Genomic DNA, 230,686 nt, shown 5'->3' on the forward strand with positions numbered 1-230,686 from the left:
GCACTTGTCTCGTTTGTATCGATCGGAATATTCACATCGGGAAGGATGCCACCACCACCAAATACCAGTTTACCTTTGCTTGTTGTAAACATCTCCTTTTGCCGGTATTCGGTATCCAGTGTCCAGAGGTCAAAGCCGGTCATGTATTTGGCAGCATCAAAATTTGCGCGCGTATATTTACGCTGAATGCATCGGCCCAATGGCGTGTAATAGCGCGCCACCGTTAGGTTGACTGCCGAACCGTCCGAAAAATCAAATTGCTCCTGTACCAGACCCTTTCCATAAGATCGACGTCCGACGATCGTGGCACGGTCCAAGTCCTGAAGGGCACCACTCAGAATTTCGCTTGCGGAGGCAGTACTTTCATTGATCAGTACGACCACACGGCCGTCTCCAAACTCACCTGCCTTTTCCGAATAATAATCCTGGCGCGGTTCATTCGCCCCCTCGGTATACATCAACAGTCTCTTTTCTTTGAAAAATTGTCCTGCCAGATCTATGGCTGTATGGACAAATCCACCGCCATTGTTCCGCAGGTCCAAGATCAGATCCTGCGCACCACTTTTGCGCAAGTCAAGGAGCGATTGTTTAAACTCTTCGGCAGTTTTGTGCCCAAATCGCCGAATTTTGACATATGCCGTCTTAGGTGCGATCATATAAGACGCATCCAGACTTGAGACATTCACCTGGTCGCGAATGATCCTCAAGGGGTTGCTCAGCAGCTGACCATTCCGCTGCACTGTGACCATAACAGCAGTTCCCTTTTTCCCACGGATCAGTTTTTCAATTTCGGCTTCAGGAATCTTCTTGCCAGCTAGATCCCGATTACCAATCTTCACAATACGGTCTCCAATGCGCATTCCACCTTTTTCAGCAGGTCCGGCTGACACCATGCCAACGACCAGCAGCGTATCTCTTAAACGAAAATATTCCACGCCGATTCCGTCGAAAGACCCCTCTAAAGTCTCTTGTTTGGCAAGCACCTGGTTGGGACGCAAAAATGTCGAAAAAGGATCCAGACGAGAGACCACGTGCTCGATCGCTTCATCCTGAATGGTGTCTATACTGACGTTGTCGACATAATTTTCTGAAATCAGCTGGATCAGATACTGCAATTTATCGGAATTACTTTTGGAACTCAAACTAGAAAAGGTCGTTTTTTGGTTACTGCCCTGTTCCTCGGCATAGTTCTGTCCCAACAGCAAGCCGAGAAGCAATACTGCAGCGTAAGTAGCAGCCACAAAAATATTTCGCTTAATACTCTTTTGCATAGGAAACGAACCCGCGTTTATAAAAGACAAATTGTACAGCTGACCTCCACCAACCCGACAAACTCAGGACCTACCCCAGAATGTAACGTCACAGGACTTTTTTCAGCTGAAAATTACATCCCAAAAGTAGCAAGTTTATTCGGTTTAATGGATATTTGCACCCACAATTTTACATTAAAAACAAAAACTTGCCCGCCTGACTCTTGTTCTGCATACAGCTTACTCATCCATACAGAAAAGCGTGTGAAGTAGGTTTCTGTATTTGGAAATAAGCGTAACTTTACCTTAGTTTGGACTTGAAAAGGAATTTATTATATGCATGAGATCGAGCCCTATTACAATTGGCGGGACTATTATATCGCCGCCGAAGATGAACAATCGCCATTTTATGGTACAGTATATAGTGAATTCAATTTCGACAAGCAGATATACAATTTTCTGCTGCACCCTCAATGGGATGAATTCGGTTCGCTCACACTCTATCTCAAAATTTTGTTTGTCGATTACGAAAAACAATACTGCATTATCGAGCTGATTGGCGAATGGAACGATGCCATCTACAATGATATCATGCTACTGAAAAGGGAGATCATTGATGTGATGGTCAGCCAAGGTATCAAATATTTTATCCTCATCGGAGAGAACGTGTTAAATTTCCACACCTCAGACGATTCCTACTACGAGGAGTGGTTTCAGGACATCGAGGATGGGTGGATCGCCGGTATTGGCTTCAGGCAACATGTGATCGAGGAGTTCCAACAGCAAAATATTGACTATTACATTAATTTTGGCGGTGAAATGAATACGCTGCCCTGGCGCACACTCAAACCCAAGCAGGTATTTCATCACGTTAACGAATCCCTGACAAAACGACTGGGTTTTTAATTTTAATTTTTACTTTTTATCGTATTATCCGTTAACTTTGTCATTGATGTAGTGTGTGCGCTGTGCACCTACTTTGAATTTTTACGTTTTACTTATACATAACAATATGTCATTCAGAATTGAAAAAGATACAATGGGTGAAGTTCAGGTACCTGCAGACAAATACTGGGGTGCACAGACAGAACGTTCGCGCAACAACTTCAAAATCGGTCCCGCAGCATCCATGCCGCAGGAGATCATCGCGGGCTTTGCATACCTTAAGAAAGCCGCTGCTTATGCAAATCACGAACTGGGTGTATTACCCGTTGAGAAGCGCGATGCTATTGCTGCAGTCTGTGACGAAATCCTTGCAGGTAAACTGGACGATCAGTTTCCATTGGTGATCTGGCAGACGGGATCAGGTACACAGTCAAACATGAACGTGAACGAAGTGATTGCTAACCGTGCCCAAGTATTGGCTGGACATAAAATTGGTGAAGGTGAACCGGTATTGAAGGCGAATGATGATGTCAACAAATCACAATCATCAAACGATACCTTCCCTACCGGTATGCATATCGCCGCATACAAAGCCGTTGCTGAAGTCACTATCCCCGGCGTCGAAAAGCTCCGTGATACCCTAGCTAAAAAAGCAGAAGAGTTTAAAAATGTCGTTAAGATCGGCCGCACACACCTGATGGATGCTACACCATTGACCTTGGGTCAGGAGATTTCGGGTTATGTCGCACAGTTGAACCATGGTTTAAAAGCCTTGCGCAATACTCTTTCCCATTTATCCGAACTGGCTCTGGGCGGTACCGCAGTGGGCACCGGCTTAAATACACCGAAAGGCTATGATGTCGTTGTGGCAAAATACATTGCAGAATTTACAGGACTTCCTTTTGTTACTGCCGAAAATAAATTTGAGGCTCTGGCAGCTCACGATGCGATCGTCGAAACACACGGCGCACTAAAACAGCTAGCTGTTGCATTGAACAAAATTGCGAATGATATCCGTATGCTGGCCTCGGGGCCACGTTCGGGTATTGGCGAGATCCTGATTCCAGAAAATGAGCCGGGATCATCCATCATGCCGGGCAAGGTGAACCCTACACAATGTGAGGCTTTGACGATGGTCGCCGCCCAGGTCATGGGTAATGACGTTGCGATCACCATCGGCGGTACACAAGGACATTACGAACTGAACGTGTTTAAACCTGTAATGGCAGCGAATTTCCTACAGTCGGCCCGTCTATTGGGTGACGCTTGTGTGTCGTTTGAAGAGCACTGTGCTGCAGGTATTGAGCCAAACTACAAACGTATCAAAGAACTGGTAGACAACTCCTTAATGCTTGTAACAGCATTGAATACAAAAATTGGTTATTACAAAGCTGCAGAAATCGCGCAAACTGCACATAAAAACGGTACCACGCTAAAAGAAGAAGCGGTACGTCTGGGCTATGTGACAGCTGAAGATTTCGATGCTTGGGTAAAACCTGAAGATATGGTTGGAAGTCTAAAATAAGTTGTGACTATAATTTCAATAAAAAATAAACTGTCAAAAACATACCTACTGGCTCTTGCCGTAGGTATGTTTTTCTTTTTTGCTTCCTGCAAATTCAACTCAGATATGCAGAGTGAGGGTGCTTCATTTTTACAGGGCGAATGGGTGCAGGACAGCATTGCGGGGCAGCAGCAGATGCTGCAGTATACGCTGCATGAATTTAAATTTACCTGCGACTCCATCTACACGGTCTTACATGTGAACAACAAAGTTCAAACAATTCCGGATAGTTGTTACAAAAATGGCTCATGGACCGAACGTGCAAAAGGTATCTATGTCCTCCGGGGTGATTCGGTCATTGTCGACGGTATTTTCACTAAAGAAAACGGCAAACAAAAAATCTCTGGCTGCTACCGTTCAGGACAATACATCCCGCGATTTAAAGTCGTCTATCATGATCCCGACTCGGTGGTGCTGGAAAGCCGCTTTGACCAGCGGCCTATTATTCTAAGAAAAGTTAAGGATATCAGCTGTGTACCCAAGAAGAGGTATTAAGATTTTATTCTTACATTTGACTATCAACTTCTAACCGTCTATATGAACAAAGGAATTATTGCTTTGGCTTTTGGAGGGCTTGCCATCGGGATGACTGAATTTACGATGATGGGCATTTTACCGGATATTGCTAAAGATCTCCATATTGAAATACCTACTGCGGCCCACTTAATCGCCCTATATGCGCTGGGCGTTGTTGTAGGTGCTCCTACACTCGTCTTATTTACAGGAAAATACCCCCCCAAGAAGGTCCTGCTTTTCTTGATGCTCTTATTTTTTATCTTCAATGGTTTATTCAGCATCGCCCCCGGGCAATTTCTGATCAGCCTTTCACGCTTTATGGCCGGGCTTCCGCATGGGGCTTTCTTTGGCGTAGGCTCTGTCGTCGCCGCCAAACTCGCGCCGAAGGGGAAGGAAGCACAGGCGATCTCGATCATGTTTACCGGCATGACCATCGCGAACCTTGCGGGGGTACCTTTGGGCACCTATCTGGGACACCATTATTCCTGGAGGCTGACCTATGGAATCATCAGCATGCTCGGCTTGCTTACCTTTGCGGCAATATATGCGTGGATGCCCAAAATTGAAGCGTCAAAGCAAAACAATATCTTTAGCCAGCTCAGCTTTTTCAATAAACGCATCGCTTGGCTATTGATGGCAATTATCGCCATCGGTACAGGTGGCTTGTTTGCATGGATCAGTTATATTGCCCCGCTGGCGACCAAGGTATCCGGAGTCGCGGCTGACCGTGTGCCGCTGATTATGATTCTGATCGGTATCGGTATGTTTTTCGGAAACCTAATCGGGGGCAAACTAGCAGATACCATTTCGCCAACGAAGGCAGCGATTGCCAGCTTTACCGCTATGGCATTGTGCCTGGTCATGGTATATGTTATCTCCCCACTGGGCTGGACCGCATACCCACTGGCTTTCATTACGGGCCTGGTGTCTTTTACGATCGGCTCCCCGACCCAGCTTATGCTGATCCGCGCATCCAAAGAGGCTGCGACACTGGCCGCTGCCGGTGGACAGGCGGCATTCAATCTCGGGAATACACTTGGCGCATTCTTAGGCGGGATTCCCATTACTTTGGGACTTGCCTATAACACTCCTTCGTTGGTAGGTGTGGGCATGGCCAGCATCGGCGCCCTTTTGACCTTATTGTATCTTAAAGTCTATGACAGCCAACGTTAACATCGCCGACTGGAAAAGCCATGGTTCGAACTAGCTATATCAGCGTATTGCGCATTGTTGCGATCTTTTTGGTTATCCTGATCCACTCTTCTTCAGGATACCTGAATAGCAATCAGTTTGACTTCTTTGACTGGAATTATGCCAATTGGCTGAATAGCTTTGCGCGGTTTTCTGTGCCTCTTTTTGTGACGATTTCCGGTGCACTGCTGTTACGAAAGGAGGAGCCTACTACAACCTTTTACAAAAAACGTCTGTTCAAGATCATCCCACCTTTTCTATTCTGGACGCTAATTTACCTTTCCGGTTATTTCGTGCGCTACACCGATCTGTCCTTATTAAGTTTTCCACAAGTTATCAACACTGTGTTAATTAAATTAAAATCAGGCAGTAACGCACATTTATGGTACCTATATATGATCATCGGTCTTTATCTAGCGGTCCCCTATATCCGCAAGATAGTCGTACACTGCACAAAAAAAGAGCTGCAGATCTTCCTATGCCTGTGGTTTGTTTCCCTGTTTTTCACGAGCCGGCCCTACAATGCCTACCTGCCCAATTTTGATCTGAAATTTTTCTCGGGTTATATGGGCTATCTGGTATTGGGATATTATCTGCAAAAGTATCCGATGCATCGAAAATGGCTCAGTTTAGGCTTGTTCATGCTCTTCAACACAATGACTGGAATCGGGACGTACTATTTAAGTGTCTCGAAGGGAGAGTTTGACCCGACGCTTTATAATTACCTGGCACCGGGCATTGCCTTGAGTACAGGCTTTGTTTTTATATTCGTTCAATGTATCAAGCTCCCCGAACAGCTCCATCCATTCTGGAAGTTTATTGACAACCATAGCTTCGGCATTTATTTATGCCATATCCTGCCGCTGACAGTCATCCACCCACTGCTGCCGTTTTCGACTTTATGGAAAATACCGCTGGCAGCAGTCTTTACGTTGATCGCCAGCGCTTTGCTCACCTACTTCCTGCGCAAGATCCCACTAGGTAAATATGTCAGCGGCTAGGTTAGCCATGCTTTTTATTTTTCACCTTCCACTTTGTTATAGACATACAGGTGCGCATTGGGCCCATCAATTTCTTTCCCTTCCTGATCCAGTCCAATCAGCCGGTTTTCGGCCACCTTCAACTTCATGTTGGTTTCCTTTCCCATCAGGTGCACAACTGACCCGTGGTCGTGCCACATAATTTTACCAGAATCTTCAATTTTGGTATTCTTGTTTATGTACTCGCTCACGATAGAAAAGCTGTCGTCGTTTTTCAATGTGATATTTGTTTTGATGCCTTCGCAGTCCGCACACGGGATAGTCGCCTCATATTTGCCGGCCCAGTCCAGGGAATTCTGAGCCGTGTGAACAGTATCTACAGCCATAGTGGTCTGGTCAGACGAATCTGTTGTTAAGATGTGCTGATTTTCTTTTTTAGCCTGATTACAAGACATTAAGGAAAGTGCTGCTAAGCAACAAAATAATACAGATGATTTCATGTTTATGATGTTTTGATTAAAAATATCCTTTATGAAGCAATTTCAGCGCCAAGAACACATTTCCTGTAAGCAAAAAAGTCCGAAAAATAAAGAAGGCTTCAAATTGAAGCCTTCTGATATGTCGTTATGTTGCCTGCATAGACCCTAAAAATCATTTAGGCGGCAGGGCCAACAGGCTGAACGTATGCTAGAGACTAGAATGGCAAGTCATCATCATCTGATGAACCGGACAAATCTACAGGAGCCGGCATATCTGCATAACCGGGAGAAGAAGGTGCCGGAGCTGCATTTCCGAGTTTTGTCACCCGCCATGCCACCAAGGAGTTGAAATAGGTTGTTACACCATCTTTATTTGTCCAAGGGCGACCACGAAGATTAAAAGATACCTCTACTTCCTCGCCAATAGCCAGGTTATCAAAAATTGATGTTCTATCCTGTGTGGCTTCAAAACGGATATATTCAACAAACTGTGGATTTTCGGCATAAGCAACAATCATATCGCGTTTTTTGAATGATTCTGTCACTTGTTGTGTCGCTCCTATCTCGTGTACTTTTCCTCTAATTTCCATAATCAAAAAAATAAATATTAAAGCGTAAAATTAAGCATTTTTTGAGGAAGAGTTTAATTAACTTTGTACAAAATATGATGGAAGTTTTCAACACCCCCAATAAAGTTATTATAACGTGCAATAAACGCTTATCGCCTTATTTGCAACAGGAAGTTAAAGAGTTAGGTTTTGACATTGTCAGGGCGTTTTCGACTGGAGTCGAGCTAAAGGCAAGCGTCAATGACACGGTCAAACTCAACTTAAACCTGCGCACGGCATCGCAGATCCTGTATTCTTTGCAGGAATTTACAGCCACTAACCCTACTGAGCTCTACGATGAACTGAGCAAGATTGCCTGGGAAGAACTCATACAGTTTGACGGTTATTTTTCAGTCACTTCAAACGTGGACAATGAAACGATTAGCACCCCCCTGTTTGCGAATGTCAAGGTTAAAGATGCAATCGTAGACCGGATTAAAGCAAAAAAAGGGATGCGACCGAATTCAGGTCCTGATAACAATAAAGCGGTGGTGCATCTGTACTGGAAGGACGATCGCGCCGAAATTTTCCTGGATACTTCGGGCGAGACGCTTGCAAAACATGGTTATCGTAAGATTCCGGGCAAGGCACCGATGCTGGAGGCTCTGGCTGCTTCAACAATCATGGCTTCCAAATGGGATGGCGTTTCACCATTCATCAATCCGATGTGTGGCTCTGGTACGCTCGCCATTGAAGCGGCATTGATTGCAACCAATAGAAAGCCCGGCTTGTTGCGCATGAATTATTCTTTTATGCATTTCATCGGTTATGATGAAACCATATTCTTCCAGGAACGCCGCGCATTAAAAGATCAGGTCAATAAAAAAGCTGCCCCTCAGATTATCGCCACCGATATTTCCGAAGAAGCGGTCAACGTTTCTAAAATGAACGCCCGCACAGCAGGCGTAGAGCAATTAATTTCATTTCAGGTATGCGATTTTGCCGAAACACACGTTCCTAAAGAAAACGGCGTCATCTTATTCAACCCTGAATATGGCGAGCGGCTCGGAACGCATACCAAACTAGAAATTACCTATAAACGGATGGGTGATTTTATGAAACAGGAATGTAAGGGCTACAGGGGCTATATATTTACTGGAAATCCGGATCTGGCCAAAAAGATTGGTCTCCGTGCGTCCAGACGTATAGAGTTTTATAATGGTAAATTAGATTGTAGATTATTAGAATACGAATTATACGAGGGTACTCGCGAAAAAACAAAAGTATTGTATGAATAACATTATTGAACGCACAGTAGCATTTGTGCAAGATCGTTTGAAATTTGCAGAAGCAGGCCACGATTGGTCGCATATTCAACGCGTATGGAACAATACGAAGTTAATTTTAGAAGTAGAAAAAGCAGATGTCATGGTCTGCGAGCTGGCAGCACTCCTACATGATATCGCGGACAGTAAATTCCATGACGGCGACGAAACGATAGGCCCTCGCGTTGCCGGTGAATTTTTGACCAGTCTGGAAATTGCGCCCGAAGTGGTTGACCATGTTAAAAAGATTATCTTTAACATGTCCTTCAAAGCCAGCTTGGGTGAGGTCTCCTTTCATTCGAAAGAAATGGAAATCGTGCAGGATGCAGATCGTCTGGATGCCATAGGCGCCATCGGTATTGCCCGGGCATTTAGTTTTGGTGGCAACAAAGGCCGAGAGATGTACAATCCCAACATTCCGGTACAGGAGTATAAAGATAAAGAGGCATACAAACATTCGGAAGCCCCCACAATCAATCACTTCTACGAAAAACTTCTCCTGTTGAAAGACAGGATGAACACCGAAGCTGCCAAAAAAATTGCAGAACATCGGCATCAGTACATGCTCGGATTCCTGGATGAGTTCATGGCAGAATGGAATGGTAAAAAATAAATTACACTTAACAATTCCTACATATAAAAGTGGTACTTTAGATCTTGTGATGCAGGAGAAAAGTACCACTTTTTTTATCTGCATACGTTCAGCTTTTAAAGTAATACATATGAAAAAACACATTTTTACCTGCCTGACGCTGGCTATGGTCATTTCTTCTACCGCACTTTTCGCTCAGACAAAGGCGATAGCTCACCGCGGAGTGTGGAAAAATAGCCATCTTCCCCAAAATTCAATTGCTTCCCTAAAAGCGGCACACCAACTGAAACTGTTCGGTTCGGAATTTGATGTGCACCTGACCAAAGACAACATCCTTGTGGTCAACCATGACAATGACTTCTACGGGATCGATATTGCGACAGCAACCTACCAAGAACTTTTGGCCAAGAAACATCCCAATGGAGAGTCTATCCCTACTTTAGAAGAATATATCACAGCAGGCAAAAAACTCAAAGGATTACGCCTCATCCTCGAGCTCAAAACCAACAAACTGGGTGTAGAACGTACCCTAGAAGCGGCAACTAAAGCTGTCGAGATGGTGAAGGCATTGAAAGCAGAAAAAATAACGGATTATATCGCATTCAGCTTTGAAGCCTGCCAGAAGATTCATGAACTCGCTCCAAAAGCCAATATCCAATATCTGAATGGAGACAAATCGCCTGCTGATGTACATGCCGCAGGGATCAATGGACTGGACTACCATTATTCCGTGTTCAAAAAGAATGCGAACTGGCTACAGGATGCCCATAAATTAGGCATGAAAGTAAATGCATGGACGGTCAACACCGCAGAAGAAATGCATAATCTGATCGGCCAAAAAATTGATTTCATTACCACAGACGAACCTGAATTGCTGCTTCAGGAGTTAAAAAAGTAACAATGCAACGATAACATCACAAGCAGGAACGACCGGGCTACCCATTATCTGGAATCCCGCTGTTCCTGCTCTCACAATACAATAAAAATGCTAAAAAGAACCTTTATTCTCGTCGCCGCCATATGTATTTCGTACATCGCACATGCGCAGGATTTCATTGCGGCAACATACAATATCAGACAAAGAAATACAGTAGATACAGGCAATATGTGGAATGACCGCAAGGTGCCGCTGAGCAATTTGATTAAATACCATGGCTTCGACATTTTCGGTATACAAGAAGGGTTCTACGATCAGGTTCAGGACCTGAAATCACTGCTTCCCGGCTTCGATTACGTTGGTGTAGGCCGTGACAATGGCGCGCAGGAGGGTGAACACTCCGCGATCTATTATAATACCAACCGGTTCAAAGCGATCAAGAGCGGGACTTTCTGGCTTTCCGCAACAGATACTGAACATCCCAACAAAGGCTGGGATGCAGCATTGCCTCGCATTTGTACCTGGGGCATTTTCGAAGATAAAACCAATAAAAAGCGTTTTATATTTATGAATACCCATTTTGACCATATCGGTCGTACGGCAAGGACTGAAAGCGCCAAGCTGATCTTGGCGAAGGCGAAAGAATTTGCTAAAGATCTTCCTCTCATCCTGACCGGTGACTTTAATGTTGATGAAAAAGACGCGGCTTACTTTACATTGGCGAACAGCCAGGTGGTTACCGATGTTCACGAGCTTGCACCGCTCAAATACGAGCCCAACTCGTCTTTTAATGGCTGGGGAAAAAGTATCCGGGCAACTGGTCGGATAGACCATATCTTTATCACCAAGCCTTTTCAGGTAAAAAAATATGGTATCCTGACAGACACCTATATAAACAAGTTCCCATCTGACCACTTTCCTGTCGCCACCACCCTGTCCTGGAAGTAGCGAAAAACGATACATAGATTAAATAGGGCATCCAAAATATTTGGACGCCCTATTTAATCTTGCCTGAATACTGCTACAGCATCACTTCTATTTGTAAATCCCCACACCATCGTCTGGCTCAGCAACCCTACCCTGTAGCGCATCTGCTACGACTAAGCACAATCTATGCGATATACGGGAAGCGATTTAAACTTTAATAAAAATTAACAGTCGATATCCGTAATTTTGACAACAAAACATAACATGATGAAATTTCCATTCCTATATTATTCGTTGTTCGTTGCGGGCCTTTTGTGCACCAATACCAGCGAAGCCCAGATCTTCAAAAAAATCAGCGAGGCACTCAACAAGGTCAATCAGACCGATAGCAGCAGCGCGGCAGCTAACGCAGCCAATAGCTCCTCCCACAACACCGCTACATCAAATGGGTTAACATCCTTATCCAATAAAGATGCCAGCCTGGGCATCAAGCAGGCCCTGAGCAATGGCCTCAATGCCAGTATAGAATCTCTAGCCAAGAAAGATGGCTTTTTAGGTGATGCAGCCGTAAAAATTTTAATGCCGGCGGAAGCACAAAAAGTGGAGAAAGCCTTGCGTGCTGTAGGAATGGGAAAACTCTGCGATCAGTTTGTTCAGAGCATGAACAGAGCTGCGGAGGGCGCTGTAAAAGAGGCTGCTCCGGTGTTCGTCAATGCCTTATCGAAAATGACCATTACAGATGCGACCAATATTCTTCTGGGCAGCAAGCAAGATGCGGCGACGACATTCTTTAAGACAAACACATCTACAGAACTCACCACTAAATTCAGCCCGGTCATCCAGTCGGCCATGGGCGCGAATCATGTCGATCAATACTGGACACAGCTGACGACCGCTTATAATAATCTGCCGCTAAGCAATAAGGTGGAAACAAACTTGACAGCTTATGTTACCCAAAAGGCCATTGACGGACTTTTCATCAAAGTTGCGGATCAGGAATTAAAGATCAGAAACAATATTGGAGGCAGCAGAAATACCAGTATCCTGCAAAAGGTATTTGGCTATGCCGATGAAAAGAAATAACATTGGCTGAAAGTGCCCCGAAGAAGCGGGGAGATCTTGCATAAAGGTTATCCGGAGTAAACAAGACTTGTCAGTTTATTGACAAGTCTTGTTTGTTTTTGCCCGAAGCGCGGTAGAATTTGTAAATTTGGTCATCCTTATCACATTAAGGCGATGCGAAATGAGTATATTTGAGATTAATAACATAAGTGACTTTTCGGTTTCGGAAAGGTTTCAGCGCTACGTACAGATTGACACCCAGTCTGATGCAAACTCACCCACATGTCCTTCCACTGAAAAACAGAAAGATCTCGGCCGCTTATTGGTAGAAGAATTGCTGGCATTGGGAATAACGGATGCCGCGATAGATGAAAACGGCTATATCTATGCCACCATCCCCTCGAATACCTCAAAAAAGGTTCCTGTCATTTGTTTCTGTTCTCATATGGATACGTCGCCGGATTCCTCCGGAAAAGATGTAAAACCGCTGGTTCATCACAACTATCAGGGGCAGGATCTGGTCCTGCCGGATGACAATAGTATTGTCATTAGATATGCCGAACATCCTGACCTGGCCAACCAGATCGGCAATGATATTATTACCGCCAGTGGGACCACACTGTTGGGGGCTGACGATAAGGCCGGAATTGCCGAGATCATGGATGCTGCACGGTTGTTGATGAAACACCCTGAAATCAAACATGGCGATATCAAGATCTTATTTACACCGGATGAAGAGATCGGTCGTGGTGTTGACAAAGCAGACTTAAAGCGCCTGGCAGCAGATTTTGCATACACGATGGACGGTGAAAAAGCGGGAACTATCGAAGACGAAACATTTTCTGCCGACGGCGCCACCTTAACGATTTATGGGGTCTCCGTTCACCCAGGTTTTGCCAAGGGAAAAATGCAGAGTGCGATCAAGATTGCCAGCGCTGTTGTTGAGGCGCTTCCGAAAGATAGATTATCACCCGAAAGCACCAATAAGAAAGATGGATTCGTACACCCGGTACATATTTCCGGAACTGTGGAAAAAGCAGAAATTCAATTTATCGTACGTGATCACCTGACAGCGAATCTAAGAAAACACGAAGCAGAACTGGAGTCCATTGCCAAGACTGTTGTGGAACAATACCCCAACTGCAGCTATACGTTTACGGTGAAAGAACAGTACCGCAACATGAAAGAAGTGCTGGATCAGCATCCCGAAATCATGGAGATCGGCATGGAAGCCATCACAAGAGCAGGCATGGTTGCCGAGAGAAGAAGCATTCGTGGTGGTACGGACGGATCACGCCTTTCCTTTATGGGCCTTCCTTGTCCAAATATCTTCGCCGGCGGGCATGCTTTTCATGGAAAGCAGGAATGGATATCCGTACAAGATATGGAAAAGGCGGTCAAAACAATTTTACATGTTGTATCTTTATGGGAAGAACGAGCATAAACAGATTCTAAAATTCAACTATAATTTAATGAAAAACGAGGTATTAAAAGCAATACATTACAGACGATCGGTATTTCAGGCTTCTTTCACTGACGAGGAAGTAAGTAAGGAAGACATCCTGAGCATTCTGGAAGCAGCTAATGCAGCTCCAACCCATAAACGCACACAGCCATGGCGTTTTGTCGTGTTCCGCAGAGAGGGATTACAACGCTTGGGAAGTGAACTGTCGCGCATCTACAAAACGATTACACCTGCTGAAAAATATACGGAAGCCACGGAAATTAACATGGGCAAGAAAGCCACGCAGTCAAACGTAGCGATCGCTATTGTTGTCAACTATACTGGCGAAGTCCCGGAATGGGAGGAGCTGGCCTGTACAGCTGCTGCCGTCGAAAACATGTGGCTGGCTGCACATTCCCTAAATATCGGTGGTTACTGGGCATCTCCCGGTCTGATCAACCATCTGGGCAGTTTCCTAAACTTGGAGGAAAACCAAAAATGTATCGGTTTATTCTATCTTGGTCATCATGAATCAGAATCCCGCGAACCAATACGTACGCCTATCGAAGAAAAGATTCGCTGGGAAGAATAAAATCTCCTTGATCAAAGGTCGGGCTGCGAGCTGATTAATAAAAAACCTATCTGGTAGATTTCCACGGTATACTAAAAAAGGATAGTCTCTATGGAGGCCTATCCTTTTTCTATTCCAAAACAATGCGGCGGCTTTATAATAGTTCCATGTTCCACATGGTTCCTGTTAGGAAAAATGATCTTCAGCCGGCCTTTACTTCCCTGCCACTTAGGTCCGGATTGGAGAAGACGGATGGCCTCTTCGGCAAGCGAGCGCTCAGGCTTTCCTTCGGCCTCAATATCGGCTAGCGAGCCGTCGTTACTGACCGTAAAAGTTACGATAATCTCTCCGCCGCCGACGGCTTTGTACTCCTTATTTAAATACTTTTCCAAGGTTTTCCAGCCTTCACGTGGGGAGGCATCTCCACCATCCAGAAGCGGTTCAATACTCACTGTATTCTCAGGCTCACTTAGTTCAACATCGGTCGTCCGCTCGGCTTTACCGTTAAAATGCCGGAAATACAACAACGCCAATAAGGTCACAAAGATAACACCTGCTGCTGCTCCTATCGCCAGGCGCTGCCAGGAATAGTATTGTGCATGTCGCGTGGCGATCGTCTGCTCCACCCTACGATTAAGCCGTTGCTGCAATAAACTCAATTGTCGGGCATCCACACCATTCTGCAGGCGATATCCATCAATGGCATCCTGAAGGAAGGGGTCATCCAGTGCTTCCTTTTCCAGCTGAAACATTTCTTCTTTGCTCATCAGGCCGTGAATGTAATTATGAATCCGTGATAATTGATAATTATTTTCCATTTTCTTTCCTTTCCATACAGATTTTCAAGTTTCGCTTCCCATTCTGGATAGCGCTTTTGACTTTATTCAGTTCGTATCCCGTCAAATCTGAAATATCTTTATAGCACTTCTGTTCTAAATAAAATAGACGGACACATGCCTGTTGTTCATGATTCAATGTCTGCATACAACCTTCTAACTTCTCAAAGTCTCTTTCTTCCCATTTACGTTCATCTGCATGATGGAGTTTCTGCTCGCTTTCATACAGATTATCTTCGATATCCACATGTGTTGTGCGCTTATCTTTGCGTAGCTGCATCAGGCAGTAATTTTTGCTGTATACATGCAGCCAGCTCTTAAAATTGTCCACCTGATAATGGCGCAGCTTCTCAATGAGTTCCTCAAATATCTGCATCACCGCATCCTGACTACGATCAGGGTCCTGCAGATACTTAAAGCATACCCCATAGAGCAATGACATATAAGGCGAATACAGTTTCCCCAGCGCAGCCAGATCTCCGGTCATTTTATAATGTTGCAATAGCTCTTTTTCGTTCATGCGCAATTCTTACACCTTGATGATGATTTAAGATACGGTTTTCCATACATAAATAAAGCAGAAATTAAATTTAAGCCGCTCTACAGCCAAAGGGCTGGCGCGCTGCGCCATATATTTTACCACACAGCAGAGAGCGCCTTACATGATTCAATAATAGCAGCCGGTGGCGCTACCGCGAGCAGTGGAGGACCGGTACAAAAAAAGGCTGTCCAACGTATTTGAACAGCCTCAGATAAAAATATGTTATGAATTACGGATCTAATTTCCTTGCTTCCAATTGTACCGCAGTGTGACGCCGTAGGTCCTCGGATCCGCCACTACGCCGGCATACTGACCATAGCTGCCGGGAGCGGCAAGCAATTGTTCATAGTAATCTTTGTTGGTCAGATTTCGGCTCCAGACAAAAACAGAAACACCATTGGAACCTCTAAACCCTAAACGGGCATTCAGCAGCGTATAAGCATCAATATTCAGATACTGTGAAGGGGACGGGCTCGAGGAGAATTTGGAACGGTGAAACAGGTCAGCCCCTAAAAAATAGGATCCATTGATGCCGATGAGCTTTCCGCTCTGATTTACTTCAGCCCCCAGTGACCAGGACCATTTGGAAACTCCCGGAAGCACACCGCCCGAAACGTCCTTGAAAGCCTGCGCTCCGCCGACCTCTTCGAGAGGCACGGGTGCATTGGTAAACTTCACGTACTTGGCGTCGGTATAGGCCAATGCTGCATTGAGACGCAGGTAATGCCCAATGTTGATATTACCATCCAGTTCCACCCCTTTGACCCTAACTTTCTCTGCGTTCGCCAGATATCCCCGATTTACTCCGGGTTCCGGCGTTTGCACCTGCGTCTGATAGTCCTTGATATCGGTCTGATAAATAGACAGGTTAAGAATAGAATTCCGCGACGGATTGGTTTTCACCCCGAGCTCTTTGTGGCGCACTGCTTCAGGTTTTACCTCTGCCAGATCGGTTAATACAGCGCCATTGGCAGTTGGCAATCCGCCGACATTGATTCCGATCGGCTTATAGCTGATCGAATAAGTTGCATAAGCATTAACTTTTGGATTGAAACGGTACCTCGCCGAGAGCTGTCCGGAAAAGTTATCGGCATCGGCATTAATATCAAAAGTCTGGTTGGTATACACGCCATTTTTAAGCGCCAACAAGGCAGGGTCTTCGGTCTGCAGACCTCCATAAGTCTGCCGGTCATAGTTGGCCACCTTTTTATCATAGTTGTAGCGCAGGCCGGGGAGGATGTGGAGTTTGGAAGTGACCGCCCAGTCTATCTGCGTATAGGCGGCTAAACTTGTACTTTTAATCCCATATACCGTCCGGATACCAAAGTTGTCAAATAAGCCCGGTGTTTCCCAAAGCGGGCTTGTCGAGTTCTTCTGAAAGCGCCAGAATGCTGACCCCGTTTCCTCGGTATGTACTGGATCGGTGCCAAGATCCTGCCATAGACCAAACAAGCCAACCACACCGCTGACCTTTTCGCTGATTTTTCCGGAATACCTGAATTCCTGGGACCATTGATTGTGCACCGAATTGCCGGCCGACACGGTATATACCGGAAGACCTAAATAATCGCGGTCGTTGAGCGGCACCCAGGTCCATTTTCGCCAAGCGGAAGTCGACGTCAACGTCCCCTCACCTATTTTTATATCCGCATTTAAAGCCACACCTCCCAGCTTATTATCGGCCTTGGATTGCGTGTCCAGATCTATCTTGCGCTCAAAGGCACTCTTGTAGGGTAGCTCGTAATTCAAATCTTTGATGATGGCATCAAACTGCCGATAATCGGCCCGCTGTGTCTTCACGACGCCAGCAACAGCCCAGCCATACCCATCCGGTCTCTGGGAAGAAACATCCCCCGAGAGGACCAACTTGATATTTTCTGTTGGCGTAAACAATAGCTGGCCCCTAAATCCCAAATTATTGATATCATTAATCTTGCGGTTCGTATGCACATTGAAGAGATTACCATCCCGCTGCGTTCCTGAAAAAGAGGCCCGGGCAGCTAAATTTTTGGCCAGCGGTCCTGAAATCGATGTCTTCGCCTGAATAAATCCCTGATTCCCGTAACTCACTTCAACATTCGCTTCGGGCGTAAACTGCGGCAGACGCGAGGTAATGTTAAAAGCTCCAGCTGTGGTGTTCTTTCCAAAGAGGGTTCCCTGTGGGCCCCGCAGCACTTCTATCTGGTCGATATCAATAAAATCCAGCCAGGTAGCTGCCGGGCGTGCAATATAAACACCGTCCAAATAAAATCCCACACCGGGGTCGATACCATCATTGGTGAGGCCATAGGTTGAGCCCAGCCCCCGAATATTGAGTGTCGTATTACGTGCATTCGAGGAGTAAAGCTGTACGGTGGGAACAAGCTCTTTTAATCTGTTGACGTTAAATGCTCCCGCATCTTCCAATGCTGTTCCGCGGATAATCGACACGGGAATTGGCACATCCTGTAATTGCTCTTTTCTTCTGCGCGCCGTGACCACCACCTGATCCAGTGCCTCCAGCCGGGGAGTAAGCTCAATCACCGCAGGCGACTGTTCAACCACAATCCGACGGGTCTGGTATCCAACGATAGAAACAATCAGGGTAAAAGGCAATTTTTGTCCTGTGACAAACTGGAAAACACCTTTGCTATCGGTTTTCACTTGATGTGTCACGGCTTCCAGCTGAACAGTGACTCCCTGCAGGGGTTCTTTCGTGACCGCATCGATTACCGTACCTGTCAATGAAGCATTTATAATAGGTTTTGGATTTTCTACTTGGCCATAACTCTGTGATATACCCGTCAGCACGAGGCCTAAAATGACGCTAATTCGAAAAATAGCATTTTTTTTCATAAATTTATACAGTTTAATAGTGAACTTAAACAAGTGCCAACGCCAATCGATACTTGTTTCATTGTTAAAACTTTAAAAAGGGAAGCTTCGGCTTCCCTTTTCCAATATAAGAGAGTATAAGAGAGAAATTCTAACTACACATTCGTTCAGCCACAACTGTAAAGCTGATCTTCAACTGGTTTTCGGAAACTAACCGTGATCGTTTTTTTGAGAAGTAATCTTGTTTCATTCTTTTCTAATTAATTATTTATTGGCTGGCGAACACCGACATGCCACCGTCCGTAGCTCAATGACATGCACCTCGGGATTCACCTCGTTTTCACGTTAACCTTTCTTGACCTAAGCCATCCGGATAACAGCACAAATATATAAATAATTTTTAAAAGACTACTAATTTGATAGATTTTATAATATTTTTTTCAAAATACACTATACACGCTTAATATCAGCCACTTAACCAATTATAGGATTCATCACATGCTTAAGGTCGCTACGGTGACAGCCACGCTTGACCTTCGTCAATAATGGGTAGGCCTCTCCTTTCGGAGCAAGGAGAGGAAACAGTTTTTAAGATGGGTGCTCTCATTGCGCTTTCCGCGGGCTTGCCAGACTAACGGAATAGCAATAGGGCGATCAGCAGGGTAATCGCTACATTAAACGTCTGAGCGATCAGAAAAGCATAAAGAGGTTTCTTATTATCTTGGACAAATAGGTCTTTGAAGTTTGTTTCCAAGCCAATCGAAGTAAAAGCCAAGGTAAACCAGAGTCCTTGTAGATTCTTTAGGCTTCCTTTGACGGCGTCCACCTTTTCAGGCGAAATAACGAAAGAGAAAAGCAGGGAAGCAAACACGAAACCAAGCACAAACTTAGGGAAACGCTCCCAGATAATTTTCAGCGTAGGCTTATCACGCTTAGTTTCCTCATCGACCGACTTGGCGTAGGTCCAATAAATACTGATAGCAAAAGCGGCAAGGCCGAGCAATACGTTTTGTGAGAATTTAACTATCGTACTGATTTTCAAAGCCTCTTCACCCACGAGTGAGCCAGATGCGACGACTGCTCCGGTGGTATCAATGCTTCCGCCGAGCCATGCACCGGTGACTTCTTGGGAAAGCCCCATCCATTCGGCCATGTAGGGCATGAATATCATCATTGGAATCGCCGTAATAAGCACTAAAGAAATCACATAAGACAGCTTCTTGCTATCTCCTTTTATCGCTCCAGAAGTTGCAATAGCAGCCGAGACTCCACATATTGAAACCGCACTGGACAGCATCAGCGACATTTCTTTGTCAATCTTTAGTTTTTTACATATCCAGAAAGCGAAATACCATACCGAAAGAACTACAGCAAGTGCCTGAATAAGCCCGAGCGATCCTGCTTTGAGGATATCGCCGAAGATCACGGTTGTACCCAATAAGATGAGGCCGATTTTAACATACAATTCAGTACTCAGGGCTTCTTTAAACCAGTCGGGTAAACTGAAACAATTGCTGATCAATAGCCCGACGGCCAGACTAAAAATAACCGCCTCCAGATTGTATTCTTTTACCGTCGCATTACCTGCCAGTATCAGTGCTAATACCGTTAGAACAAAGACCACTGGAAATACGACAAGGAGGGATCTGACCGACTTACCGAGCAGCCAAGCTCCCAAAACCGCTGTGGCAAAGACAAAAATAAATTGTTGTCCTAATTTGGCCATATTGGCCGAATCCGCGATCGTGGAAACCAACTCCGCAGAGTCGCCCCAAGAAAAACTGGGCACCGGCGCGACGACACCCGAAAGCGCTAAAAAAATGGTAGCTAGCCCTAAAATGACTACTACCCAATCTTCTGTAAATGCAAATGATCTTGATGATGCCATATGTTCTGGTTAGTATTAAAAAAATTAAATTTAGCATAATTACCGATATTTTACCTATTGTAACACAAAAATGGCCGAAGATCGCTCTCCGGCCACATAACCAAAACCAATAATCATTATCAATCAAAAACAATATCTATTTTCTTCTATCAATTTTTTGGCGATTCGCTGCCGCGCGTCCTTGATATTGAACGGCTGTGCTTTGGTGAACCTACGCAGACCGACCAACATCATGTTGAGTTCATCGCCTTCAGCAAATGAATACAACGCTTCTTTTCCCGCCACACTTACCTTATCTATGGCACCGTACAGATAGATTTTTGCCATATCGGTTGCGTACACGGCTTTTTCAGAACCCGCATGAACAAGTTTCTCGGCACGCAGCAGCACGGATTCGGCAATGTAGACATAACCTATAATGTCAGCAATGTTCATCAGGATCTCTTCTTCTTTTGAAAGTGACATCATCAGTTTTTGCACCGCTGCTCCAGCAATTAACAGTCCTGCTTTTTTCAGATTGGCAATAACTTTCTTCTCAGCGGCAAATGGTGCGTCATCCTCTTCTGCGAACTCAGGAATAGCAAGTAGTTCACCTGCAACGGCCTGCGCTGGTCCCATCAGATCCAGCTCGCCTTTCATCGCCCGTTTTAACAGCATATCCACAATCAGTAACCTGTTCACCTCGTTGGTCCCTTCGAAAATTCGATTGATACGCGAGTCACGGTAAGCGCGCTCCATGGGGGCATCCGCTGAATAGCCCATTCCGCCATAGATTTGCACACCCTCATCCACTACATAGTCCAACATCTCAGAGCACCATACTTTGATGATGGCACACTCTATAGCAAACTGCTCAACGGATTTAAGCTTTGCTTTGGCTTCATCCATGCCCTCAGCGATCAAAGCATCGTAAGCATCATCAATATTCTGACCAGCGCGATAGGAGGCCGACTCTACAGCGAACAGCCGCGTCGCCATTTCGGCAAGCTTGTGGCGGATTGCGCCGAACTTAGAAATGGGAAGATTAAACTGTACACGTTCGTTGGCATATTGGACAGCGTGACTAATGACCATCCGTGCCGACCCATTCGTAGCAGCTCCCAGTTTTATCCGTCCAATATTCAGAATATTCACTGCAATTTTAAAGCCGTTTCCACGCTCGGAAAGCATATTTTCAATAGGCACCGGACAATCGTTGAAAAAAATCTGACGCGTAGAAGACCCCTTGATTCCCAATTTATGTTCTTCGGGATTCATGGTGATGCCACCAAATTCTTTTTCAACAATAAAGGCCGTAAGATTTTTATCATCTTCAATTTTGGCAAATACAATGAAGATATCCGCAAAACCACCATTGGTAATCCACATCTTCTGTCCATTGATGAGATAATGTGTTCCATCGGCATTTAATTTTGCTGAGGTACGTCCTGAATTCGCATCCGATCCTGCGTTCGGTTCGGTCAGACAATAGGACGCTTTCCACTCACCTGTCGCTAGTTTGGGAACATACTTAGCTTTTTGTGCCGCGTTGCCATAATAGAGAATCGGCAATGTACCGATACCAGTATGTGCCGACAAGGCTACGGCAAACGAAAATCCACCCCCTACAGCATCGGCGACAAGCATAGACGTATTAAAATTCTTTCCAAATCCACCATACTCCTCGGGAATAGATACTCCTAGCATACCCAGTTCACCAGCTTTGTCCAACAAACTTGGCATCAGGCCTTCCTCCTGCGCATCGATGCGGTCAAGCTTATTTAATACCTCCGTCTCTAAAAAGTCTAGACAGGTTTGGCGGATCATTTTCGCCTCTTCATCAAACTCTTCTGGAATAAAAATAGCGGTATATGGCGTTTCTCTTATCACGAATTCTCCGCCTTTTATTGCTTTATTTTCGTTCATAGCTTATTGGATTAAATGTGTAAAGAACAAGGATAAAAGACCTTTTTCCCTACATTGATTTATAATTAATTCAAGGTTTTAATAAAATTTGATATACTTTTCTGAATATTATCAAATCTGGCAACAGCATCCCTACAGGGGATTTCGCTAAAAACCTAGTTCAACAGATAGCAATAATTGTATTTCTAATTCAAAACTTGAGCCTCATGCAAGTCCCATATTCTGATTCCTTGATCTTTATTCACTATCTACAGTATTTCAAAAATACCGGCTGCTCCTTGTCCCGTGCCCACGCACATCGTCACCATACCATATTTTTTGCCCCGACGTTTCAGTTCATGAAGGATCTGTACCGTAAGCTTGGCCCCTGTGCAACCTAGGGGATGCCCCAATGCAATGGCTCCGCCATTGACATTCACCTTATCTTCATCCAGTCCCAGTTCACGGATAACGGCTAAGGACTGCGACGCAAAGGCTTCATTTAATTCAAATAAATCGATATCCTCTTTTGTTAGTCCGGCCTGTTTCAACGCTTTTGGAATAGCATATATCGGTCCGATGCCCATGATTCGGGGCGGCACGCCAGCGACAGCGAAGCTGATTAGTTTGGCAACTGGTTTTATCCCCAGCTCTTTGACTTTCGCTTCTGACATGACCAGCACGAATGCCGCTCCATCTGAAGTCTGCGATGAATTTCCTGCCGTCACAGAGCCGTTGGCAGCAAAGACCGGTTTTAATTTGGCGAGTGCCTCCAATGACGTATCTGCCCGTGGACCTTCGTCGGTATCCACCACGTACTCACGCGTGCTCAGCTTACCATCTTTCAGGTAATTTTCCTTGACTGTGATCGGCACGATCCCATCTTTAAGGTGTCCGTTCTGAATAGCAGCTACGGCCTTCTGATTGGATTTTAACGCAAAAGCATCCTGATCCTCACGCGATACATTAAAGTCCTTTGCCACTGCTTCCGCTGTAAGCCCCATCCCCCAATACCAGTCTGGGTGCTCCTTAGCCACTGCAGGGTTCGGAACGATTTTCCAGCCTCCGAATGGCATATCTGACATCACCTCCACACCGCCTGCGACAATCACATCGGCCATACCGGCCTTGATCTTGGCAACGGCGGTCGCAATAGTCTCGAGCCCAGATGCACAATAACGATTCACAGTAACTCCCGGAACTTTATCGGTGTCCAATCCCATCAAAGAAATAAAACGGGCCATATTAAGTCCCTGCTCGGCTTCGGGCATTGCATTTCCAACGATAACATCGTCTATATCTTCTTTATTCAAATTCGGTACAGTGGACACGAGATGTTTAATCACGTCTGCCGCTAAATCATCGGCGCGCATAAAGCGAAATCCTCCTCGAGGCGCTTTACCTACTGCTGTACGAAATCCTGCTACTATATATGCTTCCATTATTTGAATATTAAGATGTGAGATTGGAGATATCCCCATGTCACATAGTAGTTTTTAATTTTTTTTGAAATCCGAAAATCATTTTTTGGATCTCATCTAGTGGAGAACACCATTCTTCTACTTTCTCCTTATTTAACAGATCAAATCTCCAATCCTAATTCCGCAAAGGCTTCCCCTTGGTGAGCATATGCTGTATCCGTTCAAGGGTCTTGCGCTCCGCACAAAGTTCCAAAAAGGTCTTACGTTCCAGATCCAATAGATATTGCTCAGAGACTTCAGTAGGTGCCGACAGGTTGCCGCCACACATGACCCAGCCCAACTTTTCTGAAATCTTACGGTCATAGTCCGATATATAGTTTCCTTCCCGCATGGAAGATGCCCCGACATAGACAATACCTAGCCCCTGATTGCCCAGAACTTTGATATCATCACGCGGTGTAGGCTGCACATAGCCGGCATCAGCCAATTCCAATGCTTTGGCTTTTGCATCGGCCAGCAGTCGCGCCCGATTCATGGTGATCGCGAATTTGCCCTCCTGCAGATAGCCCAATTCGTACGCTTCGACAGCCGAAGTGGAAACCTTTGCCTGACCAATGGTCAAAAATTTATCTTTCAACGTATTTTGTACGATCTGATCACTTTTAAATTCGTCGGAAGCGCGGAGGGTAAACTCTTTTGTACCGCCCCCGCCGGGGATGACACCTACTCCGAGTTCCACGAGTCCCATATACGTTTCGGCATGCGCCTGCACAAAATCGGCATGCATCGCAAACTCGCATCCGCCACCCAAAGTCATCTGAAACGGTGCTACGACGACCGGTATGGAGGAATAGCGCAGGCGCATGGACGTATTCTGAAACGCCCGTACAGCCATATTCAGTTCGTCAAAATCCTGTTCGACCGCCATCATGAAAATCATTCCGATATTTGCCCCAGCAGAAAAGTTTTTCCCATCGTTGGAAATGACCAGGCCACGGTACTCTTTTTCGGCTAGATCAATCGCTTTGTTTAAGCCCTGGATCACGTCGCCACCAATGGTATTCATCTTGGTATGGAATTCACAGTTGATGATTCCATCTCCGAGGTCAATGATCGACACACCTGTATTCTTCCAGATCGTTTTGCTTTCACGAATATGGTCCAATACAATCAGGTCTTCAGTACCGGGAATCGGTTTATACGATTTTGTAGCGATATCGTAGTAATGACGAACACCATTTTTGATGGTGTAGAACGACTCATGCCCGGACTCCAGCATTTCGTGTACCCAAGAAGCCACTTCGCCATCCTGACCGGGCAGGCGCTTCTCTTCGGCTTTAATTTTCGCCAATGTCTCCCGAACACCCAATGCATCCCAGACTTCAAAAGGTCCAAGTTCCCAGCCAAAGCCAGCACGCATGGCATCGTCTATACGGAAAAAGTCATCTGTAATCTCCGGCACGCGGCGTGACACATATTCAAACAAGGGATAATGCATCGCCCGGAAGAGCGCAGCAGCTTTATCGGTCCCCTGTTCATACACTTTCATACGCTGGCGGATATCCTCGACGGGCTTGGTCGCTTCCAGTGTGGACGATTTAACTTTCTGCTGTGTGCCATATTCCAGTGTCTGAAGATTTAAGGATAAAATTTCGGAATTACCATCGGCACCTTTGACCTTCTCGTAAAAGCCTTTTTTTGTCTTTTCACCAAGCCATTTATTTTCCACCATCTTGCTGACAAATTCAGGCAGCGTAAACACCCCCTTGGCTTCATCCTCCGGTGCATTTTGGGCCAGCCCATTAGCCACATTGACCAAGGTGTCGAGTCCTACAACATCCGCTGTACGGAATGTCGCCGATTTGGGATGCCCCATCGCTGGACCAGTGTATTTATCCACTTCTTCTACCGTCAGCCCCAGAGGTTCGACCAAATGCGTTACGGCAAGCATAGAATACACGCCGATACGGTTGCCGATAAAGGCTGGAGTATCTTTACATAAAACCACGGATTTGCCCAACATCTTATCCCCAAAATGCAGGATAAAATCGACTACTTCGGGTTTGGTATGTGGCGTCGGAATCACTTCTAATAACGGAAGGTAACGCGGCGGATTAAAAAAGTGCGTACCGCAAAAATGATCTTTGAAATCTTCGCTGCGGCCCTCCGCCATCAGATGAATAGGAATCCCAGAAGTATTGGACGTGATCAGCGTACCGGGCTTACGGAACTGCTCTACGCGCTCAAAGACAGATTTTTTGATATCTAGGCGCTCGACCACGACCTCAATGATCCAGTCCACATGTGCGATATCTTTCAAATTATCATCAAAATTACCGGTCTTAATACGCTTTACGAATGATTTGCTGTAAATTGGTGATGGATTTGTTTTTAAGGCTGTCTCCAGCGAACTGTTGACAATCCGGTCCCGGACGACCTTGCTCTCCAATGTCAACCCTTTCGCCTGCTCTGCAGGCAAAAGTTCACCGGGAACAATATCCAGCAACAGCACCTCAACACCAATGTTAGCAAAATGACATGCAATTCGCGAGCCCATAACACCCGAACCGAGAACTGCCACTTTTCTAATATTTCTGTTCATCATAATATATTTATCATGCACATCTGCGCATTTGGTTTCACTTAAATGACTACTTCTTCTCTATAGTTGGACGCTAACTCATTGAGCTTGGCCAATGAAGCAATCAGCTGATTACGCTCTTCCTCAGAAAAATTTTCAGCCAGATACTGATTGAAATTACGCACTACGTCTTTTGCGATCCTCCTCTTCTCACGGCCCAGTTCGGTCAAGTACACTTTTACAGACCGCTTGTCCGTCGTACTGGTCTCGCGATAGATAAATCCCAACGACTCCAAATTATTCAACACACGAGACAAACTTGTTGTTTTAACTCCCGTCAAATTGGCGATCTGGGAAACAGGTGTCCCCTCTTTATGGATATTAATTAAAATATAACCGGCTGCTTGCGTAAACCCGTGCTGAGAAGCGATCTGGTTATATTTATTGGCAATCGTCTGCCAGCCTGTTTTTAGGAAATAGTCTATTGTCTGATTTTGGTTCATAGCGTATCCACAAGTCATTTATTATGCTTGCATAACAAATATAACAGGAAAGATTTAGAATAACAAGCACGAAGATGTAATTTTTGTTAAATCGCCAACGATAAGGGCTAGGCAGCGTTTTTCTTACGTTTCAATGACCAAAAATCAATATGTGGAAAACTTTTAATTACTGATAAACAGCCAGATAATAGAAATTAAACAACTTTTATTCACAGCCAATATACGACATTCAAAATTAATTGCTTTAAATTTGTCCAAACAAACATCAACATCGTATGGCTTTAGTAAACATACCTCGCTTGGACTTGTTGCATTATACACAAGGTACCCAGGAACAACGGAATCAATTTATTCAGGATATCGGCAAGGCATTCAACGAAACAGGCTTTGTGACTATCGCAAATCATGGCTTATCTAAAGAACTGATCGAAGAACTCTACCAGGTCGTCCCTGCATTCTTTAATCTGCCTACTGAGACGAAAGAAAAATATGAATTTCCTGAGCTTGCCGGTCAGCGTGGATACACAGCTAAGGGGAGGGAAAAAGCAAAAGATGCCAAAACGCCGGACCTCAAGGAATTTTGGCAGCGCGGCCAGACCATTGTTGGTGAAGAATATTCCAAAACAGATTTCCCTGACAATCCCGAAGTCGAAGAAATTCCCCGCTTCAACAGCGTGACTGCTGAAGTCTATAAAAAGTTAGAAGATACAGGCCGCGAGCTCCTGAAAGCCATCGCTGTCTATTTAGGCCTTGAGGAGACGTATTTTGAGCAATTTGTTATCAATGGCAATTCGATTTTACGTGCGATCCATTACTTCCCGATCACTGACCCGGATGCATTGGCACCGGATGCTGTGCGTGCAGGAGCACATGAAGACATTAATTTGATCACGCTGCTCATCGGCGCCAGTGCGGATGGCTTGGAGGTCTTAACGAAAGACGGTGAATGGTTCCCCATAAAAGCGAAGGGTGAAGATATCGTCATCAACGTGGGTGACATGCTGCAGCGCCTGACCAACAATAAGCTGAAATCAACCACGCACCGTGTTGTCAATCCACCTCGTGAAAAAATGGGCACCTCAAGATATTCAATTCCGTTCTTTCTACACCCAAAATCATCGATGAGCCTGGCTTCTCTGGATTCCTGTATCGATGCAACTCACCCCAAAGTATATGAAGACTATACCGCCGGACAGTATTTAGACGAAAGATTGCGGGAAATTGGTCTGAAGATGTAAGAATACACACAGCGACAACATTATACCGGATTCATTTTGCATTGTGCATAAAAAAGCCGATCGTATGATCGGCTTTTTTATGCACAGATTAACTGATCTTTATTTTAACCTGTAACCGATGCCCACATTTAAAAAGATATTGTGCAACCCGAAACTGATACTTTCAAAACCGGTTTTCATGATATTATTAAACCCATAATCGAGCTGAGCCAAGGCTAGAAACCTCCCATTGATATGATATTGCGTTCCGGCACTTAACCCCACATCTATGTTCCGCACGCTTTCTTTAAAGTCATAATCAGCATGATCGACGACAATCTTGTTGCCCGTCGGCTGCTCATGCCTTAGATATCCATTATACGCTTCGCCATAAAATTCTTTCCGGACGGCAAAGGAGACATAAGGTCCAGCAAGCAGATCCCATCGCTCAGCGAGTCTGTAAACAGCCTGTAAGGGCAAGGAAACATACAGATTATGTACTTTCGTCGTAATGTCTCCAGTATAATACCCCCTTAATTCCTCCCTCGAGTCATTCACAGCATTAAACGTGGTTTTATAACTCTTTACCGAGGCCTTTGTGTCCATGCCCTTTCCTTCAAAAAGAAGACCCAACGACAGGCCCCATCTGGAGTCCAAGGTATAGTTCGCCTTTGCTCCGACAAAAAAGGGTACATTTGGACTGTAGCTTTTAATCTTTCGGATTTCCCGCGGCAAAGATAATGGCGCTGCACCGCCTACCTGCCCACCTAAAACAAACTGCAGCCCCAGCTTGTCAGCCTTATCAGCCCTTTCCTGTGCATGGATGACCCCGAGAAAACAGGTCATGATCAGCAGCACGACGATATATAGTTTATTATTCATTATTTTTTCGTTACAATTTTCAGATCATCCACAATCAATTTACTTCCCACAGCTCCGATAAAATTATCGCCATACTTACTTGACGACATCACAATGGCAATGCTGTAATCCAGATTAGTCACAGCAGCAGCGTCGACCGGGGCCGTGTATTTAAATGGCAGAACAAATTTGACAAAGCCATCTCCAGCCGTTGCACTACCATCATCAAGACGGGCGATAGCAACAATACTCCGATCCGTCAAGATGTTATGGCCAGTGAGAAAAGATTTCTTCTTTTTCGGGTCAGGCTCCGAGTCCATCAGCTGCTTGCGGTTGTAGAATACGGCATAGATGTCACATGAATCCTTTATGTCGACGGGCTTTAAATCTTTGTCTGTGACAGTTGCTCCCGGAGTATATTTATAGTACCCTTCCAAGGACACTGGGATTTGATTAAATGGCAGGCCAAAGTGGGTTGCGGCAAGCGGGTCAGTTAATACTGGCCCTGTGTCAAATGACCCTATAAAAAGATTTCCCGCTGCTATCGGTTTTTTAAACAGTGCTCCAAAAGACCCCGTGAGCTTGGTTTCCAATAACGCTGCTTTCGAACCCGAATGTGCATCTGTCGTTGTTTGTGTCGGGTAAGATTCAGGCACTTTTGTTCCACCTCCCATACTTAATGTCAGCGAGAAGCTCGCGTTGCCCGACCCCCAGTTGTAGAAATCCTGACCATCTATTGTGTTGAAGAAAATCGTGAATTTATCATCTTCATCTATCTTAACGTCCTCAAAACCGTACTCCGTCGGTACAAAGCCATTATCGGTTTTCACAATTTTCACGAGATAATTTTTGTTAAAACGGCGGTCTTCTGAGGTCACTTGATAATAGACACCATTTGCTAACAGCTGATCGACGAGCACCTTACTCGTATCCTGTTCTCCAACCGGCATTTTTAAAGAATCAGCCAACAGTTTGATCGTCGCGCCTGGAGTAAGATCAAAGTTGATATTCAACTTGGCCAGATCATGGCTATTCGGTTTAAGATAAAGCGTAACCTGATTATTGGCAATGACTGGATCCAGCAAAAACACATCCTCAGCGCTACGAACGCCGACGATATCTGCTTCCATATTCAGCGCTTCTTCTTTTATGCAACTTCCAAGACCTAAAAGCAACATAAAACAAATCCCTAACAGGTCAATTCCCCTTCGTTTCATAAAAATAATATTCGTGTAAAATGACAGCCATGTATTGAGTGATACACGGATGGGGCAAAGCTACGAACTCCCCGTCTCAAACAAATTATTTCTGGCGGCTTTTCTCGTCCCGCAACTAATTCTTTACATTTCGGAAGACCTTTTAAATATGGAGTTCTTCTCTGATTTTACGTGACAAGCTGTTGACGACAAGTTCATAACTATGCTGAATGAGCTGCTGTAGCGTACTGTCATCCAGTTCGCGATTCGCAAAGACGGTATTCCAGTGCTTTTTATTCATATGATATCCCGGCAATACCGTCTGACTATACCTTTCCCGCAGTGCAATGGCCCGCTCGGGGTCACATTTTACATTAAACCGAAGCTCCCCGATCTGGTCGAGTCCGACGAGCAGAAAAACTTTGCCCCCGATCTTAAACACCAGCGTATCCGGACCAAAAGGCGTCTCTTCCATGACCGAACCAATGGACAGACAATATTCTCTTAACTCTTCTATGTTCATATCTTGTACTTAATTTTGTAGCTCCCGTCACATGTGAGGTCTCTGAAAGATAAATTTGACAACCAATGGTATAAATTTAACAAAATTGCTGCTAAGTTAAATGGTAGATTTGTCTTTCATCAAGGATCGGCTTTACATACATGAAAAAATATATCCGACAAATACACTGCAGGCTATTATTGCTTACGATAATAGTAAGCCTATCTGTACAGTGCAAAAGTATGGACACCACAAACCACCAGGACAATATGAATCAAGACAACATCATCGCCGCTGTCGTCAGTGGACAGATCAGCGCGGTAAAAAACTATCTGGCAGCAGGCGGTGATGCCAACCGAAAAGCAGCCGATTCGAAATCCTTGCTCCTGATTGCCACCGAAAAAAATAACAGGGATATGGCGCAGCTATTATTGCGATATGGTGCCGATGTCAACCTGCAGAGCGATAACGCGGACAGCCCCTTTTTATATGCCGGCGCAGCTGGTTATACGGAGCTCGTCAGGCTTTATCTCAAGCACGGTGCAGACTTCAAAATCTTCAACCGTTATCATGGTACGGCACTGATCCCTGCCTGTGAGCGCGGGCATATTGGGACCGTACGCTTACTGGCCAATACGAAGGGATTTCCCATAGATCACGTCAACCGCTTAGGTTGGACAGCGTTGCTGGAAGCCATCATACTCGGCGACGGAAGTCAAAAGTATGTGGAGATTGTCAAAATCCTGTTGGACGCCAAATGCGACAAAACCATCCCAGACAGTGAAGGCATTACGCCCTTACAACATGCCAGACAACGTGGTTTTACTGCGATCGCAACCTTATTGGAGTAGCGCGTTTTGTACCGGCAGTTTTGGTGAAAGCAAAAAGATTTATTTCCCCAGCAGGTATTGAATTTCCTTTTGGATTTCCCCGCCTTTATCTGCGTTATACCATTTCTGGATCTCTTCTTTGATCTCCGAAAAGTCTTTGCCAGCTTCTTTTAACCTTAAAAATAGCTGTTGGCACGCTTTGGGACGAGGCCCCCAGACCGCTATATCCCGGCCTTCTTCGTCACGCACAACAAGGATCGGAATAGATTTTCCCCCGTTTGTCAAATACGAATCGATCAGAAAAGGCGCGCTGTCACGCAACTGGATGTCGACTGTAATATTTGGATTCTGTGCAGCCATCTTCACCAGCATGGGCACCGAATGTGCAGCGTCACCACACCATGGCTCTGTAATAATTATCCATTGCTGTTTTTGTGATACACCTGCAATAAACTGTTGAAAATCCACGGACAGCTCGAAACGCTTCAACCAACGTCCCATTCTGGACCAATTCATTTTTGTGTATTGAAAGTACTCTTCGTCCTGATATGTCGGGTGATTTTCGGGATGATTCAAGATATCTTCAAACTGCTGTAAATAAAATTCAAACGTCATAACATCTATTTTGTGCAAAGGTAATTTTTTAGATACAACTTTCTCAAAAAATCCTTATATTATCAATTTAACACTACTTAACACTTTGCTAGATTATCTTTGACAGATATAGCCAGTACATGAAAAGATTAATTCACATCATACTGCTCTTATTACTTTTTGTTCACGGCGTTGCTGTCGCTCAAATAAGCATAAAGGGGAAAATCATAGACAAAGCAGACAACAAACCGTTGACTAACGCCTCCATCATCTTACTGAACAGAGATTCGGTGCTCCGTTATTACAACAGGGCAAATGAAGAGGGGAAATTTATGTTGAAAAATGTCACTCCCGGAAGCTACATCGTGCTGGCCACCTACCCTAAGTTCGAACTGTATAGCGATACTATCGCAGTAGCAGATAATGACATCGACCTGAAAGAGATCAAAATCAGTTCACAAAAAAATGTGCTCGAGGAAGTCATCGTCACCCGAAGGCTGCCCATTACGCTGAAAGGCGATACCATCGAGTATGATGCCGCCAGTTTTGCAACCGAGAAAAATGCTAAACTCGAGGATCTCCTACGGCGCCTGCCCGGCTTTACCGTATCGGGCAATGGCAGCATTACCGCTCAGGGAAAGGCTGTTCAAAAGGTGTTTATCGATGGCGAAGAGTTTTTTGGCTACGATCCCAAAATTGCTATCCGCAATGTTCGGGCTGATGCGGTAGATAAAGTGCAATTGTATGAGAAAAAATCAGAAGAAGCGGAGCTGTCCGGTATAGATGATGGTGTCCGCATCCAGACCGTAAACGTGGTGTTGAAGGAGAAGGCAAGGAAGGGTATTTTCGGGAATATGGAAGCCCTCGGTGGCACAAAAGAGCTCTACGCCGGCAATCTATTTGCAGCGAAATTTAACAGAACGGAACGGATCGGCATTACCGCCAACCACAACAATATGGGCGGCGCCAACGGATTTGAGGGTTCTATGCGCATGAACAACCAGATTACGGGCCAGCCATTAAGCACCTCGCTCGGCGCAAACTACGAGAACCAGTTTTTCAAGAAAGCCTTAAAGGTAAATGCCAATTATAACTATAATAACAATAGCAACAAAAACGAATCTGAAAATTATAATAAAAACGTCCTTCCAGATAATTCCATCCTGGAGACAAACAGTAAAAACCGCACAAAAAGCGGTTCGCGGACCAATGGCGTGAGGTCGCATTTCAACATCCGGCTGGACTCTACCCAAAACATGGACGTCCAGGCAAATGCCAACTGGCTAAATAACGACAATAGCAACAATACCGAAAGCTTTACGAGGGATGGCCAAGGAACCGACATCAGTAAATTCAGAGAGGAGAACGCATCAAACACATCAACCAGGAGCAATAACCTGCGTTTAAACTACCGAAAGAGACTGAAGGCGGGGAGTTCACTCAATCTGATGATCGCGAACAACAGGAATGAGTCCACTTCCACCAGCAAGGTAAACTCTGAGACCATCATTTTTAAAAGTAATGACACCACCCGTATCAACCAGGACAGAACAGGCAGTAATAAGGGGAATGACTTTGCGTCTTCGCTCAATTTCAACAAACGGATAAGTGATTTTATGAACATAGCGCTAGGCTATAGTTTCAATTATTCCAAACGCACCAATACACAAAATTCGGTTGATAATATAACCTACCAATTCGATTCATTATATTCAAAAAACCAGATCGACGACAATACCAATCAAGGGATCAATGTCCACCTATCGTACAGAAAGGAAAAATTTGACATTAATGTATCCAACCGAACCTTCTACAAAGATCAAAAACTGCAAGATAGCTACAGGAATATTGACTTATCTAGAAATTTTTGGGACAACAACTTGAATCTTGATGCGAATTACAGGATCACAAAGAGCAAAAATATCCGGCTGTCCTATATGAGTTCCAGCATCATCCCTTCTTTTGAGCAATTACAGCCTCTGCAGCCGCAGACCAATCCATTGTTCCAACAGGTCGGTAACCCAGACCTGAAACGCGCGGTCAACAATAACATCTCCGCCAACTACAACGCGTTTAGTTTATTGAAGGGAACCAATATGAATGTCAATGGGAATATTTCTTTTATCCGCAACCCCATTGTAAACAAAACAACAGTACTCGAAAATTCGGCACAGATCAGCAGCTATGAAAATCTGTCCGGTAAGTCAAACTGGAATGCGGGGCTCAACATCAACCACATGCAACCTTTGGCCAACCGCCGCATCAACTTCAATAAAAGTGCAAATTTCCGCTACAACAACAGCTACAGCTATACGAGGTTCGGAAACGAGCAGTCCGCCGGCGACTTCCTTCTGAACAATGCGAAAAATACTTCTTTTGGCGTAGGCGCAAGTGTGAATGAACAAAATTCTGAGGGCTTCGACTTTGATTTATCGTTGAATACCGGACTCAATCTGCAGCAAAACTCAATTAATAAACAGTACGATGCCACCAGCTTCGAAGGCAGTGCTTCGGGATATATCAAATATTTCCTTCCGAAGAAATTCAATATTGTCACCAATCTATATTACAGCTATACAGGACCGACAAAACTTTATAGAAAATCAATCAATCAGTTTTTCACCAATGTCGAACTGGAGAAAAAAGTACTAAAAGACCAGAGCCTCACACTCAGTGTCAAAGCTTTTGACCTCTTTAACACGTTTAACAACACCCGCCGTACCAATAGTGACACGAACTATTCAGAATCGGTTCAGCAAGTATTGACACGCTATTTTCTCCTGGGTGTGAAGTGGGATTTTAACAAATATTTAGGTAAAGGAAATGATTAGAATCTGTTTTTTCATGATACTATGTTGTCTGTCTGTACGATCTCTACAGGCACAATACGCCTATTTTGGCAGTCGCGGTACGATAAGTTTTGATAAGGTGATGTACACCAAGGCCCGCATACGGGAGCTGTCCAGCGACAGGAATTCAGGAATGCGCGGCGGCATGATGCTGGATTATATGGATAATATTCCCGAATCCCAGACGGAAAAGCTAAACCTGTATTTCGACGAAAATTCGACCGTGCTGCTGCAGGATGACAATACCGGCGAAGAAAAGCAAAATACGAGCAGCAAAATGCGGACAACGACGGGTGCAGCAAATTCTGCTCGCGGCAACAGAAACCGTGGTTCTGTACGTGGCGGTGGTGCTTGGGGCATGTATGGCGGACGCAGCAGCCGCAATGCCAAAGTGCTGTATCAGGATCTAAAAGCGGGGACGGCCGATATCCAACTGGATGTAGATGAAAAATACCTCCTCTCAGAAACGCTGGATAGTATCACATGGCGTTTCACCGAAGAATTCCGCAATATCGCAGGGATCAACTGCCGCCGAGTGAACGGCGCGACCAAAGACTCCCTTTATCTTATTGCCTATTATACCGAAGAGATCCCGGTATCTGCCGGACCGGCACTGACACATGGCCTTCCGGGCATGATACTAGGCTTGGTCATCCCCGAAATGCATATCCAATACTGGGCCACCAATGTGGCTTATACCAATAACCCGGTTCCATCAGACTGGCGCGACAAGAAATCCAAAAAGATGAAGTTTACCGAATTTACCGATCTCTTTGGCAGATATATGCCACGCAATCGACAGAATGAATCCGCCAAAAAGCGGATATTGGAACAACTGGTCTACTGAAAATGTCAGTTTGGCAGTACATCAGGACAAATTGATGACAAATAGTGATTTTTTTACAAAACATTTCGATTGGCATAAGGGTTGATAATAGATGATAGAATTTGTTTTAGTAAAAAATTAAAATACAAGATATGTCTAAAATTATAGGAATTGACTTAGGTACTACAAACTCATGTGTTGCCGTAATGGAAGGTAACGAGCCTGTAGTAATTACGAATAACGAAGGTAAACGTACCACGCCTTCAATCGTAGCTTTCGTAGAAGGTGGAGAGCGTAAAGTTGGTGACCCAGCCAAACGTCAGGCAATTACCAACCCACATAAGACGATTTATTCTATCAAACGTTTTATGGGTCTTTCATACGACGAATCAGTCAAAGAAGCTGAACATGTTCCTTACAAAGTCGTTAAGGGCGACAACAATACGCCACGCGTAGAAATTGACGACCGCAAATATACTCCACAAGAAATTTCTGCTATGATTCTTCAAAAAATGAAGAAAACAGCTGAAGATTTCTTGGGTCAGGAAGTGACTGAAGCAGTAATTACCGTTCCTGCATACTTCAACGACGCGCAACGTCAAGCCACTAAAGAAGCTGGTGAGATCGCCGGACTCTCTGTCAAACGTATCATCAACGAACCTACTGCTGCAGCATTGGCTTACGGCCTTGATAAGGCACACAAAGACATGAAAATTGTCGTATTTGACTGTGGTGGTGGTACACATGACGTTTCAGTATTGGAATTAGGTGATGGTGTATTTGAAGTAAAATCAACCGACGGTGATACACACTTAGGTGGTGACGACTTTGACAACGTGATCATTAACTGGTTAAATGAAGAGTTTAAAAACGACAACAATGGCTTTGATCTGAAAAAAGATCCTATGGCATTGCAACGTTTGAAAGAAGCTGCTGAAAAAGCGAAAATTGAATTGTCAAGCGCAACATCAACAGAAATCAATTTACCATACATCACTGCTGACGCAACTGGACCAAAACACTTAGTCCGTACATTGTCACGCGCTAAATTTGAGGCTTTGGCAGCAGATCTAATTCAAAGAACGATTGCACCTTGTGAATCTGCATTGAAAAATGCCGGTTTCAGCAAATCAGATATCGACGAAATTATCCTTGTGGGTGGTTCGACACGTATACCTGCTATCGTTGATGCCGTGAAAAACTTCTTTGGAAAAGAGCCTTCTAAAGGTGTAAACCCAGACGAAGTGGTCGCTCTAGGGGCAGCTATCCAAGGTGGTGTATTGACTGGTGAAGTAAAAGATGTCTTGTTATTGGATGTTACCCCACTTTCGTTGGGTATTGAGACCATGGGTGGCGTAATGACCAAACTGATCGAGGCCAATACAACGATTCCGACCAAAAAATCAGAAACATTCTCTACAGCATCAGACAATCAGCCTTCTGTGGAGATCCATATCTTACAAGGTGAACGTCCAATGGCAAACCAAAACCGTACCATCGGCCGCTTCCACTTGAACGATATTCCACCAGCACCACGTGGCGTTCCGCAAATCGAAGTTACTTTTGACATCGATGCCAATGGTATCATCAAAGTATCAGCAAAAGATAAAGCGACTGGTAAAGAGCAAAACATCCGTATTGAAGCTTCTTCAGGTCTTTCTGACGAAGAAATCAAACGCATGAAAGAGGAAGCTGAAGCAAATGCGGATGCAGATAAAAAAATGAAAGAGGAAGCTGACAAAATTAATGCAGCTGACGCGCTGATCTTCTCAACTGAAAAACAATTGAAAGAATACGGCGATAAAATTTCAGCAGATAAAAAAGCGCCTATCGAAGCTGGCTTAACTAAGTTAAAAGCAGCATATGAAGCGAAAAACTTCGCTGATATCGATGCAGCTTCTGCAGAATTGCAAAATGCATGGAATGCCGCTTCAGAAGAAATGTACGCTGCTTCACAAGGTGGCGCACAACAGCCACAGGGAGATGCCGGCCAGGCGCAAGGCGGAAACCAGGGCGGTGATGATGTCACTGACGTGGATTACGAAGAAGTGAAATAAGTTCGCTGATCAGAAAAGGAAAAGCTCCGGCCGTTGGCCCGGAGCTTTTTTTATTTCCTTATTTTTTTCTATAGTGGCTCAATATGCCTTTGTCCAATGTCGCCCATATACCGGCAGGCATACCGGCTTTCTTCAAAGCGTTATTGGTCCAGGTATTACAGGAATAAAACATACTGTAAGCGCCCTTAGCTTCATAAAACGCATCCGCATCATCATATTGGGCATTCGTTTCGACCAAGATAGGATGCCCCTCGTGCAGATCCAGCGACTCGTGTATATACTGTATCAATGCACGATACTGCTGTGGACTTATTTTATAGCCAAAACATAGGTCATTTTCCTGAATGGCCCGATAATATGTCACATGGATGGCAGACTCGCCAAGACCGAAAGCAGCAGTAAAAGCTGTCGAAGCTTTCAGATCCTTCCATTCTGGTGTCTCCAGATAGAAGCCCTTGTCGCCCCAGCCTATGCCCACATAGTGATAATCTGTTTTTTTTCCCCGCGTGTTGGCATAAGGGAATAAGGTAGACCAGTCCATCTCGGCGGACAGCACAGGCACTACCACATCGGTGTGAACGCCATTGGATTTCACATATACCTGAATACTGCGGTCAGCAGCGGCATCGATACGAGCGGCAGCAAGCCTCGACAAGCTGTATTCCGCTACGAGATATAAAACGCAAAAACCAATAATTCCTAAAATAATATACCCTAACACTTTAAGCAATCTTTTCATGTAAACAAGCTATTAGCGAAATTACCACAGGCAGCCCCAGGTTTCCTTCGTCTTCAAAAAAAAAACCTGCATTGCCTACACAATACAGGTTCAATATAAGCTATTTCTTTTAGCTCTTAAAATAACTTTTCGGGATACACCCCGTCGGCAACCAATTTGGAAATTGATTCCTGAACGATGGGTTTATCTTCTTTGTATGTAACGCCAAACCATTTGGATGAGGTTGGGATTACCTTGAAATCCGCCATTTTATGTTTTACCATATAATCCGGAACAGAAGGAATAAAGAATTCGGCTTTTGGATTTTCTTTATTCTCTTCCACAAATGCCGGAAACATGGATTGTGCCACTTCGAAAATTTTGGGTGTAAAACCCCAGAAGTTCATTGAAACACGCGTCTGAGGATCGAGGTCGTATTCAACGCCGTTCTCTTCATACACAATCCTGCGGCTGTCACCTTCGCCTTTATAATAGATATTAGTGCGCTCCGTGACACTTTCCATATGCCCTGTAGGGCTAACTTCACAGACACCGCGGGAGACATAGCCGTAGTCGGACATGGTATTACCTACCTGAAAGCCCATCAAGGACATCTGCTCGTCAGAGACTTCGGTAGTTAAAAACCGGGCCATTTTTTCAAAAGAATCTGATCCGTAGAAATCGTCAGCATTGATGACGCAGAAAGGCTCCTTTACCTTATCTTTTGCGCTCATGACAGCATGTGCAGTACCCCAGGGTTTGGTTCTCTCGATGACATGACTGACACCGAACTTCGTTAAATCAAAATCTTGAAAAGCGTAGTCTACCTCAATTTTACCTTCCAATTTTTTATCAAAAACTTCTTTCATTTTATCCAGAAATTCTTCGCGGATAATGAAAACAACTTTTCCAAATCCTGCACGAATGGCATCATAGATGGAATAGTCAATAATTGTCTCACCGTGTGGGCCAAAACCATCTACTTGTTTTAAAGAACCATACCGGCTAGCCATTCCTGCTGCCAAAATCAAAAGGGTTGGTTTACTCATATTTAAATTGCGTTAATAGAACTTTCTTTTCGTCCGCAAACTTAGCTAAAATTGCCTGTAAAAGCAAATGGACACATTCCCTTGCCGCAGCCAAACTGGGTTTATCTGAAGACGTAAAACATGAATTTTCTGTTATTTCTTTTTTAAAAATGCATTTAGTAAGCCAGTGGCAAGTTTACCCAGCAGCTTTACGCCTTCTCTTGCGAGCGTCGTCGTCGCCGTCCGCTGCGCAGCCTCCAGCGGAGTCTGTCTTCTCGAAGTGGACCTGCTCGCCTTAGCGGCTTCTTTTTCGGCAGCCGCACGCCGCTCTTCCTGTGCTACAACTTGCATTTTCTCATCGATAATTTCTGCCGCAGAACGATTTTCCAGCCTCTCCAGATACTTCATGCGCAGGTCAGACTGATTGATGATCTGCTGGATCGTCGCGTCATCTGCGGGCCCCATCACTGCACGGGCGGCTACAAGGTGGGTCGCTACGACTTCAGTCGGAATTCCCTTATCGTTCAGTACCGTGATCAGCGCCTGTCCCGTACCTAAGGAAGTCAGGATCTGGTCGATCTCATAAAAATCTGATTTCGGATAGGTCTTTACTGTTTTCTTCAGGTTTTCGGCATCATTGGGAGTAAAGGCCCGCAAAGCATGTTGCACACGGTTTCCTAATTGCGCCAACACCGATTCAGGAACATCCGTCGGAGACTGGGTGCAGAAAAATACGCCGATTCCTTTAGAACGGATCAAGCGGATAATCTGATCCACCTGCGTCAAGAACGCTTTCGATGCTCCATTGAAGAGCAGATGGGCTTCGTCAAAGAAAAAGACCAATTTGGGTTTATCAGGATCGCCTACCTCCGGCATATTTTTGAAAAGCTGCGCCAACAAACTCAGCAAAAACGTTGAGTAGAGCACAGGCTGGTCCTGCACATCCGAAATATTCAATAAGCTGATCACACCTTTGCCATCCACTTTCTGGAATAAATCGTTAATATCAAATTCCTTTTCGCCAAAGATGTGCGCCAATCCCTGCTGTTCCAATGCAACAATCTTACGGAGAATAGTTCCCGAGCTCGCCGAGCTGATCTTACCGTAATCGTTTTTGATTTCCTCACTTCCCGGACCATCCGAAAGATAGGTCAACAGCTTCTTGGTATCGTCAAAGTCGATCAGCGGCATCTGATGATCCTGTGCGTATTTAAACATCGCTGCCAGTACCCCTGTCTGCGTTTCGTTCAGCTCTAAAATTCTACCCAGCAAAACAGGGCCAAAATCCTCCACAGTAATCCGCATCGGAATGCCCTTATTGCCTGACAGCGAATAGAGCTCAACAGGAAAGCTCGAAGGTACAAAGGGCACGCCTACAGCATTCCCACGGTCAATGAGGGCCTGATTGCTTACGCCTGGAACCGCAAGACCAGAGAGATCTCCCTTGACATCGAGCATGAATACGGGCACCGCGGCGTCCGACAGCTGCTCGGCTATGAGCTGCAATGTCCGCGTTTTACCAGTTCCTGTTGCTCCTGCGATCAAGCCGTGACGGTTCATCATTTTCAAGGCTAGGTTCACTTTCGCCTCCGCCAGGATTTCGCCGTTCAGAATTCCGGCACCTAAGTATATAAACGCCCCTTTGGGGTTATAAGAAGCTTGAACCTTCTCAATAAATTGTTCTTTATTTGCCATGAGAAAAGGCTTAAAATGTATGTATTATAAATTTGATTCAAAACTTACCAAAAAATAATCTTTTCGTCACAATTTCGTGCCAAAATGCATTTTTTTCGCACTTTTAATTTGAAATTAACATAGAATTGCTATTTTTACGATGTAAAACAATTAAGATAAAGGTAATAAAAAATGTTAAATAAGAGATTTAGATTTGTGGCCGCATTCATTTGTGCGATCATCTTTTTCACAAAGATGGCCATATCTATTTCGCCTATTTTTTCGAACAGTTTAGATCAAAATACCATCTTACAGGTTGTTTTGCAGCTTGAAATCGAGAACAACAATGGCGCAAGCAGCGACACGCTTGAAACGGCCTCAAAATTCTTCAATACAAAAACAGACGACCCTATTGTTTTTGAAAGTATCCTCGTTGAGAACCAAGGAAAACAGAAAAACTATCTAAAAAACGAGAAAAGCATTTTAGCTTTCCATCCTACGGTTCCAACTCCGCCTCCTAACTGTTAAAACTATACGTCCCATTAGGGATGTATGACTTCATCCGCAAGCTGAATCCCAGCCTGTGCGGTTTTTTATTGACTTTTTTACTGAACATACTGCCTACAGTCGACGTCGGAAGGGAACGCTTTGGCACCTATCCATAACTGTCGCAGCATGCTTCATAAAGATTTGTTTAACAGATAAACACGAATTTTATGTTTGGAACTCGTACGTCTGCTTTTCTGAAACTTTCGAAAAGAGACTTAAAATATGATTTCCCAGCTAGTGTTGTGGTGTTTTTGGTGGCACTTCCATTATGTTTGGGAATTGCAATGGCCTCAGGTGCGCCATTGTTTGCAGGATTATTGACTGGTGTAATTGGTGGAATCGTCGTCGCTTCAATCAGTAAATCACCATTAAGTGTGAGCGGACCAGCCGCTGGGCTTACGGTTATCGTACTCGGAGCTATACAGAGCCTGGGGGCCTATGAAACTTTCTTGCTCGCGGTCGTCATCGCGGGTGTGCTACAGGTGATTTTGGGTATACTCAAGGCTGGCATGATCGGAAACTACTTCCCTTCAGCAGTTATCGTGGGTATGCTGGCCGCAATCGGTATCACAATCATTATGAAGCAGATCCCTCTCGCACTGGGATTGGTGGAAACCCATGCTTTTGAATTAGACAATGGACACGGCATCGGCGCGTACTTCGATACATTGGTATCCGCTATCAACTTTGGCGCATTCATTATATGTGCACTGTCACTGGCGATCTTGATTTTCTGGCCGGCCATTCCGAAACTCAACAAAGTACCGGCACCACTGGTTGTGGTCATTGTAGGTGTCATTCTAGCTTATTTCTTTCAGGGCTCTTCTTTTCAGCTGCATGACAAACAGTTTGTAGTGGTCCCCATCGTTGGCTCCTTTGCTGAATTTACGGGCCTATTCACCTTGCCGGATTTCACTCAGATTGTCAACAAAGATGTGTGGATCGTGGCATTTACGATTGCCATTATTGCCAGCCTCGAAACCCTCCTTAGTATCGAAGCTGTAGACAAAATAGACCCCTATAAGCGCAACACGCCGACCAACCGTGAGCTCATTGCGCAGGGTGTGGGCAATATGACCAGCGGGCTCCTGGGCGGTTTGCCGTTGACTTCGGTTATCGTCCGCTCGTCGGCAAATGTCAATGCCGGCGCCAAAACAAGACAATCGGCTATGTTGCACGGTATGTGGCTCATCGTTGCGATATTGGCAATCCCCACCTTATTAAACATGATCCCTCTGGCCTGCCTGGCAGCAATCCTATTGCACACAGGATATAAGCTGGCCAAACCAAGCCTGTTTACCTCCATGTACAGAAAAGGTCTGGATCAGTTTATTCCATTCTTCGTCACCATTGTGGCTGTCGTGCTGACAGACCTCCTGATGGGTGTGGGTATCGGTATTGTCGTAGCGACCTTCTATATCTTAAAGGCAAATATGAAAAATGCTTTTAAGTATAACCTCGAAAAGGATAATGAGGAAGATAAGGCCGTCATCACACTGGCAGAGGAAGTCTCATTTCTGAATAAGGTTCCAATTCAGCAAAAGCTGTATAGCCTGCCCAAATCAGTCAGTAAGATCCGTATTGATGGGACATTCAGTAAATTCATAGACAAGGATGTCATTGAAGTCATCAAAGACTTCGAACAGAACGCCAAAAGCAAAGGTAAGGAAATCGAACTTTTGCAGGTCGTTTATAAAAAATAAACTGTTCGAAATGAACAATAATTTTAGAAATTTGTACTATTATAAAATCAAAATAAAAGCTCTAGAGCAGCAAAGGATATAAAAAAATATGGAAAATAAAGATTTAAAAGCAGGATTCGACAACATTATCAAAGGAAACCAAGACTGGATGGAATTTGTGAAAAATGATACCACAGGACGCTTCCAGCAGTTGGCAAAAGGTCAAAGCCCCGAAGTTCTGTGGATTGGCTGTGCGGATAGCCGCGTGCCGGCAAACGAGTTGACAGGCAAAAAACCGGGAGAAGTCTTTGTTCACCGCAATATTGCCAACATGGTTATCCACTCGGACATGAGCTTGCTCAGCGTACTCGACTATGCGGTCAATGTGCTGAAGGTAAAACAGGTTATCGTTGCAGGGCACTACGGCTGTGGCGGTGTTGCCGCATCTTTGAGCAGCAGCCAATTCGGTATCATCGACAACTGGCTTTGCCACATTAAAGATGTATATCGTCTGCATAGCGAAGAGATCGACAGTATTGAGGATACCGAAAAGAAAACAGACCGCCTGGTTGAACTGAACGTTAAAGAACAGGTCTTTAATCTTTGCTCCACATCGATTATCCAAAATGCGTGGAAAAATGGTCAGCCACTTGCTGTACACGGAATGGTAATCAATATCGGTACCGGTGAACTGATCAATCAAAATTGTACTTTTACAAGCAATGAATCCCTCGGAAAGGTGTTCGCTTACAAATAGTAAAATCGGTCAAAGGGACGAAAATTTCGTCCCTTTTTTATTCCCGTAGGGACCAGTCCAACTCCCCCTGTTCACATCCTCCACTTTTCGCTGTTTACAGCCTTCTATAGACGTCGAATATCTGTGGCGATCTAGCTAATATCTCACTTCTAATAACTAACTTTGTATTATGAGTGAAGAAAAATCATTAAATTTTATCGAGGAAATTGTCGAAGAAGATCTTCGTACAGGAAAGCATGGCGGACGTGTTTTGACACGTTTTCCTCCTGAACCAAATGGTTACCTCCACATTGGTCACGCCAAATCCATCTGCTTGAATTTTGGATTAGCACAGCAGTATAATGGCAAGACTAATCTACGTTTTGATGACACTAACCCTGTCACTGAGGATACCGAATACGTTGAAAGCATCAAAAAAGATATTCAATGGCTTGGTTTCCAGTGGGCACAGGAACTCTATACTTCAGATTACTTTGAGACCTTATATGGTTACGCCGTGGAGCTGATCAAAAAAGGTCTGGCCTATGTTGATGATAGCACAGCCGAGGAAATTGCAGCAGCAAAGGGCACTCCTACCGAGCCCGGCGTTCCGACGCCCTACCGTAACCGGTCTATCGAAGAAAATCTGACATTGTTTGCAGATATGCGCGCCGGAAAATATAAGGACGGAGAGAAAGTACTCCGTGCAAAAATTGATCTGGCCAGTCCAAATATGCATATGCGGGACCCTTTATTGTACCGCATTAAGCATGCTCATCATCACCGCACGGGCGATAAATGGTGTATTTATCCAATGTATGATTTTGCGCATGGACAGTCAGATTCCATTGAGCAAATCACGCATTCCATCTGTACGCTTGAGTTCATTCCGCATCGCCCTTTGTACGACTGGTGCATCGAAAAATTAGAAATTTTCCCATCAAAACAGTACGAATTTGCAAGACTCAACATGACCTATACCGTTATGAGCAAACGCAAACTGCTTCAGCTGGTCAATGATAAGATCGTTGAAAGCTGGGACGACCCGCGTATGCCGACGATTTCGGGATTGAGACGTAGGGGATATACACCGGCCAGTATCCGCAACTTTTGCGAGAAAATCGGTGTGCAAAAGCGCGAAAATATGATAGACGTCAGTTTATTGGAGTTTTGCATCCGCGAAGACCTCAATAAGACAGCCTGGCGCCGGATGGCTGTACTTGACCCGATCAAGCTGATCATCACAAACTATCCCGAGGGTCAGGTCGAACAGCTTATCGGTGAGAACAATCCAGAAGTTGAAGGTGGTGAGGGATCCCGGGAGATTCCTTTCTCTAGAGAACTCTGGATAGAGCGCGAAGATTTTATGGAAAATGCGCCGAAAAAATTCTTCCGTTTGGGTCCGGGCCTATCTGTACGCCTGAAACATGCTTATATCGTCACCTGCCACGATTTTGTGAAAGATGACAACGGTCAGATCACCGAAGTGCACTGTACCTATGTACCCAACTCCAAGTCGGGCGAAGATACATCTGGGCTGAAAGTCAAAGGGACGATCCACTGGATTTCCGCAGCTCACGCTAAACAAGCAGAAGTGCGGCTATACGACAGGCTGTTCAACGACGAAAATCCAGCGGCCGCCGAGAATTTTAAAGATTCCATTAATCCCGGCAGCTTGCAAATCGTCGAACGCGCCTACATAGAGCCCGATCTGGCGAACGCCATACCGGGAAGAGGATACCAGTTCATACGACTAGGTTACTTCACGCTGGATACCCATGCGACTCCAGACCATTTGGTTTTCAACCGGACAGTCACACTCAAAGATTCATGGGGTAAAGAGGTGAAAAAAAACGCATAACGTTACCGAAGTAGAAACAACAAGAGCAGTCCAACCATCTGGACTGCTCTTTTCTTTTTCAGTATGTGAGCCTCCGGTTTGCTATCCTCACTCTGTTAAACCATACCATTGTTCATACTGGCGCCGGAGCGTCTCAACCCGTGCCAGCCGGTCCGCATCATTTGCTTCAAGCAAAATATCCCGGTAGCGGTCCACAGAATCCACTCCAGTCTGGATGTCGTTCCATTCAAAGCTCAAGTTCTTTTTCTCCATCTGCAGCTGATGCAGATATTCCATATTGTCGGCGACATAGTCCAGATTGCGGTCAAGCATCTTTCCCGCGAGCTGATGCTGCCCCGAACGGTACAAGCTATCAATAATATCGGCATAATTTATGGCGTCAGACATGGCATACACCTGGTCTGGCAACTGATCATAGGCTTTCTTAGCCACCTCCCCGGCGGCCTTTACCCGCCCCTTTGCTAAAAGTAAGCGGGCCGTTTTTCCAAAAATATCTCTGGCGTACATGCTGGCAAAACGGAAAGAATCTGTGTCCAAATAGCTGGCATTTTTACTATTCCCCCAGCGGTAGGTATTCATGATATTATGATAAAGCGCATCGACATTCACCAATTGACTGGTGGTCCCGCTCTCCCGGTCGTTATCTGCCGCTGCGACAGGCATCAATCTCGACACAAACCCCTCATTCACAAGATACTTATCCAATCCCAACTTGCTGTCGCCGGGAAGCATATTGGAAAAATAAATCGGTCTGTCCCAATGGTTATTTTCCAGTACGGAAAGTAAGGTGAGCTCTGATCTGCTCAAGTAATCTGTGGGAATTTCCCACTCCATGGCTGGTACAATGGCCTGTTCGAACGCTGTGGGAACTGCTTTGTTCAGAAGTACGGCCTGCTTATCAACCGTCAGCCGCAGTTTTTTGGTAGGAAAATAGTTAGCCAGCTCTCCGGAGGTCAGCTGCACTTGGTAAGCCGAATCGTCGGAAGTGACAAACTGCAGCAGCTGGCTGACATCCACAGCTTCCGTCAGTTGCCGGTCAATAAAAGGAATGTAGTCGCGGACGCCCTTCTTCGTTTTCTCCGCAGGAATCGTCAGCGGAAGACCGGCAGCCTGATAGGTGGACTTTTTTGCCTGCTGCATATACCAGTCTCCGCTCAGGTAGCTCAGCACGACGATGCGTACATCCCTGCGTACACCTTCCACTTCCTGCAGATACCATAGCGGAAAAGTATCGTGATCGCCATAGGTAAACAAAATGGCATTAGGCTCGCAGCTCTCCAGATAGTTGCGTGCCACGTCCCGCGCCAGCGATTTTTCTGAGCGGTTGTGATCATCCCAGTTTTGATAAGCCATGATCACCGGGCCAGCCAATAAAGCAAAAGATAAACCTGTGATCAGCGCATACCGCATCTGCGCAAAACGCTTCAGAAAGCGTACTATGGCAATTAGCCCCAGACCAATCCAGATGGCAAATACATAAAATGACCCTGCATACGCATAATCGCGTTCCCGCGGCTGCAACGGCGTCTGATTGAGATAAACGACGATCGCAAGGCCTGTAAACGTAAATAACAACGTAAGCACCAATGTATACGGCTTATTATTTCGGTATAGCCAGACGGCTCCTGCTATTCCGAGCAGCAAAGGCAAGAAAAAATAGGTATTTCGGCTGGGGTCATGCTCCTGTGACTTTGGAAGATTGTACTGCCCTCCCAGACGCCACTGATCCACAGCTTTGATGCCAGATAGCCAGTTTCCCTCCGTATAAGTTCCATATCCCTGCTTATCGTTTTGTCTGCCCACAAAATTCCATAAAAAGTATCTGGCATACATTTCTCCCAGCTGGAAGTTGAAGAAAAACTTAAAATTATCCGAAAACTGTGGTTTTTCGCCCTCTTTCAGCTGAAGATAACTGCGGTAATACGCCCTATGGCTGGCATCTTGGCTATAGATGCGGGGGAAGAAAGTTTCCCGGTCGTATTCATATTTGTCTATCCGTGTAAACGGGCTATAGCTGGACTCATCTTTCCGATAGCCCGCCTTGTTTTTGACAGCGACTACCTGGGAATCATAGTACGGACCTTTTAGCAGCGGTTCCTTGACATACTGCTCCCGTTCCAGATAACCTAAAAAAGAAAAGACATTGTCTGGTGCATTATTGTTCAGCGATGGGTTCGCTTTGCCCCGGATCAGGACCATAGTATAGGAACTATACCCAAACAGCACGAAGCACAGGGCCAATATGGTGGTATTTAAGGTATATTTTTGTCTTTTATGTGAATAATACAGACCATATACCAAACCTGTGATCAATAGAATACAGAGAAAGGAAATACCCGAGCCAAAGCCCAATCCCAGTGAGTTCACAAACAGGAGATCTAACTTTGAAGCGACGCCCACCAGCCATTGGATCACACCCCAAAGGATCATCCCCAAAGCCAGAATGCCTATAAGCAAGGCCTTAAAAATACCTTTCGGGCTAATTTCTTTGGCCCTCCTAAAGTAGATGACCATGGCGATGGCTGGAATAGCCAGCAGATTTAACAGGTGGACTCCGATCGACAGCCCCATCACAAAAGCGATAAAAATCAGCCAACGGTCACTTCCGGCCTGATCGGCACGCACTTCCCACTTGAGTATCGCCCAGAAGACCACTGCCGTACATAGTGAAGACATGGCATATACCTCAGATTCAACAGCCGAGTACCAAAACGTATCACTGAAACTGAAAGCCATAGCTCCGATAGCCCCAGCTCCAAAAACTTGTGCAAAGTAAGCCAAGGGTGACTGCTCTGCCCGCTTGAGCACTTTCTTCACCAAAGCAGTTATTGTCCAGAACAAAAATGCCACAGTCAGGCCGCTACAGCATGCCGAACCGATGTTCATCCAGTAGGCGATTTTGCCAGCGTTGCCTAGTGCCAGGTTTGAAAATATGTTCTGGATGAGAAGGAAGAGCGGTGCTCCGGGCTGATGGGCTATTTCAAGCTTGTAAGCACAGGCAATAAATTCACCGCAGTCCCACCAGCTTACCGTTTTTTCGGCCGTTGCGATATAGACAAATGTAGCAACAAGGCCACAGGCACAGCCGAAGATCGAGTTTAATCTATTGTACGTCATAAGGTGTCAATTGGTTCAAAATTTTATACTCCTTTTTCGGTACGTAAATTATAAAGTAATCTCGAGTTAAAAGTGTTAATTAACACAATTTAACAGCATAGACCACCGGCGAAGGCACCTGGTAGATAGCTTAGCAACCTGTCGCTACCAGAATTAAGCCAGCTTTTCTACAATTTTCTTTGTCGGTCCGGGATTACTCATGGTGTAGAAATGCAGCACTGGGGCGCCAAATTTAATCAGTTCCTGGCACTGCTGCACCAGCCATTCCTCGCCTACCTGTCTGACATCGGCATTTGTTTTACAGGCCGCAACCGCATCGCTCAGTTCTTCGGGAATGTCCAAATGGAAAATGCGGGGCAGGGTAACTAGCTGCTTTTTGGTGGTCAACGGCTTGAGGCCCGGAATAATAGGTACATGAATGCCATTATCCCGGCATTTGATCACAAATTCTTTATACTTATCAACGTTAAAAAACATCTGGGTAACGATAAACTCGGCACCCATATCAATTTTCTGTTTCAGGTACTTAAAGTCGGTATTAAAGTTGGGAGATTCAAAATGTTTCTCGGGATATCCGGCCACACCGATACAGAAATCGGTCTTTTCGGAGGTTACAATATCCTCGTGGAGATATTTGCCCTTGTTCATATCCACCACCTGCTGCAACAAATCGGTAGCAAAAGCGTGTCCGCCTTCCGTCGGTATAAAGTCTGCATCCCCTTTGCGCGCATCGCCCCGGAGTACCAAAACATTATCTATACCCAGAAAATTGAGGTCGATCAGCGCATTTTCGGTCTCTTCTTTTGTGAAACCACCACAGATCAGATGCGGAACAGCGTCCACCTTATATTTGTTCATAATGGCCGCACATATGGCCACTGTGCCGGGACGTTTGCGATAAGAGACTCTCTCCAGCAAGCCACTAGCATGTTCTTTGTAGATATAATCCTCCCGATGATAGGTGACGTCAATAAAAGGTGGCTTGAATTCCATCAGCTCATCCATCGTTTTAAAAATACTCTGGATTCCTTGGCCTTTTGCCGGAGGTAATAGCTCAAAAGAAAACAGTGTCTTTCCTTTTGCGTTCTGGATATGGTCGATAATCTTCATTAAAAATCTGTTTTTAGTTTTGGTTGGCTTACATCGAAACGCACGGATCCGGGAGTATTTATCGGCATGTAACTTATCTTTCCCACATGGAGTAGGGTAGAATTTAGCACCTTGAATAATACAGGTTGCTAAGGCTTCATTGGGTCTAGTCCCTCGGCCTTTCTCTATAAGCGATGCTAATATCGTTTTAAAAAATCAAAACACAAAACTATTTTTCGAAAATCCATAAAAAATAGCAACAAAGTCGACAGTACAATCCGCTACTGCTCTATTCGTTGTACAGATCGATTAACCCTTCCGGCAGGTTGACCTCTATAATTTCTTCCTCCCCATCTATCCCCAAAATGAGATCATCAGACAACGGAAACATCAGTTCCTTACCGTCCATATCTACGGTAGCGACAAACTGCTGTGGAAATTCCTGTACGTCAATAATTTCGCCCAGTTCACCATGATTTTCGTCTATCACCAAAAAGCCGATTAAGTCCGTATATCGAAAATCATCCGGATCACGCTCTGGCATCTTTTCATTGGGTAGATATACCTTCTTACGAACGAGAGGCTGCGCTTTGTCAATATGGTCGACATCTTCGAATGTTACATATGCTGTACTATTTTTCTGCAATTTTATCGTGTCGATAAAATACGGAACAAGCTTTTTGTTCACTTCCAAAAAAAGGACATCCATATCCAGAATTTCGTAGTCTTCAAATTCGAAAAACAGCTGCATCTCACCTTTGAGACCACGCGTCTTGCTGATATAGCCAATATAAAAACTTTGATCTACAGTCATTAGCGTATTTAATATGAGTAAAAAAAGCCGGCTCAGGATTGAGTCGGCTTTCTCGAATACTTTATGAAAGAATTAACCTTCAGTTTCTTCTGATGCTGGAGCTTCAGCTTCCTCTGCCGCAGGCTCTTCTGCTACAGGAGCATTTTTAGCAGCTACAGCAGCAGCAATTTCTTCTTTTTTCTTTGCTTCAGCAGCCAAAGCAGCTTTCTTCGCTTCTGCTTTAGATTGAGCTAAACCATCTTTTTTACCAGAGATTTTAGCTTCCTGAGCTTCAACCCAAGCATTGAATTTAGCTTCAGCAGCAGCTTCATCAAAAGCACCTTTTTTCACACCACCTTGCAAGTGTTTTTTGTAAAGAACACCTTTGTAAGAAAGGATAGCACGTGCAGTATCAGTAGGTTGTGCACCTTTATTCATCCAATCCAAAGCTTTCTCAAAATCCAGAACGATAGTTGCAGGATTTGTGTTTGGGTTGTAAGAACCAATACGTTCGATGAATTTACCGTCACGAGGAGCGCGAGAATCCGCTACGACTACATGGTAAAAAGGACGTCCTTTTTTACCGTGTCTTTGCAATCTGATTTTAGTTGCCATTTTTTAATTTTATTTTATGTATTCAACATATCCCCCGAGCTTCATGCTAGAGGGGACGCAAAGATAAGCATTTAAAAGAAAAAACGAAAACAAAATATGCTAATTTTCAGGATACCAAAGCAGTAACCCATCATTTATCCACGGCACTTGCCAATTCACTTTTTACTTTCTACCTTCATTCCATGAAATCTGTCGCGCCATTAAAAATACTAAAAGCTTCGGCTGGTTCGGGAAAAACTTTTAGCTTAACCTTGCATTACCTGAGCTTATTGCTATCCAATGAAAATAGCTACAGGGAGATTCTCGCCGTCACCTTCACCAATAAGGCTACCGCCGAAATGAAAGAACGCATCCTCTCGGTTCTCCACGGTCTGGCGACGGGAGACACATCGGCTAAAATCGAAGATTTCAGAAAGCTTCTCTTGCAGCGGTACCCAGACTGGAACTCATACTTGATCCAGGAAAAATCATTTCGTGTATACCGTCGGATATTACATGATTATAGCCATTTTACGATCAGCACGATTGACGGATTCTCCCAAAAAGTGATTCGCGCGTTTACCTATGAGCTCAATCTGGACGCTGCATATAAAATTGAGATGAATGTCAACAAAGTGAAAAAGGATCTGACCATCATGCTCAACCAGCTCCTGGACGAACGCCCCGATCTTCTGGATTGGATCATCGCCTACGCGGAGAAAAAGATAGCGAAAAACGAAAACTGGAACTATCGCCAACAGTTAATGGGACTGGCCAGTCTGATCTTCTCCGAAAACTTTCAGGAATTTGATGGATATATCAACTCCGCCAATCCCAGGGAAGTTTTCAATCTGCTGAATCAGGAGATCGACCAGAAGATACGTGCATACACTGAAGCTCTATCCTTGAGTATCGAAACGTTTGGGGAAACCTTCAAAAAGTTTAACCTAACAGAAAGTGAACTTAAAGGAAAATCGCGCAATAAGCTCTTCTCAGCCAGTAAGGTCAACAAGAATGTGGATAAACTCAGTGCTTCGGAAATCGCCAAGCTCTTAGATAAATATGTACAGTTAATCGACAACGAAAATGAGTTTACCGACAGCGACAAAAATGTCCGTTATGACCTGATGGCAGCCTTCACTCCGATTCTGCAGTCTTTTCAGACTTTACAGGAAAGCCTGCCTGCATTTATCGCCTACCAAGCTGTACAGAACAACCTCTATTACTTACGTCTGCTTAAAGAGATGAGCGATCTACTGACCCAATGGCGCAAGGACAACGGTGCCCAGCTTATTTCAGACTCTCAGCTATTATTGAACAAACTCGGCCTTGACGAAAACAGCGACCCCACCTTTATCTGGGAGAAAATTGGAAACCGCTTTAATTACTTTCTGTTTGATGAGTTTCAGGATACCTCCCGTATCCAGTGGAAAAACTACAGTCCTCTATTGATCAACGCTCTCGCTGATGCCACAGGCAGCCTAAGTGAGCACCTGATCGTCGGCGATGTCAAACAGAGTATCTACCGCTGGCGCAATGGGGACTGGCGGATTTTGCTGCAGCAGGTCGAACAGCAAATTGGTGCAGCTTTTCACCTCGCCGATCACACCAAATCTGCCATTGTTGAAAATGGCAGCCTCGATACAAACTTCAGAAGCCTGCCGAACATCATTACGCTCAACAATTACCTGTTCAGCACGATTCCCGGACAGCTGCAGCTGCTGCTCAACGAAAAAGTATATGAGAGCCTAGACCAGGCTGGCAAGGACTGGTGGAGCAGCTCAGGCAATGACAGCATGCTCGTACAGGCCTATCAAAACAGTCAGCAGGAAATACCGGAACACAAGAAAAACCGAGCCGATAAGCTGGGCTCCATCGAAATCGCATACCTTCCTGTGGCCGATGGCCGCTACCGCAGAAACCAGGTCGTGGAGCAATCCCTGCAGATGCTCTGCGAAAAAATAAGGGAATGGCTTCTGACGCAACGATACGAGGCTGGGCAGATCGGCATCCTCGTGCGTAGCAACGCCCAGGCAAGACTGGTGATCCAAAAGCTGATGGATTTCAAAAAAGAGCATCAGCTATCGCTGGAAGTGATATCTGGTGATGCCCTGTCTCTGGCCAGCAACGATGCGGTGCTCTTGCTGGTCGAAACGCTGAAGGCGCTGGTATATAACTCAGACAAGCATAGCATCCATAAAGCAAAAATGGTCTACCTGTACCAGACCATTCAGCAAAAGGTACTGCCACAGGAAGCCTGGCTGAGATTTGCCGCCAACGACATCCGGGCGCTGGACGGTTTTCTGCCTCAGCCTCTGATTGATTCCTGGGAAAGTTGGCAAAAACAACCGCTGGTGCACTTGATCGAAAAGCTCATTGAAATCTATGGACTCACCTCAGCCCACAACATACACCTTCCCTACCTTCTGGCATTCAAGGATATGATTTCAGCATTTTCAGCCAACGGCGAGCGCGGAATTGTCCAGTTCCTGGAATTCTGGGAAGAAGATGGAAACCGTGCTGTTCTACCCTCTAATGGTGACATCAACGCCATCGAGGTAAGTACCATACACAAATCCAAGGGGCTTGCTTATGATGTCGTCATGCTGCCCTTTTGCTCCTGGGATCTGGACGGAATGATTAATGGGGACTTCTGGATCGACACATGGGATACACCTTTTGCGCAGTTGGGCAAAATCCCGATAAAGTATACATCCACAGTCGGCAAATCCCTGTTTTTCAAACAGTATTTTGAGGAGATGTTATTCAACTATATGGATGCACTCAATACATTTTATGTGGCCACCACGCGCGCGGTTGAACACCTGTATATTACTGCCCCGGCGTTTAAAGAATCGGTGGACAAAAAAACGGGAGAAATCACAGGTTACGACCTCAAAAATGAGTATATCAGCGATATATTGTACCAGGTACTCGACTCTCCTGAATCTCCCTTTCCCCTGACCGACGCGGCGCTTCATATCGATCAGGTCATCAGGCGCGAAAAAAAAGACAGCGCCGACGAGCAGATTGTGTCGTTGGAATCCTATCCGATTTCCAGAGCACTGGAAATGGCGCTGGAAAAATCCAGTACCCGCAGTGTCAATGACATCATGATGCTTGAAAAAGCAGCTCAGTATGGTATATTGGCACATGAGATTATGTCTCAGATCTCCAAAGAGAAGGACATCCCCAAACTCGTGCATCAATTCATTCAGGCGGGTGTCCTCTCGAAAGAGGACGAACCTTTCCTGATGCAGGAGATCAACCAAATCTGGCATCACCCGATCATCAACGGTTGGCTCACCGGAAAGTATAAAATCTGGAATGAAGCCAGCATTATTACCTCCGAAGGTGAGACCATCCGGCCGGACAAAGTCTTTACTTCCAAGGAAGAGACCATCGTGCTCGATTTTAAGTTCACGCAGACCGACTACGTCGGCCACAAATATCAAGTAGACAACTACAAAAAGAATCTGGAGAATCTGGGCTATCGCAATGTTAAGGCCTACCTGTACTATGCGAAATCGAATCAGTTAATTGAAGTAAAATAAATTCACGATGCAGACAGCCTTTTTAAAATTAGTAGCAGAAGATATCAAAAGACGTTTCGGCAACGATCTGAGCGAGATTGCCATCGTGTTTAATAACAAGCGGCCCATCACCTACCTCAAAAAACACCTAGCCGATGTATATGGGCAGGCGATCTGGTCCCCACAGTTTTTTACTATCCAGGAATTTTTCAAACGGTCGACAGAGGCAACCGAGGCCAGTCCATTGGGCCAGTTTTTCCTGCTCTTCAACATCCACAATGAGCTCCTGGCGGCAGAAGGCAAAGAAGCAGAGACCCTGGAAGAATTTTACCCTATTGCAGAAATTATATTAAGCGATTTTGGGCAGCTGGATTATGACCTCGTTCCGATCCAGCAGATCTATATGGAGCTCTACGACAATACGAAAATTGATATTGCATTTCAACACCTGACGCCCGAACAACAGGGCTTTATACGGCAGTTCTGGCAGGCCTTCTCGATTGCAGGGCATAGCGGTGTGCAAGAGCGTTTCCTACAGCTCTGGAAACGGCTTCCTGTATTATACGACCGTTTCAAGGAAAGACTAAAATCACTAAATCAGACCAATTACCCCACCATATACCGGGAGCTGGCCGAAGGCAGGGCCGCAGCGCAAGACTTTATTGCCTCTTTTCAGCAGGTTCTATTCGTCGGCTTTAACGCCCTGAATAAAGCGGAGGCCAAACTCTTCAAGCAATGGCAGGAGGAAGGACGCGCACTATTTTACTTTGATGCGGATGCTTACTATCTGGAAGACAACATGCAGGAAGCCGGCTTGTTTATCCGCCGAAATATCTTCCAGACCGGATTGGTCAATGCGCTGGGTGACAGCCCGAATATCATTGGCAATAGAACTTCCACGGTAAATCTGTATGCAAGCACCGGCAAAATAAGCCAGACAAAGTTGCTGTATGATATTCTACAAAGCCAGCATTCGGAAGATAAAACAGCAGCCATCTTACTTGCAGACGAAAATCTGCTGGTCCCATTGCTGCAGAGCTTACCGGATGTCAATCCCAATATTACGACCGGATACCCGCTGACACAGTCCCCCATATACGGTATACTGGACCTGTGGATGGAGGTACACCTTGAGATCTCTCAATTCAAAAGGCGTAAGATCTCTTATCAAATTGTCGAGACCTTTATCAATCATCCCCTGACATTGGTTCCGCTACAGGATAAACTAAAGATACAAAAGGAAATTGCGGACAAACAGCTATTTGAAATCCCGCTGGAGGAATTGACATTCAAAAGCTGTCTGCCCCGATTTTTTGTCCCTATTGCCGATGCCGCTCAGCTGATCCCCTCGCTTGTCCAAATAATCGAGGATCTGCTGCACAGCATTTCCTCCCAGGAACGCATCCGCCAGATTGACAACAACCTCCTGATGGAGACCAAGAAAACACTGAACCAGCTGCTGCTGGGATTCGAGACACTTGCTCCTTTAAGCATCAGTTTTCAGATCGGCCTAATCAAAAAAGCCATTTCGCCGATAAATTCAGCCATCGAGGGTGACCCGCTCAAAGGAATACAGATTATGGGGCTGCTCGAAAGCCGCTGTTTAAACTTTGACAACGTCTTTATACTGGGAGCCAACGAAGGCGTTTTACCCAAGACATCCAATTCACCAACCTTTATCCCCAATAGCTTAAGGAGCGCCTACGGCCTGCCGGTACTAGAAAATCAGGACGCTTTGTCGGCCTACCTGTTTTACCGGCATTTTCAGTACAGTGAAGGGATACATATTTTTTATAACGGCCTTGTGGATGAGAGCTCAACAGGAGAAGAAAGCCGATTTATCAAACAGCTCGAGTTTGAAAGCAAGTTTCGTTTCGAACGGAAGGTGCAACAGCAGCCAATTCAATTTGCAGACAAAGCAGCAGAGATCATTATCGAGAAAAATGGACCAGTATGGGATAAGATGTACGAGGACTTTATTGTGCATCAAAAAAGAATATCGGCAACAGCCTTGACGGCCTATCTACAGTCTCCGTTACAATTTTTCCTAAAACATATCGCCAATATAAAAGAGCCGCCTTCCATTTCACAGGAGTTTGAAATGAACAAGCTTGGAACGGTCATCCACAATGTCATGGAAAAGATATTCCTACCCTTCAAAGGGCAAGAAAATTTCACATCCACAGCAGTTCTTCGCCGGCACCTCGACCAGATAGAACCTTTTGTCATCCGCGAAATTGGCCTCCAATACCAGACAACTGTCGAAGGGATTGGAGATTTGAATAGCTTGCAACGGATTATGCTCAAGATCGCCAGTGAGTATGTGAAAATGTATCTTGAGCACGACATCAGTAATTACAAAGCGTTCCGCATCATCGAACTGGAGAATGATACAGACTATGTACTGCCCTTTCCCATTACAGTCGACGGAAAGGAAGCACAGGTGACACTATACGGTATCATCGACCGTGTGGATGAAGTCGTCACGCATGACGAGCGTATCATTAGCCGGATTGTCGACTATAAGACCGGTGGCGACTCCGTCACGTTCAAAGACATACAACAGGTATTTGGGCCTAATACGGAAAATAAAGCGATGGTACAGACCTTGTTTTATGCCTATGTTTTTGAACAAAAAACAGGTCGGAAGGCACTTGAGCCACACTTGTATGTCGCAAGGAAGATGAGGGAAGAAGGTACCTTATTCCATGGAAAGGAAGGTGTTCTAACCGCTGAGTTTTTGGCATTCCAGAAGGATAATTTTGTCCAATTTCTGCGAAATATACTCAACGAAATTTTTGATCCGGCAATCCCCTTTAAACATCATCCGGATGCGGTCATCTATCCAAGTGATCCCTATACGCTCTTCTATAGGGACGCGAGCAAAAGCCCCGAAGCCGAAGAATAGAACGGGCGCATCACGTTAGGAGGCTCGGCCACCAAATAAAGGGCTGAAAAGCAAAACGACGTATCCGAAGAATTTTAGGTTATCGAGAAACAAAAAGAGGCATCCGAACTTTCTGGATACCTCTTTTTGTTAACGTTTATTTCTTTTGATCGCATTATTTGCGCGGCGTTTGGCGGTATTGATTTTATACTTGAACCAATGTTCCTTGAAGATCTTCCGCATCGTATTATCAAAATGCCTTGTGATAAAGAGATTACGGGCACCCTTGAGCTTTTCACTGATGGAATTGGCAAGGGCCCTTACCGAAATGGAGTACCCTTCGGTTTCATACTGAATATAGTGCCACCAACCGGCCGGCATATATAAGGTTTCTCCGGGGTGGATCACGGCTTCATAGCCCTCCAGATACTTAATGCCCGGAAACTCCTCTTCGTTGCTGTATTTCGGATTGGCAATGCTATGAAAGTTGTACGGCAGTTTGTACATCAGATCCGACTGATCGTTGGGGAAAAGCCAAATCCGTTTGAGCCCCTGAAACTGCGATATAAACACGTGCGACATGTCGATATCAAAGTGATTTCTGGTGCTTGAACCTTCTCCGCCAAAAAACATGAATGGCAACCATTGCAAGACTTTACCACCAGTGACGTCATTGTAAATCACGTCCTGTTTAAGTTCGGGCCTTATCTTGAGCAGATTGAACAGAAACAATCGCAATTCGGTTGGCTCTTTACTGATCAGATCCAAGTATTCTGCAAATGTCATTTGTCCAACTGGTGCGCTGGCAGCGCGGTCCATCGACTCTTCTTCTTTGCCGTAGACATCGATCTTAATATCCCCGGCAATCTCCTTAAAATAGTCATAATTCCATTTCTTCCATGCAGGACTATCAGCACTGATGAAATCTGTTATCACCACTGGAACTCCTGGTTTCAGATAGTTCTTTAAAAAGTCTTCTGGTTGAATGCCCGAAATTTTATCAACTTGCTTTAACTTCACGACTGACTAATTTTGCTTACTTACAAACATAAAAAATATTTCTGCCAAATTTTAAAAATAACGCATATAGCTTATCTTTAATTGGAACAAATAGTTCCGCCACAATTTAATAGAAATATAATTAAAATCTCAATGACATCCGTCACTTTTCTTACATTTTGACCCAAGCAGTTCCCTTCGTCCGCAAAATAAATAGTCCAATAAAGCGGCTATTCCCTGCAGATATCAACAGCAATGATAACCCGCTAAAGGCAATTTCCAGCTAATAATTGACCGTCCGCTGATAGATGCCTTAACGAAAACCGGATCAATAATAAGACCCAGGCCGTGCTGATACTTTAAATGCAAAACATGGATCAATGAACATGCTCAGGCAGAAAAAAAGGGTTTTAAAAAACCCTCTTCTATTTCTGGCCTTCATTAAAGGCAATTATTTGTTTACTTTTTTGATATAGTCTTCCACGGCCATAGTCATGCTTGGCGCTTTCGGCGTGGGCGCTGGAATATCCAAAATCAACCCATGATCCAAAAGAGCCTGTTGCGTCGAAGCACCAAAAGCGGCAATACGTGTATTATTCTGCTTAAAATCTGGAAAATTCTCATACAATGACTGAACGCTGGAAGGGCTAAAAAACACGATAATATCGTAAAATACGTCTTTTAGATCGCTAAGGTCGCTGACTACTGTTCTGAATAGAACTGCTGGTGTAAATTTATAGCCATTTTGCTGTAACCAGTTGCTTGTCTCTTCATTCGCAACGTCCGAACATGGGAACAGGAAGTTTTCAGTTTTGTGTTTTTTTAGCACCTCTTCCAAATCTTTGGCGGTCTGCTTTCCAAAGAATATTTTTCGTTTTCTATATTGAATATACTTTTGTAGATAGAGCGCGATTGTCTCCGAAATACAGAAATACTTCATGTCTGCCGATACCTCAAACCGCATCTCCTCGCATATCCTAAAAAAATGATCTACCGCATTTCTGCTCGTAAATATAACCGCAGTATAATCCGCTAAATTAATTTTATCCCTACGCACATCTTTGGCAGGAACTCCTTCTACGTGTATAAAACCTCGAAAGTCTAATTTTAACCCGTATTTCTTTGCTAAATCATAATAAGGGGACTTATCGTTTTCAGGTTTTGGTAAAGTAACCAGTACACTTTTTACCTTCTTTGCTCTTTCTACGTCTGAAGTTTGCATATTAACCAGTTTTAGCTCAATAATCTTAACAGTATTAATATTGGTGCTATTTCTAGGCAACAAAGGTACAAAATTAAATAGGAAATTGAAAATTTATACATTGACATAATATGAGCCGCCGTTTTGAGAAACCGGTACATAAACAGCAATATTGCTCCACCAATAGCGATATGGAGTACCACGCCTACCGTCGGTAAAGATACGAGGCTCAGGATCAGCAACACCGGCAACATTAAAAAAAGGGTGTTAAAGTAAATCAGATACAACACCGTGACATACTCCTTCACTAGCTTCCCGATTTCAAAAACAAAAGATAAAAATCGGATAAAGCCGATTTTCAATGCAAACAGCCCGCCGACCATACCGACGGTCTTGATATAGTTGGGGAATGTAATGAAATCAAAGCGGTTTAATTCATAAGCATAAAACAGACTCACAAACAACCCTATAGCCCCAGAAAACAGGATAAACAAAAATATAAACGGCCAGGAGGTCAGAATGGTGTCCTCTTTGCTCACCGAAAGCAACACCCGATCATCAAAATACCCTTGAAAAACCAGCTTAATATCCGAAGGGAAGAAGATGCGGATCAGGCCTACCCCAAAGATTAAGAAAAGACTGGTAAATAAAATCCAATTTTCCCGATGCGGCTTAGGCGTACCATACTGTCTTTCAAAAAGATTTTTCTCGGGCCTCTCGTGAAAATATTGCAAGACATCGGTACGATATATATTATGGACAAGCAGGTTGCCCCCTTTTATTGTAGTGATCTGATACTGCTTTTGAAACGCGGGATTCAGGGAAGCCAACACTTGCTGATTTGCGGAGGGAACGGAATCGGCCCGCAGTGTTGTACTATCCGGTAAGACCAAGCTGTCTGGGGCAGCCTTACGCTGTGCCCCTCGCTGTGCGTGGAGACCCGAGACAGAGAATACTAGTAAAAAGATAAATAGAATATGATATTTAAAGACGTTAACTTCCATTGAATACACTGTTTCTTTTCGGCGATGTAGAAAATCACAGGCCATTTAAACGCGAAACTCTTTTATGGTCGTAAAGTTAGGATAAAAAGTTATATTGCATCCAAAAATATTCAAGGAACATGCACAAAGAGCTAATACGCTGCCAGTGGTCAGGATCGGATAAGCAGTATATGGATTATCATGACAACGAATGGGGGCGACAGGTTAAAGACGATAAAACGTTATTTGAGTTTTTGATATTGGAATCGGCTCAGGCCGGATTAAGCTGGATTACAATTTTACGTCGGCGGTCAGCCTACAAAGAGGCTTTTTCAGACTTCGACGTCGATAAAGTGGCGGCCTATACCGCTCAGGATGTAGATGCACTCCTGCAAGACTCGGGTATCATCAAACATCGGAATAAAATTGAATCCACCATCACAAACGCGCAGTTGTTCAAAAAAGTGCAGGCCGAATTCGGCAGTTTTTACGACTATCTGTATACCTTTCTGCCGGAGGGACAGCCGATAATCAACCATTGGGAAAGTTTATCACAGGTTCCTGCGACGACAGCGATCTCCGATAAGATCGCAAAGGATATGAAAAAAAGGGGATTCCGGTTTTTCGGTTCCACGATCTGTTATGCCTATATGCAAGCCGTAGGCATGGTCAATGACCATATTGAAAGCTGTTCATTTAAATTTTAATTGATCCGCCTAAGATTTCTTCCGCATCCCTGGATGTGGAAGAAATCTTAGGCGGGCACATTTTTATAGATGTCGGGAAGATTACGACAAAGGCCATTATAGTCCATACCGTACCCGACGACAAACTCCTTGCTAATTTCAAATCCGACATAGGTCAGCTCTTCGAAATGATATTGCAGTGCTTCGGGTTTCACTAGCAGGGCACAGGCAATGACACTCGCCGGATTTAAACGTTTTACAGCATCCAGCGTATGTTTCAGTGAATGACCAGAATCGACAATATCCTCCACGATAATGACATCGCGTCCTTCCAGATCGACACCGAGACCCAAAAGTTCATTCAGCTCCGATTGGCCGGTACCTATATAAGAAGCCAGTTTAATGAAAGACATCTCACAGGGCACTTCGATCTGTTTCAAGAGGTCGGCCATAAACATAAAGCATCCATTTAATACGCCGATAAAAACAGGCTGCTTATGCTCATACCGCAAACTAATATCTATTCCCATCAGACGAACCCGTTTCTGAATCTGCTCTTCTTCAAATAGTGGTTCAAAAACCAATCCGTCAATTTCAATTTTTTTCATTCTATTCTGATTTTCATCGTCGATGAGAACCCAGGTTCTCTATTTACTCTTCCCGTTTTTGCTCGCGTTTGGAGTCCTTGTTATCTTCACTGTTGTCCTTCCCCTCTTTCTCCTCTTTGTTGCGCCCCAGTAAGCGGTCAAACAACGACCGTTTGGGTTTTTCTTCTTCAGCTGACGCCTCCTGTCCCTTTTTTGTCAGGGGCATCTTTTTCAGATTTTGAGGGACGGATACACTTTCCAGGCTGCTCGCCGGCGTACCGCCGCCAAGATCGTCAAACAACAGCGGATCCTCTCCCATGTCTATCGTTTCTACGGAGTCTGCGACCGCAGGTCTCGGCGGGCGCAAGTGCGGCTGCAGCAGCACCTCATAAAAGCCATAATTGGACGTAGTTGAATCCACACCGATCTGCCCTGTTTTGGTCATAATATGACCGTAGGTATTGAAATAGCGCAGCATATTTCCTTTCAGGTGGCCTGTCCAGTCGAAAAAGTTCAGCCCTTTTTTCGGGCGCGGAACAATACTAGATAAAAAGATGCTCTCCCCTAGCCCCAATTGTGCTGGCGTCTTTCCAAAATAATAACGGGCTGCCTCGGTAATACCGTATACATTATTGCCCCATTCAATGACATTCAAGTAGACTTCGTACATCCGTTTTTTGCTGACCTGCTGAGAGCGTTCCATCAGCCAGACCAACAAGATCTCTTCCAGCTTCCGGACCACCGTCTTATTGCGGTTTAAAAACACGTTCTTAACCAATTGCATAGAGATTGTACTGGCTCCACGTTTAAAACCTTTTTCTTTGATGTTTGTCACTATCGATAGCTTGAAAGCTTTTTCCTCAAACCCCTTATGACGGAAGAAAAACGGATCCTCGGTGTTGATCAAACTGATCTGCATATAACGGGATATCTGATCCAGCGGCGTGAAGTTGGGATTCTGAGGCCCTACAACGATTTCGCGCATAGGTTTGCCGTCTTCATAGGCGGTATACGTAAAAGGTGTATTGAGCATTGCTATATTAGCCTCGCCCCACTTGATCACGCGGAGGTCCTTATCGTCCATCTTAGAAGAGAAAAGCAGGTTCTCCGGCCGCTTCAGCTGTAGGGCAAAATTCAGGTCATATTGGATGTGTCCCTCAACCTGAATGCCATTCAGACCGGGAAATAAGCCCGTCGGCATCGCGTCGAAAAAATCCTGCGCTTTTATTCTTTCGGTATGGATAGCCAGGAAAATCTCCTTCTCCGGCTTATGCACGTACTTTACATAGGGCGAAAACACGAAGTCTTTGACCTGAACAGTGCTTTCCTTACTGATTTCCATAGAAGACGCACCGATATTGAGGCTTCCCTGCATGGTCGCTTCGGGAAAAATCACATCGTTACTGGATATGCGCCAGTGATTAAGCTTGAGGTTCTTAAATCCCCATTGACCATGCAGCTCCAGCAATTCTTTATTCCGCCGCTGCGCCTTGTCCAGCCGAAAGGAGATTTCATCAAAACTCACGGCAAGACCAAACTTCCGCTGCAAAAGGGGAAGGTTTACTTCTTTTTTGTCCGAAAATAAGCGCAAATCACATTCTTGATTATCCGAATCTATTGTTCCGGTAAGATTCCATGCGGCCTCATGGTCATTTAAGAGAAATTTCGATTCCAGATCGCCACCATCGATCACAGCCGATGGAACGACAATACGCTGCGAGGTGCTATCGTCCCGGTAAGAAAGCTCAAAATTTTTAAGATCTAAATCGTTGGGCACCTTAAAAAACACATTCTTGAGCAACCGGTCCGCCAGCGCCGCCAGATTCTGCTTTGGATTGTCATTTTCCACGGTATCTTTTTTCTGCTTCTTGAACAGAAAGTCATAATTGCTTATCGAGTCTTTCTTGACCAATGACACCATACCATTGTCCAAGATCACCTGCCCCAGCTTAACATCCCCAAAAAGAAGAGGCCATAGCTTAACCGACACCGTCAGGTCGTCAATTTGCGCCAAAGGTGCGCGATTTCTGGGTAGTAGCTGTATATTTTTAAACTGTACAGCGTTCATACCCTGAAAAGCGTAATATTGGATTTTCAGGTCCATATCATACTTTTCCAGCAACTTGGCCTTCGCTTTATTGATTGCGCCCATGAGCATGCTATCCCTCTTTTGATAGGCATAGGTTCCAACCACGACAACCAAAATCAAGAAAACAGCAAAAGTTATATAAAGCCACCGCCACTTGCGGGACTTCAGAGATGTTATAAACCGATTGGACATAAATACAATTTAATGCAAATCCATGCATATCAACAGTCAAACTTAGATAAATTTGCTTTTATATACAATTATAATTGCGCGCAAACGACCGACCAACTGGCACCACTGGTCTTCGGCCATTAAAAACAAACAGATGACAGGAAATTGCGCCGCATTGAGTAGCTTTGTATTCCATGATTTCAAATGAATACTAGATGGTTACCAAAGAACAAATATTAAACGCATTATCCTATGTTGAAGAGCCTGATTTAAAGAAGGATCTTGTAACATTGAATATGATTCAGAATATTCAGATTGAAGAGAATAAAGTGAGCTTCGACGTCATATTAACCACGCCTGCCTGTCCATTAAAAGATCATATCGAACACGCCTGCCGAAATGCCATTACACATTTCGTTGACAAAAATCTTGAGGTATCGATCAATATGACTTCAAATGTCATTGCAAGGCAGGGAGCGCAAGTCGCTGGCATCAAAAACATTATTTTGGTGGCATCCGGCAAAGGCGGCGTCGGCAAATCTACCGTTGCGGCCAATTTAGCACTGGCTTTACAGGCGAAGGGAGCTAAAACAGGCTTGCTGGATGCGGATATCTATGGCCCCTCCCTACCAATTATGTTTGGTCTGGAAGGCGCCAAGCCGGGATCTGTTGAAATGCCGAATGGACAGGTAAAAATAGAGCCTTTGGAAAAATTCGGCCTAAAACTATTATCCATAGGCTTTTTCACTGATCCCAATCAACCGATTCCGTGGCGTGGCCCAATGACAACATCGGCCATCAAGCAACTTTTCAATGATGCCAACTGGGGCGAACTGGACTATCTGATCGTAGACATGCCGCCGGGGACCGGAGATATCCACATTACCGTATCTCAGACCTTCCCGATTGCCGGAGCCGTTATTGTCACGACACCACAACATGTGGCCCTGGCCGACGCTGTGAAGGGTATCGGCATGTTTCTGATGGACAGCATCAATATTCCCTTATTGGGGGTAGTGGAAAATATGGCCTATTTTACACCAGCAGAACTGCCAGACAACAAATACTATATTTTCGGGAAAGACGGCGGAAAGCGTTTGGCCGAAGAATATAAAGTGCCGTTTTTGGGTGAGATCCCCTTGCTGAAAGGGATATCTGACGCCGGAGACAACGGCTTTCCGGTCGCGATAGATGCCGAAGACCCTGTTACAAAGTCCTTCCTGTCCATTGCGGAGAAAGTTGCACAGCAGCTGTCCATTATCCACAGCCGTGGCTAGCTATCGGACAGTACAGAAGCTCTGCAATCTGTAGACATAAATCGGTCATGCTCACGCGAGCGTGCAACGGTGTTCGCAGCACCCTGTGTTCTGTCAGGCCAATTAGAACAACAGTTCAAATAAAAAAAGCTTTCGTGATCGCGAAAGCTTTTTTTATTCGAGGAATACCTTGACCTATACATCAAGTTCCAATAGCACAGGACAATGGTCCGAATGCACGGCGTCCGCCAAAATTTTTGACGTACGGATCCGTGTCTCCAAAGGCTTTGACACCATATTATAATCGATGCGCCAGCCTAAGTTGCGTGCCCGCGCTCCGGCGCGGTAGCTCCACCAGGTATAGTGATGAGGATCTGGATTCAGGTGGCGAAAAGAGTCAATATAACCCGAGTTGATGAAATTTTCCATCCATTCGCGCTCTTCAGGCAGGAATCCCGAAGAATTTGCATTGGACTTTGGATTATGGATATCAATAGCACGATGGCAGATATTATAATCCCCACAGACAACCAGATTTGGCTTCTCGACCAGAAGCTTATCACTATATTGTTGAAAATCGTCCAGAAAGCGGTATTTAAATTCCTGCCGCACATCGCCGGTTGTACCGGACGGGAAATAGGTGCTCATCACCGAAACCTGATCGAAATCAGCACGGATGATACGACCTTCAAAGTCATAGTCTTCATGACCGCAACCATATTCGACATGTGCGGGAGATATCTTGGTGAAGAGAGCGACACCACTATACCCTTTTTTCTGTGCTGGATACCAGTAATGTTCATAGCCCATCTCTTCCAGCAGTACCACTTCCGGTATCTGATCTGGAGAGGCCTTGATCTCCTGAAGACACACAACATCCGCATCCACGCCCTTGAGCCATCCCAGCCAGTCCTTCTTTAGCGCTGCACGCAGCCCGTTCACATTATACGTTACTATTTTCATTGTTTAGATAGGGGTATTGGATTTAACAAATTAATAGTCCTTTGAGGAGAAAAGATCACCGATTTTGGTAAAGAACCCCGTCTTCGGTTTGAGTCCCTGTAACTCACGTTCCAGATTCAAGGCTTCACGCCTTGCCAGTACGTGCATGCTCATCTTTTGATCCACTTCTGGCCGGTCATGTTTATCAGTCTTCACAGCCGCTATTTGGTCGATGATATCCACGCCTTTCACAAGCTCTCCAAAGACGGTATAGTTCCAGTCCAGATGAGGTGTTCCGCCGATGGTGGTATAAGCCTGCCGTTGCAGGTCCGAGAATTTCTTCCCGTTCATCCGCGTTTTCTCCAGACGGTCCAGGTCCTCTGCGGTGAATACTTTGCCTTGAACCAGGTAAAACTGAGAACCCGAAGATGCCTTTGCCGGATTATTGTCACGGGCGGCACCTATCGTACCTTTCTTGTGAAACAGCCCATCCTGAATTTCCGCCGGAATGGTATAGCCCGGACCACCATTACCCAGCTGCGCTCCACCCACAGCATTTTTTGAGTCCGGATCGCCGCCCTGAATCATAAAGTTCTGGATAACCCGATGGAAAAGCATACCATCGTAATATTTGCTTTTCGCAAGCTTTACAAAGTTGTCCCGGTGTTTGGGCGTCTCATTGTAGAGGCGCAGTACACAGGTCCCCTTGTCGGTGACGATCTGCACATATTTATAAACAGGTGTGGCCGCAAAAGTGAGTGTATGCAGTAAGCAACAAACGGCTATCAGAGAAACTTTTAAAAATCTCATGTTTTAAATGACGTTTAATTCTTCAAAATAATCAATAATCAGGGATTTGATGATAAGCTCCTGTTCCAACAGGGTATAATTGGGGATAGGTTTTACCAGTTCCCAATGTGGCCAGCCCTGTTCATCCAGACCTTTTAGGCTATAGAATCCCATAGCACTAAAAAGCCGACAAGTCGCAATATGCATCAGCTCTTCCTTCTCCCTCTTCGAGAAGTTTTGGGGCCCCTTCCCCAATTCCTGTACACCAATAAGGAATAGACAGACCTTGATGTCAGGTTTTTCCATATCAAATAAAGAAGCTATTTCCGCCTGTAGAATAGCCCACTTCTTGTTTACTTCTGCTGCTTTCATTTTATTTTTTTAATCAGTCAGGATGTGTTGATCCGAACATACAACATACGCACAACCGCCGTTCAGTGCAGCATGCAGTGGATATAACCACCTGTCATCCCGGTATAGCCCCGTTCGGCAATTATCGAACAAAATAATATTAATTTGTCGATGTCGAGGTAATATGAATGTCATTTAGGCCAAAGATAGTTCCGCAATTACTTCCTCACAACGCTGATTGATCATCTGAAAAACCGGATCAAATAGCTGGTCGTCAAAATAGGGATCCGGCACGATATCATCGTTTAAGAACAGCCTGACCTTGTTGAGGTCTTCCTGATTCTCCGCTTGCGCGCATACGTCCGCAAAATTTTGCCGGTCCATCACAAAAATATAATCATACTCCTGAAAAAAAGCCGGGTTAAAATGCCTCGCCCGCTGCGCGGATATATCTACGCCATATTTTTTGGCGACGGCAATGGCCCTACGGTCTGGCGCTTCGCCGATATGCCAATCACCGGTACCGGCGGACTCAATCACCCAATTCAGCTGTTTATCTTTTACTTTTTGTCTCAATATTCCGTGAGCCAGCGGCGAACGGCAGATATTTCCCAAACAAACCATTAAAATTTTCATTCCTATATTTTTTTAATTGTTGTAGCCAACACAACAGCACCCCCCGACTTCCTGATACCGGATCATTCGGCTGTGACCTGTTTTAATTACGCAAATTAACTAAACTTAAAACCATTAAAAGAAAAAAAGGTGGCCTAACCGGACGGTTAGTACCACCTAAACTATATTAATCAACCAATTCTTAATTCAGTTTTAGTACTCTACAGGGAAGCTCAATTGAACTGTACCGCCTTGAGGAGAAACACCTTTCAGACGTACAATATTACGTTGAGTTGCACCTAAAGCCATTTCAACATCGTCCACACTATTCACGGGTTTGCCATTGATTTCTGTGATGACAAGACCGCGTTCCACACCGAAATAGTCAAAGATACCACCACGGTTCACTTGCGTAACGACTACACCAGAATTTATGCCCAGTTCCTTTTTCTTAGCTGCTGATGCAGGAATGAAACTAGCCCCCAGTTTATTATAAATTTCAGTTGCGCTCTTCGAAGCTTTACCACTTGGGCCTGCAGACTTCACAGATTCCTCACCTTTCAAGGTTAAAGCAACCTGTTTTTCCTTACCATCGCGTTTGTAGGTGATATTGACTTTATCTCCCGGACGTAGACGGCCGATCGTTTCACTCAATACTGGCGAACCGGTAATCACTTTGCCATTGATTTTAGTTAAGATATCACCTTTCTTGATACCTGCAGCTGCTGCCGCTCCTCCACTAACCACATCCTCCACATACAGCCCGTTGATATCCGTAATACCTTTCTCTTCAGACAATTCAGGCGTGATCGGTCTATAGCTGACACCAATATAGCCGCGTTTAACATTGCCGAACTCGACAAAGTCATCTACGATCTTCTTCACCAGATTGACCGGGATGGCAAAACCATAACCGGCATATACACCCGTTGGAGAAGCGATGGCTGAGTTAATACCGATCAGCTCACCGGAAGCATTGGTCAACGCTCCGCCACTATTACCTTTGTTGATTACCGCATCGGTCTGGATAAAGGATTCAATGGCCGAACTTACCGGAATCTGATCCTGCCCGCCACCGAAGGGGTTACCGCGTTGCTGTCCTTCTCTAAGGATACCGATATCACGGCCTGTAGCACTGACGATACCGGCCGTCACGGTGGACTGAAGCCCAAGCGGATAACCAAATGCCAGCACCCATTCACCGACATTGACATTGTCTGAGTTACCTAGCTTCACCACAGGAAGACCTTTGCCGGCCACTTTCAATAGGGCAATATCGGTATTGGGGTCACGACCGATTAACTTTGCTTCAAAACTACGTTTATCTGTCAGAACCACTTCGATTTTGTCTGCATCTTCGACCACGTGATTGTTTGTAACGATGTAGCCATCATCCGAAATGATGACACCCGAACCGGAAGCCTGTACAGGCTGCGCCTGCATCTGGCGGCGTCCACCACCTTGTGGCATACCGAAGAAATCCTCGAAAAAGTCAAACGGAGATCCCTGCTGTTGCTGTGATCCTTTTCTGGTATATGTCGTTTTGATATGTACTACACCCGGCGATACCGCAGCGGCGGCCTGTGTGAAATCAGGATTGCCTGTCGACGACATCACTCCTGTTGGATTATTGGCAAAATAAACTTTCTGTCTGTCTTCAAAAGACCTCACATCAATTTTTTTATTTTCAATAAGCTTGTAACCACCTAATGCTACTGCTCCACCGAAAACAGCTGTTAATAGCGTTAAACCGACCTTATTCATAAACTTATATCTATTTTTAAAATGTCTTAATATAAAGCTGATAATTTTTGCTCTTAAAATTACCGATTTTATTCGGATATGTTCAAATGTAATACCATTTCAAAACCTTCGGAAAATACGGCACGTTAAAAAATGTTAATTGGTAGACAAATACAATCATTTTAACAATTCTTAACTTTATATCGTTTTTTTGTAACAAAAAAACGTATTTTTGTTACTATAAATCAAGGCAATGGCATCGAAAATAAGATTTTCAAAATATCAGGGAGCAGGAAACGATTTCATTTTGATAGATAATCGCAACCAATCGTTTGACCGCGCCGACGAGGCGCTGGTAGCGAAGCTGTGCGACCGCCGTTTTGGCATAGGCGCAGATGGTCTGATGCTGCTTCAGGAGAAGGAAAATTATGATTTTGAGATGGTATACTACAATGCAGACGGCCGTGAAGGCAGTATGTGCGGCAATGGTGGCCGTTGTATAGTCGCCTTCGCGCGCGATTTGGGAATCATTACTGACAAAACTGTCTTTTTGGCAGTCGACGGCATACATCATGCTACCTTATCTCCCGATTTGGTCGATTTACAGATGATCGACGTCGACAGCTTCCAGCGTGATGGTGAAGCTTACATTTTACAGACAGGATCACCACATTATGTAGACTTCGTCACTGACTTACAGAAAAAAAATGTCTTTCAGGAGGGTTCGGCCATCCGCAATAACGATACCTACAAAAAAGAAGGGATCAACGTCAACTTCATCGAAAAAGAAGGCGAAGGCTATTTTCTCCGTACCTTTGAGCGTGGAGTGGAAGACGAAACCTATGCCTGCGGTACTGGAGCCACAGCAGCGGCAATGGCCGTAGCCCTGCAGCAAAATCTCGAAGGAAATATTCATATACCTATCCGTGTTCTGGGAGGACAGCTCTATATATCATTTCACAAAAAAGGAACACAGTTTACCAACGTCTTTCTCAAAGGACCGGCAGAATTTGTCTTTGAGGGTACTTTTTAATCCCTATTTTTTAAAATTTCATCGGAAAAATTGCGGTTAATGCTATATTTTATTGTATATTAGAAACCTTTATTTACAAGGTCCGCTATATTTAATGCAACAGTCAAAGTCATTTCCAGTATATAAAATTGTTTATTCTATCTGTGAGCATCCTTATTTAGGGTATCTTATTGAACCTCACATGGTTCAACTCAATCCCAATGGGACATACTCTTTGCGATATCAACGGATATTCAGCAATACCGTGGATGCTTATGCGGCTGAACTGGACGAAACCGACTACAAACTTATCCGGCTGCTGGACCAGATCGAACAGACCAATCTCATAAAAAAATATTATAAGAAAGCAATCCGGCCCGTGGATTTCTTCTCCAAGGTTTTTGATAAAAAATTGTACGATGTCCTGCGCCCAAAGATCGATGAGAAGATGATTCAGGTTTTTGAAGCCATCGGGCACAAGCCTCTCTTTATGATGAGCAAGGATGGCTACCCGGCAGATCAGGAAATCAAACTGGCGACATCCGCAGCATCCATACTCTTCCATTTCCGCCGGAATGAAGAGGAAACCCGCTACTTTCCGACGATCAAATACGAAGACCAGCGATTGGAGTTCATGTTTAAAAATGCCATCGTGCTCACTAACATTCAGGCTTGGCTACTGTTAAACAATACGCTGTATTACTTTGATCAGCCTTTGGAGGGCAAAAAATTAAGCCCTTTTCTCAACAAGAGATATATTTCGGTTGGCCGAAGCACCGAGAAGAAGTACTTTGAAACGTTTGTCTGTGGATTGATTGAACGCTATCATGTCTATGCCGAAGGTTTTGATATCCGGACGCACCAACATGAGGCCGTACCACTGCTGCGGCTGATCTATATCGAACATGGCGCCTCGCAACTGCAGCTGCAATTTCAATATGGTCCCCATATCTTTACTGCAGGGGCAGAGAATAAAGTAACCGTACGGATGGAATACGATGAGGCAAAAGACCACTACGTATTTCACCGTGTCAAACGTTCCCTTCAATGGGAAACGCAGCAGCAGGCCCATCTAAGCGCACTGGGACTCGAAACGGCCGACCGACAGCTTGGATTACTAACACCTGCCGCCACATCCGGAAAACCGGTCAGTGTATTTGACTGGATGAACGCCCATCAGCAAGAGCTACAAGCTTTAGGCTTCCAGATCGTACAGGGGCATGAGGAAAAACGCTTTTTCATCGGGCACACTTCATTGGATATTTCTATCGATGAAGAAAATGACTGGTTTGATATCCGTGCTATTGCCAAGTTTGGCCCGTATGAAATACCATTTATCCAGCTCCGAAACCATATCTTAAATAATATCAAGGAATTTACGCTGCCAAATGGCGAGATTGCCATGATTCCCGAAGAATGGTTTGCGCAGTACAACCATCTTTTTCAGTTTTCGACAGACAAGCACGAGCTGAAGCTGAATAAGGTGCACATCGGCCTGCTTTTCGAAATCAGCGAGCATACACAGTTGGTGTTTAACCGAAAGTTGCAGAATCTGGCCAATTTTGAAGAGATTGTGGACATTCCCGAACCAAAACATTTCAAAGGCCATCTTCGCCCCTATCAGAAGGCGGGTTACAACTGGTTTAACTTCCTAAAACAATATAAATTTGGCGGCTGTCTTGCCGACGATATGGGGCTTGGCAAGACCGTCCAAACGCTCGCCCTGCTACAACAACAAAAAGAAGAACGGCACAATGATGAGCAAGTTAACACCTCGTTGCTGGTACTGCCGACCTCCTTGGTATACAACTGGCAGAAAGAAGCTCAGCAATTTGCGCCACAGCTTAAAATACACCTGCATACCGGCAACAACCGCATCAAAGACACTTCATTCTTTGCCAACTATGATCTAGTGATCACGACCTACGGCATCGTGCGCATCGATGAGGACATCCTCAGCAGCTTTTATTTTAACTACATCATTTTAGATGAAAGTCAAAATATCAAAAACCCAACATCAAAATCGTTTAAGGCCATAAAAAGTCTTAAAAGCAAAAACAAACTGGCTCTGAGCGGTACACCTGTCGAAAACTCTGTTTCCGACCTATGGGCGCAGATGCATTTTACCAATCCCGGATTGCTGGGCAGCTACACCTACTTCCAGAAGGAGTTTGTACATCCGATCGAAAAGAAAAAAGATGAGGAAAAGGCACAGCGGCTGCAAGCCATTGTCAAACCCTTTATCCTTAGACGTACAAAAGACCAGGTTGCCACGGAGCTGCCTCCCAAGACAGAGCAAGTGTTGTATTGTGAAATGACAGACAAACAAGCCGAACTGTATGAAACTGTCAAATCAGAATATCGAAATGCCATTCTGGATGGGCAGATGGACAGCAAGCCGAAGTCCTCACAAATTGCGCTGCTGCAGGGACTCACCAAACTGAGACAGCTGGCCAATCACCCGAAGATGGTGGATGAAAACTTTATCGGCGATTCCGGAAAATTCGAAGCCGTTATCGACACCCTTGAAATGGTGATGCGCAGAGGAAACAAAGTCCTCATCTTTTCGCAGTTTGTCAAACAGCTCAATATCTTTAGGCAATATTTCGATAAGAAGGGCACCAATTACGCTTATCTCGACGGGGGAACCAAAAACCGGGATGAAGCCGTGTCCCAGTTCCGAAAAAATAACGACACCAAGTTATTTTTGATATCGATCAAAGCAGGCGGTGTTGGCCTCAACCTGATCGAGGCCGACTATGTGTTTATCCTGGACCCTTGGTGGAACCCCGCAGTGGAGCAGCAAGCCGTAGACCGCTCCCATCGGATCGGTCAGACCCGCAATGTATTTATTTATAAGTTTATCAGCAAAGATACTGTGGAAGAGAAAATACTTGCACTGCAAAACAAAAAGAAGTCCATCGCACAGAGCCTGATCACCACTGAAGAAAGTTTCATTAAATCGCTTTCTCAGGAAGATCTGCAGGAGCTTTTGGCCTAGGTGATCAGCTGTTTATGACAGCTGATCCGAAAATCATCGGTCATAAACAGATAGCAGTTTGTCTCAGACGCTTTACAAGCCAACATACACTCCCTATATTGTATCGCGAACACAGAGCAGTTTATGGCAAAGTGTATGACATCTGCAATCTTGTGCTATGCATCGATAACAGACTGCATGCTGTTTTACATAGACTTCCTGCAGTTTGTCACCAACTCCCCCTCATATCCTGCAAACGTCTGGTAGTTGAGTGGTAACATACAGCAGTTTGCCCCTCTCTACAGGTACTTAGCCATAAACTACCATCACTTGAATCTGAACTTATAACCGTCTACCAACAACAACAAGGTGTTCAGATCAAAATGGTAACAGTCCATGACAAACTGTTAGCTGTTTATGCTAACAAAAAGGCCCAGACCTTCTGACAGAATACATGAGCTAAAAAATTCCCGTCGTCATAAGATGACTGAAATGCCCATTTAAGGAAAGCGATGTCAACGTAACCCTCCAGGGTTATTTGTAAGCATTAATTTTTGACATATAGACCGAAGGTCGGATTCCAGTCACCCGTGTAAAGATATTGCTGAAAGACGAAAGTTCATTATAGCCTACCCGAAAAGCAATCTCAAAGATAGAATAAGTATTCTCCGACATCAGTTCTAGCGCTTTCGAAATACGTATAGCTCTTAGAAAACGGATATAACTGATGCCCATATCCTCTTTAAAAAGCCGTGATAACGAACGGCTGCTCATACCAAACCGCGCCGCTACCTGTTCTATTGTAAACGACTTGTCGATGTTCGCATTCAGGTACCGGGCGATACTCCGGAGCTTTTCACTTTTAGGATAGGGATGCTGCATGGGAAAAGCATCTATCGGACTGCTCATTTCCGGAATAATGGCTTTCATCGCACGCAGCAAACAGTATTTCGCATAATCGTTCTGCGCATGAATGCCGCCTGTCCAGTCCCGGGCAAACAAAAACATCTCGTGCATCAGATCGTTACTCAGAAATATACCGGGCTTTGCTAAAACACCGGCTTCATGCGCATCCGTTTTGAAGTAGAAACTGTACAAATGGATATGCGAGCTGGAGCTTTCAAGATGGTACACGGTATCCGAAGGAATCCACATATAAAACCTTCCCGGAAGATACCAATGCTTTTCCGCAGTAAAAATATGGATGATCCCGCCTTCAGCATATAATAATCTCGCTTTCCGATGCCTGAATTCCCGCGAATCTATGCGATCCACATAGTTATGGTCCACATAAAAGTCATATTCGTCAGCATCAATAGCCGCAAGTTGTTCCCGATTCATTAATCTAAGATACATTTTTTTCAAAATGGCGCAAATGAACAAATTTTGGTCCGACTATACAAAATGATATGGATGCACCTTACTGTATCTTTGTACGCGGCCTTCTCCATGCATCTTATACGCTTCACACCGTTATATCCCCCAGTTTCTTCATCGTAGCGGACCAGTGCAGATTCATACCGACAATGGTCAACAGGGGATTTCGGTGTAATACTTGGAGCGTCAGAATACAGAGAGGTCTAAAATAGATTGATATCATCATGAGTAAAAAGGAAAAAATAGAAAAGGCAGCTGGGTTCAATAAACTTCTCGTTGTATTTGCCATTGCCCTGCTTTTGGTTGGTATAGGCATACTCATTAACCATCTGATGTTTACCAGCCGGCACGTAACGACCAATGACGCGCAGGTCGATCAATATGTAACGCCGGTCGCCAGCAGAATCCCCGGATTTGTGAAAGAGGTACGGTTCGAGGAAAACCAATATGTCCATCGTGGGGACACGCTGGTCATCATCGATGCAGGCGAGTACCAGACCAAGGTAGCCATGGCCAGCGCCGAATTGCGCAATAGCCAGCAGAACGCCGAAGTCATCGCCAAAAATGTACATGTTACCGCCAATAACATTTCAGTGCAAAAGGCGAAGCTAGAAGCTGCAAAGGTCAGCGTGTGGCAGACCGAACAAGATTATAACCGCTATAAAAGCCTACTTGAAGCGGATGCTGCCACCAGGCAGCAATATGATCATGCGAAAGCTGCATACGATATGGCGTTGGCCCAGCTCCACACCAGTCAGGAGGAATACAACGCTGCTTTATTAAGTACCAGTAAGGACAAGGCTAGTCAGCTGCCCGCCAAGGCCAATATCGATCTGAAAAAGGCTGCCCGCGACAATGCGGCCCTATTCCTCTCCTATACCGTAATCACCGCACCTTATGATGGATTTGTCGGCAAAAGATCTATCCAGCCGGGACAGTTTGTGAAAGAAGGGCAGACCTTGGTCAATGTCGTCAGTGAAGAGAAATGGATCAACGCCAACTTCAGGGAGACACAGATCGAAGATCTGATGGAAGGAACTGAAGTGATCATCCAGGTGGACGCATTTCCAAAAATGCATTTTAAGGGAAAGATCCACTCGTTTTCCCCTGCCTCGGGTTCCAGATTTTCAGTCATTCCACAGGACAACGCAACGGGTAATTTCGTCAAGATCGAACAGCGTATCCCGATCAAAATCGTCTTCTTACCACAGCAGAATATATCAAAACTGCGTGCAGGCATGAACGTGGTTGTGCACGCCATTCATCAATCCTAATGAATCATGAGCGCAGACAAATCATTATATTATGGCTGGGTACCTGAGTGGATAAAATTGCCGCTGATGATCCTGGCGATGTTTCCACATCTTATGCTACTGACGTTATTCCACTCCAATACTGCTTTTACAGCTTCGGCCTTAGGCATTGAGCTGGAAGACATCCAATACTTTCTTTCGTTGATGTATGGCGCTGTGGTGGTAGCGCTGTTGACTTTCCAGCGGTTATTTTCTTATTTCAGAGTGCGGACATATATTCTGTTGAGCTGTTCGATCTCTATCCTTATCTTATTGGGTATTTCATTAACGAGAGATCCTTTCGTCATTGGTGTGCTCCGTGTTGCCGAAGGTATTTTCTGCGTGCTCGAGGGAGCTTGCTTCCTGCCCCTGGTAATGATGCAGATCAAACACCCTAAAAGCCGGACTATCGCCTACTTTCTCTTATATACCTTCATGCTGACAGGCGGGACCATAACAACCTCCCTGCTTAAAGAGAGCATTATGGACTATGGTTGGGAGGATATGATCCGGGTAGTTTTTTACTGGCATCTGATTGTCATCGCCATTGCAGTTGTTTTCCTGAACAACAATCGATTAAGCAGAAAATTCCCTCTTTATCAGATCGATCTCGCAAGCTGTCTTTTCCTCTTACTATCGCTCAGCTGTGGTGCATATGTGCTGATTTATGGGCGCAAATATTATTGGTTTGCGCATGGTAGTATTATCGTCAACTCGTCCCTGTTCCTTATTTTTGGTGCCCTATTTGTTCTCAAACAATCTCTGGTTAAACGCCCGCTGTTCCACTTTGATGTGTTACGGTACAGAAATATCTTGTATGGTACCCTGCTCTTCGCCCTTTTTTATATCATTCGTAGCGGCCTCAATAATGTGTATACGGTGATGGCCTCCGTCTGGAAATGGCCGTGGCATTACGTCGTTGATATTCAATATATCAATGTCGCCGGCACGATCATAGGGGTCGGCAGTTCGGGCCTGCTGTTGCTAAAAGACGTTAGCCCAAAATATATTTTTGGACCGGGTTTCCTGCTGCTGACAGCTTCCTGTTTTCTGTTTGTTCCCGCATTCTATCCCGACACCACAATGACGACCGTAGGCCTTCCCCTATTCATCCAAGGGGTAGGACAAGGTTGGCTTTTTACGCCCCTTGTCATCTATATTTTGACAGGTGTCGCTTCACATCACGTCGGCAATGCAGGACTGATGGGCACAACTGTGCGGTTTTGGAGCACAAATATGGGTTTCGCACTGATTCAAAACCTCAGTTATACCTTCAATCAAAAACATTTCGTGCAGCTCGAACAGACGCTGAACAGCAGCAACCCGATCATCGGATCCTATTGGGAAACGCTGGTACTCAACTATAGCGGTACTTATGGTGACAACCTTGCCAGGCTTCTGGCCACGAAAAAACTGGGTGCTACAGTAAGCCAGCAAGCTTCTTTGCTCAGCAATATGGAGATATTTACTTATCTGGGCATATTAGGGGCAGCGGTTACCTGTACGATTTTTCTGCTTGGCCCTGTTAAAACACTTTTCATGCGGCTGCGGCTGCCCTATTTATAAAAGAAGGCTGTTGCATTTCAGTTTGCAACAGCCTTCCGATAAGATATATGATGAGGTAGCTTAAGCTCCAAATTCAACAAGTGCTTTTCGGATGCGCGCCACCACTTCCTGCTGTCCCAATAACTCGACGATCTGGAATACATCAGGACCAAATTTACCGCCCACCAGCATAACCCGGAACGGCATCATTAATTCGCCAATTTTCATACCCGAAGCCTGAATGGCATCTTTGAAGAAAGCTTCCAGAGCAGGTGCTTCCCAATTGCCAAAATTTTCAAATGACGGAATGATATTTTCAAAAAATGCTGTTTTCTCCGCAGACCATTTTGGCTTCACGGCATTCAGATCATATTCAGCTGGCTGCACGAAAAAGAAAGAAGCCTGTGCCCAAAAATCTTCCACAAAGGTCAGACGCTCCTTAATGGCATCCAGCACACGTCCAATATAGCCATCTTCGGCGTCAACCTGATGATGGGCCAACACCTCTTTGACCTGCGGCAGCAGGCTTTCGCCTGAAGAACGCTTGATCCATTCGTGATTAAACCATTTTGCCTTTTCAAAATCAAACTTCGCCCCAGCCTTGCTGATACGGTCTACACTGAATTTTTGTATCAGCTCGTCGAGCGAGAACAGCTCCTGTTCTGTACCATCGTTCCAGCCCAACACCCCCAACATATTGACAAATGCCGCGGCCATGAAGCCCATTTCACGAAATCCTTTGGTGGTGTCCCCAGATTTAGGATCCGTCCAGTTCATGGCATAAACCGGGAATCCCAGACGGTCGCCGTCACGCTTACTCAATTTCCCATTTCCATCCGGTTTGAGGATCAATGGCAAATGAGCCCATGCAGGCATGCTGTCGCCCCAGCCCAGGTACTCCCATAGTAATATATGGATCGGAGCCGAGGGTAACCATTCTTCACCACGGAAGACATGAGATATCTCCATAGCCTTGTCATCCACCACGACCGCCAGATGGTAGGTGGGCATGCCGTCTGCTTTGAGGAGTACCTTATCGTCAACCAGATTGGTATCAAAAGCCACTTTCCCACGGATCATATCGGTAAACGTGACCGTCTCATCTGTAGGAACCTTTATCCGAATTGTATACGGCGCGCCGGACTCCAATAATTGTTGAGTTTCAGTTTCACTAAGGCTCAAAGAATTGCGCAGTTGCAGCCTGTTTTCGTGGCTGTAGCGGAAGTTAGGCTGCAGCTTCCGCTGCTCCTCCAGTTCCGCAGCTGTATCAAAGGCGTAGTAAGCATAGCCCCCAGCAACGAGTTGTTCGGCATATTGACGATAAGCTGGTTTCCTTTCACTCTGCCGATAAGGACCATATTTCCCGCCCTTTGAAGGGCTTTCATCCGGTGTCAGGCCACACCAAGCCAGACATTCGTTGATATACTCTTCCGCTCCGGGCACAAAACGAGTCTGATCCGTATCCTCGACACGTAAAATAAAATCTCCCTGATGCTGACGCGCATAGAGAAAATTAAATAACGCTGTACGTACGCCTCCAAGGTGCAAACCACCCGTGGGACTAGGTGCAAAACGCACTCTTACTTTTCTTTCTGAACTCATGCCGCAAAATTACCACAAAAATTTTGATTTGGACATCAGGACACCTCCCAAGCTGAAATAAAAGTGCAGAAAACAGACATTTATTCAGTAATTTGCGGTAAAGAGACGAATAGCACATCATGAAACCTTATCAGATAAGCCAACAACGCTGGAAGTTTATCCTGCTGATATTTGCAGCAGTTATCGCCGTTGCTTCATTGGTCTATACCAATTATCTCGTTCGCAATCTCGCCCATGCCGAACGGTCCAAAGCACAGGTCTGGGCCATGAGTACGAAAAACATCATGACCATGCCCGATGTCGATGATGAGTTTATCACGTTTATCTATGCGGTTCGCGACAGTCTGAACTTACCTGCAATTATCACTGATGACAAGGAAGAAATTATTTTTTGGAGAAACCTGGACTCCACAAAGACGAATATCAAGCCGATGCACAATGATTCTGTTACAAAACACCTGGACTACGACCCCGAATATTTTCAGAAGCAGCTTGCCTTCATGAAGAAAAGCCATGCGCCCATCACACTGGAGTTGGAGAATGGACAAAAGTGGCATGTATATTATAAAGATTCCTGGTTTTTGCAGCAGCTGCGCGTATTCCCTTATGTCCAATTATCGCTTATCGCACTGTTCTTAATTATTGCTTATACCGTGTTCAACTCGATCCGTAAATCTGAGCAGAACCTGGTCTGGGTGGGTTTGACAAAAGAAGCCGCACACCAGCTGGGCACTCCTATATCGTCGCTTATGGGATGGTTAGAGCTCATTCGTATCAAATTTGACGCTGAGGAAGACGATACCCTTAATGAGATGGAAAACGATATCAAGAGGCTCGAAATCGTGGCCGACCGCTTCTCCAAGATCGGATCGACACCCGTATTGACCAACCACAATCTGTATGAGGTCATCGAAAATTATGTGGATTATTTCAGGGTACGCACAAGCAATAAAATCACGTTTGAGTTAACCGGAGATAAACATGTCGAGGCAAAACTCAATGTCCCATTGTTCGACTGGATCATCGAAAATTTATTGAAAAACGGAGTAAATGCCATTGGCACAGAAGGAAAGATAACTGTTAATATTTCAGAAAATATTGCGAAAGAAGAAATTTTTATAGACATTAGTGATACGGGTAAAGGAATTCCGCGCTCAGATTTTGACTCGATATTCCAGCCCGGATTTACAACGCGAAAGAGAGGCTGGGGACTGGGCCTTAGCTTGACCAAACGGATGGTCCGGTATCATCAGGGTCAAATCTTTGTGAAAGAATCTGAAATAGGTAAAGGAACAACATTTCGAATAATCTTAAAAAGTAACTTAAAATATGAAGCCACTCAAATCTGACGAATATCCAGCAGTCTACGCGCCGTACATAGAGACTGTAGTCGATGACAACGTATTGGATGCATTGGAAGAACAGATACTTTCCTTTCCTGCATTTTTAGACTCCATTCCAGAGGAAAGAGGTAACTTCAAATACGCGGAAGACAAATGGACTATCAAAGAAGTCGTCGGCCATGTGATCGACAACGAACGCATCATGGCCTACCGTGCCTTACGTTTTTCACGCAACGACCTGAAAGAGCTGACAGGCTATGACCAGGATTATCTAATACAGTATTCCCGCTACAACGAGCGGACGCTAGAAAGCCTGAGCAAAGAATTCACCTATCTACGTAAAGCCAATATGATGCTATTCAACAGCTTTAATGAGGCGGAACTGGAGCGCAAAGGCATGGCCTCCGAACGTCTGGTCAGCGTCAAAGCACTATTGTATGTGATTGCAGGTCACCTCAACCACCATCGTATTATCATTCAGGAACGCTACTTAAACTCTGACGATGTCAAAAATCTGGTTTCAGCACTACAACATTGACGAAATAAACGTCTTTTTTAACAAGTACCTGTCAGGCTTGCTGGAAATTCAGGCGACCCAGATTGACGACAACAGCATTACCGCCACCATGCCAGTGACCGACAAGGTGAAGCAGCCCCATGGAATACTTCATGGCGGTGCCTCCGTTGTCCTCGCCGAGTCTTTGGGCAGTATTGCCTCCAACTTGGTGGTAGACCCCGAAAAATATCGAGGCGTGGGCCTGGAGGTGAATGCCAACCATCTGAGGCCGGTCAGTAGCGGCGTAATCACCGCCATATGCAGCCCGATCCATATCGGCCGCTCAACGCATGTCTGGGAAATCAAAATGTACGACCGCTTCAATAAGCTGAATTGTATCTCACGACTTACAGTGGCCATTGTACCAAAATAAGGTGCTGTACGCTAACTCGATTTACTTCCGGGTAAATATTCGAAAATCGGCAAGATTGCTACCCAAAGAAGAATATTTTTTATAATTTATTCTTCTTTTTTTTGCCAAATAATTAGCAAAATACCCCTTTTTTTATTTCCGATATTCAAGAAAATTAAGTAGTCTTGTAGGATGGATAACTAAAAATTCAGTAAAAATAGCGTGCAATCGTTTGCTTAACGACTCTTTGTACTGATCCTGGTCCGAGAACGATAACTTAACTAAATATAATTAAAAAAATGACCACTAATCCTAATTCGGGTAGAACAGCAATAGTCCCTATGCTCATTTGCTGTGCACTATTTTTTATTTTGGGCTACATTACATGGGCCAACGGAGCGTTGATTCCTTTCGTACGGCTGGCATTTAATCTGGAAACAGATACCCAGGCCTTTCTGATTCTTTTTGCTTCTTATATTGCCTATTTTTTTCTAGCCTTACCCAGTTCATGGATTTTGAGCAAAATTGGATTTAAAAACGGGCTTGTCGCCAGTTTGGTCCTAATTATCATCGGTGCCCTTATCATCCTTCCGGCAGCGTCAAACTTAAGCTACCAGCTTTTCCTGATTGCTATATTCGTCCAAGCCTCAGGTATGGCTTTATTACAGACAGCTATTAATCCCTATTTAAGTATCATTGGCCCGATAGAAAGTGCTGCCCAGCGGATTTCCATTGTGGGCATCTTTAACAAAACGGCGGGCATGATCGTTCCCGTGGTCCTGGGCAGTATCTTGTTAAAGGATTACGACACGATATCCAGCAAAATCAAAGAACTTAAGGTTGGTGCCGAACACGATGCGCTATTAGCAGAACTATCCGAACGGCTACACGGTCCATATATCGGCGTTGCAGTAGGTGTAGCGATTCTGGCCATCATCGTATTTGCTGTCAAAATGCCTGATGTGGATGTCAACAAGGAAGAAGAAGAGTCTGATGAAGCAGCAGTTGCAGGCACCAGGAAGACAAGCATCTTCCAATTTCCACACCTCTTTCTCGGATTTCTTGCTATTTTCTTTTGCGTGGCCGTGGAGGTCATGGCAGGCGATATTATCGGCACCTACGGCCGGTTGCTTTCCTTACCGCCGTTTTTTGTGAAATACGGAACAACATTTACCCTTGTCTGCATGCTCGTCGGTTATTTTATCGGGATTATTACGATCCCACGCTTTGTCTCCCAGCAGACGGCGCTGCGCATCTGTACATTGGTGGGAATTGCATTCACAGCAATCTCAGCTTTCTCCACAGGCTTAACTTCCTACATTTTTGTCGCGCTTCTGGGTGTGGCAAACGCCCTGATGTGGCCTGCGATCTTCCCGCTCGGTATCAAGGGACTGGGCCGTTTTACGAAAGTGGGTTCGGGTGTCATGATTATGGGTATCGCCGGTGGAGCGATCTGGCCCTTGATCTATGGATACCTTAAAGATACCCTACATGTAGATTTTCAGCATGCCTTCCTCTTTGCTATGGTGCCAGCTTATTTATATATTTTATTCTTTGCTGTTAAAGGTCATCAAGTCGGAAAAAACGGATAAAAGATCACAAATATTGACAAACAAACATGTAAACAGATGAAAAAAAGTTTTTTTACCATTGCTACAGCTGCCGTTCTGCTGCTCACCGCAAACGCAGCCTCTGCGCAGCTGAAGCTACCTGCTGCTAGCAGCGCCCAGACAGTCACACAGGGACTGGGAATCGAAAATGTGACCCTCAGCTATAGCAGGCCGAGCATGAATGGCCGTAAAATTTTTGGCGAGCTTGTCCCATATAACGAGGTATGGCGCACGGGTGCTAATACCAATACTACACTGACATTTGAAGGGGATGTCAGCTTAAACGGCCATAAACTCGCAGCAGGTACCTACGCCTTGTTTACCATTCCCAATAAATCAGAATGGACAGTGATCATCAGCAAAAACACCAAACAATGGGGAGCTTATACCTATAATCAGGCTGAAGATGCCCTTCGTTTTAACGTTAAACCACAAACGCTGAATACAGCTGTGGAGACATTCACGATCTCCTTTGACAATGTAACACCCACCAGTGCCGTACTCAGCCTTGCCTGGGAAAAAACAGCCATAAAAGTCGATCTGAAAGTGGAGCAGCAGGCGAAGATTCTGGCGTCCATCGACGAGGCCATGAAGGGCGAGAAAAAACCATATTTTGCCGCCGCTCAATACTATTTCAATAACAACCTCGATCTGAATAAAGCACTAGTTTGGTTTGACGAAGCCGCTAAAGCACAGCCGAAAGCTGCTCACGTGCTGTACTGGAAAGCAAAAGCGCAATTGAAAGCAGGCGACAAAAAAGGCGCAATCGAAACCGCCACCAAAGGGGTAGAAATAGCGACCGAGGGTAAAAATAGCGAATACATCAAGCTAAATACCCAAGTCCTTAATGCAGCAAAAAAATAGGACAAAACAAAAAAACAGGTGGAAAATGCTAGTAAAAGCGTGTTCTAACCGACAATAATAGAAAGAAATGGGTACTTTATAGGTGCCCATTTTTTATAATTCGTCTTTTAGCAATTGTTCCAATTCTTCGGGCGACACGTTCATATTCACGTTGCCATCCTTTGCAAATGAGATCTCCCCGGTTTCTTCAGAGACGATCACCGCAACAGCATCCGAGATTTCCGTAACACCTATTGCCGCACGGTGCCGCAATCCAAACTGCAAGGGTAGGTCTTCGCTATCCGACAACGGCAACACGCAGGAAGCTGTCATGATCTTAAAATCCACGATGACCACCGCCCCATCATGCAGTGGACTATTTTTATGAAAAATACTCTCGATCAGGCGCTTTGAGATCTGTGCATCGATATATTCACCACTACTCTGGTAATATTCCTCATCAAAGTATTTGGAGAAAACCAGCAGTGCTCCGGTCCGGGTTCGTGACATGCTTCTGCAAGCCTCGATGACAGGCCGAAGGTCTTCCGTTAAATCTTTTTGAATGGCTTTCTTATTGCCCAAAAAAGACCAAAAAACCTTCTTTCGTTTCATGGAAATATTTTTGCCGACATGGAGTAAAAACCGTCTGATTTCCTGCTGGAAGACAACAATTAGTGCAATAGATCCGACAGAAATAAATCCGCCGAATATCTCGGTCAGCAAACGCATATGCATTTGTTTCACGACAATATAGACGCCGTAAAACAGGGCGACCCCAATCAGGATATTCACAGCAATCGTGCCCCGGATCAAACTATAGATATAGTAGATAATGATCGCTACTAATATGATATCAATAACGTCCAATAAGCGAAAGCCACTAAACAAGCTGTAATCGATTCCATCCATATATGCAAGTTAAAAAAAAATAGATATTATTTGTATTTTTACATCATAACATAGAGAAAAATGACCAGACTTTCAGTAAATATCAATAAAATCGCAACGCTCAGAAATTCAAGGGGGGGCAACAACCCGAATCTGCTTGCTGCAGCTCTGGCCTGCGAACGTTTTGGTGCCCAGGGTATCACCGTACACCCCAGACCTGACGAAAGACATATTCGCTATCAGGATGTATTTGACCTAAAGGCCGAGATCCGGACTGAGCTGAATATCGAAGGGAACTGCCAGGAACAGAAGTTTGTTGATCTTGTACTGGCCAACAAACCCGCTCAGGTGACACTCGTTCCCGATACTCTGGGACAGCTGACCTCCAATCATGGCTGGGATACGATTAAGCACAAAGACTATCTAAGTGATATGTGCAAATTGTTTAAGGACGCAGGTATACGGGTGTCCATCTTTGTTGATCCTGTGGAAGAAATGGTGGAGGCTGCAGCCGCAACAGGTACCGACCGGGTCGAACTATATACAGAGGGTTACGCCAGTGAATATGGTTTTGACAAGGAAGCGGCAATCAAACCTTATTTTAAAGCAGCATTAAAGGCCCGCGAAGTTGGCTTGGGCCTCAATGCGGGGCATGACCTTGACCTCAATAATCTACAGTATTTTAATCAGCATATCCCCGAGCTACTGGAAGTGAGCATCGGGCATGCACTGATTTCAGATGCCCTGTATTTGGGATTGGAAGAAACCATCAAGCGCTATCTGGCCTGTTTGAAGTAAACCGGGTGGCATAACAATCATTATAACGGCAAAGGGCTTTCTGAATGAAAGCCTTTTGCCGTTAATACCTATGCGAAATAAGGTATGCTTTAATGAATTCCTTTAAAAATACGGTTCCAGCGGATTTTGGATAATCCTGTACCGATATCATCCCAGCTCATCCAGGTGAAAAGTGCCTTACCGACAATATGGTCTTCAGGAACAAAACCCCAGCCTCTGGAATCCAGCGAGTTGTGACGGTTGTCCCCCATCATCCAGAAGTAGTCCATTTTGAAGGTATAATGATCGGCTTTGACATCATTGACGTAGATACCATCTGCGCGTTTTTCCAGCTTATTGTTTTCGTAAACACGGATTGCGCGCTCGTAAATTGGCAGCGTCTTCGCATTGAGGGCCACTGTCCATCCCTTTTTCGGAATTAGAATCGGACCAAAATTGTCAAAATCCCATTTATATTGAGGATCATATGGATAAGCCCCTTCTCCAGCAGTATTCCTTCTGATTTCTTTTACATTCGACCAGGACTTTACCAGCTCCAGTTCATCTTTGGTCATAAACAGCTGGTAGACGCCGGGCTGCTGATCGGAGGCTCCACCTTCAATACGCAGCTCGCGCAGACGGTCCATATTCAATGGACTGCCATCTGTCAGCACAATGTAGTCCAGCTGACTTTCAGGTGGATCGAAGCCGGGCTGATCATTCACAAACAGTTTGGCATCCTTCATAAAGATCTTATCTCCCGGCAAGCCTACACAACGCTTAATATAATTCTCCCGCTTATCGATGGGTCTAGCTTGGATAGTAAACTGTGCATTGACCGTTTGCCATCCGTAAGCTCTTACCAGATCATAATAGCTGGCATTCTGGTTTTCCAGAGCGACAGTGTCGCCTGCTGGAAAGTTAAAAACGACAACATCATTGCGTTTAATTTTCTGAAACCCGGGTAAACGCTTGTAAGGCAATTCAATCAGCTCAGAATAAGCCTTCCCCCCTGTCACCGGCATGGTGTGGTGTGCAAACGGAAAGGCTATGGGCGTATTGGGTACGCGAGGGCCATAATTTAACTTACTAACGAACAGGAAATCACCGATTAATAAAGTGCGTTCCATAGATCCCGTCGGGATCATATAAGCTTCGATCAAAAACCCCCGGATCAGTGAGGCAGCAACTGTGGCAAATACGATTGCATCCGCCCATTCCCGCACCATCGATTTCTTATATGGATATTTAATTTTGTATTCCTTATAGGATTCCTGTTCAATTTCATCCCGTTTCTCTTCCGTCAGCTCCACGCCCTCCTGGGCAGCAGCTTTTAAGTTTTTAGCATATAAGCCATTCAAAAAACGCACATTATTATCCTTTGCCCACATTGGCAGCACGATAAACGGAACAAGGACCGCTGCCGCGTTTTCCCAAAACCGGCGTTTGCCGAAACAGTGGATGAAGTCTAGGTAAAGATTATAGAAAATAAACACATTCACAATGGGAACCAGCAATAAGATCACCCACCATGTCGGTCTGTTTGTCAATTTGGCCTGTATATATTGACTATAAAAAGGTACGATTGCTTCCCAGCCTTTTCTGCCAGCCTTAACAAACAATTGCCAGAGTCCATAACCTGATATTGCCGTTAAAACCGCAAAGATAATTAACCACATATTCTACGAATTAGTACTATTTATTAAAATCAAAAATTTCCGTTACTTGATAGAAACCCTTCTTGCCATTTAGCCATTCGGCAGCCACCACAGCTCCCAGCGCAAAGCCGTCACGGCTATGTGCCGTATGTTTGAATTCGATCTGATCCACTTCAGAACTGTAGAGTACAGTATGCGTCCCCGGCACCTCTTCGATACGGTGACTTTCGATGAGCAGCTCGTCCGGTTTTGGAATAATTTCGTCCTGTTCACCGACAACAGTATTTACCCATTTGCTTTTCACGTCACTGTTGTCAAGGATTCCCTCAGCAATTGTGATGGCCGTGCCACTCGGAGCGTCCAGCTTATGGATATGATGAATTTCTTCTACCTGAACATCGTATTGTTTGTAAGGTTGCAAAGCTTTGGCTAATATCCTATTGACATGGAAAAACACATTCACGCCGATCGAGAAATTCGACCCATATAATATTGTTCCATTTTTTTCTGCGCATTTGTTCTTGACCTGTTCCAGCTGATCGTACCAGCCTGTCGTCCCCACAACAATAGGCACGCCGGCTTCCAGACAAAGATCCATATTATCCAGAGCAGCTGCCGGAATGCTAAAGTCTATCGCGACATCGGCTCCTTTGATATCATCAATTGTCAGACCGGGACGATTATTTTCATCCACAATTAAAAAAATCTGGTGGCCTCTTTTAAGTGCATATCTTTCGATAATCTGCCCCATTTTGCCATATCCCAAGAGAACGATGTTCATATATTTAGAAAATAAAGTATAGTATAATTTTAAAATTAAAAAATTCCCACGAAAAACAGCTACAAAAGTAGTGATAACGAAGACTTTTAATTGAATTTCATGGATAATTTCAATCCTACTGTGGGTTTAAAGCTATACGTGCCGGACGCAAGCCCAGCATCCATCAAGGTAGGACCGATCGAAAGGGCTGTTTTTTTGGGTTTATCTTCGCCGATATTCCAACGGTATTTTAACATGGAGTCAATATATGCTTCGGCGACATTCAGGCCATATACCCCCAGCGTCAGCAACACCATCAGGTCCCGGTTGCGCCGTGCATTATCTTTGGCCCGGATGATGGACTGGTCCGGAACACCGTTATAATACGGGTCTTCGACTGCGCGGCCATCCGCCCTGGCCTGCAGTACCCCCAGCAGTTCCTTGTAATAGCGGTTATTGAAGTCAAAAACAAGCACGGTAGACAACAGCCCGCCGTAAATCGCCGGTACTTTGATCCACCAGACCCCGCCGTTGGTATATTGCCCCCATCCCGGTAGGATGAGCGAGCGCTTCCATGCCTGCCGGTTTTTAGCTTCGATTGCCAAACGTGTAGAATCTTTGAAGACCGTCTTTTCCTTTGCTTTTGCCTCTTCTTTTTCTCTTCGCTTTCGCTCCTTTCGGGATTCCTTTTTCACCGTGTCCTGTAGGGATTTCGCCTTTAAACTGTCTGATTTAACGGTTGTCACCTGCTTCTTGGAGATTGAATCCACAGTCTGGCCGTTGACAAGCAAAACGGCAAATAAGGCCAGGAGCAAACTTACTAACTTGGCCATACTACCAATCTAACAGTTCAAGGATACGGCTTAAATCATCTTCGGACTCAAAAGGAATCTCGATGGCACCTTTACCTTTCGCACTTTTCAGATTGAGCTTGACACGTGAAGAAAATTTAGAGGCCAGGTCATCTTCAATCTTTTGGAGTTGAAAAGACATTGCCGGCTTCTCTTTCCCTGTCTTTTTCTTTCCACCTTTCTGGAGTTCACGGACAAGCTCTTCTGCTTTCCTAACCGACAATCCCTGATCGATGATCAGTTTGAATATATAAAGCTGTTTATCAACCTCTGGTATATTGATCAGCGCACGGGCATGTCCCATGGTTAGGGCCCCGTCGCGTATTGCAGCCTGAATCACCGGTGGTAGCTTGAGCAGACGCAGATAGTTTGTTACTGTCGAGCGATTTTTGCTGACACGCTCTCCGAGCTCCTCCTGCTTCAGATTACATTCCTCGATCATACGCTGAAAACTCAAAGCGACCTCTATCGCATTCAGGTTTTCACGCTGGATATTTTCAATCAACGCCATCTCCAGCATCTGCTGATCATTGGCGGTACGGATATAAGCTGGAATTTCCGTAAGACCAGCCAGTCTCGACGCACGTAGACGTCGCTCACCCGAAATCAACTGGTAGTTTCCATCTGAAATTTTCCGGACGGTGATCGGCTGGATCAAGCCCTGCAGCTGAATGGATTCCGATAGCTCCTGCAGCGCTACTGGATCAAATTCTGTACGGGGCTGAAAGGGATTCACCGATATTTCTTCCACACGGACATGACTAATACTGCCCGTTTCTTTCGTTTTGTTTATGGGAGAAGAGGTCACAAGCGGCGCTTCCTCAACCTGTTGATTACTTTTAGCCGGAATATCTACGCTATCATTTAATAGAGCACCTAAACCTTTTCCCAGACCTGTTTTACGCTGATGTGCTGCCATATTATGCGGTTACTGTTGTATTCATTTCATTAAGATGTCCGTTCTTCTGCAATATCTCACGTGCCAGATTCAAATAATTGATCGCTCCTTTACAGGATGCGTCATGCATAATGACGGAAATACCGAAGCTTGGCGCTTCACTTAAACGGGTATTACGTTGAATGATGGTATCAAAAACTAAATCAGTAAAATGCGTTTTCACTTCTTCGACCACCTGGTTGGAAAGTCTTAAACGAACATCATACATGGTTAACAATATTCCTTCGATTTCCAAACTGGTATTCAAACGGTTCTGGACAATTTTTATGGTGTTCAATAACTTACCCAAGCCCTCCAATGCAAAATATTCACATTGCACCGGGATGATGACAGAATCCGAAGCCGACAAAGCGTTGATTGTAATTAAGCCCAAGGAGGGAGAACAGTCGATGATAATAAAATCATAATCTTGTTTGACCTGATCCAGAATCTTTTTCATTTTATACTCCCTCTCGTGCATATTGATCATTTCAATCTCAGCACCTACCAGATCAATGTGGGCAGGCAAAAGGTCCAAATTCGGGGTTTCGGTCTGCTGTATAGCTTCCCTCGGGTCCAGGTCGTTTACCAGACACTCGTATACACTTGCTGTAATTGTACGAGGGTCAAAACCGATCCCAGAAGTCGAGTTGGCCTGCGGATCCGCATCCACCAGCAGTGTTTTATATTCTAAAACCGCTAAACTTGCCGCCAGATTGATTGACGTTGTGGTCTTTCCGACTCCTCCTTTTTGGTTTGCGATTGCGATTATTTTTCCCATCTTGAATGAAAACCTTTCTTAATTAAAATGTCTCTGTGCACTACATTTCACTTTTGCGAAGATTAATCTGCCAAAATATTCACGCTCATGACGAAAGAGCAGAACAAATGCAGCATATTTCGTACTTTTGAAGGATCAAAAGCACATATCCTCAGGATGCTAAGATACAAAAAATCAAGATATGTATCCACTTCGAAATAGTGCTTTTTATAAGTATCAACAGCACAATGATTTTAATAATATCCGGAACAAACCGTCCAAATAGTAAAACGTTTAAAATAGCAAAATGCTACCAGCAACTGCTTAATCGTAAGTCCATTGAGAACGAAATTCTCTCTTTATCGGATCTTCCGCCCAATATATTGGAAACAGATCTATACGGGAGGCGAAGTACTGCATTTGAACCTATACAGCAGAAGGTCAGCGATGCTGAAATGTTTATTTTTATTGCGCCCGAATACAATGGGAGCATCCCCGGCGCACTCAAGCTCTTTATCGACTGCTGTACTTTCCCCATCAGCTTTTATCACAAAAAAGTTGCATTGGTCGGATTATCTTCAGGGCGATATGGCAACATCAGGGGAATAGATCATCTGACAGGCATATGCCATTACCTCAGAATGCATGTCCTCCCGCTTAAAATATTTCTCCCACATGTTCAGAACGAACTGGATGACAAGGGGGAACTATTCAAAGAAGACACCTTGCAGTTCATCAACGAACAGATTGAAGAAATCGCAAGATCTTGACAAAAGCACGTATTTCTTTTCGTTGCACCTTTGGACGTGCTTCGCCCCATGTTCGTACCTTGTTCGCAAACCTTACTATTCCCCTACTCTTTGTCCACTCCTTCCCTACTGTTAATGTAGAGAAAGAGGGGACGAAATGTGGACAATCAGTGAACAAAAGCCGAACGAGATACGAATGGCTTACGAACAGGAGCCGGATAAGGGACAAAAAGAAGATTAATAACCGAACAACTCCTTTAAATCCACTTTTTTGACCTCACCCAACTTGGCAAGATCTTCCTGCTTGAGGTTCTCTTCCTTCGCCACGATACAATACACGTAGGGTTTGTTGCTCATTTCGTTCTTATGGAAGGCATTCAAATCTGCATAAGACAGTTTAGGAGCCTGCTCATAGACTACTTTACGGATGTCCGTCGTATTTCCCAATCTTTGGGCTGCCAGATAACTGTGAAGAATAGCGGCATTCAGCACCCGTTCGCTGGCAATGGATTTCTGCAAACTGACTTTGGCAATATCCAGCCCTTTTGCACTTTCGGGAAGCACGTTCAACAGCTCGTTCATGCCTTTGATTGCTTCGTTAAATTTGTCCGCCTGCGTACCCACGTACGCTCCCACGGTATAGTGGTTTTGTTTTTTGTATGGCTGTCCATAAAACGCGTACGTCGAGTAGGCCAAGGCTTTCGATTCGCGGATTGTCTGGAATACGATACTTCCCATACCGCCTCCAAAGTAATTATTGAATAGGGCAACCGTAGGTGTCAAGGCGTTATCGTAAGCAGCAGATGTCCTATACCAAAATACCTCAGCCTGCTTCATATCAAAGTCCGCAAAGAGCACCTGATTTTTAGCTGTAGGCAGTTCCTTAAACACAAGCCCCTTTGCCGGTTCGACGTAATTTCCAGCCCCCTGTTTTAAAGGCTTGGCCTTGGCCACAAATTCGCTGGCAGACAAAGGTCCAAAGTAAAGCAAGCTGTGTTTCATGTTGGCCAGATCATGGAGGGTAGCAACAAGGTCCTCAGCTTTCAGTGCATCCAGTTCTGCATCCGTAAACACATTGTTAAATGGATTTTTAGATCCATATTTGGCATACGATTTAAGCCCTTCCATGATGGCACCCTTATTTTCTTTGGCATTTGCTCTTGCTTTCTTAAGGCGAGCGATATACATTTTGAAGGCCTGGTGATCCGCCACACAATTGCGCAACAAATCCTGTATCAGGTCCTGTGTCGCCCCAAAGTTTGTATTCAGCCCTGAGATCGAAACCACCGTTTCTTCATTTCCTGCTGATACGGAGAAATCCGATGCCAATTGGTAGAAATCTTTGCTAAACTGTTCACTGGACTTGTCTTTAGTTCCCAGAAATTCCAGATATCCTGCAGCCAGTGAAAGCAATTTATTATTCCATTTGCCCACGTCAAAACGGTAAGACAAGGAGAACAGTTCGTTGTCCGCATTCTTCACTGCCAGTACAGGCAAACCATGTGCGGTGGCTTTTTGCACATCCTTTTGGTAATCGACCCATACGGGCTGAATTTTATCCTCCGGCATGGCTTCTACCTGTTTTAAGAAATCGGACTGATCGTCACGGTTGACCGTCACAGGCGTAATCTCCGGCTTGACGACTTTGACGACATTGGTATCTACACCCTTACGCTTATAGACCACCACGTAATTATTATCGTTCAGGTACTTGTTGGCAAAGTCTACCACATCCTGTTTGGTGATTTTATTCAGTTCGTCCGAGTAGCCAACTACCGATGCCCAGTCCTGACCAGAGGTGAACGCATCCATCAATGCTTCCGCCCGGTCACCGTAATTTTCATTTTGCTTAATTTCGTCTTTTTTTGCATTGTTGACAATCGCGGCAATCAAATCATCTGAGAACTCACCTTTGCGCAACTTTGCCAGTTCCCCTAACAGCAGCTGCTGCACCTCTTCCAAACGCTGTCCCTGTCCGGGATTCCCTTGTAAGATGAGCAAAGAATAGTCCTTAAGCACATACGGGAAAGCACCTGCTCCCAGCAATTTTTGGTTCTTTACCAGATCCAGATCGATCAGACCAGCGGACCCGTTGGTCAGTATCTGGCTCATCAAGTTCAGCATCCGCGCATCTTTCGTCGCAGCACCAGGAAAACGGAATCCCATAAACATGAATTCGGCATCGGGTCCTTTGACTTCCCTAACGACGGGCTTCAAGATTGGCTCTTCAGGCTCAAAGGTATAGGGAGGAATCTCCTTCGGCTTCATGAAAGCGAAACTTTGATCCACCTTGCGCACCACCTCAGTCGGATCAAAATCACCTGACATGATGACGCCCATATTATTCGGCACGTAATACGTGTTGAAATACTCACGGATCGCTTTTAGCGAAGGATTTTTCAGATGTTCCACCGTACCGATGGTCGTCTGCTTACCGTAATTATTATTGGGAAACGCCGCCTCAAACATCGCTTCCACTGCTTTACGGCCATCTTTGTCCAAACTAATATTTTTTTCCTCATAAACAGCTTCCAGTTCGGTGTGGAACAGGCGCAGCACAGGATTTCTGAACCGCTCAGCCTGCACAGCAAGATATTTGTCCATCACATTGCTGGGAATCTGCTCCTGATAGACAGTCTGCTCAAAGGAGGTAAAGGCATTGGTTCCTTCAGCCCCCATAGAGGCCATCAGCTTGTCATACTCATTGGCGATCGCATATTTTGCCGCCTCGCCCGACACCCTATCAATCTCCTTATATATGGCTTTTCGCTGAGTCTCGTCCGTCGTACTATTGTACTTTTCGTAAAGTGCATCGATCTGATCCAACAAAGGTTTTTCCTTTGCCCAATCTTTAGAGCCGAATTTATCAGTCCCCTTAAACAGCATATGCTCGAGATAGTGTGCCAGACCAGTGTGATCTTTCGGATCGGTCTTGCTGCCTGCTTTTGTCGCAATGTAAGTTTGGATGCGAGGTTCTTTCTTGGTCGGACTCAAGATGACGGTTAGACCATTTTTCAGCTTATAAAATCTGGAATGGGTCGGATCGTTGGTAACATACTTGTAGTTGTATCCACCCTCCGAGGCTTCTTTCCATTCGAATTTGGCTGTTTGGGCAAACAAGGTAACCCCTGCTGTTGTTAGAGCGAATGTAACAGCAGTCATTCTAAATAGGTTTTTAATCATATTTCCTTTTTCTTTTCAACCCAAACTTAGATAAATTGCTCTTCATATGCAAGATACTTAACAACATATAAAAAACAATTGCCCAAGATCCGTGTTAAGGAAATACTTTTGATAGCTGAAATGCGACAATTTGTCAAACAAGGGCGACAAGTGGTCAATCGATATTGTTACAATGGTCAATCATTCTTATTTTTGCAACAATTTTTTAAAAAAACGCTAATGTTTATTTCATGAGATCAAGCATACTTGTTTTTGTGGTCTTCGCGCTTCTTTCTTATCGTACGTCTGCGCAGGTCACTCCCAGAATAGAAAACCCCAAGGATTCGCTCAGCAGCCGTACTCCCGCAAAAACAAGGTTGATTTTTCAAGTGGAACATGAGAGTGGTGGTGAGCTCAAATTCAATGAGCGCACCAAACAGACCCTGGCAGATTCTTACTACAGTGGGCTCAACTTCCGCGTCGGTTTCCAGTCTCAGTTTCAGGACTCCATCAAAAGCATCTACAATGAGATATATAACTATCCGATCTACGGAGTGGGGCTATACAGTAGCACCTTCGGTCAAGAGCATCTGGGCCGTCCGTTTGCGTTTTACGGCTTCGTGGCCATCCCCATTAAACCGAAAGTAAACAGCAGGTGGAACTTCAATTATCGCATCGCACTGGGCCTTTCCGGTCGGTTTAACCCATATAATGAAGAAGAAAATCCTTTTAATCTCATCATCGGAAGTAAGAACAACGTGTTTATCGACCTTGGGCTACAGGCCAACTATCGATTAAGCCGCAAGTTTCAGGTGGGTGCGGGCGTAGCGTTCCATCACTTTAGCAACGGCGCATTAGCGCTACCAAACACAGGAATCAACTTGCTGCCTTTAAGCCTCTCCGTCTCCTACATTCCCACAAACAAACCCTTTGACTTTAGAAAAAGTAACGTTCCAAAAATGGAAGAAATTGAGGAATTGCATTTCAATTATGCTTTTGGTTTCAAACAGATCGACAGAGAGCATGACGGGCAATATTTCAAATCAACTTTGGGCGCCTATTACAGTAAGCATTTAGGCTATAAATGGCGTTTGGGTGCAGGTCTCGATGCTTTCTATTCTGCCAGTGGCAATGATGAGAAAATCGCGGGCGATAAGGCGGGCAAGTTCTCTTCACTCTTTTCCTATGGACCAGCCTTTTATATTGACCATGTGCTAAACTCCAGACTATACCTTAACGGAAATGTCGGCGTATATCTCCACAGAAACAAGTTCAACGGCGAGAGCACACCGGTGTACCTGAGAGCCGGCGTCCGTTACAAAGTATACAAAGATTTTTTCGCGGGAGTCTCTATCAAAGCCCATGGCGGCAAAGCAGACTTTATCGAATGGACGACCGGTTATGGATTTAAGTTAGGTAAAAAACGGGCTGCTCCCAGAGGCAACTAAATAACAACAGCTATACCCCTATCTGATTTCGGACGGAAGAGCTGTCCGATAAACACGAATAAAAATAAGGCACCTGAAAACAAAAAAAGCGTTCTTAGGAACGCTTTTTGTCTTGTGGGGATTACTGGGTTCGAACCAGTGACCCCTACCTTGTCGATGTAGTGCTCTAAACCAGCTGAGCTAAATCCCCTAACGAAAAAAAAGCACCCGTTGTGTGCTTTATGTGGAGGCTACTGGATTCGAACCAGTGACCCTCTGCTTGTAAGGCAGATGCTCTGAACCAGCTGAGCTAAGCCTCCGTTTTGGAATGGTGGAGAATACTGGATTCGAACCAGTGACCCTCTGCTTGTAAGGCAGATGCTCTGAACCAGCTGAGCTAATTCTCCGACTTTGTATGGTGGAGGCTACTGGATTCGAACCAGTGACCCTCTGCTTGTAAGGCAGATGCTCTGAACCAGCTGAGCTAAGCCTCCATACTTTTTTTAAAGAACGCCGTTCCCTAATTGCGTGTGCAAATATAGCTTAAAAATTCTATTCTCAAAATTATTTTAGAAGATTTTCCACGCCAAAGAGCACAACAAGCTAAAAAACACGCATATAATTTTAATGGAAATTAGTCATAGAACTTCCACGAAACACCAAATCTGAAGTTGGCCGGATTCATGGGATAGCGTCTGACCGTATAATATCCACGCGGATAAAAATTCTGATTCAGGAAGTTATAACTCAAAAACATATTGACACGTTGTATGTTGGCCGTTACCCACACATCCATAATGGGGTAAGTCGAAAACTCGATCTGCTGATAGGCATTATAAAACTGTCCTGTCCCCATGGAGTAATTGGGATTGGCGTAAGGTGTATTAAATTTCGCGTCAACCCCGATACTATAGTCAATCACCTTGAAAAATAGGTTACTATAATAGAGGCTATGCCAGGTATAGAGTTCGGGGATAGCGAGGATTTTTTGCTGGTCGGTCTTTTGGTAAACGACTAAGTTATCGAAAGTAAAATGCCTGAACTTAAACTTTTGCCCCACGGTCACTTTGAGCAGATTGGCGTTATCCAATTGTGCCGGAATGATCCATTTATCTTTTTTTGGATCGTTCTGCGCATTCGGAAGTTCTTCAAAGTACGTATAGTTATTCATCAGAAAGTACTCCACTTTTCCTCTGAAGCCGAGCATGGGGTTGCTGTACTGAAAGGATAAATTCTGAATTTTGATTTTCTTCAGATCCAGATCGTTCCATTGTCCGTAGGTATAATTCAGATTATTATAGACCATTTCAGGTGATTTGTTCTGCGAGTAAGCGCCCAATGTCACCTTACCGATTTTATCGCCCATCGAGACATCGGCTTTCGCCTCATAGAGAAAATCGCCGATATTATGCCCAAAGACGATCTGATTGGCTCTCAGACTGAAATCGAGCCGGTCCGAAAATTTATAGCCCAGCTCACCTTTTACCATACCATTCTGGTAGAATTTGTCAAATACTGTGCTATCCGGCAGCTTTTTATGCGGTTCTGGGTACGCAGCACGGTTAGTGTAATAGCGCAGCGAGTCTATCTGGCTCTGCTCTACCCAATTCATATCATGCTGGAAGGCCAGATTCAGCTTCGCCTCATTTTTAAAGATGGATTTGCCCCGCAGGAAAAAGTTATATTCAAATTCGTTGGATATATTGGTGATCGTCGTCTTGTCGTTGTTGAGCGTAAGTGCCTTATTATTGTAAGGTAAGGCCGCATACATATCTTCTAAATTTTTAAAAAAGTTGTAGGTCTGTTTTCGGATACGGGTATTATGCGCCATACTGTTGGTCGGATAGAGCTGCATGGTCGGTTTGCCTTTATCGACGGTATCCATACGCCCGACATACAGCGACTGTCTTAGGAATAGCGAATTGTCCCACCATTTGGATCGCGGAATGTTTATTTTACCGGGATCATTAAATTTAGGAGTAAAGCGACCCGGAGCCTGCCAATTCTCCGGCGCAAAGGGCTTATCTTCGGTAATGGATCCATTTTCCATGGCATCCAGCCGGTTGAATACAGCATTGATCAACAGGTTATATCGGTTATTTTTCGACTCGTACCAGGAAGCCACAGAAGCCTTCATATCCGAGTAATTCTGCATCAGATAGAAGCCATCCGTTTTGGTGGAATGGAAGTCAACGTTCATATTCCACTGTGGATTTATATTTTGCGCCACCCGCGCCCGGAACACTTGATCATCAAAAAAGAAACCCACAGCAGAAAGCTCGGAATACCGCGCCCGGGCGCGGAAGTACTGCACCGAATCCGGATTTAACAGGTAGCGTTCCAAAGCGGTAAACCCAGACTGGAACCCGATCGTTTTTTTGGGCTGGAATAATAGGTCCCGCGTGGCCAGCCCGTACGCCCCAAGATTGACACTGGGATTCCAGGGCAAATTCTGTGGATTATAGTATTGATAATTGCGATGCGAAGTATCGATCTGCCGCGTATAGGTACCCTTCTTCAGCATATCCAATGTCGCATACCGGATATATTTTGCGGACAGGATCACCGAATCTTTTTTCCCGTCCTCCCTGGCCCGGGCAGAGTCCAGTGCGCTGCTCCATTCATCGTTGCTCTGGGCAACAGCATCCATAGAACAAACAAGGAAGACACACAGTGCGGCTAATACGCGTACGATCAACTTCATCTAAAATTATCTATAGTCTAAATTACTGCAAAGCTATCAATTCTTTCAAAATTAATGTCATCTTTGGTTCCGCTTTCTCCGCCACCTGCACAATTTCCTGCAGGGAGACCGGTTTCAGTTCATCGTGAAAACCTTCATCGGTAACAACAGAAATCGCGAACACCGGAATGGACATATGATTGGCGACGATGACCTCCGGCACGGTGCTCATACCGACCACATCACCGCCGATGAGCCGCATGTAACGGTACTCAGCCCGGGTTTCCAGATTTGGTCCCGGAGAGGATACATAGACCACACGGCGTGCTGAAATATCATGCGCCGACGCAATTTCGAGAGCCTGCTGGATCATAAGGCGGTTATAGGGTTCGCTCATATCCGGAAAACGGGGGCCAAACTCTGCGAGATTCTGCCCACGCAGCGGATTATCCGGCAGCAGGTTAATATGATCTTCAATAATCCCAAGATCCCCTTTTTTTACCTCTGGATTCAATGAGCCGGCAGCATTGGATACAAATAGTTTCTGCACCCCCAAAACCTTCATGATACGGATCGGAAAAGTGATCTGCTGCATATCATAGCCCTCATAGAAATGCAGACGCCCCTGCATGGCGACAACATTCCGCCCGCTTAGCTTACCAAAAATCAACTTGCCCGAATGGAATTCTACAGTGGAAATTGGAAAATTGGGAATATTGGAATACATGAGCTGGTATTCGACTTCAATCTCATCAACCAACTTACCTAAACCGGTACCGAGGATGATACCGAATTCTGGAGTGAAGTCTCCAATTCTTCTACGGATAAACTCCGTAGTCTCATTTATGCTATGATACATACGTACAAAAAAACTAAGTCTATCAAACTTAACTTAATTTTTCTGTACGTACAAATCAAAAATAAGCCTTAGTTATGGGAAAGCGCTTTTTCAGACGCCTTTCCGGGAGAACTGAGCAAAAGCATCAGGAAGGTGATCAAACCATTGATGATGATCAGATCCAAACCGATCACATAAGGCGTATAAACTTCTATCACGTAAGTCTTTAACAGATATAGCACTGTCGGTGACAGCACACAGATATAGGGTACAGCCTTGTCGCGCACGGCATATCTGGTGAAGATACCAAAAACAAACAGGCCTAGCAGCGGGCCATAGGTATAGCTGGCAGCTGTAAATATCGCGTTAACGACCGAATCATCATTGATCAGCTTAAATACAAGAATCACCAGCAGCATAACGATAGAGAATCCGAAATGCACATAATTCCGTCTTTTTACCAGCGCGGGATCATTTGGATTTTCCTTCTTATTGAAGTTCAAAAAATCGACGCAGAAAGATGTTGTCAGCGCGGTCAGCGCACTGTCTGTTGTCGCAAAAGTAGCCGCTGTCAAACCCATCATAAAAATGATTGCTGGCACAATGGCCAGATGATTCAGCGCTATTTCGGGATATAAATAGTCACGGGTGGCCAATTTGGACACGTCTATGCCGTTTTTTGCAGCGTAAATGTAGAGCAGGGCACCTACAGCCAAAAAGAAAATATTGATCACCACAAACACGCTGGTGAAAGTGATCATGTTTTTTTGCGCCTCTTTGATAGTACCCATGGATAGATTCTTTTGCATCAGGTCCTGATCCAGGCCGGTCATCGCTATCGTGACAAAAATACCGCCCAAAAACTGTTTCCAAAAGTTCGCTTTACTCCCTACAAAATCGTCCCAGAAAAAGATTTTGGAATAACTGCTCTCTTTTACAGCCTCAAAAGTATCTACGATTCCGAAATCCAGCCCTTTGGCCATAAAATAAATCGAAAGTATGACAGCGGTAACCAAAAAAGTTGTCTGTAAGGTGTCCGTTACGATAATCGTCTTCAGCCCCCCCTTATTGGTATACATCCAGATCAGCACAAGGCAGATTACTACAGTGATGGCGAAAGGCACATTCCAGGCGTCGAAGATAAAATGCTGGAGAACGATAGCCACCAAATACAAGCGGAAAGCGGAGCCAATGGTCCGGGACACCAGAAAAATGGCTGCGCCGGTTTTATAAGTGGTATGTCCGAAGCGTTCCTCCAGATAAGTATAAATCGATGTCAGGTTCATCCGGTAATAAAGAGGCAGCAGCACGTAGGCAATAATCACAAAGCCCACAGCGTTGCCCAGGACAAACTGAAAATAGCTAAATTCTGATGCACCGACGGCTCCGGGCACAGAAATAAAGGTCACGCCGGACAATGCAGTACCGATCATCCCGAAGGCGACCATATACCATTTCGAATTTCGATTGGCGACAAAGAAGGTGGAGTTGTCCGCAGACCCCTTAGATGTAAAATGCGCTACCGCAAGCAGGACCGCAAAATAGATGATAATAAAGGACAATAATATGACTGGTGACATAGTTTGTTTTTAATAGGTGATTATCTTTTATGGGTCATACATTAATGTGTGGCCTGATACGCTTCGATGGCCTGTCTAACGTTACCAAATTGTTCCAGCAGTGCTGCTGCATCCTCTTCCGTAGCCCCGGTCTGATCCATGATGATACGTACGCCACGTCCCACCAGTTTGTGATTTGACAACTGCATATCCACCATCTTATTGCCTTTTACACGGCCAAGCTGAATCATCACAGCAGTACTGAACATATTTAATACGAGCTTTTGTGCCGTACCGGACTTCATACGTGTCGATCCGGTCACAAACTCAGGTCCTACAATGACTTCGATAGGATACTGTGCAATTTCAGCAATCGGTGAACCGCTGTTGCACACGATACAGCCTGTTACGAGACCTTTTTCATTCGCCATCTTCAGCCCGCCGATCACATAAGGCGTTGTTCCGGAAGCAGCGATACCGATCACCACATCGTTCTCGTCAATCTCGTACGCTTCCATATCTTTCCAGGCCTGCTCCAGATCGTCTTCCGCAAATTCCACAGCTTTGCGAATTGCAGTATCGCCACCGGCAATCAGCCCGATAATCCATTCAAATGGCACGCCATAAGTCGGAGGCAATTCAGACGCATCCAACACCCCGAGCCGACCGCTCGTACCGGCACCGATATAGAAAGTTCGACCACCAGCCTTCATTCGCTCCACAGTCACTTTGACCAAGGCTTCGATTTGAGGGATTGCCTGCTCAACCGCCAGAGGCACAGATTTATCCTCATTATTGATATTAGTCAATAATTCATGTACAGACATCTTGTCCAAATCCTGATAATTCGAATCTTTCTCCGTTGTATTAACCATTCTTAATATGTATTGTAATTCTCTATTTCAATAATTGAGGTATATCCACTATCTGATATCCCCGCTGTTTCAACTCCACAATAATATCATCCAGATGATGATATAACTTATCTTTTCTTCGGCTGTCTGTACCCATATGGATCAATAATAGGAAACCATTCAGTCCAAATTTTCTTTCATATGCCCAGAGGCTCTGCAAAATAGCCTGGGACGACAGATACCGCTTTCCCATCTCCGGATACGTATAATCAGCTGCTGTCCGTACGCCCGGCGTGTAATTGACGGAATGTAGGCCCAGCTGTTTGGCCCATTCGACAGTTTCGCTAGTGTACCATTCATAGCTAGGGACATAGTAAGCTAACTTACTTGTGTCGATCCCAAAAGGGGTCAATGCCTCCAGATTCGCTTTTAGATCCCTGACAAAAGAATCACGCGTGACCAGCAGTTCACCCCGGGTTAGCCAGTCGCTCACCAAAAGGTGCCGGTCCGAATGCCCTGACAGAAAATGGCCTGCCTTCAGCATTTCGCGGACATAGGGACGAAAGCCCGGATTACGCAGATAGTCACCGGTCAGGAAAAAATTGCCATTGACGCGATGCTTCTTCAAGCTATTCAGCACAGCCGGTGCTCCTTCGGACAGGTCATGGCCCGTAAAAAACAACGCCACTTTTTTCTGTGTGGAGTCACCACGGACGATGGCACCGAATAGATCGTGAACTACTTTTTTCCAGCAGGCTCCTCCAAAGCCCGTCCTTCCTTTGCAGCAAGCAGATAGATCAATGACGCCGTTCCGTCCATCGTCGGCTCGTTGGTACTATAGTCTCCATAATCATCGTGGTACACCGCCAGATCGCTCTGAAAATCGGCATAACTGTCCGGATTATTGAGCTTGATCCCGATCAGATTCCGGTAGGTGGACGCCATAATCGGGCCGTCCACCAATCCACCATCGATAGGATGCTTACCCAAATAAGTAAAAGCCGAATGTGGATCGACAGGCGTATCTCCCCAGGACGGCAGGCCATACACCATGCTCGTGCCCCAGGGGTTAGTACCGAAGATCCAGTCAAAGTTGGCCTGCTCCAGTTCATCAAAGCGACCATCACCTGTCAATTCCTTATACCAGAGACATTGCATCGCAAAGGAAACTGTCAGATTATTGCTGCACCAGATAAAAGGAACTCCCCTCAAAAATGCATTCTGCTCTGCCCGTTTATTGACCTCTTCAATGCCCTGCTTATAGTAAGAGACAATCTCCTCGCGATTTTGCCCTTTTAAACGTTTAGCTAATTCATAATGCCCCAAGTTGATAAAGGGATACCATTGATAATGTGCCGCAGTATCCGATATCATCCATGGCGTAATTTTTTCCTGCCTTGCATACTGCATGGCTTCCTGGGCAAATTTTCCTTTTCCCGTCACAGCAAAGCCCATTGCTGCAGCAAGCTGCATATCATCTACCCAGTTATCCTCCGCATAGATATAAGGAGATTTAACAGAAACTGTCTGTGTCACGCCGGGCTTGATGTTTGCATAAGCATAAGCGGTTTCGGCTTTCTCGGACAGCAGCTTTGCATATGTCCTGTCATCTTTTCTAAATAGAACCGAGCCCAGCCGGAAAGCACTGCTAAATTTACCTGCCGTCGAACTCGTCCCGGTCGTATTGTTCATAAACTTACCACGCTGTTGCGGCTCGCCATCAATAAAATAGACTGGCCGTTCAAAGCCGCGACCGTAATACGGATCCTCCTTAGGCATACGCATACTCGCATGATCGCGGTCATCAGCTATCTGATTATACATCTGATCTGCTTTAGGATGCATTTTCAGCAACCAGTCCAACCCCCATTTCGCTTCATCCAGCACATCAGCCCGGCCATTGCTGCCCTCGAGCCCATTTGCCTGTTTATGATCCCCAAATACCTGTGGGAAATCGCGATAGGCTGCCAGAAGATGAAACGTCGCATTCGCCGAGGTTGTCGCATACTGCAGATAGTCAGAAGCATCATGCCAGCCACCGCCGGCATCGATACGCGTGCTATCCGCGATACCCGCCTTGCCAGCATATAAGGTAAATCCATCATGCGTATGGCAACTGTCCTTTAAAAAGGGATTGAATAAGGTTCGCTGTTGCCGCATATAACGCAGCACAAAATCGGCAGCGCCCTTATAAACGTCCTTTGCAATCCGGAAAGCAGGTGACCTCACGCCATCTGCCTCAATATAAAAGCTTCCCGTATCCCGTACGACAGAAAAATCAAAACGAAAACTTTGGACAAACGGTCCGTACGCACCATAATCTTTCCCAACGGAATGGACATACACTGTTTTACCTGTATTTGCCGCCTTAACTTCAAAAGAACGAAGCTGCCTGATTGATTTCCCGCCCCATACCGCCACCTTTTTACCGGCGGGGGTATAGCCTAATTGGTTTATTCGAATCCAAGCGTTTTGCTGTGCTTGCGCAAATTTACAAACAAAACACGCAAAAACAAGCAAAAAAGCTTGACGTAAATTTAAGAAGTTTAGACATCTTTTTATCATAACAAGGCATTTATTTTTAACAAAATCGATTCTAACAATCATTTAAAAGCTTAAAGACACTATTTTTCCATCCATCGTGCTTGCTATGACCTGATTATTGCCTTTTGTTGCCACAGGGTTAACCATGCCGTTTGAAATTTTATATTGCCAGGCAACATCGCCTGTTTTTGCGTCTACTGCAGACAGCAAACCCGAATGACTCGGCACGAATACCAGCTTGCGATTTGTTTTTATTGCTGAAGGCGTCAATTCATAAGGCAGCTTCAGTTTCGAGGCCCAGGCCACCTTCATTTTCTCCCCAGAAGAAGAAATGCCCAGCAAGTCGCCATCCATCGTTTTTACATAGATATATTTACCATTGGCGGCGAGGCCCATAGACTCACGCACACGGATCGTATCTTTCTTTTCCCGCCATATTACGGTGCCGTTTTTTGCATCCAGTGCCGTCATAAAACGGTCAGGTGCCACCACAAAAATACGGTTGTTTACGCCGACAGGATTACAGGCAGCAGCGGAGAACATGCGGTTGGCATGCCCATTGTTCCACTCCCAGGACAGCGCTCCTGTTTCTGCATCCAGGGCATAAAAGCCATTTCCCCACGAGCCGAAGATGATATTCCCCAAGTAATAGGTCGGCAATGTGGAGACAAACCCCTTCACCTGATCAAAAGTCCACTTGATTGCTCCAGTTTTCACATCGAGCGCTCTGAATTTACCGTCCGAACCGCCGATGAAAGCAGTACCGTCATGGATCAACGGCGAGCCTAATACCGCTTTATCCGTGGCTACCTTCCAAAGGAGACTGCCGTTCTGTGCGTTTATGGCGTAGATGTTGTGATCAGATGATCCCGCGACGACTACATCCTTCCAGACAGCCGGTGTAGAATAGACCTTTCCACCTGTGCGAAATGACCATAACTTCTTCCCTGTTTTGAGGTCTAGCGCAAAAATATCACCTGCCGTGTTGGAGCTAAGCACCTTGTTCTGATAGACCGTCAACCCTGCGCCGATATCGCTCGCATCCTCAAATGTCCAGTTGACCCGAACCCTATCCGCATATTTAGCGTTTACGGCATAACTCGGCCTTGGGTAAAGCTTGGTTTCATTTGCAAAACGATGATCAACGAGTGGCACTGTCAACCAGGGTGTTTGCTGTGTTCCCACCCCGGGTGTCCGCTCCCGGTACACCGCCTGACCGTCACCGATCGTCACAATATTATAACCGCCTATTTCTTTATTGGCGCGCAGATTGGAGCGCCCCATCACACCCGGTATCCCCTCCCAATCATAGGCTTTGTTTATATGCCCATGACCGCAGAGTGCCAATTGCACGTTGCGCGTCTTCACACGTTTTAATGCGTCAAACCAGTTGTTCAGCGAAGAGTCCTGTGGGTAGTGATTGATGTAAATCAGTGGTATCTGCCTGTCAGGGTTTGCCGCAAAGATGGAATCCATCCACACCAGATTTTCACGTGGAATCTGCCCCGGGCTCATCCGCATATTCGGCCCCGAATTGGTGCCGATAAACTCGTATCCTTTATGTTTGAAAAAGAATGTTTCACCACCAAACACCGTGCGGAACGTATTCGCGCCGTTTTCCGACCAATTACCATCGTGGTTACCGGGGATCACATACCAGGGCAGCTGCAGGCTGTCCAAAATACGTTTGGCCAGTTTAAGCTCATGATCAGCGCCAAACTCTGTAATATCTCCGGAAAGTATAACGAAATCGATATCCTTCAACGTATTCAGGTCTTTTACAGTACGTCGCAAATCTTCCTCACCTGTTGCTCCGCCAACATGCGTATCGGTGACATGAGCAAATTTAAAAGTCTGCGCAACAGCAATATTAAAAATGCATAATAATGCAATAAAAAGCGTTAGAGTGGTTGATTTCATGGGTTATTTTTTCTTAAAAATAGCACATTTATGCAATATTCCGAAATTTCAATGCGTTTTTATGCATGATATTTTTGATACAAACATATTTTATAAAAAAGCCTTTCTGATAAGATCAGAAAGGCTTCGCCCACTTTTGTGAAAGTACTACCACCCCGGCGTTTGTTCAAGTGTATAACCTAAATTCGAATACTGTTGGATCTGATTTAATCCTACTGGAGCTAAATAAGAACGATCTGTAAAACTCACTCTATTAGCAAATTTAGGAACAACATAAAAACCGACCATGGCATCACCATTGGTTCCATTATATGTAATAATATCACCTGCGGCATTCTGCACTTTTAAAAGGCCTTCATAGGCTTTTGTCAAACGATTGGGAAGATCTTTTTTGATATTCACCCAAGGCCCCAAAGAATAATCAACATTACGAGCAAAATTCATGTAACCTAACTTTTTCCAACGACGAATATCATTCAATCTTGCATACTCGTAAACAAATTCCATCCTTCTCTCCCTTCTAATTTCCCACATGAGTGGTGATACATCTGCATCACGCTCAGGATCATTTGGAAGAGCGCTTAACATTAAGGGTGCTGTTTTCTTAATGCCTTTCGCAATTGCATCGGCATCCAATGGTCTATTTCGAATAGCATTTATAGACTTATCTAAATCAGCTTGCGTAACCGTTGGTCCACCGAAAAACTCAGCCAGAATTTGCTTCGCTTCAATCCAATTCAGCACAACTTCTCCAAGACGTGCTATAGGCGCATCATTGGTATTCGTGTTACTGCTCCATTTTGCAGGATAGGTTTTTCCGATGTAAGTCAACACCTCCCTAGCCGCGAATTTATGTCCATAGGCAAAGGTTGACGACGCTGTATTTACCGTATCCATCAAAGTAGCTTCGAACCTTGGGTCACGTGTCCTCGCTAACGATTTCATAGAAAAATCAGTGGCGTTAGCCACAGTAGAGTTTTGCCAAACTTTGCCATCGTTACAAATAAACGCTTTCAATAAATTCAAATTAACACCTTTTTGACCCTCAGTGCCATTACTATAGGATCCAACCGCATGCGTGACTTTTAAAGCGTCATTGTAAGTCCTAAAGAAAATTACTTCAGAATTACTTGATAGGTCTTCCGATGCAAACAGGCTCTTAAAATCGCTTCCGAAAGACCATTTTCCACTATTCATAACCACTTCAGCAGCTTTTACCGCAAGTCCAAGGTATTTCTTTGCTCGCTCCTGATCCAAGCTATGATATTTTTCCCAGGACCCTTCGAATAACATTAGATTGGATATTAGGGCTGCAGCCGCATATTTATTCACATATCCTTTACCGTCGTCGTCGCGCATATTGTCCAGGACATACTCAAAATCTGTATACACTTTATCCATCACCTCACCACGCTTGGTTCGTTCTTTATACATAGTAGCCTGATCCATTGGATCGACTTCCGCATCAAAATACGGGACATCACCAAATACCGATACTAATCTTGAATATTCGTAACCTCTAAAGAAACGGGCCACAGCAGTCCAGTGGTTGTATTCGGCTTCAGACAAATTCGCTTTAGCTTTTGTTTCAATCCTATTGAGCATGACATTCGCCTTTCTTACCCAATAAAAGTTCCATGTCGGACCAGAATACGTGGTTAACATATCCGGAGTTAATGTACTCGCACCTCTACTCGTGGGCACAACCGCCTCGAACCCGCTTTGCGTACCTTCTGATGTAAAGTCATCAGCAAAATTATATCCCACTAATGGCGCATAGGCAGTGCCATAAAACGTATTATAACCGACAAAGTAGTTCAAGTAAAAATCATTTGCATACAAACGAACATCTGCCTCATTTCTCCAATAGTTATCATCAATCACTTTTGTTTGATCAGGCCTATCGAGTACATCCTTGTTACACCCTCCTCCCATTAATAATGCAGAGAGAAGAATTGATCCAATTTTTATTCTATTTAATTTCATCTGTCAAATTCGTTTAAAAGTTTAATTGAACACCAAATGATGCACTTTTGAATGTTGGCGTTCCTACCCCTGTACGCCCACTATTGTAGTTTGTTTCGTTAAAAATTGAATATCCTTCAACTTCCTCCGGATCTATAGGTAATCCGCGAAGCTTATCCCAAGTAAAGAAGTTCTCCAACGAAACATATAACCTTAAATTGTTTATTTTAACACGATTAACAATATGTTGAGGTATTGTATAACCCACGGTTAGATTTTTAACACGCAGATATGACATATCCAATAAATAACGGGACTGCACTTGCATATTGTTAACATTAGCACTACCTCCATTATTAAAGGCTGCAGGATAGAAAGCACCTTGATTATCAGGCGTCCAATAATCGTTTACAAAGCTCGCCGGCATTGCCCCGTCCGAGACATTGAAACCTGGAATAGCTAAGAATCCGGCGCCCCAGACCTTACGCTGACCGACACCCTGGAAGAAAACAGACAAATCAAATCCTTTCCAATCAGCTCCAAATCTGAAACCATACTGGTAACGCGGAGTCGAATTTCCTATGATCTTCATATCACCGGGATTATCGATTGTACCGTCACCGTTATCTATCTCTCCGTCTCCATTTAGGTCTTTAAATTTGACATCTCCGGGGCCGAAGTAAAAATTGGTCGAATTCTGAAAACGGGGCTGATAAACTGCCTTCTCGCCATTTGGACCATCCTTTAACAAATAAACATTGTCTGTACTTGCATAATATTTAGTCATATCTGCATCAGGCTTAACCAACTGTGGCTTACCATTACCGTCCAATACAAAATCACTATATTGATACAGACGATCAGTCTCATAGCCCCAGATATCACCATAGACCCTTCCATCGTAGTTAGCGCCGGTAGTTCTCAATGATGTATACCCACTAAAAACAGATTTGGCATCATCCAGATTAGCTCTGAAATTAATTCCTAAACCATTTTCAAAACGATGATTGAAATCAACCGCCAATTCAAAACCTTTCGTAGTTAATGTTCCGAAATTTCCCCAAGGCGCTGCTGCCCCTAAAGTAAAAGTAGTGCCCTCCAAGGGAGCAAACATATTTTTGGTCTTTTTCTGGTACCAGTCAAACGTAAGACCTAACTTATTCTTAAAAAACCTAGCATCAATTCCCAAGTCCAAAGTCTCTAAATCCTCCCATGTCACTTCCGGCCAGTTTAACTTCGGCGAGCCGACAGAATTCAACAAAGCTCCGTTTATAATGTAATTAATCTGGCCTGCATCCATGTTTGAAACATACAAGTCAGGCGGCACAGTTTGATTTCCAATAACACCCCAGGACCCTCTAAACTTTAATTGATTCAATGCCGTTCTTGACCATTCCATAAATTTCTCCTCAGAAACCACCCATCCCGCCGAGAACGATGGGAACCAACGCCATTTTAAATCTGTAGGAAACTTGGAAGAACCGTCGTAACGTAGATTCCCCTCAAAAAGGTACTTATTCTTATAAGCATAGTTCACTCGGCCAAAATATCCTAGCTGCGATTCCCAGTACTCACCACCGCTACCTGTAATCTGTCCAACAGCCAAATCAAATTGAGGATTTGTAATATCTAATAGATCAGCACGCTGCGTCCAGTGATATGAGCCATCATTAGTCACTCTATTTAATCCAAGAATGAATTTGAAATTATGATCCTCGTTCACATCCAGCTCATAGGTTGTAAATGCATTGACCGTATGCTTATGTTCATTCTGTGAACGCATATAAATATGATCTTGCGCAGAACCATTTGCTGTATAGGCATCGTTCGATAGGTCATAGGCCAGCATGGCATCCGTGTCACCTTTATTAACTACTTTACCTTCCCGATTTACATACACTGGATTTCCTTGCGCATCAAACCGTTGTTTGGCAGCAACCCATGAATTAGCAGCTGTATATCGGGTTCCATTCTTACGCCAGTTATAGTCCTCGTTGGTGAACGTGTAATCTACGTCTACCTTCCAATTTTTCATGATATTAATTGTGGCACCCGCACTTAAATTAATATAATTACGAAGCATGGAAGCTTGATTTGCTGCCTCATTTTCACTCCAAGGACTTCTTATCGGATGGCCATTTTCATCATATCCCATTGGATAAAGTGAACTCCAGCGATACATATATAACCAAGGGTCCGCAGTTGTCGAATTAGTCGCATAAGGATAGATCTTATTTCGCTGAGCGAACATCGCGCCCCCCCTGATAGTTACGTATTTATTCAACTCGGTGTTCAAGCGAAGTGCGGCATTATACCGTTTAAATTTATCCGAATCGCCAGCTTTCAACATTCCACTTTGATTTAACGTTCCAAATGTAGCTGTATACTGTGTTTTCTTTACCGTACCGTTTAAAGAAAGATTGTGCGTCTGGGTCGGCGCCCATTCTCTGACCATATAGTCATAGGGATCATATGTTCTAACGCCATATTTTTTAGTAGGAGAACCCGGGTCAACATACCAATCCCGACCATAGACCGTCGGATCATCCTTTCCTAAAGATGAACCATATTTTTTATCCCATTCGACAGCCCTCTCATAACTTTCTCTATTTACCTTATAAAATGCTCCAGTTTCTGTCCCCCCAATTCTTTCTAATGCATCAATTGTATATTTTAGCGCATTGACGCGTCCCATTTCTAATTTTTTATATGGGTTTTGGAAGGAAAAGTTGTTCGAATAGTTTACGGTAACTTTTTCTGTGCTACCCCCAGTTTTCGTCTTGATCAATACAACGCCAAAGGCAGCCTTTGCTCCATAAATAGACGCCGAAGCAGCGTCTTTCAATACTGTAATAGATTCGACATCATCCGGATTTACATATTGTATACTGGGAATTTCGACATTATCGACCAATATTAGAGGGCTACTATTTCCTTGAATGGACGATATGGCGCCACGTATACGCATCGTTGGATCCGACCCAACCTCGCCACTCGGAACAGTAACACTGAAACCAGGGGTAGTACCTTGAATTGCCCTTCCCACATCAGCGATTGGACGGCTTTGAAGATTCTCCTTCACGTTAATGGACGATACCGCCCCCGTAAGATTACCTTTTTTCTGGGTACCATAACCGACGACAACAACCTCATCCAGAGATTGATTATCCTCAACCAAGGTCACGTTCATGGAATTTGAGGTTACTGTAACGTCCTGCGAAATATATCCTATGGACGAAAAACGCAGTTTGCTTCCCACAGCAGCTGTAATCTTAAAATGTCCCTGTGCATCCGTTTTCGTAGATACACTGCCACCGATTACAGAAACGCTCACTTCTGAGACTGGGCCTTTTCCATCCGTTACAGTACCTTGCACCGTATTTTGAATCGTAGCTTTCGATGTAGAGCGCAACAAAGAGCTTGTAAGCTTAGCGCCGCTCGATGCCCCCTCCTTCTTTACGAAAGAATAGGATTCAGAAGGAAAACTCAATCCAAGAGCAACAGAAAATAATACAAATTTTCTCATTGATTATAGAGTTTTAAAATAAATGATTCTCGTTAATATTGTTAGTTATTCTTATTCAAAATCTGGATATAACAAATACCTCTTACGCATCTCTTTATATGCCTTTAAATCTTCCAACCAAGAGGCCCGGATCTCTGTTTCGGATTTACCCGCAATGATCTGCTTTCTCAACTGGTCAGTCCCTGCCAGCTTATCAAAAAATTCTGGCCGCGCAAAAAAGGTACTTTTATTAGGCGTCTTCTGATAGAAATCCAGCAAGTATTTTAATGTGAACTTCTGTTCTTCCGGAACTAGATGCCGCAGATCAACACCATAATTTACAGCGCCTTTACCTTCCACATGTTTCGACATACCGTGACGTTCACCGGGTGTAAATGTAAATGAGCCGTAGACAGGATTGGTATACCCTAATACCTGAAACGGCCAGTCGGTTCCCCGGCCTACCGAAATGTCCGTACCCTCAAAAAGACAAAGCGAAAGATACAGGCGCACAGAAAGCTGATTAGGCAGACTCGGCGATGGTATCACCGGCAGTGTATACATTTTAGTGTGATCCCAGTTCTGCACCTTTACGACCTGAAGATCGGCCTGGCGTCCATTTTCCAGCCACTTCTCTCCATTGATCATCTGGGCAAGTTCACCTATAGTCAACCCGTGGATCATGGCTATCTTATGCCAAGAGACGTCTGATTTGAATTTATCGTCATGCCGTACCGGACCATCTACCTGATCACCGTTCGGATTAGGGCGGTCGAGCACAATAAGCTTCTTATGGTGTTTGGCACATAACTCCATCACACGATGCAATGAGGTGATATAGGTGTAGAAACGAGCCCCTACATCTTGAAGATCAAATATCATCACATCAATGGAATTGACAATAGAATCTTGTTTTTTATTGCCACCGTAAAGGGTAAATAATGGCAAGCCCGTTTTCTGATCTACATCGTTCCCAAACTTCTCTCCTCGTTCGACATCTCCGCGAAATCCGTGCTCAGGAGCAAAAGCAAACTTTAAATCAACTTGATTTTCTAGTAGGACGTCCACCAAATGCTTCTTTTCAGCCCCCACAATAGAAGTCTGATTCCCCATAATTCCAACCTTTTTTCCCTTCAATTGAGGGAGGTATAACGACAACTGATCTGCTCCCGTAGCTATTCGATCAGCATCGCCGCTGGATGCCTTCGTATGCTGTTTTTGGAATTGTGTAGATCGCAAGGATTTTCCACAGCATATGCAAGCTAAAAAGGATACCGCAAAGGTTAATTTCAGTAAGGTATGTTTCATCATAAATAGACTATTTTGATCAGGCACAAATGCAGTTTTATGCACGTATGATTGAAAATCAGAATAAAAGTAAGTAGATCTTTTCGTTTTTAAAATTAAAATAGTCAGAAAAACGCAAAAGAAAGTAAGTGTTCACTCAAAAATAAAAATAAACCAACAATAGCCCGTTATTAACAAAAGCAGTTATATTAGTCTATAATTTATTATAAATACCTAATTATAAGGATATTAATAAATAAAACGAACAGATTATCATTCCGAAGCATAGTGTACCATACACACATAAATGTAACATTTATGATATATTTAACATTCTATTAACAATGCCGCATAACACAGCAAAGCCGCAAAAGACGACATATTACTACGCAAATATGCTTCGTCTCACCACTTCAACTATTTAAGGAAGAGTTTTGAGTTGCAGATCAACTAGACGGCCCCTTAGTGAGTGCATAAATTTATCTCCAGGATCATCTTTTCCGGTTATATATTTTGGATCTGTTTCCTTCCACCAGGAGGTCTTTTTAAAACGTTGATATTCGTGATGACCTATCACGTGTTCGAGAGGATATTTCTTACTTAAATAACGGATCAACTCTTCATTTGCTTTAAGCTGTGCTGTCGTCAAAGGGTGTTGGCGGCTGCCAATATTTTCGATACCGATAGCACAGTAATTCAACCCGATCGTATGCCTCGCAAAAGTTGTATCCGGCAAAAACTGATAGATCGTCCCATCACGATCAATGACAAACTGAGAAGAGACATTCAGCGCACTTGCTTTGGTAAGCTCCGGCCTCCCTGGTAGCCTTACGGGATTAAACGTGTTAAAAGTTGCTTTCACGCTATTGTTGGCGGTCCAGTGTACCACTACCATTCTAGGTTGTATTGTTGGCGCAGACTGGTTTAGTCCATGTCTATTCTTTAGATACTCTAGGGAAAGCCGTATGCGCTCCTGATTCCAGGTAATAGGTTTTTGGATTATTTTGGGTGATTGCGCTAAAAGTGATACTGCAAACAAGCAGCTAAACAACAACAAAAAGTATCTCATTACACAAATTTAAGGAATTTAACCCACTATTAAGACACAAAACAAAAGGCTTGATTCCTCAAGCCTTTTGTTTAAGCTGCTTACTATTATTTCTTATCCCAAAACACAGGCTTTGTAATATACGTAGGCGTTCCTGCATCCGGATCTGCCTTTTTTACTTGATCCAAGTTATAACTGTTTTCATAAGAAGCAATTGCAAACCTTCTTGGCCAATCTGTACTATTTGGAAATGAGTTTGTAAAAACATGTCCCGGACGGTTAAAGCCTTTATAAATACCCGAAGCCTCGTTGTAGTTCCCAGAGACATCAGTACAGAAATCCATCCTGCGTAAATCCACCCACTGTTCCGGTGAGTAAGATAGTGCGATATACTTTTGGATCATAATATGGCTGAGATTCAATTTTGAAATATCCTGCACAACAGACGTACTCGCTAAATATTTACCAATTTCCTCACTCTTCACTCCAAGTATTTCCATGTGAATTCTGATACCATCTTTATAAGCTTGCAGAGCTTGCGCAAGTTGTCCTTTCCTAAAACGAATTTCCGCTTCTATGAATTTCATCTCTGCCCCAGTCAATAGCAACCCCTTTCCACCTTTCTGTGTATACCACGTACCAGTCGATAATACCCGTCCTGAGGTGGCTTTATTACTTCTCAGCTGTATGTACACAGAATCGGCGTGAGAAAACTTATTGGTTTTTGCGTCGAAAGTAACTGCAACGGGACCGGTTGTTGGCAATGCCGATTGCATGTCCACCACTTTTGTTCTTACCAAAACTCCTGTTCCATTATCCATACTGGGCACAAGTAAATCTAACCTTGGGTCTACCATATTATTGGCTCCCGACGGCGCACCCGTGTAGTTGTTGGTAATATAATCGTAGTAAAGCTTGGTAATTCTAGCCGTGGTACCTGTATTTGACCATTGCAAGGCTGCTTTAGAATTATCAGCAACGTCTGGACCTTCATCAATATATTGATATATAGTACCGTCTAAACTTGAAGAAGGCGCTTTTGCCAATAAATTTAAAATTTCGTCAGGATTATAATTTGCTTTCTTACTGTAATGATTTAAAAATCGCACCTTCAGTCCATAAGCTAGCTTTAACCATTTTTGAGTATCTCCGCTGTTATACGTATCGCCATCTTTTAAAGAAGGTGCATATTGATCCTGTGCTTTACTAAGGTCTTGAATTGCTTCATCCAAAAGAGCTAACACCTTACTGTATACATATTCTCCTTCGTCAAACTTAGGTGTCAAAATATCCTTATTGTCAAACTCATCATAGGGCAAAATGCCGTAACAATCGACCATGAATCCAAAACCCCATGCTTTTATAATCTTCCCTACCCCGACATAATGATTTGCCCCTACTTTACTTGCTGCATCAATCATAGGTTGAATATTGACTGCCGTATTAACATACCAAGCTTGCCATGGCCAGCCAACAGCGGCATTGGTTAGGTTCCATCGAGTCATATTCCAGTTATTATTATTCGCATTTACAACCCCTAGCTGTTGTGTGATAAAAGCAGCTCGCGTACCAGCACTTTCATATGCATCGGCAAACTGAGCCAAAATAGACGGCAAGCGCTGCACTGCTGTCGGAACTGCCGCATTTGCAGAATTTGGATTTTCATTCACATCTAGCCATTTATTGCAAGCTCCCAAAGTTAATGCTGAGGCAGCTGCGATTATGTAGATAAATCTTTTCATTTTTTAAAACTTTAAATTTAAACCAAAGGTTACTCCCGCTGTAGCAGGCACACCGGCATAGTCAACCCCTACTGAGCCCGAACCAATAACTCCAGCTCCAGCGGCGCTGACTTCAGGATCCATCCCTGAATAATTTGTCAACAGCCATAGATTTGTCCCCGTTGCTGTTATTGAAGCCGCCTTAAATATCTTGGAGCGTCTTAAGAGATCTGAGGGCAAACTATAAGTTAGGCTCAACGATCTTAAACGTAACCAATTAACCGTTTCTACAAAATGCGGGGTATTTAAAGCATAAATATCTCTGTAATAATCCTCTGTAGCTACTACTTCTCGAGTTACCATTTCATACGCTTTTGTTTCTGGATTAAGCGCCATCCCGGTGAATGAGATTTTTTCACCTCGATTCTCTGTAACGGTACTTAATCCATTATAAGCTAAAAGATATTCTGTACCATTAAGAATGTCCCCGCCTTTTCTAAAGTCAAATAAGAATGAAAGCTCCCAATTTTTATACGTCAACGTATTATTAAGACCTCCAATAAAATTTGGCTCTCTATTCCCAATCGGTTTTGTTGCATCGGTAGATGTCAACGGATATCCAGTTTTCCAATCTAACAACAGATTCCCATTCGCATCATGCTGCCAAGTAGACCCACTTATTCCCATAAAATTTCCATTGCCAAAGGAAGCTGCCTTTCCATTGCCCACTTGCACATCAGTTACATATAAAATTGGCAAAGAAGCTGGCAGCGATTTAACAACACCTTTGTTATGAGAGAAATTCAAAGCCAAATCCCATCTAAAATCTTCTTTTTTAACCGGCGAAGTATTAATAGATACTTCTATTCCCTTATTCTCAATTTCTCCAGTATTGACATAGCTAAGAATATAGCCAGTAGCATTTGACACGCGCGGTTGTAAAATCTGATCTTTTGAATTATTTTTATAATAGGTGAACTCGAGACCTAATTTATTTTTAAATAGTTTCAAATCAGTACCAACCTCAAAGGACGTAGTCGTCTCTGGCTTAAGCTGGTCATTTCCTCTCGTCCAGTAATTCCTAAACCCACCTCCAATAGTCAGTTGTGGATCAAATAAATAAGTAGCCGTTTGGTAAGCCGGCGCATCCTTGCCTACTTCTGCCCAAGACGCTCTTATCTTACCGTAGTTTACAATGTCATTTTTCTCCATAAGCTCGGTGAATATTAAACTACCTGAGAATGAAGGATAAAAGAATGAGCGATTTTGAATGGGCAGCGTTGAAGACCAATCGTTACGACCAGTCGCACTCAAGAAAAGTAAGTTTTTGTAACCAATGCGCAAATCACCATACACGCCCAAAAGACGTTTTTTAGTAATGGACTCGTTAAAATATTTATTTTTTGCGTCGGCATTATTGACACTTTCAAAATTTGGAATTGAAAACTGTTCTGCCCGCATCGAGTTTGCTTGTATATGCGTATCTTCCGCGGTTGTTCCCAACAAAAAGTTTAAATCCCAATCTTCTTTAACCTGCTTATGGAAATTTAGCATCAAATTGGAGTTAATGTAATTGTACTGTCGGACATTCTTGGAGAGCATCCCCTTCTGCCATGCGAGCTTCACGGCAGAGCCGGGAGTTATTAGCGAACTAAAATTGGTTGTGTAATTATCGACACCTAATTTGTATGTCGCATCCAACCAGTCCGTAATCTTTACATTCGCATAAACATTACCCAAAAAACGATTGGTCTTATCATTCTGCGGATTTTTGTTGACTGTCCAATAAGGATTATCAACATTATCTTCCAAAGCAACGTTAGGCAGTAGTAAAATTTGTTTGCCACTGGGATCTATCCAGTTTTTCATATCAACATTGCGCGGAAAGGCTAGTATTGATTCCATATATCCCATGCCAGAACCGCCCCATAACCCCGATCCAGTCAGCGTTTTTTGTGTGGTACTGTGTGAATAGGAAGCATTCGCCCCAAAGGTGAATATACCCACTTTTTGTTCCCCATTAAATCGGAATGTCGTCCGTTTAAAATCTGTTGTCGGCACTATACCTGATTGATCCAGATTAGAGCCGGACAAATAAAAATTACCTTTTGCATTACCTCCCGATACATTGAACGAATTATCAAAGCTGGTTGCGTTTTGATAAAAATCACCCAAGTTATCATAAACGGTCTCACCTGGTTGAAAGGCGTCGCCCCAAGACAAATATGTATTATCGGTAATCTTATTCCCTTTATAATTAGACCCTTGTTTATACTTACTTTGTAATTTGGGTAAGCGATTCACCCAGTTCACCCCAATACGTGAATTGATTCCGATTGAAGTAGCACCCTCTTTTCCCTTTTTAGTCGTTACCACTATTGCTCCCGCGGCAGCTCGTAAGCCATATAGGGCAGCTGCGGCCGGACCTTTTAGAACCGAGATAGATTCTATATCTTCAGGGTTTAAATCTAGAGCACGGTTACCGTTAGTCGTCGAAATATTAGTATTCCCATCGAATGCGGAATTATCCCCCTGCCCAGTTGAATTATCCATTGGCATTCCATCAATCACAAACAAGGGCTGATTATCTCTTTCTAAAGAAGTTCCACCACGTATCACGATAGAAGCCGAAGCTCCGGGCGCACCCCCAGAGTTAGTAACATTCACCCCAGCAATCTTACCATTTAAGGAATTGATTACATTCGGGTTCTTATTTTTCATCAGTTCATCCGCCTTGATATCCTGGACAGCATAACCTAAAGCTTTCTTTTCTTTCTTGATACCCATCGCTGTTACAACAACTTCTTCCAGCGCTTCTTCGCTACCCGAAAGCGCAATATTGATAGTCGCATCCGAACCGACGAGTTGCTGACGCTCTTTCGAACCAACAGCCCTGAAGATCAAAATATCTCCGGGGTCCGCTTTAATTGTAAAACTGCCATCTGGATTTGTCTGTGTACTGATAGGTTTACCTTTGATGCTCACCGTTACATTTGCCATAGATCCGCCATCCGAAGCGTTAGTAACTTTACCTGTGACGGTCTTGGTTTGTGCCCATAAACTGGTAGATAGCATCACTCCTGAGCAGAATAAGAGTAATTTTTTATTCATGGTATTTAGTTAGTTGTTAATAATTGATTATAACGGGAGGTTCCAACCCGAGGTTTACACCAATTACATAACAATAATATAAAAAGCCGCGAATTTATGCAAGTTTATGCGAATTATTTAAAAAAATAAATCATAAAAAAGCATAAACAGACCTAAAAAACCACATTCAACCTCAAAAACACTTATCACATAACATAAAATACGCACAACACAGCAAAATAAATAAGGTAACTACGAGGTAAGATTAATTTTTACATCATAATGCTTCCTGAGATACGCCTGCTGCTCGGCAGAGTCCGTCTCCAGATCATGAATAGCACGATCCCTTTCTTTATCAACTTCCATTTTGACGACGCAGCGATAAAATCGGAACACATCTTTTTCCGTCTCTAAAATCAGCCGCGGCACGCGCACCGGCTTACCGGATCCGTCTTTGGCCACCATTGTAAAATAAGACGAATTGCAATGTTTGGTCTCCCCAGTCTGAATATTCATAGCCTCCACACGGATACCGACCTCCATCGAGGAGTTTCCGACGTAATTCACCGAAGCGATCAACGTCACCAGTTCACCCACTTCGATAGGTTTCAAAAAATCGACTTTTCCAACAGAAGCTGTCACGCAATAATGAGCTGAAAATTTGGATGCTACCGCAAAAGCAATCTGATCCATCAACGATAAGATGTATCCTCCATGGATCTTTCCGCCAAAGTTGGCATTGGATGGCAGCATCAGCTGGGATATGCGAATTACTGATTCGCTAACGGTTTTATAGATCTCTTCCATATCCCTAAATTTACTTTGGACAGCTGGGATTTCAAAGGAAAATAAAAAAGGGATATCCACTAGAGCAGATACCCCTTTTGATAGTACAAAAAAAATCTATTTGATCTTCTCAGCGGCGTAAGGGCTTTCATTACTCAGCCGATCGACCGCTTTGACCGCAACATATTCCAGTTTTTTATTATTTAAAGATGTCGGCACATCCTTCGAGGTTATGCCCGGCTCCAGAATTTCGTATTGCCATTCACCGCCATAGTTCAGGTACAACACCCATTTTGCTACCTGATCAACCTGCTGATGCTGCCATTTCAGGAAGATATTATTGCCCTGCGGTGTCAGCAGCAAGTTAGGTTTCAACATGGGGTTCGCACTTAACCAGGGTGTGGCAGGAACCAGCGCCTTAAACTGATACGGACCATCCACGAGGGCACGGGTCATCGCCGGGTTTTTCGTTAATCCTGCGAGGCTCCAGTGGATCACTCCTTCCCTGCTGTCCGGCAAAATATTACGTGCCGCCGCCACTTGGTTAACGATCTCCTGCACATATTCCGGTCCGCGCCTGCCTACAGTATTGATACCTGGCCACAAATGCCGTCCCATCGTATTTTCACTCTCCCACCACTTCAATAAAGCGGTATAACTTTGCTTGGCCGGTTGAATAGGCCAATAAAGCTGCGGTGCAAAATAGTCAATCCAGCCCTTATTCAACCATAGCTTGGCATCGGCATACAGCATGTCATACTGACTTGATCCCTGTATACCGGCAGGATAGCCCGGTTTCCAGATACCGAAAGGGCTGATACCAAATTTCACGAAGTTTTTTTCTGTTTTAATTTCCTTATAAATACGTTCGATAAACGTGTTGACACTATTTCTCCGGAAATCGCCACGGGACAATGTCCCTCCGTTGCGTTTATATTCGCCATAGCTATCCGCGTCTGGAAAATCCTGTCCGCCGTTGTACTCCGCATAGGGGTAAAAGTAGTCATCAAAATGCACACCGTCGATATCATAACGTTTGACAATATCCATGACCACACGGGCCGCATGATCTTGCGTGGATTGCCTGGAGGGATCAAACCAATAATATCCTTGTCTTAATTTAACGACAGATTCTGGCATCTTACGTGCCATAGAAGCCGACGTCACAGGCCCGCCGGCCGTGTGGTGTGCGCGGTATGGATTTAACCACACATGGAGTTCGATGCCTCTTTTATGTGCCTCTTCCACCCAAAACTCCAGCGGGTCGTAGTATGGTGACGGTGCCTGTCCTTCTGTTCCTGTTAAAAAATAAGACCAGGGCTCAAGATCGCTCTTATAGAAGGCATCTGCCGACGGACGCACCTGAAAGATCACCGCATTAAAATTATTGTCCTTCAAAAAGTCCAGAATACCGATCGCCTCCTGCTTTTGCTCCGCTGTGCTCAGGTTGTTTTTGCTTGGCCAGTTGATATTGGCAACAGAGGCAACCCATGCGGCACGAAATTCCCGTGGTACGGGAGGAAGCTCCACCACAACATCCTTCTTCTTTTGTACAGGCGCCTGTTCTTTTGTCCCTATAGTATTTTTAACCCGCTCTCTTTTCGGAACTGAAGGTGGATCTTTTTTCACAATCTCAACATTGGTACTGGTATTGACAGGCTCTTGCTTTTTATTTTTCTTGGACGAACAAGAAGATATAAGAAAGACTGCTGTAGCTAAAAATAATAGGGAACGTTTCATCAATTTATTAGAAATAGTATTTTTTATCGAATAACCACCAAAACTAAGGTAAATTTCAATAGAAAAGAAATTTAGCTGGTTCTCATCTCCTGAATAGATAATATAACACGGAGAACACCTGTTATCTAATGACTATGATTATCGTCCTTGGTTTAAAACGGCATGACCACGCAATTGCCCTTTAAAAAAAACATGCTTTAACTGAAAATCATCGGTAAAGACAATAACGTTGCCCATACTGTCCGGATTGAGAGTACCGATATCTTCTCTGCCCAGAAGGGCTGCTGGATACTGTGTGGCCATACGGATAGCCTCCTGTAAAGAAATACCGACTTGCTGCACACAATTTTTGATCCCCTCGAAAAGTGAAATTGCTGCTCCCGAAATTGTGCCATCAGGCAGGGAGTAGTAACCATCCTGCAGCACGTGCTGATAAATCCCCTTGTTGCAGGCCGCTACAGCATCCGTGATCATAAACAGGCGGTCCCCCATCTGCTTTTTAGCAATTCTTACGGCTTCAAAACTCACGTGATGCCCATCCACAATAATACTCGCCCGAGCAGTCCGGTGGTTAAAAATAGCCCCTACCATACCTACTTCACGATGATGTAGCGGTGACATGGCGTTAAACAGATGTGTGCTTGTCGGTATCCCCAGATCAAAGCCTCGTGTTCCTTCCTCAAAAGTCGCGTTGCTATGTCCGGCACTGAGCAACACCTGGTATTTTTGCAGGTGCTGCAGCACGTCCTCATCCATGCATTCGGGTGCAATGGTCATCATTTTAACAACCTTATTATCCGCCAATAGAGCGTCAATACGTTGCTTCGATGGGCTCAGAATCAATTCCTCTGGATGTGCGCCTCTTTTCTTGGGGTTTAAAAAAGGGCCTTCCAGATGTAGCCCAAGGAACGCATCATGGTGGAATCCTTCAGCGACTTGGATGGCCTCCCGAAACACCTCCATGGTATTTGTCGCCAGCGTCATCATGTAAGAAGTAGTACCTTTGTCAATCAGGCCTTCCGAAATACGCTGCAATGCGTCAAGGCTCAGTTCTGCAGAATACAAATCCATACCGTCACCATACAACTGCAGGTCGACCAGCCCGGCACATATGTTGTAACCGTCAACGGCAAAAGGCTGATACTCATCAGGAAGATCATTGTCCGCAACAATACCAACAACTCTACCCTGCTGCAGGAGTAACGCTCTCTTTTCCAAAACTGCGTCGGCGGTATAAATCTTACCGCCTGTAAGTGCTATTTTATTCATGGTCATATTATTTATGCACGCCGGGCTGTGTCTTCAGCCGGACCATCTACTGTTCGGCAGCCTATACGGACTGACATCGGCAGCCACACGTTAGTTAACTAAAGTTAGGACTTGTAGCGCAGCGATCCCAAAGTTTTTAATTTTTAATTTTCACATCTTAAATTACTGTCGTAACTTAGTTCCATGTACTTTTTTAGAAAGCACAACGCCGATCGTCCCATGAATGGCAGTATAAAAGCCATGCACATTATTAATGCAACGGCAATTATTATCTTTTTATTGGGACTGATCTATAAACTATTTTTTTCATCCTAAACAAACAGCTCATGTCAAAAAAAGAGATCTTAAATACAGATAAGGCACCTGCAGCGATAGGCCCATATAACCAGGCTATCAAAGCGGGCAATACACTTTATGTTTCGGGGCAGATTCCGTTGGTTCCGGAAACCATGGAACTGATTTCCACCGGCGTAAAAGATGAAGCCCACCAGGTACTCAAAAACGTGGAAGCTATTTTGAGTAACGCGGGATATAGCTTTCAGGATGTTGTCAAAGCTTCTATTTTTTTAAGCGACATGGATAATTTTGCCCTTGTGAATGAAGTGTATGCAGAGTATTTTAAGGAAGCACAACCCGCACGTGAATGTGTTGCCGTCAAGACACTGCCGAAAAATGTCAACGTCGAAATTTCGGTCATCGCCTGGAAAGATTAATCCGTGAGCAATAATAACGAAACTGTAGGCCGCGGAAAATATCTTCTCGCGGCTTTTTTGGCTCCCTTCATCTGGGGATTCATGTCCATTTCAGTACGCTGGATCAGGGACTACCCGGCAGAAGACATTCTTTACTTCCGAATAGTCACCGCCCTGGCTGTGCTCTGGCTTTATCTGCTCCTGTTCCGAAGAAAATTAGTCCAGTCAGACTTGAAGAAATTCAGGAATCTTCCGGGTCCAGCTAAACGGCGGCAGGCCGGGCTTACCATTCTGGCTTCTCTGCTGATCTTCGGCAACTGGTTTACCTATATCTATGCCGTCAACCATGTCAGTATTCAGGCTGCAGCACTAGCCTACCTGACCTGTCCTTTGATAACTGCTGCAGCCGCCTATTTTATACTGAAAGAAAAACTGGGTATCTTACAGAAAGTGGCATTGCTGATCGCTCTGGGCAGTGTATGTCTGCTGGCGAATGGCTCCTTAAATGATGTCCTCTGGGCTGCCACCATCGCCACCTGTTACGCTTTTTACCTCATCGTGCAACGGGTATCCACTGGTTTTGACAAACTCACTCAGCTGGCCGTCCAGCTCAGTATATGTGCGCTATTTGTTGTCCCCAAGCTACTCTATAATCACCACGATCTGCCAAGAGAACCAATATTCTGGAGTACAATACTGCTCATTGCGGTTTTGTTTACCATTATCCCCCTGTTTCTAAGCATGTACGCTTTGATCGGCATTTCATCGACGACCACCGGTGTACTGCTATACATCAATCCGCTGATCGCCTTCACTCTGGCAGCCACTTACTTTCAGGAGTCGGTGTCCCCCATTAAATATGTGGCTTACAGCATTATATTGATCGCGATCATCCTGTTCAATAGTCGTAATCTACGAACTATGAAAAACAAACAGCCAGCTTAGCCGTAATCCATAAAATGGCAGGCCAGACCTGAACCGGCCCATTCCACTGAGCAGTGTCACATCAGCCGAAATCTCCCCGCGTTAGCGGAATTGACGAAGCTGGGTGCTTCATTTCACCGCTAAAAGACATCTTTTTCAAAAAGTTACAAAACCACAAAATACTATTAGATAGCCGGTTACCAACAATTAACCTTATTTTGTATCAACTTTGTTTCCTAAAATTTTTGATTGTTGGCCAACAATAGTAATTTAGTATTCAAATACAGCTTTTCACACAGCTATTACTTCCTGTCCTTAAGATATTGAACAGCATAACATTTGAGATGCGCATCGTCATTGTCCGATATCGATTTTCCTAACCAACATGCTAAATGGAATTAGCCATCTATGTAGAAGTATCTACTGGGATGAAACCGCGACGTAAATGTAATTGCCCCTCAAGCAATTGCTGTTGATGTAGTGCGCTCATCAGCCGATAAAACGGGAAAAATAATTGGGTGAAAACGTGTATGTAAAACGCTAAAATAACACATATACTCAATGAATAACAAATTATACACTACACTAAGGATGCTGAGCATAGTTCCGACAATGCTCTTTTCCGCATCTTTACTACACGCGCAAAGCAACCAGATAAAAGGGACGGTTGTGGACGCAAAAACCAAAACACCTATAGCTGGTGCAACCATAAAAGTACTGGGTACGTCAACAGCAAGCTCTACAGATGCAAAAGGCACCTTCCAGATTAATGTGGATGATAAAAATCGCGTCCTGAACATCAGTACCATAGGTTACGAAAACAAGACTGTCACACTTGCTCCCGGGGAAACCACTATCACGGTGGCTTTAGACGAGCAGACTCAGCAGCTCGAGAGCGTCGTAGTCACGGCACTTGGCATCAGCCGGGCACAAAAATCCCTAACGTATTCTACTCAGCAGGTCAACGGTGATGAACTGAACAAGGTAAAGAGCACCAACCTCGCCAACAACCTCAACGGTAAGGTCGCTGGTGTCAACATAGCTTCCAGCTCCTCCGGCCCGGGAGGATCAGCAAAAGTAATATTACGTGGTAATAAATCTGCCTCCGGCAACAATCAGGTGCTCTATGTTGTTGATGGTGTTCCGATCAACAACCAAACCTTAGCTGGACAACCGGACAATGTTTTCGGAGGACAGCGCGATGGTGGCGACCCAATTGCCATGATCAACCCTGAAGATGTCGAAAATATCTCCGTACTTAAAGGAGCTTCTGCAGCGGCCTTATATGGTAGCCAGGCTGCCAACGGCGTTATTTTGATCACGACCAAATCCGGAAAACAAGGTCGTACAACCATAAACTTCTCATCCAGCGCACAGATAGAGCAAGCCGTATCTCTCCCGGAATTCCAGAGTCAATACGGCCAAGGATCGAACGGTAAAAACAGCAATACCAGCGTATTTAGCTGGGGCGACAAAACAAACGGAACCAACTATGATAACGTAGGCGAGTTTTTCCGCACCGGAAGCAATTTTACAAACTCGTTGACATTATCTGGCGGCAACGAAAAAAACCAGACTTATTTTTCATATGCCAATACGCTCGCCAAAGGTATATTGCCCGAAAATGATCTTACACGTCACAACTTCAATATCAAGGAAAGTGCTACATTTCTGGATGATAAGCTAACCGTTGAAGGAAGTGCGAATTACATTACACAAAAATTGGACAACGCCCCTACATCGGGTTTCTATTATAATCCTTTAGTTGGCTTATATCTATTGCCAAGAAGCTTGAACATTGCAGATTATAAAAATTACGAAAAGTTCAATGCAAGCCGCAATCTGAATGAGCAGAATTGGTTTACGCTCTCCGACGACGAAACGACGCAGCAAAACCCCTGGTGGATTACAAACCGGAATTCGACACGCTCAACAAGAAACAGATTGCTCTTAAATGGAAGTGCAAAATATAAGATCGCGCCATGGATTAGCATCCAAGCTCGCGGTAGTGTAGACCGCACAAGCGAAGTCTGGGACAGGAAAGCCTATGCCGGCACACAAAAGATTCTTGCCCGTGAAAATGGAGCTTACAACTATACGAATACAACGATCACACAACAATATGGTGATTTGGTCGCCAATATGAACTTCCATGTCAATGATAAATTCCAGATTACCGGATTAGTGGGAACCAGTATCACGGACTGGAAAACTGAAGGCACGGATTTCAATACCGGAAAAAATGGATTGAAAATACCTAATCAGTTCTTTATCCAGAATACAACTACACCAGTGACGTCGACTTTATTGGCCAACCGCAGACAGCTGCAATCTGTATTTGCTTCAGCCAATCTTGCGTACGACAACTGGATCTATCTGGACCTGACTGCTAGAAATGACTGGTCAAGCACGCTTGCTTATACAGATTCGAAATCGTTTTTCTATCCGTCTGCCGGATTGGGGGTTGTGCTTAACGACAAGCTAAATTTACCTGAATTTGTAAACATGGCAAAAATACGTGGTTCATATGCCATTGTGGGTAATGACTTGCCACCATATACCAGTCTACTGACAAACTCCATCGATCCTTATGGGGTATTGACAGTCAATGATATCGCATTTCTGAAAACATTGAAACCCGAAAAAACTAAATCTTTCGAGATCGGAACAGAATGGCGTATGTGGAACAACCGTCTGAATGTGGATTTGACATACTACAAAACCAACACGACAAATCAGTTTTTCAAAATTGCGGCCAGTCACGCGTCACTTAATGAACTCTATGCGATTAACGCCGGAAATATTCAAAATCAGGGTGTGGAAGCATTAGTGTCGTTGGACGCAATAAAGAATGATAACTTTACATGGACCACTAGCCTCAATTTTACCTACAATAAAAATAAAATTGTCGAACTCGCTGATGGGATATCCGAATTTACTCTAACAGGCGAGGGACGCAATAACTTTGCATCCAAACTAGAAGTCGGCGGTTCGTTTGGGGATATCTATGGTCAGGATTTTGTACGTGACGATCAAGGTCGTATACTGATTTCTGAAGACGGAATCCCGCAAAAAAACAACCAGTATACCAAACTCGGCAACGCTAACCCAAGATGGCAGATGGGCTGGAACAATAGCTTTAACTATAAGAATTTCAACTTGAGCTTCCTGATCGATGGGAAGTTTGACTATGAAGTGATGTCCGTGACCCAGTCCTTGCTCGATGGGTATGGTGTGTCAAAAGCCAGTGGCGATGCCCGCGCAAATGGTGGAGTAGCGATCAATGGCGTAACACCAAGTGGTAAAGCTGTCTCCATGGTTGATGCAGAAAAGTGGTATACGTCAACCGCGGGCATGGGGCCGGTAAGTAGTCAATATATTTATGATGGAACTGTCGTGAGATTACGTGAGCTGACTTTTGGTTATGACTTCAATATTAAAGATAGTTTCTTCAAAAAACTTCGTGTCAACGCCGTTGGAAGAAACTTATTCTACATCTCCAAAAAAGCACCGTTTGACCCAGAAGTAACTATGTCAACAGGAAACGGCCTAAGTGGCGTGGATATCTTTATGATGCCTGCTACCCGTAACTATGGGCTTACACTAAATGCAACATTTTAAATATCAACACTGAAACCGAGATTTAAGTAACATGATACTATACAATCTCCGTTCCATCAGGCAATTAAAAAATAATTAAATGAAATTCACGATTAAAAATATATCCAGATTCTCGCTTGCTGCTCTCCTTATCGCGGGCTCAATGAGCAGTTGTACCAAGAATTTCGAAGATTACAACAAAAGTAACACGGGACTTACTGACGAGGATCTCAAAGGAGATGGTCAGGACCTTGTTGCTTTCTTCAGAAATGCACAGATGTCGATCTATAATTTCTCCGGCGCTGGTGACCCAAATTCCTATCAAGTCCAACAAAACCTGAATGCAGACGTTTTCTCTGGGTTCTTTATGTCTCCAACACCGTTTAACAGCGGTCAAAATAACCTGAACTACGCTATGGTGAACGGCTGGAACGGTGAGGCTTTCAAAGTGCTCTACCTTGACGTCATCAAAGCAATTGACAAGCTACAAAAAAATGGCCTCGCAGAGACATATCCAGCATTATGGGGTTCGGCGTTAGTCATCAAAGTGGAAGCGGCAAGCCGTGTCACGGATATCTACGGTCCTATTCCTTACAGCAAGGTGGGCACTTCGAATACCATTCCGTACGACAAACAATCCGACGTATATGCGGCTTTCTTTAAAGAACTCGATCAAGCAGTAACTGCATTGAAATCGTATACAGCGGGTAGCCCTATGGCAGCTAAAATCGATGAGATTGACCTGGTGTTTCCTAACACGGATAACCAGGTGCGCTTCAAAAATTGGTTAAAAATTGCCAATTCATTACGTTTACGGCTGGCGATGCGCTTAGTTAAAGTCGATGCGCAATTAGCAAAAACACAAGCGGAAAAAGCATTAGACCCTGCAAATGGCGGCGTTATCCAAAGCAACGCAGAAAACTTCAAGATTACCGTGCCGACAGACGGCACCTATAGCAATCCACTTTGGTTTATTTCCAAAAATTGGGCTGATACCCGTATCAATGCTACGCTTACGTCTTATATGGTGGGCTTGAAAGATCCACGTATTTCGAAATACATGTCCCCAATCACACCAGCTGCTACAGATGTAGAGCTTGCCCCGCACAAAGGTGAGTATATCGGTATCCGCGCTGGAGCAGAGGGCATCGAAAAGGATAAATATCAAAAATTTTCTGCTTTAAATACCGAAGGCACTACACCTACTTTCACAGCGACAACTGCTCCGGTACTGATGACTGCTGCAGAAGTTTACTTTCTACGTGCCGAAGCTGCGTTAAGAGGCTGGGCAAATGCTGGCGGCTCTGCACAGTCGCTATACGAACAAGGAATTGAAACATCTTTTGCGCAATGGGGAGTTACCTCAGGTCTGAGCGCTTACCTAAATGACAATACCAGCAAAGCTGCAGCCTATAAAGACCCATTCAACGCAGAAAACAATGCTGTGTCACCAAGTGCATTGACCATCAAATGGAATGACGCTGCGACTAACGAAGAAAAATTGGAACGTATCATTACCCAGAAATGGTTGGCAATCTTCCCGGAAGGACAAGAAGCTTGGAGTGAATTCCGCCGTACCGGTTATCCGCGCTTATTCCCTGTCGTGGTCAACAACAGCGGGGGACTGATCGACACACAAATACAGATCCGTCGATTACCGTTCCCACAGAACGAATACAACACAAACAGGGCTGAAGTGCAAAACGCAATCTCCTTGTTGGGCGGACCAGACAATGGTGGTACCCGACTTTGGTGGGACGTAGCCAAAGGAAATTTCTAGCAATAGAATTTACCCCACATCAGAAACGGCTTAATCTTAACGATTGAGCCGTTTTTTTTATTGCAAGAGCAGCCTTTTCCGGAAGGCCAATGACCAATCGGGCTCCTGTCCGGCCTCTATTCCTATAGGCGAGAAATTTCCAACAGATATCCAATAGATAACTGTAGCACATCCATCATGGAGTCCGTTTAAAGAACAGCTGAGTTTATAAACCGAATGCTTTCAAAGTGGCTCGTCCTGCTTTGAATCAAAACCATTGACCGAATAGAATGTACAGAAGATGAAAAGTTTATCCCTATTAGCGCTGACGACATTACTCGCATGTTCCATGTTATTTGTGGTCTGTAAATCTGAATCTCATCTCGATAATCCTTACCAAGGAAAAACAGAAAAGGAGCTCGGAATCCTTTCTGATGAAAAATATCACCAGATCGTATCATTCGCAAGCCCCGTAACCTGTACAAATGCAGACGATTGGAGATTGATCGAGATCCAATCGACATGTGGATCCAGTCATCTTGCCTATCATCGCTCCGTAGACAAAACCACTTTGCGTAATAAGGTCAACGACTACAACAGACTGATGGAAGTATATCGGCCATTGATCGCACCGAGAATTAACTGCGCGGCATATCAGAAGCCTCTGGGTGTACGATGTAACAATGGAAAGGCTATCGTAGGATATGAACAAACATCCCCTGGATATTAATATACACCAGATTTAATAAAACTAAAGTATGAAAAGAATCAGATTCAATTATTATCTCCTTATTGGAGTCATCTTGTTCCTTGCCTGTTCGAAAGACAGTTCCAGATCAAATGAATATTGGTCACAGCGGGTTAACGAAAAAATACAGGAAATCCATACCGTACTCGAGTCCGTACCTTGTACGAATATCAACGAATTCGAAATTATAAAGCAATCAGACTACTATATAGTCCATCATTCTGTAAAGCCTCAATTTGAAAAACTTCAGCAAGATTTGGACTACCTCCACCGAAAACAAAACGAAGCCGCCGAACGCGAAGGGATAATGTTAATTGAACATGGCTATTCTCCCCCTATCAACCCGCCCGTTGGAAAAGTATGTCAGAATGGTAAAGCTGTGCTCCGGTATGCGCGCGACCTTACCCTAGAAGAAATTGATATTGAGATCCCCAGATTATACAAAGAACTAGAGGAGTTTTATAAGGACGTTCCTTGTACAAATCCAAACGACTGGACTAGCCATTTCCTACGAAAAGGCTGCTGCTTTGAAGGAATTGCGGTGCACAAATCCATCCGTTCAAACGAGATGGTGGAAAAAATAGAACTATACAATCGTCTTGTAGAAAGGAAACTGCACCTTGAAAAAACAGTATGTCAAGGTGATTGCTTCAGTATGGCCAAGCCAGTCCAATGCAAGAATGGAAAACCCATTGTAGAACTATCTAACCCCTAAAAATTATTTTTTCGTATTTTAGCCATTTGAGAAGAATGGCTGAATTAAGTTTAATTACCCCGATAGAATACCTCAAAGGTGTAGGTCCCCAAAAGGCGGATGTGCTCAAAAAAGAGTTGCAGGTATTTACCATTGGTGACTTGCTGACACAGTATCCCTTTCGTTATATCGACCGCACCGAATTCCATAAGATCCGGAAACTGCATCCCGATATGATGGCTGCGCAGGTACTGGGCCGCCTGGTGTCCTTACAATTGGTCGGTGAAAAAAGAACGAAACGGCTCGTCGGCTCCTTCAGGGACGAAACAGGTTCCATGGAACTGGTCTGGTTTCAGTCAATCCCCTGGCTCCAGAAATCGCTCAAGGTAGGTTCAGCGTACGTCATCTATGGTAAGCCCAGTGAATTCAATGGCCAGATTTCCATTACCCATCCCGAAATGGACCTGTACAATCCGCAGGCCAAACAAGTGGGCAATATGAGCCTGCAGCCGGTCTATTCGTCTACGGAGAAACTTAAAAAGTTCAACCTGGACACTAAGGGGATTCAGCGCCTCCAGCAAACCGCCCTCGAAACCGTCTATCGAAGTATTACAGAGACATTGCCCGAAGAGGTGCTAAAGGAACATCAGCTGGTTTCCAGACAGCAGGCCTTGGCTTCCATCCATTTTCCTAAATCCCAAAAAGAACTTAACCAGGCAATTAAGAGGATAAAATTTGAGGAACTGTTTTTCATACAGCTCAAACTGCTCAACAACAAGCAGCTGAACACTCAAAAATTCCGAGGCCAGCGCTTCAGTCAGGTTGGAGAGAAATTCAATATCTTTTTCAATGAGCGGCTTCCATTTCCGCTGACAGGTGCCCAAAAACGTGTCATCAAGGAAATCCGGATCGACACCAACACCGGTGCCCAGATGAACCGGCTCGTACAGGGGGATGTAGGCTCCGGAAAAACAGTTGTGGCGCTCATGAGTATGCTGCTAGCCGTCGACAATGGCTTTCAGGCCTGCATGATGGCTCCCACAGAAATTTTGGCCACCCAGCATTATCATGGACTCAAAGAGCTTGCCGGAGATGATCTCGTCAACATCAAGCTGCTCACCGGCTCCACAAGCACCAAGGAACGCCGGCTGATCCACCAGGCACTGGAAGATGGAACTTTGGATATATTGATCGGCACACATGCCCTGATTGAAGACAAGGTGAAATTCAAAAATCTGGGCTTCGTCGTCATCGACGAGCAGCATCGATTCGGCGTGGAACAACGGGCCAAGCTGTGGCGCAAAAACGTCATCCCACCCCATATGCTGGTGATGACTGCAACCCCCATTCCTCGTACACTGGCCATGACCATGTACGGCGACCTGGATATCTCGGTGATTGATGAGCTGCCGGCAGGACGTAAGCCCATCAAAACAGTTCATTTTTTTGAAAGCTCACGCCTGAGGATGTTCGGATTTATGCGTGAGGAAATTGCCAAAGGCCGCCAGGTATATGTAGTATATCCCCTGATCAAAGAAAGCGAAAAACTGGATCTCATTTATCTGGAGGCTGGCCTGGAGAACCTGCAGCGCGAATTTCCGCTGCCACAGTATAAGATCAGCATCGTTCACGGCAAAATGCCGGTGAAGGACAAAGAGTTTGAGATGCAGCGTTTTGTCCGGCACGAAACGCAGATCATGGTTGCCACAACCGTTATTGAGGTCGGTGTCAACGTACCCAATGCCTCCGTCATGGTGATCGAAAATTCCGAGCGATTTGGTCTCTCCCAGCTGCATCAGCTAAGGGGCCGTGTAGGCCGGGGAGCCGAACAGTCTTTCTGTATTCTTATGTCCGGCAACAAGCTTAGCAAAGAGGGACGTCTGCGGCTCGACACCATGGTGCGCACCAACGATGGCTTTGAAATCGCCGAAGTAGATCTACAGCTACGCGGCCCCGGCGATATTTCAGGTACGCAGCAGTCGGGTGTACTCGACCTTAAAATGGCAAACCTGGCCACCGACCAGGCCTTGCTGACCGCGTGCCGGAATACGGTCATTGCGATCTTTAAGGAAGATCCTATGCTGCAAAGCCCAAAAAACCAGCTCCTCCGCAGCTTCCTGGCCCGCAAATCGGATGGCATAGCCTGGGATAAGATCTCCTGATCTGATACCGCACCTCGCCGCTCAAAGCCAAAGCAGCCACGGCCGAAACGCAACAGGGGGGCATAGCGCACGCTTCAGATGCTTCTTCACACAAACCTGTGGCAGAACAACCACCCCCAACACAGGGACAGGCTCCCAATAGACAAAAGTCTACATGACGTCTGTCGTTTTTCAGGAAAGTAGACTTGAATAGGCATCGGCTGACCTTGGCTATACACTTGCATATAAAATGAAATTTATTTATTTTTGCATCATTATGAACATGATATAGAAAATCTCCCCTTCTTTTACTAGGCAAAAGATGGCGACAGACCGCTTACTTATATCGAGTTGCCCTGTAAGCAAATCACAGATGATTTATTGGTTTTTTCTTAAATTCACCTTTTCAAAACAAAACGTAAAAAGTGGACGTACCCTAGTAACAGGCCCTGTGCTATAAATAGATGGCCTTGCTGTCTGTCGGCGTCCCGTTAACTATTTTAATATAACAAAATGGCCAGATTTAAAATACACGATACAGCAATAAAACCCGAAACAGCCGTCCTGGTGAGTGTGATCACTCCAAATGTGACGGAAACGAAAGCAAAAGAATACCTCGAGGAACTTGAGTTTCTTGTGAAGACTGCCGGCGGTGAGACCAGAGGCACGTTTATGCAAAAACTGGGTTTCCCCGATCGCGCGACCTTCGTCGGAAGTGGCAAACTGGAGGAGATCAAAGCCTTTGTCGAAGCCGAAGAAATCGACATCGTGGTCTTTGACGATGAGTTATCACCATCCCAGCTCCGCAACATTGAGAAAGAACTCAAGCGTAAAATCCTCGACCGGTCCAATCTGATCCTCGATATCTTTGCGCGGCACGCAAAAACGGCCCAAGCCAAGACCCAGGTCGAGCTGGCACAGCTGCAATACTTATTACCACGTCTGACCCGTATGTGGACCCACTTGGAGCGTCAGCGCGGGGGTATTGGTATGCGCGGTCCGGGTGAATCCCAGATCGAAACGGACAGACGGATTATCCTGGACAAGATCTCCCTCTTCAAGGAGAGACTCAAAGCCATCGATAAACAGAACGAGACTCAACGCAAAAACCGCGGCGAGATGATCCGCGTAGCATTGGTAGGATACACCAACGTCGGTAAGTCAACGATCATGAACATGATTTCCAAATCTGATGTGCTGATCGAGAACAAGCTCTTTGCCACATTGGATACCACCGTCCGCAAGGTTGTCATAGACAATCTTCCGTTTCTGCTGTCAGATACCGTTGGTTTTATCCGTAAATTGCCGCACCACCTCGTGGAATGCTTCAAATCCACATTGGATGAAGTACGCGAGGCGGATGTACTGATCCATGTCGTGGACATCTCACACCCCAACTTCGAAGATCATATCCAAGCGGTAAATGAGACATTGAAAGACCTCAAAGCACTGGACAAACCGGTGATTACGGTGTTCAACAAGATCGACTTGTACAAACCGGCGATCGAGGAAGGACAGGATGGCGAAGAAATTGAGGTGACATTGGACGATTTCCGCAATTCCTGGATGGCGAAAAACGCCGATCCGGCTGTCTTCCTCTCTGCAACGAACAAAACCAACATCGAGGAATTCAGGAAAACATTGTACGATATCGTTGTCAAAATGCACAATGCACGATACCCGTATAATAATTTGTTATACTAATCAGACAACACACAAGGGAGCGGATTTGATAGCTGCTCCCGCTTTAAAAAGAATAAACAATGAATAAATCGGTGCAGTTTCAGGACTGGGGCCTGGTAGACTATCAGGAAGCCTGGGACAGACAGGAATCCATTTTTAAAAGCGTTTTGGATATCAAGCATGACAACAGGGTCAACGAAACAAAAAATCCAACCCCCAATTACCTGATTTTCACCGCTCATCCCCATGTTTACACACTCGGAAAAAGCGGACATGAGGAATATCTGCTGCTGGATGAAAAGGGATTGGAGGAGAAAGACGCTAAGTTCTATAAGATCAATCGCGGCGGCGATATCACTTACCATGGACCGGGCCAGATCGTGGGCTATCCGATATTGGATCTGGACAACTTTTTCACGGATATTCACCTCTATCTGCGGACATTGGAGGAAGCCATTATCTTAACTTGCGCTGATTATGGTATTGAAGCAGGACGTTACCCCGGATATACCGGTGTTTGGATAGAACCGGACAAAGCAACGGCGCGCAAGATCTGCGCAATGGGGGTACGTGCGTCGCGCTGGGTGACCATGCATGGCTTTGCATTCAACGTCAATACCGACCTGGAATACTTTGGCAATATTATCCCTTGTGGCATCGACGACAAGGACGTCACATCACTCAAACGCGAACTCGGTACCGAAGTGGATATGGAAGACGTCAAACAAAAACTCAAAGGACATATTGCCCGCCTTTTTGAAATGGAAGTCATCTAAAACCATTCCGCTTGCCACAAGCGTCAATAGCTGGCAAAACCGATTGGGGGTACTTCCCAACCGATGCCGACCATAGCAATTCAGGGATCAATAACCGAGCACAGCGAGATCATTGATCCCTTCTTCTTTTTCCACTGGGCGCTAAACACACACACCAGAAGCTAGTGTTGCTGTTTGATATGTAGCGCTTCCGGAAAAAGCCCCGGCTTTAGCAATAATACATGCATTCATAGCTGAATAACCTGCCATCCTTGAATGTAAGGATAAACTGCCCAGCATCGCCGTTCTGAATGCGGTAAATATGCGGATCCGACGTCCAGTCCCCGTAATATAGCAGATCGCCAAAGCGTTGTACAAAATCTCGCTCGCTGGAGTTGGCGTCGAGCCGCTCGCCAGCCAATACGAGCATTTCCCCATCCCGAAAATATGTTTTGTATACCGATCCCACGATCTTTCCCTGATAGTTTTCCTCAAATGCGACAATCATATTTGGCGTCTTGTAAAAATATTTCGGTTCCCAGCCACATTCCGGCGTACCTGGAATATCCTCAACACGTTGCAGATCCATGGCTTTCATCTGTTCATCTGTTATTTTACCGTCATACAATGCCGTACCTTTCCAGATGAAATGCATCTGCAGTTGCTGGACTCGTTTTCCATAAACCTCGTATTCCGGCCTTTGCGCGATTTTATCTGCCAGCAATAATTCGAAGTCAATATCCACCTTGGGATTATCCACCCCCGCATTGGCATAGGACTCTTTCCAATAGAAAAGCGCCTGCTTTAACGGGCCGTCCCCATCGCCCCATGCGATTTCGCGTAGTCGCCCTACCTGAATCAGTTCCTTTTCCTGATCCTTGCCTTTTACTGCCAGATAATCCTTCAGTACTTCCTCATACGTCAAATGCGGACCTAAATATTTCGCCTGAACATATTCCGGCTGTTCGTGAAAATGATCGCCGACATACACCCATCCGTCTTTATACAAAGGCATATAATCGATACAGACCATCTCGTTCACCCTAGCCCGGCGAACAGCTGTACTACCTGTATTCGGCGCTTTCCGTACACGCAATTCGGAGACCTGTACATAGAAATGCGGACATTGGTAACCCTCCGCCCCGCGATAGAAATATTGTGACGGTTCGCCCATTGATTTCTTCCCGTCCATGAAGTTTTTCAGGGGCTGACGGTCGATAAAACCGACGTCGCCGTTGCTGACCTGCACCTTATACTGCGTTTGGGTGGAGTCGAGCGGGTACACGGGTGCTTCCGTGGCAAATACACCCAAAGGTTCATTCTTGTTTCCAGCCTCAGCATAAAGGTATCCCCAGCGGGACACATACATAGGCCGCTCTCCAGCAGGCTGCGCTACGCTGGCCTGTATAGAACAAATGAAGATGACAGCGATTACAGATAATACTTTTCTCCACATAAATTTATTTCTTTTTGTATAAATAGCTGACAGCCGGACTAATCCAGGGACATGGCAACACGTGTTTATAATTATCGAAATTAACACAAAAAAAAGCCAATGAAATCACAGGAATCAGCTATTTTGATGGCATCATAAGTAACTTCTTTGGCAAAGAATTATCCATAGTCACTTTACTGATCCAAGGGCGAAGAAGACTTAAAAGAATAAAAAACCAAAACGGCGAGCTCCAAAAATGTATGGGGCGGCATCAATAACACCCTCACTACCTTTTATTTAATAGACCTATCTGTGCTTCGAGCGCGTCAATCGTTTTTTCCTGCGCCCTAACCGTCTGTTCGAGTGCAGATACCAGCTGTTTATAGACGAGTAGACTTCCGGCACCAGCCGCCGCCGCAGGTTCAACAGCAGGTTCGGCCCCAACTTCAAGGTCATTTCCCCTACTGCCCCGCCACATGCTACCTTCCCCCAGCAGCAGCCACGCGGGACTAACATCCGGGTGTTGAGTCAATATGGCAATCATAGCGTCTGAACTAAGGGCAGTATTCTTCTGTCCGCCCTTAAAATTGGCGTAAGAGAGGCCTACCTCCCCAAAGAACTCTGTTTTACTGATTCCTTTGGCTTCGGCAATCCGCAGTACACGTTGCTTAACATTCACAGTTTATTCCTTCTAAATACTCACTTGCTTCTCAGCGATTCAATCTCTCGTTCCAGCGAAGATAACAATCTCTCCAAAGACATAATTGTCTTCTCCTGCGATTTAATAGTCATACTTTGAGAAGCAACCAATTGCTTTAAAGCACTAATTTCCCCAGTAACAATCCGTTGATCCTCAGATGCCACATACCCTTCTTCACCTTCCTGAGCCAAAATAGGCTTAAGCATTTCACCCTCGCCTCTCAATAACCATTCAGAAGAATAGTTGGGATATTTTTCAGCAAGATTTACTAACCACTTGGCCTGAACATCGGTATTGTTTGCTAATGCCCGCGTAAAAACACCTTTACTGGCCCCAATAGAAGCTTCCAAAGCAGAAACGCTGATTCCCTCTTTTTCTGAAATAACTTTAATTCTCTTCAATATAGAACTCATTATCCGAAAATTTTAATAAATAAACTTGTTTCGATTAAAAATAGTTCTTAAATTAGCTCTGCAGAAGATAATTATAAACCAATTATTTAATCAAACAATATTACTAACATGAAAAATACACAAAAGAAACTAAAAGCGAAATCTTTTCGCTATTTAACCAAGGATATAGTCAAAAATCCGATGCTCTACATCGAGGACTTCTATCGCCATGAAACCAATATCTTCTATTGGATGAACAATATCCAGCTTTTCGTAAATGCGGCAGCTGTCCCCGAAATGGCTGACCGCAACTTTGCTGAAAACGGATATCACTGTAAACAGATGATCAAACAAATTGAAGTTGCCTATGTCATTTTTCACCAATGCCAACTTCCATTACAGGATACGCCATTCAATTTTTTTGCCACAAAAGAAGATTATCACAACTACCTATTTAGAATGGAATATACTATCCATGGACAGCCAGCCCCTGCAGATACCATCAGTAAGTTTTTTTCCTACCAATCTCTCCAAAAATGGTACGACATCATGGATGATATCATGCACTATTTAACGGTACCCGATTCCGGTAACTACGAATACTTTGGCGATCAAATAATTGCAATACGCGAATTGCTGATACGGCTCGCATTTGCCCTGCACTATATATATGAAGATGAGGGAATCTTCTTGCATGTTCCTCCCTATGTAAAGGCTATAAATGATGAACCGCATCAGTCCACCAAAAAGAAAAACAAACTACAGCAATTCATGGAGGACAGTATTTATAAAGAGTACGCCACAAAAGAAGCGCAAAAAGACAACAATGAGACCGATGAAAACCAAAGCTTGGAGACATCGGAAGTGCCTGAAAGCGAAGCCAGCGATTTAGAAAGCTTAAATCCACATACAATGAATTCATGAATATGGCCGAGAATAAACGATATGTGAATATTTTAATAAACAAATATCCTCTGATCTCCCAATTGCTTTAAGCCATGCATCTCCAAGAAGGAAAAAGATAAATAACCACAATCAAACAAATCAATTATGAACACCGAACTTACTCCAATCATCGATACTATACTTCGGACCATCGCCGTGGATGAAATTTACCATTGGACTTATGCCCACGATGGCAAGAAATATCAAATACTACAGATTAATATCCTGTCAAGTGCGGGAATTCGAGGTGGCGATCCACTTGGTTTGGTCAACAAAATCATCAAGAATTATCCCAACGTATACGCCAAAGTAAATTTCACCCAAGAAGTACAAAACAAACTCAACCAAGGGTTGGGGCGCACCTACCTAATCTATCAATCACAAAATCGCGTTTACCAAAATCCCGCCCAAGAGATTCCGCTTGTATTACCCCAATATACCGCAGCTGAGATTATCGAAAAAACCAGATCGTATATCGATAAAGAAAAAAGTAAAATCAGATCGTTTATTGATGGCTATAATTTCTATCAACAGCACAAAAGTCATGCTCATGCGGCATTTATGCTCCATCAGGCAATCGAGCTATCGTTAAAGACTGCAGAAAATCTTCTCTTAAATGATGAACGCAAATCACATTCGCTAAAAGGCTATCTAAGCTATATCAAAACATTTGATTCCAGATGGGCCAAATTAACTGCATCCGAAGAGGAGAAACAAGCACTGAACAAGATTGATGAGGCATATGTTGGCTATCGTTATGATCAAGATTACACTATAGACGAAAACCTATTGGAAACAGCTTATCAGATTACTATAAACGCATTAAACTGGATATACGATTATTCCCATATTTTATTCGAAGAAATTCGGCAGCAGTCTAGTGAAAAAGCAGCTTCGAATACAATAGTTGAAAATTTCAAAGACAACTCGGTTATTTACAAAAAATTTCATTGTAATGGTAATTATAGAGACCTGATCTTAAATATTCTGGAATTATACAGTACCCCTTCCTTAGTCGCCTGTTTCGGTTATCATTCGGATCGTCAAAAGTCCAATAGCCCGCTCCAAAAGCGTCAAGAAGATCAGATTACCCACGCTTACTACCTCTTTATCGCGTATGATGGCTTAAATACGGATCTCTCCAACCTACAACAACAGACAATGGATTTACTCCCGCACAACGTGTCCCTGACCTTGATTGCTGAAGAAACTGCTTACTTTACCAAAAAACTTTCCGAAGGCCATCCTTTCTTTTTATCACTGATGAAAGCCGGCGACCTCTGGTTTCAAAATTCAGTCATTAAAAATATTAAGCCTGACCGCATCGCTAGCCCTGAACTCGACTTAGATTATGTACGACAACAATGGCACAATCGCTACAATAACGCCCGCTGTCTATACCATGCTTTTGAAGAGGGTTGGTCCTTTGGCGTCGAAGGCGCATATCATGCATTGTCACAAGCACTGGAACAGACTTGTCTGGGTGTTATCAATGCTGTTCTCCAATACAAACCGCGGCCCGTAGGCCTTCCATTCCTAATGAACCTCTGCCGATTAATTGTTCCTGAAGCACACGCGAGCTTTTGTCTGAACAACACCGATCATGTTAAACTGTTTAAAGAAATGATCAAAGCTCAGCAGCAATTTAGATATAACGCCAACTACAAAGGCGATCTATCCTCCATTATCAGGTTACAGGAACTTACAAAGTTGTTTATCGATCGCTGTAACGACGCAATAGAAAGTTATTTTGAAAAATTTGCAAGTCAACAACTGGCAGAGAAAACTGAATAGACCGGAAGATTACTGACAAAAGCAAAAAAATTAGAACGTTTGAGTTCGGTATTACAAGGGCGGTTATGTACTAAACTTTCAGCACAATTTTGAATGATGACCAGCTCTCCATTGATTTTGTGCCAAATAACATGTGATGGTAATCGGATTAGTTCCGGTTACCATATTTCCAAAAAAACTTACTACAGTATGTATAACAGATTAGCCAGGGGAATAGAATGAGATGTTGCCATAACATGGTCTAAAAAATCAAAGGGCTAAGCCAAAGCTCGAATATCTTTAATTTCCAATATATTTTTAACCCCGTCCCGTTCTACCGCGTGTATCATTGCCCGCCCTACTTCATGAAGCGACAGCACCGCAGAAGGCACAAACAACTTGATGAGCTTAGCGACAAATGCAAACGGGTTAGCATGTTGTTGCCCGTTAACGGTAGTCATTGCCCCCGGTCTAAAATTATATTCTTTTTTGAAAGCTAGCTTGGCTAGCGCATTCTCGGTCTTCCCTTTCACCCTAGCCCACATGACTTTCCCTTCTTCTGTACTATCCGTGCCCGCGCCAGAGACATAAATAAAGCTAATCGCAGGATTAGCTTCCAAAAGACATTCTGCGAATGCCAAAGTCGTATCATACGTGATGTAACGATATTTGTCTTCCTTCATTCCCACCGAACTGACGCCAGCACAATAAAAGCAGGCATCATAGCCACGAATAGCTTCTTGAACAGCCCTAAGTGCAGTAAAATCATCCACCAAAAGCTCTTTCAACTTTGGATGTTGGATGCCCGCTGTCCTTCGCGAGACACTCAATACAGTCTCTACTTTATCATTTCGAAGACATTCAAGTAAGATACCTTCGCCGACCATTCCTGTGGCCCCAGTTATTATTACCTTCATGATACTTAAAGTAAATTCTAAATGTACAACTCCAGTGCTCCATACAGTGCAACCCCTGTAATCTATTGTCTCTGAGCTGTACTTAACTATCATAAATATCTGAAACGGAATTAAAAACTCCTACTGTTTTTTATCTGTACCCATACACTAACCTAATTCTGTACCTAAACTCCCAGCTGTACCCTTCTTAACTTAGCAGAAAGATTTATGCCATGTCAACGAATAAACCAATGTATTCAATTAGACAGGTCGACCTTTCCGACCTGCCTTCACTGCAAGAGAAACTGGTTCGCAAAGAAGTAAGCATGCCTTTTCTCCTACTAACACAAGATCATAGTGTAGCAGCATATGCTGCAGTTGTCATTGCTGCCGGAGATATTCTTGAAGTCGCCATTTCCTGCAGTATGGATATTCCAGAAAAGGTATCAACAGCTTTTGCGGAAAAAACAACCGCTTACTTTGAGCAGCAGCTTCTGCATATGTTCGGTACCGAGGAATCGTTAAAAACAGGAATTCGTAGGTTCAATACCTGGATAAATCAAAACAGAAACAGTAAATTAGTATAAGTATGGCGCAGCTGTTATATAAGAAAATTGCAAACATTGTCGAGAACCAAATCAAAAACGGTTCTTTGGCTTATGGTGACCGTCTGCCTTCTGTCCGCAGTGCCCAAAAGCTTTACAACGTGAGCTTAAATACCGCGAAAAGTGCCTATATGGAGCTAGAAAGCAGGTCGTTGATCGAATCTCGTCCCAAATCCGGTTTTTTTGTGAGCTTGGCGGGACAACGACGCATGTCCATCCCTTCGACATCGACCTTTAAAACGCACGAAAAAAAACAGGATCCGGCTGCATTGATCGATAAGGTATTTCATTCGCTTGAAGACAAAGAGATCACCCGCTTTTCCCTTGGACTCCCTAGCCCCTCCCTGCTTCCCATTCAGAAACTCAATAAATGTATCCTCGAATCGGTTCATGAACTGCATGACTACGGAGATCAATACGGTCAGGTGCAGGGTAGCCCCAGCCTACGCAAGGAAATTGCCAAATGGTCATTGGTACTGGATGGAAAAATAAGCGATGAGGATCTAATCATCACCTCGGGCGCCATGAACGCCATCTACAGCTGCTTACGCGCGGTAACCAAGCCCGGCGATACCATCGCAGTGGAAAGTCCGCTCTACTTTGGTTTTATACAGGCATTTCAGGTGCTAGGACTGAAAACCATCGAAATCCCAACCCATCCGATAACAGGCATTGAACTGGAGGCCCTGAAGAAAGTGATCCACAAAATCGATGTCTGCTGTTTTGTTTCCAATTTCAGTAATCCGCTGGGAGCACTCATGCCGGACGAACACAAACGCGAGCTTGTCAAACTTCTGGCCCTGCACCATATTCCATTGATCGAGGATGACCTCTATGGCAATATCTATTTCGGCACGTCCAGGCCCAAACCTTGTAAATATTATGATGAAGAGGGACTGGTAATGTGGTGCGGCTCGATCACCAAAGTGCTGGCACCGGGTTTCCGGATCGGATGGGTAGAACCCGGCATATATAAAGAAAAGATCCTGAAACAAAGGCTGATTCAAACTATATCGCAGCCAGCGATCTACCAGGAAGCTGTTGCCAAATTTCTGCAGATCGGACGTTATGACCACCATCTCCATACCTTCAGAAAAAAATTGTACAGCAACTACGTCAATTTTAGGAATAGTATCGAAACACATTTTCCCGAAAACACCAAAATGTCCCAGCCTGAGGGTGGCTTCGTGCTTTGGCTCGAGCTCGATCCCAAAATCGATTCTGCCACGCTTTACGATTATGCCCTCAGACAAAAACTAAGCTTTGCTCCGGGCAGAATGTTCACACAGCACGATCAGTTCAATAATTGTATCCGTCTCAACTACGCCGTGGACTGGAATGAAAAAACTGCACAAGATCTGATGCGGCTGGGAAGGTTTTTCAAAGCAGTCATGTAATGGCGTCAGCTCCACTCCACCTCGTCATCATTATTGGCCTGAATGTCCGGATGTATGTCACCGTCTCTTTTGCCGGAGAAAACAACCCGATGACCATCGCGCACTAAGATGGCATCGATGACTTCAGCTGTCATCAACGTCGAATCGTTGGATAAAAACTCATCTTTGCCATCCGGTGATTTCAGCCAGGACCTGACTGTGCACAAGCACAGAATCACCGCATCCTCAATATTTTTTAAGGAGAAATGAGCCGTACGTTCCGTCCGGACATGATCCCTCTGCAATTCCAGATCTCTACTGGCCTGTATTGTTATCTCATTGCTATTGTCAACCTGAATTACAATACAATACATTTTTATCACAAGTCTGACGAGTCGGGCATGTATGGCTTCAAAACTATGTAGGTCTTTTAAGGCAATCCGCATTTCCACACTCTTTTTTTCCTCATTGAAAGACGCCGCAGGATTGTTCATAAGAAACCTGCTCAGGCTGGTTTTTAGAGAAAAGCGAAACCCTTTCAACGGAGATACGTCACCATATCCCAATCGGAGGCTCCCGAGATCGTGGATCTGATCGTTCCGTACAGCTTCATACAACGCATTTTGCAACCGACGGTAAGTGGAACGATTACAAGCTGTCCGCTGCAAAGGTTTGAGTTCTCGGTACAAACGGCTGGATAAAGTACTGTTATAGGCAAAGTCGCTGCCGGCTAACTGACTCTGCTCACTTACGGGATAATCTTCCCCTTTTTTTCTGTTGGGACCCTTAGAACCTTGAAAAAAACTGGACATGATGATTCACTATTGGTTATTCTAAAAATAACAATAATAATCCGATTTTTAGATACATGAGTCCGTTCAAGCCTCCTAAAGTGCCTTCAAGTCCGTTCAAGTCCCAACAACCTCCGAGAACGCTTCGGGATTGCTTCGCCCCTGCTCTGAGGTAGCGGCGGTCCTGGTTCGGCAACACGAGGATTGTGCTTTGGTTCATGTTCACCCATAAGCCAAACAACAGGCGAACGGCAAGCGGACAAATGTCAAAGCTGTCCCGAATCAGTCCCGAAAGATTGTCGAAGGCCCCTCGAAGGCCTCTCGAAGGATCCTCGAAGCGATACCGAAGAAACTCTGTCTGAGCTTTAACATCCTCTGACCAACTTAGTCCGGGACCGGCCAGAATAATGTACGAGGCGATTTGTGCTTTATGGGTACTTTATCTGTGGGTTATATATGCTTCAGGGGCGCTCCATGGGCGCCCCTGAAGGAAAGCCGAAGTGAATTACTTCGTAAGAGAAAAGAATATTCGCTAATGGATTTTTTCAAAAAACTTCCTGCTTTTACTATACGCAAGGACACCGATAATTCCGATCATCAGCCATAAGAAGTCTACGACAAAGATATCGCGCTGTCCATTCCTAAAAGTATCCCAGATCCAGCTGCCGGTCATAAAACCATTGACTATAGGAATAAGGAATGCCAAAATACTGCCCATCAACAAGGTCTCGCGGTTGGTTCTGCGAATACTTTTACGTACGATATAGTAAACGGAAAACAGCAGCCAGCAGTAGAAATATACCCGATAAATAAAGTCCTGATCCACCTGCGGGCTCAGTTTGATCGCGATAAACGTAATCGCGGTGACAGGCAGCATGGTTAGGCAGATTGCAGTAAAAATATTGGCCGCCCAGAAATTAAATTTCCGTTTCCGCGGAGGCACACTATTTTTATCGCGTGCCACCAGCCAGATCAGAATACCTGAGATAATCACCAGGCACCCCATGACTCCCAAGATAAAATATACACCTTTTAGCGGATAACCGCCGTAATCACCGTAATGCAATCTATACAGCAGGCTTTTGACGTAATCCGCATAAGTGGCATCTGCTACAGGCGACTTTTCCTCTATAATTTTATTGTCGGCGACTTTCACCGTCAACAGGCCGGATCCGGCAAAACGCGTATTGTACTGCGGCTCCAGTTCCATGATTACATGCATATTGGAATCCCCATAGTTTTTCACTGTGATGCGTTTAAACTCGCTATCTGGCCACTTGCTCTTCGCCAAGTCAAGAAAAGGCGCAATCTTCGCTTTAGCGTGTAGAGGCTTATAGCTGTAGGGATAATTATCGTTGGCAGTCACGCCGATTTCCTGATACATTTTTTGCTGATCGCCATGGTAAAGCAACTTGCTAAAAGGGAGCGCAAGGACAGAATTGATGATCAGAAATGTCCCTGTAACGGCAAAAATAAACTGGAAGGGAAAGCCGATGACACCCAAAGCGGTATGCATATCCGTCCAAACAGTCTTCCACTTATTGAATGGTCTAAAAACAAAAAAATTAGAAACAAGTTTATCCCAATGCAACAGTAGACCAGTAATAAGTGCAAATAAGAATATAAAGGCGGTGAGACCGGCAAGCAAGTAGCCAAAGGGAGCTATGCCGAGCCGAATAGGCACCTGATTGAGCTGGGCCAAAAAGTGTAAACGGAACAAAAATTCACCCATGTCATAATTCTGCGCATAATCTCCAGGCCTGTGACTGGCAAAATTGTAAGTAAAATTCTTTGCATCCCCACTACCGCCCCGGCGGCGGCCCTTCTGGTTTGCAGCCTGCTGTTCAGGCGTTATCTTTGCGAGGTTTTCCTTGTTTAAAATACTGTCATTCGAGGCGGTATAGCCAACATAAGCAAAGGTTTCTTCACGGTACAGATAGAAGGTGATATCACGGCCATGGAGATTTGTCCCCTCCTGCAATGAATCCAGCAGTTTATCAAAATGCCGATGATCTGTTTCATATGTTTTGTATGATGTATTGTTCTGCCAGGCAGCGATCTCATCTCTAAAAAAGGCAAATGACCCCGCGAAGAATATCACATACAGCAACGCACAGATAATGATGCCGCTGATCGTATGTGTATTAAAGTAGATGTTATAATTCCGGTTGTTCATAAGCAATTAGTTTTTTAGGAAATAAGGCAAGGAAAAAACAGCTGCCAGAAGCAGATAGATCCCCCATATCTTCCATCCATTTTTGGAGAGAAAAGCGAACAACAGGAGCATCGCCCAGAGCAGATATCCCGTAAATCCCGCGGTGATAACGACGTCCTTCTTCTCAAAAAAGGTCGTTAAAAGCACATGGAAAGAGAGCATAACGATGTATCCGCCGATAAATCCGGCTGTAATTTTCAAAAAACGCTGAAAGGGTGTGCTGAGGTATTTTTTATTTGCTGGCATAGACTACTCGTATTTTTAAGCGACAAAGAATTCAACACAAAGGCTAAACAGGTACAGCCCAAGGACATGGTTTATTTTAAAAAAACGATACGGATTCAGCAGGACCACCAAACTCAACATACACATGAGATAAGCGAAGAAGGCAAAAAATCCAGCGCCAAATCCCTGTAGATAAAGCACAACACCAAATGGCAGCAAGAGCAAAAATATACTCAGCAAGCGCACAGAAGACCTCTGTGCGCTCAGTTTTTTCAGCCATTCCGGCCGATGATGAAACTTAACCTTATGGCTGCTGTTGTACCAAAGATAAGCTCCAAACAGTATGATCAATAAAAATGTACTATACATGACATTAGCGATTATAGAGAACTGCTCGATTAAAATTTATAGGTGATACCCAGACGGAAATTGCGTCTGGCCTCCACGATGTACGAATAATAGTCCACACCACCTAATTTCTGAACGGCAGCACTCGCTTTTGAAATTGATCCTGCCGTCAACAATTTGCGGTTGTCCAATAGATTGTTGACCATTAAAGAGATATTATATTTCCCTTTTTGATAACTGATTCCTCCATCTGTACGCAAATAGTTCTTAAAATTGCTTTCTTTCGTCGTACCTACAGCGCGATCAAACATTCCTTGGACACTTCCTACAAACCCAAGTCCCCGGAGCCTACCTTGCTGCAGACGGTAGGACACCCAAGCATTGGCGGTGTGTTTGGCTGTGTTAGGTGTAATATTTCCAATATTTTCTTCTTTAGTATCTTTTGAAATTTTAGAATCGGTGAGGGCGTAATTGGCATTCACGTTTAATCCTTTAACAATCTCACCGGTGATATCAAATTCGATACCCTTTGTTCTCGTTTCACCTAATTGTGCCTGAAAAGAAACGCCGTTAACAACGTGGCTCGGATCTGGATCTGCCACCAATGCATTTTTACGGGCAATGGTATAAGCGCTTAAAGTTGAAATCCATTTACCGCCCATCCATTCCTTTTTCAGTCCCGCTTCTAAATCATTTCCCCTTATAGGTTTGAACGCATTCCCTTGCCAATCGGTGCCAGCAACGGGAACAAAAGATTGATCAAATAACCCATATACGCTTGTCGTTTTGTCGATAGAATAACTTAGACCTACGCGAGGAGTAAACGCTTTATCTGTTCTATCAGCTGCAGCTGTTTTCCCTACAACTTCATTGACCGTATAACGCAAGCCAAGAGACAACCTTAATTTTTCTTCAAGGAAAGCCAGTTCATCGTGCGCATAGAACGAGATATAATTCGTGGAAGTCACATAGTTACTTCCACCAGCGCGCACTTTTACATCCTGCGACCGATCCAACGCTGGAAACACGTCTCCTGGAATTCCATACTTAGGGTCATAGACGTTGAGCGGTGCTGATGGAATAGAATCTAGAATTGTCCGAAAATCTCCCCAAAACTTCTTATTGCCATAATCTGCACCTACCAATATACGGTGACGGACGCTGCCTGTATACTCTTCTCCATTTAAAGAAACCTGGCCAAATCGATTTTCCCCATGCTCGTCGGCGATGCTGTAATAACGAGGCATATCACCGTTGGCTTTCATGTAATTCAGCCAGGTGCTTGTCGCCTTCATATCAAAATTAAAATAGGCCATTTGTGCATGCAACTTCCATCGATCGTTCAATTTACGGTCTAGATAAATGTATGCACTGTGATCTCTCAATTTACCAGGTTCCATAGAAGGATCTCCATAGAAAAAGTCGTTGGCGATACCCGGATCTGCAAACCCCTTTGGAGAAAAGGTATAATTACCATTTGCCAAATAAGTAGATCCTTGGTAAGTATACTCGAATGTCAGACTGGTCAAGGAATCCACCTTATACGTCACAACCGGAGCTATCGTAACTCGGTTGTTATAGTTATACTTTGTAAAAAAATCCTTTTGTTGAGCAGCCATATTTAAACGATATAGAAGCTTACCGTCCTTGCGTAATTTACCGTCAAAATCAACCGCAGCTCGGTATGTACTAAAGCTTCCCATGCTAAATGTGGCCGAGCCCTGAGTATTTCCTGTCGGCTTCTTAGTCACCACATTATAGAAGCCCCCTGGCTCGCCATTTGCCAGCATAAAACCTGCTGGGCCCTTGACGAACTCGATGCGTTCGATCATCGAAGCGTCTTCAGCCGTAGGCCCCCAGGATGCTTCGATATTCATTCCATTCCGAAAGGCTGGAATCTTCGAACCCCGCATCCGGATATTAGCATATTGATTGTCCCAGTGTCCCTGACGGGTAGCACCGCTGACATTACGGGTGATGCCATCCACAATATCGAAAACCTGTTGATCAGCCATCAGATCGGAAGAGATGACCTGAATGTTCTGTGGCAATTCTAGAATCGGTGTTTTGAGACGCAATGACCCCGAGATGCTGTCAAATTTGTAATTCTGGTAATATTTTCCATAAACAGTGACTTCGTCAATAGACTCGGCGTGTCTGCTTAGCCTAATCTCGCCCAAATGGTTGTCCTCTTCAGCAAGCACGGTTTCAAAATGATGCTTCGTATAGCCAAAGGATTTGATTTCAACTTTATATGTACCTGGTGAAAGTTTGTAAAACACAAAGCGGCCCTCACTGTCTGTACTTGTTGTCACGCCCGTATTCGTCAGTTTGACGGTAGCGCCAACGATAGGTTCGGAATGTTCATTGATCAGGATTCCATCAATTTTCAGCGCAGTTTGCGCCTGCGCGACAGAAAAAATAGAACTGATCACGGGAATAGCTAGAAAGGATAACGTCTTATTCATCAGAATGTCAATAGTAGATGTATGATGAACATGGATGCATTAGGAACGGGAATTCGCCATGTATCCATGTTCTTTTTATAGGTGTCAAAAATTTATTTTACTTGTAAAAAGGTTGTGCTTCCCTGCCATGATGAGGTATATGGTTTACCTTCATGTTCACCGGCTTTCTGTTCGAAGATACTGGCCTCAAGCACGTAGGCTCCGGACCAAAGCGCATCAAAGGTAACGATGCCAGCAGCATCGGCAACAAATTCCTTGCCCCAGCCGGTAGACGAAAAAACAGATACTTTTGCGTTTGGAACGGCCTGACCTGCACTTGTAACTTTTGCCTGCAGACTAGCCCCTTTTTTCGCAGCAGTCGCATTAAGCAGTTCCACCTGCAGAGGATTTTTCAAGGAGCTATAATCCAACTTTGCCGATTTGCCCACCTGGACGGGCACCAGTGATGAAAACTCATACTTGGTATCGCCACCTAAATCTTTAGGCGCTTTAACAATAGATAAAAAATAGGTTCCCTCCACGGTAGGCTGAAACGAACCACCGAAATGGTCGCCTTTGTTGGTCAATTCGACCTGAACAGGCTCTTTTCCCGGAACATACAGGAGCAATGTAAAATCCTTCACGTCAGAATACCATTTTTCGATATTATCTCTTTCATTGGTCGCATATTCTCCGTAATATACCCTGACCTCATGTGGCTGATTAACCGTACCGGAAGGAGATGATTCAATCCAAAGGGCGTGTGCATTGCTGCTGAAACTGTACAACAGTGCTGTTAGAAATGTAAAAAGCGAAATAAGAACTTTCATAATATGTTGATTGATACGTATAGTTTTCAACTTACTATGGAGGATCTTGCGCGTCGCAAACGGGCAGACAACGAAATGAATATTATTTTCGTTATCTTGCAGATCCTTCCATGTTGTACCGGAAGCGACTGCCAGCATCTGCTGCCGCAGTCTATCTATAGACAGTTGCCGCTGTCTCTAGAGCTGCACCATGTGATAGATTGCCGTCTATGCATGGTGCTTTTGTTTATTTTCATATCATCAAATCACTATCCAGTAATTTAGACTGATTAAAAACAAAGGCAAATATAAAAGGATTTATTTGGATATCAACTATATTTTATTTTTTTCGGTTGGAGAGGGCGCGTAACCGCATACTGAGGGCTGGACCAGTGGCAATTGCTCATGTTACTTCCTTAAGACATGGACGTGCCAACAGGTATCATACCAGCGAATCAGGTCAAGGCCATTCGCCAGCTGTGTTATCCAGCACAGACATTACCAGACAATAGGGATGGCGACATGAACAGCTGCGCCAGATCAAATAACTCGGTTTCGCGGTAGCGTGTAGCCACATGAAGCTGGATACGGTCGCAATGTGGTTCAAACGTCTGGCGGACGAGTTCGACAGTATTATTCTCTCCGGAAAGGTGGGTTAAAATCAAGTGCTTGAGGCGCTCGGTCCTGTATTGATTGAACAGTTCGGCTGCAGCACGATTGGAAAGGTGCCCCCATCCACTACTGATTCTATTTTTCAGAAAATAAGAGTATCGTCCTGTACGTAGCATATCTTCATCGTAATTGGATTCCAGCAGTAGTACATCGGAATGCTGGATTACATGCTGCACGTTTTCACAAGGGCGGCCAATGTCGGTCAGCACGCCGATATTATATGTGCCATCGGACACCAAAAAACTGCAGGGTTCTTTGGCATCATGAAATTTAGGGATACCATATACCCTAAGCCCTCCGACATCAACGACATCGTTGGGCGCGATGATATTGACCAGATGCGACGGTAAGTGTAACCGGGAACCATCATAACTGCCTCTGGTAATATATACGGGCAGATCGTATTTTTTTGCGAAGACAGAAAGGCCTTTAATATGGTCTGAATGTTCGTGTGTAATGAATATGGCCTTAACTTGGGTAGGCAGTATTCCCAGATTATACATCCGCAGATGAATATGCTTGCTGTTGATGCCTGCATCAATCAATATTGCCGAATCATCTTTGGCTATATAATAGCAGTTCCCATTACTTCCCGAAGCTATTGCACAATATTTCATTTTATTACTTTTTTTCTTTGCTGCTGAAAGCCCAGCCTATCTCCTTTGTCCCATGTATCCCAGCTGTGTTTACATCTTCAGACGTTGTGAGTGGCCCTGTGACGGCACGGCAACAAAGATACAAAAATCACAACAGGCAGAAAACCATTAACATTCTGGCAGACTCAGGGGAATATGGACTGCCAGGCCACCATCTGCTGTTTCTTTGTACTTGGCATTCATATCCAAAGCCGTCTCCCACATGGTTTTGACCACGGTATCCAGGCTGACTTTTGCTTTATCGGGATTCGATTGCAGGGCCAGCTGAGCAGCCGTAATCGCTTTTATTGCCCCCATTGTATTGCGCTCAATACACGGGATCTGCACAAGTCCGCCAATAGGGTCACAGGTCAGCCCGAGATGATGCTCCATGGCGATTTCGGCAGCCATCAACACCTGTCGCTGCGAGCCGCCCAGTAATTCTGTCAGTGCACCCGCGGCCATGGCTGAGGAAACACCAATTTCGGCCTGGCAGCCACCCATGGCAGCGGATATGGTTGCATTTTTCTTAAAGATCGAGCCGATTTCGGATGCGGTCAGAATAAACTGGATGATTTTATTTTCGCGCATTCCGTCGTGGAAGGTTATAAAATACTGCAACACCGCAGGAATCACGCCCGAAGCACCATTGGTCGGTGCGGTAACAACGCGGCCAAAGGAAGCATTTTCTTCATTCACGGCAAGAGCAAAACAGCTCACCCAATCCAGGATATATTGAAAATTCTGTCCCCCTTCGCGGATCGCCATCACCCAGGACTCATAATCCTGATAGCTGCGCCCCTGCATCAGTTTCTTATTTAATTTAGCCGCACGCCGCTCTACATTCAGGCCGCCCGGCAGTGTACCTCCTGTATGGCATCCGCGGTAAATACACTCATATATTGTTTTGTAGATATTGAGCACACCAGCAACAGTCTCACTCTCCTCCCGCCACGCGCACTCATTTTCAAGAACAAGCTCAGAGATTTTCAATCCCGTTTTCATCGTCCAGTGCAGCAGCTCCTGCGCTGTATCCACCGGAAATGGCAGATCCACCTCCGAAAGTACACTTTCGTTATCATTTTCCTGCACGACAAATCCGCCACCAATAGAATAGTAGGTTTCCGTAATCGCTTTTCCACTAGCCAGGAATGCCTGAAAAGTAACGGCATTCGGGTGAAAGGGCAGGCTCTCCGTGTACAGGAAAAGAAGGTCTTCGGTATACGAAAAGGGAATTTTACGTTCACCACCGACCTCTAGTTCGCCTACTGCTTTGATATGCTCAACTTTTGGTGTCACACGGTCCACATCAAAAGTAACGGGATCGTCACCACTTAGCCCCAGCAGCACAGCGATATCGGTTCCGTGCCCGGCACCGGTCTTGGCTAAAGATCCGTAAAGCAAAATTTTGACCTGCTCTACCTCTGCCAATACACCTTTTATGTTGAGGACATGGGTAAATTGCTGCGCGGCACGCCAAGGGCCCAAGGTATGCGAACTCGACGGTCCGATACCTATTTTAAACATATCAAAAACGGATATTTGTTCTTTGCTCATCATCTTTATTGTTGCGGTTAGCCTGCCTTCAAGGCTGTTGCCAAAACCGCATCTAAATTAGCACAAATAAGCATAGCATGTTACCTGCATTTGCATTATTATCAATTTGAAAATCAAGCTGTCGTTCTTTTAACAAGAATCCAACAAACATCTTACATTTTTTAGGGAAAAAGTAAGAAATGCTTCCCTATCTTTGTTGGCTATAATTTATAGAATGACCGGGAAAACATATTTATATTCTTTTTTTGCCTTTGTTATTTGTTTATTATCAATTAAAACATACCCGCAGCAGCTACCTAAGCGAGAGTTTCGCGGTGTATGGGTAGCGACTATAGGTAATATAGACTGGCCTTCTGTCAAGGCGAGCAGTAATGTAGCACAACAAAAACAGGAATTTATCGACCTTTTGGACCAGCATCGAAGCGCGGGCCTAAACGCCATTATTTTACAGGTTCGCCCTGCTGCTGATGCCTTTTATGCAAAGAGCAGGGAACCCTGGAGCCGATATCTTACGGGCAAACAGGGACAACCTCCGTCCCCCTTTTACGACCCACTGCAATTCGCGATCGAAGAAGCACATAAAAGGGGAATGGAGCTGCACGCATGGTTTAATCCCTATCGGGCGTCGACGACCTTAAACCCAGCACATTTCTCGGACGACCATATCACAAAAAGGCACCCTGAATGGTTCTTTACTTATGCGGGGAAAAAACTTTTTAATCCCGGACTCCCCGAAGTACGCAAATATATCATCGACGTCATTATGGACGTGGTCAAGAATTATGACGTGGATGGCATCCATTTTGACGATTATTTTTACCCTTATCCGGACAGCCGGAACACTCCAGTACCTGACCAGATGACGTTTGCCCAATATAATAACGGCTTTGAGCATATCGAAGACTGGCGCCGCAATAACGTCAACATGCTCGTACGAGATCTGGGGACTGCCATCAAACGAGTCAAGCCTTATGTCAAATACGGAATCAGTCCCTGCGGTGTATGGGATAATAAGGAGAATAATAGTGCGGGATCCGAAACACGGGGCCTGAGCGCCTACCGGGAGCTCTATGCCGATGGGGTCAAATGGATGCAGGAAGGCTGGATAGACTATATCAACCCGCAGATCTACTTTCCTTTTAAAAACCGGGCGGCAGCTTATGAAATACTGGTATCCTGGTGGCAACGACATACCTACGGACGGCATTTTTATGTCGGACACGGTGCATACCGCGTCACAGAAAACAAAGTTGGGTGGACCGACAAAAGCCAGATTCCACGACAGGTGCGGCACTTACGGGAAGAGCATCTTGTAGGTGGAAGTATTTATTTTAGCTCGCGGTCACTCACTGATAATCTCGCAGGGCTACAGGACTCCATGCGCAATGACCTCTACCGTGCACCTGCATTGCCACCTACAATGCCATGGCTGGACAGCATCGCGCCCAACGCGCCCTTTGGATTACTCGTAAAATCTTTGGCCAACGGTAAAATGAATACGCTCTTCTGGCAAAAACCCGATGCGGCAAGTGACGGCGAATCCGCCTACGGGTATGTTGTCTATCGTTTTGCTGTAGGTGAACGCGTCAACATCAAAGATCCCAGCAAAATCATTTCTATCAGCTATGACGCGGATAAACTCCAGTACACCGATAACGACATCAAGCCGCGCCACCGCTATAAATATGTCGTCACGGCCATTGACAGGATGAAAAACGAAAGCCGGCCTTCCGATAGCCGGGAAGTTGACGAAGAACTTTAAAGAAAAGAATTTAAATAAAATAACCCTCCCGGAGTGATTGCTTCTTCAGCGGCATCCGAGGAGGGTTGTTGTTTTAGTGTGATTTTAAAAGAGTCTATTTTCCGTGTCCCGTTTTAAATTTCTTGTTGATGGTTACCGGCAATTTCCCCTTTGGGATATTTTGGCCAAGGACGGTCTTCGCGGCAGCATGTTGCATAAATGCATCGTTCTGATAGGCTAGTAAAATCGTCTTGGCTTTTTTCGAAGCTTCAATGCCATCCAGGGCATAGGCGTTGGTGAATAAAGTCAGAATGGACTTTTTGGCAAACTTGTTCATTAGACCTTGTACATTTTCATTCAGCACGAGGGAAGGCCGCGGACGAAGTCTGGTATCATGTACCGCAATGATATATTGCTTGTTTTTCTTGATCTCTTTGACAAGGCGCTTCATTTCGTCTTTGCTGATGCTGTCGGGGACAAAATACGCTGTTGCATTACTCAGACCTTTAATGAGATCATCCTGGAAGGTCTGATTGGCCGGGATGCCAATATTAATAATTGCTGTCGGCAGCTCCTTTTTGAAAGATTTCAACTTGTCCGTTGATCTAAGCGCAGTGACTGCCGCATTGGACAGTTCATCGATCAGCTGTATGGCAGATGCCCGATGAAGGTCCGCGTATAGGTTTTGCTGCGATGTCGTCTGATATTTATCCAGCCCCAACCACAGCTTGGCCGCAAGTACGCGCTTTACGCGGGCATCGATATCGGCCTGTGCAATACGCCCTTCGTCGATGGCTTTCAGGATAAGGTCAATCGCCCGTTTACTGTTCTCCGACACTTCCAGCAGATCATGTCCCGCAATGATCGCCTGTACATCCGCCTCTCCGTTCGGAAAAAATTTTTTCACCCCTTTCATGTCCATCGCATCGGTGACGGTCAGCCCCTTAAAACCGAGCTCATTCCGGAGAAGGTCCGTAACAACCTTTTTTGAAATTGACGAAGGCATGTTGGGAGTAGCATCAAGGCTCGGAATATTCATATGTGCCACCATCACCGCGGGAGCTCCAGCATTGATAAGCTCTTTGAATGGATACATTTCCAGCGTATCGAGCCTCTTTTTATCAAAAGGTAACTGTGGCAGATCATAATGTGAGTCGACATCAGTATCTCCATGTCCCGGGAAATGTTTGATGGATGCCAATATACCACCATCAACCATGCCGTCCATATAGGCCTTTGCCTTTTGGGTAACATTATATTTATTATCGCCAAATGAACGGATACCGATTACCGGGTTTTTAGGATTATTGTTGATATCCACATCCGGCGCAAAATTGAAGTGCATACCAATCCGGTGAAAATCCTGTGCAACTTCACGGCCCATCCGGTAGATCAGCTGATTGTCCTGCACAGCTCCGAGGGTCATCTGATAAGGAAAAGATAACGTAGAATCCGGCATCCGCATACCAAGCCCCCATTCACCATCAAAAGTTATCATCAACGGTACCTTTGCCAGGGACTGATAACGGTTGAACATGTCCACATGCCGCACGGGTCCACCCTGAAATACAACAAGGCCACCAAGCTGTTCGTCTTTCACAACCTGTGCAACAGAATCGATATACTTCTGGCCCAGATTCGTATGCGCCCGCACCAAAAACAATTGAGCGACTTTTTCCTTTGGTGTCAATGTATTGAATACCGCATCTACCCAATCGTGTTGGGAATTGATATATTTCACAAAATCTTTCTTGTCTTGTGCTCGCAGGAATGAAATCGTGCCGGCCAAAGCCAATAGTCCGAGACCAAGTTTTTTGAACATAAATTAGTTTGTATAATGAATTAAATTGAGTACTAATAACGTCATAATTTTGGAGAAAATGAAATTGATTTTGCAACAATTTAATATAAACACGCAAAAAGACGCATTCCAAACCTATGAGATGCTCAATCATGAACTGATCTCTTGACGAAGCGACACGACAAAAGGGCAATCTGGCGTCAAACGTTATCGAGGGACTAACAGCTGAAAGTGCATCGTATGGGATGCTGGGGCCATGTGCTGCAGACGGATTGTAAAAACAGGATAGTTATGCAGCAAGGTTTAGTTCAGAGGCATGGATCATCGAGGTGATGAACGGGGGGGGGCGCTGTAGAGTGATCCAGTACTCTGCTGGCGCAGCTTATAAAAAGTCAGAATGTGATGAAATAAGCTAAATCAGATTATACTTTTTTTCCAGAAACAGCGTCAGTTCCATCACATGTTCCAATTCACCGATTGCTTCTTTCTTCCATAGCGTATCTATGATCAACAGCAGGAACTGTGTTTCAAGTTCGGGATTTTCATATCCCAGTTCCTTAAACGCACGATGAATAATGGGCTGCACGGGCTTCATAAACTGTTCGTGCTGTTGCTTAGAAAAAGGATGGTGCGACAGACGTTCCTGCAGTTTCCAGAATATTGGTTCGGCCGTCACCAGCTTGTTCGGCAGGTTGATCATGGTCCGCAAAAAGTCTTTCGGCTCACGGTAAGTCATCATCCCACGGTGATGCGTCAGCACTTTGCGATACCCGGACTTGATTAGATAGACCAGAAGCGCATCCTTATTACCAAAATGTTTGAAAATCAAAGCCTCCGAAACACCGGCATTCTGTGCAATCGTTTTGGTAGACGTATTGGTATAACCCTGTTCTGAAAAAAGCAGCAAAGCTTCCTTCATGATCCGCTCTTTTCTACTCAAAACACTATCTTTCATACGCTACTGTTCAGTTGATTTTTAATTCTACTGCAAACTTAGATAAATTGCCTTTCAAATGCAATACAATGCGCGCGGCATATGACAAGAGCTTATCTGACCTCAACTATGCCTATTGTTATGTTCTGATGGATCACTGTACGTGTTTCAGCGTATAGACGTCTCTATTCGGTTCGGCAAATGCTATTGTAACTAAAATGATAGTAATTTGTATTCCATAGTCGCCTAAATTTGAAAAGTACAAAATTATAACTGTCATCAGGTCATTAAACTAAGCAGCGATTCCTAACCAATGAAAATCAATCCCTGGACCTTTCTTGTACTATCATTCAGTTTTCTGTTGTGGGGAGCTCAAGCCTTTGGTCAGCAATATATTTCCGGAAAGCTTGTGGACCACAGCAATTCGAAACCGATTTCTGGCGCCAGCGTGACAATTATCGCACTAAAAGATTCAAGCCGGACTCAGACACCAACGGATATATTGGGCAAATTTGTCAGCCGATCGCTTCCCAGCGGTGAGTATCTGGTTTCGGTGCAGCCCATGGGCTATGCGGCCGATATCCGGAAAGTCCGGTTACTGGACAAGACTGTTGACCTAACGTTCAAGCTCAACAACTCGGAAATCATATTGGACGAAATCAGCATTTCGCCCAGCAGTGTTCAGGTACGTGGTGACACACTTGAATTTGATGCCAAAAAATATGTAACACAGGATTTTGCGGATGCCGACGAACTGGTTAAGCAGATTCCGGGCGTAGAAATCGACGAAGATGGAAATGTGAAGGCACAGGGCGAGGCGGTAAACAAGATCATCATTGATGGACGTGAATTCTTCAGCACAGACCCAAAAGTTGCCCTTAAAAATTTGCCCGCAGACGTCATCGCTAAAGTACAGCTGATTGACGATAAGACAGAACAGGCCAAATTTAGCGGCTTTGATGACGGCAAAAGGATGAAGGTCATCAATATCGTCACCAAGCCCGAGAAACGGAAATCATATTTTGGGAAAATCTCCGGTGGTGCCGGCCCCGATCATAAATACGCAGTAAATACCCAGGTGACAAAAATGAATCCGAAGCGCCATTATTCAATCGACATCAACAGCAACAATGTCAATCAGCCCAACGGTTTTGCGCCGCGGGGCAATACACGGGGCCGTACGGGGCAGGGCATCACCACGCGCTTCAATGCTGGGTTCAATTATCTTGACCGATTTTTACGGGATCGCATGGATTTCAACGCCAATTATACCTACAATTATTCAGACAATAATACGGTCAGCGAGAACAAAACAGAATATACTGCCGGCAATAGGGCAAACCAGATCAGCAATCAGCAGCAGGCCGGAAACACATATAGCAATAATCACGCACTCTCTATACGCGCCAACTGGAAAATAGACTCTATTCAAAAATTGGATATACAGCCCAGCTTTTCCTATCAGAGCAACAATAGAAATGGTAGTTCTCACAGCAGCACCTTATTGAACTTAACCGAAATGCTCAATCGCTCCAACAGAAATAACGCAAGCTTTGGCGAAAACTTCAGCTGGGGCGGTGACCTCACGTATATGCGCCGATTGAATAAGCCGGGCCGCACGGTCAGCTTTAACATCAATGGCTCGCTCAGCACCAACAAGGCCGAGGCGGCAAATTATGCCTTAAACACGTATTACCGAAACGGGGACTTCAGCCGGATTGATACCGTGGACAACCGGAGTTACAGCCACGCTGACAACAACGGTTTCCGTTCGAAAGTCGCGTATACCGAAATGCTGGATAAATATTCCCGCCTCCAGGCGAATTATACGTTTAGGAATACCAGCCGTTATTCGGACCGCAAAACTTATGAATTTCTGGCCGAGACCGGGCAATTGGGCGAACTGAAAAACAGACTATCCAATGAGTTCCGCAATGATTTCATCTATCACAGCGCAGGTGCATCTTATCTTTTTAATAAAAAAGACAGCATACGTTTCCAGGTCGGGCTGGACTATCAGACTGCGGCACAGGTTAACGACAAGCTGTTTCCCAATGCACTGAAAACGAAAAGCCATTTTAACAGTCTGCTTCCGAATTTAAATTTTCAGTATAATTTCAACAAAGAAACGCGTATCGAATTCCGGTACCATACGAAAACGAATACACCGGGGATTGAGCAGCTTCAGGACTTTATCGACAATCAGAACCCTTTGCGGATCAGTTCGGGAAATCCAGATTTAAAGCAGGAGTATGACCATAACCTAGTCCTGCAGTTCAGGTCCGTCAACAAGGCTTCAGGGAGAAGTTTCACCTCGGATTTTACAGCAGATTTTATCCAGAATAAGATTGCCAATACTATTTTTACCACAGATACGGCCTATACCATTACGGATGATGTTGTACTGGGTCCGGGAGGTCAATATACGAGGCCCGAAAACGTTGACGGCGTGTACAACCTCAGATGGCACAATAGTCTCGGCTACCGGATTGAACCGCTCAAACTCAACCTGAACCTCAACAACAACATGTATTTCAACCAGAACTACACCTTGCTAAATTTTGCAGAGGTCGATGCAAAGACCTATGGTATCAATCAGCGTATAGGTATCAACAGCGCATTCAGCAAGGATGTCATTATTGGTCTGGATTACAATGGCAACTTATCTTTTTCGAAAAATTCTGCCACGGCACAGTCGAATTATGCGGTCTACAAGCACACCATTAGTAATTCTGTTGCGCTGACTCTGCTGGAAACCTGGACATTAAATTCGACATTCAACTATCTCTACAATGGCAGTATGCTGAATTCGCCGAGCACGACCAGCTTACTGTGGAACGTTTCTTTGGGTAAAAAGTTGTTCAGACGACGGAATGCGGAGGTGAATCTCACGGTGTTCGATATTCTTAACGACAACAAAAATATCAATCAGCAGGTCAACGATCTATGGGTACGCGCATCACAATCCAATGCAATTACCCGTTATGCAATACTGAGTTTCACCTACCATATCCGCGGTATGGGTGGTGCAAAAGGCGGTGGAAAAAGCGGGAGACGTCTCAGTCCACGGTAAGCATATATCCTACTCCCCTGACGTTTGTAATTTTGATGCGGCTGTCCTGGCTTAGGTACTTTCGGATACGGCTAATGAATACATCTAAACTGCGCCCGGTAAAGTACTTATCGTGACTCCAATAGGCCCGCATGATATCCTCTCTGGGGATCACCTTGTCTTTCTGCTCATAGAGTTTCCGCAAAAGTTCGCTTTCGCGGAAAGACAGTTTTAGCACCTCACCCCGGTAAATCAACTGATGTTTCAGACTATCCAACGTATAATCGCCTATCATCAGTTTCTGTCCAAACAACATCTTGGGACTATTTTTGAGCAGGGACTCGATCCGCACCACTAGTTCTTCTATCTTAAAAGGTTTTTTGACATAGTCGTCACCACCGAGACGGAAGCCCCTCACCACATCTTCTGTCTGTACCTTGGCTGTCAGAAAAATAATGGGAATCAAGGTATCCATCTCCCGTATTTTTGACGCCAAGGTAAACCCGTCCATCAGCGGCATCATGACATCTACCACCATTATATCCGGTTTGGCTCGGCTAAAGGCAGCTAAAGCCTCATACCCGTTATTGCAGTGCTCGACCCTGAAACCATTCGCTTCCAGACTGTCGGCAACAATCATGGCCAGACTGGGCTCGTCTTCAACGTATAAAATATCAATCATACTACCTTGAGTCAATTCAAATTATTTCAATGTATTCTCCGAGGCGCTAATAAGGCAAGCGTACAGCAAACGTACTGCCTCTGCCCAGTTCGCTTTCCACAGTGATTTTGCCATCATGTCGCTTGACCACCTGTTTGACATAGGCTAGCCCGAGCCCAAAACCTTTGACATCGTGCAGGTTGCCGGAGGGTACCCTGAAGAACATGTCAAAAATCTGCTGCTGGTATTCGGGAGCAATCCCTTTACCGTTATCTGTAATACGAATTTGCACATTTTCTTTCAGAGTTTTTAGTTCAACTTTTATCGTCACTTTCTGACCTGCGTATTTTATGGCGTTTTCCAGTAAATTATTGATCACATTTCGGAGGTGCGATTCATCGCCATTGACGATGATCTCCATACTGTCTGCAATAAGCTCTATAGTGACAACCTTCGTTTTGTTGAGCTGTGCGACTTCTATGGCGCTTTGGATCGTCGCCACGAGGTTAAAATCCACGCGCTGTAATACAATTCCCCTGGAAGCGTCAATATCCATCTGGAGCACTTTTTCGATCATGGTGGAAAGATGTTCTAGTTCTTTTTTTGAAATATCCAGATAGCGCTTCATCTTCTCTTTATCATCTTGCACGCCATAAAGCTGAATCGCCTCAACAGCAGCCATCACGGTAGATACCGGGGTTTTGAGCTCATGGGTCATGTTATCGACAAAGTTTTTACGCAGTTCCGCCATTTTATTTTGCTGAAAGATAGTCTTCATCAGATAGAAGAAAGTACCTAGCAACAGACCGATCAGAAGCAGTGAAATCAACAGTTGCCAGCTGAGGCTATACAGGAGATATTTCCAGTCTTCCTGAAATTTGACCACTAGGAATTCACCCTTCGCCGGATTCACCATCATGGGCCTTGTCCATGCAAGATTTTGCTCGCGGTATTTCCGTCGCACATCCTTGACCTGGTCACGCGGGATACTCACCACATCCAACTCGTAAGGCACGTCGATACCTTTATTGTTTAATGATTCGCCAAACTTTTTATCGATCAGGTTCAAAATGGTCTTATTCATGTCAAAATCGCGAAACAAAAAAGGGGGTATGATCGTCGGATTATCACGATCCTTAGGATAGATCTTTACCTTTCTGTCCGCCCCTCGCTGCGTATGGGTATGACGCCATGGCTGCTGCTCACGCACCCGCTGTAGCGCTTGATCCAGCTCCGGCTCTGCAAGCAGCGGCGCCAGTTCTCGTCTGATGTCGTCCAGCAGCCGGTCACGGTCCGCAGCGGGGCCGTCCAATTGCTGATCGCCGTTTTCGGCCTGATACACTTCCTGTACCACATTAAAGAGCGAACGTTCGGCAGTCGATAAGAAGAGATCACGGCGGTTGGTATAGCTCCCATATAGCCAGATTCCCAGCACAACACTGATTCCTGCACCTATCAGAACGATCAAAGTGATCAGCAATTTAAATCTTCTACCCATAACGAAAACAAATTTAAATTACTAGATTTGCAATCGCTGTGGTAATTAACCATATTTAACAAAATATAACACTGATTAACAGTAAGCATTGATTACTTTTGCACTATTCAAAAATTAATATGATCAAACACTTTAAGAGACGTAGTATACAATTTTTACTCCCACTTCTTACGCTAGCAGCATTTGTTGGTTGTAATAAGGATATTTCACTCTCTTTAGATAATTCACGGGGCGAATCAATTGGGGTGGTTCCCATTGATACGGTTTCCGTCAAAGTTTCTACTTTTCAGCTTGACGATATTCCAACTTCAGCAACGGGGACAATATTGGTAGGGAAAAATAGTAATGCCATTACCGGAAGTGTAAGTTCAACCTCTTATTTTCGACTAGGTATAGGCACAGTCAACGGAGAAAGCATTCCCGATGATGCCATATTGGATTCGATTACATTGGTACTTTCTCCCAATAAATATTATTATGGAGATACCACAAAAATGCAAAAGATAGCGGTCCACCGTGTTACGGAAGACATCACATTGACCCCGATCAATTCCACACAGCCCGCAAGTGAACGCCCATTTTATGTCAGCACGGCCAGTATCTTCTCACAGAAGAAATTTGCATATGAAACTACTCCATTGGCAGCACTCTCCTTCAATCCAAGAGTGAAGTCAATAGACTCCTTGTTTTTTAGATTTAACAATACCATCAGCACCGAACTCTTTCGCTTGATCAAAAACGGTGATAACCGAATCCAGAATAATACAGATTTTCAGGAATACTTCAAAGGGTTGGCGCTTGTACCGGATAAAAACAATACGACGTTGATCGGTTTCAAAGACACTGTATACCTGCAGGTCCATTACTCCTTTGAAAACAATGAAGGAGTCAAAGCTGCCGGCAAACAGCAGTTTACGATTGACAACAAAGCTTACCAGTACAATAGTATAGAAGCAGATCGTTCTAATACGAAATTTGCGGCGATGAATGTATCTAATCCGGAGATTTCGGTAGAACAGACAGCAGGATATACCTTTTTGGAAGGCTCCACGGGAGTTGTAGCGAAAATAGAATTCCCGACGTTATTACAATTGGTGAATGATCCTTCCATTGCAATTAATAAGGTTGAGCTGTCGATCGAAGCAGAAAACAGCAATGAGACAATATTTGAACAACCAGAATTCCTGACCCTGCTGATTGCGAACAGCGAGGGGACTCCGATCAGCGGACTCGCCTCCCTCGACGATCCCCGGGTACTGCAAATGGCCAGATTATCGTCAACAAGCGGATCAGACAATGGAAGATACACGTTCAATCTGATTGATTATTTAAATAAAATTAAGACAACAGCATATAAAAATACTTCATTATATCTATCTTTACCGCCTATAGCCTCGCAGATTTCGGCTAATAGCATCATACCTGCGGCGTTATTTAATACAGGAAATAGGTTGATATTGGCAAAAGATGGCAATGATCCAAGAATTAAATTAAACATCCTATATACTAAATTTCAATAATTTATGAACAAGAAAAATTGGCTACTCGTATTGTCTGCTTTTGTAGTTACAGTTACAACATTCTCTTCTTGTAAGAAAAGTGATGATACTGAAGATGAGAAATCGACAGAGTGGTTTCAAAAAGCAGCTTATAAAGGTCCACAAACCTCTGCAGCAGCAAGTTTTGTGATCAAGAACATAGCTTACGTAACCACCGGTCAATCCAATAATGCAGGTAGCAAACCTATCCATTTAAAGACCACTTATGCGTATGACCCTGCTTCCAACAGCTGGAGCGAAAAAGATACATTGACAGATAACCACGCACGGAGTGGCCGTCGTAATGCTATTGCATTTACTATCGGCGACTTTGGTTATGTTGGTGGCGGTAACGATGGTTCAAACTACCTACAAGACTTCTATAAATTTGATCCGGCAGCAGAAAGAGGTAAACAATGGACCAGAATTGCCGATTTGCCGATTCCATTGGCAAGTGCAATTGCTTTCAGTATTGATGGTAAAGCGTATGTAGGAACAGGTGAAACAACCGTTAATAATGGTGTTACGTTTACCAACCAATTTTTCAAATACGACCCGAGTGCAAATAAATGGGAAGCCATCAACGACGCACCATTCACAGCTAAACGCAAAGGAGCCTTTGTGTTTATGATCAACAATGTTGCTTATATCGGTGGTGGGGTTTCCAACAGCAGTAATCCAAAAGACTTCTACAAATTTGACGGAAGCAAATGGACGCAGTTGGCAGATATATCTAGAAACGACGGAACATATAATTACGACTTAACACGTTCAGGAGCGGTAGCTTTTGCTCTCAACGGCAACGGTTTCCTTGTCGGCGGCCAGAAAGGCAGTATAGCTATCAACACGGTTGCGAAGTACAATGTCGGTGGTGATTATTGGACAACAGACAATACCAACTTTGGCGGAACTGCCAGATATGACGCAGTAGGTTATGCCATCGGAGCAACAGGTTATGTGACCACCGGTCTAAATGGTTCTACCCGTTTTGATGACAACTGGAGCTTTACTCCGATTTATTAATCGGACCCAATCATAACAAAAAAGGGATGAGCAGCGTATGCTCATCCCTTTTTTGTTGTCCTGATCCCTTCTTTTTATCGCGATATATAAACTGGGCAAAGGATATCTCCGCCAGCCCCTAAGTGCAAAATCACCACCTCTCCATGGGGGACAATCATTCCCTGCTGGAAAGACCTAGCAAAAAAGCTCCATCTTGTAGCGCTTGCAACCAAGGTGTGAACAGGATTTATAGCCCAGCGGTAGCCAATAACCGGCGTATCAAATTGATAACACCTTTAATGCAACAACGAATCGATAAAACACACAAAAAAGGGAATGTCCCTCTCCTGACATTCCCTTTAGCTTATTAAATCAATACTAAGATCAGCTACTGTTCGATGGCCTTAATCTCAAATAAAGTATTCCACAGTTTACCCGTTACAAAAAGACGTTTGTTGGCCTGATCATAAGCAATACCATTGAGCTCGTTATCATAAGCGGAAGTATGTTCGTAAATACCTACTAAGTTTATCCGTCCTTCTACGGCTCCGGTCTCAGGGTCAATAATGACGATAATATCCTTCTGATACACATTGGCATATACTTTTCCATCAATATATTCTAATTCGTTCAGTTCGTCCACCGGCCCGTTTTCATCATAGACAGCAATGGCATGGAGTTCCTTACCGGTGGTAGCATCAAGGAAATACAATTTGTTGGATCCGTCGGATTTAATCAGGCGCTTTCCATCGTAGGTAATTCCCCAGCCCTCTTTACTATTTTCGTATTTAAAAGAACTTTCTTTTGCAAATGTATTTTTATCAAACACGTATCCTTCCCCCTGCTGCCAGGTCAGCATAAAAAGTTTATTGCCTACCAACGTCATGCCCTCGGCAAAGGTCTTCTCATCGAATTTGATCTCCTTCAGTACCTTTCCTGTTTTCAGGTCCACTTTGCGGAGGTTGGATTCGCCATAGCGTCCATTGGATTCATACAGCACCCCATCTGCAAACTGCAGCCCCTGGGTGAAAGCAGTTGTGTCATGCGGGTATTTATTAACAACCTCAAATCCATAATTTTTGGCCGCAGCAGGAACAATAAAAAATGTACTCGACACCGAATCAGACTGACCACCGCTGTAGACCAGGGCAGAAATATTACGCGGACCATAGGCCATATCTTTCGTGTCGACAGTTATTGCTGCCGTATCGGTAGAAGATCCTACATGCCTGTCGTCCACGAAATAGGCAACAGAATCCATTGTTACCGATTCGAATTTCAATTTCAGTTGCACAGGACTTCCTTTTAGCACTGCCTGATTCGGCCCCGGAGCCGCAAACTCCAAAGCTGTTTTTTTGGACTTACAAGAAGTAAAAGCAAGTGCTGTAATCGCAATGAAATAGGTGATTTTTTTCATCTAATTATTATTTTTCTTTTTATTTATTCACTCCACAGCCTCCTTCAGCTGTCCCAAAATGCATCTTTTATATAGGTAATGTCCGGATTTTCACTATTTGTTATTGCAACAACATCAAACCTGAGCTCTCCTACATAGGCGTGTTTCAGTATGTACGCCTGTGCTGCGCGGATCAGCCGCCGCTGCTTGCGCAGGTCCACAAATTCGTATGGCTGCCCAAAGTCTGTTCCGGATCTTGTCTTCACTTCCACAAACACCAGGGTATCCCCATCCATGACAATCAAATCTACCTCTAAATTCTTAAAGCGCCAATTTCTTAACACTATTTTACAGCCTATCCCGACCAGATAGTCTGTAGCAAGCTGTTCGCCCAATGACCCTATTTCAAGATGCCTTGCCATACATACCCTTATTTCACAATGGTATTTCCCAGAAAGCCACCCAGAAGCTTCTCCGCTTCTTTGAGTTTTTGATATTTAAAGAGCAACACTTCGAGATTGCCAACATCCTTTTCATGTTTCATCTCTTCACGGATATTGTGCATCTCTGCTTCTATCTTCCGCTTTTTGATACGATAGATCGCGGTAACGACAAGCTGCTTCAGATGCTCATACTCCTGGCTGACGTAAATCTTGCGTTTGTCGTCGTTCCAGTTTTCACTTAGTGAATATTTGCTGGCAACACAGTTGATCGCGAGTTCAGATACCGCAGCGTCAGCATTGGAATAAAACTGCTTGGGGTCCGGAATTTCATAATTTTCGGCGGCATCACGATAAGCCTTTAAGATATATGCAGCCGCCTTGTCTTTAAATTCAATATCATTGATGTTGCCCAATAGCACACCAGCGACAGGGATATCACCGTCCCCCTCCCAAGTTGCCAGATAATCCCCGTAATTGATCAGAATGCGGACGATCTCACGTTCCTGCAAAACTTCGGAGGTCAGCTGGGTGGGTTGATTCTCAGATTCCATGGCAGGTATTCCTGCTCGTTCCTCATCGGTCATGAAGAAATCTGGTGGTGGACCATCCATACCAGGTGGAGGCATTCCGGCACCTGCAGGTGGCCCCTGTGTTTTTCGGAATGCTTCTTTATCCGCTTTCTTTGCTCTATTGAGCCTTATCTTGTTGAGTTCGGCAAGCAAAATACGCTCCTCGATGTCCAGCAGGCTGCTGCATTCCCGAATAAAGACCGAAACCTTGATTTCATCGGGTATCAGAGCAATACTTTCGACAACATCACGTATCACCTCTGCTCGTTTTATGGGATCGTTGCTCGCATCGCGCAACAAGATGCTGGTTTTATAAAAAATAAAGTCCTGCTGCCGGGATTTGACATAATCCTTAAAAGCTGCAGCACCAAATTTCTGAATGTAAGAATCGGGGTCGTTTCCATCAGGGAAGAGCAGGACTTTCACATTTAACCCTTCTTCCAGGAGCATGTCTGTACCCCGCAAAGACGCTTTAATGCCGGCTTCGTCACCATCGTAAAGGATGGTGACATTTTTTGTGAAGCGGGAGATCAGTTTAATCTGGCCTGTTGTAAGAGAGGTACCCGACGAAGACACCACATTTTCGACTCCTGCCTGATGCACCGACAGGACGTCGGCGTACCCTTCGACAAGATAGCAATTGTCTTCGTCCATGATGGCCTTTTTGGCGAAGTTGAGACCATAGAGCACATCCGACTTATGGTAGATGTCGCTCTCGGGCGAGTTGACATATTTGGCGACCTTTTTATCGGTTTTTAACGTACGGCCACCAAAGCCGATAATACGCCCCGTCAGATTATGAATCGGGAACATGACGCGTCCCCTGAAACGATCGTAGAGCGACTTATCATCCCGTTCGATCGCCAGACCACTTGCTACCAGATAATCCGGATGAAATCCGGCTGCCTGCGCACTGTCCACCAGGGCAGTCCATTCTTCTGGCGAGTAACCGAGTTCGAATTTTTTGATGATATCCTCACGGTATCCGCGCTCTTTGAAGTAGTTGAGTCCAATGACCTGTCCCATCTCAGTCTTCCACAGGCGCTCCACAAAAAACTTACCGGCCCAGGCGCTGAGCACGTAAAGGCTTTCCCTTTTATCCTGTGCGGCAAGTTGTGCCGGAGAGCGCTCCACTTCTTCAATCTGGATCGCATATTTATCCGCTAAATAGCGAATAGCTTCAGGATAGGAGAACTTCTCCAGTTCCATAACAAACTTGAGCGAATCTCCACCTGCGCCGCAACCAAAGCACTTATAGATACCTTTGGAAACAGAGACATGAAATGAAGGTGTTTTCTCATTATGAAAGGGACAATTTCCGATCAGGGAAGTGCCCCGTTTCTTTAAATCAACGAAGTCACCCACCACTTCTTCTATCCGTACTGTTTCCAGTACCTTATCAATAACTTCTTGCTTAATCAAACCGTTCCTTTTTTAATGTAAAATTAGCATAAATATGATACATTTTTTAGCAGATCGTAGGTATTGCGTGTATTTTCTAAAAGGAGAGCGTAAATAATAAGTGGGACCGACAAAAAACTATCACGCGAAATATTTAAATTTGCTGTTCAATTTATAGCTGATTAAGTTAGTCAAAATGAGCAAAACGATCAAGAAAATATGCTGCATCGGTGCTGGTTATGTAGGAGGCCCCACCATGTCTGTTGTAGCCAGTCAGTGTCCTCATATTGAGATTACCATTGTTGATATGAATGCAGCCCGCATCGAGGCCTGGAACGATAAAGATCTGGACAACCTACCTGTTTATGAGCCTGGATTGAAGGAAATCGTTGCTGAAGCCCGCGATCGAAATCTGTTTTTTTCCACCGATATCAACAAAGCTATTGATGAAGCTGACATGATCTTCATTTCTGTCAATACACCAACCAAAAATTACGGTAAGGGCAAAGGCATGGCAGCAGATTTAAAATATATTGAGCTGTGCGCGCGGCAGATTGCCGCAGTCGCCAAAAATGATAAGATCGTTGTTGAAAAGTCCACATTGCCCGTACGCACAGCAGCTGCTTTAAAGAGTATTCTGGACAACACCGGCAATGGTGTCAACTTTCATATTCTTTCTAATCCGGAATTCCTGGCTGAAGGAACAGCGATACAGGATCTGATCAACCCGGACCGCGTACTTATCGGCGGCGAAAACGAAGATGCTATTGCCGCACTGGTGGATATCTATGCACAATGGGTAGACCGGAGCAAAATCCTAACCACCAACCTATGGTCCTCTGAGCTTTCCAAATTAACAGCCAATGCATTTTTGGCCCAACGTGTTTCGTCGATCAATTCGATCTCCGCTCTTTGTGAAAAAACAGGTGCGAATGTGGATGAAGTGGCCAGAGCCATCGGCATGGACACCCGCATCGGCCCCAAATTTCTCAAAGCCTCGGTCGGCTTCGGCGGCTCCTGCTTCCAGAAAGATATTCTCAATCTCGTTTATATTGCCCGTAGCTACGGTCTCACGGAAGTCGCGGAGTACTGGGACCAGGTGATCATCATGAATGATTATCAGAAACGCCGCTTTGCCGACAACATCATACAAACGCTGTACAATACAGTATCCGGAAAGAAAATCGCTTTCTTAGGCTGGGCATTTAAAAAAGACACCAACGATACGCGTGAATCAGCGGCGATCTATGTGGCCGACTACCTACTCAACGAACAGGCGGAGATAACGGTATATGACCCCAAAGTATCAGCCGAACGGATCTATGCGGACCTGGATTATCTGAATACCCGTTCATCCGAAGAAAACAGAGCCTTGGTAAAGGTCGTTAGTAGCCCTTATGAGGCTTGTGACGATGCCCATGCCATCGCCGTGTTAACCGAATGGGACGAATTTAAAGCTTATGACTGGCAAGCTATAAAAGAACAAATGAAGAAACCTGCTTTTGTGTTTGATGGCCGTAAACTTCTGGACCGCAGTCAGCTTGAAGCACTCGGTTTTAAATACTATGCGATAGGCGAATAATACATCAACAGGATAAAGGAAGAACCCTCAGCCCATAAGCAATGCTACGCTTTTGGCTGAGGGTTTTGTTTGTGCCTGTTGGCAACGCATAAGGAAAGAGAGATGAAACACAAGCGAAGCAACAGGACTTTTTATCTTAATTATTCAACATACTATAAAATTCGTTCATGTAATAAGACTCCTGCAAGGCATCCCTAAAATTCTGCCATTGCTCTTCGTTAAACGAAAATACAATATCCGGATAAGGTGTTTTCATGATCAACCGAAATTCGCCGTCTGGAAACGAACTAAAAAAAAGTTCATCGCCATTACTTTTTATGATGTTCAGAAAGTCGGCAAACTTACCCGGTGTAAATGTCAGCACAAAACTTTGCTGCCAGATATAATATGTCTTGCACTTATGGCAGACACTGATATGGGTATCGCCGCGTTGGCTCAGAACTTTTGTATCACACATGCTTTATCAGTATTTATTTAGACTCATTATAAATAATATTCAAATGTAAGCATTGTTTTTAGAATTGCAAGTATTTATATAAAAAAAAGGGAGATATTTTCATATCTCCCTTTTTACGCGGTATCCGATTAATTGAGCCCGCGCTTTTTCAATAAATATTTTGGATCCGGATCGGCGCCTCTAAATGTTCGATACATTTTAGCCGGATCGTCTGTGCCCCCTTTTTGAAGAATATTCTTTCTGAAGGAGTCGGCGGTCGGCTGGTCGTATAAGGATTTTTCTTTGAAAGCCGCGAAAGCATCCGAGTCCAGTACTTCGGACCAGATATACGCATAATAGCCAGCTGAATATCCACTGTTAAAAATGTGTTGGAAATAGGTACTTCTATAGCGGGGAATAATCGCTTCTATCAGCCCTATCTTTTTCATTGCTCCTTTTTCAAAACCGTTGATATCTTTAGAGATTTCCTTGGTAGTGGCATGGTAGTTCATATCCAACAATGAAGCTGCGAGATATTCCACTGTTGCAAATCCCTGATCAAAAGTTCCGGCTTTTTCCATTTTTTGGATCAACGAGTCCGGCATTGCCTCTTTGGTTTTGTAATGTTTGGCGTAAGTCTTTAGCACTTCGGGATCCGCTGCCCAGTTTTCCATGATCTGAGAAGGCAGTTCCACAAAGTCACGTGGAACCGACGTTCCCGCCATAGAGCGGTATCTGACATTGGAGAGCAGGCCATGCAAGGCATGTCCAAATTCATGGAATAAGGTCGTTGCCTCATCAAAGGTCAATAAAGCCGGATTTTTTCCTACAGGTTTCGTAAAGTTACACACGATGGAAATAACCGGAGCTACCCGTTTGCCGTCTTTAGTGGACTGATCACGGTATGATGTCATCCATGCACCACCACGCTTAGACTCACGTGGAAAAAAATCTGCATACAGCAGCCCCAGATGTGAACCATCCTTGTCCTTAACCTCATACACTTCCACTTCTTCGTGATAAGTAGGCACATTGTTGAGTGCGACAAACGTCAATCCATACAGTTTGTTCGCCACAGCAAAGGCTCCTTCACGGACCGCCGGCAGGCTCAGGTAAGGTTTGATCTCATCTTCATCAAGTGCAAAACGTTTTTTACGAATAATCTCCGTGTAGTATCTCCAGTCGTAAGGTGCTACAGCAAAGTCTCCGCCTTCGGCCTTGATCTCCTTGGCAATATCTGCTTCCTCACCTTTTGCTTTTGCCAATGCTGGCGCCCAGAGCTTATTTAGAAGCGCATACACATTTTCCGGTGTCTTGGCCATTGATTCTTCCAGAACATAGTTGGCATGTGATGCATAGCCAAGCAACTTGGCTTTCTGAAGACGCAGGTTCACAATCTTCTGGATGATTTCCTTGTTATCACTGGTATTGTCATGATTGCCACGCATCTGGTAAGCATCCCAGATCTGTTTTCTCAAATCGCGATTTTTAGCGTACTGCAAGAACGGCATGATCGACGGATTCTGCAATGTAAAGACCCATTTGTCTTTTTTACCTTTTGCGGTCGCTTCCTCAGCTGCTGCTGTTTTTAACGATTCTGGCAGGCCCTCCAACTGGCTTGCAGAGTCGACTACAAGCTCATAGGCATTGGTTTCAGCCAATAAATTCTGACCAAATTGCGTTGTCAATGTCGAAAGTTCGGCATTGATCTTTTTCATTTTTTCTTTATCCGCTTCTTTTAGATTGGCACCAGAACGTACAAAACTCTTGTACGTCTCTTCCAGAAGCTTAGTATCTTCGGCATCCAGACCGAGGCTATTGCGGTTATTCCAAATTTCTTTGATCTTATCGAACAACTTCGCATTCATCGAGATTTCGTCGGAATGGCTCGAAAGTATCGGAGCCAGATCTTTTGCTATAGCCTGAATACTATCGTTTGTGTTAGCACTGTTCAAATTGTAAAATACAGTAGATACATTGTTCAATAGGCTTCCTGCATTTTCCAATGCCACAATGGTATTTTGAAAATTCGGTTTTTCCGAATTATTGACGATCGAGTCTATCTCCAAATTATGTACTTTTATAGCCTCTTCAAAGGCGGGCCTAAAATGCTCGTTTTTGATCTTGTCAAAGGGTGGAACATTAAACGGCGTGTCATAGGCTAATAAAAGAGGATTATCTGTCATTATCTTTTTCTCCTCACAACCAACAATTGCAGTTGCCACTATCATTAAAAATGGCAAAAGTTGTCTTTTCTTCATATTGTCTGATTATTCCTGATTTTTTTCCAAAGATAATAAAATTAGGCAAATACACTAGCAGAGGAAGGACAGTTGATGGTATGCGTACAATCGTCATCCTATTGTAAAACAAAAACTTATTCATAAATCTTGTAAAAAATATCTGTCAATTTGAGTAAAAATATTTTAATGAGCGCTATTAACCGTTTCTTTTGGCGATGTGCGGGGGTGCATCAAGAAACACTTGAAAAGTATCCTGAAGAGCATAGCAAATACACAGCCATCGGTGCAACGATCTTTTTTACCGGCTTATTTGCCAGCCTTTCAGGCGGATACGCTATGTATTTTGTATTCAGCGGGGGGACATTGGACTGGCTACTGGCTATTGTATTTGGCGTGATCTGGGGTTTGGCGATATTCAATATGGACCGCTACATCGTCTTAAGCATCAATAAATCCAAAAGTGGCTGGATGCAGCTTTTACAGGCACTGCCGCGTATCCTATTGGCGATCTTGATCGGTCTGGTGATCTCCCGGCCGCTGGAGCTCAAGATTTTCGACAAAGAAATCCGTGAAAACCTCCGGGTACGTTACCTCGCGGATCAACGGGCCAAAATAGATACGCTGAACAGCACATTCAATAAAAAATACGCTAACGAGGTCAGCCAGCTAAAAGCGACGATGGTTGAACGGGATTCTCTGGAATCCAGTATCAAAACTGACCGTACCAAGCTGAACTACGAGATATTTGGAAATAAAACCACAGAAACATCCGGCGTAATGGGATATGGACCTTACGCCAAAATGAAGGCCGACGAACTGAAGAAAAAAGAGGCCTACCTGGATACCTTGCGGAATAAAATAATGGCTCAGCAGAGTACCATTCGGCAGAAGCAGCAATTCGAGGGTATCCTTGACCAAAAAGTGCTGTCCAATACATCGCTTGACAGCGCAGTCAATGTTGCCGGCTTTGCCGACCGCAATGCTGCCCTGGGCAATCTAAAATATGACGCTAACGGAAAAGTGAACGAGTCCAATGCAAATGCTGTCTTTTTTATCGCCTTACTGTTTGTGTTTTTGGAATGCCTGCCGGTCATCGTAAAACTGCTGGCTGGACGGGACCCTTATGACAACGAGATCCAAAACCTCAGACAGCTACATGATTACGAGTCGGATACCAAACTCAGCGTGGAGAAAGACGCTGTGGACCGACTGAAAGATACCTATGTGGATGTATCGATCAACCGGCGGATGAAAGAGCTGTGATCTTTCACTCCTCCTCTAAAAATTTGGCATCTATCTGTTTACTGGCCTTGGCGCCCAATCGCTTGAGTTTTTCCACTTTGCCAATGACATTTCCCGCGCCGGTGGACAGTTTTTTGGTGGCGTCCTCATGGCTTTTCAGGGCACGTTCCAGCTGGTTTTGTACCTGTTCCATATCGGCCAGAAAACTGACAAACTTGTCATATAGACTTCCTGCTTCTTTTGCGATTTCGATCACATTGCGTGTTTGACGTTCTTGTTTCCAGATACTCGCAATGGTACGTAATGTGGCCAGCAAGGTAGAGGGACTCACAATCACGACCTTCCGGTCCCATGCATCGCTAAACAGATCCGGTTTTTCGGCGACCGACATACTCAAAGCCGATTCGATGGGCATGAACAACAACACGAATTCCGGTGATTCGATGCCATATAGCTCATGGTAATTTTTGGCAGAAAGTTCTTTAACATGATTTTCGACAGACTGCACATGCTGTTTGGCAAATATGGCACGGTCTTCGTCCGTGTCGGCGTTTACCCAGCGCTCGTAAGCGATCAAAGACACTTTAGAGTCCACAATCAGATGTTTATTTTCCGGGAGATCGATAATCGCGTCAGGCTGCATCCTCCGGCCTTCAGCATCCATCAAAGAAACTTGTAGGCGGAATTCGCGGTCCTTAACGAGCCCCGAACGCTCCAACACCCGTTCCAGGATCACTTCGCCCCAGTTGCCCTGCTTTTTGCTGTCTCCCTTTAACGCTTTTGTCAGGCTATTGGCTTCATCTTTGATCTTGAGACTCTGCTCCACGAGTTGCAGCACAACACCTTTCAATGAATTTCGTTCGGCCGCTTCCTGATTATAATTTTTTTCAACCTTCTCTTCAAATAACTTAATCTTCTCCTTTAAAGGATCGAGGATAAGTCCAAGTGAACGGTGGTTGGTCTCTGTAAACTTTTGGGTTTTCTCTTCCAGTATTTTATTGGCAATCACCTGAAACTCGGTGTTAAATTGTCTTTTAATCTCTGCGATTTCAGCCTTCTGTTCCTGAAACTTGTTCAGCTGTGCCTCATAGAAAGAACGCGTACTCTCCAAGGAGCGCTCCGCCACCAGGAGACTTTCCCGTTCTTTGTCGAGCTCATTTCTCAGCAGCACACGTTCTTCCAGGAGACTTTGTTCACGTTGCTGTGAACGCGCCAATTCGATTCGGAGTGTCTCCAGCTCTTTCTGTTGCCCGCCATCCATGGGGATGGCATTATTTCTTCTCAGTACCAATATGATTAAAATGACCAGTAAGAGTACTATTCCGGCGAAGAAAAATATTTCCATTGATTTGAATTTAAAATGAACAAGTAAGCCGTTGCTTATTGCAACTTCTGATGGGTCTTCCACCACAGATCAGGCATCTCTCCCGAGACTGCCAACTGGTAGTCTTCGTAGCGGCACGGCACGAGATAGTAACGTTCGTTCACCGACTTAGAACCAAAATATGGCACCTGCATCCACCAGCGGTCAGATTTTTTGCTTTTCACAAACACCAGCTCGTGCTCCTCGTTTTCGAGCGTCGTGCGGTAGATAATATACGAGGACTTGGGATATAGTGGTGTGTCGTGTTTGCGGTTGTAATAACCATCAATGAAACACCAGATCATTTGTGACACCAGCATGGCCGTCTGTTCCATCGGATCAAATGTGGGATTCAGTTCATAAAAACCGATCGAGGTACACTTATCCGACATCCCTGCATAACGAGCAAGCTGGCAGGCCTCATCGCCATACAGGCCATTGGGAATCGCATTGGCATTTCCGGGAGCTTCGGAAGCACGGATAGCGCCAATGTCAAAGCTGATCATATCTGCGGCGCGGATCAACGGTTCCGACTGATCCATTTTGCCCGCAATAAGGCCAACCCTGGTCGCATTAAAAAACAGCTTATCATACATACTGATCGATTCCTTACTGACCAGATAGGTCTGATAAGCAATCGCATTGAGGTTGAATAAATAATCCGGCTGATGCAGGATAATGTGGTTCACATAGGACCGTGAATTCAGTGCTACATTTTCGACTTGTTCCTGATTGAGATCAAAACGGGCATCTATAATAGCCAACTCGATCTTACGCTCGAGATTTTGATAACCGAGATACTGTGCATAGGTCAGATCCTGACCTCCGCCAATGATAATGGGCAGAATATTGGCCTTCACCAATTCCTCGACCACGGATTTCAGCGCGACATAAGTATCCTGAATGGTATTGCCTGCTTTGATATTGCCCAGATCGACAATATTCAACTTGTAATCCCCCTGATAGAGGTTGTAAAGGTGCTTTCTTACCGCATCCGGAGCCCTGTGCGCCCCATTGTTATTCACAGATGCCCGGTCTTCCTCGACACCAACGATAGCCAGGTGAGGCGGTTCATTTTCCTCCCATACAGGAAAAGTCTCCTCATAAGCCTGAATGACATTTCCAAGCTGGGAATTCAAAAAACCATGTTCGGGAGAAATATGGGCAATCGAAATCGGACTAAAGAATACGGACAATGATGACATAAGCACTGGTTTGTTAACTTCTTATTTTTTCAGGAACACCTGACACAAATATCCATTTATTAACTAACTTTTGAAAACATTATTTTTAACAGTATCTTTATCAGGTGATATTAATAACTGGAGGAACTGGTTTTTTAGGGTCTACCTTAATTAAACAACTGATAGACCGCGGAATCGACGTCATTGCCATCAAAAGAGCTCAATCGACTATTCCGGAGGCGCTGCTATCGTCTTCCTTGATCCAATGGGTGGATGCAGATATCAACAATTACTTTGAGCTGGAAGATGCTCTGGAAGGTGTAACCAAAGTATACCATTGCGCTGCGTTGGTCTCCTATCAGAAAAAAGACGCTAAAGCTCTTTTTAAGGTCAATGTAGAGGGAACCGCCAATCTGGTGAATCTCTGTCTGCAAAAAGGCATCCGGTTGCTTCATGTCAGTTCTATTGCAGCTCTCGGCAGCAGCAAGTATAACCGCCCCATTTCTGAAAACGACCATTGGGAGCATAGTCCGACAACATCAAATTATTCGCTTTCTAAGTATCAGGCAGAAATGGAAGTCTGGCGGGGCATTACGGAGGGCCTGGATGGCGTTATTGTGAATCCCTCCGTCATTCTTGGAGCTGCAGCCAAAGACAAAGGATCGGGGGCCATATTTTCCATGATCAATAAAGGACTGAAATTTTATCCGAAAGGAAGCGTGGGTATAGTCGATGTCGAAGATGTGGCGGCCATCATGATCCAGTTAATGGAAAAAGAGGAAATCACGGCCGAGCGGTATATTATCAACCATGTCAATATTGCCAATAAGGACTTACTTAGCGTCGCCAGTGTGCTTATGAACAAGCCTCAACCGCGGATAGAAGTTTCGGAGACGATGCTTCAGATTGCTTCGGCTTTGTCATCTGTGCTGTCCGTCTTCAGGAAATCGGATTCTTCGCTAACCAAAGAAACTGCTGCGGCGTCAAGTGCTCAGCTGCAGTATTCCAATGCGAAAATCCAATCGTTGTTGAACCATCGGTATCGGCCTCTGGAACAGACATTAAAAGAAATTGCAAATTTGTATAACAAACAGTAAAACGATAATAGAGTAACAACCAAACCCTGGACCGATCATGAGCAGCTGTCCATCCGCAACGATGGATCCAAGCTCCTGATAGCGTCATCACCAAAACAAATTATTCTGATGAAAAACTATTACATCATTGATTTTGATAGTACGTTTACACAAGTGGAAGCGCTTGATGAACTCGCTAGAATTTCACTTGAAAACCATCCGGACCGTGAATCCATTTATAGCGAGATTGAAAGATATACCAATCTGGCTATGGAAGGGAAACTTTCTTTCCGGGAAGCACTGGCCGGTCGTGTGAAACTTCTGAATGCCAACAGAACTCATCTGGATAAGCTCGTCTCTCACCTCAAGAAAAAGGTTTCGACTTCTTTTTCGCGCAATCGCGAATTCTTCAAAAAACATTCGGATACTGCCTGGATCGTTTCGGGAGGCTTTAAGGAGTTTATCACACCTGTGGTGACGCCCTATCATATCAAGAAGGAGAATATCTATGCCAACACATTTAAGTTTGATGAGGAAGGCAATATCATCGGATTTGACGAAGAAAATCCACTATCCAATGAGGGGGGTAAAGTGCAGCTTCTGAAACAGCTCAATATCCAGGGGCGCCTTTTTGGTATCGGTGATGGCTATTCGGATTTTCAGCTGAAGGAATCGGGACTGATTGAAAAATTCTTTGCATTTACTGAAAATATCCAACGAAAGAGTGTAACGGAGAAAGCCGATTTTATCACCCCCAGTTTCGACGAGTTTTTGTATGTAAATGACCTTCCCCGTGCTATTTCGTATCCAAAGAACCGCATTCTTTGTCTAATTGTTGGTGATGTACCCGAGATCGCTGCCCATATATTAAAAAGAGATGGCTTTTCCATCCGTACCAAAGATACCTTTGAAGAAAAATATGTGAAGGATGTCGGCATGCTTTTGCTGGGTGATCATATTGACATTACGGATGAACAGCTACAGCAAGCAGATAAGCTGAAGACTATTGGCTATCTGGGCGATATTAAAGGTCATATCAATAAAGATATCTGTAATGCAAAGGGAATTGTTGTATTTGACGACAAAAAGGGGAAAAAGAAAAATTCGGAATTTATTCCACGTCGGATGGCCGAATTTATCAATAATGGCGATACTTATCTGAGCCGCAACTTTCCGAACTTAATCCTCCCCAAAGTAAAGCAGGTGACGCGGCTGCTGCATATTCATAAAAACGTACCGGGGATAATGGCACAGATCAACAAAGTGTACGCACAAAATAATATCAATATCGTCGCACAGTTCCTCATGACAAAAGGAGATATCGGTTATGCCGTTACTGATATACAGGGTGAGTATGACAAGGATTTGCTGAAACAGCTGAAACAGATTGAAAATACCATCAAGTTTAGAATATTATATTAATTATCAATGGGAGGTTTAACCTCCCTAACTTGCATATCTTTATGCCCTCAATGGTTAATTTCACATTTTTTATCACATGTCCCTACATCAAGATCCGGAGTTAAAGAAAGCGGTACTGGCACTTCCGCAAAAAGAGAAGGACAAATTGCTCGTGCGCCTGATCAGCAAAGATAAAATGCTAATCAAACAGCTACATTTTCAGTTGCTGGAAGACGAATATGACCTGGAAGAGCGCATCGTCAAGCTGCGGGAACAGTTGCAACAGTTGTTTGATCTCGGCGCTAGACAGATCGGCAATACACCACAGCATAGCCATTTTGTGGCGCTCAGCAAACTGGTCAAGCAGGCCAGCGGGCTGGTCAATGAACATGAAAAAGTCACTAAAGATAAGACTAGCGAGGCCGAATTCCGGTTTTACATTCTTAGCCGCGCCATAAGTGACTATGAGCGCCTTTTTGGCTCCTCCTATCAGTCCGCCGCACACAAACTCCATAAATATATCACGGGGCGGATCAAGCATGCCATTGGCAAATACAACAAGCTACATGAGGATTTTCAGTTCGACTACCGGGAAGATTTTCAGAACACACTACATGCTTTTGGTAATACGACATTAAAAAGCTATATTAGTGAACAGAAAATTGACCTCGACCTGAACTAATCATGAGAAATAGCAGACACCGTGTTAAAATTGGATCTTTCCGCGTCACTGCCTACGAGCAATATAAATTAATGTATATCATCACTTTAGTTGCCTTATTAGTCTTTACCTATACTTTTTACCTGACAAAGTAACTTAACAGGATCCCATATTGCGAATCGCGTAGGATCCCATTTGATCTCCATGTACTCCTTCGGGAAAATATTCCTGCGCTGCGATAGGTGTTTAGCTATTCAATCTCACCGGATGCTACCTGACCCCAACTTTTACCAAAAAACTTAGCACTTCATACCTCATACTTAAGAGTATTTAATTAAATTCGCAATTATTCGAAATTTTTGCCCGTGGGAATTCAAGAAATACTAGAAAAATATATACAAAGCGAATCTGTCCAATCGCTTACCAAAGCCATGCACTCCAAAAACGCAAAGATCCAGCTGAAAGGCCTGATCGGCTCTTCGGATGCATTTGTCGCTGTTTCCTCTTATAAACTTCAGGAACGCCCAATGGTCTTTATCTTACCAACACATGAAGATGCTTCTTACTTTCTGAGCGACCTGGAAAGTCTGCTGGACAAGCAGGTACTGTTTTTTCCGTCATCCTATCGGAAGGCTTTTGATTTCACGCAAACGGATGCGGCCAATGTGCTTCAGCGTGCCGAGACGTTGAGTTCACTCAACCATACCTCTGAACTTCCAAAGATGGTAGTAACCTATCCCGAAGCGATCGCCGAGAAAGTAATCAACCGGACCGACCTCGAAAAAAACACGCTCGAAATCACAGAAAATACAGCCTTAAGCATCGATTTTATCAATGAGTTTTTAATCGAGTATGATTTTGACCGTGTGGATTTTGTTTACGAGCCCGGCCAATTTGCGATACGGGGCGGTATCGTGGATATCTTCTCCTTTTCGAATGATCTCCCCTACCGTATTGAATTTTTTGGAGATGATATTGAAAGCATACGTACTTTTGATATCGAATCCCAGCTTTCGGTCAGTAAAATCCATAAAGTCACTATCGTACCAAATGTACAGGCTAAATTCCTTACATCACAACATATTTCGCTATTGGAATATATCGATCAAGATGCTTCGATCTGGATCAAAGACGCACAGTTTACACTAGATGTTGTCAAGGACGGATTAAAGAAAGCTAAGCAGCTATGGCAGGGCCTTACGGATAAACAGAAAAAGGAAAATCCCGAATGGCACAATCCTGACTACGAATTTACTGACGAGAAAAACCTGAACGCCCTGCTTTTTGGTTTTCCCATCGTCGAGTTCGGAAAGCAGTTTTTCTATAAAGCTTCGGACAGCCTGCGTTTTGATATCCACCCACAACCTTCGTTTAACAAAGACTTCAATCTGCTGATCCACAACTTTAAGGAAAATGAGAAGCAACACATGCAGAATCTGATATTTTCGGATTCCACAAAGCAGATTGAGCGCATTTATACTATTCTGGAAGACCTGGACAAAACGGCAACGTTTGTTGCTGTACACAAAGCTTTGCGGGAAGGATTTAGGGATGACAGTCTAAAGTTAGCCTGCTACACGGATCATCAGATCTTTGACCGTTATTATAAATACAAGCGAAAAAAGGCGTACGAGCGTTCGCAGGCCATTACACTCAAAGATCTGCGGGATTTAAAGCCGGGCGACTTTATTACGCACATTGATCATGGTGTAGGCCGTTATGGCGGTCTGGAAAAGGTCGATGTCAATGGAAAGTCCCAAGAAATGATCCGCCTTATCTACGCAGACAATGACCTACTTTACGTTAATATCAACTCACTGAACCGCATTTCCAAATATTCTGGGAAAGAGGGCACGGTGCCTAAGATGAACAAACTGGGAACTGACGCCTGGGACAAACTCAAGAAAACAACCAAGAAAAAGGTCAAAGATATTGCACGCGACCTTATCATGCTGTATGCCAAACGAAAGGCACAGCATGGCAATGCTTTTTCGCCCGACAGCTACCTACAGAATGAGCTGGAAGCATCGTTCATCTACGAGGATACGCCCGATCAGGAAAAGGCTACTGCCGATGTTAAAAAGGACATGGAGTCGCCCCATCCCATGGATCGCCTGATCTGCGGAGACGTGGGCTTTGGAAAGACCGAAGTGGCCATCCGTGCAGCATTTAAAGCTGTAGCAGATAGCAAACAGGTGGCTGTACTGGTTCCTACAACGATTTTGGCGCTGCAGCATTATCGCACATTTACCGAGCGCTTAAAAGGCCTGCCATGTAATATTGATTACATCAATCGCTTTAAAACTTCGAAGCAGATCAAGGAGACCCTCGCGCGTCTTGCGGAAGGAAAAATTGATATCATCATCGGAACCCATCGTCTGGTCAGTAAGGACGTCAAGTTTAAGGACCTTGGCCTCATGATCATAGACGAAGAGCAGAAATTCGGTGTTGCCGTCAAAGAAAAGCTGAAGGTGATGCGGGCCAATGTGGACTCTCTCACGTTAACGGCGACTCCTATTCCACGTACACTGCATTTTTCCCTGATGGGCGCCCGCGACCTCAGTATTATATCCACGCCGCCACCCAACCGGCAACCGGTGCAGACGGAACTCCATGTGTTTAACGAAACCCTCATCGGCGAGGCCGTAAGCTTTGAGCTGGACCGCGGTGGCCAGGTCTTTTTCATTCACAACCGTGTAGCCGATCTCCCACAGCTGGGCAACCTGATCCGCAAGCTGGTACCCGGCGCACGTGTAGGCGTTGCCCATGGACAACTCGAGGGGGATGAGCTAGAAGATGTCATGCTCAAATTCATTAATCATGAGTTTGATGTACTGATTGCTACCACGATTATCGAAGCCGGGCTCGACATTCCCAATGCCAATACGATTATCATCAACCATGCCCACATGTTTGGTTTGAGTGATCTGCACCAGATGCGGGGACGTGTAGGCAGGTCCAATAAGAAGGCATTCTGTTACCTATTGAGTCCACCACTGTCCACATTAACGCCAGAGGCTTATAAACGTCTGTCGGCCATAGAGGAATTCTCCGAACTAGGGTCTGGCTTTAATGTTGCCATGCGTGATCTGGATATCCGAGGTTCAGGCAATCTATTAGGCGGTGAACAATCGGGATTTATTGCTGAAATTGGTTTTGAAATGTACCACAAGATTCTGGATGAAGCGATCCAGGAACTAAAGGAAGATGAATTTTCGGAGGTATTCGCGGACGAAAAAGAACGTAAATATGTATCATTCACCCAGATTGACACTGATCTGGAAGTGCTGATCCCGGACGAGTATGTCACCAATATTACAGAACGTTACAATCTCTATACCGAACTGTCCAAACTGGAAAACGAACAGCAACTGACCGCATTCGAAAAAGAACTCGAAGACCGTTTTGGCCCGATTCCACACGAAGTGTTTGAGCTGTTCAATACACTGCGCTTACAATGGTTCGGAAAAACAATCGGTTTCGAAAAAATATCTTATAAAAAACATACGCTCAAAGGGTATTTTGTCAACAATCCGAAATCCAGCTATTTCGAATCTGACCAGTTTGGCCGTGTATTGTCTTTTGTACAGCAACATCCCGAAATCAGCAATCTAAAAGAAGTAAAAGGGCAGCTCCGGCTTGCTTTGAGCAACGTCAATACCATCAGCTACGCCTTACACCTCCTAAAAGAAATGCTATAACAGGATACGTCCAATGTTTTGAACTAATAAAATCTACACAATAAGTAGATTTTTATTTATATTTGGCTTTACAATCACAACAAGCATGGCAAGCAATACCGAAACGATACTCATTCACGAGGGGCAACAGTTCAATACCACTCCGGCAGTGACCAGCCCGATCTACCAAACGTCCACGTACATTGCGGATCCTGACCCAACGGAATATACCAGAGCTGCGACTGAACCGAAGCACCCCTATTTTTATCACCGTCATGGTAATCCCACGAATAGCCAGGTAGCCGCTATTATAGCCAAGTTGGAGAAAACAGAAGATGCACTGGTCTTTGCCACAGGAATGGCTGCAATCAGCACAGCCATATTGGCGATCGTAAAGTCAGGTGACCATATTATTGCTCAACATGCACATTATTCAGGCACAGCTATTTTCTTTAAAGAATTTTTGGCGGATTACGGTATTACGGTCACAGCCGTGGATCAGACAGACAATAAGGCCTTTGAACAGGCCATTCAGGCCAACACAAAACTGATCTATGTGGAGACCCCGTCCAATCCCAACCTGAACATCACCGACCTGAAAGCTATCGGACAGCTGGCCAAACAGCGGGGTATTCTGAGCATGGTTGATAATACTTTTGCGTCGCCGATCAATCAAACGCCAACAGATTTTGGAATTGATATCATCGTTCATAGTGCTACGAAATATCTTGGTGGGCATAGCGATTTAACAGCGGGCATTGTCTGCGGAAATCAAGAATACATTGCCAGGGTGTGGAAACGTTCGGTAGCCTTGGGAGCATCGCTGGCTCCGCTGGATTCCTGGCTGCTGCTTCGAGGGCTAAAAACATTGAGCCTTCGGGTGAAGCAGATCAACGCCAATGCGCTACAGCTGGCCCAGTTTTTGGATCAGCATCCTAAAATCAGAACAGTCAGCTACCCGGGTTTGCCTAACCATCCACAGCATAACCTGGCGAAAAGCCAGATGAGCGGCTTCTCAGGGATGATTTGCCTCGAGGTTGCAGGCACCGACGAAGACAAAGCGTTCAAGAATGCCCAGACCCTCATCAACAACCTGCAGATATTTATCAATGCCGCTAGTCTAGGGGGTGTTGAATCGCTTATTGTACATCCCGCAAGCATGTGGGGTGGACATCATACCAAGGAACAGAAAGAAGCTTCGGGCATTTCGCTCGGCATGCTGCGTATCTCGGTTGGTATAGAAAATATTGAAGATCTCATCGAGGACCTGAAACAGGGCCTGGAGAAACTCGATTAACAGCACAAGTATGATCATGCCCTCAAAAGTCCCGGCTTTGAGGGCATGATAAATTATTACGTTTAAGAAAGACCTTTTAGCCTAAATCAATCGGGTACCATCAGCTATGTTCACTTGAATGACCGCGAGTTCTTTATCAAACTTTTGTCTATATTCCTGTTCCAAAGCGGGCAAAATTGAAGCTAAAGCACCTTCTTTCACAATATTGATGGTACATCCACCGAAGCCGCCACCCATCATCCGGGCGCCGATCACTTCAGGGAACTGCCTAACGTAATCAACCAGATAATCCAGCTCGGGGCAGCTGACTTCGTAGACCTTGCTTAAACCTTCGTGACTCTGAAAAATATACTGGCCAAGCTGTTTGATATCGCCCGCACGTAAAGCTTCACAGGATTTCTCTACCCGCTCATTCTCAAGAACGACAAAACTCGCTTTGGCATAGATATCTTCATCTTTCTCCTTGACCAGGCGATCCAGCATATCAATCGTCACATCCCGTAAATTTTTAACTTCTGGATACTCCTCACGCACCCATGCCGAAGCCTGTTCGCACTGCTCACGGCGTTTATTGTATGCGGTAGAGGCCAATGAATGTTTTACATTGGTATTCAACAAGACGACTTCATATCCCTTCAGGTCGAGCGGAACATATTCAAATCCCAATGTACGGCAATCCAGCTTGATGACATTCTTCTCTTTACCAAAAGCGGACGCAAACTGGTCCATAATTCCGCACATCACGCCGGCATACGTATGTTCGGCTTTTTGCGCAATTTGGGGAATGTCAAGCCGTCCTACATTCAGATCAAAGAGTTCGCTGAGCGCCAAAGTAACGGCACACTCAACTGCTGCTGAAGAGGATAATCCTGCCCCCAAAGGCACATCTCCATCGATATAGAGGTTAAATCCTCCTAGCGTCGCGCCTCGCTTTTGGTACTGATCCACAACACCAAGGATATAATTGGGCCAGTGTTTCTCAGAAATGGCAATGTCGCTCAGTCTAACTTCATGGCTTTCCCTATAGTCTTCAGCATATAATGAAATCAGGTCGTCGCCACGCTTGCTTACAGCGACGTAGATAGCCTTATCGATGGCGGCCGGCAGCACGAACCCGTCATTATAGTCGGTATGCTCACCGATGATATTAATACGCCCCGGGGAGGTAACGACTATAGGTTCGTCCTGATATAAGCTTTTAAATTTATTTATAATAGTTTCCTTTGCTATCATCTTATTTTGATTTATAATGTATGGTAGAGCAATTTCTCAGCTGCTTGGCAGCAATCTCGGGCGTAATATCACGTTGTGGGTTGGCCAGCATCTCATAACCCACCATAAACTTTTTAACGGTCGCAGATCGTAATAATGGAGGGTAGAAATGCATGTGCCAATGCCATTCGGGATGATCACCGTCGTTCACTGGAGCTTGGTGCATACCGGCAGAATAAGGAAAGGACGTATTAAAAAGATTGTCGTAGCGGGTCGTCAACAATTTGAGAATCGCCGCAAGGTCTTCCTTCTCTTTTTCATTGAATTCACCGATATCCTGCACAGCACGCTTGCTTACGATCATTGCTTCATAAGGCCAAGCCGCCCAAAAAGGAACCAGTGACACAAAAGAATCATTCGTATCGATAATACGTTCCTCTTTTCTTAGCTCGGCGCTGACATAATCGGAAAGGATAGTTCGTCCATTTTTATCGAAGTACTTCTTTTGCTGTATGCTTTCTTTCTGGATTTCTACCGGCAGATGATTTTGTGACCAGATCTGTCCATGCGGGTGTGGATTGCTGCATCCCATAATTGCGCCCTTATTTTCAAAAATCTGAATATAGCGGATCCAGTCGATCTGGGATAGATCTGCAAATTCTTTTTGCCAAAGGTCAACCACAGCTTTGATAGCTGCAAGGTCCATTTCCGGCAAGGTAAGGTCATGTCGTGGCGTAAACGCAATGACTTTACAGATTCCTTTTTCTGTCTCTGCGACAAACAGGTCCTGTTCATTAAACTCCTGCTGGCTGGTATCTTTGAGCAGCGCGGAAAAATCATTAACAAAAACAAAGCTCTCTTTATAGTCCGGATTGATATCACCATCGGCTCGTTTGTTACCTGGACACAGATAACATTTTGGATCATAGGCAGGCCTGTTGTCGCCGGGCAGATCTTCCACTTGTCCCTGCCACGGTCGTTTGCTGCGGTGCGGGGACACCAGAACCTTTTCCCCTGTAAGAATATTAATGCGTGTGTGGGGCGAATCCCCAAAGTTTAAAGTTGATTGCATGTCATGTATAACTGGTGTACAGAATACACAATTATAATGATATTACCGCAAAAGTCAAAGCGATTTTGTGATTACCGCGCTTATTTCAGTAGCGGAATTACCGGCACGGGCAGGGCAACACTAGGCTTTAAATTTGGGGTCCTGAGCGCTCAACAGCTCGAAGATGGTAATTTCAGGCAGGATGCCAACGCGGCCGGGATAGCCCAAAAAGCCATAGCCTACGTTCACATATAGGCGCTTATTTCCCTGCTCGCGATATAAACCGGCCCATTCTTTATAGATGTACTGGACAGGACTCCACTGCAGTATTTCTGAACGTACACCAAACTGCATACCATGTGTATGACCTGCAAACATGACATCGACATCGGTATCGAGCACCTGGGCCCGCCAGTGTGATGGATCATGCGACAACAACAACTTTACGGGTTGATCTTCCGTTCCCGTCAAAGCTTTCTGTAGGTCGCCATGCTTTGGAAAGCGTCCCGTCCCCCAGTTTTGCACCCCTACGACACATAGCTCTTCACCGTCCACTTTGATTTTACGGTTTTCATCCATCAGCAGGTCCCAGCCCATGGTTTTATGCACGTCGATCACATCTTTTAGATTCTTGCGCTTGGCCGGGGAATCCTCCTTCCCATAATAGTAGTCGCCGTAATCATGGTTACCGAGAGTTGAAAAAACGCCCAGATCGGATTTTACCCGCGCAAAGATATCCTGATAATCGCGCATTTCAGAAGCTTGGGCATTGACGATATCGCCGGTGAAGAATGTCACGTCGGCTTTCTCTCTCAACAGCATATCAATTCCCCCGCTTACGGCGGTCTTATTATAAAAAGAGCCCGAATGCACATCCGAAATCTGTGCAATGGTCATCCCATGGAATGCCTTTGGCAGGTTGGGAAGATATAGCGGTACCCTTCTGACGCGGTAATCGTATGCGCCAGATATAATCCCCCAGCTCAATGGAATGAGAGGCGAAGCCCCGATCAGAATACCTGCTTTGGTGAGGAATTCTGAACGACTGATCCCTTTTACGGGGTTTTCAGGGAGCGGTTCCTCAGCATCCTCAACAATATCTTCTACCGAATTCTTCCGGCTGAATAGGCGTTTGATCCATACCCCACCACGGCGGAGATCATCGATCAATAACACTAAAAAGAAAAAGATCTTGGAGGTGGCTGTCAGAAAAAATGCAACCAAAATCACCGATCGAATAATCAACGGAATACTAAATTTGGCCGAAATAAAGACACCCAGAAGCAATAAAAAGGAGTACGACCACCAGAGTATGGAAAATAGCCTTGTTTTGGGAAATTTAATCTTTGTCGCACGTAGGGCAAAGAAGATATAAAAATCCAAAACAAGCAATACACATGCATTAACTAACAACATCGGCAAATATTTTATTAATTTTTGGCATTAAGTGCCAACTGTTTGAGAGACGCTATCCATTTCGGGTCGTCATTAAGACTTTCGACCAGACAGACTTCCTCTCCACCCAAGTCCTTAAATTCCTTAGCATATTCTACGCCAATTTCATCAATAGTCTCTATACAATCAGCGACAAATGCGGGACTGAATACCAACAGTTTCTTATATCCTTTGTGTGCCAGGTCATGCAGGAGATCGGAGGTGTATGGCTGGATCCATGGCTCCTTACCCAATCGGGACTGAAAACAAAGCGAATACTGTTCCTCTTTTAGTCCCAACTTGGAAGCAATTGCTCTTGTCGTGGCATAGCATTGGGACAGATAACAATATGTGTTAACAGTACTTTTACAGGAATCACATCCAGTCTCAGGACATTTTAGCTTTCCTGTAGGATCGACTTTTCCTAGCTGTCTGACCGGCAGCCCGTGGTAACTAAATACAAAGTGGTCGAAGCGTGCGAGATCATGCTTTCTGGCATGGTCAGCGAAGGTTTCCGTCATGAGCTCATCTGTACAGAAGTTACTGACAAAGCTGATCTCGGGAAGATAGTTCCATTTGCGGATAAGCTCCATCACACGGTCGATCACCGAACCGGAAGTGGCGGAAGCGTATTGCGGAAACAAGGGGATCACCCGGATGGATTCCAATAGCATTCCTTCCAGATTACGTAATGCAAATTCAATGGAGGGATTTTGATACCGCATGGCTAGCTCCACATGGTATTCTTCACCTAGTGCCTCCTGCAGCAAGTCGCGTTGCAGCAGACTATAATGCATCAGTGGAGAACCAGTTTCTTTATCCCAGATGGTCTCATAAATCTTAGCTGATTTGGGGGCACGTGTACGGGCAATAATTCCTTTCACCAATAGCGTCCGCTGGAAATATGGGATATCAATGACACGAGGATCCATTAAAAATTCGGTCAAATATTTTTTCACATCGGGTGTAGTTGGACTATCGGGTGTACCTAACTGTACTAAAAGAATACCTTTTTTGGCTTTATTGCTCATAACTACAAAATTAACAAAAAAGCGTGTATTGTGGATTCTACGCGAATAATATGAAATATCTGTGACGGGCAAAGGACGCTAGAGAGCTTCCAGCGCAGCTTTGACTTCTTTCATCAGCCACATGGGAGTCGAGGTAGCACCGCAGATGCCAATACGGTCATTGGCAGTAAAAACAGTGGGGTCTATTTCGGCGGGATCCGATATAAAGTAGCTCTGTGCATTGGCTTTCTGGCATACTTCGAATAAAACTTTTCCATTGGACGATTTCTTGCCGGAGACAAATACAACTTTGTCATATTGCTTTGCAAAGGCGCCAAGATCTTCGTACCTGTTGGACACTTGCCTACATATGGTATCATTAGCCTTCACCTCATATCCACGTTTTATAAGTTCGTCTTTGATCGCGTAGAATTTGTCCACGCTCTTCGTAGTTTGACTATACAGCGTAAAAGAAGCCGGCAGTTCAACCTGATCCAGTTCGGCAATATCCTGAAAAACTAATGCTTCATTGTTGGTCTGGCCCTGTAGGCCGATCACTTCCGCATGCCCATGCTTCCCGAAAATCAAAATCTTTTCATCCTGATCATATGAAGTTTTAATGCGGTTTTGCAGTTTCAGTACGACGGGGCAGGAAGCGTCGATTAAGGTAATATTGTTTTCTAACGCAATACGGTACGTTTCCGGAGCTTCGCCGTGAGCGCGGATCAGCACTTTTTCATTTTTCAAATCGGGCAGAGCAGCATGATCGATAATCCGTAAGCCTTTGGCTTTCAGGCGCGCTACTTCCTCGTCGTTATGCACAATATCGCCTAAACAATAGAGATATCCGTCTTCTTCCAAAATCTCTTCCGCCATATCAATGGCGTATACAACCCCAAAGCAAAAGCCGGAGTCCTTATCGATGTCTACTGTTAGATTTAATGCCATAACATTACAAAGTTACATATTCATATTGAATATATTAATGCAATAAATCTGATTGGAGGCGCTTTTTTGATATTAGCACACCTATTTTGTCATTCGATGGTATATAGCCTGCCACCGCTGTAAAAGTGAAAGCTGAGCGCCAAAATAAACACTTGTGAAAAAAGGGCAATTTATCTAATTTTGCAAAAAAATTAAATAATGGCAACTAACAGAACATTTACGATGATCAAACCTGACGCAGTAGCGAATGGTCACATCGGTGCAATCCTTAACGATATCATTGCTGGCGGTTTCAAAATCATTGCAATGAAATACATTAAATTATCCAAAGAAACCGCTGGTGCATTTTATGCAGTACACAAAGAGCGCCCTTTTTATGACGAGCTAGTAGACTTTATGACTTCTGGCCCTATCGTTGCTGCGATCTTAGAAAAAGACAACGCTGTTGAAGACTTCCGCACGCTGATCGGTGCAACGAACCCTGCTGACGCAGCCGAAGGCACTATCCGCAACAAGTACGCTAAATCTATTGATGCAAATGCCATTCACGGGTCTGACTCAGATGAAAATGCAGCTATTGAAGGCAATTTCTTCTTCTCTCAGTTCGAAAGATTTTAGTCGATAAATGAATTTATACAAGAAGCGTTGCACGATCGTGCAACGCTTCTTGTATTTTGTATCAGTCTAGATGTGCAGTTTATCTGCTTATATACGCCTTAAAATGTTCTCTTGCTCAAATATTCATCTTCTTTGGCTGTCATCTTAGCTTTCTCCGCAGGCTTCTTGTCCGGATATCCACATAGATGCATGACCCCGTGGATAATAACCCGATGTAGCTCATCCCGTTCGGCGACTCTAAACTTTTGCGCATTTTCACGGATCCGTTCCACACTGATGAAAATATCACCTGCAATCGTATCCTCATCCTCGGACGAGTCAAAGGTAACAATATCGGTATAGGTATCGTGGTTCAAATACTGTTTGTTGATCTCCAATAGATAATCGTCCGAACAAAGGATAAAACTGAGCTCTCCCACGCGCTTAAATCCTTCATTCTTAACAGCTTCAAGGATCCATTGACGAATCTTTCCTTTCTCTTTTATTTTGAAATCGATATCTTCAGTAAAAAATTGTATACTCTTCATCTATTAATTTATTTATCGCTCGATATGTCCCCGAGCCTCTTTTCCTATATCCGCTGATCTTGAGTAGCACCTTATTTATTTTTTAAGGCATTGACGCTGTCTTCAGCAATCGGTTTTTACGTCCATTTGTCCGTGTTAAGAGTACTGGCGGCCTTTCACTTTGTAACGAGAAATATGTCGCTACCTACTCAATAGCTACGGCCATCCATGTAGCTCTGTAAGATAATCGTTGCCGAAACTGTATCGATCAATCCTTTTTGCTGTCGGTCCTTTTTCTTCTTACCGCTTTGAGCAATAGCTGCTGCGGCTATTTTAGAAGTAAATCGTTCGTCGATCTCTACTACAGGAATCTCTGGATATGTTTTTTTTAATTTCCGCATAAAGCCCACAACGTGGGACGCAGATTCAGAATCCGACCCATCCAGCTGCTTCGGTTTACCAATGATAAAAGTCTCAACCTGTTCTGCCTGAAGATAATCAGCCAAAAACGTCCAAATATCCTGCGGATGGATGGTGGTCAATGCTGTTGCAATGATCTGCATCGGATCTGTCACGGCGATCCCGATCCTTTTTGTCCCGTAATCAAAAGCCATCAATCTCATGGATATTTTTTTTACAAAAGTACAATTTAGATATGAGTATTGAGACATGAGTGTTCGGATTCTACCTTTACACCGTATACAAGCGCGAAATATGTCAACATTTTTTATTTTTTTTATCGAGTGAAACGTCAATTCACTCATAAATCGATAACTTTGGTAGACTTTTACAAAGTTAGACGCTTTTGACATGCGTAAGGCAGCATTATCCTACACGGATAGACAGAGGAGCGCATTTACAGGAAGAAGAGTCATTGATTACTGGAACGGAAGCTTATAGCAAGTTCGAAAACAACTTACACAGATGAAAAGAATAATAATTGCAGGTCTTTTTGTTGCATTGTCTCTGTATGGCCACGCTCAGAGCGGCTATGAGCAGCAGATTTTGACACAGCGGAAAGAAAAAGCGTCTGAGCTCGCCCGAGAAAAATATGGACCACTTAAAGCAGAACAGGTGGCGTTTCTGGATTACTTTCCGGTAAACCGAGCATATAAAGTCAACGCTAAGGTCGAAGTCCTGTATGATGAACCTGTATTTCGCATGCCCACCTACGACGGCACGAGCAATGAGTATAAACGGTATGCAATCATAACTTTTCCATTGAATGGGAAAGAACGGAAGCTGAACATTTATCAAAGTGTTGCCCTGTTTCAAAATCCAGCTTATAAGAAACATTTATTTTTACCGTTTTTAGATGGCACAAACGGACAGGAGAGCTATAGCGGTGGACGGTATATAGACTTATCGATGGACGACATCAAGGGCGATCTGATCGAGATTGATTTCAATAAAGCCTACAATCCGTATTGTGCGTATAGCAATGGGTACCGTTGTCCGGTGCCTCCAGTTGAAAACACCTTAGACACAAAAATTATGGCAGGAGAAAAAGCTTTTCACAAACCAAAGAACGAGCGACCGGTCAATGTAGATGCTGCACAGGGCTTTAGCGATGCTGACAAAAAAATTATTTTGTCTGGCGACGATAACACACTCCTCCGCGTACTTCAGACTACCGACGAGAATGATCTGAAAGTCCTAAAAGCGACAAGCAGCGATGCCAAATACAACGACCCTTTACTGGAAACTCTTTCAAAAAGGATGTTTGCGACGGTCCGTGACCCCAATCATCCTGGTGTAGGCATAGCTGCCCCACAGGTAGGCATCAACAAGAACCTGATCTGGGTACAGCGCTTTGATAAGGCCGGCCAGCCTTTTGAATTTTACATCAATCCCAAGATCTTATGGCGGTCAAAGTTACAACGCAAAGGTGCCGAAGGCTGCCTCTCCATTCCGGATCGTAAGGAAGATGTCTTACGGAGTTATGCTATTCGGCTACAATATGTCAATACAGAAGGAAAAGTAATCGAAGAAAATATCGAAGGTTTTACGGCAGTCATTTTCCAACATGAAACGGATCATCTTTATGGTATTTTATTTCCCGACCGTCTTGAGGAACAGGCGAAAGCTGAATCTGCTTCACTTAATGATAAGCTCGAGTTTTCGATTCAGCCAAAGACATTGATGCCCTAATTGGTGGAGCATGCTGAATGTTGCGAAGTCGAATTTTGATCACAAGCGTGACAAAACAGAGAGCGCCCAGGGAAATTGAACCCTAGGCGCTCTCTGTTAGAATGATATCTGTAAGATTAGATCAATGCTTTTTCTGCCAATAGCTCCGCAATCTGAACTGCATTTGTTGCAGCACCTTTGCGTAAGTTGTCCGCTACTACCCACATGTTTAGCGTATTAGGCTGAGACTCGTCACGGCGAATACGTCCAACGAAAACCTCATCTCTTCCATGCGCATCTTTTGGCATAGGATATTGAAGGGAAGCAGGATCGTCAACAACGATACAGCCGCTCTGTGCTGCTAAGGCTGCACGAACCTCATTTAAGTCAAAATCATTTTCAAATTCAATATTTAATGATTCCGAGTGTCCCCCCATTACTGGAATACGCACAGTCGTTGCAGTAACCTTGATTGAATCATCCCGCATGATTTTGTTTGTTTCCAAAATCATTTTCATTTCCTCTTTGGTATAACCGTTTTCCTGAAATACATCAATATGTGGGATAACATTCAGATCAATCTGATAAGGATAAGCTTTTTCACCATCTTTGCCGGCACGCTCATCCATCAGCTGATTAACGGCCTTTACGCCAGTACCTGTAACGGATTGATAGGTCGAAACGACCACTCGTTTGATTTTATATTTATCATGCAATGGCTTTAAAGCCACGACCATCTGAATGGTTGAACAATTTGGATTTGCAATGATTTTATCTTCAGCAGCCAATACATCGCCATTAACCTCAGGGACAACCAGCTTTTTACTTGGATCCATACGCCAGGCTGAAGAATTATCGATTACCGTAATTCCAGCTTCAGCAAATTTTGGTGCAAACTCTTTAGAAGTATCGCCTCCAGCAGAAAATAAGGCCACATCAGGTTTCAAAGCAATAGCCTCAGATGGTGTAACCACCTTGTACTTCTTTCCCTTGAATTCAATTTCCTTACCCTTACTGCGCTCTGAAGCTACCGGAATCAATTCTGTTACTGGGAAATTTCGCGCCGCCAACACGGTTAGCATTTCAGTGCCTACAAGGCCTGTTGCGCCGACTACTGCCACTTTCATTTTTTGTTTGTGTTTAAATTGTGTATATTAAAATTTGTTATTTGATTTGTTTTTAGTTGATTCTTGAAGATTTGATTCTTCAAATTTATAAAATATTCAGCAATTACACTATTAAAATAATAAAATATCGTTTGTTAGACTAGCAAAGTCACAATTTGCGGCCAATTTCAATCGATTTGTCACAATGGTATGATACGCGTAACCCAGCATTTTCCTAAAAATGGTAACGGATCCAATTCAAAAAAAATAAAAATAATTGGCCCTCGTTCAAAAAAAAAGAACAAACGATTGAATCGGTTTAAAATCTCATAAAAACGACCTCAAGATGCTATAAATTAAGATTTTTACTCCGCTGCCATGGGGCTCCTCAGGTTGTTTGATACCGAAAAGCCTTTATATTTGCATCATGAAAGAAAGCATTATTATCATTGGTGCAAACGGCCAAATCGGTACAGAATTGGCCATCGCTCTGCGTAAAAAATTTGGTGCAGACCACGTTGTCACCACAGACATCAGAGAACCTCAGACAAAAAGCCCCGACGAAAATTTTGAAATTGCAAATGTACTCGACAAAAGCGGTCTGGACCTCTTATTTCAAAAATATAAACCCACTCAGGTCTACCTATTGGCAGCTATGCTTTCGGCTACAGGAGAGAAATATCCTGAAAAGGCTTGGGAGCTTAACATGAATGGATTGCTCAATGTACTTGATCTCGCTGTCACGTACAACGTTTCAAAGATATTTTGGCCAAGCTCGATCGCTGTGTTCGGTCCGCATTCTCCAAAAGTGAATACCGAGCAATATTGCGTGATGGATCCCAACACGATTTATGGCATCAGCAAACTTGCCGGCGAGCGTTTAATCGAATGGTATCAGGAACATCGCGGCCTCGATATCCGAAGCGTACGATATCCCGGGATTATCTCCTGGAAAACCGAACCCGGAGGTGGCACCACAGACTATGCTGTTGATATTTTCTATGAAGCGTTGAGAACAGGTACCTATACATGCTTTCTATCCGAAGATACTGCTTTACCGATGCTGTATATGGACGACGCCATTCGGGGCACGCTGGAACTGATGGACGCACCAAAAGCAGACCTGAGCATTCGCCACAGCTATAACCTTGGCGGCATTACCTTTACTCCGAAAGAACTCGCACAGGAAATTAAAAAAATTCTTCCTAATTTTGCAATCTCTTACGTAGAGAACGACCCAAGACAGCAGATTGCGGATTCATGGCCCGCAAGTCTGGACGACTCCTATGCAAGGAAAGACTGGAACTGGAAGCCAGAATTTGACATCCAGAAGATGACAGTCGATATGATTGAAAATCTTAAAAACAAAATATAACAATGGGAAGAGCTTTCGAATTCAGAAAAGAGCGGAAATTCAAACGCTGGGCTAAGATGGCCGTACAATTTACACGTTTAGGTAAAGAAATCGCTATGGCGGTTAAAGAAAGCGGCCCTCACCCTGAAACAAACTCGAGACTTCGTACGGCAATACATAACGCCAAAGCTGTAAACATGCCTAAAGATCGCATCGAAGCCGCCATAAAACGTGCTTCTGAAAAGGATTCAAAAGGCTATGAAGAATATGTATATGAGGGCTATGGCCCACATGGTGTCCCTGTTTTGATCGAAACTGCTACAGACAACACCAACCGTACGGTGGGCAATATCCGTAGCTATTTTACAAAAGCTGGCGGATCATTGGGAAAAACAGGTTCGTTAGACTTTATCTTCCAACGCAAATCTATTTTTCGGTTTGCCGCTACAGATGAGCTGGATATTGAAGAACTGGAACTGGAGTTGATCGATGGTGGTTTAGAAGAATTGTACGTGGAAGCTGATGAAGAAGGCAATGATGTTGTTGTTGTGCAGACCTCTTTCGAAGATTTCGGCAATATGCAGAAACTACTCGAAGAAAAGGGAATAGAGATCAAATCTGCTAAGCTGGAACGTATTGCATTATCCCATTCCGAAATCACAGAGGAACAGGCGGCTGATGTATTAAAACTGATTGATAAAATTGAAGAGGACGATGATGTGCAAGCTGTATATCACAATATGGCATAAGCCAACTTTTTCAGGAATAGATTAAAAGAGCGCTGGCCGCTCTTTTTTTATGCCTATATCCCATGCCCGTCAGAAAAATTACTACATTTGTAATAGACTATAACAAACTCATGACGAAATGACTTTTGAAGAATTTTTCGTAAAAAAGAAAATTGATTTAAAAGCCTTACAAGCGGCAGATGAACCTTTATATGAAGAGTTCAGAATGCATTATGCCGTTATGGGAGAAAAGAGTTTTGATCATAGCAAAAAGTTTTGGTTCAACAAGCTGCGCCTGCGCTTCCATTTAGAAGAAGAAGCGGCTCCAGTCGGCCCTATCGCGAACAAAGCGGACAAAGCCGTTCCTGATCCGCAGACGGAAGCCCTCACAGCTAAGCCCAGTGGGTTTAAACCCAGGTTTAAGGCAGCTGTCTCAACTGACAAGTCATCGTCGGAAGCGGCAGCAACAGCAGCTGTGCAATCCGATGAAACGACTACGGAGAACTCGAAACCAACAGGATTTAAACCGCTATTTAAGGCTGGGGCGACCAAAAGCGAATCAGTTTCCAGCGAACCGATCTCGCCAGCTACTGACGATACTACAGCAGAAACTTCCAAGCCTACGGGATTTAAACCTCGCTTCAAGGCCGGTGTCACGAAGACCGAAAATACAGACACGGCGCTAGGTAATACTTCGACAACACAGGAGACTTCTGAAGCGGCTTCGGCAGCGGCAAGTAAACCCGCTGGTTTCAAGCCGCGATTTAAAGCCGGAATAACCAAAAGCGAATCAGTTCCCAGCGAACCGGTCTCGCCAGCTACTGACGATACTACAGCAGAAACTTCCAAGCCTACGGGATTTAAACCTCGCTTCAAGGCCGGTGTCACGAAGACCGAAAGTGCAGATACAGCGCTGGATTTCTCTGCCACTGACGGAGATGTAATCGCCAATACCTCGGATAAGAAAACCGACACCATTGACGAACAACATCAAAGCATCGACCCGAGTCTCGAAAAGCAGAACGTTATGGAAGCCCCTGAAGCGACCACTTCTAACAAGCCTACTGGTTTTAAACCACGTTTTAAAGCTGGTTTAACAAAAATTGATAAAAAGGAAGAATAATTTTCATTACATTTAAACGGATTTTTTCAAATTAATTTTTAATCTCGATTAAAACCCTACACCAATGTTAAAGGAAGAAAGACAAGCATTTATTATACATCAGATTAATCTACATAACAAAGTTTTATCATCGGATCTAAGTGTACAGCTGAATGTATCCGAGGACACGATAAGACGGGATCTGAATGAGCTCGCTGAAAACGGAAAAGTGCTAAAAGTGTATGGCGGGGCCCTTTCCAAATCTTTCCAATTTCCGTTTCAGGATGGCAATGTTTATGCAAAGGAAGCAAAGAAAGAAATTGCAAAAAAAGCAAGCTCTTTATTGTCAAATGGCATGAATGTACTGGTCGGCGGAGGGACGACTTTAATCGAACTAGCACGGACAATCCCAGATCATCTTCAATGTACTTTTTTCACCATTAGCCCATTAGTTGCGCTTGAATTGGCAGAAAAGCCAAATCTTGAAGTGATATTAGTAGGCGGCAAATTATCCCGTAATACCAATATTGTTTCAGGTGCACAAGTTGCCAATGAGTTAGCTGATCTCAAGGTGGATCTTTGTTTGTTGGGAACAAACTCACTTTCCGTGGAAGACGGCGTGACAGATTCGGACTGGGAGGTTGTACAGATCAAACGGGCGATGATCAAATGTTCGAAGAATCTGGCTATATTAAGTATAGCAGAGAAACTAAATTCAAACCAGAAGATGCGCGTCGCTCCTTTAAAGGACGTCACCTACCTGATAACTGACCTAGACCCCAATGACCAGTCTTTAAAAGAATTTAAAAATGCTGTTCAGGTACTTTAAGGACTAAAGGTACATGTCTACACGGTCAAAAGCCATTTCGGGAATAATCTGGACTTTCGCGGACAGCCTATTGTTAAAAGGTCTATCCATTGTTGCTGTCTTTATCTTAGGACGCTTACTCAGCAAAGAAGATTTCGGTATCAACGGTATTATGGTGGTCTTTATCAACCTCGGGATCACCATTGTCGATAGCGGGCTTGGTAATTCCTTGATAAGAGCCAAAGATGCGGATGACCGTGACTTCTCCTCGGTTTTCTGGGCCAATATTATACTGGGATTTGGTTTTTACTTTCTGCTATTTTTCGCTTTCCCGTATATTGTCCGTTTTTTTGACCAACCGATTCCAGTAAGTGTACTTCGACTATCAAGTCTTGGGATAATTATCTCGAGTTTTTCAACTGTACAGCTGGCCATCCTTACCACAAGAATGGAGTTTAAGAAGATCATGTTCACCAACATGCCTGGCGCTATTCTTAGCCCAATAATAGGTATTTTGATGGCGTATCATGGTTATGGAGTCCTGTCTTTGGTGGCGATGACTTTGATTACTCCCTTTATGCAAACGGTATCCCTTTGGCTGGTGTCGTCCTGGAGACCTTTAATGATATTGGACTGGGAAAAAACAAAGAAACACTTTCATTTTGGCTACAAACTGCTTCTTTCTTCCTTGCTAGACACGGTGTTCAAAAACATCTATAATGTAATCATTGGAAAGAAATACTTATTGTCAGAACTCGGGGTATATGACAGGGCGCAAAAAATCAATGAACTTCCAACCTCTGTCCTAACCACCATCGTCAGTAAGGTTACTTACCCTTTATTGGCTAACATACAAGACAATCGGGAAGAAACCTCCAATGCCTACAAACAGATACTACGGATGTCTTTGTACATATCGGCTCCGATAATGCTGGGGCTTTCCGCTCTAGCCCATCCCCTGATTTCTTTGTTATTGGGCGACAATTGGATCGAAGTCATCCCCTATTTTCAGATTCTCTGCCTAGCCAGCATGCTTTATCCGATTCATTCTATTAATTTAAATGTGCTGAAGGTCTATGGCAAAACCGATCTGTTTCTTCGCTTAGAAATCATTAAAAAAATATTGACCACAATCTGCATTGTAGTTTCCTGGCCTTTCGGCATCTTAGGTTTGATGTGGAGTGTCGTGGCAGCTTCGATCCTGTCATTGCTCGTCAATACATATTTCAGCAAGGAGCTTATCGGCTATTCTACAAAACAGCAATTGGTCGATATGGTCCCCACATTGCTTACCGCGACCTCTATGGCATTTTTCATGTACCTGACCGCTCAATTTATGACTGGGCTCCCTTTGATATTACAGATTTTAGTTAACTTTACCATCGGAGTTGTCTTTTATTTCGGCATTAGTTACCTTTTTAAATTGGCTCCATTTCAATTTCTGATTAACATTATCAAAAGCTATAGATCATGATTCAAGTGACTCGTCCCTTTCTACCTCCTGCAGATGAATATAAAAGCTATATCGACGAAATCTGGAAGAGACAGTGGCTCACCAACATGGGACCGCTTTCGAGTGAACTGGAAATGCAACTCAAAGACTTTCTAAGACTCGATCATCTTCTTTTTGTTACGAATGGAACGGTTGCTTTACAAATAGCGATCAAATGTCTGGAGCTAAAGGGCGAGATCATTACAACACCTTTTTCATTTGTTGCGACAACAAGCAGTATAGTCTGGGAGGGATGTACACCGGTGTTTGTAGACATTGACAAGGACAGCTTAAATATCGACGCAGATAAAATAGAAGCAGCAATTACGCCGAGAACATCAGCGATACTCGCTACCCATGTCTACGGCAATCCCTGTGAAATCGATAAGATTGATAAAATTGCAAAAAAACACAACTTAAAAGTAATCTACGACGCTGCCCACGCATTTTCGGTAGAATATAAGGGTAAATCAGTCCTAACTTATGGAGATATCAGCATTTGCTCTCTCCATGCAACCAAGCTGTATCACTCCACAGAAGGAGGATTGATCATCACGAAAGATCCAGAGCTTTTGAAAAAAGCATCCTTGATGCGAAACTTCGGAATATCGGGATTTAACCAATTTGGTGAGCTGGGTATCAATGGGAAGAATTCGGAGTTTCATGCGGCGATGGGCCTCGCTAATTTGAAGTACGTCCCGACGATCATTGCGAAACGAAAAGCACTAAGCGAAAAGTATATGGCCAATCTAAAGAATTTAAAAGGTTATTTTCCGGTTTGGCATATACACTCTTCTCCGAATTACGCCTACTTTCCTATTATCTTAGACAGTGAGGAACTACTGCTCCTTATCATGGCCGAACTGGAAAAGAATCAGGTATTCACACGACGTTATTTTTATCCTTCGCTTGCCAATGCTTTGCCTTATTTGGAAGATAAACATCTCCCTTTTGCGGATGACATTTCAAAACGTGTACTGTGCTTGCCACTTTACTATGACCTGAGCATGGAAGAGGTCAACCTCATTACGCGCATCATTTTACGGGTTCAAAACAATAACAAATGGTAATCGTTGGAGCGGGAGGATTTGCAAAAGAGTTACTGGAGGTCGTCCTCCAGACTAACCCAACCAGAGAGATCGCCTTTTACGACGACGTTACCGCAGCTGGCCCAAAATTGGTCTTTGACCAATTTCCCATCCTGAAAACTAAGCACGAACTCCTTGCCTATTTTGAACAACATGGCAATAATTTTGTCTTAGGCTTAGGAGGTGGGCAAAATCGAAAAAAACTATTTGACAAAATTAGCCAGTGGGGCGGAGACCTTGTTTCTGCTATCGATACCCGGGCCACGATCGGAACCTTCAGCCACATTGGACGGGGTAGCACTATTCTTAGTCAGGCATGCATCAGCAACAGCGCACAAATCGGTGATGCTGCTTTAATTTATTACCACAGCAAGATTACACATGACTGCATCTTAGGTGATTTTGTAGAAATTTCTCCCGGTGCTACGCTGCTCGGCCATGTTCAGATTGGCGAACTAAGTCAGGTCGGCGCTAACGCGACCGTCCTAAGTCATATTAAGATCGGTAGCAACTGCCTCATAGGTGCTGGAGCGGTGGTCACTAAAGACATTCCTGACAACTCGATTGTTGCTGGTGTTCCCGGTAAAATCATTCGGTATAAATCCTGATACAATTTAATTGATGAATTTACATATCTTTCATGACGATAAGTTTACGAATGGAGCAATAGAACAGTTCGAGCGTGCCTACCCCGAACAAAACCGTTATATTATATTACTTTACGATCAAAAAGAATTAAAATATACGACTCTCAGCAGCCACACCGCTGTATTTCATATTCGTGATTTAGACCTTGTAAAGAATCTGAAAGCCATAATTGCTTCCTTCAATATCAGCCGTTTATTTATCCATTTTATGGATGATTTTAAAGCGGCATTAAGCAATAGACTATTGGAGCGGTTTAGGGATACAAAACTCTACTGGATTTTCTATGGCGGCGATCTATATGATTATTTAAGTCGCTATAAGGGCTACCACATTCTCGATAATCCCGAGCTAGTTCCCAAACAGTCTTGGGTAGAGCGCTGGTCAAAGCTAGCCAAATACCTGATACTCTTTAGGATGAGTCAAAAGTCAGCAAAAGACAAGATATTCCGACGACTTGACTACTTTTGCTTCTGGAATGAATATGACTACGACCTTTTTAAGTCAAAAATTGAAACCTCTGCCCGTTATAAAGATTTTATCTATTATAACGCTTTAGGAAACCCCGATCATATTCAGCAAAACAAGAAAGACATCATCATGGTTAACCATGCTGCATCGTTCACGGGCAACCACTTATATATCATTGACAAGTTAGCGAAATCCGCTATTCCATTACGGGATCATCAACTGTTATTACCGCTGAGCTATGGTAATAAACCCTATGCAAATCAGGTGATAGCGGCAGCAGAACGCCACCTCAACATGGATATTAAGCCCTTGACAAACTTTCTCCCACTGCAGGAATACCAAGCGATACTGGCTGACGTCAAAATAGCGATATTTGGTATGCGTCGTCAGGAAGCAGCAGGCAATATTTTTCAGTTGCTCAATCTTGGTGCAAAGGTATTTCTCAGGAAGGACAACACATTGCTCAGCTGGTTGCGGAAACGAAATTTTATAGTCTTTTGTCTAGAAGAAGATCGTGAGGACCTTGAGAATCTGCGACCATTGACTGTAGCGCAGATGTCACATAACAATGCGCAATACAAAAAATATTTTAATGAAAGTGTGTATGATTATATGATGGACCGGTTAATTGTTGATGATCAAAATATGGCTTAGCTATGGAAAATTTATTAGCACCGGTTGTACTGTTTGTCTATAATAGAGCCGATCACACAGAACGAACACTAAAAGCACTGGAAGAGGCTCATCTGGCATCGCTAACGGAACTGTTCATCATTTCCGATGGCGCAAAAATACCGCAGCATGCCGATGCTGTAAAACGAGTACGTTCAGTCATCCGTAAGCCCTGGGGATTTAAAAAGGTATACCTTATTGAGCGTGCAACCAATATGGGTCTGGCAGCGAACATCATACAGGGAGTCTCGGATATTATAGGACGATCTGGGAAAATCATCGTTCTGGAAGACGATATTGTGGTTTCCCCTTATGCTTTACAATATTTTAATGATGCCTTGCATTTCTATCAGGCTGAAGACCGCGTTATGCAGATTTCGGGTTACATGTATCCTGTAAAAAATCCGGAACAGCTTTCCGAGAGCTTTTTGTTCCGCGTGGCCAACAGCTGGGGCTGGGCGACATGGGAGCGTGCATGGCAGCATTTCAATCCAGATATAAATGAACTCGTTGGGGATTTCTCCCAAGAACAGATCCATCAGTTCAGTATCGAAGGGAAGGAGAATTTTTGGCGGCAAGTGCAAGAGCTTCAGGCCGGTAAGATCAACTCCTGGGCAATCCGATGGTACGCTTCGGTATTCAAAAAAAATGGGCTAGTTTTGTATCCAAGGAATTCGATGACTCAAAATATTGGTAACGATGGCACGGGCACGCATACAGCGTCAGAAACAACCTACCAAGTTAAGCTGGCGGATCATCCCGTCAACTATTTCCCGACAAACATCGTAGAAGACGAGGATGGATATAGGGCCATAAAATATTTCTATGCGCATCGTAAGGGATCTCTATTCAAGCGCGGTCTTCGGTTCCTCAGGAAGAAAATTAATGAATTCAAGAAATAATTATGTCTACTCACCCCAAATTTTCGATTATTACCGTCGTTTACAATAATGTCCGGGATATTGAGTATACGATCAAGTCCGTTGTGAATCAAACCTATGACCATATTGAATATATTGTCATAGACGGTCAGTCCACAGACGGAACGCTCGAGAAGATTCACGGTTACAAGGATCAAATCGCAGTTCTGGTTTCAGAAAAGGACAGCGGTATTTATGATGCTATGAATAAAGGGCTGGCATTAGCAACAGGGGATTATGTCCTCTTTTTGAATTCTGGCGATGAGCTCTATGACGTCAATAGCATTGAGAACCTGGCGAAACTCAGTGCAGATGCCGACATTCTTTATGGAGAGACTATTCTCGTTGATGACGAAAGAAATATTGTTGGGGAGCGTCGGCACAAAGCTCCTGCTCATTTTGACTGGCGGAGCTTCCGATACGGAATGAATATCTGCCATCAGGCCATCTATATCAAGCGGGATATCGCGGAACCTTACGATTTAAAATACAAACTGTGCGCTGATATCGACTGGGTGATACGCTGTGCCAAAAAAGCGAAAAAATCAGTCAATTCGCATCAATATGTGGCACGCTATCTTGTTGGAGGTATGTCCAAACAAAAACATAAGGAATCGCTAAAAGAACGCTTCGCCATATTCAAACATTATTATGGTACCATCCCGAATTTATTCAATCATGGAATCATTGCCCTAAAAGCAATCTGGTACCGGATTAACTATGGAAAACCCCAAGACTGATGCTAAATCCCGAAATCTTAACCGACCTTGTCACAGTTAAAATGCCTTTTGGAAAATATCAGGGCTATACACTCTGCAATTTACCCGAACCATACCTGGTCTGGTATCAGCAAAAAGGCTTCCCAAAAGGAAAACTCGGCCAGCAATTGGCAACGCTATACGAAATAAAACTCAATGGACTCGAATATCTGTTGGAGCCATTGAAGAAAAGGTAACCAAGGTCATTTCCATGACCTCAATATTTTTTGTACCTTTGCAGTAAATTTATTTTTAGCATTAAACGCCGTTTGCAGCGGTATCAATGAATATCATGACAAAATATCAAACTTTGCTGTACTATTGTTACAGCCCTATCGAAAATGCAGAACAGTTTGCTGCAGAGCATCTTGAATTTTGTAAATCCCTTGGTTTAGTCGGCCGCATTATTGTTGCTGACGAGGGCTTAAATGGAACCGTATCTGGTACTGTTGAGGCTTGTAAGCAATATATGGACGCTGTTTACGCAGACGGCCGCTTCAACAAAACCGAGTTCAAGATTGATGAAGTAGAGGAACCCTCTTTCATTAAGATGCACTGTCGTTACAAACCAGAAATCGTACATTCTGGTTTGCGAGATCCAAAAGTGATCGATCCCAACCGCCAAACAGGCATACATCTTGAGCCACAGGAATTCCTCGCCATGAAAGATCAGGAAGACGTTGTTGTACTGGATGTACGGTCAAACTACGAACACAATGTCGGACGTTTCAAAAATGCAGTGACACTTGATATTGAAAATTTCCGTGAATTCCCGGAAAAAATCAAAGAGCTGGAAAAGTATAAAGGCAAGAAAATACTAACCTATTGTACTGGCGGAATCAAATGCGAGAAAGCGTCGGCATTATTGCTCAAAGAGGGATTTGAGGATGTTTACCAATTACATGGAGGTATCATTAAATACGGTAAAGAAGCCGGCGGTAAAGATTTTGAAGGCCAATGCTATGTCTTTGACAACCGCGTTACGGTTGAAGTAAACTCTGTCAATCCGTCTGTTGTATCCACCTGTCTAAACTGCGGCAAGCAGACGACCAAGATGATCAACTGTGCTAATCCGACCTGTAATGAGCATTTTACTCAATGTGATGAATGTGGCTGGAAAATGGATGGCTGCTGTTCGGAAGCATGTAAAGAAAATCCCAATAAACGTAAGTACGATGGCACTGGATATTATGTAAAAGTCCCACAGCCTGTCAATGCGGACAAGATCAGCAAGAGAAAACATAAAAATTTTCCACCAAAAGTAAAGGTCGAAAATTAAATAACAAAAGAGGTCGGTAGCGTAATACTACCGACCTCTTTTGTTTAGTGTCTTTATTTTCCAAACATTCCGGCGATAGAGTCAAGAATATTTCCCTTGTCCTGCCCATCACTGCTTTTATCAAAGAAACTGCCTGCCAATCCGCCCAGTAGGTCCGTCATATTGTTCGCAGACGGAGCTTGGCCTTCTGCTTGTCCAGACTCTTCCTGGCCGCCACCCAAAAGTGAGCCGAGTATACCGCCGAGTACACCGCCGCCTGTACTTTGCTGAGAGCCGCCTAAGACGGAACCAAGCAGATCGCCGATACCGCCACCACCACTAGAGGTTTGCTTCTGTTGCCCTAGATAACCCATGACGATAGGAGCCAAAGTTGCCAGCACGCCGCCTACCTGTGCTGAACTGATACCCGTCTTATCAGCGATATTCTGCGTCACCAAGTCAGTATTCTGTCCAAACATATGATTGACAATCTTATTGCCATCGTCATTAGCTCCCGGGCCGAATAAGTCTCCTATTTTATCCAAGATACCGCCGCCGCTATGCTGATCAATAGCTTTATCGATATTTTCGGATTGTCCTTTGTTTTTCGCATTATAATTCAAGGCAGCTATCATTAACGGTACTGCTGCGGCCACGATCCATTTAGCCTTGGATTCGCTGACACCTGTCATGTTTGAGATGGCTTCTATCGCTTTAGAGCCAACTCCTCCTGTCACTAAATCTGTTAGATTCATAAGTTTATCATTTGTCTTGTTGTCGACATATGGAGTTTCTTCTTGTTTCGTCAACGCATAACGCGTTAAGAGATACTCCTGAGCCATTGTCTTTTCTTATATGAAGATAACGATTTTTTTTGCGTATTTATTAAACAATATATAATAACAGTATGCCCGTGGAGTAATCACTACACGGGGCATACTGTAATGAATTATAGTTTTACTAATAGCTTTTATAGATAGCAATATCGTCTAGCCCCAACCGTCCGTTATTAACAACATTACTACTTGTACCCAAACCAAGTTTGGTTACTCTAAATCGAACTGATCCCTGAATATTCATAAGAAAAACAGCTTGTTTTGAGTTTAGGCTTTCGGATGTAGGATGGGCATCCGTTATAGGATCTCCTGTCTGTTTCCAAGTTACTCCTTGATCTGTAGAATATTCTAGCTTGAAGGTACATGACCGATCCGTATAATACGAGCCGTACCAAAGCGTGACTTTTGAAGCACCGCTTGGCACATCAAAGTTCATTTGAACATAACCGTCCACACTCAAATTCTGTTGCATACGGATCGCATTCTTTCCCGAAACAATGCGATCTCGCCCTGCCGTGGTTCCTAAAATAGCTTGATATAATCGCCACTGACCCGTCGAAAACGAGACATCATTCTTTTCTTTCATGTCATAACTACCTTTTTCGCTTGCATCCAGCGCCTCGAAAGTTTCCGGCCATCCAGCATATAGTTTACCGCTCGCGTAAGCCATATCGGAATAGTCCTGCATGCGGACTTGCAGCTGGTCTCCTTCCTTAAAGGCAATTCCTCGGAAAGATGCACTCGGAGCAATGGATTGGCTAGCAAATGTCGCATTATCTTGGGTATGCAAGATAATCTCGTTTTTCTCGCCATCCATTAAAATCTTATCACCTTTTAACGCGGTACCGGTAGATGGCTCTGGTTCGACGTCAGCCGTGACATCAATGTAAGTTGATTCAAATTCATCAAATTTAGCTTTAAGATTGGCAACAGACACCGGCAATGGAACCACATTATTATTAGAACCGAACACCGCAACCTGTTGGTTGGTTACACCGGAAAGGAACAACGCTCCTTCTTTTTTAGTTAGCCGGGCGCCATCAATAAGGATCTGAACGGAGTCGCCAAATTTAAATTTTGATGCATCAGTAACCTCCACTAAGATACCACGCCTTTGATTGCGCCAAATGTTCTGAACAGCAATGGTATTTTCGGGTAAGTTCTTATTTTCTGCTCTCGATACCACGAGGGCCTTTATATATTTAGCGCCAAGGGCGCTCGATTCATTGAGCTGTAAATCAGCATTTTTATACAAGCTACGAAGTGTATACAAGGATATTTCTGGATTTAAAGTCCCAAGCGACTCGTTGAGATCTTCTTTACAGTTAGTGAGGAACATTGACATAGCCAAGGCGCCCCATATTAATAATTTTAACTTTTTCATCGACTAGTTAATTGAAGGTTGCCACCACATTTTTTCGTTTATTCCGTCCCCGCCCATACGGCTTACAGCATCCGAATAATTCTCCTTATTAAGAGATTGCACGATAATAGGATAATTCAATCTTACCGGCATTTTACCGTCATTTAACAAACCTGGCCCTTTATAGAGATCCAACAATTGTGTCCGGCGATATTCATACCACTGCTGGAAATCTGTAAATAACAGGGCGTAATATTTTTGCAAATGTACCTTTTTCAGCTTTTGGATATCCGAATCTTCGGAAGAGAAGGTGACTTTAGGGTTTGCCAGATAAGCTTCTGGTACTGCTACTCCCCAGAATTCCATTGCCGCATTAACACCTTTCAAATAAGCCGCCTCAGCATCTATATTTGCATAACCTCTTAAACCACATTCGGCAACAATAAACTGGAGCTCCGCATAGTTCATAATATTTCCCATCCGGGCGTCAGATTTCAAAGCGGCTTGAAGTGTAGACTGGCGATCAGGTACGTTTCCCCTCTTATATCCTGACTGCATTCCTCCATATACCCCTAAGGTAGCTTCAGTTGCCCAGATTTTTAGACGGGGGTCAGCAAGATCTAATAGATTATTAATAAAAAACTCCGAATATCCCCTGTTTCCATTAAAATCAATATCTCTCGCGTTATAGTTGGGATTCATGTAAGGCTGCACATTCGTATAATATAGAGCGGCCGTTTCGGCATTGCTTTGCATAATCGGATACTCACCTGCATTTGTCTCTAGAATCTCTTTAATCTTTGAAATAGCATTGCTCTCTGCTTTATGAGCCACACGTAGTAATAATCTCAAGTATAATGAATTGCTGAATTTACGCCATTTAGTGGGATCAGAGCTAAATACCGGATCCATTTCGGCATTAGCCGATTCCACTGCAGAATTCTCTTTCAATAAAGCATTGGCCTCTTCCAGCTTCTTAAATATATCCTTATATATGGCTTCTTGTTGATCAAATTTAGGAGTAAGATTTGTTTCCGTAAATCCCTTATTGCTATCAAAATAAGGGACATCACCATACATATCCGTAATGAGGGAACTTACCCATGCATCCAAGACTAGAGAAATTCCCATATAGGTTTGGTAGCCGGCTTGCTGAGCGGCTTTTGCTTTCTGATAAATATCCCTAATATTGGTAAGTTGCACATACCAGCCGGACCAAGTTGATTCCGATTCAGAGGGCCTAATTTCATATCGCTGGATCTCTAGATTATCATTTACGGTAACAGTAACTTGCATCAGTTCATTGTTAATCCTCAAATTACGTGATAGATTGGTCGACAATACATTGACCAAAGCTGGCGCAATCAAGCTTTGCGGTGCGGCAGCAGCTATTGCGTTTGGATTAGTATTTTTTTCTACGAAGTCTTTAGTACAGCCCTGAAATGTTAGCATTCCAAGTAACGATAGACTCACTATTATGAGATGTTTTTTCATGTTGATGAAAATTAAAATGAAAAACTTAAGTTTACACCCATTGTTCGTGTAGAGGGAAACTGAGCGATTTCAGCCCCTTTCTCAATTCCACTAGAATTTAAAGACGCGAATTCTGGATCAAAAGCCGGCCATTTGGTAAAAACAAAAAGATCCCGTCCATAAACACCTATGGATGCTCTCTCTATCTTGTAACGGCTTAAAAAAGACTTCGGAAGTGAGTAGTCAAATCTAACTTCCCGTAATTTAATGAAGTCGGTTGAAAAGGTATTTGCTTCTATGTTATCACGGTTAAAATGCTTCGCGTAGTAATCTCCAGCCATCGCCACTACAGTGTTTTTACTGAAGCTACCGTCTGCATTTTGTACTACACCGTCACCGATAATGCCTGTATATCTACCAGGAAGTGTTTTCTTCAATTTTCCCTCTTCCATTAACACTGCATGAGTCAATGAATAGCCTACACCACCAAATTGTCCATCAAATAAGAAATTAAATCTAAAACCTTTGTACTTGAATTCATTGCCCCAACCAAATTTGACAGTGGGATTGGGGTTGCCTATATATATATTTTCGGAACCAAGCACGGGAAGGCCGTTTTCATACACAATTTTGCCTTCATTATTTCGTAGATATCCCCACCCGTAAATATCTCCGAATCTACGCCCTGGAATAGCCAGTATGGTACCACGGCTCCCAAAAAGGGTAGAAAGAGCAAGTTGACCTTCCAAAGCGGCTGGTATAGAAATAACTTTCGAATCATAAGCAGTAAAATTACCATACATATTCCAATTCAATTTGTCCTTGCTTTTCATGATATCGCCAGACAAAGCAACTTCAATCCCCCTGCTTCGTACTTTCCCTCCGTTCGTATATTTAGTCCTATAACCGCTGGAAGGATCCACAGGTGTGGTAATTAATTGCTTATCCGTATTTGTACTATAAACTGTCAGATCTAACTTAATTCGGTCTCGAAACATTCTAAAATCCGTTCCTATTTCATAAGAGGTTGTACGCTCAGGTTGTAGATCTATATCAGGCACCATCGTTGGATTAGACAATCCACCGTTAAATCCTACCGCACTCTGGTAACCATAAGAATTACCATAACTTTCTTCGCCGCCACCTCCTACACCTGCAATTGACGCCCTTAATTTCCAATAGTTAATAGACTTCGGAAGCTCAAATATTTGACTTAGAATAAAACTTGAGTTAATGGAAGGATAAAAAAAGTATGGTACTTTACCTGTAACAGGAGACGCTAGCGTACTAGCCCAATCCACACGACCTGTAAAATCAATGAAATATTTTTCCTGATAACTGTAATTTGCTAAACCATATACACTATGAATGGCATATTCTTTCCGCAAGGGTTGATAAAGTACTTTCTCACGCGCATTTGCAAAATTATATTGATTTGGATAGATTAGACTATTTGCGATAGCGTCATCCTTGATATATTTCCTATTTATTAGCGCTCCCCCTGCAGAAACACCAAAACGATGATCCTCAAAATGTTGATTGTTATACTGTAAGAGAAAATCAGAGTTGCGCTCTTCAGCGTAAATAGACTGCTCCCGATAATATCCATATGCATATTTATAAGTATCAAACGGACGGGATTGCTTCCGTTTATCATAGCTCATATCAATACCCGTGCGGAGCATCAAACTAAGCTCATTCGTAAACTTGTAATCCAGTTGTACATTTCCAATCAGATTGTTCTTATTTTGTCCATTAACCATATCATAAGAAATAGTCCGCGGATTGTCCAACAAGTTGGAAAATGGTGTCATCTGTTCAATTCCCTCTTTACCTGGAAGCCAATTTTGATCTAACCAAGCCGCATCTATATTCGGAACAATCCCCCGAACAAAATACATGTAGCTCTGGTTGTTGTAACCACTATTAGGTAAATTATCGGAGCCTCGATTATTGAAATTGAGTTTGGTCGAGAGGGTCAATTTGTCTGTAATGTTGTTACTAAATTGCATTGCGACGGTGTGCCGGTTATATCCCATATTTGGAATGATCCACTTATTGGTTACATTGGTGTAAGAGAAACGCGCTGTCGTTTTCTCGGTAGAACCAGCTACACTGATAGAATTTGTAGATGTCAGTTCTGTTTGAAATAGATCTTTTCGATTATTTTCATAAGGTCTCCAGAGCGTACGCTCGGGAGGCGTCTGTCGGTAAAAGGCAGGATTATATTGGTAAAAATATTGTCCATCAAATTTTGGTCCCCATGCAGAAGAAGTACTCAACGTACTCGCGCCATCTTCAGATTGCCCATAAGAATAGTATAGGTCTTGTCCTACTGCGCCCTGTCCGTATTCGTATTGATAGTCAGGCCATCGATTGATTGTCCCAATAGCAGTGTTTGAATTTACCGAAACACCTATCCTATTTTGTAGCCCTTTACCCTTCTTAGTAGTAATAATGACAGCTCCTCTAGCACCGCGATAACCATATAAGGCCGCTGCTCCAGGACCTTTTAAAACGGATACCGATTCGATATCTTCAGGATTAATATCCGCCAAAGAAGAACCAAAATCTACCGGCGAATCACCATCCAAATAATTCGAATTTCCTGTTCCCGTCATTTGCACACCCCCTCCCATGATGATACCATCAACCACTATCAACGCATCATTGTTACCAGTCATCGAAGTTTCCCCTCGCAGAATAATTTTATTCGATCCCAGTGGGCCGGCACCTGATTTCACCAAATTCAATCCCGCAACTTTTCCTGTTAAAGCATCTGTCCAATTATTCGAAATCGCATTGGTGAGATCTTCGCCCTTAACTGTACTAATGGAATAACCAAGCGCCTTCTCTTGTCGTTGAATTCCTAAAGCTGTCACTACAACTTCACTTAGTGCTTCTGAGGTAGCCATCAAGCCAATTTGTACATCTGATTGGGCGGTAGCAAACGTTCTCGTCTGCGCTTCATAACCGATAAGCTGGAAACGAATCGATGCCCCGGCTTCCACCTCTACTTCAAAATGACCCGCTTTATCGGTCGTCCCCCTAGCAATTCCTCCAACGACAACTGAAACTGAGGCCAATGCTTCCCTTGTTTCATTATCTACCACTTTCCCTTTTATTTTAATCCTGTTTTGACTAAACGAATAGAAGGTCTGGCCGTACCCCGAAGGAGCCGCTATTGTAAAATTCATATTGCTGGAAACCGCCAAAGCAATAAAAAGCAACTTTGAGGAGGAGCGCCTCAGATTAATTTGGATAGGGTTAATACTTAACATAGATATTAGTGTAAATTGTTAATATTCAATTTGGGACAAAAGTATCTTCTTAACAAAAATTCAATTTTAATTTAATGTTTTCTTTTTATTAAGAATTGTTTCGAATTTTGTTTTCACTTAAAGAATACATCCTCGAACTACAATAAATCAAAATGCATCAGAATCCACTATCAATGAGGAATTTCACGCATTAGGTTCAACACACTTCTTTACTTTGGTTATTTTTTTGTTTTATTGGATCTAAAATAATCAAAATTCCAAAAAAAACGAAATAAATCGAAATTATTTAAAGGGAACAATAAGGACTAGTAATCACGATTTGGAAGATCAGAGCAGCTTGAGCCAGACCACTTTAGTGCTCACATCGTCATGTACGAAGCACCATTAACGCGGTCATACTATCTGATACGACACTTAAGCCTATTACAAAGTATTGCCCTACACGAGCAGATAATAAACAATAGCTAAAATGCCGAAAAAATATAAACATACAAAAGCCCAAACTTTCGTTTAGGCTTTTCCCATCTTATCTTTGTGCTGGTAACGTTAAAGCTTCTCAAAGCTCCACTGCACATAGTTTATATTCTTATCGTCGGCCAGATACTTCTTCTCATAATATGTTTTGATCGACAGGACCTCGTCTACCAGATCCGAATGGTAGAGGTCTGTAGTCGCTTTATATTTTTTCAGATTCAAAGCCTCAATCTGGTCGAGTGTATAAGCATAAAAGCCATCATTGTCTGTCTTCAGATTCATTTTGCCTTCAGGTTTCATGATGATCCGGTAACGTTCGAGAAATTTAGGTCCGGTCAACCGTTTCTTTTCACGGCTATCCTGCGGCTGCGGATCAGGGAATGTAATCCAGATTTCATTGACTTCATTTTCAGCGAAATGCTCAAGGATCGTTTCGATCTGAATACGCAGGAAAGCGACATTTTTAATCCCCTCTTCCAATGCTGTTTTGGCTCCACGCCAGATACGATTTCCTTTAAAATCAATACCGATGAAGTTTTTTTCAGGAAATAATTTCGCTAAATTAACAGTATATTCTCCTTTTCCACAAGCGAGCTCCAGAACAACTGGATTTGTATTGCCAAACTGTTTCTCAGCCCATTTTCCTTTATATTCCTTGCCTGCATCGAGCTGAATAACGTTTTCAAACGTCGCTACTTCGGCAAATTTACGTAGTTTATCCTTTCCCATTTTTACTAAAATATCCCGCAAAAATAATCTTATCTTCCCGCTAAAAAAAATTAAATCTTTTTAGTCACGCACAAGACCTTTATCATGCCGTATTAAGCGTATCATAGGGCCGCTTGAAGGAATAAATTGCTTTCCCATGCGCAATATAAATTGCATATAAAAACCAATTTATCTAAGTTTGCAGAAGTCAATAGCTTCGGCAGTCAATAACATATCGTGGAAAAAGACGCTAAAATTTACATTGCCGGCCATCGCGGAATGGTCGGATCAGCAATATACCGTAAACTAACGGAACTCGGTTATAAGAATATCATCACGCGTACATCGCAGGAGCTAGACCTACGTAACCAACAGGCGGTTGCGGAGTTTTTTGTTGCGGAAAAGCCAGAATATGTCTTTTTGGCAGCGGCTAAGGTGGGCGGAATCATGGCTAATAATACTTATCGGGCTGATTTCATCTATGACAATATAGCCATACAGAATAATGTTATAAAATCATCTTACGATAACGATGTTAAAAAGATGATGTTCCTAGGGTCGAGCTGTATTTACCCCAAGTTAGCTCCACAGCCGCTCAAGGAAAATATGCTGTTGACAGGAACACTGGAACAGACCAATGAACCATATGCTATCGCCAAAATAGCAGGTATCAAGATGGCGGAAGCCTTTCGTGACCAATATGGCTGCAACTTTATCTCAGTTATGCCGACGAATCTCTATGGCATCAACGACAATTACCATCCACAAAACTCACATGTATTACCTGCCCTCATTCGGAGATTTCATGAGGCTAAAGTCAACAATTCAAAGGAAGTCGTTATCTGGGGAACAGGCACACCCCTGCGGGAGTTTCTTTTTTCGGATGACCTGGCTGATGCCTGTGTATTTCTGATGAATAACTATGATGAAAGAGAATTTGTCAATATTGGGATTGGTGAAGATTTAAGCATAAAGGAACTTGCGGAACTGATTAAGCAAGTCGTGGGATACACCGGCGCCATATCCTTTGATAGCAGCAAGCCGGATGGCACGCCGAGAAAACTTATGGACGTCTCCAAACTACATGCCTTGGGCTGGAAGCACAAGATCAATCTCCCCGAGGGAATCAAGCTGGCTTATGAAGATTTTCTGAAAAAAGAACAAGGGCATTAATAGGTCTCACTATAGGAAGGAATACCATATTCATTGACTTCATCTTTAAGAATGGTACTTTCTTCAATCTGAGAAGCTTTTTTCTTCTTCTTCTTGGGACGTATAAAATCGGTGAGTTTGCTCAGCAGTCCACTGATTTTATCTTGATTAATCTGGCCTACAGCACGTTCTGACAGCAATAGCATAAGTGCCTTTTTAAACATTCCCGCTTTTTTCAGAAACAGTCTGTTCATCACAAAAGGTACACCAATACGGAGTGTTTTGGTCAGCCAGTCCGAGTCAGGATTACTGCTCTTGGCAAATAATTGTTGAATGATATTTACACCGGGAATATTGTTTTTTAACGAGTTGAAAAATCTGACAGGTGCTTCGATTTTATTATTGAGCAACGTAAATTGGGTCTTGAGGTAGGCTTCCTGCTCATTCTTAAGTTCCTTTAGACGGGAGATTTCAGCCTTAAGTTCTTGTAGATTACGTATTTTAGTTTGTTTATTCATTTGCAGTCCCTTCCCTATCAAATTTTTCCTTTTGTTTCAGCTCTTCTTCCTCTTCTTCGATTTCATCGTTCCACTTCGCCAAAAAACGCCGAATGGAAAGATCCATAAACTTTGACTCCAGCGCAGGTTCAAAGATCCGTATCACTATTATAATGATGAGAAAGATTCCCGCGGTCGCCAAAAAACCAAGCGAATAGCTTCCTAATAATTCTCCTAGCCAAAATCCCAATGCTAAGCATAAGAAAAAGACAACAAACAAGGTGAATATTAACTTCGTCGTATCTACAACCAAACTAGCGATCAGGCGCGAAGACCGTTCGATAGTCTTTAATTTAACGAGCGTAAACTGGGAATCTATGTATTCCTTCGTTTTCTGAAAAGTACCGCTAAGTGAAAATTTTTCTTCTTCCATGCATCTCTAATTTATTCAGGCTATCTCAAAAGTCAGCTATGATTCTCTAATCGTTCAGATTATTATATTCAACTATCCGGCTTTTTGAAATAGCCTAATATTTCATATATCTCCACAAACTGTCCATCTGAACAATCTGTATGCTATGCATGCTCGATGATATCATCATCAACAATTTCTTCTGCCTGGTTTATTTTACCTCTTAGCGTGGAGACAATTTTTTCTTTAAATTCATTCAGTTGATCGAATTGCTCTTCAGCTCTCTCACGAATAGCATCACTCAAATCGCTTAATGAATCATTGATCTTATCTCTCGTATCCGATCCCTTATCCGGAGCAAATAAAACTCCTAAAGCTGCACCCGCAGCGAGACCTGCCAACAACGCCAAAGCTACTTTACTTGTGTCATTCATTTCTTTTTCGTTTTAAAGTTCTAATTCTATTACTCGATGAATCTAGTCTTCGATAATAATACAATTGACAAAGCAAATCGTTTGCCAAACACCATATTTTATCCATTATTTACTAGAACCGTTCTAGGACAAGATAGTAATTTCCGGCCAATTTTCTATTGCTTTTCAATAATTCAGAAAAGAATCCTTATTTATAAATTAATATTTACTATCTTTAAATCAGCCGATTATAAAATCTTATGTTGAATAAAATCTATTGTAGTGCTGTCTATGGTATTGAAGCACGCACGATTACTGTTGAAGTAGTTGTTTCCACCGGTTTACATTATTACATCGTCGGTTTACCTGACAATGCCGTCAAAGAAAGCTTAAGACGCGTCGAAAGTGCTATTACTTCCTGCCAGTTTCACATGCCAAGGCAAAAAATTGTGGTCAACTTGGCACCTGCGGATGTCAGGAAAGAAGGATCCAGCTATGACCTGGCCATCGCTATCGGCATACTCGCGTCTTCGGGGCAGCTTTCAAACGAACTATTAGCGCAATACCTGATCCTAGGAGAGCTCTCGTTGGATGGAAGCGTCAAGCCTATACGTGGAATCCTGCCCATTGCACTACAAGCTTCCAAAGATGGCTTTAAGGGCATCATACTTCCTCAGGAAAATGCTTACGAAGCAGCAACTGTGACCGGAATCGACGTGATCCCCGCCGAAAACCTTACAGAAGTGGTCCAATTTCTCAGCAGTGCAAAACAGATACAGCCTACACAAATTGACATTCAGTCTGTTTTTCAAACGGGCATCGACAACTATGATGTGGATTTTTCTGATGTTCATGGACAGGATAATATCAAAAGAGCGTTGGAAATAGCAGCCGCCGGCGGGCATAATGTTATCCTGATAGGGCCACCGGGAGCGGGCAAGACCATGCTAGCGAAGAGACTGCCAACCATTCTACCGCCATTAAGTATGGCAGAATCGCTGGAAACAACAAAAATTCACTCTGTTTCTGGCAACCTGAAAGCTAGAGGTACCCTGCTCACTACACGGCCGTTTCGGGCGCCGCATCATACTATTTCTGATGTCGCGATGGTCGGTGGAGGCTCCAATCCATTGCCGGGTGAAATTTCGCTCGCCCATCATGGCGTACTGTTCCTGGATGAATTGCCTGAATTTAAGCGCGGTGTTTTAGAAGTCATGCGACAGCCTCTGGAATCCCGCAGCATCACGATCTCAAGAGCGAAACTCTCGATCGACTATCCGGCAAGTTTTATGCTGATCGCGGCTATGAATCCCTGCCCCTGCGGTTACTTCAACCATCCTGACAAGGAGTGCATCTGTGGTAATAATACGGTTCAACGCTACTTAAGCAGAATATCCGGGCCGCTCCTTGACCGCATTGACCTGCACATTGAAGTCACTCCAGTACAATTTGAAGAACTCAGCGCCCGACAGACTGCAGAAAGCAGCAGCGTGATACGCGAACGGGTGATGCATACAAGAGCACTTCAAAAACAACGTTTTGAGTCGTTACAAGATATCCACTGCAATGCGCAGATGAGCACGAAACTTACAAGAGAGATCTGCAAGGTTGATGAGCCGGGAAAGAAATTGCTCAAAACAGCCATATCCCGCCTCAACCTTTCTGCCAGAGCCTATGACCGGATTCTGAAGGTGGCCCGGACAATCGCTGATATGGAAGGTAGTCCACAGATTAAAAATCACCATCTGGCTGAAGCCATACAATATAGAAGTTTAGACCGGGAGACCTGGGGTGGAAGATTTTAGAACGTGTGGGATCTGTACTTGCAGGCCGAAGAGATACAGGCACTTTTTCCTTGCATAGACTGCTATAAGTCTGTCATGGACTGTTATCATTTTGACCCGAACACCATGTTGTTTTTGATAAACGACGATAAGTTCAGATTCAATTGATAACAGTTTGCGGCAAAGTGCGAGTAGAATGGGATAGACTGCTGTCTGTTACAGCTCAACTATTGGACAGTTGGAGGGTATGAGGGTGAACTAAGGACAAAGTACAGGAAGTTTATATTAAACAGCGTGCAGTCTGTTGCAGATTTTATAATTGGAAGAGCCGTTACGGAGGCATGGAAGCCTCTGATGTCAAACGCCTAAAGGAACTTGAAGAAGAAAATGCCCGCTTGAAAAAGATGTTTGCCGAACTGAGTATGAACCATGATATCCTAAAAGAAGTCATCACAAAAAAAGGTTGGGGCTCCGGCAGCAAAAACAGTTAACCCAGGAGATTGTCCTGGATCACGGTTTGAGTGTCACCGGAGCCTGCAAATTGACAGGTATGTGCCGTTCACAATATTACTATGTTAGTAAGAAAGATGACAGTGCTGTCATCTCTGCATTAGATGATCTTTCCACCAAACATCCTGTATATGGATTCCGAAAACTTTACGCTTATCTGCGCAGAGCGGGGAAGCCCTGGAATCATAAAAAAGTTTATCGGGTGTATAAGCTACTAAATATGAACAAGAAGAGGCGTGGCAAACGTCGTCTACCTGTTCGGGAGAAACAGCCTTTGGAACAACAGGTCAGCATTAATCAAAAATGGAGCATGGATTTTATGAGCGATAGCTTGGCCAGCGGAAACAGGTTTAGAACCTTTAATGTGATGGATGAGTTTTCTCGTGAGATATTGTGTATCGAAATAGGTACTTCTATTTCTTCTTTGCGGGTAACTCGGGCACTTGAACAAATCATAGACTGGCGGGGCAAACCGCTCTGTCTACGCGTAGATAACGGTCCCGAATTCACCAGTCATCATTTTGAGCTCTGGTGTAAAGATCAAGGCATCGCTATTCAATTTATCCAGCCTGGTAAGCCTATGCAGAACGGTTACATCGAACGATTCAATCGAAGTTATCGCAAAGAAATTTTGGATGCTTATTTATTTTTCAACTTGTCAGAAGTAAGAGAACATACCCAGGCATGGATGGATGAATATAATAACAATAGACCCCATGAAGGGCTGGGGAATCTCACACCAACAGAATTATCAAAAAAATATTAGACACAAACAACAAATAAATCAATTAGTAACGTAAATTAGTAAAGTCCAATCTTAGCTGTCGGAAAAATGGGGTACTTACATTAACGATTGCAGTTGCTCCTTGGCAGCTGGATGAAAAATAAATTTGAAATTTGTCGGTTTGGGAGTGTAACTCAAACTGTGTCATTGGATAATTAACCAAAATCTAAAAGCCTCTATCAAGTTTGAGCCTATCCCCAAATCTAATATAAAGTTGGGATATGGTCAAGCCCCAGTTATGCATTGGCATCGTCCATTTTTTTGCGATATCTTTTATGATCAGATACATCAATTTCATTAGTGCCTGTTCGGAGCTGAAGGCCCCCTTAGACTTAATGATTTTTCGTATCTGACGGTGCATTCCCTCAATCGGATTTGTGGTGTAAATAATCTTGCGAACCTGATCCTCATATTCAAAGAAAGTAGAAAGATTGGTCCAATTATCCATCCAGGATTTGGCAGCAAGAGGATATTTCTTGCCCCATTTTTCTTCGAAAGACAAGAGGTTCTCATAACCTATCTCTTCGTTCACGGCTTTATAGACTGGCTTTAAATCCTCCATAACAAGCTTTTTATCTTTCTCAGTTACATAGCGCATACTTGTTCTGATCTGGTGAACAATACACAACTGGATCTTTGTTTTAGGAAAAATAGCTTCTATGGCCTCAGGAAACCCTTTTAGACCATCAATACAAGCTATAAGGATGTCTTCAACACCACGTTGCTTTAGATCCGTAAGAACTGAAAGCCAGAACTTAGCTCCCTCATTTTCTGAGCTATAAAGACCGATCAGATCTTTTCTACCATCCATACCAACTCCCAGTATGTTATAAATAGCTCTTGATTCAACAGTTCCATTCTGGCGAACTTTAATGTGCATGCAGTCCAGGAATACAAAGGGATAAACAGCTTCAAGAGGCCTGCTACGCCACTCATTTACCGCTGGAAGTACACTTTCGGTAATACGCGATATTTCTGTGGCAGAGATCTCCATTGCATACATTTCGCGGATAAACTCACTTATCGCCCGTGTGCTCATTCCTTTGGCATACATGCTCAATACGTGTCCCTCAAGCTGTTCAGTAATGATTAATTGTCTTTTAGGTACTACTTTCGGCTCAAACGTACCGGATCTGTCACGGCCTGTTTCCAGCTCAAATGTCCCAGTGTTAAGGCCTCGGACAGTCTTTTTGGTCTTGCCATTTCGCCGGTTGCTATTGCCCGACGCTTTCTCTTCGTTTAGATGGTTTTCCAGTTCGCCATCCATCATTGATTCCAACAGATGCTTCATTAACGGCGCTAGGACGCCATCATTGGGAGACAAACCTTTACCTTCGTAAAGACCTTGCATGGCTTCTGCCTTGAAGCGTTCAAAGTCGAATGGGTCTTTTTCTTTCATGACCGTGTCGTTTGAATAATTGAATATAAATAATCTTATTGAATTATTCCGCTGACACAGTTTACGTTACAGTCTCGTCGGTTTTAATAATGTTGTATCCGCTAATTTCATTAAGTCTTGCCAATTTTGTAAATCGAATGCACAATCCATGCAACCGGCAGAATCAGTATATAAGACGATCTGATATTCGTAATTATTTAATTGTTTTTGCCCATTGCTATTCATTTCAATTAATCCATTTCCAAACTTCACTTCTTTGCCAACTAATTTATCAATGGTTTCTGCTCTGTCATTCTTTTTGGCATTACAGGAAAATAAAAGTAAAATAACAATGGCAATGGATATTGAATTTAAACAATCTGTACCCTTTATATGATTTTTAGTTTCTGATTTCATCTTTTATATCTGATTTATATTGGTTTATAATTGATTTCTTTCCAAAAGGGAATCTATAAGTTAATTGTACTAAAAAGCTCTGTTGATTGTTTAGTTGCCTATCTAATCGATAAATTAATGGTAAATCCAACACAGACCTATCTTTGGAAATTCCTAAAAAATCATCAGCCTCAATTTTAATATTTAAAACATTCTTTTTGAGGACTTTACTTATTGAAATATTATTATATAATATCGGTTTAATAAATCCCGATTCTGTTTTATAACGTGAGTTATAATTCAACCCTAATTCGATACTATATGAATTAAGAGATAGTGTATTGTACCAATCTATTTGATAGTTTATTGCATTTCTATATCGAAAAGATAATGCATCATTATCCATTGAATTGAAATAACAATATAAACCTAGGTTAGAGTTCCAAAATTTGGTTAATTGAAATTCTTTATTGTAGTTTATATAAAATTGTTTGAAATGATTATAAGTAATCGCACGCATTATATATGGATGTAAAGAATCCAGGGGAACAAAAATTCTATGATTATTATGTATTTTATAATTTAATGAAAGTACGTGGGATTTTAGGTATAATTGGAGATAAAGATAATTTGTAATACGGGGTTTTAAGGCGTTGTTACCCACTATACCATCTAAATAACCTTTATATAATATTTGTGTATTATAGGCTATTGAGGACATTCTAAGAATGTTTCTTTGAAATCCAAAAGAAACATTTTTTTGAGGTCCCATATCACGTTTTATCGTAATAGAAGGGAAAAAATTTGTGAGATTTTGTTTGGATTTTAATTTGTGACTCTCGTTTTGAAATTTTAAAAACTCTAATCTCAATCCAGTACTAAATGTTGTTTTTGGCAACTTAATATCTGAGGTAACAAAAATGCTATTTACGAACTCTTCATATTTAAAACTTTGCTCATTTCGAGGACTGTTCTTTAGCAAATTGAATTTTGTTCCAGCAGATAGATTTATAGTTTTTCCATTTATTAAATTTTCACCGATTACATCAAAATATAATATTCTTGTTTGTGAAGATATCCTTGACTTCAAATTTTGAGTGCTATTTTTATCATCATTTAATAAGAAAAAACTGTTTTCAATATCATCTCCCAAAAGTGCAATATTCGAATTAAAATAGAGTTTTGCATCCCTCAGAGTGTCCAACACATATTTCAATTGTGGAGTAATGACAAATTTTATATTGTTGTTTTTATTGAGATCTCTCGTAGTTATGGTTGAGTCCGATTGGTTATTAGTAAAATAATCATAAACAGAACTCCCGTTCTCTTTTTTCCTATTGAATGATAGATATGAAGAAACTTGTCCACTAAGCTTTTCATTAAAAGCATGATCTACACTGAAATAAGGATATATTGTATTTGCCTTTGAGCCAACTATACTATTTTGATGAATATTTTGATTGGGCTGAAATTTTACAAAATTATATTTTTTATTCAATTGTTCAATCTGAGATAACCGAATAGCAATCTGAAAATTGCTTTTGCCAACACGGAAGCGTGAGTCTAAATTTCCATTTAATGATATTGGTTGATTTGCGTTTCCATTATCCGAAAAATTTTGAATTGAGCTACTAACTTTTGAAACTGAATATGAGATATTCTTTTTAGTTATTACATTGATTATACCCGTGATATTGTTACCATATCTAACTGATGGTTGATCTATGAACTCGATTCTTGATATCATATTCACTGGCATATTCGCTAGAATTGCTAATTGCTCATCTTTGCTTTTATTCTCCCCCACATCATCAATTAGTATTAAAAAGTTACTTTCATTTCTAAAATAAAATTGACCATTCCTTTTAGAAAAGCCAGGAATTGCGGGAAAAAGTTCTGTGATTGATTGGGTCTTATCGAAAGCATTTTTTTTAGGATAATACGTTAATTTTCCTTTTACGTACTTTATAGACCTAGGACCATCAATAAGAACTTCATCAAGGATATTGCTTTTCTTTATAATATTAAACGTAATAGTGTCATTCCCTTTAATTGTCAATACATCAGATTTAAAAGGTTCATAATTGTCGGCAGCAATATTTACCATGATTTGTATCGGAAAACTTTGATTATGAAAAGATGCCATACCCATATTATCTGTGGTTATTGTAAAATTTTCACCATTATCAATGTTTTGTATTTCAATTGCTGCCTTTCTCACAAGATTCATTGTTAAAGAGTCCTTTAAAATGAAAATTGACTTTTGGGCCATTATTGGTTTTTGGTAAAACACAACATATAAAAAAATAAAATACTTCCAGTTCATAATAGTTACTTAGAGTAAGTTATAACAATTGATCATGATATAAAAATTTCTTAGACCAATTCCATTTTGACCATTACCAAAAACCTATTTTGCTCGACAAACTTAAAATATGTGTTTCTTTACAATTTAAATACCAAGGAAACTCGAACCTTGGTATTTAAAAGCAATATGTTATAAAATAACTCTTCGTTATTGACAACGTATTCTCTATTTTCCTAACGTCCTCTTTTTGCTTGCCCATTATATGGGTCTAAATTTCTAACCATACTATATTGGGTTTAGGTTGAGCATATTGCCCTTTTTTGAGTCCCGCATCCAGAAGTAGCTTTTCTGGAATATTTGTATTTAGGATTTTTTCGTTTGGTCCAAGTTTTGGGATAATCTTATCTTTAATCAAGTTCTTAATATGATCAATTCCTTCCTTTCTGCTAAGAAATTTTTCCATGGAATGATTAAATGTAAAATAGGAATATGAATGATCTGGAATGCCAAAGGCAATTCCATTATCAGCTATTTTGTTCAGTTTTTTGTTGAATTTTTCAAGATCTTTTTTCTGTAAATGACTATATAGAAGTTCATTGATTTTCTCTTCCAATTCCGAAGTATCAAATTTTAGAAAATTTGATAAAATATGATTTACATATTTTATTTCCAAACGTTTGACCTCTGATTTACCGATTAGATTTACTAGACCGGAAACAGCTATTTCTCCAACTTCAACTTCTATCGAAGAATTGGAAAACACATGCTTCAAAGAAACTATTTCTCGCTTCAAATTTCCTTTTGTTATAAATAAAGCATAAGCAGTCACTGGAAGCTCATGAAGTAATTTTTCATTCAATTGTTCACAGTCATTAAGTAAAAATTCTAAGGTGTTAAGGATTTGCAAATAATTTCTCCTAACTTTTTTCCTAATTTCCTGATTCAGCTTCATCTTAGAAATATTTAAAAAATTTGTATATATCTTGTTACTTGTTATGATCAGCTGCATCATTACAGTTCTTGATCTTCTTCTAGAGCCGCCCATGATTTCTGTAAAGCTGGAAAGAAAATCAACCATATTATATTCGAGTAACTTAAAAAATTCATCCTGACGTTTTATTCCATTCAAATGCTCAAAGAATTTTGGTGGGCAATAAACTTCTTCGATTTTATATAACCATTTAGATGATGTCCAATTAGAATATATTATGTCTTTAGAAAGAGCCATAGGTTTAGTATTAGTTTGACTGAAACAGAATTTAAAATGATATTCGATTTATGTGAACCATTATTTTTGAAGGTTATTGTTGGTATATTTGGTTCTATTAAACAATAAGAATTGCCTGTATTCTCAGATGGCAATTCTTATATTTTCCTGTTTTGTATTTATAACTTACTCCTCGCTTTATAAATACAGTAATGTATAGATTGCAATATTTTGGATTAAGAAAAGCCTCCTTATTTCCTCCCATATTTTATCTACCCATAACTATTTTTTTAAAAGCAAACTGGAAGGAGTTTTTGGAGAGAATTAATAATTATGTAGGTACCCCAACTCAACAAATAATTATATTATTAAAAGCGAATTTTAACAATTTTTTTCGACCAACACCTCTCCGACCTATATTAACCCTACTATTGTCTAGACAAACGAAAAAAACACAATAATTTCATTTACAAGCACTTAAAATAAGATATAGAGCAAAAACATGCTTTCGTATAGGTCAAAAATCCGTTGGTCGAAAATATTTTTTTAGGCTTTATGGAAAGGCGAGTTTAGCAGCAAAATATTGAAATGTTAATCTCAAAATTATGGAAAAATTAAGCCTAGAAGAAATCGAAAAATTTCTAACAATTGACAAGGAAATTATTGGAAGTGCCAATAGCAGTAATTCAAAAAAGGGAATATGGGATGAAGATGGTGACACAGTAAGTTCTCTTACCCAGACAAGTACCATGTTGATCTAAACAGGAAAAAAATCCTTATATGATGGAGAATAAATTCACTTGTTTGCTTGTTGAAGATGAAGCAATGGGTATAGAAATGCTACAGGACTATATCAATAGAAGAAATGATCTAACTCTTCTAGGTACCGGTAGCCAATTATCCGAAGTAGAACAATTGTTGAATAAACATTCTCCATCAATAATTTTTTTGGATTTAATTATACCTTACGGAGAACCCAACAATTTTAGTTATGATAAAATCCCTGATCATATAAGTATTATCATCATTTCGGCAATTCCACTCAGCCATTATAACGGTAAATTACCTAAAGGAGAAAAATTCGAACTGCTGAAACCTATAACCTTTGAACATTTTAACCGTTGCGTTGACAGCGTTATTGAAAACTTAAATCTTGTCAATGGTTAATAAGACGAGACACTTTGACTTTTTTATAATAAGAACGCCTCGGATGTCTTATGCTGTCTTAGATCTGGTTAATTCCATTCGGTCAGAAGAGGATCTTTGGAATTTTTTAATTAAGCTTTTCTCGGATAATCAAGTTCTCGATTCTATTTTTATTGCAAGCGCATCGCTTCACGAAGAACTTCTTCTTGCATTAAAATCTCCTTTTAACGAAAAATGTAAGAAATTGTTACCTACCTTATATAAATATATTAGTAGGATGGCAAGTAGGCCGACTCCCTTTGGTCTATTTTCAGCAATCACATTAGCAAAAGTTTGTGACCTCAATACTAAAATTATACTATCAGAAAATTTTACTCCCAAATTCAGGCTGGACCTGGAAGTAATAGAACAGATAAATACTACTTTTTTAAATAATCCAGATAATTTGGAAGATTTAGTATATTTTCCGAATACAACTATCTTCTTTGATAGAGAAGATTTAGTTTATATTGAATATTATCAAATAAGAGGTGAACGCAGTTATCAATGGTCAAGGATCAAAAACAATCCACTTATCAAAGTAATTTTAGACTATTGTACTTTTGGTGCGAGCTTTGGAGGAATCAAAGAAAAATTGATTAATATTGGAGTCCCCGAAATCAGATCTGTTGATTTTATAAAACAGTTAATAAAATTAAAACTATTAATTCCCGAAACAGAACCCATCGTTACTACAATAGCTTCCACTAAAATATTATCACGCATCAATGAGCTAACTGATAAATCTGAATATGCTGCTGCTTTCAAAGAATTAGCGACGTTTGTCGAACAAGTTCAAATGAAAGAAATAAGTGTTTCTAATATTTGGAGACTAAAAAAACTAGGAGAACTTTTAGAGAATAAGCCCAGAAATCTGATACAAGCTGACATGTACCGTAAACTTAAATCCGGTACATTAAGTACTCAACTCATCCAGACAATCGGTGATGAAATTTTAGAATTACAATTAAATATCCAAACCGAGGCCAAATTAGAAATTGAATATTTTACCAAAAGATTTACGGCCAAATTTGGAGATCAGGAAATTCCGTTATTGGAAGCTTTAGATCTTGATCGTGGTATAGGATACGGTAGAAATAACCAAATAATCATTGACCATTGCCCGCTTCTTGAAGGATTAGTTGAGAATATTGATGAAAATGATCATCGCAAAGGCCGACTTCTACAAAAATATATTGAAAAGCAAACTAAAGGGAAAAATCATAAAGTACGGGTGATAAATTTAGAAACAAAAGACCTAAATTCACTAGGGTACAAAAATTCAAAGGATATAAGCTTACCTGCAGGATTTTATCATTTTGGCAATTTACTCCTCCAGAAAGGATCAGATTTAAGTAACCAAACTATTAGGTTCAATTTATTAAAATCAAGTGGAGTTTCCTCGATACCATTGATGACCCGTTTTAGTTACTTAGATAAAGAACTACAACACAAATTGGAAGAATGTGCTGAAGAAGAACAAAAAAAAGCTGATGATTCAATTCTTGCGGAGGTCGTATTCTTTCCATCCGGAAAAGCGGGTAATGTACTCTCTAGGAATAGCCTATTTAAATACGAAATCCCCATTATTGGACAAGCGGCAGTTGACTACGAACACACTATTCCATTAGCCGATATTATGGTCCGTGTTGATAAGGGAAAGATCATTTTACGCTCCAAAAAACTAAATAAAATTATTCTCCCGAGGCTAAGTAGCGCACATAACTTCCATTACGGAATGACAATATATAGATTTCTTTGCGATCTACAATTTCAGGATAATCCCATTAATTTTGGCTGGGATTGGGGGAATATGAATAGTAGTACCTTTCTTCCAAGAGTAGAGTATAAACACCTTATACTATCACGAGCAAGATGGAGGATATCAAAAGAGGTTTTTGTCGGGAAAGAATTTGGTGATGATATTGAAAAAACAAAATTCCTCGTTCGGTATTATGACTTACCTGATCGGGTCTTACTATCTCAGGGTGATAATGAATTGCTTCTGGATCTTCAGAATGAAATCGGTGCCAGAATACTTATAAAAGAATTAAACAGAAAAGAGGTTGTACTTTATGAAAATCTATATGATTCTTTCGACAGTCCTGTAATTGACGAAAAAGGCGAAATGCTGGCGAACGAGGTAATTATACCTTTGTCAGGCAATTCAATTGAATCTATCAATAGCATAAGGTTCGAACCAAATGAGCAGATAATACGGAAATTTATTCCTGGCAGTGAATGGTTGTTTTGTAAAATTTATTGTGGGGAAAAATCAAGCGACAATATTTTAATTGACCATATCCGGCCATTAGTGAATTATCTAAAAAAGAATAAGCTAATCCAAAAATGGTTTTATATCAGGTATCATGATCCAGAGCCTCATATCAGGGTCCGGCTCAACTTCGCCAAAGATATCAATACCTCGTTTTCTGAAACGAACATTTTTATTCAAAAGACTTTTAATAATTTGATCAAACAGGGAATAATTTCCCGTCTAACATTTGATACATATGAACGAGAGTTGGAACGTTATGGCCCTAATAATATCACTCACTGTGAAACACTTTTCGAAGTTGAAAGTAACATGATGCTGAACATACTACCGTATATCAAAGAAGT

Annotated in this window: 185 protein-coding genes, 4 tRNA genes and 1 riboswitch (2 of these 190 only partly in view); of the genes, 84 read left to right on the forward strand and 105 right to left on the reverse strand. The window is 43.7% G+C overall.

Annotated features, from left to right (window positions below; all coding sequences use genetic code 11):
- Positions 1-1,271: the 5' portion of a S41 family peptidase gene (locus tag K7A41_RS14025; protein ID WP_265714189.1), read on the reverse strand. Its footprint begins 340 nt before the window's first position; the window shows 1,271 of its 1,611 coding nt (coding positions 1-1,271); the start codon lies at positions 1,269-1,271; the stop codon falls past the left edge of the window.
- Between the two features lie 315 nt (positions 1,272-1,586).
- Between K7A41_RS14025 and K7A41_RS14030 the strand changes: the two genes are divergently transcribed.
- From K7A41_RS14030 to K7A41_RS14050, 5 genes are all read left to right on the forward strand, one after another.
- Entirely contained in the window at positions 1,587-2,156 is a 570-nt protein-coding gene (locus K7A41_RS14030; RefSeq protein ID WP_265714190.1) for a hypothetical protein, read from the forward strand.
- Positions 2,157-2,262: 106 nt separating this feature from the next.
- Positions 2,263-3,660: a class II fumarate hydratase gene (gene fumC, locus K7A41_RS14035; protein ID WP_028071887.1), complete on the forward strand. Its 1,398-nt coding sequence runs from the start codon at positions 2,263-2,265 to the stop codon at positions 3,658-3,660.
- Between the two features lie 105 nt (positions 3,661-3,765).
- Positions 3,766-4,194, forward strand: coding sequence for a fumarate hydratase (locus K7A41_RS14040; RefSeq protein WP_232048670.1), 429 nt, complete (start codon positions 3,766-3,768; stop codon positions 4,192-4,194).
- A 42-nt stretch (positions 4,195-4,236) separates the two neighbouring features.
- Positions 4,237-5,388: an MFS transporter gene (locus tag K7A41_RS14045; protein WP_265714191.1), complete on the forward strand. Its 1,152-nt coding sequence runs from the start codon at positions 4,237-4,239 to the stop codon at positions 5,386-5,388.
- Between the two features lie 20 nt (positions 5,389-5,408).
- On the forward strand, positions 5,409-6,407 hold the full coding sequence (locus K7A41_RS14050) for an acyltransferase (RefSeq protein WP_265714192.1): 999 nt from the start codon (positions 5,409-5,411) through the stop codon (positions 6,405-6,407).
- Between the two features lie 14 nt (positions 6,408-6,421).
- On the opposite strand, the gene K7A41_RS14055 is transcribed toward K7A41_RS14050, so the two are convergent.
- Together K7A41_RS14055 and K7A41_RS14060 are read right to left on the reverse strand one after the other, a co-directional pair.
- A complete protein-coding gene (locus tag K7A41_RS14055; protein WP_265714193.1) occupies positions 6,422-6,886 on the reverse strand; it encodes a copper resistance protein NlpE in 465 nt (154 codons plus the stop codon).
- Positions 6,887-7,080: 194 nt separating this feature from the next.
- Positions 7,081-7,455: a DUF3127 domain-containing protein gene (locus K7A41_RS14060; protein WP_028071867.1), complete on the reverse strand. Its 375-nt coding sequence runs from the start codon at positions 7,453-7,455 to the stop codon at positions 7,081-7,083.
- 77 nt (positions 7,456-7,532) lie between these two features.
- On the opposite strand from K7A41_RS14060, the gene K7A41_RS14065 reads away from it, so the two are divergent.
- The 7 genes from K7A41_RS14065 to K7A41_RS14095 all read left to right on the forward strand — a co-directional run bounded on the left by K7A41_RS14065 (position 7,533) and on the right by K7A41_RS14095 (position 14,232).
- Complete coding sequence (locus K7A41_RS14065) at positions 7,533-8,711, forward strand: THUMP domain-containing class I SAM-dependent RNA methyltransferase (RefSeq protein WP_265714413.1); 1,179 nt, start codon at positions 7,533-7,535, stop codon at positions 8,709-8,711.
- Positions 8,704-9,351 carry an HD domain-containing protein gene (locus K7A41_RS14070; RefSeq protein ID WP_028071865.1) on the forward strand — a complete coding sequence of 216 codons (648 nt, stop codon included), beginning with the start codon at positions 8,704-8,706 and terminating at the stop codon, positions 9,349-9,351. The genes K7A41_RS14065 and K7A41_RS14070 overlap by 8 nt, the downstream gene beginning before the upstream one ends.
- Before the next feature lie 109 nt (positions 9,352-9,460).
- Complete coding sequence (locus K7A41_RS14075) at positions 9,461-10,228, forward strand: glycerophosphodiester phosphodiesterase (RefSeq protein ID WP_265714194.1); 768 nt, start codon at positions 9,461-9,463, stop codon at positions 10,226-10,228.
- A gap of 87 nt (positions 10,229-10,315) precedes the next feature.
- Positions 10,316-11,155: an endonuclease/exonuclease/phosphatase family protein gene (locus K7A41_RS14080; RefSeq protein WP_265714195.1), complete on the forward strand. Its 840-nt coding sequence runs from the start codon at positions 10,316-10,318 to the stop codon at positions 11,153-11,155.
- A gap of 243 nt (positions 11,156-11,398) precedes the next feature.
- Entirely contained in the window at positions 11,399-12,217 is an 819-nt protein-coding gene (locus K7A41_RS14085; protein ID WP_265714196.1) for a DUF4197 domain-containing protein, read from the forward strand.
- A 160-nt stretch (positions 12,218-12,377) separates the two neighbouring features.
- The gene (gene pepT / locus K7A41_RS14090) at positions 12,378-13,640 is read left to right on the forward strand and encodes a peptidase T (RefSeq protein ID WP_265714197.1); all 1,263 of its coding nucleotides are present in this window, start codon (positions 12,378-12,380) and stop codon (positions 13,638-13,640) included.
- Between the two features lie 28 nt (positions 13,641-13,668).
- Positions 13,669-14,232: a nitroreductase gene (locus K7A41_RS14095; protein WP_028071860.1), complete on the forward strand. Its 564-nt coding sequence runs from the start codon at positions 13,669-13,671 to the stop codon at positions 14,230-14,232.
- A gap of 98 nt (positions 14,233-14,330) precedes the next feature.
- Here K7A41_RS14095 and K7A41_RS14100 read toward each other — a convergent pair whose 3' ends face one another.
- The 8 genes from K7A41_RS14100 to K7A41_RS14135 all read right to left on the reverse strand — a co-directional run bounded on the left by K7A41_RS14100 (position 14,331) and on the right by K7A41_RS14135 (position 26,679).
- Positions 14,331-15,029 carry an energy transducer TonB gene (locus tag K7A41_RS14100; protein ID WP_179958476.1) on the reverse strand — a complete coding sequence of 233 codons (699 nt, stop codon included), beginning with the start codon at positions 15,027-15,029 and terminating at the stop codon, positions 14,331-14,333.
- On the reverse strand, positions 15,019-15,567 hold the full coding sequence (locus K7A41_RS14105) for an RNA polymerase sigma factor (protein WP_265714198.1): 549 nt from the start codon (positions 15,565-15,567) through the stop codon (positions 15,019-15,021). The genes K7A41_RS14100 and K7A41_RS14105 overlap by 11 nt, the downstream gene beginning before the upstream one ends.
- A gap of 258 nt (positions 15,568-15,825) precedes the next feature.
- Positions 15,826-18,423 carry a TonB-dependent receptor gene (locus K7A41_RS14110; protein ID WP_265714199.1) on the reverse strand — a complete coding sequence of 866 codons (2,598 nt, stop codon included), beginning with the start codon at positions 18,421-18,423 and terminating at the stop codon, positions 15,826-15,828.
- Between the two features lie 610 nt (positions 18,424-19,033).
- Entirely contained in the window at positions 19,034-20,290 is a 1,257-nt protein-coding gene (locus K7A41_RS14115; RefSeq protein WP_265714200.1) for a YeiH family protein, read from the reverse strand.
- A 123-nt stretch (positions 20,291-20,413) separates the two neighbouring features.
- Positions 20,414-22,195: an acyl-CoA dehydrogenase family protein gene (locus K7A41_RS14120; RefSeq protein ID WP_265714201.1), complete on the reverse strand. Its 1,782-nt coding sequence runs from the start codon at positions 22,193-22,195 to the stop codon at positions 20,414-20,416.
- A 248-nt stretch (positions 22,196-22,443) separates the two neighbouring features.
- On the reverse strand, positions 22,444-23,616 hold the full coding sequence (locus K7A41_RS14125) for an acetyl-CoA C-acyltransferase (RefSeq protein ID WP_265714202.1): 1,173 nt from the start codon (positions 23,614-23,616) through the stop codon (positions 22,444-22,446).
- Between the two features lie 154 nt (positions 23,617-23,770).
- A complete protein-coding gene (locus tag K7A41_RS14130) occupies positions 23,771-26,200 on the reverse strand; it encodes a 3-hydroxyacyl-CoA dehydrogenase/enoyl-CoA hydratase family protein (protein ID WP_265714203.1) in 2,430 nt (809 codons plus the stop codon).
- A 38-nt stretch (positions 26,201-26,238) separates the two neighbouring features.
- The gene (locus K7A41_RS14135; protein ID WP_028071854.1) at positions 26,239-26,679 is read right to left on the reverse strand and encodes a MarR family winged helix-turn-helix transcriptional regulator; all 441 of its coding nucleotides are present in this window, start codon (positions 26,677-26,679) and stop codon (positions 26,239-26,241) included.
- 275 nt (positions 26,680-26,954) lie between these two features.
- Here K7A41_RS14135 and K7A41_RS14140 point away from each other — a divergent pair, with 275 nt between their 5' ends.
- Positions 26,955-27,917 (forward strand): isopenicillin N synthase family dioxygenase, encoded by a 963-nt coding sequence (locus tag K7A41_RS14140; RefSeq protein WP_265714204.1) that lies wholly within the window; start codon positions 26,955-26,957, stop codon positions 27,915-27,917.
- Positions 27,918-28,016: 99 nt separating this feature from the next.
- Here the strand turns inward: K7A41_RS14140 and K7A41_RS14145 are convergent, their stop codons facing one another.
- From K7A41_RS14145 to K7A41_RS14155, 3 genes are all read right to left on the reverse strand, one after another.
- Entirely contained in the window at positions 28,017-28,778 is a 762-nt protein-coding gene (locus tag K7A41_RS14145) for a porin family protein (RefSeq protein WP_265714205.1), read from the reverse strand.
- Positions 28,778-29,974, reverse strand: a complete 1,197-nt coding sequence (locus K7A41_RS14150; protein WP_265714206.1) for a PCMD domain-containing protein — start codon at positions 29,972-29,974, stop codon at positions 28,778-28,780. The genes K7A41_RS14145 and K7A41_RS14150 overlap by 1 nt, the downstream gene beginning before the upstream one ends.
- A gap of 142 nt (positions 29,975-30,116) precedes the next feature.
- Positions 30,117-30,476 carry an MmcQ/YjbR family DNA-binding protein gene (locus K7A41_RS14155; protein ID WP_265714207.1) on the reverse strand — a complete coding sequence of 120 codons (360 nt, stop codon included), beginning with the start codon at positions 30,474-30,476 and terminating at the stop codon, positions 30,117-30,119.
- Between the two features lie 248 nt (positions 30,477-30,724).
- On the opposite strand from K7A41_RS14155, the gene K7A41_RS14160 reads away from it, so the two are divergent.
- The gene (locus tag K7A41_RS14160) at positions 30,725-31,306 is read left to right on the forward strand and encodes an ankyrin repeat domain-containing protein (protein WP_265714208.1); all 582 of its coding nucleotides are present in this window, start codon (positions 30,725-30,727) and stop codon (positions 31,304-31,306) included.
- 39 nt (positions 31,307-31,345) lie between these two features.
- Here K7A41_RS14160 and K7A41_RS14165 read toward each other — a convergent pair whose 3' ends face one another.
- On the reverse strand, positions 31,346-31,900 hold the full coding sequence (locus K7A41_RS14165) for a thioredoxin family protein (RefSeq protein ID WP_265714209.1): 555 nt from the start codon (positions 31,898-31,900) through the stop codon (positions 31,346-31,348).
- A 119-nt stretch (positions 31,901-32,019) separates the two neighbouring features.
- On the opposite strand from K7A41_RS14165, the gene K7A41_RS14170 reads away from it, so the two are divergent.
- The 3 genes from K7A41_RS14170 (at position 32,020) to dnaK (ending at position 37,611) form a co-directional block, all read left to right on the forward strand.
- Complete coding sequence (locus K7A41_RS14170; protein WP_265714210.1) at positions 32,020-34,710, forward strand: TonB-dependent receptor; 2,691 nt, start codon at positions 32,020-32,022, stop codon at positions 34,708-34,710.
- Between the two features lie 13 nt (positions 34,711-34,723).
- Positions 34,724-35,575, forward strand: coding sequence for a GLPGLI family protein (locus tag K7A41_RS14175; RefSeq protein ID WP_265714211.1), 852 nt, complete (start codon positions 34,724-34,726; stop codon positions 35,573-35,575).
- 131 nt (positions 35,576-35,706) lie between these two features.
- Complete coding sequence (gene dnaK, locus K7A41_RS14180) at positions 35,707-37,611, forward strand: molecular chaperone DnaK (RefSeq protein ID WP_028071847.1); 1,905 nt, start codon at positions 35,707-35,709, stop codon at positions 37,609-37,611.
- A 58-nt stretch (positions 37,612-37,669) separates the two neighbouring features.
- Here the strand turns inward: dnaK and K7A41_RS14185 are convergent, their stop codons facing one another.
- The 3 genes from K7A41_RS14185 to K7A41_RS14195 form a co-directional block, all read right to left on the reverse strand.
- The gene (locus K7A41_RS14185; protein ID WP_265714212.1) at positions 37,670-38,350 is read right to left on the reverse strand and encodes a TIGR02117 family protein; all 681 of its coding nucleotides are present in this window, start codon (positions 38,348-38,350) and stop codon (positions 37,670-37,672) included.
- 116 nt (positions 38,351-38,466) lie between these two features.
- A complete protein-coding gene (locus tag K7A41_RS14190; protein WP_265714213.1) occupies positions 38,467-39,378 on the reverse strand; it encodes a sugar phosphate nucleotidyltransferase in 912 nt (303 codons plus the stop codon).
- A 132-nt stretch (positions 39,379-39,510) separates the two neighbouring features.
- On the reverse strand, positions 39,511-41,052 hold the full coding sequence (locus K7A41_RS14195; protein ID WP_265714214.1) for a helicase HerA-like domain-containing protein: 1,542 nt from the start codon (positions 41,050-41,052) through the stop codon (positions 39,511-39,513).
- Positions 41,053-41,223: 171 nt separating this feature from the next.
- Here K7A41_RS14195 and K7A41_RS14200 point away from each other — a divergent pair, with 171 nt between their 5' ends.
- The 4 genes from K7A41_RS14200 to K7A41_RS14215 all read left to right on the forward strand — a co-directional run bounded on the left by K7A41_RS14200 (position 41,224) and on the right by K7A41_RS14215 (position 45,859).
- Positions 41,224-41,559, forward strand: coding sequence for a hypothetical protein (locus K7A41_RS14200; RefSeq protein WP_232048665.1), 336 nt, complete (start codon positions 41,224-41,226; stop codon positions 41,557-41,559).
- Positions 41,560-41,747: 188 nt separating this feature from the next.
- Positions 41,748-43,283 carry a SulP family inorganic anion transporter gene (locus K7A41_RS14205; protein ID WP_265714215.1) on the forward strand — a complete coding sequence of 512 codons (1,536 nt, stop codon included), beginning with the start codon at positions 41,748-41,750 and terminating at the stop codon, positions 43,281-43,283.
- A gap of 88 nt (positions 43,284-43,371) precedes the next feature.
- Positions 43,372-44,019: a carbonic anhydrase gene (locus tag K7A41_RS14210; RefSeq protein ID WP_265714216.1), complete on the forward strand. Its 648-nt coding sequence runs from the start codon at positions 43,372-43,374 to the stop codon at positions 44,017-44,019.
- Between the two features lie 169 nt (positions 44,020-44,188).
- Positions 44,189-45,859, forward strand: a complete 1,671-nt coding sequence (locus tag K7A41_RS14215; RefSeq protein ID WP_265714217.1) for a glutamine--tRNA ligase/YqeY domain fusion protein — start codon at positions 44,189-44,191, stop codon at positions 45,857-45,859.
- A gap of 87 nt (positions 45,860-45,946) precedes the next feature.
- On the opposite strand, the gene K7A41_RS14220 is transcribed toward K7A41_RS14215, so the two are convergent.
- The 4 genes from K7A41_RS14220 to K7A41_RS14235 form a co-directional block, all read right to left on the reverse strand.
- Positions 45,947-48,976: a protein O-mannosyl-transferase family gene (locus K7A41_RS14220; protein ID WP_265714218.1), complete on the reverse strand. Its 3,030-nt coding sequence runs from the start codon at positions 48,974-48,976 to the stop codon at positions 45,947-45,949.
- A gap of 153 nt (positions 48,977-49,129) precedes the next feature.
- A complete protein-coding gene (locus tag K7A41_RS14225; RefSeq protein ID WP_028071839.1) occupies positions 49,130-50,086 on the reverse strand; it encodes a methylenetetrahydrofolate reductase in 957 nt (318 codons plus the stop codon).
- Between the two features lie 70 nt (positions 50,087-50,156).
- Positions 50,157-50,259: riboswitch (SAM riboswitch) on the reverse strand.
- Between the two features lie 95 nt (positions 50,260-50,354).
- On the reverse strand, positions 50,355-50,879 hold the full coding sequence (rimM, locus tag K7A41_RS14230; RefSeq protein WP_028071838.1) for a ribosome maturation factor RimM: 525 nt from the start codon (positions 50,877-50,879) through the stop codon (positions 50,355-50,357).
- Between the two features lie 72 nt (positions 50,880-50,951).
- Positions 50,952-51,473, reverse strand: a complete 522-nt coding sequence (locus tag K7A41_RS14235; protein WP_265714219.1) for a 30S ribosomal protein S16 — start codon at positions 51,471-51,473, stop codon at positions 50,952-50,954.
- A 182-nt stretch (positions 51,474-51,655) separates the two neighbouring features.
- On the opposite strand from K7A41_RS14235, the gene K7A41_RS14240 reads away from it, so the two are divergent.
- A complete protein-coding gene (locus K7A41_RS14240; RefSeq protein WP_265714220.1) occupies positions 51,656-55,006 on the forward strand; it encodes a UvrD-helicase domain-containing protein in 3,351 nt (1,116 codons plus the stop codon).
- Positions 55,007-55,013: 7 nt separating this feature from the next.
- Positions 55,014-57,893 (forward strand): PD-(D/E)XK nuclease family protein, encoded by a 2,880-nt coding sequence (locus K7A41_RS14245; RefSeq protein ID WP_265714221.1) that lies wholly within the window; start codon positions 55,014-55,016, stop codon positions 57,891-57,893.
- 129 nt (positions 57,894-58,022) lie between these two features.
- Here K7A41_RS14245 and K7A41_RS14250 read toward each other — a convergent pair whose 3' ends face one another.
- The 3 genes from K7A41_RS14250 to K7A41_RS14260 form a co-directional block, all read right to left on the reverse strand.
- Positions 58,023-58,892 carry a cupin-like domain-containing protein gene (locus K7A41_RS14250; protein ID WP_028071834.1) on the reverse strand — a complete coding sequence of 290 codons (870 nt, stop codon included), beginning with the start codon at positions 58,890-58,892 and terminating at the stop codon, positions 58,023-58,025.
- Between the two features lie 430 nt (positions 58,893-59,322).
- On the reverse strand, positions 59,323-60,093 hold the full coding sequence (locus tag K7A41_RS14255; protein ID WP_028071833.1) for a uroporphyrinogen-III synthase: 771 nt from the start codon (positions 60,091-60,093) through the stop codon (positions 59,323-59,325).
- Between the two features lie 11 nt (positions 60,094-60,104).
- Positions 60,105-61,076, reverse strand: coding sequence for a DUF4271 domain-containing protein (locus K7A41_RS14260; protein WP_265714222.1), 972 nt, complete (start codon positions 61,074-61,076; stop codon positions 60,105-60,107).
- Positions 61,077-61,195: 119 nt separating this feature from the next.
- Between K7A41_RS14260 and K7A41_RS14265 the strand changes: the two genes are divergently transcribed.
- Positions 61,196-61,762: a DNA-3-methyladenine glycosylase I gene (locus tag K7A41_RS14265; RefSeq protein WP_265714223.1), complete on the forward strand. Its 567-nt coding sequence runs from the start codon at positions 61,196-61,198 to the stop codon at positions 61,760-61,762.
- A 47-nt stretch (positions 61,763-61,809) separates the two neighbouring features.
- On the opposite strand, the gene hpt is transcribed toward K7A41_RS14265, so the two are convergent.
- Both hpt and K7A41_RS14275 read right to left on the reverse strand, forming a co-directional pair.
- Complete coding sequence (gene hpt, locus K7A41_RS14270) at positions 61,810-62,349, reverse strand: hypoxanthine phosphoribosyltransferase (RefSeq protein ID WP_265714224.1); 540 nt, start codon at positions 62,347-62,349, stop codon at positions 61,810-61,812.
- A 43-nt stretch (positions 62,350-62,392) separates the two neighbouring features.
- On the reverse strand, positions 62,393-64,609 hold the full coding sequence (locus K7A41_RS14275) for a biosynthetic peptidoglycan transglycosylase (protein ID WP_265714225.1): 2,217 nt from the start codon (positions 64,607-64,609) through the stop codon (positions 62,393-62,395).
- 194 nt (positions 64,610-64,803) lie between these two features.
- On the opposite strand from K7A41_RS14275, the gene K7A41_RS14280 reads away from it, so the two are divergent.
- Positions 64,804-65,865, forward strand: a complete 1,062-nt coding sequence (locus K7A41_RS14280) for an Mrp/NBP35 family ATP-binding protein (RefSeq protein WP_028071830.1) — start codon at positions 64,804-64,806, stop codon at positions 65,863-65,865.
- Between the two features lie 174 nt (positions 65,866-66,039).
- Here the strand turns inward: K7A41_RS14280 and K7A41_RS14285 are convergent, their stop codons facing one another.
- From K7A41_RS14285 to K7A41_RS14305, 5 genes are all read right to left on the reverse strand, one after another.
- Positions 66,040-66,807, reverse strand: coding sequence for an exodeoxyribonuclease III (locus tag K7A41_RS14285; protein ID WP_265714226.1), 768 nt, complete (start codon positions 66,805-66,807; stop codon positions 66,040-66,042).
- Positions 66,808-66,837: 30 nt separating this feature from the next.
- Complete coding sequence (locus K7A41_RS14290; RefSeq protein WP_265714227.1) at positions 66,838-67,596, reverse strand: peptidylprolyl isomerase; 759 nt, start codon at positions 67,594-67,596, stop codon at positions 66,838-66,840.
- Positions 67,597-67,599: 3 nt separating this feature from the next.
- Positions 67,600-67,947, reverse strand: a complete 348-nt coding sequence (locus K7A41_RS14295; protein WP_028071827.1) for a hypothetical protein — start codon at positions 67,945-67,947, stop codon at positions 67,600-67,602.
- A 174-nt stretch (positions 67,948-68,121) separates the two neighbouring features.
- Positions 68,122-68,562, reverse strand: coding sequence for a low molecular weight protein-tyrosine-phosphatase (locus K7A41_RS14300; RefSeq protein WP_028071826.1), 441 nt, complete (start codon positions 68,560-68,562; stop codon positions 68,122-68,124).
- A gap of 192 nt (positions 68,563-68,754) precedes the next feature.
- Complete coding sequence (locus K7A41_RS14305) at positions 68,755-70,305, reverse strand: Do family serine endopeptidase (protein ID WP_028071825.1); 1,551 nt, start codon at positions 70,303-70,305, stop codon at positions 68,755-68,757.
- A 232-nt stretch (positions 70,306-70,537) separates the two neighbouring features.
- Between K7A41_RS14305 and dapF the strand changes: the two genes are divergently transcribed.
- Both dapF and K7A41_RS14315 read left to right on the forward strand, forming a co-directional pair.
- Positions 70,538-71,317 (forward strand): diaminopimelate epimerase, encoded by a 780-nt coding sequence (dapF, locus tag K7A41_RS14310; protein ID WP_028071824.1) that lies wholly within the window; start codon positions 70,538-70,540, stop codon positions 71,315-71,317.
- 94 nt (positions 71,318-71,411) lie between these two features.
- The gene (locus K7A41_RS14315) at positions 71,412-74,297 is read left to right on the forward strand and encodes a DEAD/DEAH box helicase (RefSeq protein ID WP_265714228.1); all 2,886 of its coding nucleotides are present in this window, start codon (positions 71,412-71,414) and stop codon (positions 74,295-74,297) included.
- Positions 74,298-74,810: 513 nt separating this feature from the next.
- Here K7A41_RS14315 and K7A41_RS14320 read toward each other — a convergent pair.
- The gene (locus K7A41_RS14320; RefSeq protein WP_265714229.1) at positions 74,811-75,632 is read right to left on the reverse strand and encodes a helix-turn-helix transcriptional regulator; all 822 of its coding nucleotides are present in this window, start codon (positions 75,630-75,632) and stop codon (positions 74,811-74,813) included.
- A gap of 245 nt (positions 75,633-75,877) precedes the next feature.
- On the opposite strand from K7A41_RS14320, the gene K7A41_RS14325 reads away from it, so the two are divergent.
- Both K7A41_RS14325 and K7A41_RS14330 read left to right on the forward strand, forming a co-directional pair.
- Positions 75,878-76,927 carry an HlyD family secretion protein gene (locus K7A41_RS14325; protein WP_265714230.1) on the forward strand — a complete coding sequence of 350 codons (1,050 nt, stop codon included), beginning with the start codon at positions 75,878-75,880 and terminating at the stop codon, positions 76,925-76,927.
- A 6-nt stretch (positions 76,928-76,933) separates the two neighbouring features.
- Positions 76,934-78,511, forward strand: coding sequence for a hypothetical protein (locus K7A41_RS14330; protein WP_265714231.1), 1,578 nt, complete (start codon positions 76,934-76,936; stop codon positions 78,509-78,511).
- A 60-nt stretch (positions 78,512-78,571) separates the two neighbouring features.
- On the opposite strand, the gene gltX is transcribed toward K7A41_RS14330, so the two are convergent.
- Entirely contained in the window at positions 78,572-80,092 is a 1,521-nt protein-coding gene (gene gltX, locus K7A41_RS14335) for a glutamate--tRNA ligase (protein WP_265714232.1), read from the reverse strand.
- 119 nt (positions 80,093-80,211) lie between these two features.
- On the opposite strand from gltX, the gene K7A41_RS14340 reads away from it, so the two are divergent.
- From K7A41_RS14340 to K7A41_RS14360, 5 genes are all read left to right on the forward strand, one after another.
- Positions 80,212-81,441 carry a sensor histidine kinase gene (locus K7A41_RS14340; RefSeq protein ID WP_028071818.1) on the forward strand — a complete coding sequence of 410 codons (1,230 nt, stop codon included), beginning with the start codon at positions 80,212-80,214 and terminating at the stop codon, positions 81,439-81,441.
- Positions 81,422-81,973 (forward strand): DinB family protein, encoded by a 552-nt coding sequence (locus K7A41_RS14345; protein WP_028071817.1) that lies wholly within the window; start codon positions 81,422-81,424, stop codon positions 81,971-81,973. Before K7A41_RS14340 ends, K7A41_RS14345 begins: the two co-directional genes overlap by 20 nt.
- Complete coding sequence (locus K7A41_RS14350) at positions 81,939-82,364, forward strand: hotdog fold thioesterase (RefSeq protein WP_037534292.1); 426 nt, start codon at positions 81,939-81,941, stop codon at positions 82,362-82,364. Before K7A41_RS14345 ends, K7A41_RS14350 begins: the two co-directional genes overlap by 35 nt.
- Before the next feature lie 278 nt (positions 82,365-82,642).
- Entirely contained in the window at positions 82,643-83,935 is a 1,293-nt protein-coding gene (locus K7A41_RS14355) for a sugar MFS transporter (protein ID WP_028071815.1), read from the forward strand.
- 36 nt (positions 83,936-83,971) lie between these two features.
- Positions 83,972-84,817 (forward strand): DUF2911 domain-containing protein, encoded by an 846-nt coding sequence (locus tag K7A41_RS14360; RefSeq protein ID WP_265714233.1) that lies wholly within the window; start codon positions 83,972-83,974, stop codon positions 84,815-84,817.
- Between the two features lie 93 nt (positions 84,818-84,910).
- Here K7A41_RS14360 and cdaA read toward each other — a convergent pair whose 3' ends face one another.
- Complete coding sequence (gene cdaA / locus K7A41_RS14365; RefSeq protein ID WP_028071813.1) at positions 84,911-85,705, reverse strand: diadenylate cyclase CdaA; 795 nt, start codon at positions 85,703-85,705, stop codon at positions 84,911-84,913.
- Positions 85,706-85,765: 60 nt separating this feature from the next.
- Here cdaA and K7A41_RS14370 point away from each other — a divergent pair, with 60 nt between their 5' ends.
- Positions 85,766-86,482 (forward strand): pyridoxine 5'-phosphate synthase, encoded by a 717-nt coding sequence (locus K7A41_RS14370; protein ID WP_265714234.1) that lies wholly within the window; start codon positions 85,766-85,768, stop codon positions 86,480-86,482.
- Positions 86,483-86,571: 89 nt separating this feature from the next.
- Here the strand turns inward: K7A41_RS14370 and lepB are convergent, their stop codons facing one another.
- From lepB to K7A41_RS14395, 5 genes are all read right to left on the reverse strand, one after another.
- Positions 86,572-88,140: a signal peptidase I gene (gene lepB / locus K7A41_RS14375; protein WP_265714235.1), complete on the reverse strand. Its 1,569-nt coding sequence runs from the start codon at positions 88,138-88,140 to the stop codon at positions 86,572-86,574.
- A gap of 16 nt (positions 88,141-88,156) precedes the next feature.
- On the reverse strand, positions 88,157-88,900 hold the full coding sequence (gene dapB / locus K7A41_RS14380; protein WP_028071810.1) for a 4-hydroxy-tetrahydrodipicolinate reductase: 744 nt from the start codon (positions 88,898-88,900) through the stop codon (positions 88,157-88,159).
- Between the two features lie 86 nt (positions 88,901-88,986).
- Positions 88,987-89,712 (reverse strand): DUF5683 domain-containing protein, encoded by a 726-nt coding sequence (locus K7A41_RS14385; protein WP_265714236.1) that lies wholly within the window; start codon positions 89,710-89,712, stop codon positions 88,987-88,989.
- A 1-nt stretch (position 89,713) separates the two neighbouring features.
- Positions 89,714-90,649 carry a ParB/RepB/Spo0J family partition protein gene (locus K7A41_RS14390; protein ID WP_028071808.1) on the reverse strand — a complete coding sequence of 312 codons (936 nt, stop codon included), beginning with the start codon at positions 90,647-90,649 and terminating at the stop codon, positions 89,714-89,716.
- Between the two features lies 1 nt (position 90,650).
- Positions 90,651-91,448 carry a ParA family protein gene (locus K7A41_RS14395; protein ID WP_028071807.1) on the reverse strand — a complete coding sequence of 266 codons (798 nt, stop codon included), beginning with the start codon at positions 91,446-91,448 and terminating at the stop codon, positions 90,651-90,653.
- Positions 91,449-91,675: 227 nt separating this feature from the next.
- On the opposite strand from K7A41_RS14395, the gene K7A41_RS14400 reads away from it, so the two are divergent.
- Complete coding sequence (locus K7A41_RS14400; RefSeq protein WP_265714237.1) at positions 91,676-92,197, forward strand: NADPH-dependent FMN reductase; 522 nt, start codon at positions 91,676-91,678, stop codon at positions 92,195-92,197.
- Positions 92,198-92,413: 216 nt separating this feature from the next.
- Here the strand turns inward: K7A41_RS14400 and K7A41_RS14405 are convergent, their stop codons facing one another.
- Positions 92,414-95,359 (reverse strand): M16 family metallopeptidase, encoded by a 2,946-nt coding sequence (locus tag K7A41_RS14405; RefSeq protein ID WP_265714238.1) that lies wholly within the window; start codon positions 95,357-95,359, stop codon positions 92,414-92,416.
- Positions 95,360-95,589: 230 nt separating this feature from the next.
- Between K7A41_RS14405 and K7A41_RS14410 the strand changes: the two genes are divergently transcribed.
- Positions 95,590-96,786 carry an acyloxyacyl hydrolase gene (locus K7A41_RS14410; protein ID WP_265714239.1) on the forward strand — a complete coding sequence of 399 codons (1,197 nt, stop codon included), beginning with the start codon at positions 95,590-95,592 and terminating at the stop codon, positions 96,784-96,786.
- Between the two features lie 115 nt (positions 96,787-96,901).
- On the opposite strand, the gene K7A41_RS14415 is transcribed toward K7A41_RS14410, so the two are convergent.
- From K7A41_RS14415 to nagA, 20 genes are all read right to left on the reverse strand, one after another.
- Positions 96,902-96,976: transfer RNA gene (locus K7A41_RS14415), tRNA-Val, on the reverse strand.
- A 34-nt stretch (positions 96,977-97,010) separates the two neighbouring features.
- Positions 97,011-97,085, reverse strand: a tRNA-Val gene (locus K7A41_RS14420).
- Between the two features lie 9 nt (positions 97,086-97,094).
- Positions 97,095-97,172: transfer RNA gene (locus tag K7A41_RS14425), tRNA-Val, on the reverse strand.
- A gap of 9 nt (positions 97,173-97,181) precedes the next feature.
- A tRNA-Val gene (locus K7A41_RS14430) sits at positions 97,182-97,259 on the reverse strand.
- Positions 97,260-97,399: 140 nt separating this feature from the next.
- A complete protein-coding gene (locus tag K7A41_RS14435; RefSeq protein ID WP_265714240.1) occupies positions 97,400-99,469 on the reverse strand; it encodes a putative porin in 2,070 nt (689 codons plus the stop codon).
- A gap of 22 nt (positions 99,470-99,491) precedes the next feature.
- Entirely contained in the window at positions 99,492-100,307 is an 816-nt protein-coding gene (locus K7A41_RS14440; protein ID WP_265714241.1) for a purine-nucleoside phosphorylase, read from the reverse strand.
- Between the two features lie 68 nt (positions 100,308-100,375).
- Complete coding sequence (locus tag K7A41_RS14445; RefSeq protein ID WP_028071798.1) at positions 100,376-101,866, reverse strand: sodium:solute symporter; 1,491 nt, start codon at positions 101,864-101,866, stop codon at positions 100,376-100,378.
- Between the two features lie 41 nt (positions 101,867-101,907).
- Positions 101,908-102,729: an N-acetylmuramic acid 6-phosphate etherase gene (gene murQ / locus K7A41_RS14450; RefSeq protein ID WP_322784030.1), complete on the reverse strand. Its 822-nt coding sequence runs from the start codon at positions 102,727-102,729 to the stop codon at positions 101,908-101,910.
- Between the two features lie 13 nt (positions 102,730-102,742).
- The gene (locus K7A41_RS14455) at positions 102,743-103,387 is read right to left on the reverse strand and encodes a polysaccharide deacetylase family protein (RefSeq protein ID WP_265714243.1); all 645 of its coding nucleotides are present in this window, start codon (positions 103,385-103,387) and stop codon (positions 102,743-102,745) included.
- 50 nt (positions 103,388-103,437) lie between these two features.
- Positions 103,438-105,264, reverse strand: a complete 1,827-nt coding sequence (locus K7A41_RS14460; protein ID WP_265714244.1) for a glycoside hydrolase family 9 protein — start codon at positions 105,262-105,264, stop codon at positions 103,438-103,440.
- Between the two features lie 42 nt (positions 105,265-105,306).
- Positions 105,307-107,163: a PQQ-binding-like beta-propeller repeat protein gene (locus K7A41_RS14465; RefSeq protein ID WP_265714245.1), complete on the reverse strand. Its 1,857-nt coding sequence runs from the start codon at positions 107,161-107,163 to the stop codon at positions 105,307-105,309.
- A gap of 147 nt (positions 107,164-107,310) precedes the next feature.
- Positions 107,311-109,149, reverse strand: coding sequence for a RagB/SusD family nutrient uptake outer membrane protein (locus K7A41_RS14470; protein WP_265714246.1), 1,839 nt, complete (start codon positions 109,147-109,149; stop codon positions 107,311-107,313).
- Positions 109,150-109,162: 13 nt separating this feature from the next.
- Positions 109,163-112,654, reverse strand: a complete 3,492-nt coding sequence (locus K7A41_RS14475) for a SusC/RagA family TonB-linked outer membrane protein (protein ID WP_265714247.1) — start codon at positions 112,652-112,654, stop codon at positions 109,163-109,165.
- Positions 112,655-112,705: 51 nt separating this feature from the next.
- Positions 112,706-113,944, reverse strand: coding sequence for a DUF1343 domain-containing protein (locus K7A41_RS14480; protein ID WP_265714248.1), 1,239 nt, complete (start codon positions 113,942-113,944; stop codon positions 112,706-112,708).
- A gap of 397 nt (positions 113,945-114,341) precedes the next feature.
- Positions 114,342-114,815: an N-acetylmuramoyl-L-alanine amidase gene (locus K7A41_RS14485; RefSeq protein WP_265714249.1), complete on the reverse strand. Its 474-nt coding sequence runs from the start codon at positions 114,813-114,815 to the stop codon at positions 114,342-114,344.
- A gap of 260 nt (positions 114,816-115,075) precedes the next feature.
- Entirely contained in the window at positions 115,076-116,710 is a 1,635-nt protein-coding gene (locus K7A41_RS14490) for a SusD/RagB family nutrient-binding outer membrane lipoprotein (RefSeq protein WP_265714250.1), read from the reverse strand.
- A gap of 3 nt (positions 116,711-116,713) precedes the next feature.
- Complete coding sequence (locus K7A41_RS14495; RefSeq protein WP_265714251.1) at positions 116,714-119,800, reverse strand: SusC/RagA family TonB-linked outer membrane protein; 3,087 nt, start codon at positions 119,798-119,800, stop codon at positions 116,714-116,716.
- Positions 119,801-120,031: 231 nt separating this feature from the next.
- A complete protein-coding gene (locus K7A41_RS14500; RefSeq protein ID WP_265714252.1) occupies positions 120,032-120,586 on the reverse strand; it encodes an acyl-CoA thioesterase in 555 nt (184 codons plus the stop codon).
- A 96-nt stretch (positions 120,587-120,682) separates the two neighbouring features.
- Positions 120,683-122,305 (reverse strand): glycoside hydrolase family 10 protein, encoded by a 1,623-nt coding sequence (locus tag K7A41_RS14505; RefSeq protein ID WP_265714253.1) that lies wholly within the window; start codon positions 122,303-122,305, stop codon positions 120,683-120,685.
- 138 nt (positions 122,306-122,443) lie between these two features.
- Positions 122,444-123,574 carry an N-acetylglucosamine-6-phosphate deacetylase gene (gene nagA, locus K7A41_RS14510; RefSeq protein WP_265714254.1) on the reverse strand — a complete coding sequence of 377 codons (1,131 nt, stop codon included), beginning with the start codon at positions 123,572-123,574 and terminating at the stop codon, positions 122,444-122,446.
- A 183-nt stretch (positions 123,575-123,757) separates the two neighbouring features.
- On the opposite strand from nagA, the gene K7A41_RS23635 reads away from it, so the two are divergent.
- From K7A41_RS23635 to lipB, 10 genes are all read left to right on the forward strand, one after another.
- Positions 123,758-123,889, forward strand: coding sequence for a DUF6728 family protein (locus K7A41_RS23635; RefSeq protein WP_322784027.1), 132 nt, complete (start codon positions 123,758-123,760; stop codon positions 123,887-123,889).
- Positions 123,890-123,900: 11 nt separating this feature from the next.
- Complete coding sequence (locus tag K7A41_RS14515) at positions 123,901-124,287, forward strand: RidA family protein (protein ID WP_028071785.1); 387 nt, start codon at positions 123,901-123,903, stop codon at positions 124,285-124,287.
- Positions 124,288-124,290: 3 nt separating this feature from the next.
- Positions 124,291-125,211, forward strand: coding sequence for an EamA family transporter (locus tag K7A41_RS14520; RefSeq protein WP_265714255.1), 921 nt, complete (start codon positions 124,291-124,293; stop codon positions 125,209-125,211).
- 540 nt (positions 125,212-125,751) lie between these two features.
- On the forward strand, positions 125,752-128,811 hold the full coding sequence (locus K7A41_RS14525; RefSeq protein WP_265714256.1) for a SusC/RagA family TonB-linked outer membrane protein: 3,060 nt from the start codon (positions 125,752-125,754) through the stop codon (positions 128,809-128,811).
- 79 nt (positions 128,812-128,890) lie between these two features.
- Positions 128,891-130,570, forward strand: a complete 1,680-nt coding sequence (locus tag K7A41_RS14530; RefSeq protein ID WP_265714257.1) for a RagB/SusD family nutrient uptake outer membrane protein — start codon at positions 128,891-128,893, stop codon at positions 130,568-130,570.
- Between the two features lie 280 nt (positions 130,571-130,850).
- Positions 130,851-131,279, forward strand: a complete 429-nt coding sequence (locus K7A41_RS14535; protein ID WP_265714258.1) for a hypothetical protein — start codon at positions 130,851-130,853, stop codon at positions 131,277-131,279.
- Positions 131,280-131,307: 28 nt separating this feature from the next.
- Complete coding sequence (locus tag K7A41_RS14540) at positions 131,308-132,012, forward strand: hypothetical protein (RefSeq protein ID WP_265714259.1); 705 nt, start codon at positions 131,308-131,310, stop codon at positions 132,010-132,012.
- 35 nt (positions 132,013-132,047) lie between these two features.
- Positions 132,048-134,153 carry an ATP-dependent DNA helicase RecG gene (gene recG / locus K7A41_RS14545; RefSeq protein ID WP_265714260.1) on the forward strand — a complete coding sequence of 702 codons (2,106 nt, stop codon included), beginning with the start codon at positions 132,048-132,050 and terminating at the stop codon, positions 134,151-134,153.
- Positions 134,154-134,645: 492 nt separating this feature from the next.
- Complete coding sequence (gene hflX / locus K7A41_RS14550; protein WP_028071775.1) at positions 134,646-135,836, forward strand: GTPase HflX; 1,191 nt, start codon at positions 134,646-134,648, stop codon at positions 135,834-135,836.
- Positions 135,837-135,895: 59 nt separating this feature from the next.
- Entirely contained in the window at positions 135,896-136,591 is a 696-nt protein-coding gene (gene lipB / locus K7A41_RS14555; protein ID WP_265714261.1) for a lipoyl(octanoyl) transferase LipB, read from the forward strand.
- A gap of 208 nt (positions 136,592-136,799) precedes the next feature.
- Here lipB and K7A41_RS14560 read toward each other — a convergent pair whose 3' ends face one another.
- From K7A41_RS14560 to K7A41_RS14570, 3 genes are all read right to left on the reverse strand, one after another.
- Positions 136,800-138,026: a hypothetical protein gene (locus K7A41_RS14560; protein ID WP_265714262.1), complete on the reverse strand. Its 1,227-nt coding sequence runs from the start codon at positions 138,024-138,026 to the stop codon at positions 136,800-136,802.
- 265 nt (positions 138,027-138,291) lie between these two features.
- Positions 138,292-138,684, reverse strand: coding sequence for a hypothetical protein (locus K7A41_RS14565; RefSeq protein ID WP_265714263.1), 393 nt, complete (start codon positions 138,682-138,684; stop codon positions 138,292-138,294).
- 20 nt (positions 138,685-138,704) lie between these two features.
- The gene (locus K7A41_RS14570; protein WP_265714264.1) at positions 138,705-139,118 is read right to left on the reverse strand and encodes a hypothetical protein; all 414 of its coding nucleotides are present in this window, start codon (positions 139,116-139,118) and stop codon (positions 138,705-138,707) included.
- Between the two features lie 108 nt (positions 139,119-139,226).
- Between K7A41_RS14570 and K7A41_RS14575 the strand changes: the two genes are divergently transcribed.
- Positions 139,227-140,021 (forward strand): hypothetical protein, encoded by a 795-nt coding sequence (locus K7A41_RS14575; protein WP_265714265.1) that lies wholly within the window; start codon positions 139,227-139,229, stop codon positions 140,019-140,021.
- Between the two features lie 126 nt (positions 140,022-140,147).
- Positions 140,148-141,836 carry a HEPN domain-containing protein gene (locus tag K7A41_RS14580; protein ID WP_265714266.1) on the forward strand — a complete coding sequence of 563 codons (1,689 nt, stop codon included), beginning with the start codon at positions 140,148-140,150 and terminating at the stop codon, positions 141,834-141,836.
- A 257-nt stretch (positions 141,837-142,093) separates the two neighbouring features.
- On the opposite strand, the gene K7A41_RS14585 is transcribed toward K7A41_RS14580, so the two are convergent.
- Positions 142,094-142,732, reverse strand: a complete 639-nt coding sequence (locus K7A41_RS14585; RefSeq protein WP_265714267.1) for an NAD-dependent epimerase/dehydratase family protein — start codon at positions 142,730-142,732, stop codon at positions 142,094-142,096.
- 230 nt (positions 142,733-142,962) lie between these two features.
- Here K7A41_RS14585 and K7A41_RS14590 point away from each other — a divergent pair, with 230 nt between their 5' ends.
- Positions 142,963-143,298, forward strand: coding sequence for a hypothetical protein (locus K7A41_RS14590; RefSeq protein ID WP_265714268.1), 336 nt, complete (start codon positions 142,963-142,965; stop codon positions 143,296-143,298).
- Between the two features lie 2 nt (positions 143,299-143,300).
- Complete coding sequence (locus K7A41_RS14595; protein WP_028071766.1) at positions 143,301-144,713, forward strand: PLP-dependent aminotransferase family protein; 1,413 nt, start codon at positions 143,301-143,303, stop codon at positions 144,711-144,713.
- Between the two features lie 5 nt (positions 144,714-144,718).
- Here K7A41_RS14595 and K7A41_RS14600 read toward each other — a convergent pair whose 3' ends face one another.
- The 9 genes from K7A41_RS14600 to K7A41_RS14640 form a co-directional block, all read right to left on the reverse strand.
- The gene (locus K7A41_RS14600; protein WP_265714269.1) at positions 144,719-145,504 is read right to left on the reverse strand and encodes a hypothetical protein; all 786 of its coding nucleotides are present in this window, start codon (positions 145,502-145,504) and stop codon (positions 144,719-144,721) included.
- Positions 145,505-145,520: 16 nt separating this feature from the next.
- Positions 145,521-145,703 (reverse strand): hypothetical protein, encoded by a 183-nt coding sequence (locus K7A41_RS14605; protein WP_265714270.1) that lies wholly within the window; start codon positions 145,701-145,703, stop codon positions 145,521-145,523.
- A gap of 312 nt (positions 145,704-146,015) precedes the next feature.
- Positions 146,016-147,659, reverse strand: coding sequence for a PepSY-associated TM helix domain-containing protein (locus K7A41_RS14610; protein ID WP_265714271.1), 1,644 nt, complete (start codon positions 147,657-147,659; stop codon positions 146,016-146,018).
- A 6-nt stretch (positions 147,660-147,665) separates the two neighbouring features.
- On the reverse strand, positions 147,666-147,944 hold the full coding sequence (locus K7A41_RS14615; RefSeq protein ID WP_265714272.1) for a hypothetical protein: 279 nt from the start codon (positions 147,942-147,944) through the stop codon (positions 147,666-147,668).
- 15 nt (positions 147,945-147,959) lie between these two features.
- Positions 147,960-148,292: a hypothetical protein gene (locus tag K7A41_RS14620; protein WP_265714273.1), complete on the reverse strand. Its 333-nt coding sequence runs from the start codon at positions 148,290-148,292 to the stop codon at positions 147,960-147,962.
- 29 nt (positions 148,293-148,321) lie between these two features.
- Positions 148,322-150,739, reverse strand: a complete 2,418-nt coding sequence (locus K7A41_RS14625) for a TonB-dependent siderophore receptor (protein ID WP_265714274.1) — start codon at positions 150,737-150,739, stop codon at positions 148,322-148,324.
- A 92-nt stretch (positions 150,740-150,831) separates the two neighbouring features.
- Complete coding sequence (locus K7A41_RS14630) at positions 150,832-151,548, reverse strand: DUF4198 domain-containing protein (protein WP_265714275.1); 717 nt, start codon at positions 151,546-151,548, stop codon at positions 150,832-150,834.
- A gap of 461 nt (positions 151,549-152,009) precedes the next feature.
- Positions 152,010-152,816: an MBL fold metallo-hydrolase gene (locus K7A41_RS14635; protein WP_265714276.1), complete on the reverse strand. Its 807-nt coding sequence runs from the start codon at positions 152,814-152,816 to the stop codon at positions 152,010-152,012.
- Between the two features lie 147 nt (positions 152,817-152,963).
- Positions 152,964-154,391: an L-serine ammonia-lyase gene (locus K7A41_RS14640; RefSeq protein WP_265714414.1), complete on the reverse strand. Its 1,428-nt coding sequence runs from the start codon at positions 154,389-154,391 to the stop codon at positions 152,964-152,966.
- A gap of 214 nt (positions 154,392-154,605) precedes the next feature.
- On the opposite strand from K7A41_RS14640, the gene K7A41_RS14645 reads away from it, so the two are divergent.
- The gene (locus K7A41_RS14645; protein ID WP_265714277.1) at positions 154,606-156,153 is read left to right on the forward strand and encodes a glycoside hydrolase family 10 protein; all 1,548 of its coding nucleotides are present in this window, start codon (positions 154,606-154,608) and stop codon (positions 156,151-156,153) included.
- A 94-nt stretch (positions 156,154-156,247) separates the two neighbouring features.
- Here the strand turns inward: K7A41_RS14645 and K7A41_RS14650 are convergent, their stop codons facing one another.
- Both K7A41_RS14650 and K7A41_RS14655 read right to left on the reverse strand, forming a co-directional pair.
- The gene (locus K7A41_RS14650) at positions 156,248-157,954 is read right to left on the reverse strand and encodes a glycoside hydrolase family 3 protein (RefSeq protein ID WP_265714278.1); all 1,707 of its coding nucleotides are present in this window, start codon (positions 157,952-157,954) and stop codon (positions 156,248-156,250) included.
- A 391-nt stretch (positions 157,955-158,345) separates the two neighbouring features.
- Positions 158,346-158,888, reverse strand: coding sequence for a TetR/AcrR family transcriptional regulator (locus K7A41_RS14655; protein ID WP_028071756.1), 543 nt, complete (start codon positions 158,886-158,888; stop codon positions 158,346-158,348).
- A gap of 292 nt (positions 158,889-159,180) precedes the next feature.
- Here K7A41_RS14655 and K7A41_RS14660 point away from each other — a divergent pair, with 292 nt between their 5' ends.
- Positions 159,181-161,940, forward strand: a complete 2,760-nt coding sequence (locus K7A41_RS14660) for a TonB-dependent receptor (RefSeq protein WP_265714279.1) — start codon at positions 159,181-159,183, stop codon at positions 161,938-161,940.
- Here the strand turns inward: K7A41_RS14660 and K7A41_RS14665 are convergent.
- Both K7A41_RS14665 and K7A41_RS14670 read right to left on the reverse strand, forming a co-directional pair.
- Positions 161,927-162,601: a response regulator transcription factor gene (locus K7A41_RS14665; RefSeq protein WP_028071755.1), complete on the reverse strand. Its 675-nt coding sequence runs from the start codon at positions 162,599-162,601 to the stop codon at positions 161,927-161,929. The genes K7A41_RS14660 and K7A41_RS14665 overlap by 14 nt on opposite strands.
- Positions 162,602-162,647: 46 nt before the next feature.
- Positions 162,648-164,078, reverse strand: coding sequence for a sensor histidine kinase (locus tag K7A41_RS14670; protein WP_265714280.1), 1,431 nt, complete (start codon positions 164,076-164,078; stop codon positions 162,648-162,650).
- Between the two features lie 119 nt (positions 164,079-164,197).
- Between K7A41_RS14670 and K7A41_RS14675 the strand changes: the two genes are divergently transcribed.
- A complete protein-coding gene (locus K7A41_RS14675; RefSeq protein ID WP_265714281.1) occupies positions 164,198-165,598 on the forward strand; it encodes a DUF4270 family protein in 1,401 nt (466 codons plus the stop codon).
- Positions 165,599-165,601: 3 nt separating this feature from the next.
- Positions 165,602-166,639, forward strand: a complete 1,038-nt coding sequence (locus K7A41_RS14680; RefSeq protein ID WP_265714282.1) for a Kelch repeat-containing protein — start codon at positions 165,602-165,604, stop codon at positions 166,637-166,639.
- A 367-nt stretch (positions 166,640-167,006) separates the two neighbouring features.
- On the opposite strand, the gene K7A41_RS14685 is transcribed toward K7A41_RS14680, so the two are convergent.
- From K7A41_RS14685 to dnaG, 3 genes are read right to left on the reverse strand one after another with little or no spacing between them, the layout of a single operon-like run.
- Entirely contained in the window at positions 167,007-168,035 is a 1,029-nt protein-coding gene (locus tag K7A41_RS14685) for a glutaminyl-peptide cyclotransferase (protein WP_028071751.1), read from the reverse strand.
- Positions 168,036-168,079: 44 nt separating this feature from the next.
- On the reverse strand, positions 168,080-168,436 hold the full coding sequence (locus K7A41_RS14690; RefSeq protein WP_265714283.1) for a YraN family protein: 357 nt from the start codon (positions 168,434-168,436) through the stop codon (positions 168,080-168,082).
- Between the two features lie 8 nt (positions 168,437-168,444).
- Positions 168,445-170,448, reverse strand: coding sequence for a DNA primase (dnaG, locus tag K7A41_RS14695; protein WP_265714284.1), 2,004 nt, complete (start codon positions 170,446-170,448; stop codon positions 168,445-168,447).
- 175 nt (positions 170,449-170,623) lie between these two features.
- Between dnaG and K7A41_RS14700 the strand changes: the two genes are divergently transcribed.
- Complete coding sequence (locus K7A41_RS14700) at positions 170,624-172,009, forward strand: nucleotide sugar dehydrogenase (protein WP_265714285.1); 1,386 nt, start codon at positions 170,624-170,626, stop codon at positions 172,007-172,009.
- 136 nt (positions 172,010-172,145) lie between these two features.
- On the opposite strand, the gene K7A41_RS14705 is transcribed toward K7A41_RS14700, so the two are convergent.
- Together K7A41_RS14705 and K7A41_RS14710 are read right to left on the reverse strand one after the other, a co-directional pair.
- Positions 172,146-172,466, reverse strand: a complete 321-nt coding sequence (locus K7A41_RS14705) for a hypothetical protein (RefSeq protein ID WP_265714286.1) — start codon at positions 172,464-172,466, stop codon at positions 172,146-172,148.
- 128 nt (positions 172,467-172,594) lie between these two features.
- Positions 172,595-174,706 carry a M3 family metallopeptidase gene (locus K7A41_RS14710; RefSeq protein WP_265714287.1) on the reverse strand — a complete coding sequence of 704 codons (2,112 nt, stop codon included), beginning with the start codon at positions 174,704-174,706 and terminating at the stop codon, positions 172,595-172,597.
- A gap of 168 nt (positions 174,707-174,874) precedes the next feature.
- Here K7A41_RS14710 and K7A41_RS14715 point away from each other — a divergent pair, with 168 nt between their 5' ends.
- On the forward strand, positions 174,875-175,951 hold the full coding sequence (locus K7A41_RS14715; protein WP_028071745.1) for a DUF4407 domain-containing protein: 1,077 nt from the start codon (positions 174,875-174,877) through the stop codon (positions 175,949-175,951).
- A 4-nt stretch (positions 175,952-175,955) separates the two neighbouring features.
- Here K7A41_RS14715 and rmuC read toward each other — a convergent pair whose 3' ends face one another.
- Together rmuC and K7A41_RS14725 are read right to left on the reverse strand one after the other, a co-directional pair.
- The gene (rmuC, locus tag K7A41_RS14720) at positions 175,956-177,275 is read right to left on the reverse strand and encodes a DNA recombination protein RmuC (RefSeq protein ID WP_028071744.1); all 1,320 of its coding nucleotides are present in this window, start codon (positions 177,273-177,275) and stop codon (positions 175,956-175,958) included.
- Between the two features lie 35 nt (positions 177,276-177,310).
- A complete protein-coding gene (locus K7A41_RS14725) occupies positions 177,311-178,498 on the reverse strand; it encodes a formimidoylglutamase (RefSeq protein ID WP_037534278.1) in 1,188 nt (395 codons plus the stop codon).
- A 104-nt stretch (positions 178,499-178,602) separates the two neighbouring features.
- On the opposite strand from K7A41_RS14725, the gene K7A41_RS14730 reads away from it, so the two are divergent.
- The 6 genes from K7A41_RS14730 (at position 178,603) to K7A41_RS14755 (ending at position 186,592) form a co-directional block, all read left to right on the forward strand.
- Complete coding sequence (locus K7A41_RS14730; protein ID WP_265714288.1) at positions 178,603-179,574, forward strand: NAD-dependent epimerase/dehydratase family protein; 972 nt, start codon at positions 178,603-178,605, stop codon at positions 179,572-179,574.
- Between the two features lie 108 nt (positions 179,575-179,682).
- Positions 179,683-180,975: an HAD-IB family phosphatase gene (locus K7A41_RS14735; RefSeq protein ID WP_265714289.1), complete on the forward strand. Its 1,293-nt coding sequence runs from the start codon at positions 179,683-179,685 to the stop codon at positions 180,973-180,975.
- Between the two features lie 76 nt (positions 180,976-181,051).
- On the forward strand, positions 181,052-181,636 hold the full coding sequence (locus K7A41_RS14740; RefSeq protein ID WP_265714290.1) for a hypothetical protein: 585 nt from the start codon (positions 181,052-181,054) through the stop codon (positions 181,634-181,636).
- Between the two features lie 2 nt (positions 181,637-181,638).
- Complete coding sequence (locus tag K7A41_RS14745; RefSeq protein WP_262709452.1) at positions 181,639-181,770, forward strand: hypothetical protein; 132 nt, start codon at positions 181,639-181,641, stop codon at positions 181,768-181,770.
- Positions 181,771-181,980: 210 nt separating this feature from the next.
- Entirely contained in the window at positions 181,981-185,316 is a 3,336-nt protein-coding gene (mfd, locus tag K7A41_RS14750; protein ID WP_265714291.1) for a transcription-repair coupling factor, read from the forward strand.
- 85 nt (positions 185,317-185,401) lie between these two features.
- The gene (locus K7A41_RS14755) at positions 185,402-186,592 is read left to right on the forward strand and encodes a trans-sulfuration enzyme family protein (RefSeq protein ID WP_265714292.1); all 1,191 of its coding nucleotides are present in this window, start codon (positions 185,402-185,404) and stop codon (positions 186,590-186,592) included.
- An 81-nt stretch (positions 186,593-186,673) separates the two neighbouring features.
- Here K7A41_RS14755 and galK read toward each other — a convergent pair whose 3' ends face one another.
- The 5 genes from galK to K7A41_RS14780 all read right to left on the reverse strand — a co-directional run bounded on the left by galK (position 186,674) and on the right by K7A41_RS14780 (position 192,247).
- Entirely contained in the window at positions 186,674-187,825 is a 1,152-nt protein-coding gene (gene galK / locus K7A41_RS14760; RefSeq protein WP_265714293.1) for a galactokinase, read from the reverse strand.
- 1 nt (position 187,826) lies between these two features.
- Positions 187,827-188,876, reverse strand: a complete 1,050-nt coding sequence (locus tag K7A41_RS14765) for a UDP-glucose--hexose-1-phosphate uridylyltransferase (protein WP_265714294.1) — start codon at positions 188,874-188,876, stop codon at positions 187,827-187,829.
- A 120-nt stretch (positions 188,877-188,996) separates the two neighbouring features.
- Positions 188,997-190,271: a metallophosphoesterase gene (locus tag K7A41_RS14770; RefSeq protein ID WP_265714295.1), complete on the reverse strand. Its 1,275-nt coding sequence runs from the start codon at positions 190,269-190,271 to the stop codon at positions 188,997-188,999.
- 14 nt (positions 190,272-190,285) lie between these two features.
- The gene (gene hemH, locus K7A41_RS14775) at positions 190,286-191,320 is read right to left on the reverse strand and encodes a ferrochelatase (protein WP_265714296.1); all 1,035 of its coding nucleotides are present in this window, start codon (positions 191,318-191,320) and stop codon (positions 190,286-190,288) included.
- 78 nt (positions 191,321-191,398) lie between these two features.
- On the reverse strand, positions 191,399-192,247 hold the full coding sequence (locus K7A41_RS14780) for a 4-hydroxy-3-methylbut-2-enyl diphosphate reductase (protein ID WP_265714297.1): 849 nt from the start codon (positions 192,245-192,247) through the stop codon (positions 191,399-191,401).
- 198 nt (positions 192,248-192,445) lie between these two features.
- On the opposite strand from K7A41_RS14780, the gene K7A41_RS14785 reads away from it, so the two are divergent.
- Positions 192,446-192,865 (forward strand): nucleoside-diphosphate kinase, encoded by a 420-nt coding sequence (locus K7A41_RS14785; protein WP_265714298.1) that lies wholly within the window; start codon positions 192,446-192,448, stop codon positions 192,863-192,865.
- Between the two features lie 98 nt (positions 192,866-192,963).
- On the opposite strand, the gene ybeY is transcribed toward K7A41_RS14785, so the two are convergent.
- The gene (ybeY, locus tag K7A41_RS14790) at positions 192,964-193,392 is read right to left on the reverse strand and encodes an rRNA maturation RNase YbeY (protein ID WP_265714299.1); all 429 of its coding nucleotides are present in this window, start codon (positions 193,390-193,392) and stop codon (positions 192,964-192,966) included.
- 188 nt (positions 193,393-193,580) lie between these two features.
- On the reverse strand, positions 193,581-193,994 hold the full coding sequence (gene ruvX, locus K7A41_RS14795) for a Holliday junction resolvase RuvX (RefSeq protein WP_265714300.1): 414 nt from the start codon (positions 193,992-193,994) through the stop codon (positions 193,581-193,583).
- A gap of 301 nt (positions 193,995-194,295) precedes the next feature.
- On the opposite strand from ruvX, the gene def reads away from it, so the two are divergent.
- Positions 194,296-195,522, forward strand: a complete 1,227-nt coding sequence (gene def, locus K7A41_RS14800) for a peptide deformylase (RefSeq protein WP_265714301.1) — start codon at positions 194,296-194,298, stop codon at positions 195,520-195,522.
- A gap of 116 nt (positions 195,523-195,638) precedes the next feature.
- Here def and K7A41_RS14805 read toward each other — a convergent pair whose 3' ends face one another.
- The gene (locus K7A41_RS14805; RefSeq protein WP_028071729.1) at positions 195,639-196,628 is read right to left on the reverse strand and encodes an aspartate-semialdehyde dehydrogenase; all 990 of its coding nucleotides are present in this window, start codon (positions 196,626-196,628) and stop codon (positions 195,639-195,641) included.
- 406 nt (positions 196,629-197,034) lie between these two features.
- Between K7A41_RS14805 and K7A41_RS14810 the strand changes: the two genes are divergently transcribed.
- From K7A41_RS14810 to K7A41_RS14865, 12 genes are all read left to right on the forward strand, one after another.
- Complete coding sequence (locus K7A41_RS14810) at positions 197,035-197,982, forward strand: NAD-dependent epimerase/dehydratase family protein (RefSeq protein WP_028071728.1); 948 nt, start codon at positions 197,035-197,037, stop codon at positions 197,980-197,982.
- A 2-nt stretch (positions 197,983-197,984) separates the two neighbouring features.
- Entirely contained in the window at positions 197,985-198,710 is a 726-nt protein-coding gene (locus tag K7A41_RS14815; protein ID WP_028071727.1) for a YebC/PmpR family DNA-binding transcriptional regulator, read from the forward strand.
- A gap of 118 nt (positions 198,711-198,828) precedes the next feature.
- Positions 198,829-199,812, forward strand: coding sequence for a hypothetical protein (locus tag K7A41_RS14820; protein WP_265714302.1), 984 nt, complete (start codon positions 198,829-198,831; stop codon positions 199,810-199,812).
- A gap of 64 nt (positions 199,813-199,876) precedes the next feature.
- Positions 199,877-200,620, forward strand: a complete 744-nt coding sequence (locus K7A41_RS14825) for a DeoR/GlpR family DNA-binding transcription regulator (protein WP_028071725.1) — start codon at positions 199,877-199,879, stop codon at positions 200,618-200,620.
- A 13-nt stretch (positions 200,621-200,633) separates the two neighbouring features.
- A complete protein-coding gene (locus K7A41_RS14830) occupies positions 200,634-202,073 on the forward strand; it encodes a lipopolysaccharide biosynthesis protein (RefSeq protein ID WP_265714303.1) in 1,440 nt (479 codons plus the stop codon).
- Entirely contained in the window at positions 202,070-203,161 is a 1,092-nt protein-coding gene (locus tag K7A41_RS14835; protein WP_265714304.1) for a DegT/DnrJ/EryC1/StrS family aminotransferase, read from the forward strand. Before K7A41_RS14830 ends, K7A41_RS14835 begins: the two co-directional genes overlap by 4 nt.
- Entirely contained in the window at positions 203,155-203,787 is a 633-nt protein-coding gene (locus tag K7A41_RS14840; protein WP_265714305.1) for an acetyltransferase, read from the forward strand. Before K7A41_RS14835 ends, K7A41_RS14840 begins: the two co-directional genes overlap by 7 nt.
- Positions 203,788-203,800: 13 nt before the next feature.
- On the forward strand, positions 203,801-204,949 hold the full coding sequence (locus K7A41_RS14845; RefSeq protein WP_265714306.1) for a TDP-N-acetylfucosamine:lipid II N-acetylfucosaminyltransferase: 1,149 nt from the start codon (positions 203,801-203,803) through the stop codon (positions 204,947-204,949).
- 2 nt (positions 204,950-204,951) lie between these two features.
- On the forward strand, positions 204,952-205,869 hold the full coding sequence (locus tag K7A41_RS14850) for a glycosyltransferase family A protein (protein ID WP_265714307.1): 918 nt from the start codon (positions 204,952-204,954) through the stop codon (positions 205,867-205,869).
- 2 nt (positions 205,870-205,871) lie between these two features.
- Positions 205,872-206,627, forward strand: a complete 756-nt coding sequence (locus K7A41_RS14855) for a glycosyltransferase family 2 protein (RefSeq protein WP_265714308.1) — start codon at positions 205,872-205,874, stop codon at positions 206,625-206,627.
- The gene (locus K7A41_RS14860) at positions 206,627-206,842 is read left to right on the forward strand and encodes a DUF3820 family protein (protein ID WP_028071718.1); all 216 of its coding nucleotides are present in this window, start codon (positions 206,627-206,629) and stop codon (positions 206,840-206,842) included. The genes K7A41_RS14855 and K7A41_RS14860 overlap by 1 nt, the downstream gene beginning before the upstream one ends.
- Positions 206,843-206,937: 95 nt before the next feature.
- Positions 206,938-207,924, forward strand: coding sequence for a rhodanese-related sulfurtransferase (locus tag K7A41_RS14865; protein WP_265714309.1), 987 nt, complete (start codon positions 206,938-206,940; stop codon positions 207,922-207,924).
- 53 nt (positions 207,925-207,977) lie between these two features.
- Here the strand turns inward: K7A41_RS14865 and K7A41_RS14870 are convergent, their stop codons facing one another.
- The 5 genes from K7A41_RS14870 to trmB all read right to left on the reverse strand — a co-directional run bounded on the left by K7A41_RS14870 (position 207,978) and on the right by trmB (position 216,059).
- A complete protein-coding gene (locus K7A41_RS14870; RefSeq protein ID WP_265714310.1) occupies positions 207,978-208,745 on the reverse strand; it encodes a DUF937 domain-containing protein in 768 nt (255 codons plus the stop codon).
- Between the two features lie 118 nt (positions 208,746-208,863).
- Entirely contained in the window at positions 208,864-210,123 is a 1,260-nt protein-coding gene (locus K7A41_RS14875) for a DUF5689 domain-containing protein (protein WP_265714311.1), read from the reverse strand.
- A gap of 3 nt (positions 210,124-210,126) precedes the next feature.
- Entirely contained in the window at positions 210,127-211,596 is a 1,470-nt protein-coding gene (locus K7A41_RS14880; RefSeq protein WP_265714312.1) for a SusD/RagB family nutrient-binding outer membrane lipoprotein, read from the reverse strand.
- A gap of 11 nt (positions 211,597-211,607) precedes the next feature.
- On the reverse strand, positions 211,608-214,772 hold the full coding sequence (locus K7A41_RS14885; RefSeq protein ID WP_265714313.1) for a SusC/RagA family TonB-linked outer membrane protein: 3,165 nt from the start codon (positions 214,770-214,772) through the stop codon (positions 211,608-211,610).
- 630 nt (positions 214,773-215,402) lie between these two features.
- A complete protein-coding gene (gene trmB, locus K7A41_RS14890) occupies positions 215,403-216,059 on the reverse strand; it encodes a tRNA (guanosine(46)-N7)-methyltransferase TrmB (protein ID WP_265714314.1) in 657 nt (218 codons plus the stop codon).
- A 216-nt stretch (positions 216,060-216,275) separates the two neighbouring features.
- Between trmB and fcl the strand changes: the two genes are divergently transcribed.
- The gene (gene fcl / locus K7A41_RS14895; RefSeq protein ID WP_265714315.1) at positions 216,276-217,211 is read left to right on the forward strand and encodes a GDP-L-fucose synthase; all 936 of its coding nucleotides are present in this window, start codon (positions 216,276-216,278) and stop codon (positions 217,209-217,211) included.
- Here the strand turns inward: fcl and K7A41_RS14900 are convergent.
- From K7A41_RS14900 to K7A41_RS14910, 3 genes are all read right to left on the reverse strand, one after another.
- Positions 217,208-217,708, reverse strand: a complete 501-nt coding sequence (locus tag K7A41_RS14900; RefSeq protein ID WP_265714316.1) for a hypothetical protein — start codon at positions 217,706-217,708, stop codon at positions 217,208-217,210. The two genes, fcl and K7A41_RS14900, sit on opposite strands and share 4 nt — an antisense overlap.
- Entirely contained in the window at positions 217,701-218,120 is a 420-nt protein-coding gene (locus K7A41_RS14905; RefSeq protein ID WP_051607278.1) for a hypothetical protein, read from the reverse strand. Before K7A41_RS14905 ends, K7A41_RS14900 begins: the two co-directional genes overlap by 8 nt.
- Before the next feature lie 143 nt (positions 218,121-218,263).
- Positions 218,264-218,533 (reverse strand): YtxH domain-containing protein, encoded by a 270-nt coding sequence (locus tag K7A41_RS14910; protein WP_028071712.1) that lies wholly within the window; start codon positions 218,531-218,533, stop codon positions 218,264-218,266.
- Between the two features lie 239 nt (positions 218,534-218,772).
- Here K7A41_RS14910 and K7A41_RS14915 point away from each other — a divergent pair, with 239 nt between their 5' ends.
- The 3 genes from K7A41_RS14915 to K7A41_RS14925 all read left to right on the forward strand — a co-directional run bounded on the left by K7A41_RS14915 (position 218,773) and on the right by K7A41_RS14925 (position 221,572).
- On the forward strand, positions 218,773-220,317 hold the full coding sequence (locus K7A41_RS14915) for a YifB family Mg chelatase-like AAA ATPase (protein WP_265714317.1): 1,545 nt from the start codon (positions 218,773-218,775) through the stop codon (positions 220,315-220,317).
- Positions 220,318-220,580: 263 nt separating this feature from the next.
- Positions 220,581-220,787, forward strand: coding sequence for a transposase (locus K7A41_RS14920; protein WP_265714415.1), 207 nt, complete (start codon positions 220,581-220,583; stop codon positions 220,785-220,787).
- Positions 220,788-220,813: 26 nt separating this feature from the next.
- The gene (locus tag K7A41_RS14925; protein ID WP_265714416.1) at positions 220,814-221,572 is read left to right on the forward strand and encodes an IS3 family transposase; all 759 of its coding nucleotides are present in this window, start codon (positions 220,814-220,816) and stop codon (positions 221,570-221,572) included.
- A 184-nt stretch (positions 221,573-221,756) separates the two neighbouring features.
- On the opposite strand, the gene K7A41_RS14930 is transcribed toward K7A41_RS14925, so the two are convergent.
- The 4 genes from K7A41_RS14930 to K7A41_RS14945 form a co-directional block, all read right to left on the reverse strand.
- The gene (locus K7A41_RS14930; protein ID WP_265714318.1) at positions 221,757-222,989 is read right to left on the reverse strand and encodes an IS256 family transposase; all 1,233 of its coding nucleotides are present in this window, start codon (positions 222,987-222,989) and stop codon (positions 221,757-221,759) included.
- Positions 222,990-223,055: 66 nt separating this feature from the next.
- Positions 223,056-223,385: a hypothetical protein gene (locus K7A41_RS14935; RefSeq protein ID WP_265714319.1), complete on the reverse strand. Its 330-nt coding sequence runs from the start codon at positions 223,383-223,385 to the stop codon at positions 223,056-223,058.
- A complete protein-coding gene (locus tag K7A41_RS14940; protein ID WP_265714320.1) occupies positions 223,369-225,690 on the reverse strand; it encodes an outer membrane beta-barrel protein in 2,322 nt (773 codons plus the stop codon). The genes K7A41_RS14935 and K7A41_RS14940 overlap by 17 nt, the downstream gene beginning before the upstream one ends.
- A gap of 250 nt (positions 225,691-225,940) precedes the next feature.
- Positions 225,941-226,900 carry a hypothetical protein gene (locus tag K7A41_RS14945; protein WP_265714321.1) on the reverse strand — a complete coding sequence of 320 codons (960 nt, stop codon included), beginning with the start codon at positions 226,898-226,900 and terminating at the stop codon, positions 225,941-225,943.
- A gap of 584 nt (positions 226,901-227,484) precedes the next feature.
- On the opposite strand from K7A41_RS14945, the gene K7A41_RS14950 reads away from it, so the two are divergent.
- The 3 genes in view from K7A41_RS14950 to K7A41_RS14960 are tightly spaced (at most 43 nt apart) and all read left to right on the forward strand, a layout consistent with a single transcriptional unit that may run on beyond the window.
- The gene (locus tag K7A41_RS14950; protein ID WP_265714322.1) at positions 227,485-227,640 is read left to right on the forward strand and encodes a hypothetical protein; all 156 of its coding nucleotides are present in this window, start codon (positions 227,485-227,487) and stop codon (positions 227,638-227,640) included.
- 19 nt (positions 227,641-227,659) lie between these two features.
- The gene (locus K7A41_RS14955) at positions 227,660-228,046 is read left to right on the forward strand and encodes a hypothetical protein (RefSeq protein ID WP_265714323.1); all 387 of its coding nucleotides are present in this window, start codon (positions 227,660-227,662) and stop codon (positions 228,044-228,046) included.
- Positions 228,047-228,089: 43 nt separating this feature from the next.
- Positions 228,090-230,686, forward strand: partial view of a lantibiotic dehydratase gene (locus K7A41_RS14960; protein WP_265714324.1) — the 5' portion only. 481 nt of this gene lie beyond the right edge of the window; the window shows 2,597 of its 3,078 coding nt (coding positions 1-2,597); its start codon is at positions 228,090-228,092; the stop codon falls past the right edge of the window.

Source organism: Sphingobacterium sp. InxBP1 (assembly GCF_026191775.1).
Taxonomy (GTDB): Bacteria; Bacteroidota; Bacteroidia; order Sphingobacteriales; family Sphingobacteriaceae; genus Sphingobacterium; species Sphingobacterium thalpophilum.

Bases quoted from the DNA above. Each gene is read 5' to 3' on its own strand.
- K7A41_RS14030 (WP_265714190.1), top strand. From the start codon at position 1,587: ATGCATGAGATCGAGCCCTATTACAATTGGCGGGACTATTATATCGCC.
- fumC (WP_028071887.1), top strand. From the start codon at position 2,263: ATGTCATTCAGAATTGAAAAAGATACAATGGGTGAAGTTCAGGTACCT.
- K7A41_RS14040 (WP_232048670.1), top strand. From the start codon at position 3,766: ATGCAGAGTGAGGGTGCTTCATTTTTACAGGGCGAATGGGTGCAGGAC.
- K7A41_RS14045 (WP_265714191.1), top strand. From the start codon at position 4,237: ATGAACAAAGGAATTATTGCTTTGGCTTTTGGAGGGCTTGCCATCGGG.
- K7A41_RS14050 (WP_265714192.1), top strand. From the start codon at position 5,409: ATGGTTCGAACTAGCTATATCAGCGTATTGCGCATTGTTGCGATCTTT.
- K7A41_RS14055 (WP_265714193.1), bottom strand. From the start codon at position 6,886: ATGAAATCATCTGTATTATTTTGTTGCTTAGCAGCACTTTCCTTAATG.
- K7A41_RS14060 (WP_028071867.1), bottom strand. From the start codon at position 7,455: ATGGAAATTAGAGGAAAAGTACACGAGATAGGAGCGACACAACAAGTG.
- K7A41_RS14065 (WP_265714413.1), top strand. From the start codon at position 7,533: ATGGAAGTTTTCAACACCCCCAATAAAGTTATTATAACGTGCAATAAA.
- K7A41_RS14070 (WP_028071865.1), top strand. From the start codon at position 8,704: ATGAATAACATTATTGAACGCACAGTAGCATTTGTGCAAGATCGTTTG.
- K7A41_RS14075 (WP_265714194.1), top strand. From the start codon at position 9,461: ATGAAAAAACACATTTTTACCTGCCTGACGCTGGCTATGGTCATTTCT.
- K7A41_RS14080 (WP_265714195.1), top strand. From the start codon at position 10,316: ATGCTAAAAAGAACCTTTATTCTCGTCGCCGCCATATGTATTTCGTAC.
- K7A41_RS14085 (WP_265714196.1), top strand. From the start codon at position 11,399: ATGATGAAATTTCCATTCCTATATTATTCGTTGTTCGTTGCGGGCCTT.
- pepT (WP_265714197.1), top strand. From the start codon at position 12,378: ATGAGTATATTTGAGATTAATAACATAAGTGACTTTTCGGTTTCGGAA.
- K7A41_RS14095 (WP_028071860.1), top strand. From the start codon at position 13,669: ATGAAAAACGAGGTATTAAAAGCAATACATTACAGACGATCGGTATTT.
- K7A41_RS14100 (WP_179958476.1), bottom strand. From the start codon at position 15,029: ATGGAAAATAATTATCAATTATCACGGATTCATAATTACATTCACGGC.
- K7A41_RS14105 (WP_265714198.1), bottom strand. From the start codon at position 15,567: ATGAACGAAAAAGAGCTATTGCAACATTATAAAATGACCGGAGATCTG.
- K7A41_RS14110 (WP_265714199.1), bottom strand. From the start codon at position 18,423: ATGAAAAAAAATGCTATTTTTCGAATTAGCGTCATTTTAGGCCTCGTG.
- K7A41_RS14115 (WP_265714200.1), bottom strand. From the start codon at position 20,290: ATGGCATCATCAAGATCATTTGCATTTACAGAAGATTGGGTAGTAGTC.
- K7A41_RS14120 (WP_265714201.1), bottom strand. From the start codon at position 22,195: ATGAACGAAAATAAAGCAATAAAAGGCGGAGAATTCGTGATAAGAGAA.
- K7A41_RS14125 (WP_265714202.1), bottom strand. From the start codon at position 23,616: ATGGAAGCATATATAGTAGCAGGATTTCGTACAGCAGTAGGTAAAGCG.
- K7A41_RS14130 (WP_265714203.1), bottom strand. From the start codon at position 26,200: ATGATGAACAGAAATATTAGAAAAGTGGCAGTTCTCGGTTCGGGTGTT.
- K7A41_RS14135 (WP_028071854.1), bottom strand. From the start codon at position 26,679: ATGAACCAAAATCAGACAATAGACTATTTCCTAAAAACAGGCTGGCAG.
- K7A41_RS14140 (WP_265714204.1), top strand. From the start codon at position 26,955: ATGGCTTTAGTAAACATACCTCGCTTGGACTTGTTGCATTATACACAA.
- K7A41_RS14145 (WP_265714205.1), bottom strand. From the start codon at position 28,778: ATGAATAATAAACTATATATCGTCGTGCTGCTGATCATGACCTGTTTT.
- K7A41_RS14150 (WP_265714206.1), bottom strand. From the start codon at position 29,974: ATGAAACGAAGGGGAATTGACCTGTTAGGGATTTGTTTTATGTTGCTT.
- K7A41_RS14155 (WP_265714207.1), bottom strand. From the start codon at position 30,476: ATGAACATAGAAGAGTTAAGAGAATATTGTCTGTCCATTGGTTCGGTC.
- K7A41_RS14160 (WP_265714208.1), top strand. From the start codon at position 30,725: ATGAATCAAGACAACATCATCGCCGCTGTCGTCAGTGGACAGATCAGC.
- K7A41_RS14165 (WP_265714209.1), bottom strand. From the start codon at position 31,900: ATGACGTTTGAATTTTATTTACAGCAGTTTGAAGATATCTTGAATCAT.
- K7A41_RS14170 (WP_265714210.1), top strand. From the start codon at position 32,020: ATGAAAAGATTAATTCACATCATACTGCTCTTATTACTTTTTGTTCAC.
- K7A41_RS14175 (WP_265714211.1), top strand. From the start codon at position 34,724: ATGATACTATGTTGTCTGTCTGTACGATCTCTACAGGCACAATACGCC.
- dnaK (WP_028071847.1), top strand. From the start codon at position 35,707: ATGTCTAAAATTATAGGAATTGACTTAGGTACTACAAACTCATGTGTT.
- K7A41_RS14185 (WP_265714212.1), bottom strand. From the start codon at position 38,350: ATGAAAAGATTGCTTAAAGTGTTAGGGTATATTATTTTAGGAATTATT.
- K7A41_RS14190 (WP_265714213.1), bottom strand. From the start codon at position 39,378: ATGAGTAAACCAACCCTTTTGATTTTGGCAGCAGGAATGGCTAGCCGG.
- K7A41_RS14195 (WP_265714214.1), bottom strand. From the start codon at position 41,052: ATGGCAAATAAAGAACAATTTATTGAGAAGGTTCAAGCTTCTTATAAC.
- K7A41_RS14200 (WP_232048665.1), top strand. From the start codon at position 41,224: ATGTTAAATAAGAGATTTAGATTTGTGGCCGCATTCATTTGTGCGATC.
- K7A41_RS14205 (WP_265714215.1), top strand. From the start codon at position 41,748: ATGTTTGGAACTCGTACGTCTGCTTTTCTGAAACTTTCGAAAAGAGAC.
- K7A41_RS14210 (WP_265714216.1), top strand. From the start codon at position 43,372: ATGGAAAATAAAGATTTAAAAGCAGGATTCGACAACATTATCAAAGGA.
- K7A41_RS14215 (WP_265714217.1), top strand. From the start codon at position 44,189: ATGAGTGAAGAAAAATCATTAAATTTTATCGAGGAAATTGTCGAAGAA.
- K7A41_RS14220 (WP_265714218.1), bottom strand. From the start codon at position 48,976: ATGACGTACAATAGATTAAACTCGATCTTCGGCTGTGCCTGTGGCCTT.
- K7A41_RS14225 (WP_028071839.1), bottom strand. From the start codon at position 50,086: ATGAAGATTATCGACCATATCCAGAACGCAAAAGGAAAGACACTGTTT.
- rimM (WP_028071838.1), bottom strand. From the start codon at position 50,879: ATGACTGTAGATCAAAGTTTTTATATTGGCTATATCAGCAAGACGCGT.
- K7A41_RS14235 (WP_265714219.1), bottom strand. From the start codon at position 51,473: ATGGCAACTAAAATCAGATTGCAAAGACACGGTAAAAAAGGACGTCCT.
- K7A41_RS14240 (WP_265714220.1), top strand. From the start codon at position 51,656: ATGAAATCTGTCGCGCCATTAAAAATACTAAAAGCTTCGGCTGGTTCG.
- K7A41_RS14245 (WP_265714221.1), top strand. From the start codon at position 55,014: ATGCAGACAGCCTTTTTAAAATTAGTAGCAGAAGATATCAAAAGACGT.
- K7A41_RS14255 (WP_028071833.1), bottom strand. From the start codon at position 60,093: ATGCAAACTTCAGACGTAGAAAGAGCAAAGAAGGTAAAAAGTGTACTG.
- K7A41_RS14260 (WP_265714222.1), bottom strand. From the start codon at position 61,076: ATGGAAGTTAACGTCTTTAAATATCATATTCTATTTATCTTTTTACTA.
- K7A41_RS14265 (WP_265714223.1), top strand. From the start codon at position 61,196: ATGCACAAAGAGCTAATACGCTGCCAGTGGTCAGGATCGGATAAGCAG.
- hpt (WP_265714224.1), bottom strand. From the start codon at position 62,349: ATGAAAAAAATTGAAATTGACGGATTGGTTTTTGAACCACTATTTGAA.
- K7A41_RS14275 (WP_265714225.1), bottom strand. From the start codon at position 64,609: ATGTCCAATCGGTTTATAACATCTCTGAAGTCCCGCAAGTGGCGGTGG.
- K7A41_RS14280 (WP_028071830.1), top strand. From the start codon at position 64,804: ATGGTTACCAAAGAACAAATATTAAACGCATTATCCTATGTTGAAGAG.
- K7A41_RS14285 (WP_265714226.1), bottom strand. From the start codon at position 66,807: ATGAAAATAGTAACGTATAATGTGAACGGGCTGCGTGCAGCGCTAAAG.
- K7A41_RS14290 (WP_265714227.1), bottom strand. From the start codon at position 67,596: ATGAGATTTTTAAAAGTTTCTCTGATAGCCGTTTGTTGCTTACTGCAT.
- K7A41_RS14295 (WP_028071827.1), bottom strand. From the start codon at position 67,947: ATGAAAGCAGCAGAAGTAAACAAGAAGTGGGCTATTCTACAGGCGGAA.
- K7A41_RS14300 (WP_028071826.1), bottom strand. From the start codon at position 68,562: ATGAAAATTTTAATGGTTTGTTTGGGAAATATCTGCCGTTCGCCGCTG.
- K7A41_RS14305 (WP_028071825.1), bottom strand. From the start codon at position 70,305: ATGAATAAGGTCGGTTTAACGCTATTAACAGCTGTTTTCGGTGGAGCA.
- dapF (WP_028071824.1), top strand. From the start codon at position 70,538: ATGGCATCGAAAATAAGATTTTCAAAATATCAGGGAGCAGGAAACGAT.
- K7A41_RS14315 (WP_265714228.1), top strand. From the start codon at position 71,412: ATGCAACAGTCAAAGTCATTTCCAGTATATAAAATTGTTTATTCTATC.
- K7A41_RS14320 (WP_265714229.1), bottom strand. From the start codon at position 75,632: ATGTATCTTAGATTAATGAATCGGGAACAACTTGCGGCTATTGATGCT.
- K7A41_RS14325 (WP_265714230.1), top strand. From the start codon at position 75,878: ATGAGTAAAAAGGAAAAAATAGAAAAGGCAGCTGGGTTCAATAAACTT.
- K7A41_RS14330 (WP_265714231.1), top strand. From the start codon at position 76,934: ATGAGCGCAGACAAATCATTATATTATGGCTGGGTACCTGAGTGGATA.
- gltX (WP_265714232.1), bottom strand. From the start codon at position 80,092: ATGAGTTCAGAAAGAAAAGTAAGAGTGCGTTTTGCACCTAGTCCCACG.
- K7A41_RS14340 (WP_028071818.1), top strand. From the start codon at position 80,212: ATGAAACCTTATCAGATAAGCCAACAACGCTGGAAGTTTATCCTGCTG.
- K7A41_RS14345 (WP_028071817.1), top strand. From the start codon at position 81,422: ATGAAGCCACTCAAATCTGACGAATATCCAGCAGTCTACGCGCCGTAC.
- K7A41_RS14350 (WP_037534292.1), top strand. From the start codon at position 81,939: ATGTCAAAAATCTGGTTTCAGCACTACAACATTGACGAAATAAACGTC.
- K7A41_RS14355 (WP_028071815.1), top strand. From the start codon at position 82,643: ATGACCACTAATCCTAATTCGGGTAGAACAGCAATAGTCCCTATGCTC.
- K7A41_RS14360 (WP_265714233.1), top strand. From the start codon at position 83,972: ATGAAAAAAAGTTTTTTTACCATTGCTACAGCTGCCGTTCTGCTGCTC.
- cdaA (WP_028071813.1), bottom strand. From the start codon at position 85,705: ATGGATGGAATCGATTACAGCTTGTTTAGTGGCTTTCGCTTATTGGAC.
- K7A41_RS14370 (WP_265714234.1), top strand. From the start codon at position 85,766: ATGACCAGACTTTCAGTAAATATCAATAAAATCGCAACGCTCAGAAAT.
- lepB (WP_265714235.1), bottom strand. From the start codon at position 88,140: ATGTGGTTAATTATCTTTGCGGTTTTAACGGCAATATCAGGTTATGGA.
- dapB (WP_028071810.1), bottom strand. From the start codon at position 88,900: ATGAACATCGTTCTCTTGGGATATGGCAAAATGGGGCAGATTATCGAA.
- K7A41_RS14385 (WP_265714236.1), bottom strand. From the start codon at position 89,712: ATGGCCAAGTTAGTAAGTTTGCTCCTGGCCTTATTTGCCGTTTTGCTT.
- K7A41_RS14390 (WP_028071808.1), bottom strand. From the start codon at position 90,649: ATGGCAGCACATCAGCGTAAAACAGGTCTGGGAAAAGGTTTAGGTGCT.
- K7A41_RS14395 (WP_028071807.1), bottom strand. From the start codon at position 91,448: ATGGGAAAAATAATCGCAATCGCAAACCAAAAAGGAGGAGTCGGAAAG.
- K7A41_RS14400 (WP_265714237.1), top strand. From the start codon at position 91,676: ATGATTTTAATAATATCCGGAACAAACCGTCCAAATAGTAAAACGTTT.
- K7A41_RS14405 (WP_265714238.1), bottom strand. From the start codon at position 95,359: ATGATTAAAAACCTATTTAGAATGACTGCTGTTACATTCGCTCTAACA.
- K7A41_RS14410 (WP_265714239.1), top strand. From the start codon at position 95,590: ATGAGATCAAGCATACTTGTTTTTGTGGTCTTCGCGCTTCTTTCTTAT.
- K7A41_RS14435 (WP_265714240.1), bottom strand. From the start codon at position 99,469: ATGAAGTTGATCGTACGCGTATTAGCCGCACTGTGTGTCTTCCTTGTT.
- K7A41_RS14440 (WP_265714241.1), bottom strand. From the start codon at position 100,307: ATGTATCATAGCATAAATGAGACTACGGAGTTTATCCGTAGAAGAATT.
- K7A41_RS14445 (WP_028071798.1), bottom strand. From the start codon at position 101,866: ATGTCACCAGTCATATTATTGTCCTTTATTATCATCTATTTTGCGGTC.
- K7A41_RS14460 (WP_265714244.1), bottom strand. From the start codon at position 105,264: ATGATAAAAAGATGTCTAAACTTCTTAAATTTACGTCAAGCTTTTTTG.
- K7A41_RS14465 (WP_265714245.1), bottom strand. From the start codon at position 107,163: ATGAAATCAACCACTCTAACGCTTTTTATTGCATTATTATGCATTTTT.
- K7A41_RS14470 (WP_265714246.1), bottom strand. From the start codon at position 109,149: ATGAAATTAAATAGAATAAAAATTGGATCAATTCTTCTCTCTGCATTA.
- K7A41_RS14475 (WP_265714247.1), bottom strand. From the start codon at position 112,654: ATGAGAAAATTTGTATTATTTTCTGTTGCTCTTGGATTGAGTTTTCCT.
- K7A41_RS14480 (WP_265714248.1), bottom strand. From the start codon at position 113,944: ATGATGAAACATACCTTACTGAAATTAACCTTTGCGGTATCCTTTTTA.
- K7A41_RS14485 (WP_265714249.1), bottom strand. From the start codon at position 114,815: ATGGTAGTGGTACACTGGACCGCCAACAATAGCGTGAAAGCAACTTTT.
- K7A41_RS14490 (WP_265714250.1), bottom strand. From the start codon at position 116,710: ATGAAAAGATTTATCTACATAATCGCAGCTGCCTCAGCATTAACTTTG.
- K7A41_RS14495 (WP_265714251.1), bottom strand. From the start codon at position 119,800: ATGAATAAAAAATTACTCTTATTCTGCTCAGGAGTGATGCTATCTACC.
- K7A41_RS14500 (WP_265714252.1), bottom strand. From the start codon at position 120,586: ATGGAAGAGATCTATAAAACCGTTAGCGAATCAGTAATTCGCATATCC.
- K7A41_RS14505 (WP_265714253.1), bottom strand. From the start codon at position 122,305: ATGAAACGTTCCCTATTATTTTTAGCTACAGCAGTCTTTCTTATATCT.
- nagA (WP_265714254.1), bottom strand. From the start codon at position 123,574: ATGAATAAAATAGCACTTACAGGCGGTAAGATTTATACCGCCGACGCA.
- K7A41_RS23635 (WP_322784027.1), top strand. From the start codon at position 123,758: ATGTACTTTTTTAGAAAGCACAACGCCGATCGTCCCATGAATGGCAGT.
- K7A41_RS14515 (WP_028071785.1), top strand. From the start codon at position 123,901: ATGTCAAAAAAAGAGATCTTAAATACAGATAAGGCACCTGCAGCGATA.
- K7A41_RS14525 (WP_265714256.1), top strand. From the start codon at position 125,752: ATGAATAACAAATTATACACTACACTAAGGATGCTGAGCATAGTTCCG.
- K7A41_RS14530 (WP_265714257.1), top strand. From the start codon at position 128,891: ATGAAATTCACGATTAAAAATATATCCAGATTCTCGCTTGCTGCTCTC.
- K7A41_RS14535 (WP_265714258.1), top strand. From the start codon at position 130,851: ATGAAAAGTTTATCCCTATTAGCGCTGACGACATTACTCGCATGTTCC.
- K7A41_RS14540 (WP_265714259.1), top strand. From the start codon at position 131,308: ATGAAAAGAATCAGATTCAATTATTATCTCCTTATTGGAGTCATCTTG.
- recG (WP_265714260.1), top strand. From the start codon at position 132,048: ATGGCTGAATTAAGTTTAATTACCCCGATAGAATACCTCAAAGGTGTA.
- hflX (WP_028071775.1), top strand. From the start codon at position 134,646: ATGGCCAGATTTAAAATACACGATACAGCAATAAAACCCGAAACAGCC.
- lipB (WP_265714261.1), top strand. From the start codon at position 135,896: ATGAATAAATCGGTGCAGTTTCAGGACTGGGGCCTGGTAGACTATCAG.
- K7A41_RS14560 (WP_265714262.1), bottom strand. From the start codon at position 138,026: ATGTGGAGAAAAGTATTATCTGTAATCGCTGTCATCTTCATTTGTTCT.
- K7A41_RS14570 (WP_265714264.1), bottom strand. From the start codon at position 139,118: ATGAGTTCTATATTGAAGAGAATTAAAGTTATTTCAGAAAAAGAGGGA.
- K7A41_RS14575 (WP_265714265.1), top strand. From the start codon at position 139,227: ATGAAAAATACACAAAAGAAACTAAAAGCGAAATCTTTTCGCTATTTA.
- K7A41_RS14580 (WP_265714266.1), top strand. From the start codon at position 140,148: ATGAACACCGAACTTACTCCAATCATCGATACTATACTTCGGACCATC.
- K7A41_RS14585 (WP_265714267.1), bottom strand. From the start codon at position 142,732: ATGAAGGTAATAATAACTGGGGCCACAGGAATGGTCGGCGAAGGTATC.
- K7A41_RS14590 (WP_265714268.1), top strand. From the start codon at position 142,963: ATGTATTCAATTAGACAGGTCGACCTTTCCGACCTGCCTTCACTGCAA.
- K7A41_RS14595 (WP_028071766.1), top strand. From the start codon at position 143,301: ATGGCGCAGCTGTTATATAAGAAAATTGCAAACATTGTCGAGAACCAA.
- K7A41_RS14600 (WP_265714269.1), bottom strand. From the start codon at position 145,504: ATGTCCAGTTTTTTTCAAGGTTCTAAGGGTCCCAACAGAAAAAAAGGG.
- K7A41_RS14605 (WP_265714270.1), bottom strand. From the start codon at position 145,703: ATGAACCAAAGCACAATCCTCGTGTTGCCGAACCAGGACCGCCGCTAC.
- K7A41_RS14610 (WP_265714271.1), bottom strand. From the start codon at position 147,659: ATGAACAACCGGAATTATAACATCTACTTTAATACACATACGATCAGC.
- K7A41_RS14615 (WP_265714272.1), bottom strand. From the start codon at position 147,944: ATGCCAGCAAATAAAAAATACCTCAGCACACCCTTTCAGCGTTTTTTG.
- K7A41_RS14620 (WP_265714273.1), bottom strand. From the start codon at position 148,292: ATGTATAGTACATTTTTATTGATCATACTGTTTGGAGCTTATCTTTGG.
- K7A41_RS14625 (WP_265714274.1), bottom strand. From the start codon at position 150,739: ATGAATAAGACGTTATCCTTTCTAGCTATTCCCGTGATCAGTTCTATT.
- K7A41_RS14630 (WP_265714275.1), bottom strand. From the start codon at position 151,548: ATGAAAGTTCTTATTTCGCTTTTTACATTTCTAACAGCACTGTTGTAC.
- K7A41_RS14635 (WP_265714276.1), bottom strand. From the start codon at position 152,816: ATGAAATATTGTGCAATAGCTTCGGGAAGTAATGGGAACTGCTATTAT.
- K7A41_RS14640 (WP_265714414.1), bottom strand. From the start codon at position 154,391: ATGAGCAAAGAACAAATATCCGTTTTTGATATGTTTAAAATAGGTATC.
- K7A41_RS14645 (WP_265714277.1), top strand. From the start codon at position 154,606: ATGACCGGGAAAACATATTTATATTCTTTTTTTGCCTTTGTTATTTGT.
- K7A41_RS14650 (WP_265714278.1), bottom strand. From the start codon at position 157,954: ATGTTCAAAAAACTTGGTCTCGGACTATTGGCTTTGGCCGGCACGATT.
- K7A41_RS14655 (WP_028071756.1), bottom strand. From the start codon at position 158,888: ATGAAAGATAGTGTTTTGAGTAGAAAAGAGCGGATCATGAAGGAAGCT.
- K7A41_RS14660 (WP_265714279.1), top strand. From the start codon at position 159,181: ATGAAAATCAATCCCTGGACCTTTCTTGTACTATCATTCAGTTTTCTG.
- K7A41_RS14665 (WP_028071755.1), bottom strand. From the start codon at position 162,601: ATGATTGATATTTTATACGTTGAAGACGAGCCCAGTCTGGCCATGATT.
- K7A41_RS14670 (WP_265714280.1), bottom strand. From the start codon at position 164,078: ATGGGTAGAAGATTTAAATTGCTGATCACTTTGATCGTTCTGATAGGT.
- K7A41_RS14675 (WP_265714281.1), top strand. From the start codon at position 164,198: ATGATCAAACACTTTAAGAGACGTAGTATACAATTTTTACTCCCACTT.
- K7A41_RS14680 (WP_265714282.1), top strand. From the start codon at position 165,602: ATGAACAAGAAAAATTGGCTACTCGTATTGTCTGCTTTTGTAGTTACA.
- K7A41_RS14685 (WP_028071751.1), bottom strand. From the start codon at position 168,035: ATGAAAAAAATCACCTATTTCATTGCGATTACAGCACTTGCTTTTACT.
- K7A41_RS14690 (WP_265714283.1), bottom strand. From the start codon at position 168,436: ATGGCAAGGCATCTTGAAATAGGGTCATTGGGCGAACAGCTTGCTACA.
- K7A41_RS14700 (WP_265714285.1), top strand. From the start codon at position 170,624: ATGAGCAAAACGATCAAGAAAATATGCTGCATCGGTGCTGGTTATGTA.
- K7A41_RS14705 (WP_265714286.1), bottom strand. From the start codon at position 172,466: ATGTGTGATACAAAAGTTCTGAGCCAACGCGGCGATACCCATATCAGT.
- K7A41_RS14710 (WP_265714287.1), bottom strand. From the start codon at position 174,706: ATGAAGAAAAGACAACTTTTGCCATTTTTAATGATAGTGGCAACTGCA.
- K7A41_RS14715 (WP_028071745.1), top strand. From the start codon at position 174,875: ATGAGCGCTATTAACCGTTTCTTTTGGCGATGTGCGGGGGTGCATCAA.
- rmuC (WP_028071744.1), bottom strand. From the start codon at position 177,275: ATGGAAATATTTTTCTTCGCCGGAATAGTACTCTTACTGGTCATTTTA.
- K7A41_RS14725 (WP_037534278.1), bottom strand. From the start codon at position 178,498: ATGTCATCATTGTCCGTATTCTTTAGTCCGATTTCGATTGCCCATATT.
- K7A41_RS14735 (WP_265714289.1), top strand. From the start codon at position 179,683: ATGAAAAACTATTACATCATTGATTTTGATAGTACGTTTACACAAGTG.
- K7A41_RS14740 (WP_265714290.1), top strand. From the start codon at position 181,052: ATGTCCCTACATCAAGATCCGGAGTTAAAGAAAGCGGTACTGGCACTT.
- K7A41_RS14745 (WP_262709452.1), top strand. From the start codon at position 181,639: ATGAGAAATAGCAGACACCGTGTTAAAATTGGATCTTTCCGCGTCACT.
- K7A41_RS14755 (WP_265714292.1), top strand. From the start codon at position 185,402: ATGGCAAGCAATACCGAAACGATACTCATTCACGAGGGGCAACAGTTC.
- galK (WP_265714293.1), bottom strand. From the start codon at position 187,825: ATGATAGCAAAGGAAACTATTATAAATAAATTTAAAAGCTTATATCAG.
- K7A41_RS14765 (WP_265714294.1), bottom strand. From the start codon at position 188,876: ATGCAATCAACTTTAAACTTTGGGGATTCGCCCCACACACGCATTAAT.
- K7A41_RS14770 (WP_265714295.1), bottom strand. From the start codon at position 190,271: ATGTTGTTAGTTAATGCATGTGTATTGCTTGTTTTGGATTTTTATATC.
- hemH (WP_265714296.1), bottom strand. From the start codon at position 191,320: ATGAGCAATAAAGCCAAAAAAGGTATTCTTTTAGTACAGTTAGGTACA.
- K7A41_RS14780 (WP_265714297.1), bottom strand. From the start codon at position 192,247: ATGGCATTAAATCTAACAGTAGACATCGATAAGGACTCCGGCTTTTGC.
- K7A41_RS14785 (WP_265714298.1), top strand. From the start codon at position 192,446: ATGGCAACTAACAGAACATTTACGATGATCAAACCTGACGCAGTAGCG.
- ybeY (WP_265714299.1), bottom strand. From the start codon at position 193,392: ATGAAGAGTATACAATTTTTTACTGAAGATATCGATTTCAAAATAAAA.
- ruvX (WP_265714300.1), bottom strand. From the start codon at position 193,994: ATGAGATTGATGGCTTTTGATTACGGGACAAAAAGGATCGGGATCGCC.
- def (WP_265714301.1), top strand. From the start codon at position 194,296: ATGAAAAGAATAATAATTGCAGGTCTTTTTGTTGCATTGTCTCTGTAT.
- K7A41_RS14805 (WP_028071729.1), bottom strand. From the start codon at position 196,628: ATGAAAGTGGCAGTAGTCGGCGCAACAGGCCTTGTAGGCACTGAAATG.
- K7A41_RS14810 (WP_028071728.1), top strand. From the start codon at position 197,035: ATGAAAGAAAGCATTATTATCATTGGTGCAAACGGCCAAATCGGTACA.
- K7A41_RS14815 (WP_028071727.1), top strand. From the start codon at position 197,985: ATGGGAAGAGCTTTCGAATTCAGAAAAGAGCGGAAATTCAAACGCTGG.
- K7A41_RS14820 (WP_265714302.1), top strand. From the start codon at position 198,829: ATGACTTTTGAAGAATTTTTCGTAAAAAAGAAAATTGATTTAAAAGCC.
- K7A41_RS14825 (WP_028071725.1), top strand. From the start codon at position 199,877: ATGTTAAAGGAAGAAAGACAAGCATTTATTATACATCAGATTAATCTA.
- K7A41_RS14830 (WP_265714303.1), top strand. From the start codon at position 200,634: ATGTCTACACGGTCAAAAGCCATTTCGGGAATAATCTGGACTTTCGCG.
- K7A41_RS14835 (WP_265714304.1), top strand. From the start codon at position 202,070: ATGATTCAAGTGACTCGTCCCTTTCTACCTCCTGCAGATGAATATAAA.
- K7A41_RS14840 (WP_265714305.1), top strand. From the start codon at position 203,155: ATGGTAATCGTTGGAGCGGGAGGATTTGCAAAAGAGTTACTGGAGGTC.
- K7A41_RS14845 (WP_265714306.1), top strand. From the start codon at position 203,801: ATGAATTTACATATCTTTCATGACGATAAGTTTACGAATGGAGCAATA.
- K7A41_RS14850 (WP_265714307.1), top strand. From the start codon at position 204,952: ATGGAAAATTTATTAGCACCGGTTGTACTGTTTGTCTATAATAGAGCC.
- K7A41_RS14855 (WP_265714308.1), top strand. From the start codon at position 205,872: ATGTCTACTCACCCCAAATTTTCGATTATTACCGTCGTTTACAATAAT.
- K7A41_RS14860 (WP_028071718.1), top strand. From the start codon at position 206,627: ATGCTAAATCCCGAAATCTTAACCGACCTTGTCACAGTTAAAATGCCT.
- K7A41_RS14865 (WP_265714309.1), top strand. From the start codon at position 206,938: ATGACAAAATATCAAACTTTGCTGTACTATTGTTACAGCCCTATCGAA.
- K7A41_RS14870 (WP_265714310.1), bottom strand. From the start codon at position 208,745: ATGGCTCAGGAGTATCTCTTAACGCGTTATGCGTTGACGAAACAAGAA.
- K7A41_RS14875 (WP_265714311.1), bottom strand. From the start codon at position 210,123: ATGAAAAAGTTAAAATTATTAATATGGGGCGCCTTGGCTATGTCAATG.
- K7A41_RS14880 (WP_265714312.1), bottom strand. From the start codon at position 211,596: ATGAAAAAACATCTCATAATAGTGAGTCTATCGTTACTTGGAATGCTA.
- K7A41_RS14885 (WP_265714313.1), bottom strand. From the start codon at position 214,772: ATGAATTTTACAATAGCGGCTCCTTCGGGGTACGGCCAGACCTTCTAT.
- trmB (WP_265714314.1), bottom strand. From the start codon at position 216,059: ATGGGAAAGGATAAACTACGTAAATTTGCCGAAGTAGCGACGTTTGAA.
- K7A41_RS14900 (WP_265714316.1), bottom strand. From the start codon at position 217,708: ATGAATAAACAAACTAAAATACGTAATCTACAAGAACTTAAGGCTGAA.
- K7A41_RS14905 (WP_051607278.1), bottom strand. From the start codon at position 218,120: ATGGAAGAAGAAAAATTTTCACTTAGCGGTACTTTTCAGAAAACGAAG.
- K7A41_RS14910 (WP_028071712.1), bottom strand. From the start codon at position 218,533: ATGAATGACACAAGTAAAGTAGCTTTGGCGTTGTTGGCAGGTCTCGCT.
- K7A41_RS14915 (WP_265714317.1), top strand. From the start codon at position 218,773: ATGTTGAATAAAATCTATTGTAGTGCTGTCTATGGTATTGAAGCACGC.
- K7A41_RS14930 (WP_265714318.1), bottom strand. From the start codon at position 222,989: ATGAAAGAAAAAGACCCATTCGACTTTGAACGCTTCAAGGCAGAAGCC.
- K7A41_RS14935 (WP_265714319.1), bottom strand. From the start codon at position 223,385: ATGAAATCAGAAACTAAAAATCATATAAAGGGTACAGATTGTTTAAAT.
- K7A41_RS14940 (WP_265714320.1), bottom strand. From the start codon at position 225,690: ATGAACTGGAAGTATTTTATTTTTTTATATGTTGTGTTTTACCAAAAA.
- K7A41_RS14945 (WP_265714321.1), bottom strand. From the start codon at position 226,900: ATGGCTCTTTCTAAAGACATAATATATTCTAATTGGACATCATCTAAA.
- K7A41_RS14950 (WP_265714322.1), top strand. From the start codon at position 227,485: ATGGAAAAATTAAGCCTAGAAGAAATCGAAAAATTTCTAACAATTGAC.
- K7A41_RS14955 (WP_265714323.1), top strand. From the start codon at position 227,660: ATGATGGAGAATAAATTCACTTGTTTGCTTGTTGAAGATGAAGCAATG.